Origin of the sequence: Bradyrhizobium sp. ORS 111 (assembly GCF_045571485.1) — a bacterium.
GTDB lineage: Bacteria > Pseudomonadota > Alphaproteobacteria > Rhizobiales > Xanthobacteraceae > Bradyrhizobium.
Genome location: NZ_CP120701.1, coordinates 6,665,802 through 6,892,362 on the forward strand (window position 1 = coordinate 6,665,802; position 226,561 = coordinate 6,892,362).

Sequence of the window (226,561 nt, forward strand, 5' to 3'; positions counted from 1 at the left end):
GACCGTTCCCGGCGCCGGCGCGGGCGTATTGAGACCGAGGGATGCGTGAAAGCCGGCGACGGCGGCGAGATCGGCGCCGGCGCGCGCCATGTTCAGCACCACAGCGCCGCCAAAGCAGTAGCCGACGGCGCCGATCTGCTGCGGATTGACCGAGGCCTGCTTGGCGAGTTGCTCCCGTGCGGCGTTGAAGCGCTGCTCCATCACCTTCGGGTTCTTCATCACCGACCCCGACAGCGCGCCGGCGTCCTTGGGGTTATCGGCGGTCTTGGCGTCGCCGTACATGTCGGCGATGAAGGCCGTGTAGCCCTGCTCCGCGAATTTCCGCGCCTCGTTGTGGATATGCTTGGTGATGCCCCACCATTCATGCACCATCACGATGCCGGGCCGTTTGGCCTGGGTGGCGTCGTCGTAGACGACGAAGCCCTTCATCGTGGTCTCGCCGTCCGTATAGGTGACCGGCTCTTCCCTCACCGCTGCGTTTGCGCTCGCAACCATTGCGACAGCGCAAAGTGCTCCCACGATATTCGTTCGCATGCTGACCTCCTGCGGGTTTGGCACATCACCACATTGGCATGCCAGCGGGTCGCGCGCTAGGCCGACCGGCCGGCGCACCGGCCGAATTCCTCTCGAGGAGCGGGATTGGTCCAACGCCGATGCGAGGTCGTGCGCACGCTCCCTGCTTCGCAGGTGCTCAATGTCCCTAATCAGGGGGACAGACTCTTGATTCGGAATCAATATGATGAGGGGCTGCCGGTGGTCCTGCTATGTCGGCCGCACATCATAAAAAAGAATTTTCCGGGAGGATTTGCAATGAAGCTGGCTGTTGCCGCGCTTTGGATTGTCGCGGGCGCGGTTCTGATGGCTCCGGATGCCAATGCGGACATCAAGGTCGGGGTCGTGGTCTCCGCGTCCGGGCCGGGCTCGGCACTCGGCCAGCCGCAGATGCGGACGATCGCGGCGCTGCCGAAGGAGATCGGCGGCGAGAAGGTCGTCTACATCGCGCTCGACGACGAATCCGATCCCACCAAGGGGACGCAGAACGCCCGGCGCCTCGTCATCCAGGACGGCGTCGACATCCTGATCGGCTCCTCGCTGACGCCGGTGACCATGCCGATGCTCGACGTCGCGCAGGAATCGAAGACGCCGATCATCTCGCTCGCCGCGGCAACCGCGATCGTGCAGCCGATCGACGACCGCCGCAGATGGGCGTTCAAGGTGGTGCCGAACGACGACCTGATGGCGGGTGCGATCCTCAAGCACATCGCGAAATCCGGGATCAAGACGCTCGGCTATATCGGCGTGTCGGATGGCTACGGCGAAGGCTATTACAAGGAGATCAGCCGGCTCGCACCGACCTTGGGGCTCTCAGTCACGACTCATGAGGTCTATGCGCGCGCCGACACCAGCGCCACCGGCCAGGCGCTGAAGGTGATCGCCACCAACCCGGAGGCGGTGTTCATCGCCTCTGCCGGCACGCCCGCCGTGCTGCCGCAGGAAGCACTGCGCGAGCGCGGCTATGCCGGCAAGATCTTCCAGACCCACGGCGTCGCCTCGGAGGAATTCATCAAGCTCGGCGGCGCCAATGTCGAGGGCGCGGTGTTCACCGGCGAGGCGTTCACCATTGCCGACGATCTACCGGCGAATGATCCGTTCCGGCAGGTGCGCGACGAGTTCGTCTCATCCTACGAGAAGGTGAACGGACAGAAGCCCAACATCTTCGGCGCGCATCTGTGGGACGCCATCGCCTTGTTCAAGCGTGCGGTACCACACGCGCTCAAGGTCGCAAAGCCGGGCACGCCGGAATTCCGCGCAGCGCTGCGCGACGAGCTGGAGCGCGGCAAGGATGTCTATCTCAACAACGGCCTCTCGACCATGAGCGCGACCGACCACAACGGCTATGACGAGCGGTCGGCATTCCTGATCAAGGTGGAGAGCGGCAAATTCCGGCTGATGAAGTAGGCGTGACGAGCCGGTGTCGCGATTGGCGCGCATCCCATTTCGGTTGCCGGCGCGGCGCCGTCATGTGACGGAGCCGACGTCGCCAGCCCGCCTAAAACGCGATGAGATTGAATTGTATCGACTCGCCGCGGCTCCGGTCCACCTCTCCCCGCCGGGGAGAGGTCGGATTGCGAAGCAATCCGGGTGAGGGCTTTGCGCTCTCGATAGACCTTAACCCCTCACCCGATTTGCTGCGCAAATCGACCTCTCCCAAGGGAGAGGTGACCTCCGACGCTGTTTCAGCTCAACCCGATCTCATCACTCTTCAATCACCGCCCCATCGCCATCGCGGCGGTTCGCCCTTCCACCAGCACACGCCGACCAGCAGGCCGCTCAACACCAGAACATAGGCAATGAAGCCCAGCGGCGAGTGCCGGGGTATCAGCATGGCGCCGACAGCAATGAGAATGAGAAAGACGGCGAAGATCACCCAGCCTTGCCAGGTGATCGGGAACCCCCAACCCCAACCGTAGCGCTTGGCGGGAAACCAATATCTGGCATCACGCGGCATGGGATCCTCCAATCGCTGCGGATCGAAAACAGCCGGCAGGCAAAAGACAACCCATCCTGTTGAACTTTTCAACGGGTCCGCTGCTGCCCCCTCCGCCGCCGCGGACGCCCTGATGCGGCCGCCTTGGCCGACTATCCGATGCGGCCAAATGCGCATCGAGACCACTTGCGCAAACCGCGGAATGGGAATGTAATTCGGTAAAACATCGCCGCGCCGGCCACGCCCCGGCCGAGCGACCATTAACAAGGGACCAGTGAGGAGCCGCCCATGCACGGGACCATCGATCTCGGCAAAGACGTGAACCTGGATGCCGCGCGCGAGCGCGCTCATGCGCTTTCCCTGTCGGACTACGATCCCGGTGATCCCGAACTGTTCAAGACCGATTCCTTCTGGCCGTATTTCGACCGGCTGCGCAAGGAAGACCCGGTGCATTACTGCAAAGGCTCGATGTTCGGGCCGTATTGGTCGATCACCAAGTACAACGACATCATGGACATCGAGACCAACCATTCGGTGTTCTCCTCGGCCGCTGCCCTCGGCGGCATTACCATCCGCGACGTTCCGCCTGATCTGCGCCGCGAGAGCTTCATCGCGATGGACCAGCCGCGCCACTCCGCGCAGCGCAAGACCGTAGCGCCGATGTTCACGCCGACGCATCTGGACGAACTCGCCATCAATATCCGCAAGCGCTCGACCGAGTGCCTCGACAATCTGCCGCGCGGCGAGGTGTTCGACTGGGTCGACAAGGTCTCGATCGAATTGACCACGCAAATGCTCGCGGTGCTGTTCGATTTCCCCTGGGAGGACCGCCGCAAGCTGACGCGCTGGTCGGACGTTGCGACCACTTTGCCCGGCGCCGGCGGCCTCGTCGCCACCGAAGACGAGCGGCAGGCCGAATTGATGGAATGCGCGAGCTATTTCGCAAGGCTATGGAAGGAGCGCAGCAGCCAACCGCCGAAGAGCGACCTGCTCTCGATGATGGCGCATAGCGACGCCACGCGAAACATGGACCCGAAGAACTTCCTCGGCAACCTGATCCTGTTGATCGTCGGCGGCAACGACACGACGCGCAACACGCTGTCCGGCAGCATCTATGCGCTGAACAAGCATCCCGATCAGTATCGCAAGCTGAAGGAGAATCCGGCGCTGATCGACAGCTTTGTCCCGGAGGTGATCCGCTGGCAGACGCCGCTCGCCCACATGCGGCGCACCGCGCTCGCCGATTACGAATTCCGCGGCCGGCAGATCAAGAAGGGCGACAAGGTCGTGATGTGGTACGTCTCGGGCAACCGCGACGAGGAGGCGATCGAGCGGCCCTACGAATTCGACATCGAGCGTGCGCGGCCGCGCACCCACATCTCGTTCGGCTTCGGCATCCATCGCTGCGTCGGCCTGCGGCTTGCCGAGCTGCAGCTCAAGATCATCTGGGAGGAGATCCTCAAGCGCTTCGACACGATCGAGGTGGTGGAGGAGCCGCAGCGGGTGTATTCCAGCTTCATCAAGGGCTACGAGACCCTGCCGGTGCGCATTGCGACCTGACGTGTGAGGAAAAGCAGCGAGTTGAATTTGAACTGTGACCACGACGGAGCTGCCCCCCTCTCCCGCTTGCGGGGGAGGGCTGGGGTGGGGGTGCCACCACGGAGGGACCCTTCGCGTGGAGAAAGCCCCCACCCGCCGCGCTCTTCGAGCGCAGCGACCTCCCCCGCAAGCGGGAGAGGTAAGAGCCGTCCCCGGAGCCAGTTGTGATGAACGTTCAGACCCCCATCCACGCCGACAAGGCCGAGCTGCTGCGGCAGGCGCGCGAGGAAGCCTATGCGACGCCGCTGAAGGATTTTCATCCCGGCGCCCCGCGGCTGTTCCAGAACGACACGCTGTGGCCGTGGTTCGAGCGGCTGCGCAAGGAAGAGCCGGTGCATTACTGCACCAACGCGCCGATCGAGCCGTACTGGTCGGTGGTGAAATACAACGACATCATGCATGTCGACACCAGCCACGGCATCTTCTCCTCGGACTCCACGCTCGGCGGCATCTCGATCCGCGACGTACCGCCCGGCTACGACTGGCCGAGCTTCATCGCAATGGACCAGCCGAAGCATGCGCATCAGCGCAAGACCGTGTCGCCGATGTTCACGCCGACGCATCTCGACGAGCTGGCGAAGCTGATCCGCCGGCGCTCGGCGACCGTGCTCGACAATCTTCCGCGCAACGAGACCTTCAACTTCGTCGACCGCGTCTCGATCGAATTGACCACGCAGATGCTGGCAACGCTGTTCGACTTCCCCTGGGAGGAGCGGCGCAAGCTGACGCGCTGGTCCGATGTGTCGACCGCCCTGCCGAAGAGCGGCATCGTGGAATCGCCGGAGCAGCGGCGGCGCGAGATGGACGAGTGCTACGCCTATTTTTCCAGGCTGTGGAACGAGCGCGTCAATGCACCGCCGAAGAACGACCTGTTGTCGATGATGGCGCATAGCGACGCCACCCGACACATGGATCCGGACAATCTGATGGGCAACATCATCCTGCTCATCGTCGGCGGCAACGACACCACCCGCAACACCATGAGCGGTTCCGTGCTGGCGCTGCACGAGCATCCGGACCAATTCCGCAAGCTGAGGGAGAACCCGGCGCTGATCGACACGATGGTGCCGGAAGTGATCCGCTGGCAGACGCCGCTGGCCCATATGCGGCGCACCGCGCTTGTCGATACCGAGATCGGCGGCAAGCGGATCAGGAAGGGCGATCGCGTCGTAATGTGGTACGTCTCGGGCAATCGCGATGACGAGGTGATCGACCGGCCCGACGAGTTCATCATCGATCGCGCCCGGCCGCGCATCCACCTGTCGTTCGGCTTCGGCATCCACCGCTGCGTGGGCATGCGGCTTGCCGAGCTGCAGCTCCGGATCGTCTGGGAGGAGATGCTGAAGCGCTTCGACCGCATCGAGGTGGTCGGCGAGCCGAAGCGGGTCTATTCCAGCTTCGTGCGCGGCATCGAGAACCTGCCGGTGCGGATTCCGGGCTAATTACCGCAAGCGGTCATTGTGAGCCAACGGGTCGCGCGGACGCGCACCTGGAGAGAGGGTCAGCGAACCCATGACGGGGTTATAAAATTCCGGCATAGCTGCGCGAGCCAGATGCGAAGAGAATAGAGCCTCCGCCTGCCCTAAGCCTCGGTGTGACGACGCGCCACTGCGCGCACCCTTAGCCGAGGCCATGATGGACCAGATTGCCGTTCACCAGGACAATGCGACGGGCCGGGACTGGCCGGTCGCGATCCACCGCACGCTGAAGGATTTTGGCGTCGCGCAGGTGTCTTATGTCCCCGACGCCGGGCATTCCAGGCTGATCAAGCTGTCGCACGCGGATGCCGACATCAAGACCACGGTGCTGACGACCGAGGAGGAGGGTGTGGCGCTGGCCGCCGGTGCCTGGCTCGGCGGCGAGCGTGCGGTGCTCTTGATGCAATCGAGCGGCGTCGGCAACTGCATCAACATGCTGTCGCTGATGGCGAGCTGCCGCTTTCCCTTGCTGACGCTGGTGACGATGCGCGGCGAATGGGCCGAGTTCAATCCCTGGCAGATCCCGATGGGCAAGGCGACGCAGCCGACGCTCGAGGCCATGGGGGTCACCGTGCTGCGGCTGGATAACCCCGATGACGCCGAGGAGGTGATCTCGGCCGCCGCCTCGCTCGCGTTTGACGGCGACCAGCAGGTCGCGGTGCTGATCTCACAGCGCATGATCGGCCGCAAGAAGTGGACGAAGGAGACGCATTGATGTCAGCGCCAACAGGCACCCTGGAGCGCCGCGCCGCCGTGAAGGCTCTGCTCGCCGACCGCGGCGACCTGCTCGTGATCTCCGGGCTGGGCTCCTCGACCTATGACGTGTTCGACGCCGGCGAGCATCCCGGCAACTTCTATCTGTGGGGCGCGATGGGCGGCGCCGCGATGATCGGCCTCGGCCTCGCTCTGGCGCAGCCGAAGCGGCCGGTGCTGGTCGTTACCGGTGACGGCGAGCAACTCATGGGGATCGGCAGCCTGCTCACGATTGCGACCAAGCAGCCCGGCAACCTCTCGGTCGCCGTGCTCGACAACGGCCAGTACGGCGAGACCGGGATGCAGCTCAGCCATTCCGGCCTTGGTGCGAAGCTCGACGTGATCGCGCGCGGCGCGGGGATCGCCGATGTCACCGACATCGCTGACATGGCCGGCATCGATAGCTTCCGCGCAAAGCTGCACGACCTCTCGGGCCGCCCGCGGCTGGCGCGGATCAGAATCGCGGCCGGCGAACTCGAACGCGCGCTGCCGCCGCGCGACGGCAGCTATCTCAAGAACCGCTTCCGCGGCCATCTCGGCTTCGCGGTGAATTGAGAGCAGGTGATGTGCGCAGCCTCGTCATTGCGAGGAGCTCGCGACAAAATTGCAAGGCAATTTTGCGCTGAAGCGACGAAGCAATCCATGCCTCCGCGCTCGGCGCGCGATGGATTGCTTCGCTTCGCTTGCAATGACAAGAATAGCGCTACGCAGCGCGCCCGCGAGTCCATGGGGTCATGTGTCTTAAGCGACAGACGCGCTCAGGTGAGCTGGATATCCCAGAGCCCTTCGGCACGGCACGCGGCAACCTCGTCGCGCAACAGCTTTGCGATCAGCGTGATCGCGTTCGAGCCGGGATGCTCGACCGGCGAGGCCAGCGTCAGTTCGCGCCGCGGCGCGGGCCGCGCGATCGGCGCGGTCTCGAGCCGTCCGTCGGCGACCTCGCCGCGCACCGAGGACGGTGGCAGCAGCGTGTATCCGAGCCCCTCCTCGACCAGGCTGGTCAGCACGCGAAACGAATCCGCCTCGAGCCTGACGTCGAGATCGACCTTCTTCTTCGCCGCCGCATGCTCGATCAGCGCGCGGAGCCCGTGTGAATGACTTGGCAACACCAGGCGTTGGCGCATCAGCCAGCCGAGCTCGACCTGCTTCTTCTGCTTCAGCCCGCTGCCGGGCGGGCCAACCGCGACGATGCTATCGCGGCCGAGGCTTTGCACCGCCAGGTGCAGATCGACCGACGGGCCGTAGATCACCGCAAGGTCCATCTCGCCACGGTGCAGCCACTCGATCAGATGGCCGCTGTAGCTCTCGACGATGCAGAGCGAGATGCCGGGATAGCGTTCCACCGTGCGCCGCGCCAGCCGCGCCGAGATCACGCAGCTCACCGTCGGCACCAGCCCGAGGACGACGCGCCCGGACGGCGCGCGACCGGCGGATTGGATGTCGTCGCGGATCTGATCGATCTGCCTTACGATACCGCCGGTGCGCGCCAGCAGCAGCTTGCCGGCATCGGTCAGCACCATGCCGCGGCCGTTGCGCGTGAACAATTCGGTGCGCAGCTCGTGCTCGAGCAACTTGATCTGGCGGCTCAGCGCCGGCTGCGCAACGCGCAAGGTATCGGATGCTTTGCTCAGGCTTCCGAGTTCCGCGACGCACGCAAAGGTCCTAAGCTGGCGGAAATCCATACTTGCCAATCCTGGAAGGCAGGTTCATACGCTATAACAAAACAGCATAGGGAGTTTACCGGGGCCCCACAACAGCGGGCGTTTTCTTCACGCGAACCGGCACCCAGTTCGCTCGAACACGCTCTGACGCAACCTCTCGGCAAGACAACATCATGACCGCACACGACCAACAGCTCGACGACCATTCCGACATCCGCGACGCGGTGGCAAAGCTCTGCGCGCAGTTCCCCGGCGAATACTGGCGCAAGCTCGATCGCCAGATGGCCTATCCGAAGGAGTTCGTCGACGCGCTGACGCAGGCTGGCTACCTCTCGGTGCTGATCCCCGAGGAGTATGGCGGCGCGGGCCTGAAATTGTCGGCGGCCGCGGCGATCCTGGAAGAGATCCAGCGCGCGGGCTGCAACGGCGGCGGCTGTCATGCCCAGATGTACACGATGGGCACCGTGCTGCGGCACGGCAATGAGGCGCAGAAGGCAAAGTACCTGCCGAAGGTCGCGACCGGCGAATTGCGATTGCAGGCGTTCGGCGTCACCGAGCCGACCAGCGGCACCGACACCTCGTCGCTGAAGACCTTTGCGCGCCGCGAGGCCGACCACTACGTCGTCAACGGCCAGAAGATCTGGACCAGCCGCGCCGAATATTCCGACCTGATGATCCTGCTCGCGCGCACGACGCCAAAGGAGCAATCCAGGAAACGCACCGACGGGCTTTCGGTGTTCATCGTCGACATGCGCGAGGTGAAGGGCAAAGGGCTGGAGATTCGCCCGATCCGCACCATGATGAACCACGCCACGACAGAGGTGTTCTTCACCGACATGAAGGTGCCGGCGGAGAACGTGATCGGCGAGGAAGGCAAGGGCTTCCGCTACATCCTCTCCGGCATGAATGCCGAGCGCATCCTGATCGCGGCCGAATGCATCGGTGACGCCAAGTGGTTCATCAAGAAGGCCACCGACTACGCCAAGGAGCGCAGCGTGTTCGGCCGGCCGATCGGCCAGAATCAAGGCATCCAGTTCCCGATCGCCAAGGCCTACGCATCGATGCGCGCAGCCGAATTGATGGTGAAGGAAGCCACCCGCAAATATGAAGCCGGGCTTGATTGCGGCGCCGAGGCCAACATGGCCAAAATGCTGGCGGCGGACGCCTCCTGGGAAGCGGCCAATGCTTGCGTGCAAACCCATGGCGGCTTCGGCTTCGCGGAGGAATACGACGTCGAGCGCAAGTTCCGCGAGACGCGGCTCTACCAAGTGGCGCCGATCTCGACCAACCTGATCCTGTCCTATGTCGCCGAGCACGTGCTTGGCATGCCCCGCTCCTATTGAGTTCGCATCATGTTGCCGTTGGAAGGATTGACCGTCATCGCCGTCGAGCAGGCGGTTGCTGCGCCGTTCTGCTCGTCGCGCCTCGCCGATGCCGGCGCCCACGTCATCAAAGTGGAGCGGCCCGAGGGCGATTTCGCCCGCGGTTACGATGCCGCGGCGAAGGGCCAGAGCAGCTATTTCGTCTGGCTCAACCGCGGCAAGGATTCGGTGGTGATCGATCTCGCCACCAAGGAAGGCCGCGCCACGCTGGAAGAACTGATATCGAGCGCCGACGTGTTGCTGCAAAACCTCAAGCCGGGCTCGATGGACAAGCTCGGCTTCTCGCGCGAGCGGCTGCGCAAGGACTATCCGAAGCTGATCATGTGCACGATCACAGGCTATGGCGACACCGGCCCCTATGCCGACCGCAAGGCCTATGATCTCCTGATCCAGGCCGAGAGCGGCCTGGCCTCGATCACCGGCGGACCGGAAGGCGCCTCGCGCGTTGGCATGTCGATCGTCGACGTCGCGACCGGCGCTACCGCGCATGCCTCGATCCTGGAAGCACTGATCGGGCGCAGCCGCACCGGACAGGGAGCCGACATCCGGATCTCGATGTTCGACGTGATGGCGGACTGGCTCACCGTGCCGCTGCTCAATGCCGAGGACGGCAAGCCGCCGAAGCGGATCGGCCTCGCGCATCCCTCGATCGCCCCCTATGGCGTGTTCCGCTCGAAGGACGGCAAAGAGATTTTGATCTCGATCCAGAGCGAGCGCGAGTGGAAGAAGCTGTGTGCCGAGGTGCTCGACCAACCTGGCCTGCCCGATGATCCGCGCTTTGCCAACATGGTCGAGCGCGTGCGCAACCGCGCGGCTACCGACCAGATCGTCGCCGACGCCTTCGGCAGGCTGACGCGCGAGGAGCTGCTGGCGAAGCTCGCGGCGGCCGACATCGCCTTCGCCGAAGTCAACAGCATGAGCGACCTTGCGAAGCATCCGCATCTCCGCCGCATCGAGGTCGACACGCCGAACGGCCGCGTCAGCTATCCGGCGCCGGCCGCGATCGTTGTCGGCGAGGACAGGCACTACGGCAAGGTGCCTGCGATCGGAGAACACACCAAACGTTAGGATGTGATGAGATCAGGTCCAATTGCAGCCGCGAACGAACCGCGCTCCCTCTCCCGCTTACGGGGAGGGCTGGGGTGGGGGTATCGCCACGAGTCGGACCGATTGAGTGGAGAGAACCCCCACCCGCATCGCATCTATCGATGCGATGCGACCTCCCCCGCAAGCGGGAGAGGTGCAGCGAGTCTGCCGACAGACCGCGCCAACCTAACTTCACCTCACCCTCAAAACCACCTGCCCGGGCAAGACAATCATGAACGACACACTCGACCTCGATCATCTCCGCCAGTGGATCGGCCGCAGCACGGAAGCAACCGACGTCGTCACCGCCCATCTGGTGATGGGCCTGCGCGCGACCCTGTTCCAGGAGATCGGCGAGCCGAAGCCAGGCGACGCCGCACCGTGGACCACGCATTGGTGCTTGGGCCAGCCAGTGTTCCCGATGTCGCAGCTCGGACCAGATGGTCACCCGACCCGCGGCGGCTTCCTGCCGCCGGTGCCGCTGCCGCGCCGGATGTGGGCCGGCGGCGAACTGGAATTCTTCGACAGCTTACGCGTTGGCGACGAGCCGAAGCGGACCTCGCGCATCGCCGATGTCACGGTGAAATCGGGCTCGACCGGCACGCTGTGCTTCGTCTCGGTCAATCATGAGGTGACCACGTCGCGTGGGCTGGCGATCCGCGAGCGGCAGGACATCGTCTATCGCGAGATGACAAGCGCGCCGTCGGCTGCGCCCGCCAAGGCGCCGCCGCCTCCCCCGGTCGCTCAGCATCGCGAGAGCCACGTCTCCGATCCGGTGCTGCTGTTCCGCTACTCGGCGCTGACCTTCAACGGCCACCGCATCCATTACGATCGCGACTACGTCACCAAGGTCGAGGGCTATCCCGGCCTGATCTTCCACGGCCCGCTGCAAGCCTCCTTCATCGTCGAGTTCGCCGCCAAGCTGCACGGTGGCAAGGCGCCGAGGAAGCTCGTCTATCGCGGTGTGCAGCCGTTGTTCGAGGGCAGCGAGTTCTCGATCAATGCCAGCGAGAAGGACGGCAGCCTGGAGCTGTGGGTCGCGAATGCGGAAGGACAGCCGACCATGAAGGGCACGGCGACCTGGTAGGGCGACGGCCGGACACTTATCAGGACAGCGACGCGTAAGAGGCGCCTTTCACCGGCGCCTCGCATCCCTTATTGTGATCGGATTCAGCCCATGGATCGCAGGATCATGAGTCGTTTCTGGAGTTCGGTCGTCAAGGATCTGTCGCCCTACGTGCCGGGCGAGCAGCCGAAGATCGATGGCCTCGTCAAGCTCAACACCAACGAGAATCCCTACGCGCCCTCACCGCACACGCTGGCTGCGATCTCCGCGACGATGGATCGGCTGCGGCTCTACCCCGATCCGAGCGCGACCGCCCTGCGCGAAACGATCGCCGCCCGCTACGGCGTCGCGCCCGACGAGGTGTTCGTCGGCAACGGCTCGGATGAGATTCTGGCCCACACCTTCCAGGCGCTGCTGAAGCATGATGCACCGCTGCTGTTCCCCGACATCACCTATAGTTTCTACCCGGTCTATTGCCGCCTCTACGGCATCCAGTACGAAACGGTGCCGCTCGATGCCGCGATGCGGGTGCAGCTTGCCGACTACCAGCGGCCGGGCAGCGCCATCCTGCTGTGCAACCCGAACGCCCCGACCGGCATCGCGCTGCCGCGCACTTCAATCGAGACACTCGTCACCGAACACCCGGACCGGCTCGTGGTCGTCGACGAGGCCTATGTCGACTTCGGCGCCGAGAGCGCCGTGCCGCTGGTCGCCCGCCACGACAACCTTCTTGTGATCCAGACGCTCTCCAAGTCGCGCGCGCTGGCGGGCTTGCGTGTCGGCTTCGCCATTGGCCAACGCCCGCTGATCGAGGCGCTGGAGCGGGTGAAGGACAGCTTCAACTCCTATCCGCTGGATTGCCTTGCGCTCGCCGGTGCGGCTGCCGCCATCAAAGACGACGCCTGGTTTCAGGAGACGCGCACGCGCATCATCGCGAGCCGCGAGACACTGGTCCGCGGCCTTTCCGAACTGCGCTTCGAGGTGCTGCCATCGCAGGCGAATTTCGTCTTCGCGCGCCATCCCGGCCACCGCGGAGCGGCCCTCGCGGCCCGGCTGCGGGAGCGGGCTGTTCTGGTGCGGCACTTCCAGAAGCCGCGGATCGAGGACTTCCTGCGCATCACGATCGGAACCGATGATCAATGCTGCCACCTGCTGGCGCTGCTGCGTGATATCATCTGATTTTCGCATTGGCCATCCGCAGCGACGTCGCTTGCGATCGATGGCTGCTCCACGCATAGTGCCGCCACCGAATAACAACTAAGAGCTGATAGGGAGGCAATCATGAGGACGCTCGCAGCCGCGCTGTGCGCGCTGGCGCTGCTCACATCAGGTGCACAGGCTCAGACATTGAAGGACTTCATGGCTACAGTCATGAAGAAGTGGACCGCGCCGTTCGAGCCGTTCCCGCTGATCGGCAACATCTATTATGTCGGCACTGACGGGATCGCGGTCTACATCATCAAGACCTCCCAGGGATTGATCCTGATGGACACGGCGATGCAGCAGTCGACCGGTATGATCAAGGACAACATCACCAAGCTCGGCTTCAAGGTCGGCGACATCAAATACATCCTCAACTCGCACGCTCATCTCGACCACACCGGCGGCTTTGCCGAGATCAAGAAGGAGACCGGCGCGCAATTGATCGCCGGTGAGCGCGACAAGCCGTTGCTCGAGGGCGGCTACTACCCCGGCGACGAGAACAACGCCGATCTTGCCTTCACGCCGGTGAAAGTCGATCGCGTCGTCAAGGAAGGCGACAAGGTAACGCTCGGCGACACCACGCTGACCGCGCATGCGACGCCCGGCCATTCGCCCGGCTGCACGAGCTGGGAGATGACGGTCAAGGACGGCAACCAGGAGCGCAGCGTGCTGTTCTTCTGCAGCGGAACGGTGGCGCTGAACCGGCTGGTCGGCCACCCGACCTATCCCGGCATCGTCGACGACTACCGCTCGACCTTCGCCAGGGTCAAGGCGATGAAAGTCGACGTGCTGCTTGGCCCGCATCCCGAGGTCTACGACATGCAGGCCAAGCGCGCGCAGATGAAGGACGGCGCGCCGAACCCGTTCGTCAAGCCCGGTGAGAATGCGACCTATGTGGCGGGGCTCGAACAAGACTTCGACAAGCAGCTCGCCAAGCAGACAGCCGCGTTGCAGAAGGCCAATTAGTCCCCATCTTCGGCCGTTGCCTTGGCAACTATGGGTCGCAGCGGCTTGACATCGCGAGGCAATCCATCGACAGGTCGATTGCCTTTCCGCTTTTGCCGCTCGCATTGACGGAACGTAACGAACTGGAATTGGGAGCCGCCCGATGTCATCCCGCAAGCCCGCCGCCGCGAAAGGCAAGGCCGTCACCGTCAAGGACGCCACCTTTGGTCTCCTGCGCGCATGGGGTATCAAAAAGGTATTCGGCAATCCCGGCTCGACCGAGCTGCCGTTCCTGAGCGATTGGCCCGACGACATCGACTACGTGCTCGGCCTTCAGGAGGCCTCCGTGGTCGGCATGGCCGACGGCTATGCGCTGGCAACGCGCAATGCCGGCTTCGTCAATCTGCATTCGGCGGCCGGCGTCGGCAATGCGCTCGGCAACATCTACAACGCCTACCGCAACCAGACGCCGCTCGTGATCACGGCGGGACAGCAGGCGCGCTCGATCATGCCGCTGCAGGCCTTCCTCTATGCCGAGCGGGCCAGCGAATTTCCACGACCTTACGTGAAGTTCGCGGTCGAGCCCGCGCGCGCCGAGGACGTGCCGGCCGCGATCGCGCGCGCCTACTACGTCGCGATGCAGCCGCCCTGCGGGCCGACCTTCGTCTCGGTGCCGATCGACGACTGGAGTCAAGCGACGCAGCCGCTCGAGGCGCGCGACGTCAGCCGCGACATCGGACCCGATCTCGCGGCGATGAAGGCCCTCGTGGCCGCGTTCGGCGACGCCAAGCGACCGGCCCTCGTCGTCGGCCCTGCCGTCGACCGCGCCGAGGCCGTCGGTCTGATGGTGAAGGTTGCGGAGAAGGCCAGGGCCGCGGTCTGGGTCAGCCCGTTCTCGGCGCGCTGCTCGTTCCCCGAGCATCATCCGCAATTCGCCGGTTTCCTGCATGCCTCACCCGGACAGCTCTCCGATGCACTGCGCGACCACGATCTCGTGGTGGTGATCGGCGCCCCGGTGTTCACCTTCCATGTCGAGGGCCATGCTGCGATCTTCGACGGATCGACCCCGATCTTCCAGATCACCGATGATCCCGACGCCGCCGCGATGACACCGGCGGGCCATAGCATCATCGCCACCATGAAGCCGGCGCTGTCGGTGCTGCTCGACATGCTGCCGGAGACCGGACGCGCCACACCCGCTGGCCGCATTCTGCCGCCGGCGCCCGCCGCGAGTGACCCAATCCCCGCCGAATATGCGCTGCATGCCCTCGCGGCCGCGATGGGCCCGCAGGATGCACTGGTCGAGGAGGTGCCGTCGCATCGTCCGCTGATGCAGAAAGTGATGCCGATGCGCGGCCAGGATTCGTTCTACACCATGGCGAGCGGCGGCCTCGGCTACAGCCTGCCCGCCGCGGTCGGCATGGCGCTCGGCCGCCGCGAGGGACGCACCGTCTGCCTGATCGGCGACGGCTCGGCGATGTATTCGATTCAGGCGCTGTGGACCGCGGCCCAGCGCAAGCTGCCGCTCACGGTCGTGGTCATGAACAATTCCGGCTACGGCGCGATGCGCTCGTTCAGCCAGGTGATGCAGGTGCGCAACGTGCCTGGCCTGGAATTGCCCGGCATCGATTTCGTCAAGCTCGCCGAGGGCATGGGCTGCGACGCGGTGCGGGTGACGAAATCAGCCGATCTCGCCAGCGCCTACAAGCGCGCGCTCTCGCATCAAGGCGTGAGCCTGATCGAGGTGATGGTGGATTCCGCGGTGCCGCTGCTCTACGCGAAGAGTTAATCCGCCGTCTCGGCAGGTCATTGCGAGCGAAGCGAAGCAATCCACTCTCTACCCACTCGTAAGGAAGACGTTGGCGGCTGGGTTTCCCTCCCCGCTTGCGGCAGGGCTATCGCATATGCCGCCTTGGATGGCTGCGCACGTACTCGGCCTCGTGGTTCGAGACGCGCCGCAAGCGGCGCTCCTCACCATGAGGGTCTACTATTGTGCCGCAAGACAAGACGTCATCCTGAGGAGCCCGCCAAAAGGCGGGCGTCTCGAAGGATGGGCCACAGGGCGTTTTTTTCCCAAATGCGATTGCCCTACCGCTTGCGGGGGAGCGTTAGGCAGAGGGGTACCACACGGCATGCTCCCTCGATATGCGTCTCAACGATTCGCGATCGAACTTGCGAGACCGAGGCTTGCGGCGATCATCTCGCTCGGGGCTTACCCCTCTCCCCAGCCCTCCCCCGCAAGGAGGGAGGGAGCCGACCTGTGTGCTCATCTTACATGAAGACCTAACGACAACGGAGGCGCAACGCACGTGCTCGCCACCCTCGCCTTCGATCACTTCCCGTGCGCCTCCCGCATCTTGGCCTGGATCTTGGCCATGCCGCCGATCCAGCGGTCGTAGTTCTCGGCCTTCTTGCGCATGTAGCCGAGCACCTGCGGGTGCGGCAGGATCAGGAACGTCTCCTGCTCGATGCCCCTCAGCGCATCCTGCGCGACCTGCTCCGGCGTCAAATCGCCGTCGCCGGATTGCGGGCCCTTCGGGATCGAGCGCAGCATGTTGGTGTCGACGCCCTGCGGGCAGAGGATCGAGACCTTGATGTTGTCGGCGCGGTGCGAGATCGCGAGGTTTTCGGCAAAGCCGACCGCCGCATGCTTGGTGGTCGAATAGGCCGGGCTGCCGACTTGCGACAAAAGGCCCGCGGCGGAGATCGTGTTGAGGAAATAGCCGCCGCCCCGCGCCTTCATGCGCGGCACCAGATGGCGCGCGGCATAGACATGCGCCATCACATGGATCGCCCAGCTCCGCGACCACGGCTCGTCCGAGGTGCCGCCGGCATTCACCGACAAGGGATCGAAGCCGCCGCCAATGCCGGCATTGGAGCAGAACAGCGCGATCGGGCCGAACATCCGCTCGGTCTCCTCGATCACATGCAGGACGTTCTTCTCCTGCCCGACATCGCATTTGAACGCCGCGCCGCCGACCGAGGCCGCGACCTTCTCGGCGGCGGCGTGATCGAGATCGACCACCACGACCTTGGACGCTCCGGCGCCATGGAACGCCTCGCACAGCGCCTTGCCGATGCCATTGCCACCGCCGGTGACCACCACGATTTTACCAGCCACCTGCATGGCCATCCTCCCGATATCTCGATCTCATAGCACGTTCCGGAAACCGGAAGCGGGCTCCGAAGAGATCATGCCCAAACTAAGAGGGATCATGATAACCCAACTTTCGCCGGCGCAGGTCGTTTTCGGAAGACGGCCGCCCACCATCATGCGGCGCCGCTTGTGGGGATTGGTGTCCGCTCAGCTCGCCAGCACGACGTCGAACACGGCCGTGTAGTGGCAGGCGGCGCCAAGCAGCACAAAGCAGTGCCAGATCGCGTTCTGGAAGCGCAGCCGCCGCCAGGTGTGGAAGATCACACCGAGGCTGTACAGAATGCCGCCGGCAAGCACGAAGCCGAGCGCCATCGACGGCAGCGCCTTCACCACGGCGTCACGGAGCATGATGCCGCTCCAGCCCATCGCGAGATAAAGCCCGACCGAAAGCCGATCGAAGCGGCCGGGATAAGCGAGCTTCAGCCAGATGCCGACGATCGCCACGCACCACACGCCGACGAGCAGCGCGATCGCGAAAGCACTGTCCTTCAGTTCCACGATGAACGGCGTGTAAGTAGCTGCGATCAGCAGATAGATCGCCGAGTGATCGAAGCGCCGCAACACCCATTTCGCGCGCGACACCGGCCAGAGATTATAGGTCGCCGACAGCACCAGCATCGCCAGCAGGCCGGCGACATAGACCGACACCACGGCAACGTCGAAGCCGCTGGCATAGACCGAGGTCAGCACAATCAGCGCGGTCGCGGCGACCAGCCCGAAGCAGACGCCGACAAGATGCACGACGCCATCGGCGATCAGCTCGGCGCGATCGTAGTTCCACAGCGCGGCGCCGGCCGCGTGGATCGAGGACGATGCGAGTTGCTTCAGGCGGAAGATCGTCATTTGCGGGACGCTTTCCTCAGTGCCATTAAACATGGGTGTCGCGGGGACGGCCGCTCGTTCAATCCCCTCGCCTGCAAAGGCGCCGGAAATGTGAAGCTTGATTTTGGCCCGATAATCGCCACCTTGCGGGTGACGACCCGCCTCATTTGGTCACTCTCGCCAGGTTTCTCCAGACCTCCATGGCCCCCAGTTTTTCTGACATCGTCGAGGAAGCGCGTCTCTCGGCGCGGGCGCTCCTCGACTATGGCGAGGGCTTTTTCAATCCGACGGTGCGGCTCGGCGTCACCGGCCTGTCGCGCGCCGGCAAGACGGTATTCATCACAGCCTTGGTGCACGGGCTGACCCGCGGCGGTCGATTTCCCGTCTTCGAAGCCTATGCCTCGGGGCGGATCGCCCGCGCACGCCTTGCGCCGCAGCCTGACGACGCGGTGCCGCGCTTCGCCTATGAGAACCATGTCCGCACTCTGATCGAAGAGCGGCGCTGGCCGAATTCGACCACCGACATCTCCGAGCTGCGGCTGGTGATCGACTATCAGCGGCAAAATGGCGCGGACCGCACGCTGACCCTCGACATCGTCGATTATCCCGGCGAGTGGCTGCTCGACCTGCCGCTGCTCAACAAGAGCTACGAGCAATGGTCGGCGGAGAGCCTGGCGCTGTCGCGCGCGCCGCTGCGCGCCGCCCTCGCCGCGCCGTGGCACGCGCATCTCGCGACGCTGAAGCCCGAGGGTAAGGAGGACGAGCAGGCCGCGCTTGCCGAAGCCAAGCTGTTCACCGACTATCTGCGTGCCTGCCGCGACGAGCGCTTTGCGATGAGCCTGCTGCCGCCCGGTCGCTTCCTGATGCCCGGCAATCTCGCCGACACCCCGGCGCTGACCTTCGCGCCGCTCGATGTGCCCGCCGACGGCAGCGCGCCCGATGGCTCGCTATGGGCGATGATGCGGCGGCGCTATGAGGCCTACAAGGACGTCGTGGTGCGCCCATTTTTCCGCGATCATTTCGCGCGGCTGGACCGCCAGATCGTGCTGGCCGACGCGCTCGCCGCATTCAATGCAGGGCCGGAGGCGCTGCACGACCTCGAAGCCGCGCTCGCCGGCATCCTCGACTGCTTCCGGATCGGCCGCAGCACGATCGTGAGCGCGCTGTTCCGGCCACGCATCGACCGCATCCTGTTCGCGGCGACCAAGGCCGATCATCTGCACCACCAGAGCCACGACCGGCTCGAGGCGGTGCTGCGGCGGATCGTAGCCAAGGCCGCCGAGCGCGCCGAATATGCCGGCGCCGCCATCGACGTGGTGGCGCTCGCCGCCGTGCGCGCCACCCGCGAGGCACAGGTGCAACGCGGCCGCGACACACTGCCCTCAATCCTCGGCACACCGGCGCCGGGCGAAGTCGCCAATGGCGAGACGCTCGACGGCGAGACCGAGGTCGCGACCTTTCCGGGCGATTTGCCCGACAATCCCGAGGCCCTGTTCCGGGGCGAATTTCGCGGCCTCTCCAGCGCGGGTGCCGAGGCGGCCGATTACCGCTTCCTGCGCTTTCGGCCACCGAAGCTGGAACGAAACGGCGACGGTGAGCCCACGCTGCCTCACATCCGCCTTGACCGCGCCCTCCAGTTCCTGATCGGAGACAAACTGCAATGAACGACAAGACGCCTAACCGGCGGCCGGCGACGTTCAAGCTCGACGATCCCGGCGTGGTCGTGATGGATCCTGAGGATGCCGGCCACTTCGCCCGCGGCACGATCCAGATCGTGCCCGAGGCCGAGGCACCGCAACTGCCTGTTGCGATCGATGCGCCGCTGCTGCCGGTGCGCCGCGGCTTCCGCTGGGGCGCGCTGTTCTGGGGCGCCGTTGCAGGCCTCGTGCTGCTTGGCAGCGGGCTCGGCGTCGTCAATTTGATCGAGGACCTGTTCGCACGCAATCAGGGTCTCGGCGTCCTCGGACTGGCCTTTGCGATCATTGCGTCCGTCGCACTGGTGGTCGTGATCGCGCGCGAAGCGATCGGGCTGGCGCGGCTTGCGACCATCGAGAAGCTGCATCTGCGCGCAGCCGATGTGCTCGCCAGCGACGATCGCGCGGCGAGCCGAACGATCGTTGCCGATCTGCTCAGGCTCGCGCACCAGACCCCGCAGCTCGCGCGCGCACGCAACACGCTGCGGAGCCACACCGATGATATCATTGACGGTACCGACATGATCCGCCTCGCCGAGCGCGAATTGATGGCGCCGCTCGACGAGGAAGCGCGGCGGCTAGTCTCGGCGGCGGCGCAGCGCGTGTCGGTCGTCACCGCCGTCAGCCCGCGCGCTGCGATCGACGTGCTGTTCGTGTTCGTGTCGGCGTTACGGATGATCCGGCAACTGGCGCGGCTCTATGGCGGGCGGCCCGGTACGCTCGGCATGATCAGCCTGATGCGGCGCGTGATCGCGCATCTGGCGATCACCGGCGGCATGGCCGCGAGCGACAGCCTAATCCAGCAGATGCTTGGTCACGGCATCGCCGCCAAACTCTCGCAGCGGCTCGGCGAAGGCGTGCTCAACGGCCTCCTGACCGCGCGGCTCGGGCTTGCGGCGATCGACGTCACCCGCCCGCTTCCGTTCAACGCACTGCCGCGCCCGGCGCTCGCCGACCTCGCCAAGGACCTCCTGCGCAAGCGCGAGGGAGTGGAATGAGACCTTGCCTCGCCCCGCTTGCGGGGAGAGGCCGGAATTTACGCGAAGCGCAAATTCCGGGTGAGGGGGAGCCTCCGCAGACCTGACTGTCACCGTCTTTGCGGAGACTCCCCCTCACCCCGCCCTCTCCCCGCAAGCGGGGCGAGGGAGACACGACGCTACGGCACCCGGCTCCATCAGCATCACCAGCACGCGCCAGCGGAAGAAGGTGGTGTCGGGGGGCGGTGACAGATCAGGGGTCCAGCCGCTGATCTTCTCCAGCGAATAGGTGTCCATCACTGTGCCGCGCCAGCTCCGCACCACGCGCTCGAGCGGCTGCCGCACGGCTGATGTCTCGTTCCACAGCGGCAGATTGTTCTCGGGCTCGCGTCCGACATAAAGGCCGACATGATCGCGGATCATGTTCATCCCGGGATCGGCAAAGCCCTGGTAGCGGCCGCGCTCGTTGATCTCGACCACCGGCGCCTGCCCGCGCAGAAACCAGCGCAGCATCGCATAGGTGCGATAATCCGTGGTCGCGACCCAGGTCGCACCGGTTGCCTGTAATTGCGCCTTGGTGCGCGCGGCGACGACGTCGTAGCCGGCCTCGGTGCCGATCGGATCGGTGTGGCCGGTCAGATTCCACGGCACCACCATGTAATATAGGAACACGCAGACCACGAAGGCGATGCCTGCCGTGACCGCGGTGCGCGCCCAGAACACGGTCGATTTGACCAAGCGGACCGACCAGCCCTCGAACGGCATCCGCGTGACGTTGATGGCAACGGCCGCAAAACCGGCGGGCCACAGGAACATCGGCCAGGTGTCACCGACCCGCAGGGTCAACGACTTCCAGAAGAAATACGCGAACGGCACCAGCACCGCCGTCGACAGCAGGATCGCGACCGGCTCGCGAGCACGATAGCCGCGCCATGCCGTCAACGCCGCGCCGAACAGCGTGACCGGCAACAACACGAAGCCGACCAGGCCGAACTGCATGCCAATAAATTCGCCGACGGTACGCAACAGGAAGGAGCCTTCCGTCGTGGCGCGCACCGCCTGGAAGCGGAACGAGGCCCAGTCGTGCCCGGCATTCCAGATCAGGACCGGCGAGAACACCGCGATCGAGATCACCGCGGCGAGGTAGGGATACGGGCTGCGCAACCAGCGCCAGCGCCAGTCCGGTACCAGCGCAAAGGCCAGCACCGCCGGCGCCAGCATGATGGCGGTGAATTTCGACAGCAGCGCCAACCCGGCGAACAGCCCGGTGGCGAGCCACCAGCGCCCGTCATTGCTCTGCGCAAGCCGCACCAGCGACCACAGCATCGCCACCGCGAACGGAATCATTGCGGTGTCGGGCGCGACCTTGGCCATCAACAGCCCGTAATAGAGCGCCGCCTCCGGCAGCAGCAGCGCCAGAATGACGGCCCGGATGTTGTTGCCGGTGACGCGGCGGACGATGTCGGCGAGCAAGAGCTGCATCACCAGCATCGCCACGATGCCGCTGAAGCGGACGCCGAGATTGGTGTCGCCGAAGATCGTGGTGCCGAAACGGATGAACCACGCGATCATCGGCGGATGATCGAGGAACGACAGCACGTGCTCCTTCGACCAGGTCCAGTAATAGGCCTCGTCGGTGCGCAGATCGAGCACGGAAGCATAGACCAGCCGCATCGCGGTCATGGCGACCATCACGGCGACGACGCCACGCCACCGCGGCGCGCGCGAACGGGCCGGCTTAACGCTGATGTTATCGGCAGGGGCTATCGTCACGGCGCGCTTTTTGTTCGACTCTTGCAGGGGTGTCAACGTATTGCAGCGGCGGATATCACCCCTCACGCCGGGCCGTAACGGTGTTCATCGCGGGAATTAAACACTAGACTTGCCAATCATGACTCACATGGCCTCCGCCTCGCGTGAACATTTGCAGGAGATGGTCCGCGGCGTCGGCCTGCGGCAGGTCCGCCTGGTCAGCGGCTCGATCATGTTCGCCTATCTGGTCAGCCATTTCCTCAACCACGCGCTCGGCAATATCTCGATGGAGGCGCTGGCGATCGGCGTCCATTACCACACCGAATTCTGGCAGTTCCTCCCGGTCGCGATCGTGTTCTACAGCGCCTGCCTGGTGCATACCGCGCTCGGCATCTGGGCGCTGTACCGGCGCCGCGAATTCCGCTGGAGAGCGATCGAACCGTTGCAGCTCGTGCTCGGCCTCAGCATCCCGATGCTGATTATCGTCCATATCGTCGGCGTGCGGCTCGGACAGACCCTGTTCAGGCAAGAGAAGCTCTATCCGCAGGAACTGTACACGTTCTTCGTCGCGTCACCGAACCGGCTATGGACCATGCTGGCAGTGCTGGTGATCGCCTGGGTGCATGGCTGCATCGGCCTGTATTTCTGGTTCCGCTTGCGCCCGTTCTTCAAGCGCGCCGCGCCATTCCTGCTCGCCGCCGCCGTGTTGATCCCGACGCTGGCAATGCTCGGCATCTACCAGGGCGGCCGCGCCACGATCGCCGACGCCAACGATCCGGCCTGGCGGCAACAGGAGCTATCGGCCCGGAATCTCGGAACGGCGGCCGAAAGCGAGCTGCTCGACACGATCGCGAACGGCTTGACGACCGGCTATCTCGGCCTGCTCGGCCTCGTCGTCCTTGCACGCGGCGCGCGCACTTTGCTGGAACGCCGCGGCGGCATGATTGCGCTGTCCTACGGCAACGGCCGCACCGTCCGGGTGCCGAAGGGCTGGAGCGTGCTGGAGGCGAGCCTGCGCAACAATGTGCCGCATGCCAGCGTCTGCGGCGGCCGCGCCCGCTGCTCGACCTGCCGCATCCGCATCGTCGGCGACTACGCAAAGCTCCCGGCGCCCTCGCCGCGTGAGGCCTTCGTGCTGCACCGGGTCGGCAGTGACGATCCGTCGATCCGGCTGGCCTGTCAGTTGCGGCCAACCGCCGACCTGACGTTCTTCCAGCTATTCCTGCCGCACACGATGTCGGCGAATGCGCACGTGACCAATCCGGCGCGGATCGGCCAGGAGCGCTATCTCGTCAGCATGTTCGTCGACATGCGCGGCTCGACGCAACTTGCCGAGAAGCGGCTGCCATTCGACACCGTGTTCATCGTCAACCGCTTCCTCGGCGCAGTGTCGCAGGCAGTGCTGAAGGCCGGCGGACGTCCGAACCAGTTCATCGGCGACGGCATGCTGGCGCTGTTCGGGCTCGCCACCGGCCGCCAGGAGGCCTGTCGCCAGGCGCTGCGTGCGGCAGCCCTAATCGCAACTCATGTCGACGACCTGAATCAGTTCCTCAGCCACGATCTGCGCGAGCCGATCCGGTTCGGCATCGGCATCCATGGCGGCGAGGTGATCGTCGGCGACATCGGCTATCGTGACCACATGGTGTTCACGGCGCTCGGCGACGCCGTCAACGTCGCGGCGAGGCTTCAGGACATGACCAAGGTCCTCGCCTGCGAGGCCGTCATCTCGGACGAGGTGCGCGCCACGGCGGGGCTTGCCGAGGATGCCCTGCCGGCGCAGGAAGTCGCGATCCGCGGCCGCAACCAGCCTATGGTCGTGCGCACGGTTGAATCGACGAGCACCTTGTCGGGGCTTGTCGCCGATCAGCGCGCGGTTGCAGCCTGAAAGGTTCATTGCCGGCACACGGAATGTGATCAGCAGCAGCGTCTGGCGCTGACGCCCTAGGCTATCGCTACCGCTCCGTGAATGTCTGCTGCTGATCGAGCCCTTGGGCCGGATCGAAATACCCCGATCGGCAGCGATCGGGCATTTCGTTGCAACGCAATGCAGATGGACGCTGCGAAAGCATCAATTGACTTGCAGTTCCCCGATGCGACATTTGTCACCTGCGCGTATTCCGCGAGGCGGATGCGCTCAGGCAATTGAGTCTGGTGATGACCGGCTCACGACAGATAAGGCTTCGGAGGAAGCGGAATGCTCGATCGACGAGACTTGATGAAGCGCGCCGGCATGGCCGCTTTGATAACGGGGCTGGGATCACGAGGTGCGCTCGCGCTCGACACCGCAACACTGCCCTTCAGCAACGGCGAACGGCCGCTGGTGCGCTACCCGCAAAAGCGCCCGATGATCGGCCAGACCAGCCGCCCGCCGCAACTGGAGACGCCGTTTGCGATCTTCAACGACGGACCGATCACGCCGAACAACGCATTCTTCGTCCGCTACCACCTCGCCGGCATCCCCTACAATCTTGATCCCGACACCTTCACGCTCGAGATCAAGGGCAAGGTCGACAAGCCGCTGAAATTGTCGCTGAAGGACATCAGGAAATTGAAGGCGACCGAGATCGTCGCCGTCAACCAGTGCTCCGGCAACAGCCGCGGGTTCTTCAACCCGCGGGTCGCCGGCGGCCAGCTTGGCAACGGCGCGATGGGCTGCGCGCGCTGGCGCGGCGTGCCGCTGAAGACCGTGCTCGACATGGCCGGCGTGCAGGCCGGCGCGAAGCAGGTCACCTTCAATGGGATGGATGCTCCGGTGATGGAGACAACGCCCGACTTCGTGAAGGCGCTCGACATCGAGCACGCGCGCGACGGCGAGGTGATGCTGGCCTACGGCATGAACGGCGAGGACCTGCCGTTCCTCAACGGCTTCCCGCTCCGTCTCGTGGTGCCTGGCTATTACGGCACCTATTGGGTCAAGCACCTCAACGAGATCACCGTCATCGACAGTGTGTTCGACGGCTTCTGGATGAAATCCGCCTACCGGATCCCCGATACGCCGAACAATGCGGTCGAGCCCGGCACCGCGCCGAAGGCCACGATCCCGATCAACCGCTTCACCTTGCGCTCGTTCATCACCAGCGTCGCCGACGGCACCAAGCTGAAGGCCGGCCGCACGCTGCTGCGGGGCATCGCCTTCGACGGCGGCAAGGGCATCAAGGACGTCGCGGTGTCGACCGACGGTGGCAAGACCTGGACGCCGGCCAAGCTCGGCAAGGACCTTGGCAAATATGCGTTCCGGGAGTGGAAGCTGCCGGTGCGGCTCGCGGCCGGATCCTATGATCTGAAGGTGCGCGCCACTAACAATGCCGGCGACACCCAGCCGATGGATCCGCTGTGGAATCCGGCGGGCTACCTGCGCAACGTCGTCGAAACCGTGCACGTCACCGCGGCGTGAGGAGAAGCATCATGAAGCGCAAGCTGCTCCCTGCCCTCGCCGCGATCGCGACGCTGTCGGTCGCCGCGGCCACCGCCGCACCGGTCAACTACAAGGTCCCCGAGGAGACCGCGGCCTTCAAGCCGGGCCCCAACCTCGATGTCGTGCAGAACAATTGCAGCGGCTGCCATTCGGCCGACTACGTCAAGACGCAGCCGCCGCAAGGCGAGAAGAAGAAGGACTTCTGGAAGGCCGAGGTCACCAAGATGATCAAGGTCTACGGTGCGCCGATCGACGACGCCGATGTCGGCAAGATCGTCGATTATCTCGCCGCGACCTATTGAGATGATCCGCATTTGCCGTCTGTCGTGCGGGCCAAGTCCGCGCGGCAGACGCGCGCCTTGCGGCTCGCCATGCCGGAACCGGGTGATTTTGCACTGCATCAATTGACCATGAAACAGGCAATTCGGCGCCAAAGCTCCCAAAATCGGGTTGTTTCCGGGCAAAAACACACCTTGGTTTGATCTATCCAGCTTTTCGCAAACTGCTATCCTGTATGGCACGGACGAGCCGGTTGTGCGGGGACCGGCGGTTCGTTTTCGATCGATTCCGCGGAGACGACTGGAAATGCCCAAAGGTACAGTGAAGTGGTTCAATCCGACCAAGGGTTATGGATTCATCCAGCCCGCAACGGGCGGCAAGGACATTTTCGTGCATATTTCTGCAGTTCAGAAGGCTGGTCTTCAGACGCTCAATGAAGGTCAGACGGTGGAGTACGAAGAGATCGCAAATCGCGGCAAGACTTCGGCTGAAAACCTGAAGGTCTAGCGCAACAGCGCCAGATGAACGGCGCACTCTCGGACCTCATCCGGGAGTGGGGGCCGACCCAACAAAGCCAGACAACGTGACGTTCGGCGGGGCGGGCACGATGCCCGCGCGCCATGGCGATCTAGTCGCGTCTCCAGCCGTTCAATCCTCCGTCACCCATTGGCTGACGGTCATGACATCGGGCGGCTGCAGATAGCCGCGCGGCCAGAGATCGACGGCCCATTCCACCTTGGTCGCGCGCTCGACCAGCACGGCGGTGTTGTGCGGCGTCTGCATCAACTGAAACCCGCGATAATGGGGATCACCGACGTCGTGAAACTTGAACAGATTCCACGCCTGTAGCACCAGCATCAGGCTTGTGGTGTTGCGGGTCGTGTCCCAGCAATCGTAATTGTGCTTGTCGTCGTTGGCGCGGAAATCAGCTTTGGCCACGCGCTTGTCGGTACCGAGGATCGGCCCCATGCGGCGGTCGAACCAGATCACCGCCTTCTGCACTGCCGCGCGCTCGGCGGCCGCATTGGCGTGACCGGCAGCCATGATCCTGGTCAGCGCGGCCCGGTCGGCCGCCGTGAAATCGAGCATCTCACGGCGCCGGCAGACGAAGCCGTAGCAGACCGTCATCGATGACGCCGACGGTGGATAGATCGAGACCGAGGTATAAAGTTGCGCGATGCCCGCGCTGAGCTCGGATGCTCGCGCCGGCGCCGCCGAGAGTAGCGACAGCATGATCCCCGTCAGCGCACCGGCAAACCCGGTGCGCCTCGCGGATATCGGCTGATCGACGTGTTTCATGATTGCTGCCCCAATTGGCGGCAAGATACCCGCGGGCGGGTCGCGATGCCAATACGCCGGGAGCATGGCTGTGGATCGCATGAAGTGGATATCAGCCGACCGGCAATGGCGCGTCGCGCTTGACTTCTTCCATCACGGCGTAGGTCCGGGTTTCGCGCACACCCGGCAACGCCAGCAGGCTTTCGCCGAGGAAGCGGCGATAGGCCGACATGTTGGCGACACGGGCCTTGACCAGATAATCGAAGCCACCGGCCACCATGTGACACTCCAGCACTTCCGGCGCGGTCTGCACCGCCCTGGCAAACCGCTCGAAGACATCAGGCGTGGTCTTGTCGAGCAGCACCTCGACAAACACCAGCAATCCAAGCCCGAGCCGATGCGGGTTGAGCCTTGCGCCATAACCCTCGACGAAGCCGTCGCGCTGCAGCCGCTTCAGCCGCTCGCCGACCGAGGTAGGCGACAGACCGATCCTCTCGGCCAGCTCCACATTGGCAATCCGCCCATCCCCTTGCAGGATCGAGAGGATTTTGCGGTCGATTTTATCTATTTCTGGCATATATCTGGTCAATCTAATAATCTTCCTTATTTTCTAAGGCAAATCCGGTAATTTGTCTATCGAACTACGGTCTGCGACCGCGTAGGTGTTCCCGTGAGATCCAAAGGAACCCGCCATGCCCGACTCCGACCCGCTTCCCCCGTTCAGCGCCCCTTATGCGCCTGACGACGCCACCATTGCCGCTCGCCTCTTGGGCGACAGCCGGCTTGGCGCAGACCGAGAGGCGCAGATCGATCGCACTGCGACCCGCCTGATCGAGGCCATCCGCGCCAATGACGATCCGCTCGGCGGGGTGGAAGACATGCTGCGCGAGTTCGCGCTCTCGACCAAGGAGGGGCTCGCGCTGATGGTGCTGGCGGAGGCGCTGCTGCGCGTGCCCGACGCGCGCACCGCCGACCAGTTCATCGAGGACAAACTCGGCCAGGGCGACTTCATCAACCACGAGACCAAATCCTCGGCGTTCCTGGTCAACGCCTCGGCCTGGGCGCTCGGCATGTCGGCGCGCGTGATCCAGCCCGGCGAGACGCCACAGGGGACGATCGGACGCTTGACGAAACGGCTCGGCGCGCCGGCGGTGCGCGCTGCCACCCGGCAGGCGATGCGGCTGATGGGCAGTCATTTCGTGCTCGGCGAGACCATCGAGGCGGCGCTGTCGCGCGCGCAATCGCATTCGGCGCGCGGCTCGCGCTATTCCTTCGACATGCTCGGCGAGGGCGCGCGCACCGCCGACGACGCGCATCGCTATTTCGAATCCTACGCCCGTGCGATCGAGGCGATCGGCAAGACCGCCGGCGCGCGTCCCCTGCCCGACCGGCCCGGCATCTCGGTCAAGCTCTCCGCGCTGCATCCACGCTTCGAGGCGGTGAGCCGCGCCCGCGTGATGACCGAATTGGTGCCGCGTCTGGTCGAACTGGCGCGCCGCGCCAAAGCTTTCGATCTGAACTTTACCGTCGATGCAGAGGAGGCCGACCGGCTGGAGCTGTCGCTGGACGTGATCGCCGCCGCCCTTGCGGATGCGTCGCTCGCGGGCTGGAGCGGCTTTGGGCTGGCCATCCAGGCCTATCAGAAGCGCGCCGCCGACGTGATCGATTACGTCGATGCGCTGGCACGCAGGCTCGACCGCAAGATGATGGTGCGTCTGGTCAAGGGTGCCTATTGGGACACCGAGATCAAGCGCGCGCAGGAGCGTGGGCTCGACGGCTATCCGGTCTTCACGCGCAAGGCGATGACCGACCTGAACTATGTCGCCTGCGCGCGCAAGCTGCTGGCGTTGCGGCCGCGGCTGTTTCCGCAGTTCGCCACCCACAATGCGCTCACCGTCGCGACCATCCTCGAGCTCGCCGACGATCCCGAGAGCTTCGAATTCCAGCGGCTGCACGGCATGGGCGAAGCGTTGTATGCGCAGCTCGGCGAGGACAGGCCGGAGATCGCTCATCGCACCTACGCGCCGGTCGGCAGCCACCGCGACCTGCTCGCCTATCTGGTGCGGCGGCTACTCGAGAACGGCGCCAACTCCTCCTTCGTCGCGCTGGCCGCCGACAATCGCGTGTCCATCGCAGACCTGTTGCGCCGTCCGGCCCAGATCGTCGGAGCCGACCACAAGGCTGCTCATCCGGACATTCGACTGCCGGCCGATCTCTACAGGCCGCAGCGCGAGAATTCGCGCGGCCTCGAATTCGGCGAACGGAAGGCGCTTGAAGCGCTGACATCGGCGATTGCCGCTGAGCGCAAGGCCTCGCCTGGCACCGTCAAAACATCGACTACCGAACAGGCAACCGCCGCCGTCTCCGCAGCACGCCGCGGCTTCATACGATGGAACGCCACGCCGGCGCAAAGGCGTGCCGAGATCCTGGACAAAGCCGCCAGCCTGTTGGAGCAGCGCCGCGCGCATTTCATCGCACTGTTACAGAGCGAGGGCGGCAAGACGCTGGACGACGCACTCTCCGAGGTGCGCGAGGCGACGGATTTCTGTCGCTACTACGCAGCGCTCGGGCGAAAGCTGTTCGGTGACGGCGAGGCGATGCCGGGGCCGACCGGCGAAAGCAACGTGCTGGCCTTGCGCGGCCGCGGCGCCTTCGTCGCGATCTCGCCGTGGAATTTTCCGCTGGCGATCTTTCTCGGCCAGGTGACGGCGGCGCTGATGGCGGGCAACGCGGTGATCGCAAAGCCCGCCGAGCAGACGCCGCTGATCGCAGCCGAGGCCGTCCGGCTGCTGCATGAGGCAGGCGTGCCGGCATTCGCTCTTCATCTGATCCAGGGCGATGGCGCTGTGGGCGCCGCGCTGGTTGCCGATCCGCAGATCGCGGGCGTCGTCTTCACCGGATCGACCGAAGTTGCGCGATCGATCAACCGGACATTGGCAGCCAAGGACGGCCCGATCGTGCCGCTGATCGCAGAGACCGGCGGCATCAATGCGATGATCGTCGACGCCACCGCGCTGCCCGAACAGGTCGCCGACGACGTCGTGACCTCGGCGTTCCGCTCCGCCGGCCAGCGCTGCTCGGCGCTGCGGCTGCTGTTCGTGCAGGACGACGTCGCCCACCGCACGATCGAGATGATCGCGGGCGCGGCGCGCGAGTTGAAGATCGGCGACCCGTCCGATCCGTCAACGCATGTCGGGCCGGTGATCGATGCGGAGGCCAAGCAGCGACTGGACGCACATATCGCGCGCATGAAACAGCAGGCGCGCACCCATCTGGCCGGCGAGGCGCCGGCCGGCAACTTCGTCGCGCCGCATATCTTTGAACTGTCCGATGCCGGCGAGCTCACCGAGGAAGTGTTCGGGCCGATCCTGCATGTCGTGCGCTACCGGGCCGAGCGGCTCGGCGCGGTGCTGGCCGCGATCGAGGCGACCGGCTTCGGGCTGACGCTCGGCATCCACTCCCGCATCGAGGATACCGTCGAGCACGTGATCGATCGCCTTCAGGTCGGTAACATCTATGTCAATCGCAACATGATCGGCGCCGTGGTCGGCGTACAGCCATTCGGCGGCAGCGGGCTCTCCGGCACCGGCCCGAAGGCCGGCGGACCACATTACCTCGCGCGCTTCGCCACTGAGCAGACCGTGACCATCAACACCGCTGCCGCGGGCGGCAATGCCGCGCTGATGGCGGGGATGGAGTAACGGCTCCCGTCATTGCGAGCCAACGGGTCGCGCGAACGCGCGCCCGATGACAGGCTCTTCGAAGCAATCCGGATTGCTTCGTCGCTTCAGCGCAAAATTGCTCTGCAATTTTGTCGCGAGCTCCTCGCAATGACGGCCCAACAATCCGTTGCATCAGCCCCCCGACATAGGTCAAATGGCGGCCCGATCGGGATCATCGCATTCGATATTCCAGCCACCGGAAAAACATCAACAAAGCGCCACGGGAGCGACGGCACGATGGAAAAAGGCATTTTTGACGGGCTCAAGGTTCTTGATTGCGCGAGCTTCATCGCTGCGCCCGCGGCCGCCACCGTGCTGTCCGACTTCGGCGCCGACGTCATCAAGATCGAGCCGCCCGGCGCTGGCGATCCCTACCGGAACCTGCCGAACCTGCCCGGCTATCCCGCGAGCGAACACAATTTCGCGTGGATGCTGGAGGCCCGCAACAAGAAGAGCCTGGCGCTCGACCTCACCAAGCCCGACGCGCAGCAGGTGCTCTACAAGCTCGTTGCGGAGGCCGACGTGTTCATCACCAACATGCCGCCGCAGGTGCGCCAGAAGCTCGGCATTACCTACGATCACCTCGCCCATCTCAACGACCGGCTGATCTATGCGTCCTTCACCGGCTATGGCGAAAAGGGCGAAGAAGCCAACAAGCCCGGCTTCGACTCCAACGCCTATTGGGCGCGATCCGGCCTGATGGATCTGGTGCGCGCCGACGAGGACACCACCCCGGCCCGCTCGGTCGCCGGCATGGGCGATCACCCTTGCGCGATGGCCTTCTATGGCGCGATCGTGACCGCGCTGTTCAAGCGCGAGAAGACCGGCAAGGGCTCGCACGTCTCGACCAATTTGATGGCTAATGGTGTCTGGGCCAATGGCGTGCTGGCGCAGGCCAAGCTTTCGGGCGCCAAGTTCAAGAAGCGCAAGCCGCGCGAGGAGGCGCTGAACGCCGTCACCAACCATTACAAGTGCAAGGACGGCCGCTGGGTCATCCTGTCGCTGCTCAACGAAGACCGGCAATGGCCGACGCTGGCGCGTTGCCTCGGCCGCGAGGATCTCGTCGCGGATCCGCGCTTCGCCACCAAGGCGGACCGCCACGCCCGCTCGGTCGAGCTGATCAAGGTCTTCGACGAGGTGTTTGCCACCAAGGACCTCGCCGAATGGCGCAAGATCCTCGACGGCAACGGCCTGGTGTTCGGCGTCGTCGGCATTCTCGACGACATTCCGAACGACAAGCAGATGATCGAGAACGAGGTGCTGGTGCGCTTCGAGAACGACACCATGCTGACCGTCAACAGCCCGATCTTCATCGACGGCTCAAAGAAAGTGCAGCCACGCAAGCCGCCCGAGGTCGGTGAGCATTCCGACGAGATCCTGCGGCAGGCTGGTTACGACGAAGCGACGATCAAAAGGCTGCGCGCCTCTGGCGCGGTGGCGTAGCCAGGTCGACTCGCAGCGTCATTGCGAGCGTCAGCGAAGCAATCCATCGCACTACGTCGACAGGCATGGATTACTTCGTCGCTTCAGCCCGAGTTCTTTTGCAATTCCGTCGCGAGCTCCTCGCAATGACGCATGTAGCCCGGATGGAGCGAAGCGAAATCCGGGACGAGTCTCGGTAACCGGATCACGCAATCCCGGATTGCGCTTCGCCCCATCCGGGCTACGTCGTCCGCGAGTTGTCCATCATCGGAAAGCCTCCAACATGCCCCGCTATCGCCTGCACTACTTCCCGGAATCCGGCAACAGCTACAAGCTCGCGCTGATGCTCACGTTGTGCGGGGAGAGCTTCGAGCCGGTATGGACCGATTTCAGCGGCGGCGTCACGCGAACGGCGGAGTGGCGCGCGACTGTCAACGAGATGGGCGAAATCCCGGTGCTGGAGGTTGACGGCGAACGTCGGACCCAGACCGCGCCGATCCTGCTGCAGCTTGCAGATCAGTACGGCAAGTTCGGCGGCGAAACGCCTGCGGAGCGATTCGAGCTGCTGCGCTGGTTGTTCTGGGACAATCAGAAGCTCTCGGGCTACATGGCGACCTACCGCTTCCTGCGCACCTTCACGCCGTCAGCCGATCCGGCTGTATTGAAGCATTTCCGCGCGCGGCTCAACGACTTCCTCGGCATTCTCGATCAACATGTCGGACGCAATGCCTTCATGATCGGTGCGCGACCGACGGTGTCGGATTTCTCGATGATGGCCTATCTCCACTATCCGAGCGACGAGACCGGCTATGACTTCGCGACGAGCCATCCGAATATCAGGGCCTGGCTCGACCGCATCGCAGCGCTGCCAGGCTGGAAGTCGGCCTATGATCTGCTGCCCGGCCCGCGCTTGCAGCACTATGCGTAGGATCCTCGTCTCCGCGTTTCAGCATCAAATGACGTCGTCCGGTTCGCACCGGAATCACCGCCGAGTTGGACGACCCGGCCGAGCAGCAGCGCCGCCAGCGCGGCGCAAAGTGCGGCCGAGGCGGCGATCGCAAACAACGCAGCCGTGCTCCATTTCGCGCTCATCAGCGCGCCGCCGATCAGGGGGCCGATGATCGAGCCGACGCGACCGATGCCGAGGGCCCAGCCCACGCCGGTGGCGCGCATGGATGTCGGATAGAAGTTGGCAGCCAGCGCATTGGCGGCGATCTGACCGCCGACGATGCAGAACCCGGCTGCGAAGATCACGATCGCCACCAGCACCGCCGAGTGACCAAGCTGGCCGATCGCGCCGACGGCAAACACGGCGACGAAATACACCAACGCGAGCGCGCGGAACGAGAAGCGGTCGACCACGCTGCCGAGCGCAACCGTGCCGACCACTCCGCCGACCTGCAGCGTCGAGCCGATCAGCACGGCCGACGACACCGATGCACCGAGATCGTTCAGCACCACCGGCAGCCAATTCGCCAGGAAATACAGGTCCAGCAGGCTCATGAAGAACACGACCCACAGCAGCAGCGTGGGCAACGTCCTTCCATCGCGGAAGAGATGCAGAACCGGCAGGCCCTCGAGCGGTGGTTCGTGAACGACGAAGCGGGTCCCTGTCGTCACCGCAGCGGCGTTCGGATTGATCCGTCCCAGCAGTTCGGCGACGCGCGCATCGGCTCGACCACTCAACGCGAGGAAGCGCACGGATTCGGGCAGCCGCCATGCGAGGACCGGCGCCAGCAGCAACGGCGCGGCGCCGCCGACGATGAACACCGAACGCCAGCCATACTGCGGAATCAGCGCCGCCGCGAGCAAGCCACCCAGCGCCGCACCGATCGAGAAGCCGCAGAACATGATCATCACCATGGTGGCGCGGCGGCGATGCGGGCTGAATTCGGAGGTCATCGCAACGGCGTTCGGCATCGCCCCGCCGAGCCCGAGACCGGTGAGCAGACGGATGATCAATAGCGTCGTAACGTCGTTGACGAAGGCAGTTGCGATGGTGCCGACGCCGAACGCCAACATCGACAAAATAATGATCCTCTTGCGGCCGACGCGATCGGCGAGCGGGCCGAACACCAGCGCGCCGATCATCAGGCCGAACAGGCCGGCGCTGAAGACGGGTCCGAGCGCAGCGCGCGACAGGCTCCATTCCCGGGCCAGCGCGGGTGCGACGTAGCCGATCGCCTGGGTGTCGAAGCCGTCCAGGACCAGCACCGCGGCGCAAGCCAACAGCAGCTTGATCTGGAAGCTGCCGACCGGTTGCCGGTCGATATGTTCAGCGACGTCGATTTCTTGCATCTCGGCCATGCCCCGCCTCTTCCTCGACGACACTGTGCTGGCGACTTGCTACCGGTTGCCGTCCTTGAAACCTGGCGCGCAGGACGCCCACGCGGCTCTTGCGACTAACTGCGCAGCGCAGCCTGCGAATACCCCGCAATCCGCTTGTAGCCGTCGGACAATTCGACCAGTTCTTCGCGGCTGATGACATCTTCGACGGCGCGGAACGGCTTGTCGTTGGTTCGCAGGAATACCTCGCGCAGGATCGCGTCCGGCGGATTGGTGCGGTTGGTCAGCACGATGCGCGCGGTCGTCTCCAGCCGCTGTTGCTCGTAGGCCGAAAGCGCCGCCACCGGATCGTCATGGGCAAGCAGCGCGGTCGTCAATGCACGGGCGTCGAGGATCGCCTGCCCCGCGCCATTCGAGCCGCGCGGCACCATCGGATGCGCCGCGTCGCCGAGCAGGGTGACGCGGCCAAAGCTCCAGCGCGGCAGCGGGTCCTGGTCGACCATCGGGAATTCAAGCACGCTGTCGGCGGCGCGGAGAAAGGCAGGCACGTCGAGCCAGTCGAAGTGCCAGTCGGCGAACGCCCAAATGAAGTCGTCGAGCGAGCCGGCCCGATTCCAGTCGCGCTTGCGATAGTTCGGGGTCTCGATCTCGGCAACCCAGTTGACGAGCTGCAGTCCACAGGTGTCGGAACGGCGGATCGGATAGATCACGACCTTGCCGTGTGAGAGCCAGCCGGCACGCACCATGCTGGCGCCCGACAATATCGGCTTCCAACGCGTCACGCCCCGCCACATGTTGACGCCGGAGTAGCGGGGCTCGCCCTCGCCGGGGAAGAATTGCTTGCGCACCACCGAATTGATGCCATCACAGGCGATCGCGACTCGCCCGCGTATGGTGACGCGGTCGGCGCTGCCGGAGCCTCCGGCAAATGTCACCGCCACGCCGCCATCGTCCTGCGCCACGGCAACACAATGCCGGTCGGTGACGACGCAGTCGGCCCCGGCGCGGGCGCGGAAGGCGTCCAGCAACACCCTCTGCAGGTCGCCGCGATGGATCGAGAATTGCGGATGCTCATAGCCGGCGGCACGGCCGAGCGGCTCCTGATAGATCAACTGACCGAAGCGGTTGAAGAAGGTCGCATCGGTCGTCGTGATCGCGACGCTCGCAAGCGCCTCCTCGAGTCCGAGAGCCGCGAGTTCCCTTGTCGCGTGCGGCAACAGGTTGATGCCGACGCCCACTTGCCTGATCTCAGCGGTGGATTCGAAGATGCGGCACGATATGCCGGCTTGATGCAACGCGAGGCCGAGCGTCAGTCCGCCGATGCCGGCGCCGACGATGATGACCTCGTTCCTGTTTCCATCCCCGGACATTGTTGATGCGATGAAACACGAATGATCAGTCCACTGTCAATCTCGCCTCAATGCTCCCGCAGGTGCGAAGCGCGGAATGAGAGGAAAAGACCGCGACGCGACAGCTACCGCGCCCTCACGAAGCACATGCCCATGCGCGAGGTTTGGCCAGCGGGCTGACAGGCGAGCCCCTCGGCGCAGGTCCAGCCGCGAAAACTGCGGTCAGCCTCGACGGGCTTCGCGGGCGGCAGGTAGCAATGCGCGCCCCAGCCGTCGCTATATTCGGTGCCGGCGAGCTCGGCGTTGCCGCGCAATTGCGGGCGATTGGCGAAGCCGCGCGAAAAGTCCGGCGCCCTGCCCTCGCGGAAGCTGGCAAGGATATCGCGGCGGCGGGCCTGATCGCCAAAGAAATGCGGCGAGGCCGGCACCACAGTGGAATTCGACGGCTTCGCCGCCATCCAGTCGACGCCGGGGAAGTGGAAGCCGCCGATGCCGCGGGTCTGGTGGCAGCCCGCGCAAGTGACGTCGTTGAGGCGCCGCTCGAAGCCGGCGAGCGACTGGATGTTCTGCAACCTGGTTCCGTCAGCCGCGGCCTGCTTCAAGGCGCCGACCACATCGCTATCAGAGAACACCGCCTTGCCGGCCGCGCCCTCGCCCACCGTCAGGCCGAATTCGGGCTGCAGATCGCTGACATCGAAACCGACCGGGGTTGGGGCAACGGCGCGCCTTGCGAGAAAGCGTTCGGGGATCACGAGTGTGCCGCGATCAAGCTCGGCGAAATGGCCGGGATCGAGCAGCCATGCCTTGAAGTCCCGCCTCAGCGTCTCGTCGGTCACGATGCGGTCGCGATCGATCTGGTTCTCCAGCGGCGCTTCCACGAAACGCCTTGCCTCCCCGTCATAGTCGAACACCTTCAACAGATAGTCGGTGCGGAAATCGCGCACCGCTGATTTCGGCGCGTGCGCGATCTGCAGGTTGGTCTCGATGCGCTCGATATTCCGGTCAGCGATCAGGTCGAGCGGGCCATCCTTGCCGAACGGGCCGTCCATCGTCGGCGGCGCGCTAGCCGTCGCAAGCCAACGCCGCGCGATGTCGCGACAGGTGAGCGACGCATCATTGCCGTCGCCCTTCGCCTTCAGCACCAGGTTCAGGGTCATCGGTAAGCGTTGCGAAACCGCGTTCTCGCCGATCAGCGGCACGTCAGTGCGGGTCAGGCGGTAGATCAGCCGGATCTCGCCGCAACTCGCCGGCACCACATAGGCACGGTCCATGCGGTTGACGATGCCCGACAGCACGAAGCGGACATTAGGGGAGTCAAACAGGTTGCGATCGAACAGTTGGAAGGCGAACCCTTGGCCGACGCCGATGCTCTCGTTCGGCAGGCTCGCTTCGTGGTCCGTCACGTAACGATCGAACTCACGCCCCAGCGCCTCGCGCACCGGAACCATCGCCGGCAGGCTGAACAGCTCATGGTTGGACAGCGGCGCGCCGGCCGATCGCTCCGGCGCCAGCATGCGGCCGAGACCGAAGCGGCCATGATCGAGCTCACGGAGGATGACGGGATCAATGGTCGCCAGACCGCGCTCGAGTGGACGATCCTCGCCCGCGCACGCCCTGCCGACGCCGCAGAGCAGAACGGACACGACCAGGAGACATCGCAGCACGCGGCTCATGTCTCCACTAACACCGCGCGGCGAAGCCTATTCAAGAAAAAAGGCGCTTCACATCGCGGTGAAGCGCCCCTGTTTTCCTCTGAGATCCGCAATCAGCGCGCGACGATCAGGCCCTTGCTGGTAACGACCACCCAGCGCCCATCCTGCCTTCGGATGGCATCAACGCGTCCGAGACCCGGAACGGGGTCGCCGGCATAGACCTCGTAGATACCGCCGCGGCCCTCGATCAGTGCGCCGCCATTGCCGACGTCGCGCAACGCCCAGCCTTCGACCACCGGCAGGCGGCCGACCTCGACCTTGGGCGCCGCGGCGGCGGTCGCCGGCGGGGTCACCGTGCCCGTGACTTCCCGGGCCGCCGCAGTCGTTGCCGCGGTGGTGACCGGCGGCGTGGTGCGGAGCTTCTCGACAGTCTCGCTGAGTTTGGCGAGCTTGGCCATCGGCTCGGCCTGCGCCTTCTCGACCTTGTCGAGACGGTCGTTGGTCTTGTTGAGCTGAGCCGAACCGTTCCTGGCGGTCTGGTCGATGCTGGACTTCAGGGCGGCGATTTCGCCATCGATCCGGGCGATCGACGTGTCGAGCGCTTCCTTCGTCGGTGTCTCCTTCGCGGCTGCGACCTCCTTGCGGGCGAAATGGCCGAGCGCCGTGGTTGCGAAGGCGCCACCGATAGCACCGGCCACGGCCGCAAGTGCGATCACCGCGGCCATCGCCGCCACCCGGCGCGTGCCGCCCGGCTTGGCGGCCTGCTCCGAGGCGGGCTTCGAGGCCGATGCCTGGTGATCCCAGGTCCGGTCTTCCCAGGTCCGGTCTTCCCAAGTGCGGTCCCCCGGCGCCATGATCATCAGCTTGCCCGGGAAATGCGGTCCTTCGCGCTTTCCAGCCTCGACCCCCGGCGGATCGATCTTCGGCGGCTCGATCCGGGCCGGCTCGATCTTCGGGTGTTCGCTCTTCGGCACCTCGATCTTGGGAGCGTCGGCCTTCGGCGACGTCTCCTCCTGCTCGGGCGAGAGCCGGACGGCCCCGGCATCGGTCGCGGCCAGCACCGGCTCGGTCTTGGCCGCCATCTCGGCGTCGGCTTCACCGCCGAGCGGCTCGCTCTGCTGCTCACTCACGTTCAAATCTCCAGGGTAGGTTGACAATTTGGTAACTTTTATTGCTTGCGAAATCGTTACCCGGCTCGCCATTACCTAAATTTTAGGAACTCTTCCGGGCCGGATTTGGGCGATGCTGCCCCGCGGCAATCTGCGCCAGCTCCGTTTGCGCGGGGCCTTTTCCCGATTAACATACCGCCATCTTCCAGCCAGAAGGCAGGGGAGCGCCATGACGATCGAGAAATGCATCAATGAATTTGATGTCGATGACGTCATTTTTGAGGAAGGCTCGACCGGCCGCGAGTTGTTCGTCGTGCTCGACGGCAAGGTCGACATCACCAAGAGCAACGGCGGACACAGGACAACCATCGTCAGCCTCGGCAAGGGTGAGTTCTTCGGCGAAATGGCCGTGATCGACGGCTCGTCCCGCTCGGCAACCGCAATCGCGGCCGCTGCCGGCACAAAGGTGATGCGGATCAACCACGCCCGCTTCGTCTATCTCGTCAGCCAGCAGCCGGCGTTTGCGCTCATGGTGATGGACGCACTCTCGAAGCGGCTGCGAGCGTCCAACGCCGTCACCTACCAAGCGGCAGCAAAGCCATGAGCGAGCGTCGGCCGAGCCCGTTCAAGATCCTGTTCGAGGCTGATGTGGCGACGCTGATTCAGGCCGCCGACGACGTCTACCAGATCCGCTTCAAGAACCGTGCGGCGAACGCCTATTTGGTGCGCGGCAGCAAGCGGACCATCCTGATCGACGTCGGGCTGTCGACCAACTACCCGTCCCTCGTCGCCTGCCTCGACCACCTCGGGGTGACGCCCGAGATGATCGACATGGTGGTGCTGAGCCACGAGCATCTCGACCACATCGGCGCGGCCTATCATTTCCACGGCCGCGCCTATATCGCCGCACACCGGCTCGCCGCCAACAAGATCATGCTGCGCGACGACTTCTCGATGCTGCGCAAGATGTTCAACGAGCCGAACGTGCCGATCGACATCGACCTCTGGCTCGAGGAAGGCAATCTCATCGACCTCGGCAATTTCCGCCTCAACGTGATGTACACGCCCGGCCACACGTCGGCCTGCATCACGCTGTTCGACCCGGACAAGGGCCTGCTGTTCGCAGCCGACACGCTGATGCCGGGCGGCGTGATGGGCGGTGTGTTCGGCTCCGGCTCGATCGCCGATTACATCCAGTCGCTGGAGCGCCTGAGGGGTCTCAACTCGAAGATCCTGCTATCCGGTCATGGCCGGCTGTCCGACACGCCGCAGGACGACGTGCGGATCGCGCTGCAGCGCTCGCACGGCCTGCTCGAGGACACCGCGCAACTGTTCGACGCCCTCGACGCGCGCGCCAATTTCGAGCCGATCATGCAGTCGGTGCGCGACCTCAACAAGCTGGATGATTGAGATTCGCTCTCTTCCCGTCATTGCGAGGAGCGACAGCGACGAAGCAATCCATCCATCCGCGCATGCGGACCGATGGATTGCTTCGCGGAGCCTGTCATCGCGCGCATTCGCGCGGCCGTTGGCTCGCAATGACGGGGAGAGGGCTGCGCGCTTCGCATTTGACAAATCCGCGCGCGGCCTGTTCAACGATGGCAACAACAACCCTTAGAAACAGGGAGCGAGGACCATGAAGCTTTACGACTCGATCGGACCGAACCCGCGCATTGTGCGCATGTTCATGGCCGAGAAGGGCATCGAGATGCCCAAGCAGACCGTCGACCTGCGCGGCGGCGAGAACCGCGAGGCGGCCCATCTGAAGCGCAATCCGCACGGCCAGATGCCGACACTGGAGCTCGACGACGGCAGCTATCTCTCCGAGATCACGGCGATCTGCGAATATCTCGAGGAGAAGCACCCCTCGCCGGCGATGATCGGCGCGACGCCGGAAGATCGCGCCGTGTGCCGGATGTGGACGCGCCGGCTCGATCTCAACATCGCCGAGCCGCTCGCCAACGGCTACCGCTTCGGCGAGGCATTGAAGTTTTTCGAGAAGCGCATCCCGGTCGCGCCCGAGGCCTCGCCGGGGCTGAAGATGATCGCCGCCAACCGAATCAAATGGCTGAACGACCAGATGGCCGACGGCCGGGAATACATCTGCGGCAAGCGCTTCACGCTCGCCGACATGCTGCTCTACTGCTGGCTCGATTTCGGCAACCAGGTCGGCCAGCCGCTGGACCAGTCCAACGCCAACATCATCGCCTGGTTCAACCGCGTCGGCGAACGGCCTTCGGTGAAGGCCTGAGCGCCGCCGCCGTCATTGCGAGGCGCGACAGCGACGAAGCAATCCATGCCTCCGCAAGTTGTGGGATGGATTGCTTCGCCGAAGCCTGTCACGGGCGCGTATTCGTGCGACCCGCTAACTCGCAATGACAGGGAGAGAGCAGCGCTTCAAATCACTACCGGCCTATCCGGCAGCTCGTTGGGACCGCCGGCGACGTGAGGGAAGTGTTTTGCGAGCTCCCGCGACACGGCCTCAATCCCCTTGATCACACCTTGCTCGAACCGGCCCGCCCTGAAATCGGCCTCCATCGCGCGACAGATCGCTTCCCAGCCAGCGTGGCCGACCTTTGAATCGATGCCGCGGTCGGCAACGATCTCGACGTCGCGATCGGCAAGCAGCAGATAGATCAGGACGCCGTTATTGTGATGGGTGTCCCAGATCCGCAAATGCGAGAACACGTCGAGCGCCCGTTCCCGCGCCGGCTGGTCGCGGAACAGCGGGACCCCGTCAAGCGCACCCTCGACCACGAAACGGATCTGGCCGGAATGCGTGCCTTCGCCGGCCTTGATGGCCCGCTCGATGGCGTCGAGCACGCGCGGCGGAAAGTCACGCCGCACCCGCCAGCGGTGCTCGAGCAGATGCTTGCCGATGCGCTTGATGCCCATGAGGTAATGCCTCTTGCCTACCAGCTTCCCGATGCGCCACCGCCGCCGAAGCTGCCGCCTCCGCCGCTGAAGCCGCCGCTGTCGCTGGAGCCCGAACCACCGCTCCAGCCTCCGCCGCCGGACCAGCCGCCCGGATAGCCGCCGCTTCGGCGATACGGGCCTGAGCCGACCACCGGACCGCCGAAATTCAATCCGCCGAAGATCAGCGCCGCGACGAAGGTGAACAGGCCGACCCCGATGGCCGTCACGAGCGAGCCGGCCACCATCCAGACAAAGACGCCGACGATGCCGCCCGTCGCGGCCGAGCCGAGCAGGCGCCCCAAGATCCCGCGCAAGATTCCCGCCACGATGATGACGACAAAGATCCCAGCCGGATTGGCCAGATCGACGAAATTCGGCGCTTGCCAATGCTCGGGCTCCGGCTCGGGCAGTTGCTCGCCATTGACCAGGCCGATCATCCTGTCGACGCCGGCCGAGATGCCGCCGACGAAATCACCAGCCTTGAATTTCGGCGTGATGTCCTCGTCGATGATGCGGTGGGTGACGACATCGCTGAGCACGCCCTCGAGGCCGTAACCGACCTCGATGCGAAGATGCCGGTCGTTCTTGGCGACGACGAGCAGCGCGCCATCATCGATCTTCTTGCGCCCGATCTTCCAGGCTTCGGCAACGCGGATCGAGAACTGCTCGATGGTCTCCTCGCCCGTGGTGGGCACAATCAGAACGGCGACCTGGGCGCCCTTGCGCGTCTCCAGGTCTTTCAGTTTGTCGTTGAGCGAAGCAATGTCGCCCGACGACAGCGTTCCGGTCTGGTCGACGACGCGGCCGGTGAGGTGCGGCACCGCGACCTCGGCCCATGCCGGGCAGATGAAGCCCAGCAGGAAAGCAAGCAGGATGACGCGTGCAGCGGTCATCGCGGTCGGATCGCGCTGTCAGCTACTTCGACGGCGCCGGAGCCGGCGATGGGCCGAAATCGACCTTCGGCGCGGTCGAAATCTCCTTCTCGTTGTCGACCGAGAAGTTGGGCTTGTCCTTGTAGCCGAACACCATCGCGGTGAGATTGTTCGGGAAGGTGCGGATGCCGACGTTGTAGTCCTGCACCGACTTGATGTAGCGGTTGCGCGCCACGGTGATGCGGTTCTCAGTGCCTTCGAGCTGCGCCATCAGGTCACGGAACAGCGCGTCCGATTTGAGCTGCGGATAGTTCTCGGTCACGACCAGCAGCCGCGACAGCGCGCTGGTGAGCTCGCCCTGCGCCTGCGTGAACTTCTGGAATGCAGCGGGATCGTTGAGCACTTCAGGCGTCGCCTGGACGCTGCCGACCTTGGCGCGTGCATTGGTGACGCCGAGCAGCACGTCCTTCTCCTGCTGCGCAAAGCCCTTCACCGAGTTGACCAGGTTGGGCACGAGGTCGGCCCGCCGCTGGTACTGATTCACCACTTCCGACCAGGCCGACTTGACCTGTTCATCGTTGGTCTGGATCGCGTTGTAGCCGCAGTTGGTCAGGCTCAACGTCGCCAGCGCTGCCAGCACGGTCCAAAGCTTGCGCATGAAAGTTCTCCCGGTGGAATTCTCGATCACCGTAACAGATCGTTTTCGCCTGGTAATCCCGCGCGACGGCTTTCGCCCGCATTTTTGCGGCTGATGGCCCTTGCCTATCCCTCCCCGCGCCGTTCATCATGCTGAAAAATCGATCCCGGGAGGATCCATGACAACGTCAGAACAATACGAGACAATTGTTGTCGAACGGCCGGAGCCTGCGATCGTGCGGGTGGTGATGAACCGGCCCGAGGCGCGCAACGCCCAGAACCTGCAGATGACCTACGACCTCAACACCGCCTTCGACCGGGCGGTGCAGGACGACGCGGTCAAGGTCATCATCCTCGCCGGCAACGGGCCGCATTTCTCGGCTGGCCACGACCTGCGGCCGACGGGAAAGAACCAGGCCGGCGTGGATTTCCCGCCGGTCGGAAATTGGGGCGGTTTCGCCGAGCCGAATGCCCATGGCCGCTTCGCGCGCGAGCAGGAAATCTACCTGCAGATCACCCGGCGCTGGCGCAACCTTGCCAAGCCCACCATTGCGGAAGTGCACGGCAAGTGCATCGCCGGCGGGCTAATGCTTGCCTGGGCCTGCGACATGATCGTCGCAAGCCACGACGCCGAGTTTTGCGATCCAGTCGTCACGATGGGTGTTTGCGGCGTCGAGTGGTTCGTGCATCCCTGGGAGCTCGGCGCGCGCAAGGCCAAGGAAATGCTGTTCACCGCCGACGTCTGGAGCGCCGACGAGGCGCATCGGCTCGGCATGGTCAATCACGTGGTGCCGCGCGGCGATCTCTCGTCTTTCACGATGGAGCTGGCGCGCAGGATCGCGGCCAAGCCCGCATTTGCGCTGAAGCTGTCCAAGGAAGCGGTCAACCGCTCCCTCGACATCATGGGACAACCTGCCGCAATCGACCAGGCCTTCGCGCTGCATCAGCTCTGCCACGCGCACAACCTCCAGGAGTTCGGAATGGTGGTGGATCCTGCCGGGCTTCACCCCTCCGTCAGAAAAACCGCCAACGTGAAGTAGATCCGATGGACCTGACCTTGAGCGACGAGCAGCGCCTGCTGCGCGAGAGTGCCGACCGCTTCGTGGCGGAAACCTTTACATCAGAGCATCGCAAGAAGAGCGCCAACGACCCGCTCGGCTTCTCGCCTGATATCTGGAAGCAGTTCGCCGAGCTCGGCTGGCTCGCGTTGCCGATCAGCGAAGCCGATGGCGGGCTCGGCGGCGGCGCGATCGAGATCGGGATCCTGATGGAAGCGTTCGGGCGCGGACTGGTGTCCGAGCCTTTTCTCTCCACGGTCGTGATCGGCGCTGCGCTGGTCGCCGAGTGCGGCACCGAGGCGCAGAAGCAGGCGATCCTGCCTGATGTTGCGGAAGGCGCGCTCACGCTCGCCTTCGCGCATTCGGAGCGCGCGGCGCGGTTCGATCTCGCCCATGTCGAGACGACGGCCGCGAAGACCGCCGACGGATGGCGGTTGAACGGCCGCAAGGTCGCCGTGCTGGATGGTGCCGCCGCCAACCAGATCATCGTTTCCGCCCGCATGGCCAACACGAATGGCGCATCCGGCAAGCTTGGTCTGTTCCTGGTGCGGGCAGGTGCGCCCGGCCTCACCTTGCAGGATTACGCGCGGCTCGGCGGCGGCCGTGGCTGCAGCCTCGAGCTGCAAGACATCGTGCTTCCACTCGACGCTCTGCTCGGCGACGGCCGCGATGCACTGCCTGCGATCGAAGCCGTGATCGACCGCGCGATGGCCGCGCTCGGCGCGGAAGCTGTCGGCATCATGCAGACGCTGCTCGACACCACGCTCGAATACACCAAGATCCGCAAGCAGTTCGGGCGGCCGCTGTCGGCCAACCAGGTGATCCGCCATCGCCTCGCCGACATGGCGATGCAGGTTGACGAGGCCCGCTCGATGGCGCTGCGCGCGGCGCTGATGGCCGATGCCGGGCCCGTCGAACGCAGCCGCGCGGCCTCCGGAGCCAAGGCCAAGATCGGCAAATGCGCCCGCTTCGTCGCCGAGCAATCGGTGCAACTCCACGGCGCCATGGGAGTCACCGAGGAGCTCGACATCGGTTCCTACTTCAAGCGCCTGCTTGCCTTCGACACGCTGTTCGGCGGCAGCGCCCATCATTATCGCCGTCACGCCGCCCTGAGCGGCCGGACGCAGAGCTAACGGGGCGTCAGATGGATCTCACCTTCAACGCCGAGGAACGCGACTTCGAGCAGGAAGTGCGCGACTTCATCGCCGCCAACCTGACGCCGGAGATGAAACGCGCCACTGCGCTGACGCCGTCGGTGTTCTCCGATCCTGACATCGGCATGGCCTGGCAGCGCGCGCTGCACCGCAACGGCTGGGGCGCACCGGGCTGGCCGGTGGAATATGGCGGGCCGGACTGGACGCCGGCGCAGCGCTGGATCTTCGAAGCCGAATGCGCCCGCGCCGGCGTGCCCAATGTCAACGTGATGGGCGTGAAGATGGTCGGCCCTGTCATCATCGGCTTCGGCTCGGCCGAGCAGAAGAATTTCTATCTGCCGCGAATTCTCTCGGGCGAGGACTATTGGTGCCAGGGTTATTCCGAGCCGGGCTCAGGCTCCGATCTGTCGTCGTTGAAGACCCGTGCGGTGCGCGACGGCGACGACTACATCATCAACGGCACCAAGATCTGGACCACGCATGCCCATCACGCCAACCGCATGTTCGCGCTGGTGCGCACCAATGAAAGCGAGCGGCAGCAGGACGGCATCAGTTTCATCCTGATCGACATGAAGACGCCGGGCATCACCACACGCCCGATCCTGACCATCGGCGGCGACCACGAGGTCAATCAGGTGTTCTTCGACGACGTTCGGGTGCCCGTCGCCAATCGCGTCGGTGAGGAAGGCAAGGGCTGGACCTACGGCAAATACCTGCTCGAATTCGAGCGCGGCTCCGGCATCGCGTCGGCGAAGCTGCGCGAGGCGTTGAAGACGATCTCCGATCTCGCATCGTCCGACGTCACCGGCCGCGCCATCGACGACCCCGACATCGCGCTGCGAATGTCGGAGGTCGAGGTCGATATCGATGCGCTTGAGATGACTGAGCTGCGGGTGCTGTCTGCGCTGCAGACCGGGCAGAATCCCGGCGCGGTGTCGTCGCTCATCAAGCTGCGGGTCAGCGAGATCCGCCAGGCGGTGACGCGGCTCGGCGTCGACGTGATCGGCAATGACGGGCTCGCGGTCGAGCCGGCCCGGCCGTTCTATCGGCTGAACCATGAACCGGCGATCCCGGAAGAACTGCTGCCGGTGGTGCCGGAATATCTCAACGGCCGCGCCTACACGATCTTCGGCGGATCGTCGGAGATCCAGCGTGACATCATCGCGAAGATGGTGTTGGGTCTGTAAAGGCTTCAACGGTCATTCCGGGGCGATGCGCAAGCATCGAACCCGGAATAATGACGAGTGGGGAGAGCGCGGCTTATGCCGCGCGCGCCCTAGCGTCGCGGATTGCCTGCCAGATCTTCGCCGGCGTCAGCGGCGTGGTGAGTTGGGTGATGCCAAGCTCGTTCAGCGCATCCATCACGCCGTTGGCGATGCAGGGCGGGCCGCCGATCGCGCCCGACTCGCCGCAGCCCTTCGAGCCCAGGGGATTGGTCTTGCAGGGCGCGGAGTCGTCGAGCGTCACCATGATCGGCGGGATGTCGTCGGCGCGCGGCACGCAATAGTCCTGGTAGCTCGCGGTGAGAAGCTGGCCTTCGTCGCTGTAGGCCACGCCTTCATAGAGCGCCTGGCCGATGCCCTGCGCGACGCCACCATGGATCTGGCCCGCCACCAGCATCGGATTCACGGCGACGCCGACGTCGTCGACCGTGGTGTAGCGCACCACCCGCGTGATGCCGGTCTCGGGATCGATCTCGACCTCGCAGATATGGGTGCCGTTCGGCCAGCTCGGTCCGTCGACCTCGCCTTCACTGTCGACCGAGAGCCTTGCGCCGCTCTCCTTCCTGGCGACCTCGAACAGGCTGATCCGCCGATCGGTGCCGACCACGGTGAGAAATCCGTCGCGGTACTCGATGTCCTCGACGCCCGCCTCCAGGAGGTTGGCGGCCTTCTCGCGCGCCTTGTTGATCATGTCGTTGGTCGAGACCGCGACCGCGGTGCCGCCGACGAACAGCGAGCGTGAACCAACGCTGCCGAAGCCGGTAGCCAGATCAGTATCGCCCTGCACCACGTCGATCTGGTCCAGGGGAATACCGAGCGAGTCGGATACCATCTGGGTGTAGGTGGTCTGCAAGCCCTGCCCCATCGCCATGGTGCCGGAGTGGAGAATGACGCGGCCCTCTGCGGTGGCGTGCAGCGAGACCTTCTCGGTGTGGGCGCGGCCACCGGTCCATTCGATGTAGCTGGTCAGCCCGCGACCATAGAGTAGGCCCTTCTTCTTTGCCGCCTTCTTGCGCGCGGCAAACCCGTTCCAGTCGGCGAGGTCGGAAGCCCGCTCCAGCATATGCGCAAAGGCGCCGGAGTCGTACACTTGGCCGACTGCGTTGGTGTAAGGCAGTTGCGCCGGCTTGATGTAGTTCACCTTGCGGATGGTGCGCGGGTCCATGCCGATCTGGCGCGCGGCGGCGTCGAACAGCCGCTCGACGATGAACACCGCCTCGGGCCGTCCGGCACCGCGATAGGCGCCGACCGGAGCGGTGTGGGTCATCACCGACTTCACCTCGAAATGCACCAGCGGCAGATCATAGACGCCGGTCTGCACGAACGGCCCGAGCACCAGCGGGATGATGTTCGCGGTGCCTGACGAGTACGCTCCGGTGCCGCCGATCGAGCGCACCCGATAGGCCAGCACCCGGCCCTTGGCATCGAGTGCGAACTCGCCGGTTGAGGTGAGATCACGGCCATGGGTGCCGCCGACGAACTCGTCGGTGCGGTCGCCGCGCCAGCGGATTTTCTTGTTCAGCTTGGTCGCGGCGTAGGCGACGACGCCGTCTTCCGGATAGAGGCTGGTCTTCTGGCCGAAGCCGCCGCCGATGTCGCCGACCAGCACGCGCACGCTGTCCTTCGGCCGCTTCAGGATGGATTCCGCGAGCAGGTCGCGGGTCGAGCCCGGCGTCTGCGACTGCACGTGCAGCAGCAGCCGGCCGGTCTTCTTCTCGATCTCTGCGATGGTCGAGCGCGGCTCCATCGCCGACGGCACCAGGCGCTGGCTGACCAGGTCGAGCGATACCTTGTGCGCGGCGTTGGCAAAGGCCTCCTCGACCTTGGCGGCATCGCCATAGCTCATCGCGGCCACGATGTTGTCGGGCGCCTCGGGCCAGACCACGGGCGCGCCGGGCTTGATCGCCTCGACCGGATCGACCACCGAGGGCAGCACCTCGTAATCGACCTCGATCGCCTCCGCCGCAGTCTGTGCCAGCACGCGCGAGGTCGCGACCACGGCAGCCACGCCCTCACCGGCATAGCGCACCACCTCATGGGCCAATAGCCGCCGCGGCGGCACCGTCATCGGCGAGCCGTCCGGCCGCTTGAAGATCGCGAGCGTCGGCAGCGTGCCGATATCGTCGCGGACCAGATCGGCGCCGGTATAGACCGCCTCGACGCCGGGCATGTCCAGTGCCGCCTTGGTGTCGATTGACTTGATATTGGCGTGGGCATGCGGTGAGCGCAGCACGTGCAGCCAGAGCGCGCCGTCCTCGGGCTTGTCGTCGATGAAATGCCCCTTCCCGGTGAGCAGCCGCTGGTCTTCCAGACGCTTGACGGGCTGTCCTGCACCAAAACGCATATTGCCGGGAAGAATGTTCATCAGCTTATCCTTCGAGCTTCCAAGAATTCGGCGGGGGTTTTAGCGGATTTTGGCGCGCTGACAACTGAGCGCGCATCAAGGCAGATGCCCGTCCCGCGCCGCGCGAGCGGATGGGATTTGGCGCCAGTCAAGGAAGAATATTATTGCATGCGACCGATATCGACGACGGCGACCTCGACATCGCGCGTTGCCCCATCGCGTTTCACGCTGAGGCGGACGTTCTTTCCGACCCCGACCTGCTCGATCGCATCGCTCAGGTCGGACAGCCGGTGAACCGGCTTGCCGTCGATCGCAGTGATCACGTCACCAAGCTCGCCGGTGGAGAGATTGACCCCGCGGAGACCGGCGCGCTCGGCCGGCGATCCCGGGGTCGTGCGTACGACGATCAGTCCCTCGGCGCCCAAGCGCGTCGCCACCGCCTCGTTCGCGGTCACGATGCCGATCCCCGGGGTCGGCACGCGGCCGCTACGAATCAGCTCGGGGACCACGCGGTTCACGATATCGACAGGGATCGCAAAGCCGATGCCGGCATTCGAGCCCGACGGCGACAGGATCGCCGTTGTCACGCCGATCAGCCGGCCGGCGGAGTCAAGCAATGGTCCGCCTGAATTGCCCGGATTGATCGCAGTGTCGGTCTGGATCACGTTGGAGATCTCGCGTCCGCTGGAGGTCGGCAGTCTGCGCTTCAGCGCGCTGATGATGCCGCTGGACATCGATTGGTCGAGCCCGAAGGGGTTGCCGATTGCAAATGCAAACTGCCCGACCTTGAGATCGGCCGAGCTGCCGATTGCGACCGGCGACGGCAGCGTACGCGCGCTTCGGATCCGCAGCACCGCCAGATCGTAGTTCGGCGCGGTGCCGACAATCTCCGCGCGCACCGCCTCGCCGGAGGCAAATCGGATCGCGACCTGACTTGCGTTCTGCACCACGTGGTTGTTGGTGACGATGTGGCCCTCAGTGTCCCAGACAATGCCAGTGCCGGACGCCTCCCCGCCTTCCTGCTCCTCGCTGAGCGGATTGGGGGTGGACTGCGCCACAACCTGCACGACCGACGGCGAGACTTTCTCGAAGATGTCGACATTGGCCTTTTCGGCCTCCGATAGCGCGCCGCGCTCCGTGACTGCGCGCGCGGGGGCGCCGGTCCACGGAGCCTGACGAATGTTGCCGGCTGCGAACACCAGTATAACGGCTGCGACGACGGCAAGAACTACAATGTGGCGTCGATACATGGACCCTGGCCCTCTCGCGTCGATCAACGCGCCGGACGGGCGGAAGTTGCCCGGCGCAGTCGGGACAAATGCCGCAGTTTCCGGCCTTCACGCGTCGGTGTGATTGGTCGCCCAAGCCTCCATTGAAACCGGGACGCCGGTCTTTCGTTGTTCCCTGGGTGCGTTGCGGCTCTCTGCGGCCTGTTGCGGGATAGCCCCAATCCGACGTCGAAGACGTCCCGCATATTGATCGGAGCTTTTGGCATGACCGAACGGACGCGGTTCAATATTGGCTATGCCATCGCTGCGGTTATCGCGCTTTTCCTGATCCAGTACATGGTCTCGACCGCGAACAAGATTGCGGTGATCCCCTACAGCCAGTACCAGCAATTGCTCCGCGATGGGAAGGTCGATTCCGTCGGCATTTCCGACCGCACGGTGCAAGGCACGCTGAAACAGCCGCTGCCGGGCGGCCAGAAGCAGTTCGTGACCACGCGGGTCGACCAGGACGTCGCCCAGGAGCTCGACAAATATCACGTGCGCTTCACCGGTCAGATCGAGAGCACCTTCTTGCGCGACCTGCTGTCATGGGTGATGCCCGTACTGCTGTTCTTCGGCATCTGGTGGTACATCGGCCGGCGCGCCGCCGCCGGCGGAGGCCTGGGCGGCGGGTTGATGGCGATCGGCAAGAGCAAAGCCAAGATCTACGTCGAATCCGATACCGGCGTGACCTTCGGCGACGTCGCCGGCGTCGACGAGGCCAAGGACGAGTTGCGCGAGGTGGTCGATTTCCTGAAGAGCCCGAAGGACTATGGCCGGCTCGGCGGGCGCATGCCGAAGGGCGTGCTGCTGGTCGGCCCGCCAGGCACCGGCAAGACCCTGCTCGCAAAGGCCGTTGCCGGCGAAGCCCGCGTGCCGTTCTTCTCGATCTCCGGATCGGAATTCGTCGAGATGTTCGTCGGCGTGGGCGCGGCGCGGGTGCGCGACCTGTTCCAGCAGGCGCACGAGAAGGCGCCGGCGATCATCTTCATCGATGAGCTCGACGCGCTCGGCCGCGCCCGCGGCATCGGCCCGTTTGCCGGAGGTCATGACGAGAAGGAGCAGACGCTGAACCAGCTCCTGGTCGAGCTCGACGGCTTCGATTCGCGCACGGGCCTTGTCATCCTGGCCGCGACCAACCGGCCGGAAATCCTCGACCCTGCGCTGCTGCGCGCCGGCCGTTTCGATCGCCAGGTGCTGGTCGATCGTCCCGACAAGAAGGGACGAGTCGCAATTCTCGAGGTGCACATGAAGAAGGCCAGGATCGCTCCCGACGTCGATCCCGAGGCGGTGGCGGCGCTGACGCCGGGATTTACCGGCGCCGACCTTGCCAATCTCGTCAACGAGGCGGCGCTGCTGGCGACCCGCCGTGGCGCCGAGGCCGTCGCCATGACCGACTTCAATCACGCCGTCGAGCGCATGGTGGCGGGCCTCGAGAAGCGCAACCGCCTGCTCAATCCCAAGGAACGCGAGATCGTCGCCTATCACGAGATGGGCCATGCGCTGGTCGCGCTGTCGCTGCCTGGCGTCGACCCCGTTCACAAGGTCTCGATCATCCCGCGCGGCGTCGGCGCGCTCGGCTACACCATCCAGCGTCCGATCGAAGACCGTTTCCTGATGACCAAGGAGGAGCTCGAAAACAAGATGGCGGTACTGCTCGGCGGCCGCGCCGCTGAGTTGGTCGTGTTCGATCATCTCTCCACTGGCGCCGCGGACGACTTGAGCCGTGTGACCGACATCGCTCGCAGCATGGTAACGCGCTACGGCATGTCCGAAAAGCTCGGCGGCGTCGCCTATGACCGCGAGCCCGGCAACCTCTTCGCCGGCGCCGATCGACCCTATCCCGGGCGCGAGCGTGACTATGCGGAGGACACGGCTGCTGCGATTGACGATGAGGTGCGCGCGATCGTTGACCGCGCATTCCAGCGCGCCGAGAGTATCTTGACCGCGCGTCGTCCCATTCTCGACAACGCCGCAAAGAAGCTGCTGGAAAAGGAGACGCTCGAACGGAGCGATCTCGAGAGCTTGATCCGCGACGCGCCGCAGGAAAGTCTGAGAGCGGTATAAAGCGACGCCGGCCTGGCGCTCACCGCCGTTTCCGCCCTTAGCCCAAATCGCGCAACGCCGCCTCGACCACCTTGCGCTGCTCGTCGGACAGCTCCGCCTGCGGCGGCACGGGGCCGCCAACGTCATAGCCCTGGATCGTGAGCCCGGCCTTGATGCAGGCGGCAAGATTGAAACGGGCAAACGCCTCGTTGATGCGCCACAGCTTTCTCTGCAACGCCATCGCTTCGTCCCAGCGAGTGCGCCGGCAAAGATTGTAGAGCTCGACGCTCGGCCGCGGGATGATGCACGCGGGCCCTGCCATCCAGCCATGGCCGCCGATCAACATCACTGCTGCCGGAATATGGGCGGAGGCCGAGAACACTTTGATGCTGTCGCCACAGCGGTTCATGATCGACAGCAGCCGCCCGGTGTTGGTCGAGGCGTCCTTGATGTAGCCGATGCGCGGATGAGCCGCGAGGCGCGCGATGACGTCGAGCGTGAGGTCGGAGCGCTGGAAATTCGGGTTGGTGTAGATCACGACGGGAATATCGACGGCGTCGGCAATGGCACGGAAATAGGCTTCGACCTGGGCGTCGCTGAGCGGGAAATACGCTTCCAGGATCGCCAGAATGCCGTTGGCGCCGCGCTTCTGATAGGCCTTGGCCTGCGCCACGGCATCCGCCGTCGAGGTCGAGGCGACGCCTGCGACCACGGGCACGCGGCCCTGCGCGGCCTCGATCGTGGTCTGCACCACCTGCATGCGCTGGGCATTGTTGAGATAGGCGAACTCGCCGGTCGAGCCGAGCGGCGTCAGCCCATGCACGCCGGCCTTGATCAGGTCGTCGCACAACCGGCCAAGCACCTCGGTACGGACATGGCCTGCTGGATCGACCGGAGACACCAGATAGGGAAAGACGCCGTGGAAATCAGCCATTTGCGAGCCTCGTTGATGGCGAGACATAGTCGGGATCGTGTGCGAAGGGAAGCGGCGCGCCCTCGCGCAGGGCGCCCAGCACCGCCGCAAAGTCGGTCACGGCGCGGAAGCCGAGCAGGCGTTCAGCCTTGCCGGCATCGTAGATCCGGCCGATCGATGTCGGCAGGTGCCAGCCGCGCTTGGCAAACAGCCTCGGCGCATCCGGGAAATAGCGCGCGATCACGCTTGCCGCATCCGACCTCAGCGCCGCGACATCGTCGCGCGAAAACGGCGTCGGTGCGCTGATCACAAAGACCTCGAATCCGCTGATCTTGTCCAGCGCCACCACATGGGCGTCGGCGGCATCCTCTACCGTCAGGCGGCGGTACAGCAGCTCGGTCGCCTTCAGGTTCTCGCCATGGATGTCGCGGATCGTGTCGTCCTCTTCGGGGAAGAAGCGGCTGGTGCGCAGCACGGCGCAATTCAGCCCGTGCTCGCGGCTGAACAGCCGGCACAGCCCCTCGGCAGCGAGCTTCGTGATGCCGTAGATATTGCGCGGCTCGAGCGGACCTGCGTTCTCGTCGAGCCATACCGCGGCGTTGCCCTCGCCATCGCGGATCGCCTGAGAGATCATCAGCGATGTCGTGGAGGTGAAGACGAAGCGATCATGGCCTGCGGCGACTGCGGCCTGCAACAGATTGAGCGTGCCGGTCACGTTGACATCTACGAAGGCCTGCCGCGAGAACCGCTCGATGTCCGGCTTGTGCAGGGCGCCGCCGTGGATCACCGCCTCGATGCCGTGATCGGCGAACGCCCGGTCGACCACGGATCGCTCGGCAATCGAGCCGACGATATCGGTTGCCTCGCCCGAGACCACGTCAACGCCGACCACGCTATGGCCGGCCTGCCGGAGCTTCGGCGCGAGAAAGCGCCCGAGCCAGCCGGAAGAGCCCGTCAACAGCACCCGCATGACATCAGCCCCGGCTCGGTCTCAAAACGCCTTGGCGATCGCGGCCTGCGCGTCGCTCTGGATCTGCTTGAGGTGATCGGTCCCCCTGAAGCTTTCGGCATAGATCTTGTAGACATCCTCGGTGCCGGACGGGCGTGCGGCAAACCACCCTGACTCGCTTTCGACCTTGATGCCGCCGAACGGCTGATCGTTGCCGGGGGCCTTGGTCCGGACCGCACGCACGGCATCCCCGGCGAGTTGCGTCATGTTGAGCTGCTCGGGCCCAAGTGCCTTCAGCGCGTTCTTCTGCTTCGGCGTCGCCGCGACGTCGATGCGTTCGTAGTAGGGAATGCCGAGCTCGGCGGTGAGCTCGTTGAACAATTCGCCCGGATCGCGGCCGGTCTTGGCGATGATTTCCGCGGCCAGCAAACCGAGAATGATGCCGTCCTTGTCCGTGGTCCAGACCGAGCCGTCGCGCTTGAGGAACGAGGCGCCGGCACTCTCCTCACCGGCAAAGCCGAACGCGCCGCTGCCGAGCCCTTCGACGAACCATTTGAAGCCGACCGGCGTCTCGACCAGCTTGCGATTCAGCTTCTTGGCGACGCGATCGATGATCGAGCTCGACACGATGGTCTTGCCGATCGCGGCGTCCTTGCTCCACTGCGGCCGGTGCGCGAACAGATAGGCGATCGCGGTGGCCAGGAAATGGTTCGGGTTCATCAGCCCGTTCGAGCGGGTCACGATGCCGTGCCGATCGGCATCGGTGTCGTTGGCAAAGGCGACGTCGAACTTGTCGCGCATCCCGATCAGGCTCGCCATCGCGTAGGGCGACGAGCAGTCCATCCGGATCTTGCCGTCCCAATCCGCGGTCATGAAGCGGAAGGTCGGATCGACTGCATTGTTGACGACCGTCGCGTTGATCCCGTAACGCGCGATGATCGGCTGCCAGTAATGCACCGCGGCGCCGCCGAGCGGATCGATGCCGATCTTCACGCCGGCCGACTTGATCAGCGCGAGATCGACGGTGTTGCCGAGATCGGTGACGTAAGGCGTAACGTAGTCGTGGAGATGGGTGGTCGCCGCCTTGCGCGCGCGATCATACGGCATCCGCGCGACACCCTTGAGCCCGGCCTCGATGTAGCGGTTGGCGCTCCTCTCGACCACACCGGTGACGTCGGTGTCGGCCGGGCCGCCATGCGGCGGATTGTATTTGTAGCCGCCGTCCTCCGGCGGGTTGTGCGATGGTGTGATGACGACGCCGTCCGCAAGGGCCGTGCTGCGCCCCTTGTTGTAGCTCAGGATCGCGTGCGAGATCACGGGTGTCGGCGTGTAGCCGCCCTGCGCATCGATCATAATCTCGACGCCGTTCGCGGCGAACACCTCGACCGCGCTCACAAGCGCCGGCTCGGCGAGCGCGTGGGTGTCGACGCCGATGAACAGCGGTCCGGTCATCCCCTTCTCGCGCCGATAGTCGCAGATCGCCTGCGTGGTGGCGAGAATGTGGTCCTCGTTGAAGGAATTCTTCAGCGACGAGCCGCGGTGGCCCGAGGTGCCGAAGGCCACCCGTTGGGTCGGATCATTGGCATCTGGCTTGCCGGCGAAATAGGCCGTGACCAGCCGCGGTACGTTGACGAGCGAGGCAGGATCGACGGGTTTGCCGGCAGCAGGATGTGGTGCAGTCACTTGACCTCTCAGAACAGCTATCGCCAGCCCATCAGCGCAAATGAGTGATGCCTCGGGGTGCTATCATGATGGCTTACTCCCAATCAAGCCGCGGGCATTTCGTTCCTCGCGGGCCGCGGCGAGGCATTACGACACATCGATCTGCTGCACCTTCTCACGAAGCTCGTCGACCAGCACCCGCTCGTTCTCGGAATAGTCGACGGGAACCACGACGAGGTGCACGCCGCCGCCGGCGAAAGCCCGCTCCAGTGTCGGGATGATCGCCTCGGTGCTTTCGATCCGCGACCCCTTCGCGCCGTAGCTCTCGGCATATCTGACGAAATCCGGATTGCCGAAGGTAAGGCCGAAATCGGGAAAACGATCGACCGCCTGCTTCCAGCGGATCATGCCGTAGGCGGAATCTTCCAGGATCAGGACCACGAGATTGAGCTTGAGGCGCACGGCGGTCTCGAGCTCCTGCGAGTTCATCATGAAGCCGCCATCGCCGCAGACCGCGAGCACCCGGGTCTTCGGATAGAGCATCGCCGCCATCATCGCCGACGGCAGGCCGGCGCCCATGGTGGCGAGCGCATTGTCGAGCAGCAGCGAGTTCGCCAGCAGCGTGCGGTAATTGCGCGCGAACCAGATTTTGTACATGCCGTTGTCGAGCGCGACGATGCCGTCCTCCGGAATGACCTGGCGAACATCGTGCACGATACGCTGCGGCGTCGGCGGCCAGCGGCCCTCGGTCGCGCGGTCCGTGATCTTCGCCAGAATGCCCGCGCGCAGGCTATGCAGCGCGCTGGCGTGCGGCAGCCGTCCGTCGACCCGGTCGGCCAGCAACTCGAGGCTCGGGCCGACATCGCCGATCACTTCACATTGCGGAAAATAGACCTGCTCGACATTCGCCGGCGTGTAGCTGACATGGATCACCTGCGGTCCCTTGGGCCCCATGATGAAAGGCGGCTTCTCGATCGTGTCATGCCCGATCGCGATGATCAGATCGGCGCGGTCGATCGCCTCATGCACATAGTCGCGCTCGCTCAGCGCGGCGGTGCCCATGTAGAGATTGGTCCCGCCCGACACCGTGCCCTTGCCCATTTGGGTTGTGAAGAACGGAATCTTGGTGCGGCGAACGAAGTCGCCGATGCTGGCCGTGCTGCGCGGGCGCGAGGCCGCGGCACCCAACATGATCAGCGGACGCTGCGCCTTCAGGATCATGTCGGCGGCGCGGTCGAGCGCCGCGGCATGGGCAATGGGAATTTCGATCGGATGCGGCGGCACCATGGCCGCCGGCTCCGCTTCCTCGCCCGCGATATCCTCCGGCAATTCGAGCAGCACCGGGCCCGGCCGCTCCTGCATCGCGATCCGGAAGGCGTCACGGACCAGCGTCGGGATGGTTGCCGTGCTGACGATCTGCAGCGACAGTTTGGTCAGCGGACGGAAGGTGTTGACGATATCGACGATCTGGAACTTGGCCTGGCGGCTGCTCATGATGCCCTTCTGGCCCGTGAGCATCACCATCGGCATCGCGCCGAGCAGCGCATAGGCAGCGCCGGTGGTGAGATTGAGCGCCCCCGGCCCGAGCGTCGTCATGCAGACGCCGGGCTTTCCGGTGAGCCGGCCATAGGTCGCCGCCATGAAGGCCGCGGCCTGCTCGTGGCGCGTGACGATCAGCTTGATCGAGGACGTACGCAGGCTCTCGACAACATCAAGGTTCTCCTCGCCGGGAACACCGAACACACGTTCCACGCCCTCGTTCTCAAGAGCGGCGACCAGCAAATCGGAGCCTTTCACCATCTTAGCCTCGCGCGTTTGATTGCATGCGGCCGGCTGAGCATAGCGGCATCGCACGGCGTCGGGGAGTCCCTCGCGGCCTCACTGCTTGTGCGCCTTGATCCAGGCACCGATCACCGGCAACATCCGCGCCTGCAGATCAGCGGAGATCGCAATCGATTCGAGCGATCGCGCCACCATCAGCCGGCCGCCACCGGTCGATTGTGACGGTGCGAAGGCGGCGAGCTCGGCGGCGTGGGTTGCGTCGGTAAAGTTGGTCATCAAGTTGGGCACGAACTGGTCGCGGAAATTCGGTCCCTGCCTGGTCAGCAGCGCGTCGAAATTCTTCTTGACGAAATCCCAGGCGAGCTGCGGCCGTTCGCCCGCGGATGCCACCGCGCCGATCACGCCCGGGACGATCGTGTCGGGCAGCTCGCTGGTTAACGTCAGCGCCAGAGTCGCCTCCGCCAGCTCGGCGTTACGGGCGCTGGCGGCAGCGAAGTAATAGCGCAGCCGCTCATTGGTGAGGGTGCTCTTGCGCGCCAGAGCGAGCAGCGTATCGTAAGTCGAGCGTTCCGCCGTGATGCCGACGAGATGGCTCACGGGATCGCGCAGCGCGTTGGGGAGCGCGTCGGAATCCACCAGGAAGGCCGCGAACCGCCGCTCCGCCTCGGCGAGGATCTCTTTGTCACCGAAATCGCCGAGCGTGCGGATCAGGCTGGCGCGCAACAGCGCGGTGTCGTCGTCGGCCGGGCCGCCTTCCCATCCGAGCCGGTCGAACACCGGACGCAGCTTGGCGCGCGCATAGGCCTGGATGACCGGCCGCTCGTCGCGATCTCGCGCCAGGCGATCGAGCATCGCAAACGACGAGATCACCTGGTCCCACACGGCGCGATGATCGCCGATGTCGAGCGCATCGAGCAGCGCGAGATAGGATGACGGATCGGCGCGTCCGGCCTGCACCAGCGCCCAGCTATCGGTGACGATGTTGAGCCGGTCCTCGACCGGCATCTGCGCGAACGCGTTCAGCAGCGCCGCGCGGTTCTTCGGGCCGTATTCGACCCTGTAGTAGCCGATATCGCCGAGATTGACCTTGATCGGATCGCCGCAATTGCCCGCCGGAATATCGGCACGGCCCTGCAGCAGGACGTCCGCAAGAGGCTTGCCGTGCACGGGACCGACGGCGACCGGAATCTGCCAATTGTGCTGCGGCAGGGGCGCCACGTCGGCCGGCGCAGTCACGAACCGCTCCTGCCGCAGCGTCAGGCGCTGCGACGTGCCATCGCAGACCGTCTCGGCCACCACCAGCGGCACGCCGTCTTGTTCGGTGAATGACGCCGCCACACCCGTAATCTTTTTGCCGGCGGCGCTCTCCAGCGCCTGCCAGAGATCAGCGGTCGTGCTGTTGCCATAGGCATGCGCAACCATGTATTTGCGAATGCCGTCGCGGAAGGCTTGCGCGCCGAGATAGTTCTCCAGCATCCGGATCAATGCTTGGCCCTTGTTATAGGTGATCGCGTCGAAAGCCGTGACCGCCTCGCTGTGATCGGCGATCGGCTGCTGGATCGGATGGGAGGTGCGGCGCGCATCGAGCGTCATCGCGAACTGCTTGGCGCCGTAGCCGTTGAGCCAGTTCTGCCATTGCGGGTAGAATTGCTCCGAGGCCTTGGTCGCCATCCAGCTCGCGAACCCTTCATTGAGCCAGAGGTTGTCCCACCAGGCCATGGTGACGAGATCGCCGAACCACATATGCGCCATTTCATGCGCGATGATGGCGAAGATGCCACGCCGCGCAGGCTCCGCATTGGTCGCGGGATCGAACAGCAGCCGGCTCTCGAAGAAAGCAATACCGCCCCAATTCTCCATAGCGCCGCCGAACCCACCGGGCACAGCGATCAAATCGAGCTTGGGCAGCGGATACTTCACCCCGAAATAGTCATTATAGTAGGCGAGCAGCTTGACCGCGCTGGCGAGCGCGAACCGCCCCTGCTCGGTCTTGCCTTGTGTCGTCACCACGCCAACCGTGACGCCGCCGGCGTCCGCCGTGACGCGCTCCAGATCGCCCACGGTGAGCACAAAGAGATAGCTCGACATCCTCGGGGTCGGCGCGAAGGTCACGCGCTTGAGATTGTCGGAGACCTGCGCTTCGCCGGCCACCGGCATGTTGCCGACCGCCAGCAGATTGCGCGGAATCACGACGCTCAGCGCAAAGGTTGCCTTGAACGCCGGCTCATCCCAGCACGGAAAGATTCGCCGTGCATCGGCCGGCTCGAGCTTGCTCGAGATCAGCCGCTTCATGCCGGTCCGGGTCGGGTAATCGACCGAGAACAGGCCGCTGCCGAACTTGTTGATCTGCGCGGTGAAAGCGATACGCAGCGTGTGTCGGCCCGCCGCCAGCGGCTGGGCGAAAGTCAGCGTCGCCGTCTGCGCCGCGGCGTCGGTCGTGACCGTGGCGCGCTGCGTGCCGTCATCAGCGGCGACATCGCTGAATGTCGTGCTGATGGTATTCAGCGTTATCCGGGCGGTCGGCTCGCGCACCTCGATATCGACGGTCTCCACGCCCGGTAACGCCAGACTTTCAAAATCCGGTGTCAGCTCGATCGCATAGTTCACCGGAACGACCGTCTTCGGCAACTTGCCCGGCGTGTTGTCAAAGGAAAATGTCTGCTCGGCCTGCGCGGCTGCGGCCGCCGACAGCAGAACAACCGCCGCAGCGAGGCAGCGCAGAGACGCCCATCGACGATGACATGCAAAATTGTTCATTGCGCGGCGGCTCGACAAGATCTCGGGAAGCTGTTCAGGCGTCGTTTTCGGAGGGGCGTAACGGGGAATTTAGAGGAGAAGATGTCACCACGAAATTGACAACTCCGCGACCTCGGCTTTGCCGCACGATTGCAATCGCGCGCGGCCGGCTGCGCGCTTGTTGCCCGACAGCAGGATGAGAGGTTAACTTGCCCAAGCACCTCCTGCTGCAACCGGCGATGCGACCGAGGCTTTTCCTCGACATCGGTCCGGCACCATCATCAGACCGACACAAACCCGACGGGAGCCAATGATGTTCGGTAAATTCTCGCGCCGGCAGTTCGCGGGCCTCGCAGGCCTCTCGGCACTCGGCGTGTCGGCCCCGGCCCGGGCCGCGAAGACGCCACCGCGGCCGGACGGCGCGAGCTTTCCCGCCGGCTTCGTCTGGGGCACCGCGACGTCGTCCTACCAGGTCGAGGGCGCGGTCAACGAGGACGGCCGTGGCCGCTCGATATGGGACACCTTCACCCACACGCCGGGCAAGATCGAGGACGGCACCAACGGCGATCGCGCCAATGATCACTATCACCGCTACAAGGAGGACGTTCGTCTCATCAAGGATCTCGGCGCCAGGGCCTATCGTTTCTCGATCGCCTGGCCGCGGGTGTTTCCGGACGGCATCGGCGCGCCGAACCCGAAGGGCCTCGACTTCTACCACCGCTTGGTCGACGAACTGCTGGCGAACGGCATCGAGCCTTACGCCACGCTCTATCACTGGGACCTGCCGCAGGCTTTGCAGGACCGGGTCGGCGGCTGGCGCTCGCGCGAGACATCGAAGGCGTTCGGCGATTATGCCGGCTATGTTGCAGAGCGGCTAACGGATCGCGTCAAGAACATCTTCACCCTCAACGAGGTCGGGCGCTTCCTGCCCTTCGGCTACGGCCTCGGCATCGATGCGCCCGGCTTGAAGCTGTCGCACGCGGAAGTGAACCAGGCCCGCCACCACGTCGCACTGGCGCATGGGCTTGCGGTGCAGGCGATCCGCGCCAAGGGCCGTGCCGGCACACGGGTCGGCCCGGCCGAGAACATCACCGCCTGCGTCCCCGCGATCAACACGCCGGAGAACATCCGCGCCACCGAGATCGCGACGCGTGAACTCAATGCGGGCTTTCTCGGGGTCGTTCTCGACGGCAAGTACACGGAAGCCTTCCTGCAATGGGCCGGCGCGGACGCGCCGAAATTCAGCGCGGACGAGCTGAAGATCATTTCGCAGCCCAACGATTTCGTCGGCCTGAACGTCTACGCCCCACAGGTCTACATCGTCGCCACCGACCGGGCGCCGGGCTGGCGACCGCTGCCGATGCCGGCGTCGTTCCCGCACATGAACTCGGAATGGCTGCGGATCGCGCCGGAGGTGATCTACTGGGCGCCGCGCATTGCCGCCAAGCTCTGGAACATCAAGAGCATCTATATCAGCGAGAACGGAACGTCCGGCGAGGACAAGCTGCATCCGGACGGGCAAATCTACGACGTCGATCGCATCATGTTCCTGCGCAACTATCTCGCTCAACTGCAGCGCGCCACCGCCGATGGCGTCCCGGTCCACGGCTACTTCCTGTGGAGCCTGATGGACAATTTCGAATGGATCTTCGGCTACGAGAAGCGCTTCGGCCTGTACCGGGTCGATTTCGAGACCCAGGCGCGCGTGCCGAAGCTGAGCGCGGCATTTTATCGCGACGTGATCGCGCGCAATGCGATCGGGGTGTGACGGCTTCCTTAGCCGGCTCGCGGCTTCGCACCGGCCCACGCCCGCCTGAGCAGATCGCGAATTCCGCTCTCCTCGATCGGGCGCGGATTCCAATAGGGATTCTTGATCGCGAGCGCGGCGGCCCGCGCGATGCCGTCTTCGGGCATGCCGATCTCTGCGAGCGAGCGCGGCGCGCCAAGCCGGGTCGACAGATCGAACAAGCCAGTGGCCGCGTCGGCCGCACCAAGCGCCTTCGCGGCACGGCCGATCGCCTCCGGTGCGGCCGGCGTGTTGTAGGCGATGGTGTGCGGCAGCAGCACCGCATGGGTCTCGGCGTGCGGCAGGTCGAACAATGCACCGACCGTGTGGCAGAGCTTGTGATGCAGCGCCATGCCGACGGTGCCGAGGCAGACGGCGCATAGCCAGGCGCCATAGAGCGCATCCGAGCGCGCCTCGAGATCGCGCGGTCGCGCAATCACCTCCGGCAGCGACGCGGCGAGCTTCGCAATCGCCTCTTCCGCCATCAACGAGGTGATCGGATTGCCGTCGCGCGCATACAGCGCCTCGGCGGCGTGCGCGATCGCGTTGAGGCCGGAGATCGCGGAGAATCTTCCCGGCATCGACACGGTGAGATTGACGTCATAGATCACGGCCTCGGGCAAAATCTTCGGCGACGCTTGCGTGGTCTTGACGCCGTCGACGGTCTCGCCCAGCACCGGCGTCATTTCAGACCCGGCGTAGCTGGTCGGCACGATCAATTGCGGCAGATCTGTGCGCAGCGCGATCGCCTTGCTCAAGCCGGTCGCGGCGCCCGCACCAATCGCAACGACGCCGTCGGGCTTCAGAGCGCGCACCACCTGCATCGCCCGCTCCGTCACCGCGACCGGCGTATGCACCACCGCGCCGTCGAATAGTCCGGCCATGTGGTCGCCGGCCAATGCCGCGAGATCGCCGAGCTCGGACTGCTGTCGCCGGCTCGCCAGCACCAGCGCGCGCTTGATGCCGAGACGCTCGAGTTCGTCCTTAAGACTAGCGATGGTGCCGATGCCGAACACCACCCGCATCGGGCTGACCTGATAGGTGAAGGACTGCGACATAATGCTTCCCCGCTGAGGCCAAGCGTGTCATCGCCGGACGGCAACGGGTTTCACCCACATCCCTGATCCAGTCAACCGTGACGTTTCTCACGCCACCGCCGTGTAGTCGGGCGCAGTCGCGAGGAAGCGCGCATAAGCGTCCGCATCGGGCGGCGTGAACCTCTCGACGAGTGGATTGCGGCGCCAGGTCTTGGCGCCGATATCGGCCAACAGCTCGTCGAAATGCTTGAAGTGATAGGGCGCGACGCACAGCCCGCCATAGACGCCCGCCGCCGGTCGCTCGACCCGCCTGAAGTTCAGCATCATCGCGATGTTGTCATGCATCTCGGCCGCGCTCGGCTGGCGCACAAGTTGACCGTCGGCGTAACGCACCAGCCAGTTCGCGGCGAGGTCGGCGCACAACACCGTGCAGAAACTCGAGTTGAAGCCAACGAAGCCCATGTCCGGCAGATCGGGATTGGCGATCAGGCGATAGAGCCGGTACTGGCCGTCGGGCTCGACCAGCTTCGCCCGATAGGCCTCCGGGAGGAACGGCACCCCGAGCTTGTAGCCGATTGCGAGCACCGCGACGTCGGCCGCGATGCGCCGGCCGCCGCTGGTCACGACGGTATTGCCGTCGTAATGATCGAAGGTGCCGCGCACCGCCTTGATGCGGCCATCGGCGACCATCGGATAGAAGCCGGGAGTTGCGATCGGCACCGAGCAGTTGACGCCGTCCTCGATCCGCTCCTTCGGCACCATGTTGCACTGCTTGAGCTTGAGCTGCATTTTCAGCATGCTCTCGAGCCCACGCCAGTTCGCCCACACGAACGGCTTTGCAACCGCATGGACAAGACGGCCCATCGGGCCAATGCCCCAGCTCGCGAACATCTGTTCCTGGGCGCGGATGTAGAGAATCCGCTTGAAGTTCACGAGCCCGCCGACGAAGTACGGGATCCGCCACACCGGCTCGCGAAACACGATCGTCACCTCGCTGGCGCCGGAATTGACCGCATTCACCGCGATGTCGGTGGCCGATTTCGAGCCGCCGAGCACGACGACCTTGCGCCCCTCGGCCAGCGCCGGGTCGCCATATTGCGACGAATGCAGGATCTGACCGCCCTGGGCCTTGAAGCCGTCCTCGCCGGGCAATGGCAGCGTCTGCGGCTCATTGAACTGTCCGGTGCAAACGGCGACGAAATCGAAATCCTCATGGCCGGTGGCGCCATCGGTCGAGCGCAGCGCGAGCGTCCAGCCCGGACTGCCATCGGCCCGCCGGCTCATGGCCTCCACCTTGGTATCGTAGCGGATTGCGCGGTCGATCCCGTGGCTGCGGGCATAGTCGCGCAGATAGGCATGGACCTGCGGTCCCTTCGGCCATTCCGGATAGGCCTCCGGCATCGCCTTGTCGGTGTAGCGATAGAGCTCCTTCGGGCTCTGCGTTTGCACATCAGGATAGGAGCGTGCCGGCTCCCAGACCCCGCCGAGATCGCCGCTGCGCTCGATGATGGTCACCTTATGGCCCCGCGTGGCGAACGCCTTGCCTGCGGCAAGCCCCGACACGCCGGCACCGATGACGCACACGTGCTTCTGCTTGATCATGAAACCGCTCCGAGATGAGTGAACAGGTCCATTTCCGTAAGCGCACGCGTTCTCGTCATCGCCGGAGCCTGCTCCGGCGATCGTTGCGTCGCATGCGCTGTCTGCTTTGGCTGTGTGCCTAGTCGTTCGCTTCCGGCGGCAGGAAATCCACCTCATGCTCGGCGGAGATGCGCACCACTTCGACCGGGTCCTGCAGATTGTGTAGCTTCTCGAACAGCGCCTCGAGCTTCTGCATCGGCGACACCCAGAACAGCGCCCGCGCCGGCTTGTCCGACTTGTTGAAGTAGCCGTGGGGGACGCCGCGCGGCATGCGCACGAGATCGCCGGCCTTGGCCTGCACCCAGACCCCGTCGAGCTTGAGGTCGAGCACGCCTTCCTGCACCAGGATGAACTCGTCCTGCGTCGGGTGGATGTGCACCGGCACGAACTGGCCGGGATCACTGTTGGTTTCGAACGCGAAGGTCGAGTCGGTGATGGCTTTCGGGTAGTAGACCTGACCCAGGATATTCCAGGTCTTGCCGCCGTAGCCGGTGCCGTTTCGAGTGATGCCTTTTTCGAGCGTGCCCATGTCGTCCTCTCCAGTTGGTGCGCATTGCCGGCACCGAGCCTGTCGCCGGCGGGCGAGGCTGTCTAGCCGATAAACGAATCCGCATCCGACGCGATCATGCTGCAATGCGAGAGCGGCGAGCTGGCCGGCTTCTGCCCAATGCCTCCGCATCCGCCTGCCCGCCGATCGGGCGCACTGCGTGACGAAACGGCGTTCCCCTTTGCCGCGGGATGCACTAGGCTACATGATGTTTTAGACCTCAAACAACTTCGGACGGCCGGCGTGACTGCGGCGAGCAACGAGGTTTCGGCAAAGGCGAGGCTCACGGATTTCGCGCGGGTCGCGACGGCGCGCGTCGACGACGCGGCCGAGGCGATCGGACGCATCTTCTGTCCGCACGACCTGACGCCGGTCGACCGCTCCGAAGGAGACTTCTTCGCATCCCACAATTGCGCGGGCTTTGACGGCTTCTCAGTCAACTACGTCGCCTATGGCGGATCGGTTGCGATCAATCCCGGCTGTCTTGACCGCTTCTTTCTGCTGCAGGTCCCGCTCCATGGTTCGGCCGCGATCCGCACCGCGGCACGCGAGGTGATGACCGGACCAGCCGTCTGCGCGTCGCTGCTGTCGCCGACGATTCCGACCGACATGACGTGGCGCGGCGATTGCGCCCAGCTCATCCTGTTGCTCGATCGCAAGCTGGTGGAGCATCGCGCCGCCGCGCTTGGCGGCGCAGCCGTGCGCGCGGTCGAATTCGATCCGGCGATCGAACTCACCGGGTCGCTCGGCCAGGCGATTGCCGCGAGGATCGACCATCTGGTTGCGCTCGCGGAGCGGCTCGGCCCACACAAGGCGTTGCCCAGATTGGCCGCGGCCGAGTGGCGCGAGTCGTTGCTCAACGCCCTACTGACCGAGCAACGGCACAGCCTGCGCTCCGCCATCGCTGTCTTCAACGGCCGCGCCGAGACGCAGCCGGCCGCGCTGAAACGGGCGCGGGCCTATCTGGAGACACGTACGACCGAGCCGCTGGATCTTGCTGAGCTTGCGGGGGTCGCGGGTACCGGCATCCGCGCACTGCAGCTCGGCTTCCGCCGTCATTTCGGCACCACCGTCAGCGAGATGCTGCTCGACATCCGCCTCGCCCAGCTCAACGCGCGCCTGAAGACGGCGCGTCCGGGCGAGCGCATCGTCGATATTGCATTCGAGCTCGGCTTCACCCATCTGAGCCGTATGGCGAGCGCCTATCGCGCCAAGTTCGGCGAGAGCCCGAAGGCCACTCTGCACGGCCTGAGCTGAGCGTCCGCCCGAGCACCCGTGTCGGCGCACCGCTTGGCCCTGCCCATCCGGCCAGTTCCGCCGTCCGCCGCAACATCCCAGATTGAGGGAAGCCAACGGAGTTTCCCATGACCGACCCGACCACCCTCTCCTCGCTGTCATCTGCCCTCTCGGAAACCATCGCGCGCACCGCGCCCGCCGTCGTCTCCGTGCATTCGCACCGTCTGCGCGCGTCCGGCTTCGTCTGGAAGCCCGGCCTCGTCATCACCGCCGACGAGGCGCTGGCCGACGACGGCGAGATCGAGATCCAGCTTTCCGACGGCAGCCGGCGGCCGGCGACCATCGCCGGGCGCGACCACACCACCGACATCGCGCTGCTGCGGTTCGACGCCGACGTCGCACCGCTCAAGCTGTCGGCCACCGTTCCCGCCCTCGGATCGCTGGCGATCGTCGTCGCGGCGGACCGCGGCGCGCCGACCGCGCGGCTCGGCATGGTCTCGCTGTCGGGCCCGGCCTGGCGCAGCCTGCGCGGCGGCGACATCGACGCGCGGATCGAATTGGACGTCCGGTTGCGGCACAGCCAGCAGGGCGGACTGGCGCTGAACGCATCGGGAGAGCCGTTCGGCATGGCCGTGCTGGGCCCTCGCCGCGTGCTGACGATTCCGACCGCCACCATCGAGCGCGTCGCGCCGCAGCTCGAGAGCTCTGGCCGCATCGCCCGCGGATATCTTGGCCTCGGCCTGCAGCCGGTCCGCGTCGACGACGGCATCGGAGTGATGGTGATGAACGTCGACAAGAACGGCCCCTCGGCGGCCGCCGGCATCCGGCAGGGCGACGTGATCGTTGCAGTCAACGATGAGCGCCTGTCCGGCGTGCGGGCGATGCTGCGAACCTTGGGACCGCAGAGCGTCGGCAGGGTCGTCGACCTCACCGTCCGTCGCGGCGGCGAGCCGCTGCATGTCAGGGTGACGATCGGCGAGAGGCCGGAGACGTGAGCAATGAGAGTGCACCTGAGATCGTGATCTCGCTCGAGATCGATGATCCCGTCCTTGCAGACCGGCTGGCGACGCTGCTCGGCAGCATCGCCGGCTTGCGGCTCGCAGCGCCCGGCGAGCCTGCCGCGGCCGCAATCGTCTCCCGCGACCACGACAGGGCGGCCTCGCCTGGCGCATTCGAGCTGACGCCGCGCGAGCTCGACGTGCTCGCGCTGCTCGCCGAGGGCGCCTCGAACAAGATGATCGCCAAGCGCCTCGGCATCTCCGTCCACACCGCCAAATTTCACGTCGGCTCCCTGCTCGACAAGCTCGACGCCACCGGCCGCACCGATGCGGTCGCGCATGCCGCAAGGCGCGGGGTGATTAATTTGTGAGGCTGATGGCATACGCAGACGCGATGGAGACGGCATAGACATCTCCATGTGTCGTCCCGGCGAAGGGCGGACCGATACTCTGCCGTCTCTGCTGGAGACTCCTCGTTCGTCGTCCTGGCGAAAGCCAGGACCCATAACCAGCGCATTTTGATGATGAACGCGATCATGCCCCCAGCGTCGCGCGACAATGAGCATTTGGGGTACTGGGTCCTGGCTTTCGCCAGGACGACAATGAGTGTGTGGCGCGATTTGCGAGTCATACACTCGCACTCTCGCCCCTCAAGGAGGGAGGAGCCTGAAGAGAGTGCTCATCTCACGCGTTCGCACCGACCTGCGCGACCTGCCGTCCGTTGCAGAAACAGAGCGTAACCAACAGGCCCGGCGAATTGTCGCGCAGTTCGATGGTTGCGCCGTGCAGGCTGGCGACGGCCGCAACCAGGCTGAGGCCGAGGCCGTTTCCCGGCGTGTAGCGGCTCTGCTCGAGGCGATAGAAGCGCTTGAAGACGTGATCGTGCTGGCTGGCGGGAATGCCGGCCCCGTCGTCGGCGACCGACATCACCGCACTGCCCCCGCTGTTGCGGCACGTCACGATAACGCGCCCCCCGGCGCGGCCGTGCTTGATGGCATTGTCCACGAGATTGGCGATCGCATCGAACAACAGGTCGCGGTCGCCGGTCAACGGCACCTCGGCATCGCCGGTCAGTTCGAGGCGGGTCGTGTCCCGCTCGGCGGCGGCATCGTAGAGCTCGACCACCTCGCCTGCGATCTCGGCAAGATTGACGGTCCGAAACGCGTCCTTGCGGGCCCGTGTCTCGATCTCGGAAATCCGGGTGATCGATGCGAACATCGCAAGCACGGTATCGAGATCAGCAATGGTGTCGCCGATCAGCGCCGCATCGTTCTCGCCGTTGCGCGGACGATGATAGGCCTTCTCGAGCCGTCCGCGCATGCGGGTCAGCGGCGTGCGCAAATCGTGCGCGATGTTGTCGCTGGCCTGCTTCACCTCCCCCATCAACGTCTCGATGCGGTCGAGCATCTGATTGAGATTCTCGGCGACGCGATCCCATTCGTCGTGACTGCCGCGGAGCGGGATGCGCTGATCAAGACCGGAGAACATGATGGCGCGGCTGGTCGCATTGATCGACTCGATCCGGCCGACCGTGCGCCGCGTGACCCCGATGCTGGCGGAGGCCGCGAGCACAGCAATCAGCACGACGACCGCAATACCGGCCGCCCGAATCTGTGCCGTAAAGTCATCAATATCGCCGATGTCGCGCCCCACCAGCAGTCGATCGCCGTTCGGCAGCGTCCCGGTCATGATCCGTACCAGCGGGTCTCCCGAGGCGGGCGGCCGCGCCGGCGCGCGAAACTCCGACCAGCCTCGGTCCGCGGCGTTCGCCGGCCAACCGGAAAGATTTCCGGCGAGCACCGCCGATGTGGGGTCGACGAGAAGGTAGACGTGATCGGCAAAGCTCTTGTCCGCGATACGCCGTCCGATCAGCGCGATCACGGCGTCGCGTCCGGACCGCGCATAAGCGTCCCGGAGGTTCGCCTGCTCGGTCATGATCGCGCGATCGGACCGGCTGCGCACATAGGAGACCGTCGACCAGTAGACATAGGCGAAGATCACCGAGACGATCAGGCCGAAGGTGCCGATCGCGATCAACGCCAGACGGAACGTCGATGACCGGAGAGTCTTAGCCAGGAGCACGGAGGCAGTACCCGATGCCGCGGATCGTATGGATCAGCGGATAGGCTTGCTGGTCGTCGACCTTGCGTCGCACCCGGCCGACATAGACGTCGATGATGTTGGTCGAGGGATCGAAATGCAGATCCCATACATGCTGCAGCAACATGGCGCGCGACACCACGCGGCCCTCGTTGCGCACGAGATATTCAAGCAACTGGAACTCCTTCGGCAGCAGCGGAATCCTCCGGTTGCCGCGGCTCGCGGTCCGCGAGATCAGATCGACGGCGAGATCGCCGACCCGCATGATGGTCTCCTTGGCAACGGTCTCGCTGCGCCGGCCCAACGCCTCCAGCCGCGCCAGCAACTCGACGAAGGAGAACGGCTTGACCAGATAGTCGTCGCCACCGGCACGCAAGCCCCGCACGCGGTCGTCCACCTCGCCGAGCGCGCTGATGATCAGAAACGGCACCGCGATGCCGTCGTCGCGCATCTGACGCATGACCGCAATGCCGTCGATATCCGGAAGCATGCGATCGATCGTGATCACGGCGTAGTCGCGTGCCGCACCCTGATTGAGCGCCTCGCGACCGTTCGCAGCCAGATCGACATCATAGCCGCTGGTGGTGAGTTGCTCGACGAGCTGACCCGCGGTCTCCGGATCATCCTCGACGACGAGAATACGGCGGTGAGCTCCGGGCATCGTGCCAAACTCTCCGATTGCCCCGCGCGACGGCCGCCACCAGACTATCCCATTCCGGGGCTGGATGGAACGCCTGGCGACGACCGCGCGTCAACCGTGCGGTTCGTGGCGCTAGTACCAATAGTCCCCGCACACGTTGACCCACTGCCATCCGTAAGGCGTCCGTGCCCTGCGCCAGCAGCCGTCGTAGTAATCGGCATACAGGTAAGGCGCGCCGACGCCGAAGAAGGCAAAGTGACGGAAGCGGTGGTGGAAGAACGCGCGATGATGGAAGAAGTGCGCGCCGCGGAATCCGGCACCGGCAAACCGCGGTCCAGGTGCAAATGCCGCGCGTGTCATCGGTGCACCCACAAAGCGCGGACCGCCAAAGCCCGCGCCGCCGAAACGAGCGCCGCCGAAATGCGGGCCGCCGGCAAACGCCATTCCGCCCCCGCGCATACCACCGGCGAAACCTCCCCCATGCATTCCGCCGGCGAAACCGCCGCCGTGCATTCCGCCGCCACCGAACCCACCACCGAAGCCGCCGCCACCATGGCCGCCGCCGAAGCCGCCACCCCCGCCAAAGCCACCACCGCCGCCATGACCGCCGCCACCACCACCGATGCCACCGCCGCCGCCGCGGGCAAGGACAGGCGGCGCGAGCGCGACCGCCACGGCGAACGTCGCCGCGACGAGACCAGTAAAGAGCCTGTGCTTCATCGAAAGATCCTCCTTCGTTGAGCTGCGGCGAAAGGCCTTCACCGCAGAAAGAGGAGGATCAGGAGACGCAAACCGGCGGCCTTGTTCAACTTACAAATGCGCCAGATTCTGACGGCAAAGTTAGCTTCGGCGAGCCGCCGAGATCACGGTTCGCCGTTCCAAAAAGGCGTAGATCCCGGTAAGCGACAACGACCTTGTTCCGCAGAACAGTGCGTCAGGGGACAATGGGCTCCAATCCCTTGCTCCGGAGCGCAGCGGCGGCTGCCGGCGAACGCAGGAACGCGATCAATTGCTCGGCGGCCTTGGGCTCTCTGGCGTTGGCGCTGAGGCCGACACTGAAGGTGGTATAGTTCTGCAACTCGTCCGGAAGCAGCCCTGCGAGCACAACGCCCTCGACCTCGACGATGTTTGGAACAGTAATCACGGTCAGCTCGGCTTCGCCGCGCGCGACTGCCTCGACCGGACTCCGCCCCGTCACGACCAGGAGCTTCGGTTTCACTTCGGCCGCGATTCCGAGGCGATCGAACAAGTGAAGAAAATAGCTGCCGCTCACGCTGTCGCGCGAATAGGAGATTGATCTCGCTGCGAGCAGCGTTCGCTTCAAGTCCTGGCTGGTGCCGACCTGAGGTTTCGGCGCGCCGGCGCGGATCGCCACGCCGGCGGCCGTGCGAGCGACATCCGAACGCGAGCCTGCGACAATCCTGCCCGACTTGGTAAGGTCATCCATCGCCGCCGGCAGCAAGAAGACCGCATCGAACGCCTCGCCCGCTTCGATCTGCCGCTTGAGCACAGGCACGCCTTCAAAGATGAGCCCAAGCGTATGTCCCGTCGCGCGCGTAAACGCGGGCGCCAGGTCATTGAGCACGCCCTTCATGGTCGGAGTGCTGAGAACGGTGATCTCGGCGGCACTGGCGGTAACGGCGCTCATCGCCACGACCAGAGCTGCAGCTACGATGCGAATGCCACCCATCACCACCTCCTGCTTCGAGCGGGTCGGGCCGAAAGTTCGAACCCGGAGCTGGAGTCAGCGCCGGAACAGGAGTATCCACAAGGTCGATTATTCGACAGGCTGGTAGCCATTTAGGTACGTCAACGCATGCGCTGGGCGGACAGGGTCGGACGATTTCTCAAGCCTCGCGACCTCCACATCTTCATGACGGTGGTCGAGGAGAGCAGCATGGCGAAAGCCGCCGAGCGTCTCGCCATCTCGCGGCCGGTGATCTCGCGCACCATCGCCAATCTCGAGCAGATACTCGGAGTGACGCTGCTGGACCGCACGGCACGCGGCATCGAGCCGACGTTGTTCGGAAGGGCGTTGCTCAAGCGCGGCACCGCGGTGTTCGATGAGCTTCGGCAAAGCGTCGAGGAGATCGCGTTTCTTACCGATCCCCAGGCCGGCGAGCTGCGCATCGCCTGCACTGAGGTGTGGGCGGCCGGCCTCGTGCCGGCGGCGATCGAGCGTCTGTCACGACGACTGCCGCGTCTGCGTGTCAGGCTGGAGCAAGGCACAGCGCTGCATCAGTTCAACCTGCTCCGGGAGCGTCAATGCGAAATCGTGATCTCGCGCCTGCTGACGGAGGCACCCGACTCCGACATCGACATGCAGCCTCTGTTCTACGAGCCGCTGGTGGTCGTCGCTGGACCGCAAAGCTCCTGGTCGCGTCGCCGCAAACTGACGCTGTCGGAACTTGTCGACGCGCCGTGGATCCTGTCGACGCTGGAAGCGGAATCCGGCTCGCCTTTCGTCGAAGCATTCCGTGCCGCGAGGCTGCCGATCCCCGCAGCAACGATCTTCAGCAACTCGTTACACCTGCGCTTCAGCCTGCTCGCCACCGGTCGCTATCTCACACTCGTGCCGGGCTCCGCGCTGCGCTTCGGTCCGGGAGTTGATCTACTAAAGGCGCTACCCGTCACCTTGCCGCGATGGCATCTGCCGACGGCAATCTTCACCCTGAAGGGTCGAATGCTGAGCCCGGTCGCGCAGGTGTTCGCCGATTGCCTTCGCGACGTCGCGAGACCCCTCGGCCAAGGCAAGGAGGAACCATAGGGGCCCGCCTCCAGGGCGGCAGGCCTGCTGCTGCATGTCCGCTTTGGCCCACCGCGCAGCGGACACCTTGTGTCTCGTGAGTAAACGCCTCAGGTCGGCTTGCCGCGCCCGCTCTTCTCGGCGGCACGGCGCAGGGCGTCGGCGAGTGCGCCGCCGGACTGGGCCTCGGGCCGGCGCGGCGCCGATGACGACATCTTGCCACGCGAAAAATCGCGCGAGGATCCGGCATTGTCCTTCTTCGGTCCGACCTCGTCGTCGAGACGCAACGTCAGCGCGATGCGCTTGCGCGCGACCTCGACGTCCAGCACCTTCACCTTGACGATATCGCCCGGCTTCACCACCTCGCGCGGGTCTTTGATGAAGGTCCTGGACATCGCCGAGATGTGCACGAGGCCGTCCTGGTGCACGCCGATATCGACGAAGGCGCCGAACGCGGCGACGTTGGTCACCGTGCCCTCGAGGATCATGCCCTTCTTGAGGTCCTTGACCTCCTCGACGCCTTCCTTGAACACCGCGGCCTTGAACGCCGGACGCGGATCGCGGCCGGGCTTTTCCAGCTCGCGCAGGATGTCGGTGACGGTCGGCAGACCAAACGTGTCGTCGACAAAGGCCTGCGGCTTGAGCTGGCGCACCACCTCGGCATTGCCGATCAGCGCCTTGATGTCGCTTTTGGTCGCCTCCAGGATGCGCCGCACCACAGGATAGGATTCCGGATGCACGCCGGAGGTGTCGAGCGGGTCCTCACCGTTGTTGATGCGAAGGAAACCCGCGCATTGCTCGAACGCCTTCGGCCCGAGCCGCGGCACGTCCTTCAGCGCCTTGCGCGACTTGAACGGGCCGTTGGCGTCGCGGTGCTGCACGATGCTCTGTGCCAGCCCCTGGCCGATGCCGGACACGCGCGCCAGCAGCGGCACGGAGGCAGTGTTGGCATCGACGCCGACCGCGTTCACGCAGTCTTCCACCACGGCATCGAGCGAGCGCGCCAGCTTGGCTTCGCCGAGATCGTGCTGGTATTGGCCGACGCCGATCGCCTTCGGATCAATCTTGACCAGCTCCGCAAGAGGATCCTGCAGGCGGCGCGCGATCGAGACCGCGCCGCGCATGGTGACGTCCAGCTCCGGCAGCTCCTGCGAGGCAAAGGCCGAGGCCGAATAGACCGAGGCGCCGGCTTCGGAGACGACGATCTTGGTCATCTTGCGCTCGGGCAGCCGCTTCACCAATTCGGTCGCGAGCTTGTCGGTCTCGCGCGATGCGGTGCCGTTGCCGATCGCAATCAGCTCGACGCCATGCTCGATCGCGAGCTTGCCGAGGATCGCGAGTGCTTCATCCCAGCGCCGCTGCGGCTCGTGTGGGAAGATCGCGGTCGTCGCCAGCACCTTGCCGGTGGCATCGACCACCGCGACCTTGACGCCGGTGCGATAGCCGGGATCGAGCCCCATGGTGGCGCGCGCGCCGGCCGGCGCTGCGAGCAAGAGGTCGCGCAGGTTGGACGCGAACACGCGCACCGCCTCGGTCTCGGCCGCGGTCCACAGCCGCATCCGCAGATCGATGTTGAGATGGATCTGGATCTTGGTGCGCCAGGCCCAGCGCACGGTCTCCGCCAGCCACTTGTCGCCCTTGCGTCCCTGGTTGGAGACGCCGAAGCGGTGCATGATCTTCAGCTCGTAGGCGCTGGGCACGCCGGCCGCCGGCGGCTGCGCCTCCGGCTTGATCTGAAGGTCGAGGATCTCTTCCTTCTCGCCGCGGAACAGCGCCAGGATGCGGTGCGACGGCAGCTTCGGTAGCGGCTCGCTGAAATCGAAATAGTCCTTGAACTTCTCGCCCTCGGTCTTCTTGCCGGTGCGGACGGTCGACGCCATGATGCCGTTCGACCACATCTCCTCGCGGAGCGCGCCGATCAAATCGGCGTCCTCGGCGAAGCGCTCGACCAGGATCGCGCGTGCCCCCTCGAGCGCGGCAGCAACGTCGGCGACCTGCTTCTCGGCATCGACGAACGGTGCGGCAGCCTCGTTCGGGTCGCTCTCGGGCTGCGCCAGCAGCAGGTCGGCCAGCGGCTCGAGGCCGGCCTCCTTGGCGATCTCCGCCTTGGTTCGGCGCTTCGGCTTGTACGGCAGATAGATGTCCTCGAGCCGGCCCTTGCTGTCGGCCGCCATGATCTGGGCTTCCAGCGCGGCATCGAGCTTGCCCTGCTCGCGAATCGAATTGAGCACTGCGGTGCGGCGCTCCTCAAGCTCGCGCAAGTAGGTCAAGCGTTCTTCTAGCGTGCGGAGCTGTGCATCGTCGAGCGCGCCGGTCAGCTCCTTGCGGTATCGCGCGATGAACGGCACCGTGGCGCCACCGTCGAGCAGCGTCACCGCCGCCTCGACCTGCTCGTCGCGAACCCCCAGCTCCTGCGCAATCTGATGATGAATCTTGGCCACGCTCGTCTCTCTGAACCCGTGGCGCCGGCGGACGTCCGACGGCGCGGAGGCCGCTTATGGACCATCCCGGATTGATTCATCAAGGCGCGCTGTGGATCAAATTTGGCGCCGCCACGCGCGTTATGTCCGGGAAGTGTGTCTTCCGCGACTTGACAAATAGATGCGCGCCGCATTGCCGCCGTAGATCGCGGCCTTCTGATCCGCCGACAGATCGGCCAACAGGATTTCGCTGGCCGCGAACCAGCTCGCATAACCGCCGGCCAGATTGACCACCGGCCAGTCGCTGCCCCACAGCATCCGCTGCGGCCCGAAGCAGCCGAGGACGTGCTCGACAGCCTCGCGCAGATCGTCGACTTTCCAGTTCGGCGCCGCCTCCGTGACCAAGCCAGAGAGCTTGCAGACGACGTTGGCGCGCGTGGCGAGCCGCGTGACGTCGTCCTTCCAGGCCGTTATGTCGCCGCTGGCGAGGTTCGGCTTGCCGAAATGGTCAAGCACGAATTGCAGGTCAGGATGGCGATCGACCACCTGCACCAGCCTCGGCAAATGCCGCGGCAGCACCAGCGCGTCGAACACGAGGTCATGGCGCGCCATGGCTTCACACTGCGCGGTCAGGGCCGGCCGCAGCAGCCAGTCGTCGTCGGCGATGTCCTGCACCATCGGGCGCAGGCCGACGAGCAACTCGCGCGCCGCGATCGCATCGATCCGCGCCACCGCATCGTCTGCATCGAAGTCAATCCAGCCGACCACGCCGCGCACCAGCTCGCTCCCCTTGGCGATATCCAGCATGAAGGCCGTCTCCGCCTCGGTCGGCGCGGCCTGCACCAGGATCGTGCCCTCGATCCCGGCGGCTGCGAGATGCGGCGCCAGGTCGGCGAGGCCGAAATCGCGATAGATCGGCGCGAGCTCGGGCGTCAGCCAACCGTAATCGGCGCGCGCCAGCGTCCAGACATGGTGATGCGCGTCGATCCGCATCATGCCGGCACCGGCGCGTTGTCGTCGAGCAGACGCTCGGCCTTCAGGTCGCGCCACAGCGCTGATGGTACCGGTGCCGACAGCGCGGCGACGTTGCGTTCGACCTCCTGCGGCGTCTGCGCGCCGAGCACGAGGCTGGCGACGGCAGCATGCCCCAATGCGAAATGCAGCGCGGCGGTCGACAACGCCACGTGATGGGCGCGGCAGACGCGCTCGATCGCGGCGACCTTTTGCATCACGTCCGGCGGCGCATCCTTGTAATTGTATTTGGCGCCAGGAACGGCGCCGGTGGCGAGAATACCGGAATTGAACACGCCGCCGAGCATCACACCGATACCTTGTGTCTGCGCAAGCGGCAGGAATTCGGCGAGCGCCGGCTGCTCCAGGAGCGAGTAGCGGCCGGCGAGCAGCATGGTGTCGAACGTGCCGGCCCTGGCAAAGCGCACGCACATCTCGGCCTCGTTGACGCCGATGCCGATGCCCTTGACGACGCGCTCGGAGCGCAGCTTGTCGAGCGCGACATAGGCGCCGTCCATCGCCTCGCGAAAGCGTTGCTCGATCGCATCAGCGCCGTGGGTCCAGACGTCGACATCGTGGATCAGCAGCAAGTCGATCCGGTCGAGGCCGAGCCGCAGCAGCGACTGTTCCACCGAACGCATCGTGCCGTCATAGGAATAGTCCACCACCGCGTGGTGCGGCTGGCCGCCGACGAAATTGGAGCCGCTGCCGCGCCCGTGGAACGGATCCATCCAGCGCCCGACCTTGGTGCAGACCACGACATCGTCACGCGCCACGCGGCGCAGCGCAGTTCCGCTGCGATGCTCGGCGAGGCCATGACCATAAAGCGGCGAGGAATCCAGCAGGTTGACGCCAAGCGCGAACGCGCGCTCCGCCGCCGCTATCGCCGTGGCGTCGTCCAACAGCGCAAACAGATCGCCGAGCGGCGCAGTTCCGAAGCCGAGGATCGAGACATCGAGTCCGGTCCGGCCAAGCCTGCGGCGTGGCAATGGCTGGGACGTTCGATGGGGGGATTGGTTCATTGGCGCGCCTCGCTCGCAATTGTTCTTGCTTGCGCGCAGACTAACTGCGCGAGCACGGGTCGCGCAAGTCGGCATGCGAGGCAGGCTGATCGCCCATTCCACAACGCAGCCGCAGAGCTCAGCGGCCGATCTGCCTGAACTTGTCGGACAGGCCGTCGAGATAGCCGACCCAGGTCGCGTTGATCGCCTGGTCGTGCACCAGCGTGTGAAAGCGGATCATGATGCAGATCAGGAACAGCGGCTGGATGAAGGCGGAGCGCAATGTCAGTGCCAGCAGGGCTGCGACCGAAACGGTGACCAGCGCGCCATTATCCCGGATCGCGTCCGGCAACGCCATCGTGGCGAGGCCGGCGGGGATGAGCAATGCCAGGCACAGCAGGATGCTCAAGCTGCGCTCGACAATGACCATCCAGACCGACGTCGTCAGGATCGGCTTGGCGTTCTGGCAATAATAGACCAGCCCATCCTGAACATTGCGCCGCGGATCGTCTCCGCCGCGCGCAAGATCGTAGGACAGCACCACCTTATCGAGATAGCGCGTGGCCGCCGCCAGAATGGTGTTGATCAGGCCGACGATCGTGCTCACGCCCGGGGTCGGCAGCCATTCGCCGAGCGTATCCAGCGCGTTGTGAAAGGCACGCAGGACGCCGCGAACCAAGACGCCAAGCCCGAACAGCGCCGCGACCTCGCCGAATCGTGCCGTGACGATCCGCCGGCCATAGGCGAACTGCCCCTCGCGGCCGTCGCCGATGCGGCCTTGCGTGATCAGCTCCGTCAGCACCGCGACATGGCCGCAGGCGATCACATGAAGCACGTATCGCAGCACGGCACCCCAGACCCATCCGCCGGCGAGGGCGAGGCCGAGAAACCAGCAGGCGCCGAACGCCGTCGCGACATGTGTTCCAAGCCACACCGCGCCGCCGACCGCGATCCCGATCCAAGCGATGCACGCCGCGGCGACAGCCAGCAGGACACCCCATCGCGCCAGCGCGTAAGGCAGGGTTTCGAGCAACAACCCCAGCGCCGTCGCCAGGCCGTGATCACGAACCAGCAACGGATATGAGTGCGGCGCTTGCTGCGATGGCCCGGTGCGATGGTCCGCCGTGCCATCATCGCCGCGGCCGCCTTCATTGGCCAAGCTCATCTGAGACACTTGTTTTCTCTTTCGTTGATTGACCAAGCGCGACGCAAGCATCCGCCGCTATTGCGGGATCAGCTCGACGCGGCGGTTCTTGGCGCGGCCGTCATCGGTGGCGTTGCTGGCGATCGGCGCGAGCAGACCGGCGCCATAGCCTTTCAGACGGGCTGGGTTGATCCCGTAGGTCGAGACGAGATCGGCCACCACGGCATCGGCGCGCGCCTGCGAGAGCTGCATATTGAAATCGAACCCGCCGACATTGTCGGTGTGGCCGACCAGATAGACCTTGCGTACGGGATCCTTCTTCAGGAAGGCCGCGATCTCGTCGAGCGCGGGTCGCGAGTCCGGCTTCAGTTGCGACTTGTTGAAGTCGAACAGGATGCCGGACAGGACCACCTGACCTGAGGTATCCAGCCGCTTGGCGATCTCCGAGGCCGACACTGGGACCATGCCATTCTTTAGCTCGCCGGTCTGAACCGCATCCAGCCGGACCACCACCTGGCCCTTCTCGACCTTGACCTCGGGGTTGTAGCCGTCGTCGTATTCCACGATGTAGAGCGCGATATAGGTCTTGGCCGCGCCGTCGTCTTTCACCGCGGCGAGATAGCGTGACTGATCGGTGCTGTAGCCGATGATCTGACCGCCCGGCCCCCTGCTCTCGAAGAAGCCGCCTTGCGCGGCACCGAAATCCGGTCCCTTCGCTTCATAGAGCACGCGGTAACCGGCTGACGCGAGATAATCGCGGTAGTTGCGGAACACCTCCGCGGAGGACGCGCCCTTCGGCACCGTATAGAGCAACTGGGTGAGCCGCCCCTCGAGCTCCTGCCTCGCCTCGATCTCGGCCTCGTTGGTGTGGAAGTTGAAGCCGGTGATCCTGCCGGTCGGCAGCGTGTACTCGGCAAAGTTTCTTAAATCGCACAGCGCGATCGAGGAATTCTGAAAGCGCATCATGCCTTCGAAATCGCGGCAGCCGGCCTTGTCTGCGGCAGACGCCTGCTGCACGGCAAAGACCAGCAGGGCCGCGGCGGCAAGGCACGCAGGGATCGCGCCCAGTTTCGGTCGATGGGAGATCATCGGGTGTTCCGGTGGTTGGATGCTATCGTTCAATGAATGTTTCGCGGCAGGCATCACAGCGCCAACGCCCCGGGGCTGGCGGAGGCTTGATGAGTTGGCGCTGTGAGCCGGCGCAGCCAGGCGTGGCCAGCCGCAACGTCGGTCAGGGGAAGCCGACGTGGCGGCGTGCGATCACTGGCCCGGCGGGAGTTCGGCGTAGTTGCCGTCCTTGTCGCGGCGGTACACGACGTAGTCGATCAGGGTGATGTCACCCTTCGGCGTGTAGCTGATCTTGCCGAGCACGGTGTCCCAGCTTCCACCCTTGATGGCCGCCGCGACCTTCCTGGCATCGGTGGTCCTGGCACGGTCGACGGCCTCGCTCCAGACTTGAAGCGCCGCGTAGCTGTAGAGGGTGTAGCCGTCGGGATCGATGCCCTTGTCCTTGAACTTCTTCATGATCGCGGCGGCCGCCGCCTTCTTCCGCGGATCAGGTGCGAAGGTGAACAGCGAGCCCTCGGCGAGCGGTCCCGCGATCGCCGCGAACTGCTTGTCGACCAGGGCGTCGCCGCCCATCAGCACGGCATTGACTCCCTGGTCACGCATCTGGCGCAGGATCAGTCCGGCCTCGGCATAGTAGCCCCCGACATAGACCAGATCGATCGCCTCCTTCTTGAAGCGGGACACCAGCGCGGCAAAGTCCTTGTCGCCCTTGTTGTAGGCCTCGTAGAGCTTCTCGTGCACGCCGGCTGCGTTGATGGCGTTCCTGGTCTCGTCGGCAAGGCCTTTGCCGTAGGTCGTCTTGTCGTGGATGATCGCGACGTTCTTGCCCTTGTAGTTCTTGATGATGTAGGCGGCGGCGACCATGCCCTGCTGGTCGTCCCGGCCGCAGACCCGGAACGTGTTCCACAATCCGCGTTCGGTGAATTGCGGGTTGGTCGAGCCGGGGGTGATCTCTAGCACGCCGCCGTCGGCATAGGTGTCGGACGCAGGGATCGAGGTCGACGAGCAGAAGTGGCCGACGACGAAGGGGATCTTCATGCCGACCATCTTCTGCGCGACCGATACCGCCTGCTTCGGATCGCAGGCGTCGTCGCCGACCTCCAGCTTCAGTTTCTTGCCGAGCAGCCCGCCCGCTGCGTTGATCTCGGCAACGGCAAGTTCAGCGCCGTTCCTGAACTGCTGGCCGAAGCTCGCCTCTGAACCCGTCATCGGCCCGACCACGGCAACACTGATGTCCTGGGCCGTCGCGGCGCCGGACAGCGCCAGGCCGGCGCCAAACGCGAGAAAATATCGTCGGAGCGAAAACTTCATCACATTCTCCTCGACGGCCCTCGCCGTCTCCATGCATCGCTATCGATGAGTCTCCCCAGCGGGGCGATCACCCGGGGGCCGCCTTTTAGGCGCGTCGTGAGGATGAGGCTCGGACGGACGCGACGACGAATTGGACTTATGCGACATCAGCCAACAATTTGAACTGGCGTGACCGCGCCCTGGGGCCCCGACGCGATACGCGTCAGCTATTCCATGCTGCGATCATCCGTGAACAGCAGAGGGGTCGCGCGCATGTCCAAGCCCAAGAACGCCTGGCCGGCCATCTGGTAATTGGCGGGTGCCAGGGTGATGTGCTGGGTGGCCGCATGGACATCGCGCAGGCAGCGTTCGAGCCCGCTGCTCACATAGGGGGATGCCGAGCCGCCCGCACTGAACGCAAGCTCGGTCGCCTCCTTGGCGGTGGTTGCGGCATGGGTCGATGCCAGCCATAGCGTAGCGCGCTGAGCAAGGCTGAGCGTGCTGCCGTTGCTGACGACCCGCCACGCGTCATCGAGCGCATCGTAGAGGAAAGCTCGCCCCGAGCGCAGCAAGGCCTCCGCGCGTCCCAAGCTGGCTTGCGTGGTTGCATCCTCGCGGAGCAATTGTCGTGAGCGCGCCGCGACCTTGCGTCCCACAAGCTCGTATAGGATGTCGATCGCGTGGCGGGCGATTCCCAACGGCACGGCGGCGAGCAGAGCACCGAAGATCGCGATGGTCGGAAGCGCATAAAGCGGTCCCTGTTCCACCGGAGGGTCGCGAAGCGAAAGCGATCGCGCAGACGGGACGAAAACGTCGGTGACCCCATAGTCATGGCTACCCGTGCCACGGAGCCCGATGCTGTGCCAGGTATCGAGGATTTCGCACTCAGCGGCAGGAAACAGCAGGATGCGCGTGACCGGCGTGCCGTCGGCTCTCAGCCTGAGCTGATCGTCGTCGAAGATCCGGCAGCCGCCCACGATCCAGGCGGAGTGCTGGCAGCCGCTTCCGAGTGGCCATCGGCCCGTGACGCGGTAGCCGCCATCGACGGCCAAAGCGTTCCCTGACGGTCGCAAGCCTCCGGCAAGTCTCACGAGAGGATCGCTCCCGTAGATTTCGAGCGCAGCCTCCCTCTGAAGATATCCGGCGAATGCGCCATATCCGCCGCCGATCGCCGTGCACCAACCTGCGGCGCCGTCGGCGCGCGAGACTTCCTCGACGACCCGCGTGAGGGTCATGGGGTCGGCTTCTTCACCGCCCATGCTGCGCGGAATCCAGAGGCGAAAGAGACCCGACTGCGCCATCGCCTCGACCAGCGGCGCAGGCAGCCGCCGCGACCGCTCGCCCTCTTCCACGGATGCCTGAACGAGCGGCGCAAGAGCCGCTGCGATCTCGATGAACGATGGTCGCGTGGTGTCAGAAATGGATTCGTCCCACCGCATTCCGAAGACCTCTCCTCGTTAGGCTGAAGCGCCGTGATGGATGGATCTCCTCGAAGCGACGATCCACCGCGGGCAGCCTTTTAGGCGCGTCGAGGACATGAGGCTCGGACGGACGCGACGGGGAATGGGACACACACGACATCGAGCGACGGCTTGAACCGACATTGCCGCGCGGTCGTGCAGGCCGCGATGCCGGCTCCGGCCGTGACGACATGCCATTGCAGAGCGGGAATAAGTTCGGTCAGAGACGTCGCAGCGCGGAGCGGATTTCCGACGGCGTCGCACCGTAGTGCCGGCGGAACGTGCGGTTGAAGTAGGACAAATCGCCGAACCCGGATTCGAATGCGATGGTGCCGATCGTGCTGTCGGTCCAACGCGGATCGGTCAGCAGCCGATGCGCGCGCGCCAGGCGCTGACCGAGCACGAATTCCGAGAACGTCGACCCCGCGCCTTCGAACAGCCGCTGGATATGACGCGGCGTGAGCTTGAGGCGCGCCGCCACGGCGGACAACGTCAGGTCGTAGCCGAGATTCTCGCTGATATCGGCCTTGACCGCGGCGAGCCGTGCGGCCGCCAGCCCGCGTTCCTCGGCGACCACCGTTCCGTCCCGATTGGCGCCGATGATCAGCGCACCAAGGTCGGTCAAATGGCTGACGACCGCGTCGACCAGTTCAGGTGTCGCGAGCTGGTAGCCGTCGTCCAGCTCCCTGACGTAGAATGCGAGCAGCCGCAGCGCTTCCGTGTTGGCCGACAGGGCGCGCATCGTCATGTCTTGAGGACTGGAGCCGAGCGCGGCGAGCGCTTTGCGGGGCAGCCGGAGGCCGAAGAAGCGGCTTGGCGACGGGCTACCGGCCATCTCGCCGGCCTCCGCAGCCGACATCAGCACCGCTTGCCCCGGGGCGAGGTCGATCTCGCGACCACGCTGCGAGGCGCGAACCTGGCCGCTCGTGATGATGGTCAGGACAAAGTCGTCCTTGCCGTCGTGCAGCAGTGCGCGCGGCCTTGCGATCCGCAAGTTGCTGCACGTCCAGGATCCGATGCCGAGCCCAGGCAGTTCACGTATGTTCGCTTCGGCATGGAACGCGCCATCGGTCAGCGGCTCCGGATCGAGCCCCACCATCATCCGGCCGATCTGCTCCCGGAAGATCGGCAAGCGGTCGCGTTCGCTCCAATCCGCGGTTGAGAACCGAAGATCGACGATATCCCGCACTCCCAAAGTCATCAGTTCATCCTTATGGCCGCGGGACACATCGCGCAGATGCGGCTGATTTTTGCCAGTCCGGCACGGCCGAGCTGGAATGCGGGACACACCATTATGTCGGGCCGCGCGCCGTGTGGTTCATAGCCCGATCAGGCCGCCGGTGTGTGACATGCTGTGACGCAGTCACGAATTCCATCCCGGTGGAGGACGAGCTGACGGCGCGCCGCACTTTTTCCGCTGCCGAGCCGGTGCAGGACCGCTCGCTTCGCAGGTTCGCTGCGCAATACTCGATCAGGCATGCTCCTCGGAGATGTCACACTTGGTGTAGTCCGGCAGCATCGCGGTCGCAATGATGCTGACGACGGCGCAGAACAGGATATAGGCCGCGATCGCGTAGCCCGTTCCGTAGGTTGCGAACAGTGCGGTTGCGATCAATGGAGCGGGACCGCCTGAGATCACCGAGGAAAGCTGGTAACCGATCGACGCACCGCTGTAGCGCAGCCGCGGCGTGAAACATTCGGCGATCAGGGCTGCCTGCGGCCCATACAGGATGTCGTGGGGAACGAACGACAACACGATGGCGATGAACACCAGGATCGGCACTGTCGTGTCCAGCAGCGCGAAGTAGATGAAGCCGTAGATTCCGGTCAGGACCGCGCCGATCAGGTACATGCGCTTGCGTCCGATGACGTCGGAAAAATGCCCGGCGAGCGGGATCGTCGCCATCGAAACGATGCCGGCTGAGATCAACGAGGTAAGCAGGAAATCTCGCGGCGTGTGCAGCACATTGACGCCGTATGCGAACACGAAGGCGAGGTAGATGTAGGCCGGCGCCTGCTCGGCCATCCGCGCCAGCGCGGTGAGGATGATCGCGCCCGGCTGGCGCTTGATCACTTCGAGCACCGGGACCCGCTCGACGCGATTCTCGGCGACGATGCGGCGGAAGGCCGGGGTCTCGAGAATTCCGAGCCGGATATAGAGCCCGATCGCCACCATCACGATGCTGAGCAGGAACGGGATACGCCAGCCCCAGACCAGGAACTGGTCGCCGGAGATGCGGCTGAACACCAGGACTGCGATGTTCGCGAGCAGCAGGCCGCCCGGACCGCCAAGCTGCGGCCACGAGGTAATGAAACCGCGATGGTTGTTGGTGCGTGCCCATTCCATCGCCAGCAGCACCGAGCCTCCCCACTCGCCGCCAACGCCGACGCCCTGGATGAAGCGAATGACGGTGAGGATGACGGCGCCCCAGATGCCGACGGTCTCGTAGGTCGGGACGAGGCCGACCGCAAAGGTCGCAAGCCCGGTCAGGAGCAGGGTCGCAATCAGCGTTGCCTTGCGGCCGATGCGATCACCGTAATGACCGAAGATCATTGCTCCGATCGGTCGCGCGATGAAGCCGACGGTGTAGATGGCGAACGCCTCCAGCACGCCGACCAGCGGATCGGATTTCGGAAAGAACAGCTTGCCGAAAACAAGGCCGGTGACCGTGCTGTAGAGCAGGAAATCGTACCACTCGATCGTCGTCCCCACCGTGCTCGCAATAACGGCGCGACGCAACTGGGTGCGGTGATCAGTCTCGGACAGGGCATCGGATGTCACGTGGATCGTCGTCATAGGGCTCCTCCTCACACGCCCTTGCCTGACGATTGCTTCACGGATCTTGCGTCGCTATCTCCTGATTCCCGTTTCTCATTACGCGGCGTATGACCACCAATCGCAAGAAAGGGCTCGATCCCTGGACGTTTCGCTGATGCGAATGTCTCGGGGAGATTTGACGGAACGAGCTTGGTCCCGCGGACCCACGCGAGCAATGCGCACTTAGTAGCAGGACGGCGGCGGCGGCTGCTTGCGTCGCTGTCCGATAGGCGCGCATCATCCGAGGGTGTTGCGACGCAGCGCCCGATCACGGCTGCAGGCATTCCGCCGCCGCATGGCGCACGACTTCGCACCGCGACAAGAACGCGATGGCGATGCTTGCGTCCGTCCCCGGTTACACCGGATCGAAGGCGCGGATCGGCGGCAGATTGCCGGTGAAGCGCTCGACCTCGACCGTGGTGAGCTGGCCGGTGCAGCCTTGCGCGAAGGACGACGTGCCGATGTCGCGCGTCAGCACGTTCGGATTGCCATGGACGCAGAGCGGCGCCTCCTCCTCCGGGTCCATCGGGTCGTACCACGCACCGGTCGGAAGCTGGACGATCCCGGGAGCGATTGCATCAGTGACCCGCACGGCCGCAAGGCATGCGCCGCGCGCATTGAACAGCCGGATGATGTCGCCGTCACGGATGCCACGAGGGTCCGCGTCGCGCGGGTTCATCCGCGCCACCTCGCGGCCGCGATGCTTGGCGCCGGTCGAATGCCCGCCGAAGTCGAGCTGACTGTGCAGGCGCGTGGACGGCTGGTTGGCGACGAGGAAGAGCGGCGCGCTTTGCCGGGGGACATCCGTCTTCTCGAGCCAGACTGGATGACCCGGACAATCGGCATCGCCGTGCCCTGCGATCTTCGCCGAGTAGATCTCGATGCGCCCGCTCGGCGTCGGCAGCGGCCGCTCGACCGGATCCTCGCGGAAACGACGCAGTGAACCGCCGTCGTCCTGATGTTGCGGCACGACCAGGCTGCCGCTCTGCCAGAATTCCTCGAAGCTCGGCGCGGCAAGCCCGCGCGCGGCGAGCGAGGCGCGGGTCGGCTCGTAAAGATGCTCCAGCCATTGCCGCGACGTGCGCCCCTCGGTAAAGGCGTCGCGGGCCCCGAGGCGCTCGGCGAGATCGGAGAAAATCTCGTAGTCATCGCGCGCAAGCCCGTAGGGCTCGGCGATCCGATGCATCGCGACCATCAGCGGATCGTTGGAGGAATAGCCGATGTCCTCGCGCTCGAGCGTCATGGTGCAGGGCAGGACAATGTCGGCGTGCCGGGCCGTCGCGGTCCAGGCGAGCTCGTGCACCACCAGGGTGTCGAGCCGCGCAAAGGCCTTGCGCAGGCGATTGAGGTCCTGGTGATGGTGGAACGGGTTGCCGCCGGCCCAGTAGACGAGACGAATGTCGGGATAGGTGCGCGTCTCGCCGTTGTAGCGATAGGTCGCGCCGGGATTGAGCAGCATGTCGGCGATGCGAGCCACCGGAATGAAGTCGGCGACGCCGTTGCGGCCCTGCCCGAGCGTCGGCCCCGGCACCGCGTTGACGCGACGGCCGTAATAACCGATCGCCCCCAGCGAATAGGCGTAGCCGCCGCCCGGCAGGCCGATCTGGCCGAGCGCGGCCGCCAGCACCATGCCCATCCACACCGGCTGCTCGCCATGCTCGGCGCGCTGCAAGGAGTGGGACACGGTGATGAGCGCGCGCCGTCCGGCAAGGCGACGCGCCAGCTTTCGGATGATGTCGGCGTCGATGCCGCAAATCGCGGCCCAGGCGGCATCCTTCGGCTTTCCGTCCGCCTCGCCGTTCAGATAGCGCAGGAAGACCGGCCAGCCTTCGGTGTAGCGGTCAAGGAAGGCCTGATCGTGCAGACCTTCGCTGACCAGCGTGTGGACGATCCCGATCATCAGCGCGGCATCGGTGCCCGGCGCGGCGGTCATCCATTCCGCGCCGGCCTCGGCGGGCAGATCGTCGCGCAGCGGGCTGACCAGGATGAACTCGCAGCCGCGCCGGCGCGCCGCTTCCATCGCGCCGCGCTCGACGTGCTTGCTGATCGAGCCGCCGGCGACCATCGAATTCTTCAACGCCATGCCGCCGAACGCCAGCACGATCTCGCTCTCGGCGGCGATCTGCTCCCACGTGACGTTGCGCTTGGTGACGTCTTCGTAGCCCGACAGGATCTGCGGCAGCAGCACCGAGGACGCACCCGAGGAATAAGTGTTCACCGAGCGCACATAGCCGCCCATGGCGATGTTGAGGAACCGGTGAACCTGGCTCTGCGCGTGATGAAACCGCCCCGCGCTGGACCAACCGTAGGAACCGCCGAAGACCGCGCCCGGGCCGCGGGTGTCGCGGACGCGCTTGAGCTCTCCACCGAGCAGGTCCAGCGCCTTCTCCCAGCTAACCGAGACGAAGTCGTCGCGACCGCGACGATCGTCGGGCCCGGGACCGCGCTCGAGCCAGCCGCGGCGGATCGCCGGCTGGGCGATGCGCGCGCCATGCCGCAGGGCGGCGGGGAAATTGTCGATGATGCCGTTCGGGTCGGGATCGCCCCCATACGGCCTGACCTCGAGAAGATTATTCTCGCGAAGACGCGCGGAGAAGACGCCCCAATGCGACGTATGCGGCTTGAATCCCTCGGAGAGATCGAGGCCGGGATCGGGGAAGCCAATTATCTCGTTCATCGCGTCGTCCTTCATCGCAGATCGGGCGTCTTCTGCATGCCACCTTCACAGCTAAATGGCCAGTTTGCTGATCCTCTTCCTGACATCATCAAGTTCAACTTCGCCGAAAACGCAAGGGCGCGCCGCGCGAATGCCGGGAGGAACGCGGCATGCACGAAGTCTGGCTGAGATCGGCGTTCTTGGGGAACTGCGTCGCGCGAGCGAGCAGCGCACGATGCCCACCTGCATCTGGACGGCGCGACCGCACGTCTCGCGGAGGCTGCGCTCGGATTTCTTGGCGGGAGTGAGCGCGGCCTCAGCGGTCCAGCAGCTTCCGCATCCACTCCGGCAGATCCTGCGGAACTGCTGACGTTCCGCTGCTCTGGGTCACGATGGCCGTGTTTCCGCCGCTCTGGCGATAGATGGTCGTCCGCCCCGGCGCCCGGTCGACATGCAGCTCGACCTTGGCTGGGTCGCCGCTTTGAGTGATCACCGTCGTGCCGTTGGCGTCATGGACGACCGTCGTGTGGCCGTCGCCCTCGTCGCCCGTTCCGCCGGCACGCGCTCCGCCGCACATCACGATGCTCACTCCGATTGCGAACAGGATGGATCTCATTGTCGATACGTCCCTTCGTTGCGGTTATCGGCTGACCTGAAAAATGCCGGACCAGTTGGTTCTGCCGTGCTGGCTCACATATCCGGCGTTCATGCTGCCAAACTGCGCGATGAGCGAGTTGGTGGAAGTGCCGAACTGGGTCACATAAGCGGTGTTGCTGACGCCCGACTGCTCGATCAACGCATTGGTCGTGCCGCCCACCTGGATAACATCGACGAAGTTCCTCGTTCCGGTCTGGATGACGGTAGCATCGACCGTCCCGCTTCCGCCAAACTCGACGACCGTTGCGTAGTTGATCTGGCTGGTCTGGTCGATCACCACCGACGTATTGCCGCTGGCCGTGATCGTCTCGACACTGACATATGATGTCTGGCCCGATCCAAATCCTCGTCCGAACCGCGGCAGATGCGATTCCGCCGACGCCGCCGAGCTGACGCTCACGGCCGCGAGGAACACCGCTATCCAGGTTAGCATATACCGTTTCATGAACCCTGCCCTCGTTCCCAGGCTTGCGATGAGCCGCTCGAACTCAGTGGCCCGTTTGAACCACCGTCGACGTGTTGCTGCCGCCGAGCTGCATGATCGCTCCCAGGTTCGTGCTGCCGAACTGCGACAGGACGCTCATGGTGGACTGCCCGGACTGACCGACGAACGTAAAGTTGTTGGCGCCGACTTGCCCGACCGATGCGGTGCTGATCCCGCCGAATTGCAGGATGCCCGTGAAGTTGTTGGTGCCGTTCTGAACGACGCTGGCGCCGGTGGTGCCGCCGATCTCGAACACGCCTGCCATATTGGTGCTGCCATTCTGCAGCAGGGAGACCGGCGGGCCGCCGATCGAGACAATGGTCTGAACATTGGCGCCCTGCGCCAGGGCCGGCGCGCCCGCTCCGCAACAGGCCGAGAGCGCAACACCGGCAATCGCAAGAAGATGTTTCATGGCTGTTCTCACTTGCTTGGGACGGTCTCTGTCACGACCGGGCAACGCACGGTACGCCCGGCATCACGGAGCGGATTGCAGGATCGTCGAGCCGTTGAGCAATCCAAGCTGCGACACGCCCGCCGCATTGCTGAGGCCGATCTGACCGATCAGGCCGGAGTTCGAGCCGCCGACCTGCCCGCTGGAAGCGATGTTGGTCGTGCCGCCCTGCCCGATCACCGACGTGTTGATCGTCAGTGGCGATATCGCACCTGCCTGCATTGTGCTCGCCTGGTTGGATGTGCCGAATTGCAGCGCGACGGAATTGTTTGTGGTGGTGCCGGTCTGGCTCACGAACGAGACGTTCGTTGTGCCAAACTGCAGCACGCTGACCGAGTTACCCGCGTGGGCCTCGACGGCACCCGACGCGGAGATGATGACGGCGACAACGGCGAGACGATATATGCTCATGTGAAATCCTCGACCAACTTCAGCCGGCCGATTTCGCTTGAAGGCCAATCGCCGGGCTTGGGGTTACGGTGCCGAATGCTTCCTCGGGCGAGCCGATGCGAGAGCACGCCCGAGGAGAGCAGCGACATGGCTGCCTAGTGCTGGGTCTGCGAGATGCTGCTGAGATTCAGGATGCCGCCCTGGCCAACGGTGGCGCTGTTGGACTGGGACAGCGAGCCGAGCGGGAACGAGTTCTGCGTAATGCCGCTGTTGTTGGAGACGCCGAGCTGAAGCGTGGTGGCGCTGTTCTGCACGCCGATCTGGCCAACGCTGCTCACGTTGTTCAGTCCGGGCATGGTCAAGCCCTGCGACGTATTGGCGACGTTGAACACGCCGAGCTGATTTGTGGTCGACGAATTGTTGGTGAAGCCGTTCTGGGTCACCGACGAGCCGTTGGCGACGCCGACCTGGGTCGTGGTGGCGGTGTTGCCCGCATGAGCGGCGCCGGAAAGAGCGAACACGGCAACGGAAGCGAGGAGCAATTTGCGCATGGAGAATTCCTTTCGTGAGACGTTTTTCCGATGTCGGCTGGTAAGCGTTCATCGCTATCAACTGACAACGTGAGGAATTCTGAACCGATCGCACCTCGCACAACAGACTGCAGTTCAAGCTAGTCCGGCCGGACTAGACGCCGAGCGTCAAGCACAAGCGGATGCAATGGAATGTTGCGCGACGCCGCGCGGAATGATGCAAGCGCCGCCGGCGCTGACGCTGTCGACCAACCGTGCCACCTCGATCGGCGAGCGCAGTTTCAGCTTTCGCATCACGCGTATGCGATGTGCCTTCACTGTGACTTCGCTCACGCGCAGCCTGGCCGCGATCTGCTTGGCCAGAAGTCCTTCCGCCATCAGCAGCATGATCTCATGCTCGCGCGCAGTGAGCGCTTCGATCAGCACCTTCACCTCGCGGAGTGCATGTTCGCGGCTGCGCCGCGACCGGTCTCGCTCCAGCCCAAAGCGAATGGCATCGAGCAGCTCCTGCTCGCGGAACGGCTTGGGGAGAAACTCGACTGCACCGCGTTTCATGGCTTCAACCGACGTGCGTACGTCGGCATGGGCGCTGATGAAGACGATCGGGATCGGATTTCCGGAGCTTGCGAGGATATTCTGCAATTCGAGCCCGGTCGCCGAGGTGCCGGGGAAGCGGATATCAAGGACGAGGCACGACGGCCCGTTTCGCAAATATTTTTCGAGAAACTCCTCCGGCGACGCGAAGAGCTTCACATTGAGCCCAACCTCTTCGCAGAGGCATCCAATGGACTCTCTCACATCCGCCTTGTCATCGACAACGTAAACTGTCGCTTGGCTCTCGCTCATTGAAGTGGCTCCATCTCGAAAAATTTCTGCGAGGTACGTTTTTCCTTTCAATCGAATGTGCTGCAGCTTGTTGAAGCGACGCTGCGGCAGATCAAGATGCTCGCAGCTTCCTGCCGATTGATCGGACGGAAGCCGCCGCGCGCTCCGCCACATCCTTCACCTTTAGAATCTGACGCAATCTACGTAAGGTTGGCCCGGTTCCCGTGTTAGCAGCTTCACATTTGTCGCCGCCGCGGGACGCTCGCGCCGCGGTTTCCTTGCGGCCGTCCCGATACGGATTCCCGTCATGAGTGACCATGATGATGGCCAGGAAAGCGATCACGATCTGATCGTGACCAGGCGAACTATAGATTGAAAGGGATAAGTCGCAACAGATTCCACGATGCGAATCGCATCTGCGTCGACCAGAACGATGACTGCCACGGCTTCGATCTTTACGTTTGGATCATGGACGTCCGGACAACAGCGTGCAGGATCATACCCGAAGTGAGCCACGTATTCAGTCACGCGTTCGATCGCCAAAAAATCATTTAAGATTTGCATTTGATGAAAACCCGTAGGGGTCTCGTTTTGACGCAATGAAAGAATGCTCATGCACATCCTGCGAAATATATTTGTGTTCGCCGGAACGGGCGGGGTTGCTGCAATCCTGACCTACAGCCTCGACATCGCCGACAGCCAGAGCGCCCTCGCGCGGATCGGCCTCGCCGCACCCGTTCCGCACATCGATCACGAAACGCCGTCGGCCGGATCGACGTCACCACAATTCCGGTTCGCCTCGATCGAACGCGGCAGCATCGAACAAACCATCACCGTCACGGGAGCGCTGCACCCGGTGAAGACGATCGAGGTCGGCTCCCAGCTCTCCGGTCAGCTCTCCAGGGTCTATGTCGATTTCAATGACATCGTGCGCAAGGATCAGGCACTCGCTCAGATCGATCCGCGGACTTTCATTGCCAAGGTCGACGAGGCGAGATCGGCTCGCGACATGGCGCTCGCCAATGTGGAGCTGGAGAAGGCCAAGCTCGATCGCGCCAGGATCGACCTCGACAACGCCCGTGCGAACAAGGCCGTGCTCACCAACAAGCTTGAGAACGCCGAGGCGCTGAAGACATCAGCGCAGAGAATACTCTCCCGCAAGCTGACGCTGCAGGCGCAGAATGTCGTCGCAACGACCGCGGTCGAGGATGCACAAACCGACTTCACCTCCAAGCAGGCGCAGGAAAACGAGGCGCGGATTCTCGTGAAGCTGAACGCCTTCTCGGTCGAAGGCGCGGAGGCGGATGTGCGCCGGATCGAAGCCGAGCTGCAGCAGGCCAAAAGCGCCGTCCCGGAGAAGGAGGCCGTGCTCAGCGCGGCCCAGGCGGACCTCGATCGCACGGTCATCCGCTCGCCGATCGACGGCGTCGTCGTCGGCAGGTTTGTCAACGAGGGTCAGACACTCGCCGTCGGCCTCGAGTCTCGCACCACCTTCACGGTCGCGCACCGGCTGGAAGACATGGAGATCCACGCGCAAGTCGACGAGGCGGATATCGGCCGGATCGCCGCCGGGCAGCCCGCCCATTTCATGGTGGACGCCTATCCCGGCCGGCGCTTCGAAGCGGTGGTCCGGCAGGTGCGCAAGGCGCCGGAGATCCAGCAGCACGTCGTCACCTACATCGTGGTGCTGTCGACGTCCAATTTCGACGGGGCGTTGCTGCCCGGAATGACCGCGCTGGTGAAGATCGTCGTCGCCCATCAGGACAACGTGCTGAAGGTCCCACTCGCCGCGCTGCGCTTCCAGCCCGCCGGTGCGCGGCCGGCGCAGCCTCCGGGCGGAGACAGCGTGTGGGTACGCATGACAGACGGATCGATCAAGCCGGTGCCGGTGACCGTCGGCGCCGCCCGCAGCGCGGAGCAGGTCGCGCTGCGGACCGGTGAGCTGGCCGAAGGCAATCAAGTCGTCGTCGGACAGGCGATCCGGCCGACCGGGCTCGAAGTGCTCGGCATCAAGTTCGGATCGTGATCGCCATGCCGCCGCTCGTCAGCCTCCGCTCCGTCTCACGCACATACCGCACCGGAGCTGTCGCTGTCGCGGCTGTCCGCGATGTCAGCTTCGACATCGAGCACGGCGAGATCGTTGCGATCATGGGTCCGTCCGGCTCGGGGAAGTCGACCTTGATGAACATGATCGGATTGCTCGATAGTCCGAGCGAGGGAGCGATCTACCTCGACGGAATGGATGTCGCTCACCTGCCGGAAGATCAGAGATCGGGTCTGCGCGCACAGAAGATCGGCTTCGTCTTTCAGTCCTATAACCTGCTCGCCCGGCACAACGCGATCGAGAACGTGGCGCTGCCGCTCGTCTATTGCGGCCTTGGCTGGAAGGAACGCATGTCCCGCGCCGCGCGCAGCCTCGAGGCGGTCGGCATGCTGCACCGGGCGCAGCACTTCCCGAAACAGCTCTCCGGCGGCGAGCAACAGCGGGTTGCGATCGCGCGGGCGCTGGTCGCCTCTCCCTCGATCGTGCTCGCCGACGAGCCGACCGGCGCCCTCGACAGCCGCACCGGTGCCGACGTGCTGGCGCTGTTCTGCGCATTGAATCGCGGCGGCCAGACCGTGCTGATGATCACCCACGACCCTCGCGTCGCCGCGCACTGCAGCCGCACGGTTCGTCTGCAGGACGGTCAGGTCGTCGCCGATCAGGTGCATCCTCCGGCCGCTCCAAAACGGGTGATGGCGCTATGACTGCACTCCAGGGACTGCAGATCGCACTGCAAGTGCTGCGCCTCAACCCGCTGCGCAGCTTCCTGACGATTCTCGGGATTGTGATCGGCGTGGCATCGGTCGTCACCGTGCTCGCCATCGGCAAGGGCGCGCAGCTCCAGCTCGAGCAGCAGATCCGTTCGATCGGGGCCAATGTGCTCATGATCACGCCTGGCGCCATTCACCAGGGTGGCGTCAGGCTCAAGGCCGGCACCAAGCTGACGCTGACCGAGGGCGACGTGCAGGCCATCATCGAGCAGATTCCGGAGATCCAGGTGGCGGCAGGCTCGATCGCCGGAACGGCGCAAGTGATCCACGAGAGCAAGAACTGGAACACGACGATCAACGGCACGACGACCGGGCACTTCCTGGTGCGCGACTGGCAACTGTCGTCCGGACGCTACTTCTCCGCGGATGATGAGGCCGGAGCCGGAAAGGTGGCCATTCTCGGCAGCATCACCGCGCGGGAATTGTTCCAGCCCGGCGAGAATCCGATCGGAGGTCAGATCCGGATCATGAATGTCCCGCTCGAGGTGATCGGAGTGCTGGATCGCAAGGGCCCGGCGCAGGACGATGTCGCATTCGTTCCACTGACTACCGCCAAGCTGCGCTTCCTTGGCAGCGCGAGCGGCATCAACCGGGACAGCGTCGCCTATGTGATCACCAAGGTGGCCTCCGACGGCCAGATGGCAGGAGCGCAGACCGAGATCGAGAGCCTGCTGCGACAACGCCACCGCATCCCCACCGACCAGGAGGATGACTTCAAGGTGCAGGACCCGGCCGCGGCGATGGAAGCGCAGCAGGGTGCGGTCCGCACGGTAGCGCTGCTGTTGATGGCAATCGCTTCGGTCTCGCTGCTGGTCGGCGGCATCAGCATCATGAACGTCATGATCGTTGCCGTCACGGAGCGCACCCGCGAGATCGGAATTCGCCGTGCGCTTGGCGGACGCATGCGCGACATCCGCTTGCAGTTTCTTTGCGAAGCGCTCGTGCTCTGCCTGATCGGCGGCGCGATCGGCATTGGCGGCGGCATCACGCTTTCGCTGACGATCGCTCGGATGGCGGGTTGGATCACCGCCATTGATGCGCAGGCGATCGGCTTGTCCGTGGCCTTTTCGGCCGCAACCGGACTGATTTTTGGATTTTATCCCGCCCACCAGGCCTCGAAACTCAATCCGATCGAGGCGTTGAAGGCGGAGTAGACGTATTTCGGGTGGATTAAGTACAGACGATGGAGCAGTCGTCATGATTTCGAGCACGAAGACATTGATCACACCCACCCGCCGTGAGCGCGAGCTCATGCTGCTCATTGCACGCGGAATGCAGAACAAGAACATTGCGCACGAGCTCAGCATCTCCGAGAACACCGTACGCGCGCATATCGGAAACATCATGCGGAAGTATCGGCTGCACAACAGGACCCAGATCGCGATGATCTTCGCCCTCGATGCCTCTCCGGCATCCGTGCGCCGCGACCTGGCGCAGGCCAGCAACCGTTCCAACCCGGCGCTGAGGCCGGTGCCCGCCGCAACGATCGCGCTGCCATCCGTCACAGGCGCGTTGGCCGAAACCGCGCCCGAGTGAGGCCGGCCCGTCGGCGCGGGTGCCGTCGATCACGTGCATTTGTATTTCGTCCATGTCTCACCTGCGGATTGCGCGCGAAGGCCACGGATCTTCTCATGCTTGCTGCGTTGTCATGCACGAGGATTTGCCGCATTTGCGGCCGAAACTCGCACCGCATGAATGCAGGATGCACAATGCGACACGAAGACGAAATCCTGAGCAAAGTGCCAGAGGTGACGTTCGGCTTCTGGCTGATCAAGATCCTTGCCACGACACTTGGGGAAACAGGCGGCGACGCCGTGACCATGAGCTGGCTGCACGCCGACAAATATCCCGGCAACGGCGGATATCTGATCGGCACCGGAATCTTTCTCGCCGTGTTCGTTGCGGCCGTGATCGCCCAGATCTCGACGAAGCGATTCAGCGCCTGGATCTACTGGCTGGCCATCATAGCCTCCACGACAGTGGGTACGGCCATGGCGGACTTTTTCGATCGCTCATTGGGCATCGGCTATATCGGAGGCTCGTCGATCCTGTTGGCGTGCGTCTTGGGCTCGCTCGCGATCTGGTACCTCACTCTCGGCTCGGTCAACGTTCAGACAGTGGCAACGCCGAAGGTGGAGATCTTCTACTGGATCACGATCACGTTTTCGCAGACGTTGGGGACCGCACTCGGGGATTGGATCGCTGACGACACCGGACTGGGATATGATGGAGGCGCGCTCGTGTTCTGTGCGGGGCTCGTGCTGCTGGCAGTTCTGTATTACTGGACGGCAATCTCGCGCGTATTTCTGTTCTGGGCGGCCTTCATCTTGACGCGACCACTCGGCGCGACGATCGGAGATTTTCTCGACAAACCAACGAGCGATGGCGGCCTGGCGCTGAGCCGATTTTTGGCAACCGCGGTGATCTTCGCGGCAATCGTCGGGCTCATTCTGGTCTTGCCGCAGCGGCCGGGACGACATCCCGGATCGCGCATGGCAACCGAGATGCGGTGAACCGCCGGAAGGAGACCAGCGATCTGCGCTGCCGTCAGGCAGGAAAGCACGCCGTCGCGGTCAGCGTCAGCGGGGCCATATTCAGGACTTGCGGAAACTGGAACTGATAGCTCGCGCTCACCTGGTTGCCGCAGGCGGGTGCGGCGTAGCTGAACGTAGAAGCCGGCAGGTTGAGGCCGAACGCCTGCTGGCTTGCGTAGGTGGCGATCACGTCCGGCTTGCTCGTCGGGCAGAGCGTGGCGTTCACGGTCGCGCATCGCGCGGCAATCTCGACCCCGCGCTGCAATCCCGCCTGGGTCCACAGCAGCAGACCGATTTCGATGATGCCGAACAGGAAAGCGAAGAACAGCGGTGCGATCAGGCCAAATTCGAGCGCGGAGGCACCGCGATGATCGCGCCAAAACGGGCCGGCACTCGTCATTGCAATCTCGCCATCGCTTGCATGCTGATGGAATAGCTGACGGGAACGACCTGGTAGTTGACGATCGTCCAGTAGGTCGCTTGCGCTGACACGGTGGTATAAGTACCGGCCACTCCGCCTCCCGGGCAGACGCTGCCGCAACTCATGCTGTCGACACCGGACGTGGTCGCGCAGCCGCAGTATTTGGCGGGCGCGGGGTTCGCGGTAATCGCGGTGGAATTGGTCGCGTTGGCGACCGCGGCAGAAATCGCATTCACGTCGAACCCATGGGCAATGGCGTATTCAACGCCGGCCTGCGCCGCATTTTCGACCTGCACCTTGCGATAGACCGCAAGCCCGATGTCGACCACCGAGACCACCATCAGCGTAAGGAGTGGCACCAAAACGCCGAATTCGATCGCAGCAGTGCCGCGTGTGTTCTTGCGGAAACGCCCGAGCAGGCGACGCGGGCTGCGACGCCGATCGGATCGCCACGCACCAGATGGATTGCCCGTCTTCATCTCAAAAACTCCGCCTCAATATCGTTAGTCAGTATTCCGGGCTTACTCGACGAGTTGTGCCGTCGTCGTACCGATGGTGCTGCCGCCCAAGGCCGCGCAATTGACCTGAAGATTCGAACTGCCGGTAAGGGAAATTGTATCGGCGATGACCTGCGTGCACGAGGTGGTCGTGCCGTTGCCGCCGCTGAACTGCAGGTTCGCCTTCGGCAGGTAGATGGCGCCGCCGAAATTCTGGGAGCCGCCGCCCTGCAGCGAAAAGGTCGCGCCTGTCGTCATGTTGCGGTCGCCATAGATCACGATGCCCTTGGTCGGGCCGGAGGCCGGAGCCGTCAAATTGATGATGGCGTTGCTGCCGATGTTGGCGGTGGCCCAGCCGTTGCTGGCCGAGCCGGTGAAGACGAGCGTCACGCCCGAGGTGCCGCTGCAGGTGCTGCACGTAACTGTTGCGTTGCCTTGCACCGACAAGCCCCCGCCGGAGCCGTAGAAGTAGTAGATGCCGGGGGTGAGATCGAGCGTGTATCCGGATTGCACCGATACCAGGCCGCTGTAGCACGTGTTCGGGGAGATCGAATTGACCTTGCCGCTGCTGTTGATCTTTTGATTGGCAGGGTTGCACGTGGTCGGCGTCGTGGGCGGAGAAACGGTCGCATAGGGATCGGCGATCGGCCTGATGCCGCTGCGAATGCCGTTCGGGGCCGTAATGTTGCTCGCGCCGGAGATGCTGCCGACCGCCCCGACCAGGTTGGCTGACACCCTCGCGGTGCCGCCGACATTCAGCGAGGGAGACCCGCTGGAGTTGCTGTAAAGATTGCAGTTGATCAGATTGACATTGTTGCTGCCGCTCGCGCTCACCGCCGAATTGGCGGTCGGATCGAGCGCAAGCACGCAACCGATGCCGACATTGCCGAGCGCGACGGCGCGGGCCGTGACCGCGACCGTGCCGGAGCCGAACAACGCCGACAACAGCCGCGGTTGCGGCTGGCTGATGATGACTTCGACGGCCTGGGCGTTCGAGGTGAAGCTTCCGGTGGTCGGCGGCTGATTCACCGTGACGGTGACGTTGTTGGCCCCGTTCTTATAGCCGTAGAACGCCGTGATGGCGTCGGCCTCGGTGGCAAGATCGGTGCCGGCGGTGGCTGCGCTGACGGCCGCGGAGTCGGCGGCGCTGAGCATGTTCTTCTGCTTGTAGAACCACCAGGCGACCTCGGTGCCGAGGCCCGCGGTCCCGGCCAGCACGGGGAGCAGCAGGGCGACGAGGACGGCGTAGCTGCCGGACTGGTCGCGCGCGAAACGATCGAAAAGGTGATTGACGCGGGAGCGCCGCATTCCCGGCGCTGGCCTCATTTGCGAGGGTACTTCCGCCTTCCAACGCATGAAGGCCGTCATGCTGTCCTCGGTAGTCGGGTGGCCGATGCAAATCCTATACGGTGCGGCGGTTTAACGCGGCCTATCCTTCGTCGCAGAAACTTCGCGCGAGCGCGTAACGCTTCGTTATCCAATCGGATAGCTGCGGACGGGGATCACCGGAAGGCACCCACGACTGGGGGCAGCGCGGCCCGCCGGGCTGGCGGCGGGCCACTTCGCTTTCAGTCGACTTGTGAACCTGTGAGCTTACCTGTGAGCCTACTTGGACCTTGTCGAGGTGCCCATCCGGCTGCTCGAGCCGGTGGTCTGGCCGGGAGCGTAACCGGAGGCGCCCGGGCTGCCGCGCTTTGATCCTCTCGCCTGCATCTCATGTCCCGGAGCATAGCCGGAGGCGCCATGGGTGCCCTTCTTGGAGCCCTTCGCCTGCATCTCATGGCCGGGTGTCTTGCTTGAGACGGCCTGCGCGAAGGCGACGGGGGCGGACGCAAGAAGGCAAACTGCGGAAAGTGCGATGATTGCGTGCTTCATTTTTGTCTCCACGAACGAAGCCCCGCCAAGTAACGGCTCGCCATCCCCGCCGTTCCATGAACGGTCGTTCATCCGGGGACGCTGGCGCTCCCAGAGCTCCCGCACGATGGCGAATTGCAGCCTGCGAATGGAAGACCTATGCTGGGCCGGACCAGGCAGCCGCCTATCGTATGGCGAGAGTCTGCGGGGGAAGACCTCACGATGGCGGTAGCCTTTGCATCGGAGGTGATGTCATGGCCATTTCTCCCACGCTCCAAAAATACCTCGCTGCTGAAAACATCCAGTACGAGATGATTCCGCATGAACTCAGCATGACGTCCACGCGCACCGCTGAGGCGTGCCATATCTCGGGCGATTGCCTTGCCAAGAGCATCGTGCTGCGGCGCGACGGCCAATACATGCTGGCCATCCTGCCCGCATCGCATCATCTGCGGCTGTCGGACCTGCGGACCAAGCTCGGCGACAATGTCGACATGGCCGATGAATCCGAGATCAACCGGCTGTTCAGCGACTGTGCGCACGGTGCGATCCCCGCGGTCGGCAAATGCTATGGGCTCGACAGCATCGTCGACGACAGCATCGAGGCGCAGCCGGAGATCTATATGGAAGCCGGCGATCACCAGACGCTGCTCCATATGGGCCACGCACAGTTTGTGCGTCTGACCGCCGACGCACAGCACGGGCGCTTCAGCAGCCACGACTGAGGCGCGACGCGCCGCCCGGCGCCCTTGCGATCTCGGGCGGAAACCCGGGCCGCGACGTCGCGATTAAATTGTTCGGGGAGAGGCTTGCCGCGGCGACCTCGCACCCGATCGGTTGTACAATCAGCACATTGGGGGGCGTTGCTGCATTGCAATCAATGCGCCTGAAACCCAGGACAAACTCAGGGAACGGAGCCTCGCCATGAAAGTCAAGGATGTGATGCACAAGGGTGTCGACTGGGTCAATCCCAACACCCCCGTCACCGAGCTCGCCAAGCTGATGCGGGCGCGTGACATCGGCTGCATTCCGATCGGCGCCGACGACAAGCTGATCGGGATGGTGACCGACCGCGACATCGTCTGCAAGGGACTTGCGAGCAACGACTTCGATGCCGGCCGCGCCACGGCGCGCGATGTGATGACCGAGGGCATCCATTGCTGCCGCGACGACGACGACCTCGCCAAAGCGATGCACCATATGGAGAAGCTGCAGGTCCGCCGGCTGCCGGTGATCAACAAGAGCAAGCGGATGGTCGGCATCATCAGCCTCGGCGACGTGAGCCGCTCGGCGTCGGCGGATGTGCTGACCGAAACCGTGAAGCACGTGTCGGCGCACCACTGACTTAGGCCGGCGCCCGCCGCCCGATCGCCGCCTGATCAGACCTCGCGGCAAGGGTGAGCCATGCGCTCGCCATTGAACCATCGCGCGGCCAAAAGCTGCGGCCGACACGCGCCGCCTTGCGCCGGTGGTTCCGACCGCCCTGGCCGGCATCACTGCGGGTGACGTTGGCGAACGCCCCTCCGAAGGGGCGCGCCGCCAAAACATCGAAAACAACCCCATGCAAAGGAGCAGGCGGCCGCCGCCACTCGAACGGGATGAGTTCGGGTTGAACCAACTCACGGCGGCTTCGGTTGACCTCTCCCCGTCGGGGAGAGGTCGGATTGCATCGCCAGATGCAATCCGGGTGAGGGCCCTAGTGCTCTCGATAGACCGTAACCCCCTCACCCGATTTGCTGCGCAAATCGACCTCTCCCCGGCGGGGAGAGGTGACCTCCGCCGCTGTTTCAGATCAAGCTAATCCCATCATGCTCTCGACAAGGCGACTTGACGCGTCGGGCAACTCAGGGGCATACTTCCAATATTCCGAAATCGTGTAGACGCCGTCGCCCCGCAGGTAGCGGGCGCGCCGGCTTGCGATTGCGGCCGAACATCCTCACCCACCATTGAAACAGTGCACCGGCCCCCCGCGGCGAGCGATCGCCGGCGCGTGGCCGAACCGTGCCTGCCAGGGAGATCGACATGACCACCGCTCCGGACCCCGCGATGACGACGGCGATCGCAGCATCCGATCCAGCCCAAGCTGCCGCAGCCCCACGGGTCAAGTTCTCCTCGCACGGCTTCTGCATCGACCATCCTGATCCCTTGCTCGGCGAACAGCTCATGGCGAACGCGCTGGGCGCCGTCGACCGCGACGCGATGGAGGGCATCCTGCGGCAACTGGTGAAGGCCAGCGTGAGCGGCGGAAGTCCCGACCAGGTCAACCTCTCCTTCATGCTCTCGATGGTGAAGAGCCTTCGCCCACGGGACTCCGTCGAGGCGATGCTGGTGGCCCAGATGGTGTCGGTTCATGTGATGGCGATGCGCTGCGCCCATCACCTCGCGCATGCAAAGGACCTCGCCCAGCACGACAGCGCCGCGCGCGCTCTCGGCCGGCTCACCCGCACCTTCCCCGCCCAGATCGAGGCGCTGAACCGCTACCGCAGCCACGGCGAGCCCGCCATCACCGTGCAGAACGTGAAGGTGGAGGACGGCGGCAACGCCATCGTCGGCAACGTCACCCAGCATGCGAACGTGATCGTGTCCGACAAGACCCCGGCCTCCACGACGCGGAAAGCGCCGAAGACCGCGGGCTCCAGGCGTGGGCGCGCGTCCGCTCATGCCGAGCGAGACGCCCAGGCATGAGCGATCCCATCAGACTTACCGGGGCGATGCTGGCGAGCCCGCGCTGCGGCGCCAAGACTCGCTCTGGCGGCGCCTGCCGCGCGCCGGCGGTCTCAGGCCGAAAGCGCTGCCGCATGCACGGCGGCGCAAAGGGGGCAGGCGCGCCGAAGGCAAACCGTAACGCGCGCAAGCACGGCCTGTTCACCGGGGATGCGATCGCGGAGCGACGGGAGATACGGGCGTTGTTGGGGGAGGTGCGAAGGATGTTGGAGGGGATGAAGTGATGGGTTTGCCCGCTAAACTTTGTGCAGCTTGCGGCGCGATCAATTTAGACGTCTCTCACGTGCGTATGGGAAGGCTCAGCGATGCCTAGCCGGCCTTCCGCTTGACGATCTTCACCAACGCCTCGTCTATCTGGCTCTGCCACCCTTTGCCCTTCGCCTTGAAATGCTCGAGGACAACAGGGCTGAGCCGCAGCGTGACCTGCTTTTTGGTCGGCGCCTTGTTGGGACCGCGGCCCTTCCTGAGCTTGGGCAAGAGTTCGTCAAAAGGAACGGCCTTCGCGAGGTCAGCCTTTGTCCATTCCGGATTGTCGCTCACAGCGCGCATATCCGCCTTGGTGTAGGCCTTTTTAGCGGCGGCTTTCTTCTTCATAGAGGTCCCTTTCTGCCTTGCCGGCGGCGCGCATGCTGACGATGCTGACGGCTTCAGCGCCGTAGACGGCGAAGACCACGGAAATCACGCCCCGCATGTTGACGCCGATCGCTTGATATCGATTGCGCTTGGCATTCCGAACCAGAGCCGTATCGAAGAACCGCTCGTTAAGATCAGCGAAATCCATCCCGTGCTTGTCGAGATTGGCGAGGCGCTTCGGTTCGTCCCACAGGATCTTCACGAGTTATTTTGTAGCTACAAAATACTGCGGAGTCAACTGCATTGCGAGCTTGTTTATGCGAGGCGGGACGACCTCGGACTCGAAGCGGGAACAATAGCGATAAGCGATCACATCACATGTACCGGCCCGATACTGGCGAGCCCGCGGTGTGGCGCCAAGACGCGCACCGGCGGCGCGTGCCGCGCGCCGGCGGTATCGGGCAGAAAGCGCTACTGCATGCGCGGCGGCGCAAAGGGATCCGGCGCGTCAAAGGCAAACCAAACGCGCGCAAGCACTGCCTGCTCACCCGGGATGCGATCGAAGAGCGACGGGAGATACGCGCATTGTTGGGGGAAGTGCGGAAGTGCGCTGTCACCGCAACTCCCACGATGACGTGGTGCATTCTAGGCTGTCCAAGAGGGACTCGTTGTCGGCTGCACAGGCTGCCGATATCAAACGTTGTCCGAATCTCGGGGAACGTAAGGTTCCTCCTCTCCGATCGAACGGTCCTGCTGAAAGCAGCCGCCTGCACGGGTCTACGTCGCAACTTCCAAACCTGCCGTGCGCGCGTATCCAGCCGCAACGCGTGGATTGCCAATGCATGTGGCGCAGATCTTGGAATCTTCAGCGGGCATAAGAGCGCAGCGGACACTCAGCTTCCAAGGTAATAGGGGATCAGAGGCGCTGTTTCAGGATCGAGGGGCTTTGACGGGTCGTTCGGCTTCATATGCCTACTAAATACGTTCAACTTCAGTTCCCCCGGCGGTGGCGTAAATTCCTTATCGATGAGGATAAACTGCGTCGCATTGAGTTCGGCGGCCTTTAGTTGGTAAATCATGTTATAGAAGCCCTCAAACTGCTCGCGGTTCTCCCGTTCGCTGATGTTCTTCATTGGCGAATCGATAATCAGCATTTCGGGAAGCGGCGCACCGACCTTGACCGCCAGTCGATGCATCGCGACAGCGAAGCAACATTTGAAGAGGGTTTTCTTTCCTCCGCTGCTCAGCGTTGCAAAGCTTGCAACGGTATTATCAGCGACGCCCGGAGAATGAATTTCGGGCAAGTAGGTGTTCGTCGGAATTTCGACAACGTCGTCCGACGTGACGCCCGGCACCTCCGAGCGAACGAGACAGTCCAGGAAGAGCTGACGCAACGTGTTGATGTTTGTGGCGTCTTTTTCCGCTGCCTCGCGAGCTTCTTTCAATTGACCGCGAAGTTTTGATTCCTGTGCCTGGATGCCCGCAACTCTTTGACGCTGCGCCTCCAGCATTTGTGGAAAGCGCGTCATGGCCGCTAAGCTATCCGCTTGTTGGAGCAAAGCTGACCGCTCTCGCTCTTTGCTCAGCATCGTTGAGAGATAAGCAGAATCGAATCGCTGAGATGCTTCGTTTCTCTCCCGTTCGATGCGGCGCTTTTCAACGTCGAGCGCGTCTCGCTCTCTACGAAGCCGAATCAGAGCCTCATCATGTCTACGTAGGATGTCGCGAAGCTCCTCGGATCGCTGCTTTATATCTCTCTGGAGAAGGACGTCCTCGGCTGTATCAGGAGCGTCGTCGAGTTCTACTTGTCCACAAACAATACATTGTTCGTAGGATCGCTCAGGAAGGGTTTGCGCACAGCGCGGACACGAATGGAACTGAACGCCCGACAACACAGCGCGGGCCGATTGGGAGCGCCGGAACTTTATCGACAGGGTTTCAATTTCGTGGAGATGCCGCGTATCACCGTCCTTTGCGCGAAGCAGCTCTGAGATCGCCTGATCGGTCTCCGAAATTTGGATACTTAGAGCATGAGCCTGCGTTTTCAGCGTGTCGAGAGCATGTACGGTTGTGCGATCGGATACGGCCGCCGCGCGCTGCTGACTGATCTCTCTTGAAATCGCGTCTGCGGTCTCGCGGAGCGCTTCCACACGACCAGATATTTCGAGCTCCGATCCGACGCCAACGTCGCGAAGGACGCGCGCAAGACTATCAATGCTTGCGAGCATCGCCATTCGCTCACCTCTAAGGGAGTCGAGCTCAGCTTCAATGTCCAATATGTGCTCATCGTGATAGCCAGTGACGTATCGCACTACGTCAAGACTAGCTAAGCGCGAGAACGGATCTCGGCTGTCTAGATGGAAAAAGGAGCTGTCGATCTCGTCTTGGTCCAGGTAGCAGTACCACAACAGATTTCGCATAGAGAGACGCTTCGTCTCACTGTCCGCCCTAGTTTTGCTTTTTCTTACACGCGGTGGAACAAGTCCGGACATCCAGAAGAGCAAATCCGAGAGATTTTCGATCCCAGTGCCGGGAATAAGCTCGCCGTGCGCCTCTCGGGCAGGAACGGCGACCTGCACGGCATCATCCTTTTCTCCCCACTTGGCGACGATCGTGTTCGTATCACGACCGCGCTCAATTTCCAGCAGCCCTTTCTTGAGATTGAGGGTTAACGTTGCCGACACAAATTCATTTTGAAGCGCGGGCGAGAGCTCGATGTTGCCGCCGAGACAGTAGTCAATCAGTCGGGCAATGCTCGTCTTCCCAGCCCCCATTTGACCCCAAAAGTAACTTACCTGCGCGAGCTGGATCGTAACGGTCTCCCGCTTAAACGCTAGCACCAAAGATATCAGTTGAAACTCCAAGCAGACCTCCAGTTCAAAGAGCGATTTCGTCGCCCCACTTCATGGTCGTGATTTCGGGAACCGCTTCGTAGACAAAATCCTTTAAGCGTGTGGCGGACATGGAGCCGACGGCCTTAACAGTAATATCGCTGCGATGCGCTAACTCTGCAAAGAGCGGATCGGTCTTGATAGACTCCGCGAGAGCACGACCTGCATCTGTTAAGCCAATGACAATTGTGTTTCCCTCTACTGCCAGCCGGACGAGTCCGCGGGAGGAAAGGAGGCCGAGCCAGCGACGATAGCGAACGTCCCACGGACCATACCGGAAACGGATCATCTTGGATTCGATAGACGTGCGCTCGCGGTCGTGCACGCTGACATCTTCGTGAGATCTATTGAGAGCGACGAGAATCCGCTCAAGGCACGTAGGATAGCGAAGCAGAAAGTCCATCTTCGCTAGCTTGGTTATGCCTTCAACCGCTCGTGCTTTTGTAATGGCCGTCGTCTTGCGCGCGTCGGCACTCCCGAGCAGAAGCAGAAGCCGCGCGAGGTGTAGATTATCATCGTTTTCAGATTCGGCCGCTGCTTTGACAAGGCGTAGGCTCATGTCTAGTCACCCTCAATCGGGAAACTTGGGCTCCACCAAACGACACATTCCCGTGTCAACAGACCGGCCATTCCGATAAGGCATTCGTATGTGTGGTCGCCGATCAGCGCCGTCTCTTCGCGAGCGATCTTGCGCAAGCGATCCTGCACATCGATCAGCATGGCGGGCCCGTAAGGCGTCGAGCCCTGTCGCGCACGAAGGTGGGCCTCGCGGCATTCGCCTAGTACCACCTGTTCAATTTGCTTCATCAACTCGGGATAACGCTCCGGTCTGCGCTGAACGTCTTCCAAAAGATGTCGTTCGGCAGACCGCTCGCGTTCAGCCATATAGTCGATCTGATCGGCCAAGCCACCCGCGGTAAGCTTTTGTTCTAGGACTGTTGATCGTCCAGGCTTGCCAAGCTCAACGAGGCTCTCGCCGACGTACTGGAACACCTGGGGCCCTTGGGATTGAGCGGCATAGATTACTAAGCTCTCGACAGGAAGGCGCTTGTTGGCCAATCGCGGATCAATATCCGCGCCATTGATAAGCGGGCGAAGATGGCGGATTGGGTCGCCGACTTGTAGAGAGGATGCGCGGTAAACAACGCCTATCAAGTAATCACGAAATGTGTCTAATTGGTCTGCGTTGAGGTCTTTGCATTGGTCGAGCTGTGCGATGTGTTCGTGTGATATCGCTGCTTCGAATTCGCTGCGCGAAGGCCCGAGCACAATGTTCATTTTGTGCAGCGTCTGGAATAACACGGCTTCGCTGCAACCGCACTCAGCTTGCAGATTCTGGAAAGTAGGAGCGAAAACCGGGTTGATCTCGGATGGCGCGCTGCACGATTGGACGTGCTCTAGGAAGAGGCGTGGGCATAGCGACCGTCGACGATCGTTCGTTGCCTCCTTGCCAATGCTATCGCATTCGGTATTCGACACGAAGAAGAGTTCGTTGATGGCATTACCGAATTCCCGGACGAGTCCGGTAAAGCGGCCAATCGTCTTAATCAGCTCGAGGTCGTTGAGTTTCCAAGGGCCGTTTTCCGGGCGGGAGGTCTTTATTTGATAACCGTCGAACGTTCCGTCGCTTCGTTCGGCAAGCAAATCTTCGTGCTGCTCACACCAAATCGCAACGTAAGGTCGATTGCCCATTTTTCCGGCTACAAGGAGAATTACCCCAAAGGCGTGCTGGTACCGGAAATTGCGCTGGGTAGCATCGCCCGGATCGGAATCGTCGAAGACGTCGACAGGCGTTGGGCGCGTGCTAACGAGCGGCTTTTTCGTGCTGTGCTTTTTTGGTTTCGACCGCTTGTCGGTCGGTGGAGAATTCGACATGGTGATCCAGAAGTACCAGCCACCATTAGCGGAATCACAACCGTTGGGCGAGCGAAATTCGGCCAACCCCGGATCATCAAAAAGGCCAAGCCCTGATGCCATCTGATATGGACAGTCGGCGATTATCGCCGCTACCGGTCCGGGCAGCTCGACCGCTTTGCGGCGCGGTAAAGCTACCCTCCCCCTCACCCCTTCCCCACACTCGCATCAATCAACAGCTTCGCCACCGTCACCGCCGACTGCGCCGGCCCATCCTCCGATTGCTGGCCCGTGCTGTAGATGCCTTCGATGAGCAGCAGCAGGGCGTCGCCGAGCACCGCGGGGTGGCGCGCGCCCATGTTGGATGCGAGCTCGCGCAGGCGCTTGCGGAAGAGCTTCTTGTGCGCTTCGGCGACCTGGCGCGCGGGATTGTCGCGCGCCGGATATTCGACCGTGGCGTTGCTGAGGCCGCAGCCGCGATAGCCCTTGCGCACCGCGCGCGTGGAGAGGATGCGAATATAGGCGAGCACGTGCTCGCGCGCATCGCTGTATGATTTGCCGCCGGGACTCTCGAACTTCTCCCAGAAATCCAGCTCGTAGTCGCGCATATAGGCGGCGGCGAGATCGTCCTTGGAGGCGAAGCTGCGGTAGAGGCTCGGCTTGGTGACGCCGGCGCGCTCGACCACCTCATCGACGCCGACCGCGCGGATGCCCTCGCGATAGAACAGTTCGCTCGCGGAAGCGCGGATCCGGTCGGCGGCGCGGACGGGGCGCTGCGCAGTTGGTTCAGCGGTCTTGGTCATGACGGGTCTCCCGGCTCCTCCACAGCACTTGACAATGTTACTAACCGGTACGTATACAGGCTGCACCTCAAATACGTACCGGTAAGTAACATGACCAGCAGCTCCGTTCAACCCGCCTCGCTTCAACCCGCCCCCGTGTCGCGACGGCCGTTCGGCCAGAACTACGCGTTCGTCGTCGTCGCCGTGATCTTCCTTGCGCTGCTTGCCTCTGCGGGCCTGCGCGCGACGCCGGGCGTGCTGATGCTGCCGCTGCAACAGGCATTCGGCTGGGACGTCGGCGTGATCTCGTCGTCGGCTGCGATCGGCATCTTCCTCTACGGCCTCGCGGGCCCGTTCGCTGCCGCCGTGATGCAGCGCTTCGGCATCCGCCGCACGGTGCTGGGCGCGCTCGCGCTGATGGCGGCATCGACCGGCGCCAGCTACTTCATGACCGCGCCCTGGCAACTGTTCCTGACCTGGGGGCTGCTCTCCGGCATCGGCTCGGGCGCGGTCGCCAACGTGCTCGGCGCCACCATCGTCAATCGCTGGTTCACCACCAATCGGGGCCTCGTGATGGGGCTTTTGACGGCGAGCACCGCGACCGGCACGCTGATCTTCATGCCCGGCCTCGCGGCGCTGGTGGCATGGGGCGGATGGAAGCCGGTGGTGCTGACGGTGGCGGCGTGCTGCGCGGTGCTGATTCCGCTGGTGTATTTTCTGGTGCCGGAACGGCCGGCGTCGGTCGGCCTGCGCTCGTTCGGCAGCCAGCATGACGATCAGCCCGCGCCGAACGCGCAAGGCAATCCGTTCACCGCCGCATTCAGCAACCTCGCACGCGCCGCGACGACGCGGGCGTTCTGGTTCCTGTTCGCCACCTTCTTCATCTGCGGCTTCACCACCAACGGTCTCGTCGGCACCCACCTGATCGCGTTCTGCGGCGACCATGGCGTCGTCGAGGTGCAGGCGGCAAGCTTGCTGGCGCTGATGGGGTTCTTCGACCTGTTCGGCACCACGCTGTCCGGCTGGCTCACCGACCGGTTCGATCCGCGCAAGTTGCTGTTCTTCTATTACGGACTGCGAGGCCTGTCGCTGATCTACCTGCCCTACTCGGATTTCTCGCTGGTCAGCCTGTCGGTGTTCGCGGTGTTCTATGGTCTCGACTGGATCGCGACCGTGCCGCCCACGGTGCGCATCGCCAACGAAGCGTTCGGCGACAAGAACGCGCCGCTGGTGTTCGGCTGGGTGGTCGCCGGCCATCAGCTCGGCGCCGCCTGTGCTGCGTTCTTCGCCGGCTTCATGCGCTCGGCGCAGGGCAACTATCTCGAAGCCTTCATGATCGCGGGGCTAACCGGCATCGTCGCGGCCGTGCTGTCGCTGCTGATCGCGCGGCGGCCGGCGCAAGGCGTGCTCGCCGCGGCGTGAGGACGCGCACGCGGCGGTGCCTGACTACAGCATTGTTCGGGTGAGACGGCGCACCCCAGAGGAACCGACCCTCTTTCAGCGACGGTTGGCCAGCATTCTCGCTGGTCAACCTCACCGTATTTTATTTTCACTTGACTACCGTGCGGTGAACAACAACGATATTTAAAATACTATTAAAATTGAAAATGAGCTGGGAGATTTAAATGACCAGGTCTCCGTACACGAGCGGCAATCTCGGTGGCACCCAAGTCGGAACGGACGACGCTTATGTCGGACTCGACAACGCCTACAATATCCTGGCGGGCGATGCGGGCGGCAGCATTATCGATCACGCGATCGGTGGAAACGACAGCTTTGTCGGCGGAGCCAACGCGACAAACGTTTTCTATGGCGATGCGGTCAGGGATATCACCGATTATGGCATCGGAGGCGATGATATTTTCGCCGGCACGCAGGGAAGCTCGGTAAACATTTATTACGGCGACGCCGGAGGACAATTGTCCGGCCACGCCATCGGCGGCGATGACTCCTTTACCGCATCCGGAGGCGGGGTTGGATCCAATCTCTTTTATGGAGACGCCGGAGGCGACATGACGGGCTTTTCCGTCGGAGGCGCCGACTCGTTTCTTGGCATGACGCTTTGCCGAAGCGTCTTCGTGGGCGATGCTGGTGGCGATCTGCTCGGACATTCCATCGGAGGCGCCGACAATTTCATTCTCAAGATCGGCCCCGGAAGCAACTACACGGTTTACGGTGATGCGCTCGGTTCGATCTCGGACAACGCCGTCGGAGGCAACGATACGTTCCAATCATCGGGAGGCGATGGTAGCGCAACGATTTACGGCGACGCGGGCCAGAATCTTAGCGGGCACGCGAAAGGCGGCGATGACACGTTCAGTGGCACCGGCGTTTTCTACGGCGACGTAGGCGGAAACATCTCCGATCACGCGACGGGTGGCGACGATACGGCGAACATGCTGGCTGGCCAATTGCTTCCGCGTGACGCCTTTTACGGCGATGCTGGAGGAAGCATCACAGGTAGCGGACACGGAGGAAATGATACGCTGACGGCACAGGTTGGCGGCCAGGGGGTGCCGAGCCCGTTCTCTTTCACCTTCTATGGCGATGCCGGCGCCGACATTTCTCAGAATGCGGCGGGCGGCGACGATACCTTCCACGTTACCGGGACCAGCCTCTCGACCGTCTTCTTTTACGGCGATGCGGCCGGCGGTCTGTCGGGTCATGCGCACGGCGGCAACGACGTTCTGTTCTCTGCCAGCGTCTCGTCCACCTTCATAGGCGATGGGGCAAGCATGTCGGACAGCTCGGTCGGCGGCAACGACAGCTTCTTCTCCACTGGAACTCAGAACGTTGCCACCAATCTGTTCTTTGGAGATGCATCCGGACAGATGTCGGGCCGCGCAAAGGGAGGTGACGACACTTTCGTCGGCGGCAGCAATACCAACAATACCTTCTACGGCGACGCCGGAGGCGAGATGACCGGAAACTCGCTCGGAGGCAACGACCATTTCACCGGAGGAACAGGCTCGACCAACATCGCTTATGGCGACGCCGCGAAGATGTACGATCATTCGGTCGGCGGAAATGATGTCCTCACCGGCGGCAATGATGCGAGCGGTCTGGCCGCCGGCTCCTATAACGACATCCTGGTCGGCGACGCCCAGCTCATGGCCGGCAACGCAAAGGGAGGAAATGACACCATCGTCTCCGGGAGCGGCAACGACGACATGTGGGGCGATGCCCAATCAATGCTCGGCAATGCCCACGGCGGAAATGATGTTTTTATCTTTGCCGCCGGCAACGGCCATGACACTGTCGAGGATTTCGGCCAAAGCACAGGTTCTCAACTCGGCCGGGATTATATCGACGTCAGTGCCTTGGGTGTAACCAACATCAGTCAGCTCACGATCTCGGCGTATGACGCAACCGACCAGGAAAGCACGATCACGTTCAGCGCAGGCAACGACGTGGTCGTCCACAGCGCCCACGCGCTAACGGCGCAGGATTTCATCTTCGTGTAGGAGCGGCTGGCGGCGCGTGGACCGGCGGCCGGCGCCGCTGCCTATGCCGGCAGCACGATCACCTTCGTCTTGAGGGGCGTTCGCGAATAGAGGTCCATCATGTCCTGGGTGAGCAGGCCGGTGCAGCCGCTCGTGATGCCGTTCCCGATCGTTTCGGGGTCGCTGGTGCTATAGATCGTGTAAAGCGTGTACGCCCCGTTTTGATAGAGGTAGAGCACGCGAGCACCGAGTGGATTGTCGAGACCTCCCGGCATGCCGCGGGCATATTTGCCCGCCTCCGGCTGGCGCGCGATCATCTCCTTCGGTGGCGTCCAGGTCGGCCATTCGGCTTTGCGCCCGACATAGGCCTCCCCATTCCAGCGGAACCCATCGCGGCCGACATTGGCGCCATAGCGGGTCGCGTTGCCCTCGCCTTCGATGCGGTAAACATAGTATTTGCCGGGATCGATGATGATCGTACCGGGCGCCTCATTGCTGTCGTAGCGCACCGTCTTGCGAAAATATTTCGGATTGACCTTGCTGACATCGACCGCGGGGATCGGGAATTTCTCGTCGGGCACGGGCCCGTAGACTTTCTCCGCCTCGGCCAGGCTCATGTAGTCGGACGCACAACCGGCCAGGCTAAGCGCGGCGAGACCGGCAGCGGAGCCGAACAGAAACGCCCGGCGGTCGAGATGCCGCGAGCGAAGCCCAGCCGGAGCCCCCTCGCCCATCGCGGCGGCGTCGGCAATTCCACGATCCATGATCATGTCGGATTTCCCCTTGTCCCGTTATACGCCAGGCGAAGAGTTTGGCACACGGTGGGAGGGAGGAGAAAGGCTATTGAAAGGACTTCATGGCGCTCCCTAGGGGAATCGAACCCCTGTTTCAGCCTTGAGAGGGCAACGACATACTTATCCCCTTTGCTTACCCCATATTTCTTGAAATTGCCTATGAGCCAAAGTACCGTGTTTTCAGGCTTATTTAAGGGCTACAACAATTTCTTGTTGTTACCCCCGTTCCCCGCCTCCTGCTTACCCGATGCTTACCCGAGGGTTTTATGCCGAAGCTCACTAAAAGGGCCGTAGATGCCGCCAGGGTGGCCCAGGGTGAGTTATTCCTGTGGGATGACGAACTGCCGGGGTTCGGCCTGAGGGTCAAGGCAAGCGGTGCCAAGTCCTTCCTGGTGCAATATCGGAACGCCAACGGACGGAGCCGCCGGCTGACCGTAGGCCGATTCGGCGTCCTGACCGTCGAAGAGGCGCGGCGTCAGGCCAAGCTACTTCTGGCAGAGGTCGTGAAGGGTGCGGATCCGGCGGAAACCAAGAAACTCGCCCGCGGCGCCATGACGATCGAGGAGCTTTGCCAGGAATACTTGGCGAAGGCCGAAAAGGGCCTAATCATGACCAGGCGCGGAGGCACCAAACGGTCCTCGACCCTTTATACCGACAAGGGACGCATCAACCGGCATATCGTCCCCCTGATCGGGAAGCGGACCGTCAAGGACCTTACCTCTGCGGACGTTCGGAAGTTCATCCAGGACGTCATTGCCGGCAAGACGGCGGGCGAGTTCAAGACGGCGAAGCGCAAGCGTGCCATCGCTCGAGGCGGCCCGGGAGCCGCTGCCCGTACGAAGGGGTTGCTCGGCGGCATCCTTACGTATGCGGTGCACGAGGGTTACCGCACGGACAATCCAGCAACTGGCGTGGTGCGTCCCAAGGACAAGAAACGACAGTGGCGGCTCGATGATGCTGGCTATCGGGAACTCGGGAAATGCTTGAGGCGCGCAGATCACGAGGGCGGAAACTGGCAACCAATCTTGGCCGTGCGCGCTGCGGCGCTCACCGGCGCGCGGTTGCGGGAGATCGAGGGTCTGCTCAAAGCAGATGTCGATGCAGTGCGAATGGTTCTCCGACTGCAGGAGACCAAGACTGGAAAGAGCGTCCGGCCGGTCGGAGCGGCCGCCCTCGCCGTCATCCAGGACGCCTCGGCGCGCACCAAATCCAAGTACGTGTTCCCCTCGGTCACCAACGTGCAGAAGCACCATGCCGGCCTGACACGCTGGCTCAAGGATGTCGCGGGAAAGACTGTGCCGGGCATCACGTCGCACGGCCTTCGCCACTCATTCGCATCAACCGCTGAAGACCTTGGTTACTCGCTACCGACGATCAAGGCTCTCCTCGGCCATGCGGGCCTGAGCGTGACCGAAGGATATGTCCACAAAATTGACAGCGCCCTGGTCGCGGCCGCGACCCGCATAGCCCAGCACATCGATGAGACCATGACCGGAAGAAAATCAGAAAAGGTCGTCCCGCTAAGGACGGCCTGAACTCTCGGCGCGGCTAGGGTAGCTCCCGAAAAGCTGGTCCGCACCAGCCTGCCGCGTCGTCACCATGCGGAGCACCAATGCGGAGGGTGCAGATGTATGTTCCAGACTGGGAGCCGATCGGCGTGGCTCTCAAGAGACTCATTGCGATCGGACTACACGAAGATGAGGCCATGGCTGATCTTTGTAACGCCGTTGCCGATCAAAAGATTGAGCTGCGAGCAGTGGTGGGCGGTGACGATTACTATGCCGGCGTAACCGTGCAGCGCTCGGCTGTTGAACCGCCACCCCGTCTCACTCCCGCTGATATCGACTGGACGAACTCGCGCCCCTTGTCGCCGTGGTCGTGCGGGCGAAGCCTCGAAGAGAAAGAACGCCCTTTAGACCTCCTTGAGTTGAGCACACAGGACGTCGAGATCCTATTTCCCGGCGCGACAAAGGTGGTTGTTCGAAAGGGTACAACGGACGATTTCCGCGCCGGAAAGAACAAAGGCGGGAGACCTCCAGAGTACGATTGGGATGAGGTCAAAGCATTCTGTTTTCAAGTGGTAGAGGAACGTGGCAGGCCGGGCAAAGAAAACCGGCGTCTTCCTTCCATAGCCCAGCTTGTCGAAGCGATTCTCGACCACTGGAATGAAGCGAAGGGCATTGAACTGGCCGAGGTGACGGTTCGAAAGCGGGTCAATACCTGGCTGAGTGAGGTCTGATCAACCGGCCGCACCAGTCAGCTCGTTAACCTTTTGCACGATCAAGCCCTTATGGCCTGACTTATCTCTGATCAAAACTCCGCCCATTGGTTTTGACGGGTTTTGGATAGGTATCGAGCGGCGCCCGCTATCCGAGATATGCAATTCGTCTCGCATCGATGACGAGGATTTCCCTCGTTGGATGTGAGGCCCTCATGAGCGAAGTTACGAAAGCCGTGCCAGACCGCCTGCTGCGACGAGCGCAGGCAGCTAAGTACGTCGTCGAAACGTACAACGTACCATGTTCCCCAAAGACACTAGCGAAGCTTGCTTGCGTCAGCTCTGACGGGCCGCCTTTTCGGCTCGCCGGACGATTTCCGCTCTATCCGGTCTCCGGCCTTGACGCCTGGGCGAAGAAGAAGATCGGACCGCTGGTCAGATCGACGTCTGAAGTTCGCCGCGTCGCCTAACCCCGTCCTCAAACGAAAGCCCGGCTGCACGATCCACATCTTGGCGGATCAGATCGCGCGCACCGGGCTCTCTTGGAGTCTTCAACTTGAAAAGCTGTATCAAACGACACCCCAAATCTCAACCCGTTTCCGACCTTCCGCTGTTCGCCTGGCGGGTCGTTGTCCGGCGCCCGGCTACGCCAGCCGGAAGCTTCGTTGCGCGCCGATATCGGGTGCATCCGGCATTTGCGGACCTCGTGGCGAATTTGGCCGGGATCGGTGCTGGAGTCGAGCGATGAGCAAGCTGACCATCCGAAAGCCGAGCGGCGTTCAACAGACCTTCAACGGCCGGGAAGCTTGGGCTCTCCGCCAGCTCGTCAACGCCGGGGCGCATGGCTTGACCACGTTGGAGCATCCGGCACCGCGCTGGTCTCATTACATCTACAAACTTCGGCGAGCCGGCTTGAGCATCTCCACCGACTACGAGGGACACAAAGGCGAGTTTCCGGGGACTCACGGACGCTACCGCCTTGAGACGCCGCTGGAAGTCGTATCTGCGGAGGCCGCGCAGCAATGACGTTCCAGTCCCGATCCCCCCTCACACCGGCTGAACTCGCCAAGCGGGCTCAAGTTCTGAACGCAAGCCGGGAGCCGATCCTAGCGAAGGCCGACGCTCGCCAGTATGGCGAACGCGCGGCCGGCATCATCCGCGACTGCAAACGAGATGTCGCCTTGGCACCCGCCGATGGAAAGCTCGTGGCTTTCGAAGCTGCGGCAGCCACGCTGGCTGCGGCAGTGGCCGATCGATGGTTGCCGAAGGCCATCATCGCTGATCGTCTGCAAGAAGTCGCGGACGCCCACAGCTCGTTCGGCAAGTCTCCCGAGGAAATCCAGAGGATCATCTCAGATGCTGTGGCCAAGATCGAGGTTCCGCCGATCGAGCTATCGCCAAAGACCGCGCCGAAGCGACGGCTGATCGCGCATCGAGCCAGCGACTTGGAGCCGGAAAAGCTCGTATGGGTGTGGCCCGGCCGCATCCCTGAAGGCAAGCTTGTGCTGCTCGGTGGGCCGCCCGGTCTGGGCAAGAGCCAGTTGACGGCCTTCATGTCAGCTACGGTCTCGAATGGCGGCCACTGGCCGTGCGGCGAGGGCTCGACTCTCCCGGGCGATGTCATCTTCATGTCGGCGGAGGACGGCGTGCAGGACACCATCATCCCGCGCCTCATGGCGGCGGGAGCAGACCGTGAGCGCGTTCACATCGTCTCGGCCGCGACCAAGCCGGACGGGACCGGTCGGAAGACGTTCAGCTTGAAGACGGACGTGGACCTCCTGGAGGAGATGGCGAGGAAAATCGGCACGGTCAGGCTCATCATCGTTGACCCCATTTCGGCGTACATGGGCGGCAGTGACGGCAACGGGAACGTGGAGACCCGGGAAGTCCTGGAACCGTTGGCCGACATGGCGAACCGTCTCCGGATCGCTGTGGTCGCCGTGACGCACCTAAATAAGGGCGGAGGCGCCGGCAATCAGAGCGCGTTGAACCGGTTCGCTGGTTCAATCGCGTTCGTCGCCGCGGCTCGCGCAGCATTCGCAGTGATCGAGGATCCCGAGGACGACGAGCGTCGGTTCCTGCTTCAGGCCAAGAATAACCTCGGCAAGAAGTGCAAGGGGCTGGCCTTCCGGCTCGAGCAGCGCTTGGTCGGCGACGACGTGATGTCATCGAACGTCATGTTCGAGGGCGACCACGTCAGCGAGTCGATCGATGAGGCGCTGTCCGCCTCCGAGAGCCGCGGGACCAGGAAGGGGCAATCGGGAGGCGGAAAGGAAGATGTCATGCAGTTCCTGAGAGACATCCTCTCGGCCGGCCCCGTGGACGTTTTGGAGGTCGAGCGCCAAGCCCGATCGGCGGCATTGCTTGAGGACGATAAGCGGCTGAGCAAGAGCAAGGCCTTCCGCGATGCCCGAACCGAGCTGGGTATCAAGTCCACCAGGGATGGCTTCGGTCCCGGCTCCCGGTACGTGTTGGAGTTGCCAGACGCACCATGGGCGCCCAAAAACCCCATGGGCGCCCCCTCCCAAACAAGGGCGCCTATGGACGATTTGGGCGCCCATGGAGAGGTCGGAGGTTCGCAATGACGGGCCTCCGAACGCGCTTGAATGATCGGAGAGCTCACTGGCTCTTTCGGTTCGAATGCGACGGCCAGACCTACACCGGCGGTATCGGCCGGTTCGAGGATGGCCGAATCGCTGAGGTCTTCATCAATGGCACCAAGGTCGGTACGGCGGCCGAGACCAACGCTCAGGACGCGGCAATCGTCGCGTCCTTGGCACTGCAGCATGGCTGTCCGGTCGAGACGCTTCGCCACGCCTTGGCGCGTTCAGGGAGGTGCTGCCGGTCCGCTCGCCACTTTGCTGAATGAGGTTGAGAGGATCTGAGTATCAACGGATAACGGAAAGGCGAGTCAGAGAGGCGGCTTGTTAGTACGTCCAAATCACCCTATCCTTAGATTCGACATTGCGTCGGCGACCATCAATCGTTGGCGGCGCGCACAATATCGAGCGTCGTCAACACCGCTCGATATGGCCCCATCAAACAGGCCCGTTCGGCACGTCACAGCCGGTCATTCCAAAATCGTCAACTTGCTGCGCATCGGTTTGCGCGCGGCTGAATGAGGTAAACATGACCGACCTTTTGTCGGTTGTGCGGAATGAGGGAATTTCCACACAACCGTGTTCGTTCGAACAAGCCAACCAGCGGCTGGATCACTCCTTCAAAGCTAGGTTGCAGGTGCGCTGTCAGCTGGCTTTACCGTCAGCAGTCGAGAAAGCAGCCTCTTGCCAATTGATGACGGCGAGCGAGTACGTCCGCCGCAGTGTCATCATGCGTCTCAAGGCCGATGGGGTTGATCTGTCGGAACTTCTGGGGGCTGCGTAATGGCTCGCCAAGCGAACGGGTCCTACCAGCAACCAGCAAACACGGCTGCCGTATCGGGCCAAACGATCAGTTCGACCGCCTACAATACGCTGATCACGGATATCGGGACCGAGCTCACGAACAGTCTGGACCGCGGCGGTCGATCGGCGATGACGGCAAACCTGCCGATGGGAGGTAACCGGGCAACTGGCGCCGCTGATCCCGTCAATGCTCAAGATTTTGCAACGAAGAACTATACGGATACTGCGGTTGCATCATTCTTCTCGACCGGCGACGGCAAGATCACACTAAAGAACGTTGCTGATCCTGGCTGGGTGATGAGCAACGACGGTACGATTGGAAGTCTTGCCTCGGGCGCGTCCACTAGAGCCAACGCCGACACACAGGCGCTATTCACGCTGCTATTCAACAACATCAGCGATACTTATGCGCCGATCTTTACGAGCGGCGGAGGCGCAACCACTCGGGCGGCTCAGACTAATGCATCGTCCGCGTGGGCGGCAAACTGCCGAATGTCCTTAACTAAGGTACTCGGGCGTGCCCTCGCTTCAGCCGGTTCGAGTGGTGGACCAGCCGGCACTTGGAGCCTTGGTCAGAACTACGGTGAAGAAGTCCATACCCTATCGACAACTGAAATGCCGGCTCATCGACATAGTGTCTTTATCTCTGATCCTGGTCACACCCATACCAGTAACGCGCCGGCCACCGCCTTTAATTTTTTTCAGAGTGGGGGTGTTCCAGCGGTGAACGGCGGTGCTTCAGCGGTCATCAATGGTGCGACGACCGGCATCTCGATCACCAGCGGTGATGGCTTTTCGAATGTTACCCTATCTGCAGGTGGCGGCGCCGCTCACAACATCATGCAACCCACGTCGTTCTGGAACGTGATGGTGAAACTATGATCCTCTCGATTTCCGAGGTTGGAGAAATTGAGTTCGTTCGGCCTCTCCATGGCGAAGCCTACCTGATCATTCCTGTGGACCTTGAAGATGGAGATCACATCGACGTCAAATTGAGCATTGATGTCTGCAAGAGAGTTCAAAGCTACCTTACCGCCATGGGGAGGCATATCGCGGTGATAGGCTCCTCCAAGCCGCTAGGGGAGCCGCTCCAGTGACTGGAGGCGACGCTGAAAATTCAACGGGAAAGCAGCGAGGAAGGCCGTTCCAGCGTGGTCGGTCGGGCAACCCGGCTGGTAAGCCCAAAGGAACTCGGAATGCCACTACCGTCGCTCTTGAGGCATTGCTGGACGGTGAGGCCGAAGAGCTGACGCGCAAGGCCATTGAGCTCGCGAAGGGAGGCGATATGGCTGCGCTTCGCCTATGCATGGAACGGATTGTTCCGCCACGACGCGACCGACCCGTGACCTTCGAGATGCCAGCAATCACGCAGCCAGCGGAAGCGGCGGCAGCGATGGCATCCATTCTTGTCGGAGTATCGGCCGGACAGATCACGCCGGGCGAAGCTAGTGAGGTAGCCAAGCTGGTAGAGGCATTCGTCAAAGCCGTTGAGATTGCGGATTTGGCAGCACGCATCGATCGTCTCGAGAGGATGACGAGTCAATGAGCCTGAAGCGCCGAGTGACGGCCCTTGAAACTCGGCATGCGTCCCCGATGCAAATCCTGTTTCGCAACCTGTATGAGGAACGGTCCGGAAAGGTCGCTTCCATAACCGAGTTCATCTGGTCGCCAATCGAGAAGGCGGGTAGGACATGAAGCTCGCGGCGAGATTGGCAAGGCTGGAAGATGCGACGCGCAGAGGCAAGCGCGGTTTGTTCGTGGTTTCGGGACATTCCAATGCCGAGCACCAACAGAAGATTGATGCTTTGGTTGCCTCGGGTCGGGCAGATCCCGATGGCCTCTTTGTCTGCCTCATGAAGTTTGGGTACGAAAATGAAGCTGCTTAGCCGGCTGGAACGGCTGGAGGGCGAGTTGCGGCCTCGCCAAGAGCCAATCATGATATTCGCATTGACGAAAGACTTGCTGGCAGAAGAAATCCGACGCATGGAGACCGCGCAGCCAGGTCGGCCATTAATTGGAATTTGTTGGCTATCGGCGAGCGACTGAGGATACGTAAGGAAAGGCCTCTGCTGCCTCGGCTGGCCGGCCAGCACGGCATTGATCCAGCACCGCGCGGGCTTTCTGGTTTTCAACGCTCTGCGTGTGCGACGGCATGCAAAGCCGAGCTAAGTGCTGTCTCGAATAGCGGTTCGTATTGCTGCGCGTTGATGTTCGAGATGTGCGCCGTGTCCCGGAAGTTCGCCTGACCGGAGCGCACGAGGTAGCAGGTACTGTCGTCACAGACTTCGTGATGCGGATCGAGTGCTATCAGCCGGGGATTGCCTTGGTTGGGGCCCAGCACGGTCCGCCCTATCTCTTGCCGAAGGTCACGCATCGTCAAAGCCGGGTCGGCCGGGACCTTCCATTCCTCGATCGCGTGTCCGGCCCGGATCTGGTTGTCGATCCACGTCTGCGGCACGTCGAATCCGATGTTGAGCAGTGGCATGACCAGCACCACGGTTTTGCCGCTGGACAGCAGCGTATCGACCAGCGGGCCGATTTCGGCTGCACTACTCCAGTTGCCGGCGAGAATGACGATGCTGGGTTCGGGGTGCTCGATTAGATAGCGCAGGGTATCGACGTTGAATTGCCGGCAGGGCTGGCTATCGGCGGAGTTGCGGTCGGGGTCGTCAGCGAAGGGCCGGCAGGCGCTCTGCGTCGCAATCAGGCCGGTCAGGTGGAGCGCGGCCGCGGCCGTTGAGGCCGGCTCGAGGTACTGGTTGGCGAAAGAATCGCCCCACAGCATCACGGATGCATGCTCGGCGTCCGTGCCCGCGCCGAATGTGCAATAGTTGCCACTCGCCGACTTCACCGAGTTCGCGTTGCGGAAGCATTCATCCCGCGGCGTGTCGGTCTTGCGGGCCATTTCGGCGGGTAGGAGATAGGTTGGTAGCCGGCCGGGATAGCCTGTCGTGATGAGCGATCCGGCGGTGAATGCGACAAAGGCCGCGGTCGCAGCACCTGCGCTGATCAGAAGCCGCCGCGGCGTCCAGACGTCGCGCCTTAGCCTGAACGGCTGTTCCACGAGATAGTAGGATGCCGCGCCGGTCGCGATCGAGGCTACGACCATCACCCCTTTCGCGGTGGAGCCGACGTCATAGCCGCGCGCGATGAGCCAGCCGCCGGCCAGCACCCAGATCGGCCAGTGCCAAAGGTAGATCGAATAGGACCAATCGCCGATGCGCTGCACGACGGCCGACTGAAGAAGCCTCGAGGTCTGTGCGTTGCCTGCGACAACGAGGGCCGCGCCAGAGATCGGCAGGATGGTCCAGGCGCCCGGCCAACGTGTTTCCGGTAGGGGATAGGCGACGCAGAATGCGGTCAGAATCCAGCCAGCGGCGGCTGCCAAACCTGATCCGGAGGCGGCGCGGCCGTTCTCACGCCGCCACATCTCGGTGGCTGCGATGATCGCGCCGGCGAGCGGCTCCCAGGCGCGGGCGCGAAGCGAGAAGAAGGCGGCCCCCATCGCATCGTGCTGATTTTGCCAAAGACACCATGCCAGCGATACAACCGCGACCGCGCCTAGAACGGCAAGCGTCGCGGCAACGGCGTTCGATCTTGCCGACTTCGACCACACGAACCGGACCGCAAGCGGCATCCAGATGTAAAACTGCCACTCGACCGCGAGCGACCAGGTGTGCAGCAGCGGCTTGGTCTGCGCGGCCATCGCGAAATAGCCGTTGTCGTTGTCGAAGGCGAAATTCGACAGGAAAAAGAGCGTGTAGCAGGCCTGGCGGATGTGCCGGAAGTATTCGCTGGGCAGGGTCAGGAACCAGCCGGCCGCGGTGGCTGCCACGACAACCACAAGAAGAGCGGGGTAAATCCGCCGCAGGCGCATCATGACGAAGTCGCCGAAAGAGAAGCGGTCCGCCATCAGACCGGTGATCACCTTCTGGGTCATCAGGTAGCCGGTGATGACGAAGAACGCGTCCACGCCGACGAAGCCGCCGGCAAAGCCCGGTATCTTCAGGTGGTAGCCGAGAACGGCGATGACCGAGAGGGCGCGCAGGGCATTGATATCCCCGCGAAACCCGGAGCGCGTTCCGCCCTGCATTCTAATTTCCAGCCCAGAAACAATCAAAAACGGTCGGAAACTGACGCAACCCGGGGCTGAAATCAACCGCAAGATGTCTCTGCGTCAGGTTGACCACAGCGGACTGAATCCGACGTTCCCAAACTCGCCAAGCCGAGTCTCGCGGCCATGCTGCCTATTTTGCTATACTCCCGGCATGGAGCCGGGATTTAGTCCGAAATGGACCAAGGACGATTCGCATCTGTTTTTGCAGATGGCTGTCGGGTTTACCGGCTTCGGGGCGGTAATAGGCTTCCTGAGCGATGAAGGCTTGGTGTGGGGCGCCATCGGCGGGTTTGCTTTAGCGGCGCTGATTGCAGTCATGACTTGGGTCTATATCGCTTGGCATTGGCTGCGCTCATGAACGAGTTCGTCCTGAATGGGCTCGTAAAGCGTCGCGCGCAGTTGGCTGGCGATTACTGAGAGAGTTTCGCGTCAAACTGATGCAAAGCGCACGTCCGGTTGACGGATAAGGATTAGCGGTGCGTGCCATACCGGTCACCTGTCGTCGAGTTACGATAGGTGCCGCCGCGATGCGATGAGCCGAAGCCGCCTGAATAATATCCGCCGTGGCTACTGGTGTGATGTCCGCCACCATAGTTCCTCTTCTAAAGGTGCAACACCCTTCCTTTGAGACAGGGATTAGACTTTGTCCTGTTACGGATTTGCGCCTAGTCATCATCGCCCTGAATAGACAGCCCGTTGCCAAAAGGGTTGGTTGGGCTGTTCGGTGAATACGGATTGCCGGCGCCATATGCATTGTTGATGCTGTCCGGAGAGTACGGGCTGCCGTATCGGCCATAAGGGTTCGACACGGAATCCGGGTCGTAGGGATTGCTGCTTAGGCGCCCTCGATAATTTCCGTCGGAATCATATAGCTTCGGAGCATTCGTTGCGTAGGGGTTGTTCGCCGATTCATTGCTGTATGGACTGCCATATCGCCCATACGGGTTGTTGATGCTGTTTGGATCGTACGGGCTGCCAGCACCGTAAGAGTTAGAAGTCGAGTTCGGTGCGTATCGATTGGCTGAAAGATTCCCTTGAGCCAGCGCAGTGCTGGCCCATGCAAGGCAAACCCCCAGAAGGATTGCGCGCTTCATCAATCAGTTCCCCTACTAAAAGATTCAAATTGTCTGCTCGACATGGGCGATCAGCTCGGAAATCCAAACGCTACTCTCACGCCCCGGCCGGCCCTTGTGAAATGTCGATCACATGTCGTTCGGTGCCCACCGTGATTACGATGGTGTAGGTCTTTGGTCCGCCGCCTTGGTCAGTTGGGGGCGCCAAGTGCAGTTGGCCACCGTACCACTCGCCAGGCATCAGCGTGTTGTCCTTGATGACTGCCTGCTCGAGAACGGCCATGTTGCGCTGGCCGGTCTCAACAGTTGCCGCGATCATTGCCTCGTTTTGGATGGAAGCATTGTTCTGCGCGATGGCTGCTGCAGTAGGGCTGTAGAAGGTCCCGGTCCGGCCACTGGGAGTCGTATAATGGCCGTAGCCGGCCTGGGATGCACCGTAAGCGTTTGCGCCAGCGGCAAGTCCGGTGAGGAGCGCCGCCGCAACTTGCCGATTCTTCTCCTCCTGAACCAGCATCTCGTAGGTGACGACTTTCATCTCGAAGTCCGACCCGGCAACGTGCTGAATCGCCTCGACCTGGGCAACGCGGAAGTCCACGGGTTGCCGACCAAGATTGTTGATGCCCACCACGAAGACGGGTCTACCGTTCGCCTGCAATTGCCGAGCCGCCGGACGCACCAGCACCAACGAACCTTTCTGTCGTGAGACAAGAGCGGGTTGTCCGTCTCGCATCATCGCCTGTTGTTGAGGGCCCGACGCTTTGAAGGAGACAGTCTCGCCAGTTGAGACGCAGCCACTCACCGCGGCGCACAACGCCGCAACGCTCAAAATACGCATAAAGTATACTCCCCGTACCCAAGAGCATCCAACCGCAACCGGCGCGAGAGATCAAGGATAAAGCCGCCGTTACGGGTGTGCATTGGCATCGTCGGAGCAATCGGCGGGGCGGCCACCAGCCCGGATGCAGATCCGGTACAACCACGGCTCAATGTAGCTGCCGGCCCATAACCCGCGCCCGGCGCGCTCTGCCTCGCGCTGAACCGCGCTGTACCTACGTTTCGAATACTGTGGCCAATCGAGTGCGAGGCCGCCGCGGACCAGCCATTCGCTGAGATCGATACCGCCCACGGTGCAGGTCGCGACCATCCGCCCGTAGCGATCCAGGCTGATCGGCGAGCAATCCACCGGCCTGCGCGCGATAAACCCATCAAGATCATTGGCCGCTTTGGCGCCGCAGCGGTATTGCAGGCTGTCATCGCCCCGGCAGAGTTGGGTGCTTTCCGGCGCGTCGATGCCCCACAGCCGAATCCGAGTGCCGTGAATCTCGAGCGTATCGCCGTCGACAACACTGGCTTGACCCACAAGGTTGTCCGCAAATGCTCGATTGAAGGCCCATCCAATGCAGACGGTCGCAACAAGGGTTGCGATGTAGAAAATCCGATTGATCTGATTTTTCAAACCGACTTTTTGTCCTTTGGAATCGGGCATAACTACAATTCTTGGCGGTAAATAAATGCCCTTTTTAAAGGGGTGGCAAAGTTGGTGGGAATTACCGCCAGAGACGGGTGCTGAAAACCCTCTTTTGCGGCTCGCAAGTCGGACGGTTGGGGCCCCAAATTGGGTGGGGGTACTTCCGAATAAAAATCAGCGCTTCCGCTTCTTCATCCTCACGCCGGCACCACCGCCGTTCTCTGGGATGAACTCAACGCCGGCCCTTTCGAGGGCTCTCACGATAGCGTCGATCGTTTCGTTGGCGACCTTGATGGGGCCGCCAGCTTCGGCACGTTTCAACGTGGGTACAGACACGCCCGCCGCTTCCGCGACCTCGGATTGGGACAGGCCTGTCAAAGCTCGCGCAGCTCTCAATTGAAAAAAATCCACCAAACCTCTTGATCCTTTTAGATCATCGTGTATGATCCTTTTGTATCAATAGCGGACCTCAAAGGCAACCCAGATGACGAACGACACCTTACCGGTGAGTGGCGGAGCTATGCCTTCTTGCATCCTCACCATCAATCACTTGATCGTTGAAGAAACCGGTGACGTGAATATTGCCGTTCTCAAAGGTCTCGCCCATCGCCGAGCCATGGCTGATTACGGCGCAATTACTCCTCGGTCGCTGCGTTCCGCCATCCGCGAATATGCCGGCATGATCCCCCAGCTCCAGACCGCCTGGCGCGAACGCCACGGCCTGCCGGTCGATTACGTGATGGTCACCGCATTCGGTCCTGCGCGTGACGGCGTGCGGCGCTCGGCGTTCTGAGGCACAGGGAAATCCGCGGCTCAGAAAGCCGGTCGGGCCAACGAGCTGCGAATATCCCTCAATTGGAGAGTACAATGCTCACACCATCCACATCCCCGCTGATCAAGGTTGCCGCCCGCCATTTGCTCCGGGGTGATGTCACCGGCTCCGGTGAAACAGTCCTCTCAGTAAGCGTCGGCGCCCGCACACCTCGCGGCAAGGTCGAGGTTGCCTTGCAGAAGGGTGACCGTAAACGGGCAGCTCTTTGGGGCGCCAGCACGACGATCGGCGTACGGCGCGCTCCGGTGCAGTCGCTCGTATCGCCAGATGATCGCCTGCCAACTTTCGCGGAAGTAACCAGTTTCGATCCAGTCAGCGCATGGGCTCGTCTCTCTCCAGCCCAGCAAACGCTCATTGGCGAACTGGCTGTTCGGCTCGCCGTCGTCGCCAATCGGCTCAACTACCAGCACGACGACTTCGCGACCAACGAACGCCTTGAGATCGAACGCCTGGAGAGCGACGTGCTGACCTCATTCTACGACAGCACCGAGCCGCTCTGGGCTGATCTGTACGGCTGGAGGTCAAATTAGCCGTGTCGGCCACTCTCGCCCATCTGCTGGCCGTCTCCGATCTACTCACCGCGGCTGAGAGCGCGGTGAGCACCAGCACCCTGCCCTTGCGCCAGTATCAAGCCTTGGTGCTCGCAATCGAAAGCGTCAAACGGACCTTCAACAACGGCAGCGCGGACGCTGCTGCTCGGTTGGTCAGATCGAAAGGAGGTGACTTAAACTCTAGCCCAATCGCCTGAGAGTACCCCGGACGAGTGCGGAACATTTCCGTCCGGCCTGACCCCAAACCCTTCCAGCATAGAGACGCGACACATGAGCAACGCGAGCAACATCGCGCGGCAACGGACAACTTCGTGCCGTTCACCCGCCAGCATGCCCACGAAAGCTGAATACATGCATGGCACGCCACGGGCGGAGGTCGGCAATGGCTGACACAGACATCGTAGACCGGTCAGAGAATCCTACTGGTTTAGCCGTCCAACAGCGGGAGCGGAAAACGGCGCTCGAGCGCCTTGCCAAGCTTCGGAACGAGGCACGGGCCGAGATCGATCGGCTTATCGCCTTTCTCGATGCCAGCGACGAGTACGTGATGACCGAGCGCGAGCTGGACGACTACGAGCGCGAGGACTGCTTCGAGGACGACGAGCCCGATCTGGGCAGCCTTGACCGGGCTTCTCAGACCCATTGGGCTGCCGGCGGAACCGATGACCTCGAGGAGGATAACGACAGCGGGATCGGCGACATGGACGGCCTGCTAGAGCAGGTCGGCACTCAGGACTGGCAGCAGGGAGCCATGGCATGAGACAGATCAGCATCACAAGCACGATCCCGCCGCTCCCTGGCTGCAGCCTCTGGCATGGCACCGCCAGGACAAAACGACGTTGCTACGAGTGGTTCTACGAACCGGGCAAGCGGCCCCGAGTAAGAGCTGAGCAGCCTGACATGCGCGGATGTTGGGTGAACCTGCGCTCAGTGCCGACGACGTTCAGAGTTGCAATTCAATCGGCGATAGCTGACACGCAGCAGGGAGCAATGGCATGAGCAACCTTCCTCCGCGCTCCGTCGCCTTGTTCCGGATTGCATCGACCGCCCCGCTGAGTAGTCGGCTGCAGTGGATTGCGGGCAATGCGGGGGTTGTCATCCCGTCTTAATGGCATCGATCCGGATTCAGGAATCGGCTTTCCCGCGCGCAATTCAGCGCATGATGGAGCGATCTAATGCCAAAGTCGCACTGCAACTACGGTCACGCGATGACGTCGGAGAACACAGTCATCGTACAACCCAACCAGAGTAAGTATCCATGGCGTCAATGCCGCTCATGCATGGAACTCACAACCGCCGAGGTTGCGGAGATTGAGCATAAGATACGCGATGGAGCGGCCCTGCGCAGCCTCGGGCTAAGCTTCGCAAAGAGCTTAGGGCTCGATATCTATCGCGAACAAAATCCGAAATGGTCCGCGATGATAGAGGCGCTTTCTGCCATCAACGCAAAGGCAGCTAAAATCGCGTCGATCAGGCAGCGGACTTCGGCTAGAACGCACTGCGGGCGCGGCCATGAACTTACACCGACCAATCTCGACGTAGAGATGTTCAATGCCACATCGTGGTGGAATCCTCGGGCCTGTCTGACATGCCGCACGATCCTTGATCGAGATCCCCGCTACCGTGCGGAGGAAGTTAAGCCAGTCTACCAGCGTCGCGAGGTCAAGCACGTCGAGATTGGCCACATACATCGGACGCATTGCAAACAGGGGCACCCACTTACACCCGACAATATCGTGATTTCAGTAGGATCGACGGGCCACAAACACCATCAATGCAAGATCTGCTGTGATCTGACTGAGGAGGACGCAGCCAGCCTTATGAGACAGGCTCGCGAGGGTGTCGCCCTTAAACGGATGGTGACGGCGCCTGGCAAAGACCGCAATTCACTTAAGCGGTACCGGGAAAACAACCCGGAATGGGACGCGACTTTTACTCCGCTGATCCAGGCCAACTCGTTGGCGATCCGCATCGCGGGGACGAAGCGATTGAAGCAGGCAATAACGCATTGCCTGCGCGGCCATCCACTATCAGGAGAGAACATCTACTATATGAAAAACGGTGCGAGGCAGTGCAGAGCCTGCATGGCATATCGCTCGCAAAAGCCGGCGTCAAAAACCCAAGTTGAGCGTGCGAAGCGCGCGCTGCTCACCGGCCTCGGCGTGATGGACATCATCAAGCGCGGCAATGGCAAGGAGCGCATTATGTCACCGGAACAGTGGAAACTTCTGCGCACCACTGACGCGGCGTTCAACAGGTTCGTACTTGAAAAAACCCAGAATCCACGCAGCGTCGTCGTGATGCAGAACCGGCTTGGAATTGCGCCGATCGCTGGCATCATTCGGGCAGTACCGAAAGAGAACGTCAATACCGATAAGACGATACCGCTCTATGAGCCGCGGCCGGGCGACTACGAATGGCTTTACAGTCTCACACCGCGCAACATGCTGAAGTCAGATCGAGATGAAGTAGTGAGCAACATCTATATGGAGCTGGCAGAGCGACGCCTACGCCGCGAAGACGTCCCCTCCCGAGTGCGGGCAATGACCCAACAGCACCACAAGCTATTCCCACAGAGGGAGGCAGGAAGCTTCAATGCGCCGCTGTCGCTCGACGCACCGGTCTATCTCGATGGCACGACCTTGCGCGGTGAGACGGTTTCGGAGAGCTTGTGGGAACGCATATAGGGGGTTCACAAGCCCATCGTACCAAGCGGCTTGCGCCGCTTGGTACTCATAAGTCAGGATCACGATGGACCGGTTTGATTGGGCATATTTGATTGGGAGTATCGTGCTCGTCACAGTTGGCGTCGGAATGGGCGTGCGACGGACAATGAAGCGCAACGACGAAATAAGAGAAGCGTTCGAAAAACGGACCTCACGCATTGCGCCGCCTCGCCAAGCTTACGATGCAAATCGCGATCTGGAATTGGCGATCGATGAGGTCGGCCGCGAAAGGGTGTTTGCCCGAGCCCGCGAACAGGGCTGGACCGACAATGCAGCTCCCGCATCGGTTAAGTGGGATATCGTGAACGAGTTGCGAACCGAAGCCTTGCCGCGATCGTAAGCCAGAGGTGCAAATGGCTAAGCCGAAAGAAGCTAGAGACCGAGACCGCAAATTCCAAGTAGCGCTACTGGCTGTCCAGGAATTGGTAACGATTTCCATGGAGCTTGGGCCCAAGGATCTGGAAGAGGCCGCCCACACCGCTCATGATGCTCTACTCGAATATGAAATGAAGCGTCGAGAGATCACCTGACCAGCTGCAGGTCGTGCAGGTGCCTGCTGCAATTAATTGCAAAACCTAAGCAGGGACCGGCGTCATTCCGCCGTTCCCATTGTGCTCGGATCGATCTTTTCTGATAGCACCTGCAAAAACGGCCCCCTCCTTGCGAGGAGTCGCATAGACCTTCGCGATGGTCGCTTCCATGATTTCGCTGGCGTCCGGATACCGAAGGAAGCTCGCCGCTAATCCAGAGCTCACGGCGACGGCGAATGTTTCGGCCAACTCAGGATTCATCACGCGGAGCTGTGCGAGATCCTTTTGGTAGCCTTTTGCCTCGGGGTCATTCGATCGCTTTACGTCGACCTGGCTCAGAACGTCCAAGAACTTATCTTCATCCGAGATAACCCGGCTGTAGATCAGCAGCCTCTCCTTTGTCTTAGTTGGAGCCTCTGGATCCTCGACAAATTTTCTGAGCGCAGCGGAATGTTGCTTCAACAAATCATTCGCAACGTTGAGCTGTATTCGTCGATGCCGAAGCTGAGTGCACTTGACGCTTACATGCACAGAGAGAGCGCAAAGCAACGCGGCCAACGCAACTAACGGTCCAACATCCATATCAAAAAAATGGCTCATGTAACGTCGCCTTTCTTGCTCTGAGCCGAACCTAGATGTTTGATCTTGGCGCGCTCAATCTTGAAAAGCTCACTGTCCCTGTACTTCTGCAATTCAAGCTCGGTTCTAGAAATTTCGACCTCGGCCATTCGTTCCGCATGTCGCTCAGCTCCCCACCGGCGTAGAATATATAGCGCGAAGACCACAACTCCAAAAGTGGTAGCCAGGTAGGGGTCAATTCCAAAAGAGGTAGCGGTTAAGGCCCCTATGAAGATCACAAACGCAAGCAGCCCATCCGGCCCATGAGGCCCGAGATATTTGACAATGGTGTCGTACAACTGAGATGGGAATATTTGCACAGAACTGCTTACCGCCTAAAAACGCAGCAATAGCAGTTCCATCTGAGTCTACAAGGTAGAATTGTAAGAAAGTATTAACTCGCCTTAGACCAATTGCACCTCTTCCTCCGCCCCACCGTCATGGCCGGCGACAAGCTCGAGAACCCGGTTGACCAATGGTTGGCTGATCCTGGACCAGACGGGCAAAGTCCTAGCGGCTTCCAGTCCGGCACCTTTGCCGCGATCATGCGACATGAGTTCGAAATCTCGGGAGTACATGTTCGGCGCCACTGTCCGGCATCTGGCTGAACGGGCGAAGGAAGCCCGGCTGACGGCCGACACTGCGGCCTGCCAAGCCTGGAACGCCCGCATGCTCGCCTTCCAGGGTCCGGCCCAGCCATCCCCGCCCCTCGGCGATGCGGGCAACGCCGGCTTTCGCTATCTCGAGGTGAAGTGCCTTTGGCTGCGAGGCCGACCAGGCGGTCGACCACGGCTGGCTCTGAAAGCATGAGGGTGCACGTATTACAAATTCACCGATGCCGGCAGAGGTATGCTTGCCTGTCCTGCGACATTTTCGCTTGAGTAATGAACCTTCCCACGGTTGCGCAGACGTAAGTTCGCCAGGATTTTGCATTCCCTCCTGGGGCTAGCGCCGCGCCGCCCGCACGTATTTTAAGTGGGCGGCGTTGTGCTGATTGCCGTGCCGCCACATGGCAATCCACGCCAAATGGTTCTATTGCTTCGTATCATCGGCCAAGGCACTTGTCCCGTGGGCGTCGAGGGCTGAGAGACTGAGCGCACTTCCGTCGCGGCGAACTACATTCCGTTAGGAGAGTCCGATGCCTGTTAGCTATGGCTTCTCCGCAACGTCCGCCAAAGACTGACAGCTGCGTGGTTCTCCTGCGCGTGAACGGCTTCGTTCGCAAGCTATTCGAGCCATCGACTGAGAGCCTCCGGGCCTGCCTGTCAGAAGAAACTGAAGCGAGCCGGCGATTACCAGAATTGAGTTTCCGTGTTCAGTGCCTCATGGGCTCGAAATATTGCCCCTTCAGCGAGGGCAGATCGGGGTCGTTTGTGTGGTGAAGCGTGATTTTATCCGGTAACAGGAAGAAACGGCTGTAAACTTGGTTTTTGTCGTTGATGATTTCCAGACGTGCACCCGAGATCCTCCATCGGTACTCGTTGCCATTTCGCCCTTCGCTAATCTCTCCGTTCACACCAAATCTAACGACTTTAGATTTGTTGGTCAGTGGATTGTAAACAAACCGATATCGGTTAGACCGAATGGCCGCCGCGATTGCAGCCTCAGTGTCTCGCATGATGCGGTCGTTTGTCGCCCTGAATCGTTCGTCCGGTGGAAACGTGGCTTTTGTTGCCATGCGATCTGCCGCCGACATCACTGGCGCGGTTGCCGCTGGTTCGGGAGCTGCAGCGATAGTGGTGGTGCTTGCAATGTTGGCTCTCGAGGCTGCAGCAATGGCCTCGTCCTTCATTTTGATCAGATCATCACGGTGTTGGACGCGCTCGGTAAGAGCATCGATGCGTCCTTGATATCGTAGTCTACTCAGGAAATATCCTAGCAGCGTGAACACAAGGGCCGTCGCAACAGAGGCAAAGGGATTCGCAATCCAATCGCGAACACTTTCCTTCACAAGGTCGACGAGCCACCCTGAACCCATCTTTCGTGCTTACCCGGCGCTTACCCGGCTTTGGACCGAAAATCGATAAAACTCATAAGTATTTGATTTTATTGGCGCTCCCTAGGGGAATCGAACCCCTGTTTCAGCCTTGAGAGGGCCGCGTCCTAACCGCTAGACGAAGGGAGCGTTGAGACGGAAGGCAATAGCCTTGAAATCCGGCCGCCGCAAGATGGCTTGTGCGCTGCGGCGGGGATTTTGTCACCCATGCTTACCATGCGGGCCGGGTTTCGGCGCAAAAGGGGGCCAAACGGCTCGCCGCCGTCACTATCATTCCGGGGCGCGCCAACGGGTCCGCGCGATGCGCGGCCCGATGGCAGGCTCAGCGCGAACCGCAACTGCGCATCACCGAATGACGGTGCCAGATCGCCCACCCTGCGCTCGCCTGCCCGCAGCGTCGCGACCCGGACCGCGGCGCAGTTGCATTGATTGATAGCTGCACGCCGTCACGCACGGCCCTGCTTTTGACAAACGGCAAATGCAAAACACTTGGCTGTGAAGTCACGCGGCGCCGAGCTCTGCTAACATCGCAGCCCTTCACCATGCTGCGCCGGCCGGCGCCGATCAGCGAGAGGAGTGCTTGGGACACAGCGCAGACCTTGGCGCACGACAATTTGGCTCACCAACATCTTGGCACAATAAACATCAGCGCGGCCGCGGGCGATGGAAGGCGTTCCGCCCCTCACGCCGCTTCGGTCAATAGCTTAAGCAAGAGCGAGGACAGACCATGATCAAACTAAAAATCAATGGCCAGGAACAGAACTGGGACGGCGACCCCGATCTTTCGCTGCTCTGGTATCTCCGCGACGAGGCCGGCCTGACCGGCACCAAATTCGGCTGCGGCCAGGCGCTGTGCGGCGCCTGCACCGTGATCGTCGACAAGCAGGCGGTGCGCGCCTGCATCACCTCGGTGTCCGACGTCGGCGGCCGCGAGGTCACCACCATCGAGGGCCTGCATCCCACCGGCGATCATCCGGTGCAGAAGGCCTGGCGCCAGGTCAACGTGCCGCAGTGCGGCTATTGCCAGGCCGGCCAGATCATGCAGGCCGCGGCGCTGCTGACTGACAACCCGAAACCCTCGCACGACCAGATCCGCGAAGCCATGGCCGGCAATATCTGCCGCTGCGGCTGCTACCAGCGCATCGAGAATGCCGTGCACCTCGCATCGACGGGGGTGTGACATGAATATCCGCACCAATCCAAGCAAGCTTCGTGGCTTCGAGAAGCACGTCAGGGTCGAGAACGTCTCGCGTCGCAGCATCCTGAAGGGCCTCGGCATCGCCGGCTCGTTCGTGCTCGCCGCACCCGTGATGTCGCGCCAGGCCTTCGCCTATGAGACCGGCGCCGGCAAGATGCCGCACGGCGTCGTGGTCGATCCCCGCGTGTTCGTCGCGATCGCGCCCGACGGCGTCGTCACCATCGTGGCGCACCGCTCCGAGATGGGCACCGGCGTGCGCACCAGCCTGCCCTTGATCGTCGCCGAGGAGATGGAGGCCGACTGGTCGCGCGTCCATGTCCAGCAGGCGCATGGCGACGAGGTCAAGTTCGGCAACCAGGACACCGACGGCTCGCGCAGCACCCGGCACTATCTGATCCCGATGCGCCAGATCGGCGCCTCGGCCCGCGCGATGCTGGAAGCCGCCGCCGCCAAGAAATGGGGCGTGCCGGCGAGCGAGGTGAAGGCGCAGAACCACGAGGTCGTCCATAGCGCGAGCGGGCGCAAGGCAAGCTTCGGCGATCTCGCGGCCGACGCCGCCAAGGAGCCGGTGCCTGCCATCGACAGCCTCAAGCTGAAGGACCCGAAGGACTTCCGCTACCTGGGCAAGGGCGAGGTCTCGATCGTCGACCTTCACGACATCACCACCGGCAAGGCGCATTACGGTGCCGACATCCGCCTGCCCGGGATGAAATACGCCGTGATCGCCCGTCCGCCGGTCACCGGCGGCAAGGTCAAGTCGTTCGACGACAGTGCCGCGACCAAGGTTCCCGGCGTCGAGAAGGTGATGGAGGTCAAGGGCTGGCCGTGGCCGTCCAAGTTCCAGCCGCTCGGCGGCGTCGCCGTGATCGCGCGCAACACGGGTGCCGCGATCAAGGGACGCGACGCGCTGAAGGTGGTCTGGGACGACGGCGCCAACGCCACCTACGACTCGGTCGCCTACCGCGCCACGCTCGAGGACGCCGCGCGCAAGCCCGGCCTCGTCGTCCGCAAGGAAGGCGACGTCGATGCGGCGCTGAAGGGCGCCGACAAGGTCATCGTCGGCGAGTACTATTTGCCGCATCTCGCCCATGTCAGCATGGAGCCGCCGGTCGCGGTCGCCGACGTCAAGGGCGACAAGGCCGAAATCTGGGCGCCGGTGCAGAGCCCGGGCGGCACCCGCGAGGATGTCGCCAAGTCGCTCGGCATCCCCGAGGACAATGTCACCGTCAACGTGACGCTGCTCGGCGGCGGCTTCGGACGCAAATCGAAATGCGATTTCGCGATCGAGGCGGCACTGCTCTCGAAGGAACTCGGCGCGCCGGTCAAGGTGCAATGGACCCGTGAGGACGACGTCCATCACGACTTCCTGCACACCGTCTCGGTCGAGCGCATCGAGGCGGGCCTCGACAAGAACGGCAAGGTGATCGCGTGGCGGCACCGCAGCGTGGCGCCGACCATCGCCTCGACCTTTGCGGCCGGCGCCAACCACGAAGCGCCGTTCGAGCTCGGCATGGGCCTGATCGACAATCCGTTCGAGATCGCCAACCTGCAGTGCGAGAATCCGGAAGCGGCCGCCCACACCCGGATCGGCTGGTTCCGCTCGGTGTCCAACATCCCGCGGGCGTTCGCGGTGCAGTCAATGGCCGCCGAGATCGCGCATGCGACGGGCCGCGACCAGAAGGACATGCTGCTGGAGCTGATCGGAAGCCCACGGATCGTCAACCTGTCCTCGGTGAAGGATCCCTGGAACTACGGCGAGCCCTATGACAGCTACCCGATCGACACCGCGCGGCTGCGCAAGGTGGTCGAAGTGGTCGCCGACAAGGGCGAATGGGGGCGTAAGGTGCCGAAGGGCCATGGCCTCGGCATCGCCGTGCACCGCTCTTTCGTCAGCTACATCGCGACCATCGTCGAGGTGGCCGTGGACGACAAGGGCAAGCTCACCGTGCCACGGGTCGACACCGCGATCGATTGCGGCACCTATGTCAACCCGGAACGGATCCAGTCGCAGATCGAAGGCGCCGCGATCATGGGGCTGAGCCTCGCCAAATATGGCGAGATCAGCTTCAAGGACGGCAAGGTGCAGCAGAGCAACTTCGACGACTTCCCGGTGATCCGGATCGACGAGTCGCCTGTGATCACCAACGTCCACATCGTGCCGCCGGCACCGGGCACGCCGCCGAGCGGCGTCGGCGAACCCGGCGTGCCGCCGTTCGCACCGGCGCTGATCAACGCGATCTTCGCCGCCACCGGAAAGCGCATCCGCAACTTGCCGCTCGGCAAGCAGCTCGAGACGTGAGGGTGGTAGCGCTGATGATGAGATGGGGTCAGTAGCGGCATCGGAGCTGCGTTCCCTCTCCCGCTTGCGGGGGAGGGCTAGGGTGGGCTTTCTCCACGAGTCGCATCGTGGAGAGAACTCCCACCCGGATCGCATCTCGCGATGCGATCCGACCTCCCCCGCAAGCGGGAGAGGTGCATGGCTTGATCGATTGACCGAACATCATCGTGCAAGCAGACGCCCGCGACAGCTTCGTCGCGGGCGTCTTTCTTTGACACCAGCACGCAAGCCAAATCCATCATGCTGTTGCGCACAAGCAGAACGGGAAGCGGCGGTCTCCCCAGCCGCCGCTTCCCGCTCGCATCGCCCCCTATCTGCAACGCCCGCGTTACTTCTTGTCGAGGGCAAAGACCCAGACAACGCCGCCTTGCGGCACGTTGTTCTCGAAGCCCGCGACCTTGCCGGCCAGCGCGTCCTGGATGCGCTGCGCGTCGACGCCCCAACCCGATTGCACCGCGATGTATTGCGTGCCGTCGACCTCATAGGTCATCGGCATCGCCATGATCCCGGAGTTGGTCTTCTGCTCCCACAACAATTCGCCGGTCTTGGCGTTGAAGATGCGGAAGAAGCGGTCGTTGGTGCCGCCGGCGAGAACGAGGTCGCCTGCGGTCGCGGTCACCGCGCCGAACAGTTGCGAGGTCTTGTAGTCGTGCTGCCAGACCTTCTTGCCGGTGGCCGGGTCCCACGCCTGCAACTCGCCGAAATGATCGGCGTTGGGCGCCGGCGTCAGCCCGATGTCCTCCGGCTTGGTGCCGAGCCAAAGCTGGCCGGGAACCAGAGGCGTCTTCTCGCCGGTGAAGCCGCCGCAGAAATTCTCGTTGGCGGGAACGTAGACGAGCTTGGTGTTCTGGCTGTAGGCCGCCGACGGCCAGTCCTTGCCGCCCCACAGTGACGGACAGAACTCGACCCGCTTGCCGAGCACCGGCTTATGGTCGGGATCGACGATCGGACGGCCGGTCTCGGCCTCGATCCCCTTCCACACATTGGTCTTCACGAACGGCCAGCCGGCGACGTAGTTGATCTTGTCCGGCTTGCGCTCGAGCACCCAGAAGATTGCGTCGCGCCCCGGGTGGACCAAGCTCTTGAACGAGCGCCCGTCGCGCTGCATGTCGATCAGCATCGGCGCATCGACCTCGTCCCAGTCCCAGGAATCATTCTGGTGATACTGGAAGTGGGTCTTGATCTTGCCGTTCTCGGGATCGAGCGCGAGCACCGAGCTGGTGTAGAGATTGTCGCCCGGATGCATGCTGCCCGGCCAGGGCGCTGCGTTGCCGACGCCCCAATAGACCGTCTTGGAGTCCTTGTCGTAGGTGCCGGTCATCCAGGCGGAGCCGCCGCCCGACTTCCAGTCATCGCCGCTCCAGGTGTCGTGGCCCGGCTCGCCCTCGCCGGGGATGGTGAAGGTGCGCCAGAGCTCCTTGCCGCTGTTGGCGTCGTAAGCGGCGACATAGCCGCGCACCCCGAACTCGCCGCCGGAGCCGCCGACGATCACCTTGCCGTCGACTATCAGCGGCATCAGGGTCATGTACTGACCCTTCCTGTAGTCCTGCACCTTGGTGTCCCAGACCGCCTTGCCGGTCTTGGCGTCGAGCGCGACGACATGATCGTCCGTCGTGGCGAGATAGATCTTGTCCTGCCACAGGCCGACGCCGCGGCTGGTCGGATGCAGTTGGAACAGATCTTCGGGAAGCTGGCGCTTGTAGCGCCAATATTCCTCGCCGGTTTTGGCGTTGAGCGCGATCACCTGCCCCATCGGGGTCGCGACGAACATCACGCCGTTGTTGACGATCGGCGGCGCTTCGTGGCCCTCGAGAACGCCGGTGGAGAAGGTCCAGACCGGCTTGAGGCTCTTGACGTTGGAGGTGTTGATCTGATCGAGCGGACTGTAACCCTGTCCGTCATAGGTCCGGCGATATAGCATCCAGTTGCCGGGTTCGGGATTTTCGAGACGCGCTGACGTCACCGGACTGTAGTTTTCGATCGGCCCTGCGACGGCGTAGGTCGAGATGAGGCACGTGAACGCGACACAGCCCGACAGTAACCACTGCTTCCTTGTCATGAGATGCTACCTCCCTGCTCTGTTATATTTTTCAGTTTAGGTCGTGCAGAAATCCCGATGCGGCCTCACCCTCCTTGCTGAACACCTACCTTTCCAATGAACGGTGCTGCGACCGTAATGGCGCCATCGGCGACCGTCAGCGGCAAAGCCGCCAGACGCCGCGGCGCAGGGCCGAACACCACCTGCGCATTCTGGCGTGGATCATATTCGGAGTTGTGACAGAGACATTTGAGGACGTCCTTGTCGCCCTGCTCCTGCTTCACCCAGGCGGTGATCGGACATCCGGCATGCGAGCAGATGATCGAGTAGCAGACGATGCCGTCAGGGGCGCGGGCGCGCGTGGTGTCGTCGAGCTCATTCGGGTCGAGCCTGATCAGCACCACCTCGTTCAGCCGCGAGCCGTTGCGGACGACGGAGCTTTTCGGATCCTTTGGCCAGGCGCGGATCGGCGGCCCGCCGAGCTTCAAGTCATCCGCCTTGATGACTTCACCCGCCTTGTCGCCTTCGGCGCGCACCAGCACGTCGGCCTTTTGCGGCCGTTCGCTGGCGCCGGGCTGCTCATCGTCGGCCGACGCGGGCTCGACCGCGGCAAGACAGGCGCAACTCGCCAGCGCCGTCAGGAGCAGGGAGCGACGCGTGGGGTCCAAGCAACACGCCGTCGGTTCGTAATCACCGATCTGCTCGACGGAAGCGTTGCGATTGGACTCGGGCATGACGCAAGCTGAACGTGCAACTCGGCCGAAAAGATGGCGGCACACGTTCTAGATGCGACAACGCAGATGCAAAAATGCTTTGCAGCGTTTGGTCGGTCGACTTCCGATGCGCGCGAGCGCCTCGCTCAGGGCTCGGTGACGAAGGTCAGCCTGCCGACAGGTTTCAGAGTCTTTGCATCAAATGTGCGGATCTCGGTCGTGCCGCCTATATCAAGCGTCACGACCAACCGTTCGCCGGCGACGCCGGTGGAGACGATGCGGGCGCTCTTCGGCAGCGCAGCGGTGACATCGGAGACGGAAACGGGGCTTCCCTCGCCGCGATAAAGGCGGTAGCCGATGGCAATCAGCACGACGGCCACGGCCAGTGCCGAGGTCAGGCCCGCGATCAGCATCATCCGCCGCACCCGCGCAATCAGCGCGGCCTGCTCGGGGGTCGGTTCAGTCACGGCGGTGTCGGTCATCACAAGGCTCTTCTTTGCAACAGGTCTCTTCGAACAACGGTCGGAAGGTGGAGGTCATCGTCGCGGGTGACGAGGGCTCGGCGCGGCTCGACCGCGTGCTGGCGCGGCGCACCCCCGAGCTGTCGCGGTCCCGGCTCAAGGCGCTGATCCTCGCCGGTTCCGTGACCGTCAAGGACGCCTCCGTCCGCGACCCCGCTTATCATGTCGCCAAGGGCGATACGATCATAATCGACGTGCCGGAGGCGGTCCCGGCCGAGCCGAAGGCCGAGGACATCGCGCTCGACATCGTGTTCGAGGACGACGACATCATCGTCATCGACAAGCCGAAGGGCCTCGTCGTGCACCCCGCGGCCGGCCACGCCACCGGCACGCTGGTCAACGCGCTGATCGCCCATTGCGGCACGAGCCTGTCCGGCATCGGCGGCGTCAAGCGGCCGGGCATCGTGCATCGTCTGGACAAGGACACCACGGGGCTGATGGTCGTCGCCAAGAACGACCAGGCGCATCAATCGCTGACTGCGCAGTTCGCCGACCACGGCCGCACCGGATCGATGCGGCGCGGCTACATGGCGTTCGCCTGGGGCGTGCCGAACCGGCCGCACGGCACCATCGACGCGCCGATCGACCGCCACCCGCACGCCCGCGAGAAAATGGCGGTGCGCCAGGGCGGCCGCGAAGCGATCACTCACTTCGAGGTGCAGCAGAGTTTTGCCGGCCGCGACGGCAAGCCGGTCGCTTCCCTCCTGGCCTGCCAGCTCGAGACCGGGCGCACCCATCAGATCCGGGTGCACCTCGCCCATATCGGGCATCCCCTGCTGGGGGACGCGGTCTACGGCCCTCATTTCAAGACCAAGGCCGGGCATCTCGGACCGGAGGCCCAGGCTGCGCTAACCGGCCTGCAGCGGCAGGCGCTGCACGCCTATCTGCTGGTCCTGGAGCATCCGCGGACCGGGGAACTTTTGCACTGGGAGGCGCCTCTGCCGGAGGACATGCTTCTCCTGCAACGGGCGCTGGAAGCGGCGGTATGACGCAGCCTCTGCCAAAATCTTGAGTTATGACAGTAGGTTATAGCTGGCACACGGGGACGTGACGTCAGCAATCCTTCCCTATCACGGGCAGTTTGGTGTATGTTGCACCTGCGTTGAATATCCAACGCGGAACATCGCAGCATGGCCGGCTTTAACCCAGCGGCCACCTGCCGGGCTCGCCGCTATCGGGGGCCTGAACCACTGGAGGGCGCAAGTAATGGCCCGTACAGCTACGTTGCCGGTTCTCAATGGAGAATCCGGCCTGTCTCGATACCTCGCCGAGATCCGCAAGTTCCCCATGCTGGAACCCCAGCAGGAGTACATGCTCGCCAAGCGTTGGCGCGAGCATGACGATCGCGACGCGGCGCATAAACTCGTCACCAGCCACCTCAGGCTCGTGGCCAAGATTGCCATGGGCTATCGCGGCTACGGTCTGCCGATCTCCGAGGTCGTCTCGGAAGGCAATGTCGGCCTGATGCAGGCGGTGAAGCGATTCGAGCCCGAAAAGGGGTTCCGTCTCGCCACATACGCCATGTGGTGGATCAAGGCGTCGATACAAGAGTACATCCTGCGATCGTGGTCGCTCGTGAAGATGGGCACCACCGCGAACCAGAAGAAGCTGTTCTTCAACCTGCGCAAGGCGAAGAGCAAGATCTCCGCTCTGGAAGAGGGTGACCTCCACCCCGACCAGGTGAAGCTGATTGCCAAGCGCCTCGGCGTGACCGATCAGGACGTGATCGAGATGAACCGCCGCCTTGGCGGCGACGCCTCGCTCAACGCCCCGATCCGCGACGACGGCGAAGCCGGCGAATGGCAAGACTGGCTGGTCGACAACTCGCCCAACGCCGAGGCCCTGATGGCCGAGAGCGAGGAGTTCGATCATCGCCGGCAGGCCCTGAACGGTGCGATCGGCGTGCTCAACCCGCGCGAACGCCGCATCTTCGAGGCGCGGCGCCTGGCGGACGAGCCGATGACGCTGGAAGACCTTGCCGCCGAGTTCGGCGTGTCGCGCGAGCGCGTACGGCAGATCGAGGTCCGTGCGTTTGAAAAGGTCCAGTCGGCCGTCAAGGGCACGATCGCCAAACAGGAAGCAGCTCTGGAGGCCGCGCACTAAGCGCGCCGAACATAGCCAACAGTTACGAAAGCCGGCGGCAACGCCGGCTTTTTTGTTTTTGGTAGCCTTCCCACCAACCCCACTGTCGTCCTCTGCGAAAGCGGGGGACCCAGTACGCCGCGGCGGTCGAGAGAGGGCGCGCAATAACTGCTGCCTCTGGAATTGTAAGCCGGCGACTTGGAAGTCTGCTTGTTCTCAGTTGGAGCTGAGGAATCGAGCTACTGGGCCTCTGCCATCTTTGGTGCAGATGATGGCATCTGCGCGTTGGCTGCCAAGGGCCGGCTCGACGGCGACCGGAGGGCGGCGTCGGACGGCGCTCCCTCAGTCGGCCGATGCGCAGAGGTTGCCGGAAGCACGATCACCTTCGCTCCGACTTTCACCCGCTCATAAAGATCCACAACGTCTTCATTGGTGAGCCGGATACAGCCCGACGAAACCCGCTTGCCGATCGTATCAGGCTTGTTGGTGCCGTGAATTCGATATTCGGTTTCGCCCAGATACATCGCCCGGGCGCCAAGCGGATTGCCAGGACCGCCGGCCATGAAGCGCGGCAGATAAGGTTGCCGCGAAAGCATCTCTGCCGGCGGACGCCAATCCGGCCATTCCGTCTTGCGGGCCACGGTCTGCTCACCGGACCATGTGAAGCCTTCACGGCCGACACCGATGCCGTAGCGCATCGCCTGCCTGTCGTTCAGAACAAGATAAAGGAATGTGTTTCCGGTATCGATGACGACAGTTCCTGGCGTCTGACGGCTGGCGTAGTCCACCACCTGCCGAACGAATTTTCCGGGACCATCCGCGGCTTTGGGTGGCTCGACCAGGGGCGCTGGGGCTGGGGCCGGGACTGGAGCCGGAGCTGGCGCTGCTACACGGACTGGCGTTGATACGTGGGCTGGCGTCGACGGTGCCTGGGCTTGCTGCGTGGGCGGCTTGCGTATCGGTTGAACACTCGCCGGACGCGCCAGCAAACCATATCCCAATGCAGCAGCGGCGATCACGCCAACTGCAACTCTTCCGGCCATCGGCAGTGCGAGCGCCTCCGTCTTTGTCTTTCCGCGTTTGGCCCGCTGCCCCATGTCTTTCCCCGATTGCTATGCCCGGAGGAGGTACCCGGCAGATTTTAACAAACTTCGAAGCGATCTCGCACAGGCTGGAAATCGCCCAGCGTCGTTAACGCCATTTTTGGGGTAAGTTTCTCGCCAGCTCCCTGTCGTCCTCCGCGAAAGCGGGGGACCCAGTACGCCGCGGCGGTCGAGAGAGAGCGCGTGCAATAACTGCTGCCTCTGGAATACTGGACAGTCAGGCGATGACGGCTGTTGCTGGGCTGGGCGTCCTCGTCCGAGCATGGCGAGTGCCCGTCCCTACTCGCCCCACTGCCGGGCCATGGTCGCGAGCGCGCAGCCCTCGCAGTAGCGGGCATCCTTGAAGTCGATCCAGTTATGCGCATAGACGTGATCGAGCGGAATGCCGTAACGCGCGCGCAGCACCTTCACCAGCACCCGCCAGGCCGCGATCTGGGCATCGGTCGGCCCGCGGGTGACGTCGGGATAATTGCCGGCGAACTCGACACCGATCGACGTATCCTTGTTCACCTGATGATAGGTCTTGCTGTTGTCGATGTATTTGTTGTCGTTGCGATCGGCGCCGTCTGTGTGGGTCGGAACCAGGTTGTCCGCGACGGCCCAGTAGACCGTGCCGTCGGTTTCGACCCAGACCATGACGCCGCGCCTTGTCGGGTTCTTGTGCTGCTGTTGTGCGCCGGATCGCGCCGAACCGGCCGGGCCCTCGGTCTGGTGCACGATGATGTTGCGCCAGGGATGGGATTTCGCGACGTCGCCCCAAGGCGACAGCCAGACCATCGTCAGACCGGGGATCTCGGGCCTGCCTGCGGATCGCGCAATCGTGGCGAGGTCGGGCGGTTCGGCAAGGACAGCGGAAGGAAGCGCGAGCAACACAGCAAGCAGACGAAGCATGATGCGGAGCGGTTCGATGTCACGGCGCGACAGCATGCTCAAGCCGACTGACGGAGGGCCGCCTCGATCTGCTCCGATGCCATGGCCGGTTTGGGCTCATAGGTCGCGTAGCCGTTCCGGCCGGCCTTCTTGGCATCGTAGAGCGCATGGTCGGCGGCAGCGATCAGCCGGTCGGAATGCAGGCCGATGTCGCGGGTCCATTGCGCAACCCCGATCGAGACCGCAATCGGGACGTCCTTGCCGGTGCACTGTTCGGCATCGACGCGGCACACCTCGAGCACGCGGCGCGCGATCATTGCGCCTTCGCGTAAGGTCGAGGACGGCAGCACGATGCAGAACTCGTCGCCGCCGGTGCGGGCCAGCATGTCGCCCGGCCGAAGCCGGGTCTGCGCCATCAGGGTGAAGTGCTGCAGACAGGCGTCGCCGGCCGCGTGGCCGAACGTATCGTTGATCGCCTTGAAGCCGTCCAGGTCGATCACCAATAGCGTGAATGGTTCGCCGCTGCGGTCAGAGCGCGCGCACTCCTCCGTCAACCGTTGCACCAGGTGACGGCGATTGCCGACGCCGGTGAGATCGTCGAGCAGCGCGAGATCGGCGACCTCGCTGCGCAAGCGGTCCATCGCCATCAGCAAGAAGCCGAAATTGAGCGCCATCGACAGAAACACCAGAACGAGGACCAGAAACGACTGAGGCCCATTGAAGCTGACAAAGGCGAATGCGCCGGGCGCCAGCAATCCGCCGACGAGGCGCAGCGCATAGATGCCGATGATCACGGCGGCGACGATACCTGCAAGCCGGGCGCCGGGGCTGACGCGCCCGTTCTCAGGCGACAGCAGCAGTCTCAGCGTCAGCGTGAAGGGCACGGCCTGCGCGATCGTATAGACGACGATGCGCATCGGCATGCTGTCGTAGCCGAAGATGAACACGCTGAGGCCCGCGAAGGCAAGCGAAGTGGTCAACGCGGTGCGGCGCCAGGCCACGGGCTTGCCGTAGAACCGCTCCACGCCCATCGCGGCGAGACATGCGGCGAAGACCATCAGCGTGCCAGCCGCAAGCAGCGGCAGCAGCGAATCCGTCATCACCACGCGAAGCATTGCGCAGCTCGCGCCGACCGCCGCGGCGAACGCGGAAGCGGTCCAGAGCCGCGCCGCACCGAATGCCGGATAGCTGTGCGTCACATAGGCCCAGATCAGCCCGAGCGCGAGAAAGTTGATGACGAACACCGTCCAAAGCGTTGGAACGCTCAGCATCGCCTTGTCCGAGACCGCGCAAGGCCCCGCCTCCCCTCTGATCGAACCACCCGCCCCTAGGGCGCTTCCCCCGACGACAATCCCCGTTGTCCTGGGCGACAGGATGCGGCGGCACGACTTAACGGACTCTCACCCGCCAAGCCGCCAATGCATGCCGTGGTTTTGAATTGATGAAGACGCAGCCAGTCGGCGTTTGCGCGACATTAAGCATGATGCGGACGGCAACGGCGTTGCCGACGTCGCAAACAACCCAGCGAAAAGCTGCCGAAAACGCATAACACCTGTGGATAACGCGATGACGGCACCGTGACAGCACGCGGCAGTCGCCTGCGAATCTGTTGAGTTTGCTGCCGAGGATGTTGCGAGGTTGGCCCTCCGCCAAGCATGCCTCGGAGTCGCGTTCAATCCATGAAACCCTGAGAGGATACTATGGCTAAGAAAGCGAAGAAGGCGAAGAAGGCGAAAAAGGCCACCAAGAAAAAGGCCAAGGCCAAGAAGTAAACCGTTTCTCGCCCGGGTAGCGGCTCCTGCCCTGCCCGGGCTCCCGAAGCGGACAGCGATTGCAAAAGCAGCGGGCGCAACGCCCGCTTTTTGTTTGATGGAGCCGCGCCCAGATGGGGCGCGATCAGCGATCCGCAAATGCAAGCTTGGCGCCGAGCAGGGCAAAGCCCGCGGCAAAGCTCCGCCTGAGCCAGGCCATCACCTTCGGACGGGTGACGACGCGATCGCGCACCGAGGCCGCAAACAGCCCATAGAGCGCGAACACCGCAAAGGTCATCGCCATGAACACGCCGGAAAGCTCGACCATCTGCGCCAGCGGATGCGGCTCGTCGACCGCGATGAACTGCGGCAGGAAGGCCAGGAAGAAGATCGACAGCTTCGGATTGAGGATGTTGATCAGAATGGCTGTGACGATCACCCGCCTGCGCGAGCGCGGCTTGACCTCGGTGTCGACGGACAGCGCACCGTGCTCGCGCAGCGCCTGCCAGGCCATGTAGAGCAGGTAGACGACGCCGCACCATTTCAGCGCCGCGAACGCCATCGCGCTGGTGTGCAGGATCGCGGCAAGCCCGAGCATCGCCGCGAGCATCTGCGGCACGATGCCGAGCGTGCAGCCGAACGCGGCGGCGACGCTCGCGCGCGAGCCCCGCGTCAACGCCACGGCCAGGGTATAGAGCACGCCGGTGCCGGGCGAGGCCACCACGATCAGCGAGGTCAACAGGAAGGACAGCGTCATTGGGGCGGCCACGAGCAGGACATATGCCCGCAATTAGCATGCCGTCCGCACCGGCGGAAGCCGCGCGCGGCTCCCGCCGTTCGCCCGCGCTGATAACGTCGTTACGAGGACCTGCGCGGCCCGCTCTCGCCGGCGAGCTCTGATGCCTTCATTTCGGCGACGCGGATCACGTCCAGCGGCGCCCAGGGCTTGCTCCAGAACGTCGCGCCGTCGGGCAGGGATTGCCGCAGCGGCTTGCCCGAGGTCACGATGACGTCGAGATCGGGATTGTATTTCTTCGCGGCGTGCGCGAGCTCGACTCCCGTCATGTGCCCGGCCAGTTCGACATCGGTCATCATCAGCACGACATCATCGCCGCTTCCCTGCAGCACGAGCTCGGCGGCTTCCGCGCTCTCGCAGGCGATTACATCGAAATCACTTTCTTCCAATAACAAACCAATCATCGCGCGCTGCATCGGATCATCCTCGACCACCAATGCACGATAGGGTTTCGATTGTCCCACGGGTGTGCCTCCCTTCAGCTTGAGTGATCGCCGGGTGAGATCCCACACAGAATAAATCCCTCCCTCCCTTTATGGTTCAGTTCCAATCTGAGAAAAGCGGTGGGAACCTCGCGCGCCCTCAACTGGAGTCGAATCGACATGACTGCGATCCGTGGATCCGCCGCCGCTGTGACCGGAGCCGCCAGCGGCATCGGCCGCGCGCTCGCCCATGAGCTCGCACGGCGCGGCTGCGACCTCGCGCTCGCCGACCGCGACGAGGCCGGGCTGCAGGCGGTCTCCGCCGAGATCGCGAAGACCAGCCAGCGCAAGGTCACCGTGCATCGCCTCGACGTCAGCGAACCGAGCGAGATCGCGGCATTCGCGCAAGCCGCCAGCTTAGAGCATCCCGCGCTCAACATCGTCGTCAACAATGCCGGCGTCGCTCTGCTCGGCCAGTTCGGCGAGATCGAGCAGGCGCAGATGGAATGGCTGTTCAACATCAATTTCTGGGGCGTGGTGCACGGAACCCGTGCCTTCCTGCCGCAGCTCGCGCGGCAGCGCGAGGCGCATATCGTCAACATCTCCTCGATCTTCGGCATCGTCGCCCCGCCCGGCCAGAGCGCCTATTGCGCGGCGAAGTTCGCGGTGCGCGGCTTCTCCGAGAGCCTGCGGCACGAGCTTGCGATGGCGAACAGCCCGGTCAGGCTCTCGGTCGTGCATCCCGGCGGCGTCGCCACCAACATCGCGCGCAACTCACGCACCGGTTCCGGCGTCACCGACAATGCCCGCCGCGCCCAATCGATCGAGCGCTTCGACGCGCTCGCCAGGACCACGCCGACCGCAGCGGCGCTGCGGATCATCGCCGGCATCGAGAGGAACGAGCCGCGCATCCTGATCGGCAACGACGCCCGCTTCATGGACCTGCTGCAACGCTTCCGCCCCGGCACCTACTGGAAGGTGATGCAGCGGCAGATCGAGAAGGCCACGGCGAAGGTGGCGGCGATGGCAGGGAAGTAGCTCAGTTCGGTGTCGTCCCTGCGAAAACAGGGACCCATAACCACAGGCTTGTGTTTTGCGAGGGCTGTGGCTCCAGCGTCGTAAAGCAATTTGCATTCGTGGTTATGGGTCCCGGCTCAAGGCCGGGACGACAGCGAGTAGGTGGCGCTGATGGGTAGAGCGTAGCGAAACCCATCCTGCGAACGGCGGCGAGCCGCGGAATAATGTCCGCGTCACCCACCCAACTGCCTCTTCACGCCGAGCGCCAGCCGGTACAGCGGATCGCTGCGCTCGGAGGGATAGAGCGCGCTTCGCGCCACTTGCGGGAAATTGTCGCTCCTCCAGAACGCCGCCGGATTGAACGAGAACTTCGCGACCAGCCGGCGGCCGAAATCCATCTCATACGGGAAATAGTTCTCCTTCTGCTCGTACCCCGTCATGTCCGGATATTCGCCGAGCAGGTAGCCTTCCTGGATATGCGGCCGCACCGCCGAGGGCGGGCAGACGCTGGAGAGCCGGACGATCTGGATGCCGGCCTCGGCGCTCGCGGTGATCGCACCGCTCACATTGGGCACGCCGAGCACATAGACGAAAGCGGTCTCGGTTCCGGCCAGCGAGGCAAAGGACGCGGCGATGCGGATCGAATGCGTGACGTCGAGCAGCGGCGTGGCGCAGACCTCGTAATGCTGCAGGATCGACCAGCGCAGCAGATGATGGCGCTTCAGCCGTTCGAGGCCGAGCAGCTTTGCATCCGTATAGTCGCCGACCAGAATCTGCCCGGCGCGCCGCAGCGCCTCGAACCGCGTGACCAGCGTTGTGCGGTCCGGATTGCCGCGGCCGCCGCGAAACAGCGTCGGCTTCAGCGAGCTGTTGCCCTTGACGTTCCTGTGGTCGGTGCCCTGGCCGCGAAACATCAGCACGTGATCGCGGTTGAGGAATTGCAGTTCGGCGATCTTGGTCGCGAGCTCGAGATAGGAGCCGACGCGATGCCCGGGCCCCTCCCGGACCGCCGAGTTCTTCGCGATCTGGCAGCCCTTGCGATCGAAGAACGACCAGATTTTTTGGCTGCCGATGGTTTCCATGGGGGGCGTCTCGAACTCTCAGCCGTCACCGCCCCATCAACCGATCCGCAAAATACCCGATCGTCTTGCGATAGATCACCGCCCTGTTCCACTCGCGCATCGCCTCGAAATTGGCGCTGCCCTCCTCATAGGACGCGCCCATCTTGAAGCCGCTGCTGTGCAGGAGGTTGGCGGTCGAGGCCAGCACGTCTGCCGTGGAGTGACGGAGATCGACCCGGCCGTCGCCGTCGAAATCGACGCCATACTTGATGTAGGACGACGGCAGGAACTGGGTCTGGCCGATCTCGCCGGCATAGGCGCCGATCAGATCATTCAGGCGAAGGTCACCGCGCTGCACGATCTTGAGCGCCGCCAGCAATTCGCCCTGGAACAGGTCGGAGCGGCGGCAATCATGCGCCAGGGTCGCGAGCGTGCGGATCACCGGCAGCTTGCCCATGTCGCCCTTGCCGAAATCGCTCTCCAGCCCCCAGATTGCGACCAGGATCTGGCGCGGCACGCTATACTGCTGCTCGATCCGCGCCAGCAGCGCCGCGTGACGCTGCAACAGCGCGCGGCCGCCATTGATCCGTCCGGGGCCGACGCGGGTCGCGACATACTGCTCGAACGTCTTGTTGAAGGTGTAACGCTGCCGCCTATCGAAGGCGAGCACGCCGCCATCCTGCTGCACGCCGCCGAGCGCTGCAGAGATCACGTCCTGCGAGATGCCGGCGCCGGCTGCGTCCTGCGAGAACGACTGGATGAACGAGTTGAAATTGCCGCCACAGCGGGCGGCGTAGCAGGGAACGGCCAATAAGAGCGCGCCAAAGAAAACGACCAAACGAAGTCCGAGCATGTTGATGTCCTGGAAAAGCCCCCTGCCGCGGATGATGCCACGCGTTCGACGTCGCGGTCAAAAGCGGGCCTCAGCCCCTGAGCTGCCGCTCCAGCCCCGCGAAATCGATCTCCGCCCAGCGCTCGGAAATCCTGCCGTCCTGAATCCGCCAGAACGTCATGCCGCGGAATTCGACGTGGTGGCCGGTCGGGGCGATGCCGCGCCAGGGACCGCGGTGACGGCCGCGCCAGACGAAGCGGCCGGCGACCAGGTCGCGCTCGGCGACCAGGGATTCGGCGACCGCCGTCAGGTTGGCGAAGGTCTCGTGCATCGCGGCCGAGTGCGCGATCACCTCCTCGGCGCTCATCCGCTTGCCCGCCGCGTGGTCGAAGAAATCGGGCGCGATCTGCGCGCGGATCGCATCGGGATCGTGGCCGTTGGTCACGGCATCGTAATGCGCGAGCACGAGCGCCTTGTTGGCGTCGAGGGAGGTGTTGGACATCGGCGGATCGCTTCCGGAAGGGCATGGTTGCATGGAATGAGGAATGCGCCTCATACGCGAGTCCGCCTGGATGGCGCAAGTGACGAAGGTCAGAAACGTCAGCGGCTTGCGCTGCGACAAAGTGAGCGCGCGAATTTTTCGCGGGCGGGTTCGTTTGCGGTCCGATGCGAAAGCCGGCTCCGCTCGGAATCTTCGCGGCACGCGCAGGGCAGCCCAGCGTGAGCGGGGGCGGGATTTGCTTTGACAGCACTGCGGCGATCGAGGACAAGCCGCCCATGCCGAAAAAACCCGGGACCAATCCCAAAGGCGAATTCGCCTTCTTCAACGTCGTCTATGAGGACGGCTCACAGCGCTCCAACCGCCGCGTGCCCTCGGAGCTGCTTGGCGGCCTCGACGGCGACGAGCCGGCCCGCGCCTTCCTCCGCGACCAGGATCGCGAGATCGCCGAAAAGAGCGGCCGCCCGCCGCTCGAGATCAAGAGCATCGAGCGGGTCGGGGTGAAGAAGAAGTAGCAGCGGGACAGAGCGTCGACCATCGCGCTCGGCAGCGAGCGCGCTGCTCGCGCCTACGATTGACAGACGAGCAAGCGGCACCCCTCTCCCCAACCCTCCCCCGCAAGGGGGGAGGGAGCCCCTCCGCCAGTGCGCCCATCACGTTCGCGACTACGGCAGCATGCACCAACTGCGGCGCGTGTGGTGATACGCGAGGTACAAAGCCATAGAGCAACGTCAGGTGAGCACACTCATCAGGCTCCCTCTCCCCTTGCGGGAGAGGGTTGGGGAGAGGGGTGGCCGCGGGCGCTGCTGTGAGTAACTTTGCGCGGCTCAACAACGAAAACGGCGGGCATTGCCCGCCGTTCTTGTTTCGATGGATTGCCGGGTCGAGCCCGGCAATGACGGTCAATACTGACTCATAAAATCAGTTGTCGAGGAAGCTCCGCAGCTTCCGCGACCGCGAGGGATGCTTCAGCTTACGCAGCGCCTTGGCTTCGATCTGGCGGATGCGCTCTCTCGTCACCGAGAACTGCTGGCCGACCTCTTCCAGGGTGTGGTCGGTGTTCATGCCGATGCCGAAGCGCATGCGCAGCACGCGCTCTTCGCGCGGGGTGAGCGAGGCCAAGACGCGCGTGGTGGTCTCGCGCAGGTTGGACTGGATCGCCGCGTCGATCGGCAGGATCGCATTCTTGTCCTCGATGAAATCGCCGAGATGCGAATCCTCTTCGTCACCGACCGGCGTCTCCAGCGACAGCGGCTCCTTGGCGATCTTGAGGACCTTGCGGACCTTCTCCAGGGGCATGCCGAGCTTCTCGGCGAGTTCTTCCGGGGTAGGCTCGCGGCCGATCTCGTTCAGCATCTGGCGCGAGGTGCGGACGATCTTGTTGATCGTCTCGATCATGTGCACCGGGATGCGGATGGTGCGGGCCTGGTCGGCGATCGAACGGGTGATCGCCTGCCGGATCCACCAGGTGGCGTAGGTCGAGAACTTGTAGCCGCGGCGGTACTCGAACTTATCGACCGCCTTCATCAGGCCGATATTGCCTTCCTGAATCAGGTCGAGGAACTGCAGGCCGCGGTTGGTGTACTTCTTGGCGATCGAGATTACGAGACGGAGGTTGGCTTCCACCATCTCCTTCTTGGCCTGACGGGCCTCGCGCTCGCCCTTCTGCACGCCGTGCACGATCTTGCGGAATTCGCCGATCTCGAGCCCGGTCAGCGCGGCCAGCGACTGGATCTCGTGGCGCAGGTCCTTGATGCGGTCCTTCTCGTGATGGACGAAGTTCTTCCAGCCCTTGGCCGACAGCTTCGAGACGCGGTTGAGCCAGCGCGGATCGAGCTCCGAGCCCTGGTAGTTGCGCAGGAAGTCGTCCCGCGCGACGCCGTGGCTGTCGGCAAGCCGCATCATGCGGCCCTCGAACGAGACCAGCTTCTTGTTGATGTCGTAGAGCTGCTCGACGAGCGAATCGATGCGAGCCTGGTTGAGGCGCAGCGACTTCACCTCGACGATGATCTCGTCCTTCAGCTTCTTGTACTTGCGCTCCTGCGAGGGCGACAGCGACTCGCTCTGCAGTTGGTTGGCGATGTCCTGCTCCTGCAGGCGGCGCAGCTTCTTGTACTCGGACGCGATCTTGTCGAAGGTTTCCACCACCTTCGGCTTCAGCTCGGCCTCGATGGCGGCAAGCGACATCTGGTTCTCGAACTCGTCGTCGTCCATGTCGGCTTCGGCGGCGGCCTCGCCCGGATCCTTCTCCTCACCATCGCCGTTGCCGGCGGGAGCGGCGCGGAACGGGGTCGGCGACGGCGGCGCAGCCGGCGGCGCGACATGCGCAGGCGCGGCCGCGTCCGCAGCACCGCCGTTGCCTTCGGCGGCACCCTCGGCGCTGTTGTTGGCGATCAGGTTCGGGTTGATGCCGCCCTTGGATTCCGGGCCGGCATAGGTGGCTTCGAGATCGATGATGTCGCGAAGGAAGATCTTTCCTTCGTTCAGCTCGTCGCGCCAGATGATGATGGCCTGGAAGGTCAGCGGGCTTTCGCAGAGTCCCGCGATCATCGCCTCGCGGCCGGCCTCGATGCGCTTGGCGATCGCGATTTCGCCCTCACGCGACAGCAGCTCGACGGTGCCCATCTCGCGCAGATACATGCGCACGGGATCGTCGGTGCGCTCGCCGGGCTCCGACTTCTTGACCTCGGTGACGGCCTTCTGGGTGACCTCGACAAGCTCGTTGTCGGTGTCGTCGTCGCTGTCGTCCTTCTCCTCCTCGCCTTCGCTGTCCTCGGCCTCGGTAACGTTGATGCCCATGTCCGACAGCATCGACATGATGTCTTCGATCTGTTCGGGCGAGGTCGTATCGGAGGGAAGCACTTCATTGAGCTGATCAAAGGTCACGAAGCCGCGCTTCTTGGCCTGCTTGATCATCTTCTTCACCGCGGCATCCGACAGGTCGAGCAACGGCGACGGCGCGTCGGCGGAATCCTTCTCGGGAGCATCCGCAGCCTTGTCGTCTTTTTCCTTGTCCTTAACCTGCAGCGTCTTTGCCTTGGTGGCCATTCACTAAGCTCCCGAAAACGCGGTCATGCAAAATGGCGCCACGCACGCACATCCGCACGATATCTAGAACTACTCTCGACGCGCAAAGGGCGGCGCACATGATCGCCACCCCCCGTCTCGACGGTTTCCATCTGCAACAGCCCGGCGCGTCTTCCGTAAAAGTGGATTCCGGTTTTACGATCAGAAGACGCGCCAAACGTTAATCTGGCGCATTTTCTTTGATTGAGAACCGGGCACCACCTCGCCTGAAAATGCTACGGTGCTATTAAGTTTCGCTTAACCCTGTTTTTGCAGCCAAACCATGGATTTGGCGAGTCTTTTTGCGGGTTCGGCCGACGCCGTCCGCATCATTTTGTTATCAAACGTTTCGCTGGAACCGACCCGACAATTCGCCGAACCCCTCGATCAGGGCTTCGGTCCCGTCGGCTTCTGCCATCCGGGCCTGGATATCTCGCAGCCATGCCAGATTGGTTTCGCTGCCGTCCTCAGCCAAAGCCGCCTCAGCATCCTTCTTTTCCCTAAGTAAGGCGTGGGTTTTCTGATGCAAGGCAACAAGTTGGCGCCAGGTCGATAAAACGTCCTCCCGCGCCGCGCCGATCCTGGCGCCCCACACCGCCTGGGTCGTCACCGCCAGCTCAACCCTTTGAAGTACCTGCGAAAATCCTCCCGCCTCGAGATCGGCCCGCATTTTCTCGGCTTGCTCCTCCTCGTCCGGGGAATGGTGGTGGTCGTTGGCGAAGGCTGCGATGATGGCGGCGCGGAGCTTATGGGCCTCGGGATGGGCGAGTTCGAGCGCTGCGACCTCCTCCAGATGGTCGTGCAGCAGCCAGGGGTGATTGATCAGGCATTGCAGGATCAGGGCCTCACGCCGCGAGATCGCGCTGCGCTGGCCGCGCATGATCGAGCTGTTGGCGAGCTGCGGACTCGCCGCCTGGTAGGGGCCGCGGCCAAGGCCGGGAACCGGGCCCTTGGCAGCGAATCGGCCGCCCGGGGCCGGGCCGCGGGGCACAAACTGGCGGGGTGATTCGCCGCCGCGGCCCCGGAAATTGCCGCGGCCATAGCCGCCGCGCCCGCCCTCGGGCGCAAAGCTGCGCTGCAGGCGCTCCTGCAGATCCTGCCGATAGTAACGGCGCACCACCTCGTCGCGGATGCCATTGGTCAGTTCGCCGATCCGCGCCTCCAGCGCGGCGCGCCGTTCCGGCGTGCCGAAGCTGCCGCCCTCGATCTCGCGCGACCAGATCATGTCGGCGAGCGGGCGTGCGGCGCCGATCACATCCTCGATCGCGCCGCGGCCGCCGGAGCGGGCGAGATCGTCGGGGTCCTGACCTTCCGGCAACAGCGCGATGCGCAGGCTCTTGCCGGGCTTCAGATTCGGCAGCGCGATATCCGCGGCGCGATAGGCCGCCTTCTGTCCGGCGCGGTCGCCGTCGAAGCAGAGGATCGGCTCGTCGGCCATCTTCCAGAGCAGCGCGAGCTGGTTCTCGGTGAGCGCGGTGCCGAGCGGCGCCACGGCACCGGGAAAGCCCGCCGTCACCATCGCGATGACGTCGACGTAGCCTTCGACCACGATGAGCGGGCTGCCGTCATGCGCGGCCTGGCGCGCGGTGAACAGGTTGTAGAGATTGTCGCCCTTGTGAAACAGCGTGGTTTCCGGCGAGTTCAGGTATTTCGCCGGAACGTCCTTCTCCAGCGCACGGCCGCCGAAGGCGATCACGCGGCCGCGCGCATCTGATATCGGAAACATCACGCGGTCGCGGAAGCGATCGAATGGCACCGGCTTGTCCTCGCCGGCCACCAGGAGCCCCGCCTCCACCATGTCCTCGGTGGAGATGCCCTGGGCGCCGAGATGCTCCTTCAGCGCGAAGCGGTCCGGCGGCGCATAGCCCATGCGGAATTGGAGCTGGGTCGCCGGCGAGATGCCGCGGTCGGCAAGATAGCCGCGCGCCTTCGCGCCGCTCCGCGAGGCCAGCGTGTCGGCGAAGAACTTCGTGGCGAGTTCCATCACGTCGTGCAGCGTGCGGCGGCGCTGCTCGTGGCGGGCAGCGTCCGGCGTCGCCGCCGGAATCGCCATGCCTGCCATCGCCGCCAGCCGTTCAACCGCTTCCGGGAAGCTGACGCCCTCGGTCTCCATCACGAAGTCGAAGATGTTGCCGTGCCGTCCCGAGGAGAAGTCGTGGTAGAAGCCCTTCTGGTCGTTGACGGTGAAGGACGGCGTCTTCTCCTGCTGAAATGGCGACAGTCCTTTCCATTCGCGCCCCGCTTTCTTGAGCTTGACGCGCTTGCCCACGACTTCCGAGACCGGAAGCCGGGCGCGCAGCTCGTCGAGGAATTGGGGCGTGAAGCGCATCGATCAGGTCGGGGTGGCGAGAATCCAGGGATAACCGGTTAGCCATATAGGGACGGCCGGCGAATTACTAAGATTGCGGCGGCTTTTCCGGACTATTCACAGGCCGTGATCCTGCCATTGGTGCTGCCGGACTACCCCGGAATCTGCGGTGGAGAGCGGTTACGGCCAGCTTGAACCTCGCCCGCTTCCGCGCTTGGATAGGGCATGTTCACGACATTCCGAGGCGGACAGAGCGGTGGCTGGAAGGTGACTTCCATCGCACGGGTGAAAGGCGAAACGCTGCCGAAGGTCGCGGCGCTGTCGGTGATTTCGAGCGAGGCGATTGCGCTGCCGCTGTTGCCGTCGTCGACCGCGTGGCGGCTCGCCGGTGTCGCGAGCAACCTGCGCTATACCGAACGGGAGGAGAAAGACCAGCTCGCCGCCGTCGAGCCCAAGCTCGGCCGGAGCGAGGCGACGCATGCGGCGCTGATCCCGATCAGGAAGACCGCCGCATGGTGGGCGCTGACGCAGGAAGAGCGGCGCAAGATCTTCGAGGATAAGTCGCACCATATCTCCGGCACGCTGAAATACCTGCCCGCGATCGCCCGCCAGCTATTCCATTCGCGCGATCTCGGCGTCCCCTTCGATTTCCTGACCTGGTTCGAATTCGCGCCCGAGCATGCGGAGCTGTTCGACGAGCTGGTCGGCATGCTGCGGGCCACGGAAGAGTGGGCCTATGTCGAGCGCGAGGTCGACGTCCGCGTGGTGCGCGAGATCTAGAGTTGGGGCTGCGCTGGAGCGGCGGCGGCGCCGCGGCCCCTCACCCGATTTGCTGACGCAAATCGACCTCTCCCCGTCGGGGAGAGGTGACCCGAAGGCGTGGCCAAAATCGATTCGAACTAAATTCATCGCGCTTTAGTGCCCGAGAAATCGGCCCGAGGCGATGCGCGGCAGGTTCGTCACCGGCCAGTTGTAGAGATAGGTCCAGGCCTCGTTTGCACTCCCATCGGCACGCCTGACCTTCAGCATCTCACGGACATATTCGGTCGGCGGCGGAAAGCCGTCGCCGCAGGCTTCATACATGTCGAACTCGCGCAGCATCGCCTCGCGCGCACGCAGGCGGAACAATTCGCCGTGCACGATGTCTACGGGGTCGTCCGACGCCACTAGCCCGGGATAATGCTTCACGAGATAGAGCCGGCCGCGGCAGTGCGCCTCGCCGAGGAAGTCGGCATTGGCCGACAGCAGCTTCGCCATCGGATGATCGAAGCCGCGCATCAGCGTGCCGTAGACGAAGAGCAGGTCGGAGGTCATGGCCTTCTATGTCATTGCGAACGAAGCGAAGCAATCCATGCCGCAAAGATGGATTGCTTCCGCCTTTGCCGGACAGCTCGTCGCTATCGCTCCTCGCCTCCGGGCATTTATGGCGATCAACGGTGTTGTGATGGATAGTCACGAGCGGCGCGTCGACAATCATCGTGATTTCGGGCGGCTTGATCTATAGAGGATTACCGCTCGCTTCCAGATCGGCTCGCCGCCTGAACCGGCAAAATTGAGGAAAAACACGTTGAATAGCGTCGGTGCTCCGTCATTTCTGCTCACAGACACCGATGTTTCGCCAATCCTGGAACGCAACCCGGACAGCCGCTCACCATTCCTGTTCACCTGCGATCACTACGGCCGGCTGATCCCCAAGCCGCTCGGCGATCTCGGCCTGCCGGACAGCGAGCTTGTGCGCCACATCGCCTGGGACATCGGCATCGCCGGCGTCGCCGAACAGCTCGCCGACAAGCTCGACGTGCACCTGATCGCGCAACGCTATTCGCGGCTGGTGATCGACTGCAATCGCCCGCCGCGGGTCGCAAGCTCGATCCCGCTGATCAGCGAAGCAACCACCATTCCCGGCAATGAAGGCCTGTCGCGCGACGATGCCGAGATGCGCCGCAAGCAGATCTTCGATCCCTATCACCGGCGCATCGACGAGATCATCGACGAACGGATGCAGCGCGGCATGCCGACGGTGCTGGTGTCGCTGCACAGCTTCACGCCCGTCTACGCCGGCATCACCCGGCCCTGGCACATCGGGACGCTGTATCACCGCGACACGGTGCTGCCGCCGCTGCTGCTGAGACATCTGCGCGGCGAAGGCGACCTCGTGGTCGGCGACAACGAACCTTATGCGGTCAGCGACGAGACCGACTACACGATCCCCGTGCATGGCGAGATGCGCGGGCTGATGAATTCCGGCATCGAGATCCGCCAGGACCTGATCGCCGACCAGGCCGGCGAGACGGCATGGGCGGACCGCCTGGCGCGCATCCTCGGCGAGATCGAGGCAACGCTGCGGGCTGAGGCGTTGATCGCGTGAGATCACGCCGCGCGGCTGCCGGCGCTGCGCACGCCGCGCGGCGAATCGCCGAAGCGGGCCCGGAACAGCCGGTTGAAGTGCGAGATGTCCGAAAAGCCGACCTCCAGCGCGATATCGGAAATGCGCTGCGCGCCGCCGTGTGGCGCGGTCAGCAGCGCGAACGCCTTTTGCAGCCGCAATTCATTGACGCGCTCGGTAAAGGATGCTCCCGACGACGCCATCAAGCGTTGCAGGTAGCGCGGAGAGATGCCCTGGCGACGGGCCACGATCTCCAGGCTGAGCTCCGGATCCTGAAAATGCGCCGCGATGTGGTCGAGGGCGGCGCTGTGGCGCGCCGCGATCACCGCGCTTGCGCTGCTCTCGCCCAACGGGGCGCATTCATCGATTGCGAGCGCCACGAGGTCATGGACATGGGTCACGATGGTATCGCGCAGCTTGGGCGCAGCCAGCGCGCGTTGCGCCAATGCCGACTTCAGATAGGTCATGAGAAGCCGGAGCGCCTCGGTTCGACGGGGAATCCTCCGCATGACGAGGCTGTCGACATCGGTCACGCGCGGCACCAGCGCGTCGCGCGGCACCGCCAGACCGACTTGAAGTCCATCGACATAGTGGACAGTTGCCGGCTCCGAATGCAGAAGCGCGATCGCATCCCCACCGCGGAATTCGATCTCGCGGCCGCGCTGCGATAGCTGGCTCGCGCTCGGAGAGCTGACGACGAGGCCGATCGAGTCATCGCCATCGACGATATTCGCTCGCGAGCGCTTGAAGCGCATGGCCGATCCCTTCCATGCGAGCATGCGCAGTCCGCAAACCATCTGAAGCGTCGCTTCGGCGTGGAAGGGAGCATCGGACACAGCCGCAATATCGGCGTGAACGATGCGCCGTCCGAACTCCTCGCGCCACATCGGGATGCGCATCCGCTCGGGAAGCTCGCGGGTGGAAAATCGAATCGAGTTGAAATCGGCTGCACCAGCGGACATGCGGAATCTCCAAGCCTCACGCAACAACCGGAGTTATTCCGACAATCGACTACGACATCTGAAATTGATATCTGAAATTCGCTATCTGCAATTTGCGCTTCGCGCACCCGAGCTGCCAATGCGAGGTGCGCGGAAGTCCAAGACATAACGGTGTCTTGCTGGTAGTGTCACTCATCGCAATCGACACTGCAAGTGAGCTGGTTCACGTCGAGGCGAGGAACTCTGGACTAAAGTAATTGCGAAAGTCGTGGTGAAAATATCTCTCTAAAGAGGAGAGAACCATGATCAGGCTATTTCAGGTTGCCGCTATCACGTCCGTTTTGGACATCGTCGGAGCAGCGGCCGAAATCATTGCTCGAACTTGCAACATTGCTCGTATTCAATTGCATTCAGTGATCTGGGCTGCGATCCGATTGCTCCATCCCGGATGTCCGATTCTCTGATGATCGCGTCCTGTCCCGCGCTCGGCGCGGGATGGCAATCTTCGTCAGAGAATGCGCCGGCGCTGTTTGTCGTCGGCCCGACGAAATAACCGAAAATAATTGCATGGGGCGCCAACAGTGCCGATTACGTGAGGAATTGACCATGTCCATACTCGACCTGCTCTATCGGGAATATTGCCGCGCCCGCCTCGCTGAAATGCGCAAGCAGCTCCTGGTTATCACTGTCAGCGACAACGGTCTCGACATCGATTGGGATGCCACCAATTCTGCCAAACCCGGACATCGCGGTAATGATCTGGATGACACCGCGACGGGCGACGCCCCCTCCATCCGGTAGCTGGTAACGGAATCGGCTCGGCCGGCCCAGGACTGGAACGCCGCCAGCGGCGCGAGGTGCGACGTCGCTCCCTTCCTGAATGTCTGATCGATCCGACCGGCCGAAAATGTGGTGGATGCCGCTCGGGGCAACCAAATGCACAGTCGCATGCACATCTCGAAGCCGTTGGCCGGCGAGCCGGCGCCGGATCTCACCGGATCACGTCGCGATCTGCGTATCGATGCCTGCCGCGGCATTGCGCTGTGGTGCATCTTTCTCGATCACGTGCCCAACAACATCGGAAGCTGGCTGACGCTCAAGAACTACGGCTTCAGCGATGCCGCGGAAGTCTTCATGTTCATGTCGGGCGTGACCTGCGCGCTGGCCTACGGCAGGGCGTGCCGCCACGAAGGCTGGAACGGCGTGATCAGCCGCTCGCTGCGGCGCGGATGGGATATCTATGCGGCATTCCTGCTGCTCACGCTCGCTTACGCCATCATGATCTATCTCGCGGGCGGCGACGACCTTGCCGACGAGAGCAACACGCGCGTTCTGCTGGAAGATCCGGGCGCGACGCTCGCGCATGCGGTGATCCTGCAATACCGCCCGGTCAACGCCGACGTATTGCCGATCTTCGTGCTGCTCCATCTGTTGTTTGCGCCGCTGTTATGGCTGTTGCTGCGCTGGCCGAACGCCACGCTGGGCACCTCCTTTGCACTTTATCTGCTGGTGCAGGTGTTCGGCTGGATGGTGCCGGCATGGCCGAGCAGCCATTGGGCCTTCAATCCGATGGCCTGGCAGCTCCTGGTCGTGCTCGGCGCGTGGTGGATGATCGCGGGCAAGCCCGCCCAATCATGGGTCACGTCACGCGCGGTGCTGGTCGTTGCCGTGCTGTATCTGCTCGTCAGCCTCGTCATTGCCTTGAGCTGGCACATCAAGCCGTTGGAAGCCGTGGTCCCGGCGGCGTTGGCGAAACTGCTTCACTCGGTGGACAAATCGAACCTCGATCCGCTACGGCTGCTGCATTTTCTGGCGATCGCGATCGTGGCGGTGCGGCTGGTCCCGCCTGATTGGCCGGCGCTGCGGACACCGGCGCTGCGCAGCATGATCCGCTGTGGCCAGAACTCGCTGCCGATCTATTGCCTCGGCGTGCTATTGGCCTGCGGCAGCCACCTGGCGTTGCTCGAGATCTCGGACGGAGTTGCCATGCAGATCGCGCTCAGCGTCGGCGGCATTCTGCTGATGATCGCGGCTGCGACGCTGCTGAACTCGATCACGATCAAGCCCGCCCGACAGCCGCGCTTGATGCAGCCGGCCGAGCCCGCCGCCGCGATCTCGGCCAGCTTGCCGGCTCCGCGTCAATAAGTCCGGGTTCGCCCGCAGCGAGTCTCGGAGACGCCTGCCCTCAACCGAGATCATGCAGATCCTTGCCAAGCGGCGGTGTCAGACGAAACGCCGAGAAGGCGACCTTCAGGCCGGCCCGCTCGGGCGTGCAAGCCATCGGGCCGACAAGGTAGGAGTTCGCTTTTGGGAACGGCGCCAGCCGCATCAGCGGCCAGCGCTTGCCGTCGGCGGACGCCTGCAAGCGCAGGACGCCGTTTTCGACGGTCGCACGCACCCTGAAGTCGCTCGCGTCGTGCCCGTAGTGCGCCGTGGCCCAATCCGATCGGCCGTCGGTCAGGACGCTGCCAAGCATGGCGCTGCCGTCCGAGAACTCGATTCCGGCCTTGACCCAATGCTGCGCGTCGATCCGCACCATGATGCCGGCCTGATCGTAGAGCGCCTGAAAATCTCCCCGGACACGCAACTCGGCGGTGAATGCCTCGCCGGTCCGGAAACCCAGGAAGTGTCCGCTGTCCCGGTTGAAGCCGTAATGCGTCTCGCGCCAGAAGTCGGTGGCCTGGTCAGTGACGATCTCGAGGCTGTCACCCTCCGTGGACCATCGTTGCGGCTCGTTCAGCCACACACCGTCGCTTCTGCGGAAGATCGGACCGTTCATTTCGACCTCGGTTGTCGTGCCACGCTGCCACCCAAGCATCCGCTCTCAAAACGGCGATCTCGCGGCCGGCAACGGCCTCTCTTTTGAGTTAATTCCGCTCGTCAGATCGCGGCAACACTCTTGCGTCCCTCGGCGCATCCGACGTCCCGAAGGGTTCGCTGTCTTGCTGGCCATTTCCGTCTTGTCGCAGCGCTTGGGAGCTGACACTCTCCGTGTGCAAGGATATTGGACAACTCAAAGATGAGCCCGGGACTCAATATCGCGACCGGTATCATCGCGGCGATACTGCTCATCGCAGCGCTGGGCCAGGCGAGAAGCGTGTTCGCGCCGCTGGCCGCTGCCCTTTTCATCATGTCGATCGTCTGGCCGATCCAGAAATGGCTGCAATCCTGGTTACCAAGGCTTATCGGGCTCGCGATCACCGTTCTCCTGACGGTTGCGGTCTGCCTCGCCTTTGCCTCACTGGCCGCGTGGGGATTTGGCCGCGTCGGACACTATGTGATCGCGGATGCGACGCGGTACCAAGCTCTTTACGCAACCGCCGTGGCATGGCTGGACGATCATGGCGTCTCCGTCGCGGGCCTTTGGGCCGAACATTTCAACGTCGGCTGGCTGTTCCGCGCCACGCAATACGTCACTGGTCGTCTTAACACGACGCTGAGTTTCTGGCTGGTCGTGCTCGTCTACGTCGTGCTCGGGCTTCTCGAGATCGAAGATGTCACAGCTCGAGTCGAACGCGTGCAGAACCGCACCGCCGCGCGCGTGCTGATCGAGGGCAGCAGGGCGACCGCGGCCAAGCTCCGCAGATACCTGCTGGTCCGCACGCAGATGAGCGCCGCCACGGGCCTGCTCGTGGGCAGCTTTGCCGCGGTGACGGGACTGCCGTTCGCATTTGAATGGGGCGTGATCGCTTTCGTGCTCAACTATATCCCCTTCATCGGCCCCTTTATCGCGACGCTGTTCCCCACCCTGCTGGCGATGACGCAGTTCGAGCACTGGCAAGCCGTGCTCGGGATCTTCGTCTGTCTCAACATCATCCAGTTCGCGATCGGCAGCTATGTCGAGCCACGCGTCGCCGGCTCCATGCTGTCGATCTCGCCATTCCTGGTGCTGTTTGCGATTTTCTTCTGGACCTTCCTGTGGGGCTTGTTCGGGACCTTCATCGGTGTGCCGATCACGCTTGCGATGCTCACCTTCTGCGCCCAGCATCCCTCCACCTTCTGGATCTCCGATCTGTTCGGCGGATCGGCAAAGAGTGCGGCGGAAAAGCCGTGAGGCCGCCAAAAAGCATGATGGTATTAAGTTGATCTGAAACAGCGCCGGAGGTCACCTCTCCCTTGGGAGAGGTCGATTTGCGCAGCAAATCGGGTGAGGGGTTACGGTCTATCGAGAGCGCAAGGCCCCTCACCCGGATTGCACCGGACGATGCTTCGCATCGCCGCGCGCAATCCGACCTCTCCCCGTCGGGGAGAGGTGGACAGAAGCCGCTGCGTGTCATTTCGACCCAAGCTCATCCTGCTTTAGCTTCCTGCTATCTCCACCCGCTCGGGCTCGGCCATACAAAGCCTTCCGTCCGGACCTTTCGCCATTTGGTGGATGTAGAAATGCGTCGTGACATCGTCACCGGCGCTCATCACAGGCGACGGGGCCGAGATGATCCTCAGCACGCCGCACTCGCCGATCCAGTCGACGTGGCGGTGACCGTGCATCACGATCGAGCGGCCGGCAAACGCCTGCAATCGGCGGACAAACCAGCTACCATTGATCAATGCCGTTCCGACACGCTCTGAGAACGCCTTCACCGCCATAGGGTATTCGATGAGGTGATGATGAAGCGCGATGATCCAGCACGCCTGCGGATACTGGCGGATTGCGGTGTCCAGACGCCGCATTTGCGCGTCGGAGACCAGGCCGAGCGCATTGGTGAAAGAGAAATGGGTTTCGGCGTTGGAGTTGAGGATGGCGATCCCCAGCCCGTCATCGCGGTCGGGCGGCAGGATCATCGGAAACTGATCGTCGAATACCTGCCGGAGCGCGGCCGCAGGGAACAATCCGCCTGATTCCGCAACCCCGGTGATCCGCTCGCGGTATGGCGTCAGTGCCTGAAGCAGCGTGGTGGACAGCTTGCCCGAACTCTCGACAATGCGCACGCGGTCACCTTGTACCGCCGTGATGGCCGAGAGCGTGCGAAGCTGCCGCAGCCGCTTCCCCAGGCTGAACGGCAGGTCGAGACGGGCCGGATTGGCACGATCGACAATATTCAGGTCATGGTTCCCCGGAAGCATGATCGTCCGTGCGGCAAGTTCGGGATGACGGGACAACGCATCGAGAAGCTCGGCCCATTCGCTGGGCCGGCCGGCATCGGTCATGTCGCCGGTGATCAGCACGTGATCGAGCGGATCGGCGGCGTGGATCGCGGCAAGGCGCGCCAGTACGCTCGCGAGGCGTTGATTGCCCCGCGGTCCGCCCCGACCACTCTCGATCCGGAAGCCATATCGCTCACCGACCGTGTGGAGATCGGACAGATGGGCAACGCGCCAAACGCTGGCTCCCGATGGCATCGCGTCGAAAGCGGCGAGATCGACCGGCTGGTCCATGCTCGCATCAGCCATGCTCCAGGCCAGCGAAGCGACCGCAAGATAGCAGGACACCAGCACGACCGCGTTGGCGAGCATCGGCACCACCAGATGGTGCAGCAGCGCCAACTCGTGCAGGTTGGCGGTCCATCGCGACGCGGGCCATGCCAGAGCCGCGATCAGCGCCGCGACCGCCGACAGCGTGACGCCGGCGCCGAGCGAGCAGGCGCGGCGGAGCTGCGTGCGGAAGGCAGGTGTAACCTTGCGCCACGCGCGTTCCACAAGATGGCGCAGAGCCTCGCGCGCGAACGCATAGCTCGGCTGAATCGCGAGCGCGTTGAGTGACCAGAAGTTGGTCTCGGCGATACGAAGCAGCGGTCGCCAGCCGATCCAGCCCAAGCCCGCGATCGCGACCAGCGCCAGGGCAGCACCTAGTTCGGTCACGGCGCGAGCATGTGCGGAAAGGCTCGCGAACCAGGCCGAGGCGACCAGCGGTGCAAGGCCGAGCAAGAGGCTCGGCAGCAGGAGCAGGAACGCCCAGGCAACCACTAGCTTCGGAAGGCTGATCTCGACCAGCAGGCTGCCGGCGATCTTGAGCAGCGAGCGCTGTCCGGGACTGGCGGCATCGTCCTCGATATCACCGCGGCGCGGATCGAGCAGCACGCTGTCCTCCTCGCTTCCTCGAACGGTGACCTCGCCCCCGTCGCGACCCGAGCGCCGCAGCTTGAGGCGTTCTTACGCCCTCTGTCAAACGTCCCGGTGAGGACTGGACAATCCTGCTCTCAAGCGCGCCCGTGCCATCGGCTCCAGCGCGCGCATGGCTTCAAAGTCTGGCTCGATCGCCCGAACCAGACTCTGACGCCTCATGATCGCACCAAGGTGACCTGCAAGGTCAAAGCAATCCGTTCTTCTTCAGGATGTCGGATGCGTTGTCCTTGGTGATCAACATCGTGGGCAAGGTGATGACCGGCTGCAGCTTCTCGCCCTTCAGGAGCTTGACCGCCTGTCGCAGCCCCTCGGCTCCGGGCGTTGCATAGAGGAATGTCGCCGATAGCTGGCCCTTGCTGACCCAGGTGACGCCTTCGTCCGGCAGGCCGTCAATGCCGATGATGAACTTGATGTCCTTGTCGCGGCCGGCATCCTTGGCGGCGAGATAGGCGCCATAGGCCATCGGATCGTTGTGGCCGTAGACCAGATCGATCTTCTCGTGGTTGCGCAGCGCCGTCGTCATGATGTTGTAGGCCTTGTCCTGCTTCCAGTCGCCCGACTGGTTGTTGAGCAGGTTCTTGATACCCGGCTCCTTGTCCGTCAAGGCGTGGAAGCCGTCGTGCCGGTCATGCGCCGGCTGGGTGCCCATGCCGCCCCAGATCTCGACAACATTGCCGGCCGCCTTGCCGGGACCACCGAGCAGCTTCACGGCGTATTCGCCGGCGGCACGGCCGATCGCGACATTGTCGCCGCCGATGAATTGGGTGATCCGCTTGGTATCGACGTTGCGATCCAGCACGATCACGGGAATTTTGGCGTCGATCGCCTTCTCGACCACGCCGGTCAACCCGGCCGACTCCTTCGGAGAAATCAACAGGACGTTGACCTGCTGCACGATCAGGTTCTCGCAATCGGCGACCTGCTTCTCGGTCTTGTCCTGGCCGTCGGTGATCACGAGGTCGACGTCCGGCTGCTTCTTCGCCTCGGCCTGGATGTCCTTGTTGAACTGGACGCGCCACGGCTCGAGCGTGGTGCATTGGCTGAAGCCGACCTTCCACTTGCCGGCCGCCTTGGCGGGGGTCCAGTTCGCCGGCATGTAGACGGTCATCGCAGCGCCTGCGATGGTGGTCGACAATTTCAAGAATTCACGACGCTTCATCGAGATCCTCCCTTGCAAATTGCGCCTTTACGGCGCTTGACGGCCGATCGGGCTCGGCTGTTTTTGGCTCGGCCTTTACCTCCGCCGATCGGCTGAATCGCCACCGCGCGAAGAGCTGGCCGAGATTCTGCTCCTGCACCAGGACCGTGCAGACGATGATCAGCCCCTTCATCAGCAACTGGACATTGGAATCGATGTTCTGGAGCTGCAGGATGTCTGAAAGCAGGCCGAAGATCAGGACGCCGACGAACGTCCCGGCGAGCCCGCCCCGACCGCCCATCAGGCTCGTGCCGCCGATGACGACCGCGGCGATTGCGTCGAGTTCGAGCCCGGTGCCGGCGTCGGGCTTGCCCTGGCGGTACTGAGCGACGAACAGAACCCCGGCGATGCCGGCCAGCAGACCGGAGAGCAGGTAAGCGGTAAGCTGGACCTGGGCGACCTTGATGCCCGAAAGCTTGGCAGCCTCGACATTGCCGCCGATCGCGTAGGTGTAGCGGCCAAAGGTGGTGAACCGCAGGATCGCGCCGAACAGCACGATCGCCGCCAGAAAGAACACGCTCGGCACCGGCAACACACCCCACAGCATCGAGCGCAGAAGCTCGAATGCCTCGGTCGCGTTGGTGCCGGTATAGACCGGCACCACGGCATTGTCCTGTCCGGCGGTAAGCCGGGCGATGCCAAGCGCACTCACCATCATCGCCAGCGTGACGATGAACGGCTGCAGGCGCCCGGAGACGATGAGAAGCCCGTTGATGCCGCCGAGCAACAGCGCAAGGCTCGGCGCGACCAGCAGAACGCCAAGGACGCCGAATTTGGTTGTCACCTGGTTCGCCGTCCACCATGCCACCGCGATCGCGACGATGAGACCGAGCAGCCCGGGAATGCCCATGCTCCGCCACGGTGACAGCGCGACGTCGCGGCGCCGTCCGGCGCCGACATCGTGGCTGCGCGCCAGGCCGACGAGGATGAAGCGCGCGGCAAGCGCCACGGCCGCACCCCCGACAATCGTCGCAGCCGGCACCCCCAGCGCCGATGCCGCGGTCCAGCCCGGCTTGGTCAACAACATCGCGCAGATGACCGTCGAAAAGCCCATCACCGAGCCGACCGACAAATCGATGCCGCCCAGCAGGATGACCATCGTCATGCCGGCCGCGACCAGCCCCGTGATCGAGACCTGGCGCAGGACGTCGGTGAGATTGGCGTAGGACAGGAAGATGTTGTGGCCCGAGGACGTATGCGGCGAGGTGAGCGCGCCGATCACGCAGATGATCAGCAAGCCCCAATAGAGCTTGGTCCGCGACAAGAGCCGAAGCGCGGTCATGACGGCACTCCCTGCGGCTGCGCAGCCATGCCGGGCGCCGCAAGTCGCATCACCGCTTCTTGCGTCGCATCTTCGCGCCGCAGCACCCCGGTCTGCCGTCCTTCGCACATGACCAGTATCCGATCGGACAGCAGCAGCAGCTCCGGCAACTCCGAGGTCACCACGATGATACCGAGGCCTTGCCGGCCGAGGTCGAAGATCAACTGATAGATCTCCTGCTTGGCGCCGACGTCGATGCCGCGGGTCGGCTCGTCGAGCAGCAGGATGCGCGGCTCGGTCGCCAGCCATTTTCCGATCACCACCTTCTGCTGATTGCCGCCGGAGAGCGTGGCGGCGCTCTGGCTGATGCCCGTGCAGCGGATCGAAAGCCGGCGCACCATATCGGCGGCCAGCGTGCGTTCCCCGGCGAATGTGCGCAGGCTGAACCGCGACATGGCGCCGATCGAGGGCAGCGCGATGTTGTCGCAGATCGAGGCGGAGAGATGCAGGCCGCGCTCCTTGCGATCCTCGCTGACAAGCGCGAGACCGAGGCGATAGGCGTCCGCAGGCGATCCGATATCGACGGCCCCGCCATCGATCGCGATCTCGCCGCCACGCCAGCCGCGGGCAACCCCGAAGATCGACTCCAGGATCTCGGTCCGGCCGGAGCCAAGCAGGCCACCGATACCGAGGATCTCGCCGCGCCTGAGCTCGAAGTTGACGCCGTGCAGCATCCGCCGCCAGCCGCGCGGGCCGAGCGTATCGAGGGTCAAATCCCGCACCGAGAGCACGACCGCGCCGTCCGATGCAGATGCGCCTCGATCGTTTGCGGCGATCTCGCGGCCCACCATCGCCGAGATGATCGCGCCGTGCGACAACTCGTTGATGGGCGCCGTCACCACGCGTTTTCCGTCGCGCAAGACAGTCACGCGATCGGCGAGACCGAGCACCTCCTCGATCCGGTGCGAGGTGTAGATGATCGCGACGCCCTCGCTCGTGAGCTGGCGCACGATCTTGAACAGCGTCTTGCATTCCGACGACGACAGCGCCGATGTCGGCTCGTCCATGATGAGGATGCGGGCGTTCAGCGACAGCGCCTTGGCGATCTCCACCAATTGCTGCTCACCGACGCGCAGTCCGGCGACCCGGCTCTCGGGAGCGATCTTGACGTCGAGGCGCCGCAGGATCCGCTCGGCCGCCGCGATCATTCGCCGGCGATCGACGAACATTCCGGCAATGCGCGGCTCGCGACCGAGGAAGATATTGTCGGCCACGCTCAATTCGGAAACGAGATTGAGTTCCTGATGGATAATCGCGACGCCGGCCTCCTCGGCGTCGCGCACGCCGCTGAACGATACCGCGCGGCCCTCGACCTCGATGAGGCCGTCGTCGCTCGCCTGCACCCCGGCGAGAATCTTCATGAACGTGCTCTTGCCGGCACCGTTCTCGCCCATCAATGCATGCACTTCGCCGCGGCGCAGATCGAAGTCGACATTGTTGAGCGCCCGGACGCCCGCAAAGGACTTCGAGACGCCCTGCGCAGCAAGAATGGTTTGCCCGGCGGGCGCGGCAACCCGGCTGCCAGATGCAACCACGCGAGACGCGCGGCGTGCACTCCACTCGTCGTCCGCTCCGAGGGCGCCGAGGCGTCTTTCCATCAGGCTCTTCCTCCCCAGCGTGCGCGATCTTGGGGATCGCGCCGCAGGTGATCGTTGCTTGTTGCTGATATGCTAGTTATATCAGTTGCTGATCGTCAAGTCTGTTGTCCACCGGACGTGTGAGAATCAGGACCACGGCATGGATTCGCGTTCAGTCGGCAGGTTCAGCGGAGCAACGTCCGCCGCGCGAGGGCGGCGGGCCGGCGGGTCAAAGGTCGACCAGGCGTATTCGGCGCTCAAGCAGGCCATCGTCTCAGGCGCGCTCGCACCGGACACCCCGATCGACAAGAACGAGTGGTGCGCCACGTTCGATGTGTCCAGGCTCTCGATCACGACCGCGATCAACCGGCTCGCTTTTGAGGGGCTTGTGGTGGTCGAGCCGCAGCGCGGCTCTTATGTCGCGAGGATCCATCTCGAGGATGTCCGGCAGTGGATGTTGATGCGCCGGGCCCTGGAGATCGAGGTCGTCGGCGTCTGCGCCGTCAACATGTCGGACCAAGCGATCGCCGCGCTCGGTCAGAATCTCGCCTACCAGAAGGCCGCCATCTCAAGCGGAGACCTTGAAGGGTTTCACGAGCTCGACACCAGGTTTCACCACCAGATGACCGAGACCCTGAATCTTGCGCGCATCGGCGAGGTGCTCGATCCGATCCGCACGCATCTCGAGCGGGTCCGTCGAACGCTGTTGCCGGAGCCGGGACGACCGCAGGGCACCTTTCAGGAGCACGAAGCGATCTTTCGTGCGATCGCCGCGCACAAGGCGGATCAGGCAAAGAGCGAGATGGCGAACCATCTCGACCGTGTCGCGCGTGAGCTGCATTCCTTCGTCGCGAGACACCCCGGCTTCTTTGACGAGTGACGCAGCGCCACGCGCGCTCGTCGATTCAAAGCAGCCGCCCGACCGCGCGCAGCAACAGGACGAAACCGATGGTTGGGTCCAAAGCACGGTGGGATTAGGTTGACCTGAAAACAGCGTCGGAGGTCACCTCTCCGTTGGAGAGGTCGATTTGCGCAGCAAATCGGGTGAGGGGTTACGATTTATCGAGAGCGCAAGACCCCTCACCCGGATTGCATCTGACGATACAATCCGACCTCCTCCCGTCAGGGAGAGGTGGCAGAAGGCGCTGCGTGCCGATTCGACCCAATCACATCTCGTTCTAGCGTGCCCGGGTCAGTGCCAGCCAGATGCCGCCGCCGATCATGAAGCCGCCGGAGATGCGCGACATCAGCCGCGTCCGCTCCTTGGAGAAGAATTTGCGGGCACGGCCGGCGAGCAACGCGTAGGCGCCGTCGGTCACAACCGCTGTCACCATGAAGGTGACGCCGAGCAAGGCCACCTGCGGGATGTGGGGTTTGCTCATGTCCATGAACTGCGGAATGAAGGCGCCGAAGAACACCAGCACCTTCGGGTTCGACAGCAGCACCAGGAAGCCCTGCAGGAAGAAGCCGCCGCGCGGTGGCGGTGGCGTCTCGTCGGTGCTGATGCCTTCGACCGGCGCGCGGATCAGCTTGATGCCGAGCCAGACCAGATAAGCGGCGCCGGCGAAGCGCACCCAGTCGAACCAGTAGCCCATCGTCGCCATCAGCGAGGTCAGGCCGACCGCGACGGTGCCGATCACGATCGCGAGCCCGACCTGCGCGCCCAGCACGTTGGTGAGCGCAGCACGGGTGCCGTAGCGCAGGCCATTGGCGATCACCATCGTGACGATCGGGCCAGGCAACAGCGCCAGCGCAATGCAGGCGGCGACGAAGGCGAGATAGGCTTGCAGGGACATGTGGGGGCTCACTGGAAGTGACACGCAATTTATGCACGTACCGCGAGGAAGAGGAAGCGGTTCCCGCTCATGTCTGTCATACCCCGCGAAGGCGAAGGGGTGTCCAGTACGTCGCGGCTTCTCGGTAAGGCATCGATGCCTCTGGAATACTGGGTCACCCGCTTTCGCGGGTGACGACACCATCTTCGCGCGCGAGAGACGGCCTCAACGGCCTTCCATCGTTGCGGCCATCCAGGTCTTGATGTTTGGCGCGGCCAGGAACGTCAGCACCGCGCGCCGCACCAGCGCCGCATCGCCTTCGCCCTGCGCGGCCGCAACCAGCAAATCGCAGCGGTGCGACACGGCGATGCCGACCGCGGCACGCTTGCCGCCGGGCCTATCGATCTCATATGCCCTGATCCGTCCTCGCAGCTCGGCGACGCGGACCTCGTCGCCCGCCTTCAGCGGCGTGAAGCGCGGGCTGATCATGTCGATATCGGCGACACGGTCGACCTCGTCGTCATCGGCAACGCCGCTGTCACAGTTGCAGAAGCCGAGCTTGGGCCGGACATAGACCTCGATAACGCTGCCGCAATCGACCGCGTTACAACGGAAGGCGCGGCCGGCGGGCCAGCCGTCGCGCGGGAACGGCCAGGCCATCTCCTGCCATTCGCCCGCTCGCGGCGGCGCCAGCTCGTAGCCCGTGACGGCCGAGGCGCCGCCGAGCGCCAGGAACATCGCCGCGATCACGGCCCACGGACGCGTCACGATGCGCTCATGGCAGGCCGGCAACGGCGCGCGCCGGGCCGGTCAGTTCGAGAATGTGCAGCCCGGTGTTGGCGCGGTCGACCGCATAAATGTAGCCGCGATCGTCGGTCTCGACGTTGTTGGTCTGGATCGCGACCTTGCAGCGCGGCTTGCCGTCGATGGTGACGCAGCGCTTGTCGGTCGCGGGCGTGATCGAGGGAATGAAGTAACCGACCTCCTTCGGGTGATAGGGATCGCGGATGTCGAGCGCGCGGACGCCGGCGTTGAAGAAGGCGATGAACGCCAACTTCTTGTAGTAGACCGGCGCCATGCTCTCGTTCGACGAATGCGAGCCGAACCGGCCGCCGCGCTCGCAGAACGATCCGCTTTGCTCCGGCACCGTGTAGCTCGAGATCACCATCGGCCGCGCCTCGGTGGTGACGTCGGCGAACCACACCATCTGCCGCGCCTCGCCGCATTCGTTCTGGATCGCCTCGTCGACGATCATCACGATGTCACGGGTCTGGCCATCCTTGTCGTGCGCGAATTCCGCGATCGGCATATCAGGCATCGGGAACGTCGTATGCGCGCCGTTCAGTGCCGACAGCGGCATCCGCGCGATCTCCGGGAATGTCAGGTTCTCCGGCGTCGGCGCCTTCGGCCCGTTCAACAGCTTGTCGCGATCGACGATCTGCAGGAAGCCGCCCTTGTTAGTGCCATAGCCGAAATAGACCCGGTTGCCCTTTGGACCGGTCGAGATCGGCCCGTGCAGCTCGGTCGGTACCGCGCCGGTCGCCCCCGGCTGCTGCCCAGGCAGGCCGAAATCCCTGATCTTCACGGGATGCGCGGGATCGGAGAGATCGTAGACCTGCGTCATGCGCCGCGTGCGCCAGTCCGGCGCGCCCGAGACCAGGTAAGCGATGCCGGTGCCGCATTCCCACCAGCTCTTGTGCGTGTCCTTCAGCCCTTCGCCGATCCGTGTGATCAAGACGGGATTGGCGGGATCGGCGACGTTCCAGATCTCATGCGCCTCGCTGCCGAAGGTGCGCAGCATGTAGACCGCGTTGTGATCGCCCTTGGGCAGATCCTTGCCGTCGCAGACGCGCACCATCTGCGCGCCGCCGGATTCATATTTGCCTTCCTGCCCTGGAATGTGCCGCAGATATTTCGGGTGCGCGGGATCAGTGACGTCGACGATCGAGGTGCCGTTCGGCTCGGCCTTGCCGGTCATCGGATTGACGGGATTGGGGACGTCGTCGGTGCCGCCGTGATGGCCGATATAGGCAATCCAGCGGTCACCCTGATGATGGATGGTCGGCTGATAGGCACTGCGCGCCTGCAGGTCGTTATATCCGACCAGCTTCATGTTGGACGCTTCAGGCGGCGCGCCGATCTTCTGCTCCTGGGCGCCGGCATCGCACGCGAGCAAAACCCACAAGACCGTGCAGCAAACCGCAGCAACGCGACCACCCATGCGCACCACCCCTTGTTCGAAACCAATCTGCGTTGGCTGACGCCACGATAACACGCGCGACCAACGGTCCAAACACACGCTCTTGACATGCAACCATTTGGTTGCCTATTATCCGTCCCATGGATGAAGTCTTCAAAGCGCTGGCGGATGCCTCACGGCGAACGCTGCTGGACCGGCTTCATGCTCGAAACGGACAAACCCTCAACGAACTCTGCGACGGCCTCGACATGACACGTCAGGCCGTAACGAAGCACCTTGTGATTCTCGAAGAGGCGAGCCTGGTCAGCACGATCAAGCACGGCCGCGAGAAGCTGCACTATCTCAACCCGGTTCCGATCCATCAGATCGGCGAACGGTGGATCAGCAAGTTCGAGCGCGGAAAGCTCACAGCGCTCAGCGAATTGAAACGGCAATTGGAGAAGCGTGATGAGTAAGCCGGAATTCGTCTACGTCACCTACATCGAGACCACGGCGGAAAAACTGTGGCATGCGCTGACCGACAGCGACTTCACCGAACGCTACTGGTTCGGCTATCGCGTCACTTCCGACTGGAAGGCCGGCTCGCCCTATCATTTCACCAAGGACGGTAAGCCCAGCGTGCGGGGCGAGGTGTTGATCTCAGACCCGCCGAACAAGCTCGCTTATAGTTGGGACGTCGTGAAGGAAGGCGTCGAGCGCGAGCAGATCTCGCGCGTGGCTTTCGACATCGAACCACGCGGCGCGGTCGTCAAGCTGACCGTGACGCACGACAATCTCGGTCCGAAGACGCTGCGCGAGATCTCCGGCGGCTGGCCAATGGTCATCGCCAGCCTGAAGAGCTTCCTGGAGACCGGACGCGAGTTGCCGGCCGAGCTGCTGGCGAGCGGAACGAAGGAGGCACGCAATGCCCAAGCCTGAATTCGTCTACGTCACCTATATCGAGACCACGCCGGAGAAGCTGTGGGACGCGTTGACCAAGAGCGAGTTCACACAGCAATACTGGTTCGGCACCGAGCTGAAGTCCGATTGGAAGGTCGGCTCGCCGCTGGCGCTGGTGATGGACGGCAAGACCACCGATACTGGCGAGATCCTGGTGGCCGACCGGCCGCGGCGCCTCGCCTACACATTCAAGCACGAGCTCGACGAGGAGATGCGGAAGGAGCCGGCGACCAAGGTCGTCTTCACGCTCGAACCGTTCGACAAGGTCGTCAAGCTGACGGTGACGCATGAGGGCTTCGGCGCCGGCAGCAAGCTCTTTGACGGCATCTCCAAGGGCTGGCCCGCGATCCTGTCCGGGCTCAAGAGCCTGCTCGAAAGGGGCAAGCTGTCGCCGATTCCGCCGCGGGCGCTCGGGATCGAAGGCTTCGAGTGACAATGAAGATCTATCGCAGGGTGCGCACCGACATGAACATCGACAAGTTCAAGCCAGCGATCGTCTACACGATCTACATCGCGTCCACGCCGGAAAAGCTGTGGCAGGCGCTGACCCAGGCCGAGTTCAGCCGGAAATACTTTTCCGGCCATGCGGTCGAAGTCGACCTGAGAGTCGGCGGCGCCTACGTCGTCCGCACGCCCGACGGCGCGCTGCACATCTCCGGCGAGGTGGTCGAATGCGATCCGTTGCGGCGGCTGACCGTGACCTTCAATGTTAACTGGCCGCAACTCACCGAAAAGCTCGGGCCGACCCTCGTCACCTACGAGATCGAGCCCGCCGGCGATGGCGTGAAACTGACGCTGCTGCAGTCGCACGACCGTCCGATCAGCGACGACATCCTCTCGGGCGGCCGGGCCGGCTGGCCGGCGATCCTCTCCAGCCTGAAGAGCCTGTTGGAGACCGGTCAGGCCATGGTGATCCCGATGCAGCCACCGCAGCGCATGCTGGCGGCGCTGAAGGAGCTGGGCATCCCGATGCCGACGTGAGGTTTTGCGACGCAGTTGTCCTGTACTCTGCCGTCGCTGCGAAAGCAGGGACCCATAACCACAGCTTTGCGTGTGGAGTTTCGCTGCGGCCCCCAGCGTCGCCCTGCAACCGCAGCCTGTGGTTATAGGTCCCGAGTCGCACGGAGCCCATCATCGGGCGGGCGCGTAGTCGCGCGAGCCGTTGGCTGCTCCGGGCTACGGCATCAGCCCGCGAGCGCGGCCTTCACGAGACCGCTGGCCTTGGCGAAATCCATCTGGCCGGCGTATTTCGCTTTCAGGGCGCCAATCACCTTGCCCATGTCCTTGACCCCGGCGGCACCGGTCTCGGCGATGATGGCAGAGATCGCGGCCTTCACCTCGTCCTCGGACATCTGCTTCGGCAGATAGGCGGAGATCACGGCGATCTCCGCGCGCTCCTGGGCGGCGAGCTCGGCACGGCCACCCTTGTCATAGAGCTCGACCGATTCCTGGCGCTGCTTGATCATCTTCTGCAGCAGGCTCAGCAGCTCAGTATCGGAAAGTGGCGGCTTGCCCTGCCCACGCGCGTCGATATCGGCGTTCTTGATGGTCGAATTGACCATGCGCAGCGTGGAGAGCTTGCGCTCGTCCTTCGCCTTCATCGCCTCCTTGACCGCATTGTTGATGTCGTCACGCAGCATCTTGGTGTCCTTGAAGTGGCAATTCCTTCATGTAGGAAGTTTGCAACGACAGAACAACTCTCATTTGACGCGTTTTCCTCTCGCGAACCGGGGTCTCCTTCGCGTGCAGACGCGTTAGTTCCTCAGCCATTCGACCAGCGCGTTCGCGCATGCTTGCGGCTGCTCAGGCTGCGGCAGGTGTCCGCAATTTTCCAGGATCACGAGCTTCGCGCCGGGAATGCCGGCTGCCATTTCCGACGACAGCGCATTCGGGATGGTGTTGTCCTCGTCACCCGAAAGCACCAGCGTCGGGCACTTGATCCAGGCAAGCGTCGGTCGCGAGTCGGGCCGGCTGATCACCGCCGTCTGCTGGCGAAGGAATGCGGCGACGCCGACGTCCTCGCCCATGTCGCGGACGAGCTGGCGCAGGCTTGCATCGTCGCGCCGCGACGGATGGACGAAGCCGGGAAACAGCTCGTCCAGCACCGCTGGATAGTGCCCGCTCCTGGCGCGCTCCATCATGCCGCGACGGCGCGCGCTCGCCTCCGGCGTGTCGGGCCTCGCCTGGGTGTTGATCAGCGCCAGCCTTGCGACACGCTCCGGTGCCTGGCGCATGATCTCGAAGGCGATGTAGCCGCCCATCGAGTGCCCGGCGAGCGCAAAGCGCGGCGGCGCCTCGGCGAGGATCCGGCGGGCGATCGCACCCATATTGTCGTCGCGAATGTGGTTGGCGACCGTGACTGGCCCGAACCGCCAGAGCGCCGGGATCACGGGGGCGAAGATCCGGGGCGACGAGACGAGCCCGGGGACGAGCAGGATCGGCATCGTGTTGTCCATGGGAGCTCCGGACCGGGTCATTTTCGGCAAGCAAACCGCCTGCGGGGAGGAACTTTAGATTAAAAGGCCGTTCTGGCCTGTCAAATCGGCTGGCAAGGCGGTGTGAATCCGCGCCCTTTCGCTTTGACGGAGCAAGGTGCGACGTCTATTTAAAGGGCTCATGACAACATCCCAAAACGCTCCCGCCTGGCCGGACCACAAACCGACCGCGCTCCTAGTGCTTGCCGATGGCACCGTGCTGGAAGGCTTTGGCCTCGGCGCGGAAGGCCACGCCGTCGGCGAGGTCTGCTTCAACACCGCGATGACCGGCTATGAGGAGATCCTGACCGATCCGTCCTATGCCGGGCAGATCATCACCTTCACCTTCCCGCATATCGGCAATGTCGGCACCAACGAGGACGACATCGAGACGGTGAACATGGCGGCGACGCCGGGCGCGCGCGGCGTTATCCTGCGGACGGCGATCACCGATCCCTCAAACTACCGCGCCACCCGTCACCTCGACCAATGGTTGAAGGCGCGCGGCATCATCGGCCTGTCCGGCATCGATACCCGCGCACTGACGGCGCTGATCCGCTCCAAGGGGATGCCGAATGCCGTGATCGCGCATTCGAAGACCGGCGAGTTCGACCTGCACGCCCTGAAGGAAGAGGCGCGCGAATGGCCCGGCCTCGAAGGCATGGACCTGGTGCCGATGGTCACCTCCGGCCAGCGCTTCACCTGGGATGAGACGCCCTGGGTGTGGGGCAAGGGATTTGGCCGGCAGACCACGCCCGAATTCAACGTGGTCGCGATCGACTACGGCATCAAGCGCAACATCCTGCGGTTGCTCGCGGGCGTCGGCTGCAAGGTCACCGTGGTGCCGGCGACGACTCCGGCCGAGGATATTCTGGCGATGCAGCCGGACGGCGTGTTCCTGTCGAACGGCCCCGGCGATCCGGCCGCGACCGGCAAATACGCCGTGCCCGTGATCCGGAAGGTGATCGAGTCGGGCACGCCGACGTTCGGGATCTGCCTCGGCCATCAGATGCTTGGCCTGGCCGTCGGCGCCAAGACCATGAAGATGCATCAGGGCCATCATGGCGCCAACCATCCGGTCAAGGACGAGACCACCGGCAAGGTCGAGATCACCTCGATGAACCATGGTTTTGCGGTGGACCAGGCGACGCTGCCTGCTGGCGCGACGCAAACCCATGTCTCGCTGTTCGACGGCTCCAACTGCGGCATCGCGCTGGAGGGCAAGCCGGTGTTCTCGGTGCAGTACCACCCCGAGGCCTCGCCCGGCCCGCGCGACTCGCACTACCTGTTCCTGCGCTTCGCCGACCTGATGCGGCAGAACAAGCGCGCCGCCTAGGCGGACGCCCGTCCCCCGTTTTATCGGGGATGACCTGACGGTCCATCCAAAAGCGTATCGTGCCCGGACCTTGTCCGGGCGCGACTCTTTATCTTGCGGCCTTCATGCGCCGGCGGCGCGCTAGCCAGGGCATGACGCGGTGACACCAGATTCTGATGTCAGCCTGCAGGACGGCGCAAACAAAGTCGATTGCACAACACAACTTTTGCGTGCATTTTTGGCTAACGCCGCAAAACGCCAGACCGGAACCCAGCGCGTCACATCGCCGCTCTGTCCTGCTGAGGAACTGGGGCTCCAACAAGGAGTTTTGTTCATTGGCGCATGGACGTGCGGCTCAACCGTCATCAATGGCTGTCAACGACTGAGGCAATCATGGTGCCACAGGTTGGGCCAGACGCGGGATCAGGCAAAACAAACGAGCACTAAAGCAAAAGGAGGTGTCCGGCATGTCAGCGCCGGTCGAGCGCGCATCAACCGAAAGCATCGTCCGCGACCGCGCCGATACGGCGTGATGAACAACTCAAGCTCGCGAATGGTTCATGCCCGACAGAAAGCACTACATCAGGTTGCCGCATCGCGCAGTCGTCTTTGTCGGAGACGGCCGCAAGGCACTTTTCCTCCTCAATGAAGGGACCGGCTCGGAGCCTCGCCTGAAAGTCCAGCGGGTTCTTGAAGACGAGAACCCGCCCACCCGTGAGCAAGGCGCGGACAGGCCGGGGCGCGCGCTCTCCCCGATCGAGCCGAACCGAAGCGCGATGGAGCAGACCGACTGGCACGACATCGAGAAGCGCCGGTTCGCCCGGACGATCGCCGGCGCCCTCGATCGCCTTGTGCAGGAATCGCATGCGGAGCGCGTTGTCATCGTGGCACCGCCGCGGACGCTCGCCGACCTGCGCCGATCATTTTCCCCCGCAGTCGAGAAACGCATCGTCGCGGAAATCGCTAAGGACCTGACCGGCCTGACCGTCAGCGACATCTCGCAATATCTGACCGCTTGATCGTGCCGGCTTCAGCACCTGCGCAGTGCTTGAATTGCCCAGGACGGCCTGAGGTAAGAGGAACACAGGCACTGACAACCGGTTGATCCGCGCGTAGTCTCTTGCTCACGCGCGGGAGGAGCCATGTCCGCAGTCAAAGCCGGGATCGAGCCGCAGACCATCGTCTTCGAAGATGACGGCCTCGTACCAAACAATCCGATGCCATTCCTCGTCTACAAGGGAGTGGTCGACGTCCGCAAGAATCCCGAAGCCACGATCGAGCGCCTGTTCGGCGAAAATGGCTGGGGCGCGATGTGGCGGAACGGCGTCTACGACTACACGCATTACCACGCCACCGTACACGAGGTGCTGGGCGTTGCCCGCGGCAGCGCCCGTGTGCAGTTCGGCGGCGAGCGCGGACATGCGCTGGAGATCGCAGCCGGCGACGTTGCGATCCTGCCCGCCGGGACCGGGCATCAGTGCTTGTCGGCCAGCGACGACTTCTGCGTGGTCGGCGCTTACCCGCCGGGGCCGCCGATGCAGATCACAAGGCCGACGCCGGAAAACCACGCGAAGGCGCTAAAGACGATTCCGTTGGTCGCGGTGCCCGCGACCGATCCGGTGATGGGCCGGGATGGACCGCTGGTGCGGCTATGGAAGCGCTGACCGCTGTCATTGTGAGCGGAGCAACGGCTAGGCCGCGTTGCTGCCTTCCTGACGGCTTGCCTCGAACAGGAACCAGGTGCGGCGCTCGGTCTCGTCGATGAAGGTCTCGAGCAGGCCCGCGGTGCCGGAATCCTCATGGTCGTCGGCGAGCTTGTGCGCCTTGCGCATCGCGGCCGCGATATGCTTGTTGTCTTCCATCAGTTCGCGCAGCATTTCGCGCGGCGGGACATAGGGCTCATCATTGTCCTTGATGGTCTGATGCCTGGCGACATCGCCGATCGACTTCAGCGTCACGCCGCCGAGCTTGCGCACCCGTTCGGCAAGCTGGTCTGTGGTGGCGAAGATCGCGTCCGACTGCTCGTCCAGCAGCAGATGGTAATCATGGAAATGCCGGCCGCTGACATGCCAGTGAAAATTCTTGGTCTTCAGGTAGAGCGCAAAGGCGTCCGCCAGAAGCGTGTTGAGCGAGGCCGAAATCTTGTCGACCGCAACCTGCGGAAGATCGGTCGGCGTGTCGAGATCGGGGGAGATTCTGTCGGGCTTGTTGTCGTTCCTGGCTTTGCTCACGTTAGACCTTCCTGTTAGCAACCCGTATTTCGGCGCATTGATCATTCGCCGCCGGCCCGCTAACGCATCATCTGCCCCACCCGTTCCTGAACGCCGGGAACCCGTTTCCACCGGATACCAAACGCGATGGATGAATGGATCGATTATTACGATTCAACGCATACGATCTATGCAAGCAGGCTGCACCGGGATTTGCACTTTGAGGGCATCGCGCGCGACATCATCGGCTACATCAGATCGCCAGATGCGGTCGTGCTCGACTACGCCTGCGGCGAAGCGCTATCGGCGGCCAAGGTCGCGGATGCCTGCGCCAGGCTCTATCTGGCCGAACCCGCCCCTGGCGTCCGCGGCAGGCTGGCGTCGCGCTTTGCGCCCAACGCCAAGATTTCCGTGCGCTCGCTCGACGACCTCCAGCAGATGGAGGGGAACTCGCTCGACCTCGTCGTGATGAACTCGGTGGCGCAATACATGACGCCGCAAGAACTGGATTCCGCGTTCGAGGTGATCCATCGCCTGCTGAAACCGTCGGGCCGCTTCGTGCTCGGCGACATCCTGCGGCCCGAGGTCGGCATGATCAGGGACGTGCTGGCGTTGCTGCACTTCGGCGCGACCCACGGCTTCCTGCGCGATGCGCTGGTCGGGCTGGTCAGCACCGCACTCTCCGACTACCGGCAATTGCGCAACAAGGTCGGACTGCAGCGTTATGGCGAGGCCGAGATGATTACCAAGCTCGATAAGGCCGGCTTCAGCGCCACCCGCGCGCCGCGCAACATTGGGCACAATCCGTGGCGAATGACGTTCGTGGCGCAACACCGATCATAGGTTGCACCGGACGTTAGGGTTAACCGCAAACACTCCTAGCCCGCTCGGAAATATTCAGCAATGGTCCGCTCGGCCCGGTGGCGGAAGCGTCGACGCGGCAGTGGTGCATCACTGTTTATCCTGGTTCAACTCCAGGCCGGGCCTCCAGCCTTCGCTTGCGGCGCAAGCTTCGGCTCGGCAGGCCTTGTTGTAGCGAAGGCTGCCGCGGCGCAGCCCGCAGGCCGAAGCCGGGCCCCTGGCAAGCCACCCCAGCTCCGCGAGTGCCCCTCACCGGCATCCGTCGAACGCGGAATTTCCCCCAGAATCGCGGTTGATTCAGCGTTTTTGGGGGTTTCGCGGGTGCGGAAACTGGTCTAAAGACCACCCGCGCGCGAGGGTTCGCGCTTCCCGTGCTACAATCTGTAGCGCAGGGCTCGAGGGACGCGCGGAACGCGCGCCCTTTTTTTGTGCCCAGATTCCAGTCCGCGAGAGCTGATGCCCAAAAGAACCGACATCTCCACCATCCTGATCATCGGCGCCGGTCCCATCGTGATCGGCCAGGCCTGCGAATTCGACTATTCCGGCACGCAGGCCTGCAAGACGCTGCGGGAAGAGGGCTATCGGATCGTCCTGGTCAATTCCAATCCGGCGACGATCATGACCGACCCGGAGCTGGCGGACGCGACCTATATCGAGCCGATCACCCCCGAAATCGTCGCCAAGATCATCGAAAAGGAGCGCCATGTCGTTCCCGGCGGCTTCGCGCTGCTGCCGACCATGGGTGGCCAGACCGCGCTGAACTGCGCGCTGTCGCTGCGCAAGCAGGGCACGCTGGAGAAGTTCGACGTCGAGATGATCGGCGCTACTGCTGATGCGATCGACAAAGCCGAGGACCGGCAGCTATTTCGCAATGCCATGGAGAAGATCGGGCTGCAGACGCCGAAGTCGCGGCTCGCCAACGCCTCGGCACTCAAGAAATCCGACCGCGACCAATACCTCGCCGACCGCGCCAAGCTGTCCGGCGCCGAGCTCGAGGAGTTCGAGCGGCAATGGGATGCCGGCGAGAATGAGCGCCGCAAGCGCTACCAGCAGCAGGCGCTTGCCGAAGCGCTGATGGCGCTGTCCGACATCGGCCTGCCTGCGATCATCCGCCCCTCCTTCACGCTCGGCGGCACCGGCGGCGGCATCGCCTACAACAAGGAAGAGTATCTCGACATCATCGAGCGCGGCCTCGACGCCTCGCCGACCAACGAGGTGCTGATCGAGGAATCCGTGCTCGGCTGGAAAGAGTACGAGATGGAGGTGGTGCGCGACAAGAAGGACAACTGCATCATCATCTGCTCGATCGAGAACGTCGATCCGATGGGCGTGCACACCGGCGACTCCATCACGGTGGCGCCGGCGCTGACGCTCACCGACAAGGAATACCAGATCATGCGCGACGCATCGATCGCGGTGCTGCGCGAGATCGGCGTCGAGACCGGCGGCTCCAACGTGCAGTTCGGCATCAATCCGGACGACGGCCGCATGGTCGTGATCGAGATGAATCCGCGCGTGTCGCGCTCCTCGGCGCTGGCCTCCAAGGCCACCGGCTTCCCGATCGCCAAGGTCGCGGCGAAGCTCGCGATCGGCTACACGCTGGACGAGATCGCCAACGACATCACCGGCGGCGCCACGCCCGCCTCGTTCGAGCCGACCATCGACTACGTCGTCACCAAGATCCCGCGCTTCGCGTTCGAGAAATTCCCCGGCGCCTCCTCCACCCTGACGACCTCGATGAAGTCCGTCGGCGAGGTGATGGCGATCGGCCGCACGTTCCAGGAAAGCCTGCAGAAGGCGCTGCGCGGGCTCGAGACCGGGCTGACCGGCCTCGACGAGATCGAGATCGAGGGCCTCGGCCGCAGCGATGACAAGAACGCGATCCGCGCCGCGCTCGGCACGCCGACGCCGAACCGCCTGCTGCAGGTCGCGCAGGCGATGCGGCTCGGCTGGTCGAACGAGGAGATCTTCAATTCCTGCAAGATCGATCCCTGGTTCCTCGCCGAGATGCGCGGCATCGTCGAGATCGAGGACAAGGTCCGCAAGAACGGCCTGCCGCCGAACGGCTACGGCATGCGCATGCTGAAGGCGATGGGCTTTTCCGATGCGCGGCTTGCGGTTTTGACCGAAACCACCGAGGCCGAGGTGACCGCGAGGCGCCATGCACTCGGGATCCGTCCCGTCTACAAGCGGATCGACACCTGCGCCGCCGAGTTCGCTTCGCCCACCGCCTACATGTACTCGACCTATGAAGCGCCATTCGCGGGGGCGGCGGCCGACGAAAGCGCTCCGTCCGACCGGAAGAAGGTGATCATCCTCGGCGGCGGGCCGAACCGCATCGGCCAGGGCATCGAGTTCGACTATTGCTGCTGCCATGCCTGCTTCGCGCTCGCCGACGCCGGCTACGAAACCATCATGGTCAACTGCAATCCGGAGACGGTGTCGACGGACTACGACACCGCCGATCGGCTGTACTTCGAGCCGCTGACCGCCGAAGACGTGCTGGAGATCATCGCGACCGAACGCAAGAACGGTACGCTGCATGGCGTGATCGTGCAGTTCGGCGGCCAGACCCCGCTGAAGCTTGCGCGCGCGCTGGAAGCCGCCGAAGTGCCGATCCTCGGCACCTCGCCCGACGCGATCGATCTCGCGGAGGACCGCGATCGCTTCAAGCGCATCCTCGACAAGCTCCGCCTCAAGCAGCCGAAGAACGGCATCGCCTATTCGGTCGAGCAGGCGCGCCTCGTTGCGACCGATCTCGGCCTGCCGCTGGTGGTGCGCCCGTCCTACGTGCTGGGCGGCCGCGCGATGCAGATCATCCGCGAGGAGAACCAGCTCAGCGACTATCTGCTCGGCACGCTGCCCGAGCTCGTGCCGGCCGACGTCAAGGCGCGCTACCCGAACGACAAGACCGGCCAGATCAACACCGTGCTCGGCAAGAACCCGCTGCTGTTCGATCGCTACTTGTCCGATGCGACCGAGGTCGACGTCGATTGCCTCTGCGACGGCAAGAACGTCTTCATCGTCGGCATCATGGAGCACATCGAGGAAGCCGGCATCCACTCCGGCGACTCCGCCTGCTCGCTGCCGCCGCACTCGCTCGACGCCGCGACGATCGACGAGCTGGAGCGGCAGACCCGCGAGCTCGCGCTCGGCCTCGACGTGGTCGGCCTGATGAACGTGCAATACGCCATCAAGGACGGCGAGATCTACGTGCTCGAGGTCAACCCGCGCGCATCGCGCACGGTGCCGTTCGTCGCCAAGGTGATCGGCACGCCGGTTGCCAAGATCGCCGCGCGGATCATGGCCGGCGAGAAGCTCGCCGACTTCAAGCTGAAGAAGAAGAAGCTCGACCATGTCGGCGTGAAGGAATCGGTGTTCCCGTTCGCACGCTTCCCGGGCGTCGATACCGTGCTCGGGCCGGAGATGCGTTCGACCGGCGAGGTGATGGGCATCGACCGCTCGTTCGAGGTCGCGTTCGCGAAGAGCCAGCTCGGCGGCGGCACGCGCGTGCCGCGACGAGGCACGGTGTTCGTCTCGGTGCGCGGCGACGACAAGATGCGCATTGCGGATGCGGTGCGGCTGTTGCACTCGCTCGGCTTCAAGGTGATGGCGACGTCGGGGACGCAGCGCTATCTCAGCGACAACGGCGTGCCGACGGAAAAGGTGAACAAGGTGCTCGAGGGACGCCCCCATATCGTCGACGCCATCACCAATGGCGACGTCCAGTTGGTCTTCAATACCACCGAAGGTCCGCAGGCGCTGGCTGACAGCCGCTCGCTGCGGCGCGCTGCCCTCTTGCATAAAGTACCGTATTACACCACTCTTTCGGGCGCGGTGGCAGCCGCACGGGGGATCCGGGCCTATCGGGACGGAGACCTTGAGGTCCGCACGCTTCAGAGTTACTTTTCCGAGAGCTGACCCTGCCCGGGCCGAAGGCCCGAAACGGTCAGCAATTAGCCGAATGGCTGGAACTCACCGCGCGATTGGATGTTGTCACGGCCCTTAGCGGGGCCGAAAATCACTGGGCTTCCGGGCACTCCCTACGCCCTGATTCCTGCGTTAGCTGAACTCGATATCTCGTGCGCCTCGGATGCGCGCACGGGAAAAGGACGAAGATGATGGAAAAGGTTCCGATGACAGCGGGTGGATACGCCGCACTGACGGACGAATTGAAGCATCGCCAATCGGTAGATCGTCCGCGCATCATCGAACACATCGCGGAGGCGCGCTCGCACGGCGATCTCTCAGAGAACGCGGAGTACCACGCAGCCAAGGAAGAGCAGTCGCACAACGAAGGCCGCATCGCCGAGCTCGAAGACAAGCTCGCGCGCGCCGACGTCATCGATATCTCCAAGCTCTCCGGCGACACCATCAAGTTCGGCGCCACCGTGACGCTGGTCGACGAGGACACCGAGAAGAAAGCGGTGTGGCAGATCGTCGGCGAGGTCGAGGCCGACGCCAAGAAAGGCCGCATCTCCATCACCTCGCCGCTCGCACGCGCGCTGATCGGCAAGAAGAAGGGCGCGACCGTGGAAGTGATGGCGCCCGGCGGCGCCAAGGCCTACGAGATCACCAAGGTCGAATGGCGATAGTTACCTGCAAGTGACTGGTGCAAGGAAGCCGCGTTCACAGCGCGGCTTTTTTCTTGGCCCGTCCCGCGTGCCGGTCTGACGCCTTTGTGAATAGAGGCGCGGCGCCATCCATACTACGCAACGGCACGACATGATTATGCTGTATAATCATTTCGGACGATGTGGGATCGGTGCTGGCGATCGCATCACGCCACACGCGTGGTGTCGCGGCGGATGATCGGATCGCTGCTGCATGCCATGCACGCGGCGCGTCAGTCGGCCACGCCGAGGAATAATTCCCAGGCGCAGGGTGTTGACATCGCGTTGTGGCGGCAGACACCGTATTCCGCTTCGTGCAATGTTCCAGTGTATCGAAGAGGGGGTAAGTGACAATGGACCAGATGTTCTCCAAGTGGCAGCCGACGGTGCTCAGCCTGTTCCGGTTCATCACCGGACTGCTGCTGTTTCAGTATGGCATGGCCAAGATCTTCAAGATTCCCGTGCTCGCCTATTTCGCCAATCCGCCGCCGTTGATCATGACGGCCGGCGCGATCGAGTTGATCCTGGGTGGCCTGTTGATGATCGGCCTGTTCTCGCGGATCGCCGCCTTCGTCCTCTCCGGTGAGATGGCGTTCGCCTACTTCCTCGGGCACATGCTCAAGAATCCCGCCGAGCCGGTGCTTCATCCGCTGAACAACGGCGGCACCGCGGCCATTCTGTTCTGCTTCGCTTGCCTCTATCTCGCGACCGCAGGCGCGGGCCCGATCAGCGTCGACGGCGCGATGGGTCGAAAGTAGGCCCCGCTCACCTCTGCTAGAGCATGATCCGGAAAAGTGTGAAGCGGCTTTCCGAAAAGATCATGCTCAAGCAAGGAGCTAAAGCGCGATAACGATTCGACCCAATCTCATCGCGCTTTAGGCGTCGCGACCGAAGCGAAGCAATCCATGTTTCCACGAGCGAAGGCTGGATTGCTTTCGCGCTCGCAGATGCTCCTGCGGATACCTGGTCGCGTCGCGTCAATGACGATGTTTGATTGCGTCAGCCCGCGGCCTTGAGATCGAGCGGCACAGCAGCTTCGTATTTTGAACTGTGCAGCACCAGCGACGTCCTGACATTGCGCACGTGCGGCGCGGCCGTCAGATGCGTGACGAAGTCTTGGAACGTCGCCATGTCGGGGGCGACGCATTTGAGGATGAAATCGACCTCGCCCGACAACATCCAGCATTCCCGGACCAGCGGCTCGGACCGCACGAAGTCCTCAAAGGCACGTAGATCGGCGTCGGCCTGGCTCGACAGATGCACCGATGCGAACACCGTAACGTCGAACCCGAGGCGGCGGGGATCAAGCAGTCCGCGGTATCCCTGGATGTAACCTTCCTCCTCCAGCGCCCGCACCCTGCGCAGGCAGGGCGGCGGCGAGATGCCGACACGTTTGGCCAGTTCCACATTGGTAATTCGGCCATCAGCCTGGATCTCGGCGAGGATTTTAAGGTCGATCTCGTCAAGGTTCTTCGACACGCGACTACAGTTCCCTTGGGTTCCCTGAGGGTTTGGAAGACTCGGCAAACCTGCCGGCAACTCTCATAGCGCAGGCAGCGCGCGGTGCGCAATTTTATTGCGCGGGCAGCGCACGATTTCGCGATTTTGATTTCAGTTCCGGGGAAAATTCGCCGCCTTGGATTGCAATTCTTGCATAGCTCACCAGATATCATAGACTTGGATTTGACACTTTTGCGCCGCCGCGGCGTGTTTCCGGGGCGCTTTCCACACAAGTCCTGACCAAAGTCCCCACAAGAGAGGGATCCGCTAATGCCCGCGCCTATCCATGCCAAGATCGTCATCATCGGGTCCGGTCCCGCCGGATATACCGCAGCGATCTACGCAGCGCGCGCAATGCTTGAGCCCGTGCTGATCCAAGGCATCCAGCCGGGCGGGCAGCTCACCATTACCACCGACGTGGAGAACTATCCGGGCTTTGCCGACGTCATCCAGGGCCCCTGGCTGATGGAACAGATGGAGAAGCAGGCGGCCCATGTCGGCACCAAGATCGTCACCGATCTCGTCACCAAGCTCGAGCTCGGCCAGCGGCCGTTCCGCCTGACCTGCGACTCCGGCGACGTCTATCTCGCCGAAACCGTGGTGCTTGCCACCGGCGCCCAGGCCCGCTGGCTCGGCCTTCCGTCGGAAGAGAAATTCAAGGGGTTCGGCGTATCGGCCTGCGCGACCTGCGACGGCTTCTTTTATCGCAACAAGGAGGTCGTGGTGGTCGGCGGCGGCAACACCGCGGTCGAGGAGGCTCTGTTCCTGACCAACCACGCCTCCCAGGTCACCATCGTGCATCGCCGCGATCATTTCCGCGCCGAGCGCATCCTGCAGGAACGGCTATTCAAGCATCCCAAGATCAACGTGGTGTGGGACTCCGTCATCGACGAGATCTGCGGGTCCGAGGACCCGGGCAAGGTCACGCATGTGCGACTGAAGAACGTCAAGACCGGCGCGCTGTCGGAGCTTCGCACCGACGGCGTCTTCGTCGCGATTGGCCACGCACCGGCGACCGAGCTGGTCAAGGGCCAGATCAAGTTGAAACCGTCGGGCTATGTCGAGGTGGCGCCGAACTCCACGGCAACCTCGGTACCCGGCCTGTTCGCCGCGGGCGACGTGGCGGATGAAACCTATCGGCAGGCGGTCACCGCCGCCGGCCTCGGCTGCATGGCGGCACTCGAGGCAGAACGCTTCCTGGCACTTCGCGCGAGCGATCGCGCAGCGGCGGAATAATCATGGCACGATCTCGCGACGGATTTACGGATATGGACTGGGACAAGCTGAAGGTCTTTCATGCTGCGGCGGAAGCGGGCAGCTTCACGCATGCGGGGGAACAGCTTGGGCTTTCGCAATCGGCGGTTTCCCGCCAGGTCAGCGCGCTCGAGCAGGAGTTGGCGGTCTCACTGTTTCACCGCCACGCCCGCGGTTTGATCCTCACCGAGCAGGGCGACTTGCTCTTCCGCACCGCGCATGACGTCTTCATGCAGTTGCAGGCGGCGCGCGCGAAGCTGACCGACAGCCGCGAGCGGCCGAGCGGCGACCTCAAGATCACGACGCCACAGGGACTCGGCATCAACTGGCTGATCCCGCGGCTCGACGAATTCACCGCGCTCTATCCGGACATCCGGGTCTCGCTGATCGTCACCGACGAGGATCTCGATCTGTCGATGCGCGAAGCCGACGTCGCGATCCGCACCCGCAAGCCGACTCAGCCGGACCTGATCCAGCGCAAGCTGTTCTCGATCGGCTTCCACGCCTATTGCTCGCCGGAATATATCAAGCGCTTCGGCACGCCGCGGACGCTCGACGATCTCGACCAGCACCGCATCATCATGCTCGGCGATGCCCAGGTGCTGCCGCACCTGCAGAACCGCAGTTGGCTGATCGATGCAGGGCGCAACGGCTCCGGGCCGCGCGAGCCCTTCTTCAAGGTCAACAACATCCTGGGGTTGGTGCGTGCCTGCCAACAGGGGCTCGGCATTGCCGCGCTGCCGGACTATCTCGTCGAAGAAGACAGCCGTCTCGTGCAGTTGTTCGGCGAGTCCGACTCGATCGCGCTCGATACCTACTTCGTCTATCCGGAAGAGTTGAAGACGGTGGCGCGCGTGCAGGTGTTCCGGGACTTCGTCGTCAGCAAGGCGCAGCGCTGGCCATCCTGATTAAGCAGGCCTTATATGCTTTGATTATAGGGCTCCGCGCTGTCCTGACAGGCCCCCCAAGTCTCCGCATGTCTGACATGCGACCTCGACGGTTGCTGCATGGTGCCGATGAGGATCATAGTGTTTGCACGCTGAGCGTTCGCGTCGCGCATATGTCCCCCTCCTCCAGTGGCGCGGAAGTTCAGTAATCCCTCTTGGAAGGTGATTGTGTCGGCCTCACGTGGCCAATACCTCAAGCCGGGCTCTATCGAGCCCGGCTTTTTTTCTTTGCATCGGCGCGTCATGTCGGTGCTGTGCGTCGCGCCCGGTGCACTCTACCTCCGGTAAATGTGCCGTCCGTCACGTTCAACGCGGATTGACAACAATCACGCGGCGCAGCATCATTGTTGCATGATCACGACTTCGTGCGCCGTCCTGTCGTCGAAAAAAGCTCCCCTTCCGGGGACACGAGATCGCGCGCGATAAGATCAACTCGCATTTGAACGATCCCGAAACCCCGCCGCCTGGACGGGGTTTTTTGTTGGTCCCGTCTCCGGCTTCCCCCCAAGGAGATGGACCATGACCGATCTACAACAACAACTGCAGGGACTCTGGCTGCCCCTGATCACGCCATTTCGCAACGGTGAGCTCGACGTTGTGTCGTTGCGCCGCCTGGTGCGGCACTACGCCAGCGGCCCGGTCGACGGCCTGATCCTCGGTGCAACCTCCGGTGAAGGCATGTCGCTCAGCCTGGAGGAGCTCGAAGGGCTGGTCAGCGTGGTGCTCGCCGAGCTCAGCGCCAGCTCCCGCCATTTGCCGGTCTGCCTCGGGCTGTCCGGCGCCAGCACCGCGCGGATGAAGGATGCACTCGACGACACCGCCGACTGGCCGATCAGCGGCTACCTGATCGCCAGTCCGTACTACACGCGCCCATCGCAACGCGGGCTGTTGCAGCACTTCACCGCGCTCGCCGACCACACGGCGTCGCCCATCGTGCTCTACAACATCCCCTACCGCACGGCGGTGAACCTGACCAACGAGACGCTGCTGACGCTCGCAGGGCATCCCAACATCGTCGGCATGAAGGATTGCTGCGCCGATCGCGCGCAGACGATCGATTTCCTCAGTCGCCGGCCGGCGGGCTTCCGCGTGCTGACCGGCGAGGACGCACAGACATTCGACGCGCTCTCCGATGGCGCCGACGGCGCGATCTTGCTATCGGCGCATCTGGAAACGAACACCTTCGCTTCGATCCGAACGCTGCTGAAGCAGGGCAACCGCGATGCGGCGCTAGCCGCTTGGCAGAGCGTCGCCGGCCTGACCCGGCTGCTGTTCGCCGAGCCGAGCCCGGCGCCAGCCAAGCACTGGCTGTGGCGGGCGGGATTGATCGACAGCCCCGAGGTGCGGCTACCGATGGTCGAGGTGAGCGAGGATCTCGCGACCTGGCTCGACGCCGAGATCGAACGCCGGGCGACGTCTGTGCTGCAACCGGCGTAACGCTTCTTCTCCCTCTCCCCGCACCTGCGGGGAGAGGGTCGGGGTGAGGGGCTGCTCCCGCGAATACGGTGACAGATATGCTCGTGGAGAGTCCCCCTCACCCGGCGCTTCGCGCCGACCTCTCCCCGCACGCGGGGCGAGGTAAGAAGCCGCTTAGTCCAGCTTCGTCCTCGCCAACCGCAGCGCGTTGCCGATGACGCTGACCGACGACAGCGCCATCGCGGCGGCGCCGACCATCGGCGACAGCAGGATGCCGAACAGCGGGTAGAGCACGCCGGCCGCGATCGGCACGCCTGCGGCGTTGTAGACGAAGGCGAATGTCAGGTTCTGGCGGATGTTGCGCATGGTCGCAACCGACAGCCGCCGCGCGCGGACCAGGCCCATCAGGTCGCCGGTCAACAGCGTGATGCCGGCGCTCTCGATCGCGACATCGGTGCCGCCACCCATGGCGATGCCGACGTCTGCCGCCGCCAGCGCCGGTGCGTCGTTGACGCCGTCGCCCGCCATCGCGACCGTACGGCCCTCGCCGCGCAGCCGTTGCACGACCTCGCTCTTGCGCTCCGGCAGAATGCCGGCCTCGACCTCGTCGATGCCGAGCGTGCGCGCCACCGCGCGCGCCGTGGTCTCATTGTCGCCGGTCAGCATCACGATGCGCAGGCCGTCGGCGCGCAGCGCCTGCAGCGCATCCGCCGCCGACGCCTTGACCGGATCGGCGATCGCGATCACGCCGGCGACGCGGCCATCGACCGCGACATAAATCGCGGTCGCGCCGTCGCGCCGCGCGGTCTCGGCGGCCTGGTCCAGAGCTGACGTTGCGACCTTGAGTTCGTTCATCAGCACCACATTGCCGAGTGCAACCTGCCTGCCACCGACAGTGGCGGTCGCGCCCTTGCCGGAGGGCGAGGCAAAATCGCTGATCGCGACGAGCCCCACGTTGCGCTGCGCCGCCGCGGCGATGATCGCCTGTGCCAGCGGATGCTCGCTGCCCTGTTCGACGCTCGCCGCAAGGCGCAGCAGGCCGCTCTCGTCGAAGCCGTCCGCGGCAATGATCCGCGCGACCTTCGGCTTGCCCTCGGTGAGCGTACCGGTCTTGTCGATGACGAGCGTATCGATCGCCTCCATCCGCTCCAGCGCCTGCGCATCGCGGATCAGGATGCCGGAATGCGCGCCGCGGCCGACGCCGACCATGATCGACATCGGGGTTGCGAGCCCAAGTGCGCAGGGACAGGCGATGATCAGCACCGTAACGGCGGCGACCAGAGCGAAGGCCAGGCGCGGCTCCGGCCCGAAGCTCATCCAGGCGATGAAGGCGAGCACGGCCGCGGCGATCACCGCCGGCACGAACCAGCCCGCAACGCGGTCCGCGAGCCGCTGGATCGGCGCGCGCGAACGCTGCGCCTTCGCCACCATGTCGACAATGCGCGACAGCATGGTGTCGCGGCCGATCTTCTCGGCGCGCATCACGAGACCGCCGCTCTGGTTGACGGTGCCGCCGATCACCTTGTCGCCCTCGGCCTTCGTGACCGGCATCGACTCGCCGGTGACCATGGACTCATCGATCACCGCCCGTCCCTCGACGACGGCGCCGTCGACCGGAATCTTCTCGCCGGGCCGGACCCGCAGGCGGTCGCCGACCTTGATCGCGTCGATCGCGACGTCCTCATCGCCGTGATCGGTGATGCGCCGCGCGGTCTTCGGCGCAAGGCCGAGCAACGCGCGCAGCGCGCCGGAGGTTCGCGCGCGGGCGCGCAGCTCTAGCACCTGACCGAGCAGGACCAGCACGGTGATGACGGCGGCCGCCTCGAAGTAGACCGCGACCGCGCCATGCATGTCGCGGAAGGCAGGCGGGAACATTTGCGGCGCCAGGGTTGCGACGACGCTGTAGAGATAGGCGACGCCAGTGCCCATCGCGATCAGCGTGAACATGTTGAGATTGCGCGTGACCAGCGACTGCCAGCCGCGCACGAAGAACGGCGCGCCGGCCCACAGCACCACGGGCGTCGCCAACACGAACGAGATCCAGTTCGACCAGGACTGCGGCACCAGATGCATCAGCCCGAGATGACTGCCCATCTCGAGCACGAACACCGGCACGGTGAGCGCCAGCCCGATCCAGAACCGCCGGGTCATGTCGATCAATTCCGGATCGGGTCCGTCGTCGAGCGAGACCTGCTCGGGCTCGAGCGCCATGCCGCAGATCGGGCAGCTCCCGGGGCCGACCTGGCGCACCTCCGGATGCATTGGGCACGTGTAGATCGTGCCCGCGGGCGCCGGCGGCTCAGGCTCGCGCGGTTTCAGGAACTTCTCCGGCTCGGCCTCGAAGCGCTCGCGGCAGCGGCCGCTGCAGAAGAAGTAGTCCTTACCCTGGTAGCCGAAGCGGTGCTTGGCGGTCGCCGGATCGACCTTCATGCCGCAGACCGGATCGATCGCGAGCGCCGCCTCGTCCGGCTGATCACTGCGTGCGTGCTTGCCGTTGCAGCAGGAATGTTCGGCCGCGCCGTGATTGTGCTGATGATCCGCGTGCGAATGGTCGTGCTCTGCGTGTGCCACGAAACTCTTCCCGGCCGGTATCCCGGCCTCTTGATTTGTATACCCTAGGGGGGTATATGACTCTCATGAGAGAAGAGATCAAGACGTCCTGTTTAAAAAGACTCAAACGGATCGAAGGCCAGATCCGCGGCCTTGCCGGCATGGTCGAGGAAGATCGCTACTGCATCGACGTGGTGACGCAGATCGCCGCCGCGCGCGCGGCATTGCGCCGCGTCGAGGAGGAGATCCTGCGCGACCATGTCGCCCATTGCGTGGAGCATGCGATCTCGTCCGGCGACAAGGCCGACCAGCGGCGCAAGATCGCCGAGCTGATGGATGTGATCGGTCGCGCGGACCGGTGAGGCAGGTGCGGGCCCGCCTCTTCCGCTCGCGGTGGAGTCGGAGGCGCGCTACCGCATCTTCAGTGTCGTCCCTGCGAAAGCAGGGACCCATAACCACAATAGTCCGTTGTGGCGCGATGCTGGGACCACAGCTTGCTTCAATAACACGACCCTGTGGTTATGGGTCCCGGGTCGCGCTTCGCTTGCCCGGGACGACACCGGAGGCAGGTCGCCGGATATTGACGATCAGGTGTTGAAGCGGAAGTGCATCACGTCGCCGTCGGCGACGACATAATCCTTGCCTTCGAGCCGCAGCTTGCCGGCGTCGCGCGCGCCGGCTTCGCCGTTGCCTGCGATGTAATCGTCGTAGGCAATGGTCTCGGCGCGGATGAAGCCCTTCTCGAAATCGGTATGGATCACGCCCGCCGCCGCCGGGGCCTTGGTGCCGCGGTCGATGGTCCAGGCGCGCGCCTCCTTCGGCCCGACGGTGAAATAGGTGATGAGATCGAGCAGCTTGTAGCCGGCGCGGATCAGGCGATCGAGCCCGGCCTCTTCGAGGCCCAGCGTCTCCAGGAAATCGGCACGCTCCTCGCGCGACAGCGTCGCGATCTCGGATTCGATCTTGGCGGAGATGACGACCGCGACCGCGCCCTCTTCCTTGGCGCGCTCGAACACCGCCTTGGAGAAATTGTTGCCGTCCTTGGCGGAGCCTTCCTCGACATTGCAGACGTAGAGCACGGGCTTCGACGTCAGGAGCCCGAGCATGCGGAAGGTGCGCTCCTCCTCCGGCTTGCGCTCCAGCGCACGGGCCGGCTTGCCGTCGCGCAGCAGCACCAGCGCGCGGTTGACCAGCTCGAGCTGTTCCTTGGCGTCCTTGTCGTTGCCCTTGGCCTTCTTCGAGAGATTGTCGACGCGCTTTTCCAGGCTGTCGAGATCGGCGAGCATCAGCTCGGTCTCGATGGTCTCGATGTCGGCGAGCGGCGCGATTTTGCCCTCGACATGGGTGATGTCGGAATCCTCGAAGCAGCGCACCACATGCGCGATCGCATCGACCTCACGGATGTTGGCGAGGAACTGGTTGCCGAGCCCTTCACCCTTGGAGGCGCCGCGAACCAGCCCGGCGATATCGACGAAGGTCAGCCGGGTCGGGATGATCTGCGCGGACTTGGCGACCGCCGCGAGCTTCTCCAGCCGCGGATCGGGCACCGCCACCTCGCCGACATTCGGCTCGATGGTACAGAACGGATAGTTCGCCGCCTGCGCGGCCGCCGTCTCGGTCAGCGCATTGAACAGCGTCGACTTGCCGACGTTAGGCAGCCCGACGATCCCGCATTTGAATCCCATTATTCGTCCCGATCTCTCGCGCTCGCGCTGCGCGGTTGAATTGAGTGGGGTCGTCATACGCGGGCTTGACCCGCGTATCCATCCCACTTGAAACATGGATCGCCGGATCATCCCCGATCAAATCGGGGAAGGCGCCCGGCGATGACGAGGGTCTACTTTGCACCCTCGTCGTTGGTGTCGAAAAATCCTTTGGCCTGCATCGTCAGGTGCACCTTGTTGGCGAACGACGCATCGTGCCCCGCCGCCAGCAGGCCGGCATTGTCGGCGATCGCCGCGCACAACGCCTCAACCCACGGCCGGTCGCTCTTGGCGAAGTCCGACAGCACGTGGTGGTGCACCAGCTCCTTGACGCCGGGATGACCGATCCCGAGCCGCACGCGGCGATACTCGTTGCCGATATGCGCGGTGATCGAGCGCAACCCGTTGTGCCCGGCGATGCCGCCGCCGATCTTGACGCGCAGCTTGGCCGGCGGCAGTTCGAGCTCGTCCTGAAACACGGTGATGTCGCCGGCTGCAAGCTTGAAGAAGCTCGCCGCCTCCTGCACCGCACGTCCGGACTCGTTCATGTAGGTGGTCGGCTTCAACAGCACGACCTTCTCACGATCCAGCACGCCTTCGGAGGCTTCGCCCTGAAAGCGACGGCGCCATGGTGCGAAACCATGACGCCGCGCAATCTCGTCGACGGCCAGGAACCCGATATTGTGCCGGTTGCTGGCGTATTTCGCGCCGGGATTACCGAGACCGACAAAGAGGCGCATGGCGCGGCATCCCGTGCCGGCGCGCCATCAGACGATCGCGCGCCGACCTGATCGATTACTTCTTCTTGTCGCCGCCACCTGCGGCCGGAGCCGCAGCACCCGCAGCCGGGGCCGCAGCGCCCGCGGCCGGAGCCGCCGCAGCACCCGCGGCCGGAGCAGCCGCGCCGCTGGCAGCCGCCGCAGCCGCGGCCTTCTGCTCTTCGGCGTAACCGGACGGCGGCACGATGGTGACCAGCGTCGCATCCTCGCGGGCCAGCGACTTCACGCCCGTGGGCAGCTTGATCTCGGAGAGATGCAGCGAGTGGCTGATCTCGAGGCTGCCGACATCGGCCTCGATGTATTGCGGAATGTTGTCGACCGAGCACTCGAGGTCGAGGGCGTGGGTGACGATGTTGACGGTGCCGCCGCGCTTGATGCCGGGGGCGGTTTCCGCGTTCACGACATGCAGCGGCACGCTGACGCGGATCGTGGCGCCTTCGCCGAGCCGCATGAAGTCGACATGGATCGGGAAGTCCTTCACCGGATCGAGATGGAAGTCGCGCGGAATCACGCGGTGCTTCTTGCCCTCGAGATCGATGTCCAGGATCGTGGTCAGGAACCGGCCCGCGAGAATGCGCTGGCGCAGTTCGCGATCCTCGACCGAGATGGTCACGGGGGGCTGGTTGTTGCCGTAGATCACTCCGGGAACTCTCCCGGCGCGACGCTCTGCCCGGGCGGCCCCCTTGCCGCTCTGCGGACGCGCGGTCGCCTTCAATTCCTTGACGGTCGCCATAGCGTTAAGTCCTTGTATTTAAAAAGTTAAAGGCCGCAGCGCGGCCCATGCTCAGGTCCACAGCAAGCCTCCAGGGGTGCGGGGGCCGCGGACGTGGGCGGCTTTTAGCCTCAAAGGGGCGAAATGACAAGGAAATGAAGGGATTTTTCTTGCTCGCCGAGCGCCGACCCGCGCCTCAGTCCCGTCATGCCCCGGCCCGACCCGGGCATCGATCAGAAGGGATCGTAACCGGCCCGGATGGAGCGAAGCGTAATCCGGGGCGGCTGTCCTCGCGGCAACGCCCCCCCGGATTGCGCTGCGCTGCATCCGGACTACGAGGCGCAGCGCTCGTCAGCCGGCCGTGCCCGGCGACACCCCGAGCTTGGCCTCCAGTGCGGCGATCCTCGCCTTCAGCGCCTCGTTCTCCTCGCGCGCCAGGCGGGCCATGTCCTTGACCGCGTCGAATTCCTCGCGCCTGACCAGGTCGAGGTCGCGCAGGATGCGTTCGGCCTGGTTACGCATGACGGAATCGACCTCGCGCTTGACGCCCTGGGCCGCACCCGCCGCATCGTTCATCAGACGGCCAATCTCATCGAAAAACCGGTTGGTGGTCTGGGTCATCTCGCAAGCTCTCCGCGTTAACGTCGCGCGGAAGACAATGGCGTTCCGCGCTGACAGGTTCAAGTCCGGAGCGAATGGCAGGCTCCCTGCCGCTTGCCTTGTCATGCTCCGGTTTCCTTGCAATCGTATTGAACCCACAACAGAAATCGCAAATCACAACGCGGACAGAAACGCCATGATCGAGCACACGGTCGACATCGAGACCAAGGACGGCAAGACCACGACCTTCATCACCCATCCTGAACGCGGTGGACCGTTTCCCGTCGTGATCTTCTACATGGATGCGCCGGCGATCCGCGAGGAGCTGCGCGACATGGCGCGCCGGCTCGGCACCTCGGGCTATTACGTGATGCTGCCCAACCTGTACTACCGGTCGGGCGTGATGGAGCTCGGCCCGATACCGCCGGACCCCGACGCACCCGAGCGCAAGCGCATGTTCGGATACATGAACTCGATCAACATTCCGCTGGTCATGGAAGACACCAAGGCGCTGCTCGCCTATGCCGAGACGCAAAAAGCCGCGAACACCGGAATCGTCGGCACCGTCGGCTACTGCATGAGCGGCCGCTATGCGGTGAATGCCGCAACGCATTTCCCCGACCGGGTCAAGGCCGCCGCCTCGATCTACGGCACGCATCTGGCGACCGACCAGCCCGACAGCCCGCACCTCGCCGCAGCGAAGACCAAGGCCGAACTCTATTTCGCCTGCGCCGAGACCGACATCTATGCGCCGGCGGAGATCATCGAGCAGGTGAAGGCGGGCATGACGGGATCGAACAATGAGGTCGAGATCTACCCCGGCACGCATCACGGCTTTGCCTTCCCCAAGCGCCCGGTCTATGACCGCGACGCCGCCGAACGCCATTGGGAGCGGCTGCTTGCTCTCTATCGCCGCAACCTCGTGAGCTGAGCCTCAAGACGCACGATGCCGTTCCTGCTGATCGACTTCCCGGTCTTCAATCCCGTCGCGGTCTCGCTCGGGCCTGTCGTGGTCCGCTGGTATGCGCTGGCCTACATCGTCGGCATCGTGCTGGGCTGGATCTATGCCCGCTCGCTGATCAAGAAGGAGCGGCTGTGGGGCGGGCCGGCGCCGATCACACTGCCGCAGCTCGACGACTTCATCCTCTGGGTCACCATCGGCATCATCGTCGGCGGCCGCACCGGCTACGTGCTGTTCTACAATCTGCCGTTCTTCCTCGCGCACCCGGCCGAAATCTTCGAACTGTGGAAGGGAGGCATGTCGTTCCACGGCGGCTTCCTCGGCTGCGTTGCAGCGGTGATCCTGTTTGCCCGCCGCAACAACGTCTCGATCCCGTCGCTTGGCGACATCACGACCGCGGTCGCCCCGATCGGGCTTTTCCTCGGACGGCTCGCCAATTTCATCAACAGTGAATTGTGGGGCCGCCCTGCCGATCCGAGCCTGCCCTGGGCCATGATCTTTCCCAATGGCGGGCCGCTGCCGCGCCATCCGAGCCAGCTCTACGAGGCCGGCCTTGAAGGCATCGTGCTATTCACCGTGCTCGCCATCATGATCCGGATGGGCGCGCTGAAACGGCCCGGCCTGATCCTTGGCAGCTTCATCACGCTCTACGGCTTTGCCCGAATCACCGGCGAGTTCTTCAGGGAGCCCGATCCGCAGCTCGGATTCCTGTGGGGTGGGCTGACCATGGGTATGCTGCTATCGGTGCCGATGATTATTGTCGGCGCCATCATCATCGTGGCTTCCGCCCGGCACAGACCGAAGGCGCCGGCGCCGGATTCGATCTAAAGGACCTCCGTGAGCGACGTTTCCCCGCTGCTGGGTGAGATCAAGAAGCTGATCAAACTGTCCGGGCCGATGCCGGTCTGGCGCTACATGGAATTGTGCCTGATGCATCCGCAGCACGGCTACTACCTGTCGCGCGATCCGCTCGGACGGGAGGGCGATTTCACCACCTCGCCGGAAGTCAGCCAGATGTTCGGCGAGCTGCTTGGCCTGTGGAGCGCGTCAATCTGGAAGGCGATGGGCTCGCCGCCGGCGCTGCGGCTGATCGAGCTTGGCCCCGGCCGCGGCACCATGATGGCGGACGCGTTGCGTGCGCTTCGCGTGCTGCCGCCGCTCTATCAGTCGCTGAGCGTCCACCTCGTCGAGGTCAACCCGATGCTGCGCGAAAGACAGTACGCGACGCTGTCGGGTGTGCATGACATCACCTGGCACGAGAGCATCGACGAGGTGCCGGAAGGTCCGGCCGTGATCCTCGCCAACGAGTACTTCGACGTGCTGCCGATCCATCAGATGGTCCGGCGCGAGACCGGCTGGCACGAGCGCACGGTCGGCATCGATGCCAATGACCGGCTATATTTCGCCGCCGCCGCGGAGCCGACACCGCATTTCGAGGTGCTGCTGCCGCCGCTGGTGCGCGCCGCGCCGCTCGGCGCAGTGTTCGAATGGCGGCCCGACACCGAGATCATGAAGCTCGCAACGCGCGTGCGCGACCAGGACGGTGCCGCGCTGATCATCGACTACGGCCATCTGCGCAGCGACGCCGGAGATACCTTCCAGGCCATTGCGCGTCACAGCTTTGTTGATCCGCTGAAGAACCCGGGAGAGGCCGACGTGACCGCGCATGTCGATTTCCAGGCACTGGCGCGGGCCGCCGAGGATGTCGGGGCGCGCGTGCACGGCCCGGTGACGCAGGGCGATTTCCTCAAACGCCTCGGCGTCGAGGCCCGCGCCGCCGGGCTGATGGCGAAGGCATCGCCGGAGGTCTCGGCCGACATCGCAGGCGCCCTGAGGCGGCTAACCGATTCCGGCCGCGGCGGGATGGGCTCGATGTTCAAGGTCATGGCCGTGTCCGATCCGCGCATCACCTCGATCGCCGGGCTGAGCGATCTGCCTGACGAGGCCGAACAGTCATGACATTGGGATCACCGCTGCTGTCGGCCATTCCGGGCTTGCGTCACGCCTTCTTCTCGCGCGAAGGTGGCGTGTCCGAAGGCATCTATGCCGGCCTCAATGGCGGCCTCGGCTCGCGCGATGACCCCGCGCATGTCGCCGAGAACCGGCGGCGGATGGCTGAGCAACTAGGCGTGCCGCTCACCCATTTCCTCAGCGTGCACCAGACTCACTCGCCCGACGTCGTGGTTGCGACCGGACCGTGGGATGGCGCCGTGCGGCCGAAAGCCGACGCGCTCGTCACGCGGACCGAGGGCCTGGCGATCGGCGTCACGGCGGCCGACTGCGGGCCGATCCTGTTCGTCGATCCCAATGCGCGGGTGATCGGTGCCGCCCATGCCGGCTGGAAGGGCGCGCTGACCGGCATTCTGGAATCCACCATCGAAGCGATGGAGAAGCTTGGCGCCGACCGCGCCGGCATCGTCGCGGCGATCGGTCCGCTGATCCGCCAGGAGTCCTACGAGGTCGGCGGTGAATTCGTCGAACGCTTCATCGAGGCCGACGCCGAGAACGGCATGTTCTTCATTCCGGGCGAACGCGACGGACACGCGATGTTCGATCTCGCCGGCTTCATCCGCATGCGATTGGAGAATGCCGGTGTGCTGATGATCGACGATCTCGGCCTCGACACCTATTCCGACGAACGCTTTTTCAGCTACCGCCGCTCCGTGCACCGCAAGGAGGCGGACTACGGCCGCCACGTCCACGCCATCGCGCTGACGCGCGAATAGAGCGTCCGTACAACAGCCGAGTTGGCAATGGATGTCCGCGAGTGACGCACTCGCTGCGCGGTCCGCATCCTCTGAACTGACCAAGGAATTCGATCCTGTCCCTCGCAAGGCTTCGCCCGCCGATCGGTTAAGCGCTGTGTTCTTCCTGCCCTAGACGTTAAGGCGTTTTAACGATATCGCAGGACGCAATGAGGGAAGCGTCAAACAGCCAGTTTCAAACTGGGACAATCGTGCGCGCGGCGATCGCGGCCACATGGCTTGCGCTCGCCTGCGCACTCGGCGGCTGCGCCAATGGCGGCGGCGCGGCCGACGCCTATGCCATGGCCAGCACAGGCAGCGGCGCGACCGTCGCGTTCGAATCGATCGACGGCCCGCCACCTCAGGTGTTCGATCGCATGGTGAGCGTGCTCGACAGCGAGTCCAAACTCCGCAGCCTGTCGATCGTGTCGCGTGAAGGCGCTGCCGCCTATCGCGTGCGCAGCTATTTGGCGGCGCAGGTGGTGCGGGGCCGCACCATGATCGCGTGGGTCTGGGACGTCTACGACAGCAACCAGCAACGCACGCTCCGGCTTTCCGGCGAGGAGCCTGCGGGCAAGGCCGGCCGCGATGCCTGGGCGGCGGCCGACGACCTGGTCCTGCGCAAGATTGCCCAGGCCGGCCTGAGCGGCCTCTCCGGCATGATCAATGGTGGCCCGGCGGACAGCCCGGCGCCCGCACCCGGCCCGGCGCCAGACCTGCGTGGGGCCGCGGTCGCCAGCGCTCCACTGCCGGCCGCATCCGAGACCGTGGCACTCGGATATTCCGCTAACTAAAGCCCGTGTTTTCCCGGAAAACAGCCATTTTTGGTCCGGGAAAATGGCGTGAATGGGTTGCCAGCCGAGGCGCCCGCCTGATATTCCCTCGCGCACCGAAAACCCGCCGGTTCTATAGGGACTTGAGATGCTGAACGTCGTATCCAGCAAGTCGCGGGGGGAAGCATCGATGTCGGCAAAAAACGGATCAATCAAGCTCGTCGCCGGCAACTCCAATCCTGCGCTGGCGCAAGACATCGCCAAGGGACTTGGCATCGAACTGACCAAGGCCGTGGTTCGGCGTTTCGCCGACATGGAGATCTTCGTCGAGATCCAGGAGAACGTCCGCGGCTCGGACATGTTCATCCTGCAATCGACGTCGTTCCCGGCCAACGACAATCTGATGGAACTGCTGATCATCACCGACGCGCTGCGCCGCTCCTCGGCGCGCCGCATCACCGCGGTGATTCCCTATTTCGGCTATGCCAGGCAGGACCGCCGCTCCGGCTCGCGCACGCCGATCTCGGCCAAGCTCGTCGCCAACCTGATCACCCATGCCGGCGTCGACCGCGTCATGACGCTCGACCTGCATGCCGGCCAGATCCAGGGCTTCTTCGATATCCCGACCGACAATCTCTTCGCTGCCCCCCTGATGGTGCGCGACATCCGCGAACAGTTCGACCTCAGCAAGGTGATGGTGGTGTCGCCCGACGTCGGCGGCGTGGCGCGCGCGCGCGGGCTCGCCAAGCGCATCAACACCCCGCTCGCGATCGTCGACAAGCGCCGCGAGCGCCCCGGTGAATCCGAGGTGATGAACGTGATCGGCGACGTCGCCGGCTACAACTGCATCCTGGTCGACGACATCGTCGACTCCGGCGGCACGCTGGTGAACGCGGCCGAGGCGCTGATCGCTCACGGCGCCAAGGAAGTCTCGGCCTACATCACCCACGGCGTGCTGTCCGGCGGCGCCGCCGCGCGCATCGCTTCGTCGCGGCTGAAGGAACTGGTCATCACCGACTCGATCCTGCCGACGGAAGCCGTCAACAAGGCGCCGAACATCCGCACCATCTCGATCGCCGGACTGATCGCCGAAGCGATCGGCCGCACCGCGGCGGAAGAGTCGGTCTCGAGCCTGTTCGATTAATCCAATATTCACCGTCGTCCCTGCGAAAGCAGGGACCCATAACCACAGGACTCCATTGCGGAGCGCGGCTGCGGATCCCAGCCTTCGCGACAACTGACATTCGTGGTTATGGGTCCCGGCTCAAGTAGCTTTGTAGGGTGGGCAAAGGCGCGCTTGCGCCGTGCCCACCATCACAGGCTCGCTCGTGAAGGTGGGCACGCTTCGCTTTGCCCACCCTACGCGATCTCATACCCACTGTCGTCCTGGCCTTGAGCCGGGACCCATAACCACTAATTCGTGTTTGTTGCGAAGGCTCGGGCCGCATCTGGCGCCCGCAATAAGATCCTGTGGTTATGGGTCCCTGCCTTCGCAGGGACGACAGGTATCGTGCTCCTTCCTCAAAATCCCGGCCGCGGAACGTGGCTCATCAGCGTCCGCACATAGCCGCCGTCAACGATGATCTCCTCGCCGTTCACATAGGACGACCGGTCGCTCGCCAGGAACAGGATCGCGTCCGCCATGTCCTGCGGCGCGCCGATCCGGCGCATCGGCACCACTGCGGTGCGACGCTCGGTAACCCCAGGCGTATCGTAAAAGGCCTGGCTCATCGGCGTGACCACGAGGCCGGGGCTGACGACGTTGCTGCGGATGCCGTGTGGCCCCCATTCGGCGGCAAGCTGCTGCGACAGCATCACGACTCCGGCCTTGCTGACGCTATAGGCGCCGCTCTGCTGCTGCGCGTTGCTGGCGGCGATCGAGGCGACATGGATGATGCTGCCGTGGCCGGCTTGTCGCATCTGGCGGCCGAACGCCTGTGCGCAAATGAAATAGCCGGTGAGGTTGACCGCAAGCACCGCGTTCCATTCCGCGAGGGCCAGCGTATCGAGCCCACCGGGGCGCAGTACGGCAGCGGTGTTGACGAGAATGGTGCACGGCCCGAGCACGCGCGCGACCGTCTCGGCGGCTGCAGCAACGCTTTCCGCACTGGTGGTGTCGCAGCTTGCGACAAGGTGACCGTCGCCGAGTTCGCGCAGCCTTGCCTTGGTCTCTTCAAGCCCGCGCTCGTCGCGATCGATGGCCGCAACCTTGACGCCCGCGCGCGCAAGACTGACCGCCGTGGCGCGGCCGATGCCGCCGCCTCCGCCGGTGACGACGGCAACGCGATCCGACAGGCCGAGCCAGTCGGACGGATGATGTTCGGTCATGGGCGCCTCCCGCGCATTTGATTTATGCCCGCGAGCATAACCGAACGCGCGGCAGACATGCGCGATCCCGGCATGCATGCCGGAATCGCGTTTGTGCCTGATCTGGCGCTGGCGCAGGCCCTACCTAGCTAGCGATCCCCGCGGCGACCTGGCCGCGTAGCCGCTCGAGGCTGAGCAGCGTCTTGGCGCAGGCCTCCGCGGCCTCGATGCCCTTGATGACGAAGTGCCGCCGGAAGAAATCCTGGTGCACTTCGGTCTCGTGGAATTGCTGCGGCGTCAGGACCGCAGAGAACACCGGCACTTCGGTGCGAAGTTGCACGTCCATCAACGCCTTGATCACGGTATCGGCGACGAATTCATGGCGATAGATGCCGCCGTCGACGACGAGCCCTGCGGCGACGATCGCGGTGTAGCGGCGCGTCTTTGCCAGGATCTGCGCGTGCAGCGGGATCTCGAATGAGCCCGGCACCTCGAACACATCGACATTGGTGATGTGACGCGCCTCGATCTCCTTCAGGAAGGAGATGCGGCATTCATCCACCACCTCGCGATGCCAGCAGGCCTGCACGAAGGCGACGCGCTGCGGCTTCGCGAACCGCGGATGGTCCGGCACCGGCGGAGCGGCCGGCGTTTCGGGAGCAATATCTGCTTGGGAGGTTTCGACTTCAGCGTCTTGCAACATCTGATTCATGGCTTTCCTCTTTCAGGACCAGAATCAGGGCACACGGACAACGACAAGAGCCCCACGCGAATCCGCGCGGGCTGCCGCAACCGTTCTCTTTCATCCGGACTGTAACCGTCGGCTTCGGAGTTGCACCGAATCTGCTGACCCTTCCCCCGCTTCGGGAGGAAGGCGCTCGCGGGCTTGGGCTCATCACCCTTACCGCCGGTGGGGATTTCCACCCCGCCCTGAGAACATCGGCGCGCCCGGGATGGACGCGCCTGGCGACAAATATGACCAATGCCCGACAGCCGGGCAAGATGCTTCGGCATGGGGAATTGGCATGTCCCCATGAGCGCGCCGCGAGTCTTGCGGCGGCGTTTTGAGCTCCGATGGCCCCGATTCACGGGCGCGAGGAAGCGGAGGCGATTGGTTAACAATCCGTTACCAGCCCGCTCCGATTCCGATTTGTTCTCAAATTAACTCAAGCTGCTGCGATCAGTTGTGGACGAGGCGCGCTTTGGCTGTGGACGGACTCGGCGTGCGGTTGCGCGGATTCCGCAAATCACATCACTTCATCCGCGTCAGGTCCAGGGGCATCCGGAAGCCCATTTCAGGAGCTGCACTCGGCCACGACGCAGTTTGTCGCGCTGCCGGCTTCCGTGTGCGTATCAACAGATCATAAGAACAAGGGTCGAGACGGTATGTCCCTCCTCGAAGGCATTATCGAGTCCCGGAGCAATCCGCTTGCGGTGGTCGAAGATATCGCCACCGACAACAACTGGGCGTTCGAGCGTTCCGGCGACGACGAGGTGACGATCGTCTCCAAGGGCGACTGGATCGACTATGAGCTCTCCTTCACCTGGATGGGTGAGATCGAGGCGCTGCATCTCGCCTGCGCCTTCGACATGAAGATTCCGCCGGCGCGACGCGCCGAGGTGCAGCGACTGGTCGCCGCAATCAACGAGCAACTGTGGGTCGGCCATTTCGATCTGTGGACCCACACCGGCATGATCATGCATCGTCAGGCGCTGGTGCTGCCCGCCGGCCTCACCGCGTCCGCGTCGCAATGCGAGAGCATGCTGGTCAACGCGATTCAGGCCTGTGAGCGCTACTACCCTGCGTTCCAGTTCGTGGTCTGGGCCGGCAAGTCGGCGGCGGAGGCGATGTCGGCCGCGATGTTCGATACCGAGGGCGAGGCGTAGGAACCGCTCGGTCTGTCCGCGCGCTTAGTGTCGTCCCTGCGAAAGCAGGGCCCCATACTCCGCGGCCCTCGTGGCTGAGCAAACTGCTTGTGGCTCGCTTCTCGCTTCACTAGAACCGCTTGTGGTTATGGGTCCCTGCTCCCGTGCGCAATTGCGCACTAGGCAGGGACGACACAGAGTTTGTGGAGCGACTCGTGAGCACAAGCAGCGCATTGAAGAACACCACCGGCATCATCGCGCTTGCGGGCGCGGGCAAGATGGGCGGCGCGATGCTGACCGGATGGCTCGCGCAAGGGCTTGCGCCCGAGCGGGTCATGGTGATCGATCCGCAGCTCTCGCCTGAGATTTCCGCGCTTGCCGCGCAGGGTGTCCGCCTCAATCCAAAAGCTCAGGACGTCGGGGCGGTCGATACGCTGGTCGTCGCGGTGAAGCCGCAATCGTTCCGCGAGGCGGGAGCCGCACTGAAGGCGTTCGTCGGCCCCTCGACATTGGTGGTCTCGATCATGGCCGGCACAACGATCGCGGCGCTGCAAGAGGTCTGCGGCGGCGCGGCGGTGCGCGCGATGCCCAACACGCCGGCAGCGATCGGCCGCGGCATCACGGTCGCGGTGCCGGCGAGCAATGTGACCGCCGCGCAGCGCGCCACGGCGAATGCGTTGCTGCAGGCGACCGGGCTCGTCGAATGGGTCGAGGACGAAAGCCTGATGGATGCGGTGACCGCGGTCTCCGGCTCCGGCCCGGCCTATGTGTTCCTGCTCGCCGAAGAGCTCGCGCGCGCCGGCGTCGCGGCCGGTTTGCCGGAGCAACTCGCAACCACGTTGGCGCGGGCGACCGTCGCAGGCTCCGGCGAACTGCTGCATCGCTCCGAGCTGCCGTCCGCGACCTTGCGTCAGAACGTCACCTCGCCCGGCGGCACCACGGCCGCCGCGCTCGAGGTGCTGATGGCCAAGGACGGGATGCAGCCGCTGATGACCCGCGCCATCGCCGCAGCGACCAGGCGCTCGAAGGAATTGGCGAAGTAGGCCAAACGGTGGCAGGGCGCAGTTGGTCGCCCTATGCCGCGAAAATGCGATGCACATTCTCTCGGCCGTCACCTCTCGGTTCAACCACCGGCCTCTCTGGAGTACTGGACACCGCGCCGTTTGCCCTGTCGGAGCGCGAGACCTATGTCGCGCCAAGCCTTCGGTTGAAATTCGCGACATTGATCAGGGCGCGCGCGTGTCGGCCTTCGCCGAGCTTGCGGGCGCCTTCGAAGGCCTCGACCTCGAAGCGGATCACGCGGCGCTCGACCGCGATCACCCTTGCCGTGGTCCGCACCGTGGCGCCCACGAGAGCCGCGGCGAGATGCCGGATATCGACCTCGGTGCCGACGGTGACCCAGCCGGGCTGCAGCGCCTCACGGATGGCATCGCCCGACGCCATCTCCATCTCCAGGATCATCATCGGCGTCGCATAGACCATCGGCATATCAGGTACGAAATGCCCGACCGTGCGGTCCGGTGGCACGACGAGCAAGCGCTCGGCGCTCATGCCGATCTTGATGAAGTCGCGTGCGTCCATGGCGCCTCATAACAACTGTCGTCCCGGCCAAGCGAAGCGCGAGCCGGGACCCATAACCACGAATGTCAATTTAGCGAAGGCTGGGGACCCAACACTCTGACAATTCAGAGCGGTGGTTATGGGTCCCTGCTTTCGCAGGGACGACGTGTGGAGAGATCGGGACTACTTCTTCGCGGCCGCCGCGCGCTCGACGAAGGATTTGCCGCCCTTCATCTTGTGATGCAGCGGCGCTTCGTTGATCTGGATCACGACGGCTTCCGCATCGACGCCGAGATTTTTCACCAGCGCTTGCGTGATGTCGCGCATCATGCCGAGCTTCTGCTCTTCGGTGCGGCCGGCGGCCATGCTGACGGTGATCTCAGGCATCCACTCTCTCCCTTGTGTTGCATGGCGTGGCCCGCACTGTCGCGACCACCCACGTTCTTCGCCATCAAACAAGACGCGGAGATCAGGCACAAGGCCGGACACGACATCACGAGCGAATAGCTAGCCCCACGTCACGTCATGCCGCGCCAGGACCTCGCGGACCCTGGCGACCAGATCGGCCTCGGCACAGGAGAACTGCGCGGGCCGCGTTTCGCGCCATTCCTGGTTGGAGGCGATGGCGGCCGCGGCCTTGGCGCCCTCGATCAGATCCTTGATCTGCACTTCGCCGCGCACCTTCTCGTCGGAGCCCTGGATGATCACGCAGGGCGAGTTGCGGCGGTCGGCATATTTGAGCTGGTTGCCCATGTTCTTCGGATTGCCGAGATAGAGCTCGGCGCGGATATTCGCGCTGCGTAGCTGCGCGACCATCTTCTGGTAGTCGGCGACGCGGTCGCGGTCGAACACGGTGACGACCACGGGGCCGAATTCGGCCCGCGTATCCAGCTTGCCGAGCATCGTCAGCGCAGCCTGCAGGCGCGACACGCCGATCGAGAAACCGGTCGCGGGCACCGGCTCACCGCGGAAGCGCGAGACCAGACCGTCATAGCGGCCGCCACCGCCGACCGAGCCGAACCGCACCGGGCGGCCCTTCTCGTCCTTGGTGTCGAGCAGCAGCTCAACCTCGTAGACCGGGCCGGTGTAGTATTCGAGGCCGCGGACGACGGAGGGATCGATGCGGATGCGGTCCGCGCCATAACCGGATGCGGCAACCAGCCTGGCGACCTCTTCGAGCTCGCTCACGCCTGTCTGACCAACTTCGCTCTTGGCCAGATAGATCTCGGCCGCAGCGATAGCGTCTTTCCAATCGTCACGCTTTTGCGTGACAGCCAGGACGACATCGGCATCGGCCGCGCTGAGGTCGGCGCCCTTCGTGAAGTCGCCCTTGCCCTCTTCGCCGCCGTCCCATCGCCCGGCACCGAGCAGCTTGCGAACCTCATCGGCGGGAAATTTGTCGAGCTTGTCGATCGCACGCAGCACCGTGAGGCGACGTCCCGCATTTTCATCGCCGCCGAGACCGATCGCCTCGAGGACGCCATCAAGCACCTTGCGGTTATTCACCTTCACGACATACGCGCCGCGGGGAATGCCCAGCGCCTCCATCGTGTCGGCCGCCATCATGCAGATTTCGGCATCGGCCGCCGGCGTCGCCGAGCCGACGGTGTCGGCGTCGAACTGCATGAACTGGCGGAAGCGGCCGGGGCCGGGCTTCTCGTTGCGGAACACGTAGCCGAAGCGATAGGAGCGATACGGCTTCGGCAGGTGATCGAAGTTTTCCGCAACATAGCGCGCGAGCGGCGCGGTGAGGTCGTAGCGCAACGAGATCCACTGCTCGTCGTCGTCCTGGAACGAGAACACGCCCTCGTTGGGCCGGTCCTGGTCGGGCAGGAACTTGCCGAGCGCGTCGGTGTATTCCATCGCCGGCGTTTCAACCGGCTCGAATCCGTAGAGCTCGTAGACGGCGCGGATCTTCTCCACCATCTGCCGCGTGGCGTTGATCGCGGCCGGGCCACGATCCTCCAGCCCGCGCGGCAGGCGTGCCTTCAGTTTCTGCGGTTTTTTCGGTTTCTCGGCCATGGGCGGCGTTTACCAGTCGCCGCGCGATGCGGCAACCGCTGCCGTTTGCTCGTCGTCATTCCGGGGCGCGTCGAAGAGGCGAACCCGGAATGACGTTACGTCCGTCAGCGGATGTCCCTGATCCAGTGATGCGGGTCGTTGGTGCGACCGTACTGGATGTCGACCAGCTTCTTGCGCAGCCCCATGGCGACCGGGCCTGCCGCGCCGCCGCTGATCTGGAAATCGCCGCTCGCGGAGCACACCTTGCCGATCGGCGAGATCACGGCCGCGGTGCCGCAGGCGAAGGCTTCCTTCAGCTTGCCGCTGGTGGCGTCCGCGCGCCACTGCTGGATCGTATAGGGCTCTTCGCGCACGCGCGTGCCGGAATCCCTGGCGAGCGCGATGATCGAGTCGCGGGTGATGCCGGGCAGGATCGTGCCGAGCGGCGGCGTTGCGAGCGAGCCGTCGTCGAACACGAAGAAGATGTTCATGCCGCCGAGTTCCTCGATGTAGCGGCGCTCGACCGCGTCGAGGAACACGACCTGATCGCAGCCGCGATCGATCGCCTCGGCCTGCGCGCGCAGGCTCGCGGCGTAATTGCCGCCGCATTTGACAGCGCCCGTGCCGCCGATCGCCGCGCGGGTGTAATTCTCGGACACCCAGATCGACACCGGCGCGGGCCCGCCCTTGAAATAGGAGCCGACCGGAGAGGCGATGACCGAGAAGATGTACTCGGCCGATGGCTTCACCCCGAGGAAGATCTCGCTCGCGATCATGAAGGGCCGCAGGTAAAGGCTGCCCTCGCCACCCGGAATCCAGGCCCGGTCGATCCGCACGAGCTGCTCGACCGCCTCGATGAACACCGGCTCCGGCAGCGGCGCCATCGCCATGCGCTCGGCCGAATCGTGGAAGCGCCGCGCATTGGCGTCGGGCCGGAACAGGTTCACGCCGCCGTCGTCGCGCTTGTAGGCCTTGAGACCTTCGAAAATTTCCTGTGCGTAGTGCAGCACGGCGCCGGCCGGATCGAGCGGAAAATTCGCGCGCGCTTCGACGCGCGCACCATGCCAGCCTTTCGCCTGATTGTAGCGGACGATGGCCATATGATCGGTGAACACCCGGCCGAAGCCCGGATCCACGAGCTTGGCCGCACGATCCTTGTCGGATGTCGGGTTCGCCGTAGGCTGGATTTCGAATTTCAAACTCATCTTGTTGCTTTCCGCTCTCGAAACCAGCGCGATGTCTGGCGCCGGCCTGTTTCCCCCGGGGCCTGCTGGCTTGGTTGGTCCGGACCTCACCCATCGCCAGCCCAAGAGCCGGTTTCCGGCGCCAACATGCCGTTTAGACATGCTTTTGCGGAATGCTGAAGTCCAGTATGTTTGCCGAAATGCCGCTCGACAATCGCACGGTAGTCCAATTTGCGGCCCAAACCGCCATCACTGGCTTTTTCAGGCCGCCTCAAACGCTGTCGAGGACAAAACGACCTAATGTTTCGTCCTGATAGGCAGTTTTGTAACATTGAACCCAAGATACGTCAATATGGCTGACATAAATTTCTCCGGCATGGCTGGCCAGCCCGATTCGCAGGGAAGCGACCACGCGCCTTCTGCGGAGGGCGGGCGCGATCTGCGCTGGGACATAATCGAGCTCCTGTTCTTCGCCTATCGCGACTTCGTCGGCGACGCCGACCAGGAGCTGGAAGCGTTCGGCTTCGGTCGCGCTCATCACCGGGTGATCCACTTCGTCACCCGCTACCCCGGACTGAAGGTCGCCGACCTGCTCGATGTGCTGCGCATCACCAAGCAGTCGCTCGGCCGCGTGCTCAAGCAACTGCTCGACGAAGGCTACATCGTGCAGAAGACCGGCAACAATGATCGCCGGCAGCGCCTGCTCTATGCAACGCCCAAGGGCGAGGCGCTGGTCGCAAAGCTCGCGGGGCTGCAGACCGACCGCATCAACCGCGCGGTCGCCGGCATCGATGCCGCCGGCATCGACACCGTTCGTCAGTTCCTGCGCGCGATGATCGACCGCGACGACCCCGACAAGGTGCTCGAAGCGATCTTCGGCGGCGGCAGAAAAGCAAGGGAGTGACCGTGGCGCAGACTGCAACGATGGTGCGGCCGCCGGCCGAGCCGGCCGACGATGCACCGCATCTCCTCCTGGTCGACGATGACCGGCGCATCCGCGACCTGCTGTCGCGCTTTCTTTCCGGCGAAGGCTACCGCGTCACGACCGCGCTGAGCGCCAGCGACGCACGCGCCAAGCTGCTGGGGCTGCACTTCGACCTCCTCATCCTCGACGTCATGATGCCCGGCGAGAACGGCTTCGATCTCGCCCGCTTCATCCGCTCCTCCTCGTCGGTGCCGATCATCATGTTGACGGCCCGCCACGAGGCCGAAGCCCGCATCGAGGGCCTGCAGATCGGCGCCGACGACTATGTCGCCAAGCCGTTCGAGCCGCGCGAGCTGGTGCTGCGCATCGGCAACATCCTCAAGCGCACCGCGCCGCCGCAGGTCACCGCCGTCGAGCAGATCGCCTTCGGTCCCTACGTCTTCCACATCGAGCGCAGCGAGCTGCGCCAGGGCGAGGAGATCATTCATCTCACCGACCGCGAGCGCGAGATGCTGCGCATCCTGGCCTCCAGCCCGGGCGAGACCGTGCCGCGCGCCGCGCTGACCAGCGGCGGCACCGTCAACGAGCGCGCGGTCGACGTGCAGATCAACCGCCTCCGCCGCAAGATCGAGCACGATCCTGCCAATCCGCTGTTCCTGCAGGCCGTGCGCGGCATCGGCTATCGCCTGGTGGCTGCCCCCTGAAGTCTCGCCCATGAGCACGATCGACTCCGGCCTCACCCTGATCCGCAACGCGTCGCAGCGCGTGTCGAAGGCCAATGGCTGGATGGGCAATGCGTTCAAGAGCTGGATGCCGACCGGCCTCTATGCCCGCGCATTGCTGATCATGATCGTGCCGATGGTGGTGCTACAGACCGTGGTCGCCTTCGTGTTCATGGAGCGACACTGGAACACGGTGACACGGCGCCTGTCGGCCGCGGTGGTATCGGACATCGCCGCGCTGATCGACGTCTACAAGAACTATCCGCAGGACAAGGACCGCACGCAGCTTCGCCACATTGCCCAGAAGCTGCAGCTCGTGGTCGATTTCCTCCCCGCGGGCGACATGCCGCCGCCGGGACCGAAGCCGTTCTTCTCGCTGCTCGACCAGACACTGTCGGTGCAGCTCGGGCGGCAGATCAACCGGCCGTTCTGGATCGACACCGTCGGCAAGTCCAACCTGGTCGAGATCCGGGTGCAGCTCGATGATTCCGTGATGCGAATCTTCGCCCAGCGCAGCGCCGCCTATGCCTCGAACTCGGAGATCTTCATCTTCTGGATGCTCGGCACCTCGACGATCCTCTTGATCGTCGCCGTGCTGTTCCTGCGCAACCAGATCAAGCCGATCCTCAGGCTCGCCGATGCCGCCGAAAGCTTCGGCAAGGGCCGCGAGGCGCCGAATTTCCGGCCGCGCGGCGCGCGCGAGGTGCGGCGCGCGGCGCAGGCGTTCATCGAGATGAAGGCGCGCGTCGAGCGCTCGATCGAGCAGCGCACCGCGATGCTGGCCGGCGTCTCGCACGACCTGCGCACCATCCTGACGCGCTTCAAGCTGGAGCTCGCCCTGCTAGGCGAAGGACCCGAGATCGAGGCGATGCGCAAGGACGTCGACGAGATGTCGATGATGCTGGAGGACTATCTCGCCTTCGCGCGCGGCGATTCCGGCGAGGTGGCGCAGCCGACCGACATGGCGATGGCGCTGGAGGAGCTGCGCAGCGACGCCGAGCGCCATGGTCATGTCGCGACGGTGGCGTTCCACGGCCTGCCGGTGGTGACAGTGAAGCCGGCCTCGTTCAAGCGCTGCCTCGGCAACCTCGTCTCCAACGCGGCGCGCCACGCCGACACGATCTCGATCACCGGCCATCGCGACCATCGCTATCTCACGGTGACCGTCGACGACGATGGTCCCGGCATTCCGTCGAACATGCGCGAAGAGGTGTTCAAGCCGTTCCTGCGGCTCGACGATGCCCGCAACCAGGACGAAGGCGGCACCGGGCTCGGACTTGCGATCGCCCGCGACATCGCCCGCTCGCATGGCGGCGATATCATGCTCGGCGAAAGCCCGATGGGCGGCTTGCGGGCGGCGGTGCGGGTGCCGGTGTAGCGAATATCTGGGCCGATCCGTCATCCTGAGGTGCGAGCGCTTGCAAGCCTCGAAGGATGCACGGCCACCGTCCCGGCCGTCGTGCTTCGAGACGCGCGCCTTGCGCGCTCCTCAGCATGACGGAGAGACGGAGATATGATCAGGCGCTCTGCAAGAACTGAATGCAGCGCGCTACTTCGACATCTTCGGCAGCAGGCCCTTCAGCTTTTCCATGTCTTTGACGTTCATCTTCATGCCGCCGGGCATGACGATGTCACCGGGCTTCTGGTCGCTCTTGCACGCGCCGAGCCATTTCGCCTCGATCGTCGTCACGCTGTCGCGGGCGCCGGACGGGCCGCCCTCCACGTGCGAGGTGCTCTTGACCGTGTAGGCCGAGTTGAAGTCGCCGACGATCTCGGCATGCGAGGTCACGGTCACCCCGGCGACGCCGCAGACGCTATCGCTGACATAGCCGGTGGCGGTCTTCTGGATGTCCTGCTTGGAGCAGACCTGCTTGGCCATCGGCGCGGCCGTCGTGCTCATCTCCTTGTCGGTGGATTCGTCGGTGCAGTGCTGCATGGTCATTTCCGGCATCGACGAGCCGGTCTTGACCATCTTCATCTCCCACAGGCCCGCCTTGCGGGTCGGCAGATCGACCGCGCTGGCAGCCCCGGCCGACACCACCAGGCAAACGGCCGAACCAAGCAAAGCAAGACGTCGCGTCATGGCGATTGCCTTCCGACTAACCGATCGCAGGGTTCGCGCGGCGCTCAGTAGCGCGTGCGCAACGGCCGCTCTGAAGAGCCGTAGGGCACCCAGCGGCAGGCAAACGAGATATAGCCACCCGGGTAGGATTGCACGGAGAGGAATTTCACCACCTTGCCGTACGAAGCGCAGTGCTCGACGGCGAGCTGCCGCGCATCCACCTGCATCGCCACTGAATAGGCAATGATACCGCCGGTGTCATTGCCCTTGAACGGCGGTACCGGCTGCAACCAATCGGCCCGCGCCGGCGCGACGGCCAGCATCCCGCAGACGGCAACCAGGCACGCGGCCAATTTCGTTCGCATCGCAGACTCCATTTCGCTTGAAGCCAACATAGAGCGCGCCGGCGGTCGTGAAAAGAATGAGAGGTTCGCCGAAAGTGGACTTCTCCGCAGGTGTTGCCGCGCTGCACTTGACCTTGCCGGGGCTTCACGGCACCGTCCGCCGCATCGGAATATCGGTGGATTCCCATGCGCGACCTGTTCATGTCAGCCAAGAAGCTCGGCGTTGGTGCCGCGCTCGTGTTCGGCCTGTTGGCTTCCGGGGGGACGGCCCAGGCCGCCAACCCCTTCGAGCTGAATTTCTGGCTGTCAGGGCCGCGCTATGACGGCAACGTTGCACCTTGCGAGAGGGCCCTGCCCGTCATCAGCGAGCAATTCCACGAGAAGGAAGCCACCTTCTGGAATTCACCGCTGGTGATCACCGGTTACGGCCGCATCCATGAGACCGCCTTCCGTCCCTGGCAGTCCGACAATATTCCCCGCCGTTACTGCTCCGGCGACGTGATGTTGAACGACGGCAGGCTGCGCAAAGTGCACTTTTCGATCATCGAGGATGGCGGCTTCGCCGGCTTCAGCCAGGGCGTCGAATGGTGCGTCACCGGGCTCGACCGCAACTGGGCCTACAACCCCTCCTGCCGCGCCGCGCGGCCCTGATTCTCCCGCCAGATTGACGACAGAGCGCCCGCGGGCTGCCCGCTTGCAGCCGGATGCGCGTTTTGTTCTTGAAATGTTCTAGGCGTGCCTGCTAGGTTCCAGCCGTCAGTGAGGGAGCGTTTGATGTATCGGCTGGTCACCATTTCCCGATTTCTGGTTTCCATTGCGACATTCATGCTGTGCACCACGATCGCCGTGTCGGCTCAGGACCGGCGGCAGAATGCGCCGGGTGAGTTCGATTTCTACGTGCTGTCGCTGTCGTGGTCGCCGTCTTACTGCGAGGCGGCGAGCGAACGCGGCAACAACGGCCGCGGCACGCAAGCCCAATGCGGCGGGCGGCCGTACTCGTTCGTGGTGCACGGCCTCTGGCCGCAATATGAGCGCGGTTTCCCGGAATACTGCCAACGGCCTTCGCCGCGGCTCGCCCGCGGCATCATGAGCTCGATGCTCGACCTGATGCCCGCTCCAGGGCTGATCTACAATGAGTGGGACAAACACGGCACCTGCTCGGGGCTTGGCGAGCGCACCTATTTCGAGACCATCCGCAAGGCGCGCGCCGCGGTGAAGATCCCCGAGGAATTTCTGCAATTGTCGGAGCCGAAGACGATCTCGCCCGACGATCTGGAAGCTGCATTCATCAAGGTCAATCCGGGGCTCAGCAGCTCGGCGATCGCGGTCACCTGCGACAGCAGGCGGCTCAGCGAGGTGCGGATCTGCCTCAGCAAGGATCTCCAGTTCCGTTCCTGCGAAGAGATCGATCGCCGCGCCTGCCGCCGCGACCAGGTGCTGATGCCGCCGATGCGCGGCGGCTAGCGCTTACCCGTCCAGTCCGCTGGCGGACGACTGCCACTTCAGCGTCCGTCCGCGTCGGCGAGCGAACACGGACAGGTCGCCGCGCCCGCCATGACGTGGTAACGGCTATCGCATGAACTATCGCCATGCTTTTCATGCCGGCAACTTCGCTGATGTCATCAAGCACATCGTGCTGGTGCGCATGCTCACCTATCTGCAGGAGAAGCAGGCCGCGTTCCGCGTCATCGACACCCATGCCGGCGCCGGGCTCTACGATCTGACGTCGAGTGAAGCGCAACGTGGCGGCGAATGGCTCACCGGCATCGCGCGGCTGATGCAGGCGCGCTTCTCCGACAAGGCGCAGCCGCTGGTCGCGACGTATCTCGACATCGTTAGGGCCTTCAATCCGAAGGCAGAGTTGAAGGCCTATCCCGGCTCGCCCTTGATCGCACGGGCGCTGCTGCGACCGCAGGATCGCCTCACCGCTTGCGAGATCGAGCCAACGGCGCGCAAGCAACTGATCGACGCATTGCGGCGCGACACGCAGGCCCGCGTCGTCGATCTCGACGGCTGGACGGCGCTTCCTGCCTTCGTGCCACCGAACGAGCGGCGCGGCCTCGTGGTGATCGATCCGCCATTCGAGGCGAAGGACGAGTTCGAGCGGCTGGCCAAGGGGTTTTCGGACGCGTTCGCAAAGTGGCCGACCGGCGCGTATCTTTTGTGGTACCCCGTAAAATCCCGGAGGGTCACCGACGACTTCGCACGCAGCGTGGCCGCGGCAGCCGCAACCAGCAAACCGGCCGGCAAGTGCTTGCGTTTGGAATTCAGCGTGGCTCCGCAGGAGACCGGCAGTGGCCTCGTTTCCAGCGGGCTTTTGATGGTGAATCCACCATGGACGCTGGCGAGCGAGCTGAAGATCATCCTGCCCGAACTCGAGAAGCCGCTAGGCCAAGGCGGCGCAGCCCGCTTCAGACTCGAAACGCCTAAACCTTAATGGCCCACCGAAAAGTGTGATTTGAGCGTAGTCAATCTGCGCGGAACCGTATTATGCTCATCCTGTTACGACTGGCTTTACGTTCCGCTTCCGCGAATGGTTGCGGCGGAGTGACAAGGCCGAAATAAAATCCAGGCAGACCGGCGGCGTGACGCCGGCCTGTTCAGGTGGCCAAGCTTCCGACAAGCGAATGTCGGTCAACCGCTGCGCGGCGTGCGCGTAACGGTGGAGCAATACGGGGGAGGAGTTTCCCGATGGCCATGACTGGGACGGTCAAGTTCTTCAACGGCGAGCGGGGCTACGGCTTCATCAAGCCTGACGATGGCGGCCGCGATGTGTTCGTTCACATCACAGCCGTCGAGCGGGCGGGATTGAAGGACCTGACTGAAGGACAGCGCATTACATTCGAGGTCGAACCGGACAAGAAGGGCAAAGGCCCCAAGGCGGTCAACCTGGTGGTTTCATCGTGAGTGCGGGCGTGATCCGGACAATCGGAAGGCTTGCTTCCGAACTGGGTCATGCGCGAGTGAAAGACCTGAGATCGTGCCGCGATTGTATCCGATCGCATCGTGATCCCGGGCTCACGACGGAAGCGGAATGACGCGTTGCGTGTGAGCTAACTGTCGGGCACACGGCCGTGCTCGCTGCGTAATCACCATGATGCGGCCGCCTGAGGGCGGGCTCCGCAGAGTTGGAAACGTGCGGCCGATCAAATACTGGCTCCACCGCGTTGATGCGGCCCTCTTTCGCGACATCTCGCCGACATAAAAAAGAAACCCGGCCGCGCGAAGCGCAGCCGGGAGTTGATGGTCGACGTCTTCTTGTTCTCAGAAGTGATAGTTGATGCCGGCGCGGACCAGGCTGAAGCCGTAGCCGTTCGCCGCGCCGCCGGTGAGAGCGAAGTTGCTGGTGGCGAGATCGACGAAGAGATATTCGACCTTGGCGCTCCAGTGCGGGGCAAAGCCCATTTCGACGCCGGCACCGATGGTCCAGCCCGCATTGGTGTGGGTCTCCGAGAAGCCGAACGTCTCGCCGCGAAGCTCGCCGAAGGCGAGACCCCCGGTTCCGTAGAACATCACGTTGTTGAAGGTGTAGCCGACGCGGCCACGCACGGTGCCGAACCAGGGATTGGAGAACTTCCAGGGCGCGAAGGTATCGTCCGCGGCCGAGGCCTGGATGTCGCCTTCGATGCCGAACACCCACGGCGTGCCGTTCTGGAAGTTGAAGCCGGCCTGGACGCCGCCGGCGAAGCCGGACGGCCGGGTCGGGTTGTTGTCGATCGAGCCCCAGTTGTAGCCGATATTGCCGCCGAGATAGGGGCCGGCCCAGCTATAGGCGTCCAGCGGCTGATACACAGTGTACCGCGATCCGTAGTTGACGTCGGCCGCTGCCGCCGAAGTCGTCCAGCCTGCGACGATCAGCGCCAGCACGCGCAAAACCAACCGGGTCATCGATACTCTCCACCACGCAACTGCCGCCACCCGCCGGCCTTGAGCGGCCGGCATGGTTACGGAATTCCACTTTCTTCTCAAAAGTTTATCGAGAGTTTTAAGTTAAAGGGTTGTTAAGACCGGTTTACCGGGCACTGATCAGTCTTAACAAGTCGTTGCACATCCGCCTTCACGGCTGTGCGTGACGGATAACCCTCTGCAATCGGCCCTCTTTTCCGGCGCTGGCGACCGCCCGTTCCAGCGCTTAGTTTACGCCCATGGTTCACGATTCTCCCGAGCGTCCGACACCGCCCCCCCGCCAGGCGCGGCGCGGTTCAAAATCCGACCTGCCGCAAGACGACCTGACCCTCCGGACGGACGACGTCGACCCCGAAACCTCGGCAACCGACGAGGATGACGAGGCGCGCCTGCCCGACGCGGAAGAACCCGCCGAAGGGGTCGTGGAGGGCACGCTGGCGACCGGACACGCCGCGATCGAGAACGCGGTTCGCCTCGCCCCCACCTCGCCCGGCGTCTACCGCATGCTCAATGCCGTCAATGACGTGCTCTATGTCGGCAAGGCGAAGAACGTCAAAAAGCGGCTGTCGTCCTATGCGCGGGCCAACGCGCCGTTGGCCGCCCGCATCCTGCGCATGATCGCGGCGACCACTCATGTCGAGATCGTCTCGACCACGACCGAGACCGAGGCGCTGCTGCTCGAGGCCAACCTGATCAAGCAGCTTCGCCCGCGCTTCAACGTGCAACTGCGTGACGACAAGTCGTTTCCCTACATCCTGATCACCGGCGACCATTGGGCGCCGCAGATCCTCAAACATCGGGGCGCGCAGTCCAGGCCCGGACGCTACTTCGGCCCGTTCGCCTCCGCCGGCGCCGTCAACCGCACCATCACGGCGCTGCAGCGCGCGTTCCTGATCCGCTCCTGTACCGACGGCTTCTTCGAAAGCCGGACGCGGCCGTGCCTGCTCTACCAGATCAAGCGCTGCTCCGGCCCGTGCACGCGCGAGATCGATTTCCCCGGCTACAGCGAACTGGTGCGCGAGGCGACCGAATTCCTGTCCGGCCGCAGCCACGCCGTGAAGGAATTGCTCGCTGCCGAGATGGAGAAGGCCTCCGGCGAGCTCGAGTTCGAGACCGCGGCACTTTACCGCGACCGCCTCGCAGCCTTGTCGGCGATCCAGTCGCAGCAAGGCATCAACCCGCGCACGGTCGAAGAGGCCGATGTGTTCGCGATCCACCAGGAGGGCGGCTTCTCCTGCGTCGAGGTGTTCTTCTTCCGCACCGGCCAGAACTGGGGCAACCGCGCCTATTTCCCGAAGGCCGAGAAGACGTTCACGCCGGAAGAGGTGCTGTCCTCGTTCCTCGCGCAATTCTACGACGACAAGCCGCCCCCGAAGCTGATCCTGCTCTCGCACGAGATCGAGGAGACCGCGCTGCTCGCCGACGCGCTCTCGGTCAAGGCCGGGTACAAGGTCGAGGTCTCCGTGCCAAAGCGCGGCGAGAAACGAGAGTTGGTGGGTCACGCACTCACCAATGCGCGCGAGGCGCTCGGCCGCAAGCTCGCGGATACCGCAACTCAAGGCCGGCTGCTGGAGGCCATGGTCACCACGCTCGGTCTGCCGCACACGCCGAAGCGGATCGAGGTCTACGACAACAGCCACATCCAGGGTACCAATGCGGTCGGCGCGATGATCGTGGCCGGCCCCGACGGGTTCATGAAGAACCAGTATCGCAAGTTCAACATCAAGTCGGAAGGGCTGACGCCCGGTGACGACTACGGGATGATGCGCGAGGTGCTGGAGCGGCGCTTCAAACGTCTGCTGAAGCCGCCGGAAGGCGACGCCGCCAACGTGAAAGCGGACGACGATTCGTTCCCGCAATGGCCGGACCTCGTGATCATCGACGGTGGCCGCGGCCAACTCAACGCGGTCAGGGAGATTTTCCAGAACCTCGGGCTAACCCAGGTCTCGCTGATGGCGGTTGCCAAGGGACCGGAGCGCGACGCCGGCCGCGAGACGCTGTTCATGCCGGACCGCGAGGCGATCAAGCTGGAGCCGCGGGACCCGGTGCTGTATTTCATCCAGCGGCTGCGCGACGAGGCCCACCGCTTCGTCATCGGCTCGCACCGCAAGCTGCGCAAGAAGGACATCCGCGAGGCCGGCCTGCAGGAGATTCCCGGCATTGGACCGTCGCGCAAACGTGCCCTGCTGCATCATTTCGGAACGCTCAAGGAGATCGAGCGGGCCTCGATCGCCGATCTCGGCAAGGTTCCAGGCGTCAGCGCCGAGAGCGCCCGGAAGATTTTCGAGTTTTTCCACGCCCAGCCGGGTTAAAGGAAACGGAGTCATCAGGGCGTCGCCTGCGATCGGCCACCTTGGGGACGCACTGTTGACCTTCTCGCTTGAGCGGTATTGGTAGGACGGATGAACATCGCCACGACCCGGGGACAGCCCAAGACCATGTCCCTCCCGAATATCCTGACCTATGCCCGGATCGCCGCGATCCCGGTGGTGATCGGCTGTGTCTACTGGCAGTCGATCCTGGACGGCCCGTTGTGGCTGCGCTGGGTGGCGCTGGCCGTGTTCATCGCGGCAGGGGTCACCGACTATCTCGACGGTTATTATGCCCGGATCTGGGATCAGCAGTCCGCGTTCGGCCGGATGCTCGATCCGATCGCCGACAAGCTTTTGGTCGCCTCCAGCCTGCTGATGCTGGCCGCCGACAACTCGATCCACGGCTGGACGCTGTGGGCTGCGATCGTGATCCTGTGCCGCGAGATCCTGGTCTCGGGCCTGCGCGAATATCTCGCAGGCTTGCGGGTCAGCGTTCCCGTCACCAAGCTTGCGAAATGGAAAACGACGATCCAACTGGTGGCGATCGGGTTCCTGATCGCGGGCGAAGCCGGTGAGCAGATTTTCCCGCCGACCACGCTGATCGGCATCGTGCTGCTGTGGATGTCCGCGATCTTCACGATCTACACCGGCTGGGACTATTTCCGCGCCGGCATCCACCACCTCATCAAGGAGGATGAGGGATGAAGGTGAAGTATTTCGCCTGGGTTCGTGAACGCATCGGCAAGGCGGAGGAGACCATTGAGCCGCCGGCCGAGGTGCGCACCATCGCCGACCTGATCGGCTGGCTGTCGGCGCGCGACGATGCGTATGCCTATGCCTTCGAGAAACCGAAGGTGATCCGCGCCGCGATCGATCACGCGCATGTCAGACCGGATGCGGCAATTTCCGGCGCGCGCGAGATCGCGTTTTTCCCGCCGATGACCGGCGGCTAAGATAGCGGTTTCAAGCGAAATGGGTCCCGGTTCGCGTGAAGAAAACGCGTCAAACAAAAGCAACCCAATGACTGTTTCAGCGACCATTCGCATCCAGGAGGCCGACTTCGACGTTGCGCGCGAGATCGCCAAGCTCAGCGAGGGCCGCACCGATGTCGGCGCGGTCGTCAGCTTTAGCGGCATCTGCCGTGGCAGCGAGCAGGGTGAACCGATCGCCGCGCTCATGCTCGAACACTATCCAGGCATGGCGGAAGCCGAGATCAGCCGCCACGCCGACCAAGCGCTGGCGCGCTGGCCGCTGCAAGGCCTCACCATCATCCACCGCTTCGGCCGCATCGTGCCGGGCGAGAACATCGTGCTGGTGGTGACGGCCTCAGCACACCGGCAGGCCGCGTTCGAGGCAGCCGAGTTCCTGATGGACTATCTCAAGACCAACGCACCGTTCTGGAAGCGCGAGGAAAGCGCGCGCGGCGCGAGCTGGATCGAGGCGCGCGACCATGACGATGCGGCCGCCGCCCGCTGGACCAAATCCTGATGGCCAAGCGTAGCAAAGTGCCGGCGAAGCGCAGCCCCGCAGCGCCGAAGCCGCCCAGAATGGGCGCGGGCGAGCTTCAGACCCTGTTCGATTTCGTGCGCTACGCGGTCAGCCGCTTCAACGCCGCCAAGCTCGTCTTCGCGCATGGCACCACCGATCCGGTGGCGGAAGCGGCCTTCCTGATCTCGGAGACGCTGCATCTGCATCCCGACCAGTTCGAGAGCTTTGCCGGCGCGCGCGTCACTGCTGCCGAGGGCAAGCAGATCCTCGACCTGATCGAGCGTCGCGTCAGCACGCGCAAGCCCACCGCCTATCTCGTCAACAAGGTCTATATGCGCGGCCTGCCCTTTTACGTCGACGAGCGCACCATCGTGCCGCGCTCCTTCATCGGCGAATTGCTCGATTCGCATTTCGGCGGCGATGAGGACGGCACCTCGCTGATCGGCGACCCCACCGAGGTCGAAAGCGTGCTCGACCTCTGCACCGGCTCCGGGTGCCTTGCGATCCTTGCCAGCCGAAATTTCCCGAACGCCACGGTCGATGCTGTCGACGTTTCAAAGGACGCGCTCGCGGTCGCCGCGCGCAATGTCGCCGACCACGGCCTCGAGGACCGGCTGACGCTCTACCGCGGCGACCTGTTCAAGCCGCTCGGCGACAAGCGTTACGACCTCATCATCTCCAACCCGCCCTATGTCGATGCCGAGGGCATGGCGTCGCTGCCGCGCGAGTGCCGCGCCGAGCCGAAGCTTGCCTTCGACGGCGGACCTGATGGCCTCGACATCGTCCGTCGCATCCTCGAGGAGGCCAAGCAGCACCTGACCCCGCAAGGCGGCCTGCTCTGCGAGATCGGCCGCGGGCGCGACAATCTCGAGGCCGCCTATCCGAACCTGCCGCTGCTCTGGCTCGATACCGAGGAGTCCGAGGGCGAAGTGTTCTGGATCGCCGCTGCGGATCTTTGATCCGACGGGCAGGAGCCTTCCGGCGAGGCGAAAATCGTGTGCAGCTCCAGCCGGTTCCCAACATCGCAGGCCCTCGAATCAACAATGATGCTAAGCTTGTGGCACTGGGGAAGCTCGAACAGAGGGCGCGGGCGCGCGACATGATCCGCATTTCGACGATCTTCATCGCTATCTGCATGGTGCTGGTCGCAGCCTCGCTCGGCTTCGTCCTGTACTCGGTGGCGGGTATCAGCGGGTTTGAATCGGCGATCGTGGCGCTCACCGCCCTCACCCTCCTGATCCTCTACAACGCGGTCTCGATGCGGATGAGCGACCGCGGCAACGTCGGCACCCAGATCGCCGATCTGTCACGCGGCACCGCCGACCTCGCTCGCCAGGTCGCCGAGTTCGGCCGGCGGCTGGCCGCAATCGAAGGCCGCGTCGCGTCGGCCAACTCGACCGGCGCCGACCGGATGCAGGCCATGGCCGGCGAGATCAACGAGCTTGGCGGGCTGGTGAAGCAGCTCGCGGCGTCGCTCGCCCATCATGAGGATTTGCTGGCGGCCGGCCCGGTGACGCAGGCACCGGCCGCGCCGCGGACCGAGCCCTCGCCGCCGCAGGCCCCGGCCATCGCCAAGCCGATCCAGCCGCCGGTGGCGGCGACCGCAATCCCACAGCAGCTTCTTGGCGCGGTGAAGAACGCGATCGAGGAGAACCGCCTCGACGTCTACCTGCAACCGATGGTGACGCTGCCGCAGCGCAAGGTGCGCTATTATGAGGCGGTGATCCGGCTGCGCGACGAGCAGGACCAGATCCTGGCCGCCGACGATTTCATCGGTGTTGCCGAGGCTGCCGGCTTGATCGGCCGCATCGACCACACGGTGATGCTCCGCTGCGTCCAGGTGCTGCGCCGCCTGATGGTGCGCAACAAGGATGTCGGCGTGTTCTGCAACGTCTCGTCGGCGACGCTGGCCAATCCGGCCAGTTTCGCCCAGTGCCTCGATTTCCTCGAGGCCAACCGCGCGCTGGTGCCCTCCCTGGTGCTCGAATTCAAGCAGTCGACGTTCCGCAGTCTCGGCCCGAACGAGAGCGAAAACCTCGCGGCGCTGGCGCAACGCGGATACCGTTTCTCGATCGACCATGTCAGCGACCTCCGCATCGAGCCGCGCGAGCTCGCCGATCGCGGTGTCCGCTTCATCAAGGTGCCGGCCGCGCTGCTGCTCGACGCAGGGCAGGCCGCGAATTCCGACATCCATCCATCCGACCTCTGCGACTTGCTCGGCCGCTACGGCATCGACTTGATCGCGGAACGGATCGAGGGTGAGCGCGCCGTGGTCGACCTGCTCGATTACGACGTCCGGTTCGGTCAGGGCTTTTTGTTCGCGCCACCGCGGCCGTTGCGGCCGGAGGGGGCATCTGCTACCGCCGAGGCACCTCAGACCACACCTCAGGACCTCAATGGCGCCAGCAACTCAGCAACCGTCTCAAGCCCCGCAACGGCGCCGCGCGCGACCGGCAATGCCGCGCTGGCGCGCCGCGCGGTCGGCCCAAGCTGACCGGCGATCCGCATCATGACCTCGTTGCGTTTCGTGGAGCGGCTGCGCGACCTCGTCGACGGCGTCGACGTCGTGCTGTCGGACATCTGGGGCGTCGTGCATAACGGGCTCGAATCGTTTCCCGAGGCCTGCGAGGCCTTGCACACGTTCCGGCAGCACGGCGGCACCGTCATCCTGATCACCAACGCGCCGCGGCCGGCCGATTCCGTGCAGCGGCAACTGCGCAAGCTCGGCGTCGCCGACGAGACCTACGACGCCATCGTCTCCTCCGGCGACCTGACGCGGCATTTCGTGGCCGACCATCCCGGCCAGAAGATCTTCTGGATCGGCCCGGAGCGTGACAGCTCGATCCATCGCGGCCTCGACGCCACTTTGGTGCCGCTGGAGCAGGCGGACTACATCATCTGCACCGGCCTGTTCGACGACGAGACCGAATCCGCCGAAGACTACCGCGACACGCTGATGAAGGCGCTCGAGCGCAAGCTGACGCTGGTCTGCGCCAATCCGGATATCGTGGTCGAGCGCGGTGACCGCCTGATCTATTGCGCCGGTGCGATCGCCGAGCTCTATCGCGAGCTCGGCGGCGAGGTGATCTTCTACGGCAAGCCGCACCGGCCGATCTATGAGCGCGCCATGGCGCTGGCCGCCGAGCGCCGCGGCCAGCCGATCGAGCGCGCGCGAGTGCTGGCGATCGGCGATTCCGTACGCACAGACCTTACCGGCGCGCATGGCTTCGGCATCGACCTCCTGTTCATCACCCGGGGCATCCACTCCGAGGAGTTCGAGGGCATCGAGCAGCTCGACCCAGCTTCAGTGAAGGAGCTGTTCGGCCATCCGCCGCGCGCGCTGATGCGCGAGCTCAAGTGGTAGCGGCGCATCGCTGGAGCGCGCTGCCAAAATATCGAAAACAACCCCATGCAAAGGGGCCATGGCGCTCGGTGTTCGACCAGGCGCCTTGACACGTCGGGCAACTCAGGGCTATTTTTCTACTATTCCGAAATCGCGCACGCGCAGACGTAAAATGCCCGGGACATCCAGCGCGAAGACGCTCTTCGCGCTTCTACCGGGCATGACGTGAATTTCAGTCGATGCGATAGACGGGCGCTTACGCGGTGGCCATATCCGGGAACACCGCCTCGATCTTGGTCTTCAGCGTGGCGGCGTTGAACGGCTTGACGATGTAATTGTTCACGCCGGCCTTCTTGGCCGCGATCACGTTCTCGGTCTTGGATTCCGCCGTGATCATGATGAAGGGCGTGGTGGCAAGATTGGGATCGGCGCGGACTTCCTTGAGCAGGTCGTAGCCGGTCATCGGCTCCATGTTCCAGTCGGAGATCACGAGCCCGTATTTCTTGGTGCGCATCTTGTTCAGCGCGGCCGAGCCGTCCGAGGCATCGTCGATGTTCTCGAAGCCGAGCTGCTTGAGGAGATTCCGGATGATCCGGATCATGGTGTTGTAGTCATCAACGACCAGAACCGGCATAGACAAATCAACCGCCATCTCTTCCCCCAAACGACGCAAATTACGCTTCTGCGCGACCCGCAGCTCTCCGGCAACGACTAACAGCAGGCCTTAAACAGCGCGTTAACCCGCCGGAACCGGATTGTTACGGATTTGATGCAATCTTCGCCCGCTTGACTTCCAAGCCGTGGAGACGTCACGGTCCGGCCCGCAACGACCATGCTTAAGAATGCTTGAAGAATCCCTGAAATGAGCACCGGTTTTACCGTTATCCGCGACAACACCCCTATGAGCGCAATCCCGAGGGGCGCCGTGGTCGCGATGGGCAATTTCGATGGCGTCCATCTCGGCCATCGTGCCGTGATCGGCGCGGCGCTGGCGATGGGCAAAACCCACGGCAAGCCGGCGCTGGCGGTGACCTTCGAGCCGCATCCGCGCAGCTTCTTCAGCCCGAACAGCCCGCAATTCCGTCTCACGGACGAGACCAACAAGCTGCGATTGCTCGCAGGGACTGGACTTGCCGGTGCCGTGGTCATGACGTTCGACAAGGCGCGTGCGGGTACGTCGGCGCAGGACTTCATTCACCACGACCTGATCGAGCGGCTCGGCATCAGCGGAATCGCGGTCGGCTACGACTTCCATTTCGGCAAAGGCCGGGTCGGCTCACCCAGCCTGCTCGTCAGCGAGGCACCGCGGCTTGGCATCGAGGTCGACGTGCAGGCTCACGTCGATATCGAGGAGCGCCCGGTGTCCTCGAGCGCGATCCGCATGGCGCTCGCCGAAGGCCAGATCGCCGACGCCACCACCATGCTGGGCGCACCGTGGTTCGTCACCGGCGAGGTGGTCCACGGCGAAAAACGCGGCCGCGATCTCGGCTACCCGACCGCCAATATCCGGCTCGACAAGCATTGCGGGCTGAAGCACGGCATCTATGCGGTGCGGGTCGGCCGCGGATCGGAACGGCTCGACGGCGTCGCCAGCTTCGGCCGCCGTCCGACCTTCGACAACGGCGCGCCCCTGCTCGAAGTGTTCCTGTTCGACTTCAAGGGCGATCTCTACGGCAAGGTCCTTGATGTCGCATTCATCAGTTTCATTCGCGACGAGCTGAAATTCGACACCATCGAGGCGTTGATACGCCAGATGGATGATGACAGCGCCAAGGCACGCGCGGCATTGGCCGCGGCGCCGGACGCGTTCCCGAAGCTCGGAGTGATTGGTTGAACACCACCGAAAAGCAGAAAATGCTCGCGGGCGAGCTGTATCGCCCGGATGCGGAGCTCGCGGCCGACCACACCGCCGCCGAGCAATGGATGGCGCGCTACAATGCTTCGGGCGCCGCGCCGGCTGCCGAACTCCATGCGCTGCTCGCCGAGCGCCTCCGCCGCGTCGGCAAGGATGCCGTGATCCGGCCGCCGTTCTTCTGCGACTATGGAACCAATATCAGCCTCGGCGACGGCGTGTTCCTCAACTTCAATTGCGTGATCCTCGACGTCGTCGAGGTGACGATCGGCGATCGCACCCAGATCGGCCCCGCGGTCCAGATCTACACCGCCGACCATCCGCGCGACGCCGCGACCCGGCGCGCCGGACTGGAATTCGGCCGTCCGATCCGGATCGGCAGCGACGTCTGGATCGGCGGCGGTGCCATCATCCTGCCCGGCGTGACCATCGGCGACGGCGCCCTGATCGGCGCCGGCAGCGTGGTGACGCGGGATGT

Annotated in this window: 218 protein-coding genes, 2 tRNA genes and 1 riboswitch (2 of these 221 only partly in view); of the genes, 112 read left to right on the plus strand and 108 right to left on the minus strand. The window is 63.9% G+C overall.

The genetic code is table 11. The features are described 5' to 3' along the window. On the minus strand, positions 1-534 hold the 5' portion of the coding sequence (locus tag P6U30_RS30640) for a dienelactone hydrolase family protein (protein ID WP_407166497.1). 261 nt of this gene lie to the left of the window's left edge; 534 of the gene's 795 nt are visible here — the first part of the coding sequence; its start codon is at positions 532-534; the stop codon falls past the left edge of the window. A gap of 276 nt (positions 535-810) precedes the next feature. Here P6U30_RS30640 and P6U30_RS30645 point away from each other — a divergent pair, with 276 nt between their 5' ends. Beyond that, positions 811-1,959, plus strand: coding sequence for an ABC transporter substrate-binding protein (locus P6U30_RS30645; RefSeq protein WP_407166498.1), 1,149 nt, complete (start codon positions 811-813; stop codon positions 1,957-1,959). Positions 1,960-2,263: 304 nt separating this feature from the next. On the opposite strand, the gene P6U30_RS30650 is transcribed toward P6U30_RS30645, so the two are convergent. Next, positions 2,264-2,509: a hypothetical protein gene (locus P6U30_RS30650; RefSeq protein ID WP_407166499.1), complete on the minus strand. Its 246-nt coding sequence runs from the start codon at positions 2,507-2,509 to the stop codon at positions 2,264-2,266. 267 nt (positions 2,510-2,776) lie between these two features. Between P6U30_RS30650 and P6U30_RS30655 the strand changes: the two genes are divergently transcribed. The 4 genes from P6U30_RS30655 (at position 2,777) to P6U30_RS30670 (ending at position 6,873) form a co-directional block, all read left to right on the plus strand. Continuing rightward, positions 2,777-4,048, plus strand: a complete 1,272-nt coding sequence (locus P6U30_RS30655; RefSeq protein ID WP_407166500.1) for a cytochrome P450 — start codon at positions 2,777-2,779, stop codon at positions 4,046-4,048. A gap of 206 nt (positions 4,049-4,254) precedes the next feature. Further along, the gene (locus P6U30_RS30660) at positions 4,255-5,529 is read left to right on the plus strand and encodes a cytochrome P450 (protein WP_407166501.1); all 1,275 of its coding nucleotides are present in this window, start codon (positions 4,255-4,257) and stop codon (positions 5,527-5,529) included. Between the two features lie 190 nt (positions 5,530-5,719). Next, entirely contained in the window at positions 5,720-6,280 is a 561-nt protein-coding gene (locus P6U30_RS30665) for a thiamine pyrophosphate-binding protein (RefSeq protein WP_407166502.1), read from the plus strand. Then, on the plus strand, positions 6,280-6,873 hold the full coding sequence (locus P6U30_RS30670; RefSeq protein WP_407166503.1) for a thiamine pyrophosphate-dependent enzyme: 594 nt from the start codon (positions 6,280-6,282) through the stop codon (positions 6,871-6,873). The genes P6U30_RS30665 and P6U30_RS30670 overlap by 1 nt, the downstream gene beginning before the upstream one ends. A 203-nt stretch (positions 6,874-7,076) precedes the next feature. Here P6U30_RS30670 and P6U30_RS30675 read toward each other — a convergent pair whose 3' ends face one another. Beyond that, positions 7,077-8,000: a LysR substrate-binding domain-containing protein gene (locus P6U30_RS30675; protein ID WP_407166504.1), complete on the minus strand. Its 924-nt coding sequence runs from the start codon at positions 7,998-8,000 to the stop codon at positions 7,077-7,079. Positions 8,001-8,152: 152 nt separating this feature from the next. On the opposite strand from P6U30_RS30675, the gene P6U30_RS30680 reads away from it, so the two are divergent. The 6 genes from P6U30_RS30680 to mdlC all read left to right on the plus strand — a co-directional run bounded on the left by P6U30_RS30680 (position 8,153) and on the right by mdlC (position 15,450). Further along, positions 8,153-9,322 (plus strand): acyl-CoA dehydrogenase family protein, encoded by a 1,170-nt coding sequence (locus P6U30_RS30680; protein ID WP_407166505.1) that lies wholly within the window; start codon positions 8,153-8,155, stop codon positions 9,320-9,322. Between the two features lie 9 nt (positions 9,323-9,331). Next, a complete protein-coding gene (locus P6U30_RS30685; protein WP_407166506.1) occupies positions 9,332-10,429 on the plus strand; it encodes a CaiB/BaiF CoA transferase family protein in 1,098 nt (365 codons plus the stop codon). A gap of 250 nt (positions 10,430-10,679) precedes the next feature. Beyond that, positions 10,680-11,534: a MaoC family dehydratase N-terminal domain-containing protein gene (locus tag P6U30_RS30690; protein WP_407166507.1), complete on the plus strand. Its 855-nt coding sequence runs from the start codon at positions 10,680-10,682 to the stop codon at positions 11,532-11,534. A 105-nt stretch (positions 11,535-11,639) separates the two neighbouring features. Then, positions 11,640-12,692, plus strand: a complete 1,053-nt coding sequence (gene hisC / locus P6U30_RS30695; protein WP_407166508.1) for a histidinol-phosphate transaminase — start codon at positions 11,640-11,642, stop codon at positions 12,690-12,692. A 102-nt stretch (positions 12,693-12,794) separates the two neighbouring features. Further along, positions 12,795-13,682 carry a BJP family subclass B3 metallo-beta-lactamase gene (blaBJP, locus tag P6U30_RS30700; RefSeq protein ID WP_407166509.1) on the plus strand — a complete coding sequence of 296 codons (888 nt, stop codon included), beginning with the start codon at positions 12,795-12,797 and terminating at the stop codon, positions 13,680-13,682. Between the two features lie 142 nt (positions 13,683-13,824). Next, positions 13,825-15,450 carry a benzoylformate decarboxylase gene (gene mdlC, locus P6U30_RS30705; protein ID WP_407166510.1) on the plus strand — a complete coding sequence of 542 codons (1,626 nt, stop codon included), beginning with the start codon at positions 13,825-13,827 and terminating at the stop codon, positions 15,448-15,450. A gap of 543 nt (positions 15,451-15,993) precedes the next feature. Here mdlC and P6U30_RS30710 read toward each other — a convergent pair. Together P6U30_RS30710 and P6U30_RS30715 are read right to left on the minus strand one after the other, a co-directional pair. Next, positions 15,994-16,788 (minus strand): SDR family oxidoreductase, encoded by a 795-nt coding sequence (locus P6U30_RS30710; protein WP_407166511.1) that lies wholly within the window; start codon positions 16,786-16,788, stop codon positions 15,994-15,996. A 177-nt stretch (positions 16,789-16,965) separates the two neighbouring features. Then, complete coding sequence (locus P6U30_RS30715) at positions 16,966-17,661, minus strand: hemolysin III family protein (protein WP_407166512.1); 696 nt, start codon at positions 17,659-17,661, stop codon at positions 16,966-16,968. A gap of 179 nt (positions 17,662-17,840) precedes the next feature. Between P6U30_RS30715 and P6U30_RS30720 the strand changes: the two genes are divergently transcribed. Continuing rightward, entirely contained in the window at positions 17,841-19,304 is a 1,464-nt protein-coding gene (locus P6U30_RS30720; protein ID WP_407166513.1) for a YcjX family protein, read from the plus strand. Then, positions 19,301-20,332: a YcjF family protein gene (locus P6U30_RS30725; protein WP_407166514.1), complete on the plus strand. Its 1,032-nt coding sequence runs from the start codon at positions 19,301-19,303 to the stop codon at positions 20,330-20,332. Before P6U30_RS30720 ends, P6U30_RS30725 begins: the two co-directional genes overlap by 4 nt. Positions 20,333-20,446: 114 nt before the next feature. On the opposite strand, the gene P6U30_RS30730 is transcribed toward P6U30_RS30725, so the two are convergent. After that, positions 20,447-22,003, minus strand: a complete 1,557-nt coding sequence (locus P6U30_RS30730) for a glycosyltransferase family 39 protein (RefSeq protein WP_407170579.1) — start codon at positions 22,001-22,003, stop codon at positions 20,447-20,449. A gap of 208 nt (positions 22,004-22,211) precedes the next feature. On the opposite strand from P6U30_RS30730, the gene P6U30_RS30735 reads away from it, so the two are divergent. The 4 genes from P6U30_RS30735 (at position 22,212) to P6U30_RS30750 (ending at position 26,264) form a co-directional block, all read left to right on the plus strand. Continuing rightward, complete coding sequence (locus tag P6U30_RS30735) at positions 22,212-23,948, plus strand: adenylate/guanylate cyclase domain-containing protein (RefSeq protein ID WP_407170580.1); 1,737 nt, start codon at positions 22,212-22,214, stop codon at positions 23,946-23,948. A gap of 309 nt (positions 23,949-24,257) precedes the next feature. Next, positions 24,258-25,457, plus strand: a complete 1,200-nt coding sequence (locus P6U30_RS30740; protein WP_407166515.1) for a molybdopterin-dependent oxidoreductase — start codon at positions 24,258-24,260, stop codon at positions 25,455-25,457. Positions 25,458-25,468: 11 nt separating this feature from the next. Further along, positions 25,469-25,780: a cytochrome c gene (locus P6U30_RS30745; protein WP_407166516.1), complete on the plus strand. Its 312-nt coding sequence runs from the start codon at positions 25,469-25,471 to the stop codon at positions 25,778-25,780. Positions 25,781-26,063: 283 nt separating this feature from the next. Further along, positions 26,064-26,264 carry a cold-shock protein gene (locus P6U30_RS30750; RefSeq protein ID WP_212499768.1) on the plus strand — a complete coding sequence of 67 codons (201 nt, stop codon included), beginning with the start codon at positions 26,064-26,066 and terminating at the stop codon, positions 26,262-26,264. A 141-nt stretch (positions 26,265-26,405) separates the two neighbouring features. Here P6U30_RS30750 and P6U30_RS30755 read toward each other — a convergent pair whose 3' ends face one another. Together P6U30_RS30755 and P6U30_RS30760 are read right to left on the minus strand one after the other, a co-directional pair. Beyond that, positions 26,406-27,056, minus strand: a complete 651-nt coding sequence (locus P6U30_RS30755) for a hypothetical protein (protein ID WP_407166517.1) — start codon at positions 27,054-27,056, stop codon at positions 26,406-26,408. A 91-nt stretch (positions 27,057-27,147) separates the two neighbouring features. Continuing rightward, positions 27,148-27,612, minus strand: a complete 465-nt coding sequence (locus P6U30_RS30760) for an Lrp/AsnC ligand binding domain-containing protein (protein ID WP_407166518.1) — start codon at positions 27,610-27,612, stop codon at positions 27,148-27,150. A 115-nt stretch (positions 27,613-27,727) separates the two neighbouring features. Between P6U30_RS30760 and putA the strand changes: the two genes are divergently transcribed. The 3 genes from putA (at position 27,728) to P6U30_RS30775 (ending at position 33,107) form a co-directional block, all read left to right on the plus strand. After that, entirely contained in the window at positions 27,728-30,736 is a 3,009-nt protein-coding gene (gene putA / locus P6U30_RS30765) for a bifunctional proline dehydrogenase/L-glutamate gamma-semialdehyde dehydrogenase PutA (RefSeq protein WP_407166519.1), read from the plus strand. A 258-nt stretch (positions 30,737-30,994) separates the two neighbouring features. Then, complete coding sequence (locus P6U30_RS30770; RefSeq protein WP_407166520.1) at positions 30,995-32,200, plus strand: CaiB/BaiF CoA transferase family protein; 1,206 nt, start codon at positions 30,995-30,997, stop codon at positions 32,198-32,200. Positions 32,201-32,462: 262 nt separating this feature from the next. Continuing rightward, positions 32,463-33,107, plus strand: a complete 645-nt coding sequence (locus P6U30_RS30775; RefSeq protein ID WP_407166521.1) for a glutathione S-transferase family protein — start codon at positions 32,463-32,465, stop codon at positions 33,105-33,107. On the opposite strand, the gene P6U30_RS30780 is transcribed toward P6U30_RS30775, so the two are convergent. From P6U30_RS30780 to P6U30_RS30795, 4 genes are all read right to left on the minus strand, one after another. Beyond that, positions 33,098-34,486 carry an MFS transporter gene (locus tag P6U30_RS30780; protein WP_407166522.1) on the minus strand — a complete coding sequence of 463 codons (1,389 nt, stop codon included), beginning with the start codon at positions 34,484-34,486 and terminating at the stop codon, positions 33,098-33,100. The genes P6U30_RS30775 and P6U30_RS30780 overlap by 10 nt on opposite strands. Before the next feature lie 95 nt (positions 34,487-34,581). Beyond that, the gene (locus P6U30_RS30785) at positions 34,582-35,835 is read right to left on the minus strand and encodes a flavin-dependent oxidoreductase (protein ID WP_407166523.1); all 1,254 of its coding nucleotides are present in this window, start codon (positions 35,833-35,835) and stop codon (positions 34,582-34,584) included. A gap of 104 nt (positions 35,836-35,939) precedes the next feature. Further along, complete coding sequence (locus tag P6U30_RS30790) at positions 35,940-37,487, minus strand: hypothetical protein (RefSeq protein ID WP_407166524.1); 1,548 nt, start codon at positions 37,485-37,487, stop codon at positions 35,940-35,942. Between the two features lie 92 nt (positions 37,488-37,579). Next, positions 37,580-38,602 (minus strand): hypothetical protein, encoded by a 1,023-nt coding sequence (locus P6U30_RS30795; RefSeq protein ID WP_407170581.1) that lies wholly within the window; start codon positions 38,600-38,602, stop codon positions 37,580-37,582. A gap of 202 nt (positions 38,603-38,804) precedes the next feature. Here P6U30_RS30795 and P6U30_RS30800 point away from each other — a divergent pair, with 202 nt between their 5' ends. The 3 genes from P6U30_RS30800 (at position 38,805) to P6U30_RS30810 (ending at position 40,826) form a co-directional block, all read left to right on the plus strand. Continuing rightward, positions 38,805-39,179: a Crp/Fnr family transcriptional regulator gene (locus tag P6U30_RS30800; RefSeq protein WP_407166525.1), complete on the plus strand. Its 375-nt coding sequence runs from the start codon at positions 38,805-38,807 to the stop codon at positions 39,177-39,179. After that, positions 39,176-39,985 carry an MBL fold metallo-hydrolase gene (locus P6U30_RS30805; protein WP_407166526.1) on the plus strand — a complete coding sequence of 270 codons (810 nt, stop codon included), beginning with the start codon at positions 39,176-39,178 and terminating at the stop codon, positions 39,983-39,985. Before P6U30_RS30800 ends, P6U30_RS30805 begins: the two co-directional genes overlap by 4 nt. A 226-nt stretch (positions 39,986-40,211) precedes the next feature. Then, positions 40,212-40,826, plus strand: coding sequence for a glutathione S-transferase family protein (locus P6U30_RS30810; RefSeq protein WP_407166527.1), 615 nt, complete (start codon positions 40,212-40,214; stop codon positions 40,824-40,826). Positions 40,827-40,972: 146 nt separating this feature from the next. Here the strand turns inward: P6U30_RS30810 and P6U30_RS30815 are convergent, their stop codons facing one another. The 3 genes from P6U30_RS30815 to P6U30_RS30825 are packed head-to-tail and all read right to left on the minus strand — an operon-like array spanning position 40,973 to position 43,021. After that, a complete protein-coding gene (locus tag P6U30_RS30815) occupies positions 40,973-41,470 on the minus strand; it encodes a TPM domain-containing protein (protein WP_407148290.1) in 498 nt (165 codons plus the stop codon). A 17-nt stretch (positions 41,471-41,487) separates the two neighbouring features. Continuing rightward, a complete protein-coding gene (locus P6U30_RS30820; RefSeq protein WP_407166528.1) occupies positions 41,488-42,384 on the minus strand; it encodes a TPM domain-containing protein in 897 nt (298 codons plus the stop codon). 22 nt (positions 42,385-42,406) lie between these two features. Beyond that, entirely contained in the window at positions 42,407-43,021 is a 615-nt protein-coding gene (locus tag P6U30_RS30825) for a LemA family protein (protein ID WP_407148292.1), read from the minus strand. Between the two features lie 157 nt (positions 43,022-43,178). Between P6U30_RS30825 and P6U30_RS30830 the strand changes: the two genes are divergently transcribed. The 3 genes from P6U30_RS30830 to P6U30_RS30840 are packed head-to-tail and all read left to right on the plus strand — an operon-like array spanning position 43,179 to position 46,398. Further along, positions 43,179-44,039 carry an enoyl-CoA hydratase gene (locus tag P6U30_RS30830; RefSeq protein ID WP_407166529.1) on the plus strand — a complete coding sequence of 287 codons (861 nt, stop codon included), beginning with the start codon at positions 43,179-43,181 and terminating at the stop codon, positions 44,037-44,039. A 5-nt stretch (positions 44,040-44,044) separates the two neighbouring features. Next, entirely contained in the window at positions 44,045-45,190 is a 1,146-nt protein-coding gene (locus P6U30_RS30835) for an acyl-CoA dehydrogenase family protein (protein WP_407166530.1), read from the plus strand. Between the two features lie 11 nt (positions 45,191-45,201). Continuing rightward, entirely contained in the window at positions 45,202-46,398 is a 1,197-nt protein-coding gene (locus P6U30_RS30840) for an acyl-CoA dehydrogenase family protein (protein WP_407148295.1), read from the plus strand. Positions 46,399-46,471: 73 nt separating this feature from the next. On the opposite strand, the gene P6U30_RS30845 is transcribed toward P6U30_RS30840, so the two are convergent. Both P6U30_RS30845 and P6U30_RS30850 read right to left on the minus strand, forming a co-directional pair. Further along, complete coding sequence (locus tag P6U30_RS30845; protein ID WP_407166531.1) at positions 46,472-48,799, minus strand: xanthine dehydrogenase family protein molybdopterin-binding subunit; 2,328 nt, start codon at positions 48,797-48,799, stop codon at positions 46,472-46,474. Positions 48,800-48,939: 140 nt separating this feature from the next. Next, positions 48,940-50,028, minus strand: a complete 1,089-nt coding sequence (locus P6U30_RS30850; RefSeq protein ID WP_407166532.1) for a S1C family serine protease — start codon at positions 50,026-50,028, stop codon at positions 48,940-48,942. A 243-nt stretch (positions 50,029-50,271) separates the two neighbouring features. Here P6U30_RS30850 and ftsH point away from each other — a divergent pair, with 243 nt between their 5' ends. Then, on the plus strand, positions 50,272-52,113 hold the full coding sequence (ftsH, locus tag P6U30_RS30855; RefSeq protein WP_407166533.1) for an ATP-dependent zinc metalloprotease FtsH: 1,842 nt from the start codon (positions 50,272-50,274) through the stop codon (positions 52,111-52,113). A gap of 37 nt (positions 52,114-52,150) precedes the next feature. Here ftsH and P6U30_RS30860 read toward each other — a convergent pair whose 3' ends face one another. The 5 genes from P6U30_RS30860 to P6U30_RS30880 form a co-directional block, all read right to left on the minus strand. Continuing rightward, complete coding sequence (locus P6U30_RS30860; protein ID WP_407166534.1) at positions 52,151-53,026, minus strand: dihydrodipicolinate synthase family protein; 876 nt, start codon at positions 53,024-53,026, stop codon at positions 52,151-52,153. Next, on the minus strand, positions 53,019-53,975 hold the full coding sequence (locus tag P6U30_RS30865) for an NAD-dependent epimerase/dehydratase family protein (protein ID WP_407166535.1): 957 nt from the start codon (positions 53,973-53,975) through the stop codon (positions 53,019-53,021). Before P6U30_RS30865 ends, P6U30_RS30860 begins: the two co-directional genes overlap by 8 nt. Positions 53,976-53,996: 21 nt before the next feature. Further along, positions 53,997-55,637, minus strand: a complete 1,641-nt coding sequence (gene pgm, locus P6U30_RS30870; protein ID WP_407166536.1) for a phosphoglucomutase (alpha-D-glucose-1,6-bisphosphate-dependent) — start codon at positions 55,635-55,637, stop codon at positions 53,997-53,999. Positions 55,638-55,763: 126 nt separating this feature from the next. Further along, entirely contained in the window at positions 55,764-57,416 is a 1,653-nt protein-coding gene (locus P6U30_RS30875) for an acetolactate synthase large subunit (RefSeq protein WP_407166537.1), read from the minus strand. 78 nt (positions 57,417-57,494) lie between these two features. Next, positions 57,495-60,155 carry a M1 family aminopeptidase gene (locus P6U30_RS30880; protein ID WP_407166538.1) on the minus strand — a complete coding sequence of 887 codons (2,661 nt, stop codon included), beginning with the start codon at positions 60,153-60,155 and terminating at the stop codon, positions 57,495-57,497. Positions 60,156-60,447: 292 nt separating this feature from the next. On the opposite strand from P6U30_RS30880, the gene P6U30_RS30885 reads away from it, so the two are divergent. Continuing rightward, positions 60,448-61,902 (plus strand): GH1 family beta-glucosidase, encoded by a 1,455-nt coding sequence (locus P6U30_RS30885; RefSeq protein WP_407166539.1) that lies wholly within the window; start codon positions 60,448-60,450, stop codon positions 61,900-61,902. An 8-nt stretch (positions 61,903-61,910) separates the two neighbouring features. Here P6U30_RS30885 and P6U30_RS30890 read toward each other — a convergent pair whose 3' ends face one another. The 3 genes from P6U30_RS30890 to P6U30_RS30900 all read right to left on the minus strand — a co-directional run bounded on the left by P6U30_RS30890 (position 61,911) and on the right by P6U30_RS30900 (position 65,127). Further along, on the minus strand, positions 61,911-62,978 hold the full coding sequence (locus P6U30_RS30890) for a maleylacetate reductase (protein WP_407166540.1): 1,068 nt from the start codon (positions 62,976-62,978) through the stop codon (positions 61,911-61,913). A gap of 87 nt (positions 62,979-63,065) precedes the next feature. Then, on the minus strand, positions 63,066-64,559 hold the full coding sequence (locus P6U30_RS30895; RefSeq protein WP_407166541.1) for a flavin-containing monooxygenase: 1,494 nt from the start codon (positions 64,557-64,559) through the stop codon (positions 63,066-63,068). 118 nt (positions 64,560-64,677) lie between these two features. Further along, positions 64,678-65,127, minus strand: a complete 450-nt coding sequence (locus P6U30_RS30900; RefSeq protein ID WP_407166542.1) for a cupin domain-containing protein — start codon at positions 65,125-65,127, stop codon at positions 64,678-64,680. A gap of 261 nt (positions 65,128-65,388) precedes the next feature. On the opposite strand from P6U30_RS30900, the gene P6U30_RS30905 reads away from it, so the two are divergent. From P6U30_RS30905 to P6U30_RS30915, 3 genes are all read left to right on the plus strand, one after another. Next, entirely contained in the window at positions 65,389-66,402 is a 1,014-nt protein-coding gene (locus tag P6U30_RS30905; RefSeq protein WP_407166543.1) for an AraC family transcriptional regulator, read from the plus strand. Between the two features lie 107 nt (positions 66,403-66,509). Beyond that, a complete protein-coding gene (locus P6U30_RS30910; protein ID WP_407166544.1) occupies positions 66,510-67,376 on the plus strand; it encodes a S1C family serine protease in 867 nt (288 codons plus the stop codon). Beyond that, the gene (locus P6U30_RS30915) at positions 67,373-67,750 is read left to right on the plus strand and encodes a response regulator transcription factor (RefSeq protein ID WP_407166545.1); all 378 of its coding nucleotides are present in this window, start codon (positions 67,373-67,375) and stop codon (positions 67,748-67,750) included. Before P6U30_RS30910 ends, P6U30_RS30915 begins: the two co-directional genes overlap by 4 nt. 313 nt (positions 67,751-68,063) lie before the next feature. Here P6U30_RS30915 and P6U30_RS30920 read toward each other — a convergent pair whose 3' ends face one another. The 4 genes from P6U30_RS30920 to P6U30_RS30935 all read right to left on the minus strand — a co-directional run bounded on the left by P6U30_RS30920 (position 68,064) and on the right by P6U30_RS30935 (position 71,809). Continuing rightward, on the minus strand, positions 68,064-69,461 hold the full coding sequence (locus tag P6U30_RS30920; protein ID WP_407166546.1) for a sensor histidine kinase: 1,398 nt from the start codon (positions 69,459-69,461) through the stop codon (positions 68,064-68,066). Then, positions 69,448-70,140: a response regulator transcription factor gene (locus P6U30_RS30925; RefSeq protein WP_407166547.1), complete on the minus strand. Its 693-nt coding sequence runs from the start codon at positions 70,138-70,140 to the stop codon at positions 69,448-69,450. The genes P6U30_RS30920 and P6U30_RS30925 overlap by 14 nt, the downstream gene beginning before the upstream one ends. A gap of 111 nt (positions 70,141-70,251) precedes the next feature. Next, the gene (locus tag P6U30_RS30930; RefSeq protein WP_407166548.1) at positions 70,252-70,839 is read right to left on the minus strand and encodes a hypothetical protein; all 588 of its coding nucleotides are present in this window, start codon (positions 70,837-70,839) and stop codon (positions 70,252-70,254) included. A 214-nt stretch (positions 70,840-71,053) separates the two neighbouring features. Further along, positions 71,054-71,809 carry a molybdate ABC transporter substrate-binding protein gene (locus P6U30_RS30935; protein WP_407166549.1) on the minus strand — a complete coding sequence of 252 codons (756 nt, stop codon included), beginning with the start codon at positions 71,807-71,809 and terminating at the stop codon, positions 71,054-71,056. 207 nt (positions 71,810-72,016) lie between these two features. On the opposite strand from P6U30_RS30935, the gene P6U30_RS30940 reads away from it, so the two are divergent. Next, on the plus strand, positions 72,017-72,886 hold the full coding sequence (locus P6U30_RS30940) for a LysR family transcriptional regulator (RefSeq protein WP_407166550.1): 870 nt from the start codon (positions 72,017-72,019) through the stop codon (positions 72,884-72,886). 89 nt (positions 72,887-72,975) lie between these two features. On the opposite strand, the gene P6U30_RS30945 is transcribed toward P6U30_RS30940, so the two are convergent. The 17 genes from P6U30_RS30945 to P6U30_RS31025 all read right to left on the minus strand — a co-directional run bounded on the left by P6U30_RS30945 (position 72,976) and on the right by P6U30_RS31025 (position 91,685). Then, positions 72,976-75,306: a Tex family protein gene (locus tag P6U30_RS30945; protein ID WP_407166551.1), complete on the minus strand. Its 2,331-nt coding sequence runs from the start codon at positions 75,304-75,306 to the stop codon at positions 72,976-72,978. 120 nt (positions 75,307-75,426) lie between these two features. Further along, on the minus strand, positions 75,427-76,281 hold the full coding sequence (locus P6U30_RS30950; protein ID WP_407166552.1) for an amidohydrolase family protein: 855 nt from the start codon (positions 76,279-76,281) through the stop codon (positions 75,427-75,429). Then, entirely contained in the window at positions 76,278-77,318 is a 1,041-nt protein-coding gene (locus P6U30_RS30955; protein ID WP_407166553.1) for an aldo/keto reductase, read from the minus strand. The genes P6U30_RS30950 and P6U30_RS30955 overlap by 4 nt, the downstream gene beginning before the upstream one ends. A gap of 118 nt (positions 77,319-77,436) precedes the next feature. Next, positions 77,437-78,462, minus strand: coding sequence for a hypothetical protein (locus tag P6U30_RS30960; protein WP_407166554.1), 1,026 nt, complete (start codon positions 78,460-78,462; stop codon positions 77,437-77,439). Positions 78,463-78,519: 57 nt separating this feature from the next. Then, positions 78,520-79,530, minus strand: coding sequence for an OmpA family protein (locus P6U30_RS30965; RefSeq protein ID WP_407166555.1), 1,011 nt, complete (start codon positions 79,528-79,530; stop codon positions 78,520-78,522). 171 nt (positions 79,531-79,701) lie between these two features. Continuing rightward, positions 79,702-80,820, minus strand: coding sequence for a branched-chain amino acid ABC transporter substrate-binding protein (locus P6U30_RS30970; protein ID WP_407166556.1), 1,119 nt, complete (start codon positions 80,818-80,820; stop codon positions 79,702-79,704). A 206-nt stretch (positions 80,821-81,026) separates the two neighbouring features. Further along, positions 81,027-82,238, minus strand: a complete 1,212-nt coding sequence (locus tag P6U30_RS30975) for an acyl-CoA dehydrogenase family protein (protein ID WP_407166557.1) — start codon at positions 82,236-82,238, stop codon at positions 81,027-81,029. Between the two features lie 241 nt (positions 82,239-82,479). Next, positions 82,480-83,460, minus strand: coding sequence for an AraC family transcriptional regulator (locus P6U30_RS30980; protein WP_407166558.1), 981 nt, complete (start codon positions 83,458-83,460; stop codon positions 82,480-82,482). 270 nt (positions 83,461-83,730) lie between these two features. Next, on the minus strand, positions 83,731-85,056 hold the full coding sequence (locus P6U30_RS30985; protein ID WP_407166559.1) for an MFS transporter: 1,326 nt from the start codon (positions 85,054-85,056) through the stop codon (positions 83,731-83,733). Positions 85,057-85,432: 376 nt separating this feature from the next. Next, positions 85,433-87,754 carry a molybdopterin guanine dinucleotide-containing S/N-oxide reductase gene (locus P6U30_RS30990; protein ID WP_407166560.1) on the minus strand — a complete coding sequence of 774 codons (2,322 nt, stop codon included), beginning with the start codon at positions 87,752-87,754 and terminating at the stop codon, positions 85,433-85,435. A 295-nt stretch (positions 87,755-88,049) separates the two neighbouring features. After that, positions 88,050-88,349 carry a hypothetical protein gene (locus P6U30_RS30995; RefSeq protein WP_407166561.1) on the minus strand — a complete coding sequence of 100 codons (300 nt, stop codon included), beginning with the start codon at positions 88,347-88,349 and terminating at the stop codon, positions 88,050-88,052. A 24-nt stretch (positions 88,350-88,373) separates the two neighbouring features. Beyond that, entirely contained in the window at positions 88,374-88,835 is a 462-nt protein-coding gene (locus P6U30_RS31000) for a curlin (protein ID WP_407166562.1), read from the minus strand. A 43-nt stretch (positions 88,836-88,878) separates the two neighbouring features. Further along, complete coding sequence (locus tag P6U30_RS31005) at positions 88,879-89,286, minus strand: curlin (protein WP_407166563.1); 408 nt, start codon at positions 89,284-89,286, stop codon at positions 88,879-88,881. 63 nt (positions 89,287-89,349) lie between these two features. Next, the gene (locus P6U30_RS31010; protein WP_407166564.1) at positions 89,350-89,736 is read right to left on the minus strand and encodes a curlin; all 387 of its coding nucleotides are present in this window, start codon (positions 89,734-89,736) and stop codon (positions 89,350-89,352) included. A 134-nt stretch (positions 89,737-89,870) separates the two neighbouring features. After that, positions 89,871-90,266, minus strand: a complete 396-nt coding sequence (locus P6U30_RS31015) for a curlin subunit CsgB (protein ID WP_407166565.1) — start codon at positions 90,264-90,266, stop codon at positions 89,871-89,873. Between the two features lie 147 nt (positions 90,267-90,413). Beyond that, positions 90,414-91,091: a response regulator transcription factor gene (locus tag P6U30_RS31020; protein ID WP_407170582.1), complete on the minus strand. Its 678-nt coding sequence runs from the start codon at positions 91,089-91,091 to the stop codon at positions 90,414-90,416. Between the two features lie 318 nt (positions 91,092-91,409). Beyond that, entirely contained in the window at positions 91,410-91,685 is a 276-nt protein-coding gene (locus P6U30_RS31025; protein WP_407166566.1) for a hypothetical protein, read from the minus strand. 22 nt (positions 91,686-91,707) lie between these two features. Here P6U30_RS31025 and P6U30_RS31030 point away from each other — a divergent pair, with 22 nt between their 5' ends. From P6U30_RS31030 to P6U30_RS31050, 5 genes are all read left to right on the plus strand, one after another. Further along, complete coding sequence (locus P6U30_RS31030; protein ID WP_407166567.1) at positions 91,708-93,096, plus strand: efflux RND transporter periplasmic adaptor subunit; 1,389 nt, start codon at positions 91,708-91,710, stop codon at positions 93,094-93,096. After that, the gene (locus tag P6U30_RS31035; RefSeq protein WP_407166568.1) at positions 93,093-93,818 is read left to right on the plus strand and encodes an ABC transporter ATP-binding protein; all 726 of its coding nucleotides are present in this window, start codon (positions 93,093-93,095) and stop codon (positions 93,816-93,818) included. The genes P6U30_RS31030 and P6U30_RS31035 overlap by 4 nt, the downstream gene beginning before the upstream one ends. Next, a complete protein-coding gene (locus P6U30_RS31040) occupies positions 93,815-95,038 on the plus strand; it encodes an ABC transporter permease (RefSeq protein WP_407166569.1) in 1,224 nt (407 codons plus the stop codon). The genes P6U30_RS31035 and P6U30_RS31040 overlap by 4 nt, the downstream gene beginning before the upstream one ends. Positions 95,039-95,081: 43 nt before the next feature. After that, entirely contained in the window at positions 95,082-95,420 is a 339-nt protein-coding gene (locus P6U30_RS31045; RefSeq protein ID WP_407166570.1) for a response regulator transcription factor, read from the plus strand. Between the two features lie 173 nt (positions 95,421-95,593). Continuing rightward, positions 95,594-96,397: a hypothetical protein gene (locus P6U30_RS31050; RefSeq protein ID WP_407166571.1), complete on the plus strand. Its 804-nt coding sequence runs from the start codon at positions 95,594-95,596 to the stop codon at positions 96,395-96,397. A 34-nt stretch (positions 96,398-96,431) separates the two neighbouring features. Here P6U30_RS31050 and P6U30_RS31055 read toward each other — a convergent pair whose 3' ends face one another. The 4 genes from P6U30_RS31055 to P6U30_RS31070 form a co-directional block, all read right to left on the minus strand. Then, the gene (locus P6U30_RS31055) at positions 96,432-96,818 is read right to left on the minus strand and encodes a TadE/TadG family type IV pilus assembly protein (RefSeq protein WP_407166572.1); all 387 of its coding nucleotides are present in this window, start codon (positions 96,816-96,818) and stop codon (positions 96,432-96,434) included. Beyond that, positions 96,815-97,318 carry a TadE/TadG family type IV pilus assembly protein gene (locus P6U30_RS31060; RefSeq protein WP_407166573.1) on the minus strand — a complete coding sequence of 168 codons (504 nt, stop codon included), beginning with the start codon at positions 97,316-97,318 and terminating at the stop codon, positions 96,815-96,817. The genes P6U30_RS31055 and P6U30_RS31060 overlap by 4 nt, the downstream gene beginning before the upstream one ends. A gap of 42 nt (positions 97,319-97,360) precedes the next feature. After that, a complete protein-coding gene (locus tag P6U30_RS31065) occupies positions 97,361-98,644 on the minus strand; it encodes a pilus assembly protein TadG-related protein (RefSeq protein WP_407166574.1) in 1,284 nt (427 codons plus the stop codon). A gap of 297 nt (positions 98,645-98,941) precedes the next feature. Beyond that, positions 98,942-99,211, minus strand: coding sequence for a hypothetical protein (locus P6U30_RS31070; protein WP_407166575.1), 270 nt, complete (start codon positions 99,209-99,211; stop codon positions 98,942-98,944). Positions 99,212-99,444: 233 nt separating this feature from the next. Between P6U30_RS31070 and P6U30_RS31075 the strand changes: the two genes are divergently transcribed. From P6U30_RS31075 to P6U30_RS31090, 4 genes are all read left to right on the plus strand, one after another. After that, positions 99,445-99,915 (plus strand): aminoacyl-tRNA deacylase, encoded by a 471-nt coding sequence (locus P6U30_RS31075; RefSeq protein ID WP_407166576.1) that lies wholly within the window; start codon positions 99,445-99,447, stop codon positions 99,913-99,915. 199 nt (positions 99,916-100,114) lie between these two features. Beyond that, on the plus strand, positions 100,115-100,534 hold the full coding sequence (locus P6U30_RS31080) for a CBS domain-containing protein (protein ID WP_407166577.1): 420 nt from the start codon (positions 100,115-100,117) through the stop codon (positions 100,532-100,534). A 678-nt stretch (positions 100,535-101,212) separates the two neighbouring features. Continuing rightward, positions 101,213-101,875: a hypothetical protein gene (locus tag P6U30_RS31085; RefSeq protein WP_407166578.1), complete on the plus strand. Its 663-nt coding sequence runs from the start codon at positions 101,213-101,215 to the stop codon at positions 101,873-101,875. Next, complete coding sequence (locus P6U30_RS31090; RefSeq protein ID WP_407166579.1) at positions 101,872-102,138, plus strand: HGGxSTG domain-containing protein; 267 nt, start codon at positions 101,872-101,874, stop codon at positions 102,136-102,138. Before P6U30_RS31085 ends, P6U30_RS31090 begins: the two co-directional genes overlap by 4 nt. Before the next feature lie 85 nt (positions 102,139-102,223). On the opposite strand, the gene P6U30_RS31095 is transcribed toward P6U30_RS31090, so the two are convergent. The 6 genes from P6U30_RS31095 to P6U30_RS31120 form a co-directional block, all read right to left on the minus strand. Further along, a complete protein-coding gene (locus P6U30_RS31095) occupies positions 102,224-102,508 on the minus strand; it encodes a BrnA antitoxin family protein (protein ID WP_407166580.1) in 285 nt (94 codons plus the stop codon). Next, positions 102,486-102,749, minus strand: coding sequence for a BrnT family toxin (locus P6U30_RS31100; protein ID WP_407166581.1), 264 nt, complete (start codon positions 102,747-102,749; stop codon positions 102,486-102,488). The genes P6U30_RS31095 and P6U30_RS31100 overlap by 23 nt, the downstream gene beginning before the upstream one ends. 631 nt (positions 102,750-103,380) lie before the next feature. Next, positions 103,381-105,351: a hypothetical protein gene (locus P6U30_RS31105; RefSeq protein ID WP_407166582.1), complete on the minus strand. Its 1,971-nt coding sequence runs from the start codon at positions 105,349-105,351 to the stop codon at positions 103,381-103,383. 13 nt (positions 105,352-105,364) lie between these two features. Next, on the minus strand, positions 105,365-105,937 hold the full coding sequence (locus tag P6U30_RS31110; RefSeq protein WP_407166583.1) for a hypothetical protein: 573 nt from the start codon (positions 105,935-105,937) through the stop codon (positions 105,365-105,367). Between the two features lie 2 nt (positions 105,938-105,939). Continuing rightward, the gene (locus P6U30_RS31115; protein ID WP_407166584.1) at positions 105,940-107,319 is read right to left on the minus strand and encodes a dsDNA nuclease domain-containing protein; all 1,380 of its coding nucleotides are present in this window, start codon (positions 107,317-107,319) and stop codon (positions 105,940-105,942) included. Between the two features lie 119 nt (positions 107,320-107,438). After that, positions 107,439-108,035, minus strand: coding sequence for a TetR/AcrR family transcriptional regulator (locus tag P6U30_RS31120; protein ID WP_407166585.1), 597 nt, complete (start codon positions 108,033-108,035; stop codon positions 107,439-107,441). Positions 108,036-108,125: 90 nt separating this feature from the next. Between P6U30_RS31120 and P6U30_RS31125 the strand changes: the two genes are divergently transcribed. Together P6U30_RS31125 and P6U30_RS31130 are read left to right on the plus strand one after the other, a co-directional pair. After that, entirely contained in the window at positions 108,126-109,436 is a 1,311-nt protein-coding gene (locus P6U30_RS31125; RefSeq protein ID WP_407166586.1) for an MFS transporter, read from the plus strand. A 203-nt stretch (positions 109,437-109,639) separates the two neighbouring features. Next, the gene (locus P6U30_RS31130) at positions 109,640-111,478 is read left to right on the plus strand and encodes a beta strand repeat-containing protein (RefSeq protein ID WP_407166587.1); all 1,839 of its coding nucleotides are present in this window, start codon (positions 109,640-109,642) and stop codon (positions 111,476-111,478) included. 41 nt (positions 111,479-111,519) lie between these two features. Here P6U30_RS31130 and P6U30_RS31135 read toward each other — a convergent pair whose 3' ends face one another. Continuing rightward, entirely contained in the window at positions 111,520-112,227 is a 708-nt protein-coding gene (locus tag P6U30_RS31135) for a L,D-transpeptidase (protein ID WP_407166588.1), read from the minus strand. A gap of 87 nt (positions 112,228-112,314) precedes the next feature. Then, positions 112,315-112,377: transfer RNA gene (locus tag P6U30_RS31140), tRNA-Glu, on the minus strand. Positions 112,378-112,517: 140 nt separating this feature from the next. Between P6U30_RS31140 and P6U30_RS31145 the strand changes: the two genes are divergently transcribed. The 9 genes from P6U30_RS31145 to P6U30_RS31185 all read left to right on the plus strand — a co-directional run bounded on the left by P6U30_RS31145 (position 112,518) and on the right by P6U30_RS31185 (position 119,759). Beyond that, complete coding sequence (locus tag P6U30_RS31145) at positions 112,518-113,786, plus strand: tyrosine-type recombinase/integrase (protein WP_407166589.1); 1,269 nt, start codon at positions 112,518-112,520, stop codon at positions 113,784-113,786. A gap of 92 nt (positions 113,787-113,878) precedes the next feature. Beyond that, a complete protein-coding gene (locus P6U30_RS31150; RefSeq protein ID WP_407166590.1) occupies positions 113,879-114,490 on the plus strand; it encodes a hypothetical protein in 612 nt (203 codons plus the stop codon). 723 nt (positions 114,491-115,213) lie between these two features. After that, on the plus strand, positions 115,214-115,495 hold the full coding sequence (locus P6U30_RS31155) for a hypothetical protein (RefSeq protein ID WP_407166591.1): 282 nt from the start codon (positions 115,214-115,216) through the stop codon (positions 115,493-115,495). Then, complete coding sequence (locus tag P6U30_RS31160; protein WP_407166592.1) at positions 115,492-117,054, plus strand: AAA family ATPase; 1,563 nt, start codon at positions 115,492-115,494, stop codon at positions 117,052-117,054. The genes P6U30_RS31155 and P6U30_RS31160 overlap by 4 nt, the downstream gene beginning before the upstream one ends. Positions 117,055-117,598: 544 nt before the next feature. Then, positions 117,599-117,853: a hypothetical protein gene (locus tag P6U30_RS31165; protein ID WP_407166593.1), complete on the plus strand. Its 255-nt coding sequence runs from the start codon at positions 117,599-117,601 to the stop codon at positions 117,851-117,853. Next, entirely contained in the window at positions 117,853-118,755 is a 903-nt protein-coding gene (locus P6U30_RS31170) for a hypothetical protein (protein ID WP_407166594.1), read from the plus strand. The genes P6U30_RS31165 and P6U30_RS31170 overlap by 1 nt, the downstream gene beginning before the upstream one ends. Next, positions 118,752-118,970 carry a hypothetical protein gene (locus P6U30_RS31175; protein WP_407166595.1) on the plus strand — a complete coding sequence of 73 codons (219 nt, stop codon included), beginning with the start codon at positions 118,752-118,754 and terminating at the stop codon, positions 118,968-118,970. Before P6U30_RS31170 ends, P6U30_RS31175 begins: the two co-directional genes overlap by 4 nt. After that, the gene (locus P6U30_RS31180; RefSeq protein WP_407166596.1) at positions 118,967-119,419 is read left to right on the plus strand and encodes a DUF5681 domain-containing protein; all 453 of its coding nucleotides are present in this window, start codon (positions 118,967-118,969) and stop codon (positions 119,417-119,419) included. Before P6U30_RS31175 ends, P6U30_RS31180 begins: the two co-directional genes overlap by 4 nt. A gap of 145 nt (positions 119,420-119,564) precedes the next feature. Then, positions 119,565-119,759, plus strand: coding sequence for a hypothetical protein (locus P6U30_RS31185; RefSeq protein WP_407166597.1), 195 nt, complete (start codon positions 119,565-119,567; stop codon positions 119,757-119,759). 242 nt (positions 119,760-120,001) lie between these two features. Here the strand turns inward: P6U30_RS31185 and P6U30_RS31190 are convergent, their stop codons facing one another. After that, positions 120,002-122,038: an acyltransferase family protein gene (locus tag P6U30_RS31190; RefSeq protein WP_407166598.1), complete on the minus strand. Its 2,037-nt coding sequence runs from the start codon at positions 122,036-122,038 to the stop codon at positions 120,002-120,004. A 103-nt stretch (positions 122,039-122,141) separates the two neighbouring features. Here P6U30_RS31190 and P6U30_RS31195 point away from each other — a divergent pair, with 103 nt between their 5' ends. Further along, positions 122,142-122,348 (plus strand): hypothetical protein, encoded by a 207-nt coding sequence (locus tag P6U30_RS31195; RefSeq protein ID WP_407166599.1) that lies wholly within the window; start codon positions 122,142-122,144, stop codon positions 122,346-122,348. A gap of 307 nt (positions 122,349-122,655) precedes the next feature. On the opposite strand, the gene P6U30_RS31200 is transcribed toward P6U30_RS31195, so the two are convergent. From P6U30_RS31200 to P6U30_RS31215, 4 genes are all read right to left on the minus strand, one after another. After that, a complete protein-coding gene (locus P6U30_RS31200) occupies positions 122,656-123,084 on the minus strand; it encodes a hypothetical protein (protein ID WP_407166600.1) in 429 nt (142 codons plus the stop codon). 76 nt (positions 123,085-123,160) lie between these two features. Beyond that, the gene (locus P6U30_RS31205; protein WP_407166601.1) at positions 123,161-123,898 is read right to left on the minus strand and encodes a hypothetical protein; all 738 of its coding nucleotides are present in this window, start codon (positions 123,896-123,898) and stop codon (positions 123,161-123,163) included. A gap of 69 nt (positions 123,899-123,967) precedes the next feature. Continuing rightward, a complete protein-coding gene (locus P6U30_RS31210) occupies positions 123,968-124,549 on the minus strand; it encodes a thermonuclease family protein (RefSeq protein WP_407166602.1) in 582 nt (193 codons plus the stop codon). Positions 124,550-124,705: 156 nt separating this feature from the next. Beyond that, on the minus strand, positions 124,706-124,945 hold the full coding sequence (locus tag P6U30_RS31215; protein ID WP_407166603.1) for a helix-turn-helix domain-containing protein: 240 nt from the start codon (positions 124,943-124,945) through the stop codon (positions 124,706-124,708). A gap of 70 nt (positions 124,946-125,015) precedes the next feature. Between P6U30_RS31215 and P6U30_RS31220 the strand changes: the two genes are divergently transcribed. From P6U30_RS31220 to P6U30_RS31245, 6 genes are all read left to right on the plus strand, one after another. Then, the gene (locus tag P6U30_RS31220) at positions 125,016-125,324 is read left to right on the plus strand and encodes a hypothetical protein (protein ID WP_407166604.1); all 309 of its coding nucleotides are present in this window, start codon (positions 125,016-125,018) and stop codon (positions 125,322-125,324) included. A gap of 74 nt (positions 125,325-125,398) precedes the next feature. Beyond that, positions 125,399-125,893: a hypothetical protein gene (locus P6U30_RS31225; protein ID WP_407166605.1), complete on the plus strand. Its 495-nt coding sequence runs from the start codon at positions 125,399-125,401 to the stop codon at positions 125,891-125,893. A 403-nt stretch (positions 125,894-126,296) separates the two neighbouring features. Then, positions 126,297-126,674: a hypothetical protein gene (locus P6U30_RS31230; protein ID WP_407166606.1), complete on the plus strand. Its 378-nt coding sequence runs from the start codon at positions 126,297-126,299 to the stop codon at positions 126,672-126,674. Between the two features lie 415 nt (positions 126,675-127,089). Then, positions 127,090-128,601, plus strand: coding sequence for a hypothetical protein (locus P6U30_RS31235; protein WP_407166607.1), 1,512 nt, complete (start codon positions 127,090-127,092; stop codon positions 128,599-128,601). 64 nt (positions 128,602-128,665) lie between these two features. Next, complete coding sequence (locus P6U30_RS31240) at positions 128,666-128,980, plus strand: hypothetical protein (protein ID WP_407166608.1); 315 nt, start codon at positions 128,666-128,668, stop codon at positions 128,978-128,980. A 13-nt stretch (positions 128,981-128,993) separates the two neighbouring features. Further along, the gene (locus P6U30_RS31245) at positions 128,994-129,170 is read left to right on the plus strand and encodes a hypothetical protein (protein WP_407166609.1); all 177 of its coding nucleotides are present in this window, start codon (positions 128,994-128,996) and stop codon (positions 129,168-129,170) included. Positions 129,171-129,215: 45 nt separating this feature from the next. Here P6U30_RS31245 and P6U30_RS31250 read toward each other — a convergent pair whose 3' ends face one another. Continuing rightward, entirely contained in the window at positions 129,216-129,770 is a 555-nt protein-coding gene (locus P6U30_RS31250) for a hypothetical protein (RefSeq protein ID WP_407166610.1), read from the minus strand. 570 nt (positions 129,771-130,340) lie between these two features. On the opposite strand from P6U30_RS31250, the gene P6U30_RS31255 reads away from it, so the two are divergent. Beyond that, positions 130,341-130,598 (plus strand): hypothetical protein, encoded by a 258-nt coding sequence (locus tag P6U30_RS31255; protein ID WP_407166611.1) that lies wholly within the window; start codon positions 130,341-130,343, stop codon positions 130,596-130,598. A 505-nt stretch (positions 130,599-131,103) separates the two neighbouring features. Here the strand turns inward: P6U30_RS31255 and P6U30_RS31260 are convergent. Together P6U30_RS31260 and P6U30_RS31265 are read right to left on the minus strand one after the other, a co-directional pair. Then, a complete protein-coding gene (locus P6U30_RS31260; protein ID WP_407166612.1) occupies positions 131,104-131,766 on the minus strand; it encodes a hypothetical protein in 663 nt (220 codons plus the stop codon). A 72-nt stretch (positions 131,767-131,838) separates the two neighbouring features. Continuing rightward, positions 131,839-131,913, minus strand: a tRNA-Glu gene (locus tag P6U30_RS31265). A gap of 598 nt (positions 131,914-132,511) precedes the next feature. Between P6U30_RS31265 and P6U30_RS31270 the strand changes: the two genes are divergently transcribed. Both P6U30_RS31270 and P6U30_RS31275 read left to right on the plus strand, forming a co-directional pair. After that, positions 132,512-132,964, plus strand: a complete 453-nt coding sequence (locus P6U30_RS31270) for a (2Fe-2S)-binding protein (protein WP_407166613.1) — start codon at positions 132,512-132,514, stop codon at positions 132,962-132,964. 1 nt (position 132,965) lies between these two features. Continuing rightward, positions 132,966-135,281 carry a molybdopterin cofactor-binding domain-containing protein gene (locus tag P6U30_RS31275; protein WP_407166614.1) on the plus strand — a complete coding sequence of 772 codons (2,316 nt, stop codon included), beginning with the start codon at positions 132,966-132,968 and terminating at the stop codon, positions 135,279-135,281. Positions 135,282-135,648: 367 nt separating this feature from the next. On the opposite strand, the gene P6U30_RS31280 is transcribed toward P6U30_RS31275, so the two are convergent. The 3 genes from P6U30_RS31280 to P6U30_RS31290 all read right to left on the minus strand — a co-directional run bounded on the left by P6U30_RS31280 (position 135,649) and on the right by P6U30_RS31290 (position 138,553). Continuing rightward, positions 135,649-137,379 (minus strand): methanol/ethanol family PQQ-dependent dehydrogenase, encoded by a 1,731-nt coding sequence (locus tag P6U30_RS31280; protein WP_407166615.1) that lies wholly within the window; start codon positions 137,377-137,379, stop codon positions 135,649-135,651. Between the two features lie 65 nt (positions 137,380-137,444). Then, positions 137,445-138,092: a ubiquinol-cytochrome c reductase iron-sulfur subunit gene (locus tag P6U30_RS31285; RefSeq protein ID WP_407166616.1), complete on the minus strand. Its 648-nt coding sequence runs from the start codon at positions 138,090-138,092 to the stop codon at positions 137,445-137,447. Between the two features lie 125 nt (positions 138,093-138,217). Further along, a complete protein-coding gene (locus P6U30_RS31290; RefSeq protein WP_407166617.1) occupies positions 138,218-138,553 on the minus strand; it encodes a hypothetical protein in 336 nt (111 codons plus the stop codon). A gap of 47 nt (positions 138,554-138,600) precedes the next feature. Between P6U30_RS31290 and P6U30_RS31295 the strand changes: the two genes are divergently transcribed. Both P6U30_RS31295 and rpoH read left to right on the plus strand, forming a co-directional pair. Then, a complete protein-coding gene (locus P6U30_RS31295) occupies positions 138,601-139,581 on the plus strand; it encodes an RluA family pseudouridine synthase (protein WP_407166618.1) in 981 nt (326 codons plus the stop codon). A 217-nt stretch (positions 139,582-139,798) separates the two neighbouring features. Further along, positions 139,799-140,695, plus strand: coding sequence for an RNA polymerase sigma factor RpoH (gene rpoH / locus P6U30_RS31300; protein ID WP_407148348.1), 897 nt, complete (start codon positions 139,799-139,801; stop codon positions 140,693-140,695). Positions 140,696-140,913: 218 nt separating this feature from the next. Here the strand turns inward: rpoH and P6U30_RS31305 are convergent, their stop codons facing one another. The 5 genes from P6U30_RS31305 to P6U30_RS31325 form a co-directional block, all read right to left on the minus strand. Continuing rightward, positions 140,914-141,771, minus strand: a complete 858-nt coding sequence (locus P6U30_RS31305; RefSeq protein ID WP_407166619.1) for a L,D-transpeptidase — start codon at positions 141,769-141,771, stop codon at positions 140,914-140,916. Between the two features lie 285 nt (positions 141,772-142,056). Next, positions 142,057-142,704 (minus strand): N-acetylmuramoyl-L-alanine amidase, encoded by a 648-nt coding sequence (locus P6U30_RS31310; protein ID WP_407166620.1) that lies wholly within the window; start codon positions 142,702-142,704, stop codon positions 142,057-142,059. Positions 142,705-142,706: 2 nt separating this feature from the next. Then, the gene (locus tag P6U30_RS31315; protein ID WP_407166621.1) at positions 142,707-143,918 is read right to left on the minus strand and encodes a GGDEF domain-containing protein; all 1,212 of its coding nucleotides are present in this window, start codon (positions 143,916-143,918) and stop codon (positions 142,707-142,709) included. Between the two features lie 625 nt (positions 143,919-144,543). Then, the gene (locus P6U30_RS31320) at positions 144,544-145,155 is read right to left on the minus strand and encodes a LysE family translocator (protein WP_407166622.1); all 612 of its coding nucleotides are present in this window, start codon (positions 145,153-145,155) and stop codon (positions 144,544-144,546) included. Positions 145,156-145,256: 101 nt separating this feature from the next. Next, positions 145,257-145,658 carry a response regulator gene (locus P6U30_RS31325; RefSeq protein ID WP_407166623.1) on the minus strand — a complete coding sequence of 134 codons (402 nt, stop codon included), beginning with the start codon at positions 145,656-145,658 and terminating at the stop codon, positions 145,257-145,259. A 138-nt stretch (positions 145,659-145,796) separates the two neighbouring features. Between P6U30_RS31325 and P6U30_RS31330 the strand changes: the two genes are divergently transcribed. Next, positions 145,797-146,654 (plus strand): SDR family NAD(P)-dependent oxidoreductase, encoded by an 858-nt coding sequence (locus P6U30_RS31330; protein WP_407166624.1) that lies wholly within the window; start codon positions 145,797-145,799, stop codon positions 146,652-146,654. 212 nt (positions 146,655-146,866) lie between these two features. On the opposite strand, the gene P6U30_RS31335 is transcribed toward P6U30_RS31330, so the two are convergent. The 3 genes from P6U30_RS31335 to P6U30_RS31345 form a co-directional block, all read right to left on the minus strand. Beyond that, positions 146,867-147,715: an FRG domain-containing protein gene (locus P6U30_RS31335; RefSeq protein ID WP_407166625.1), complete on the minus strand. Its 849-nt coding sequence runs from the start codon at positions 147,713-147,715 to the stop codon at positions 146,867-146,869. 25 nt (positions 147,716-147,740) lie between these two features. Beyond that, positions 147,741-148,547 (minus strand): lytic murein transglycosylase, encoded by an 807-nt coding sequence (locus P6U30_RS31340; RefSeq protein ID WP_407166626.1) that lies wholly within the window; start codon positions 148,545-148,547, stop codon positions 147,741-147,743. Positions 148,548-148,617: 70 nt separating this feature from the next. Further along, complete coding sequence (locus P6U30_RS31345; protein ID WP_407166627.1) at positions 148,618-149,028, minus strand: ester cyclase; 411 nt, start codon at positions 149,026-149,028, stop codon at positions 148,618-148,620. Between the two features lie 275 nt (positions 149,029-149,303). Between P6U30_RS31345 and P6U30_RS31350 the strand changes: the two genes are divergently transcribed. Next, positions 149,304-149,540 carry a hypothetical protein gene (locus P6U30_RS31350; RefSeq protein WP_407148358.1) on the plus strand — a complete coding sequence of 79 codons (237 nt, stop codon included), beginning with the start codon at positions 149,304-149,306 and terminating at the stop codon, positions 149,538-149,540. Positions 149,541-149,946: 406 nt separating this feature from the next. On the opposite strand, the gene rpoD is transcribed toward P6U30_RS31350, so the two are convergent. Then, the gene (gene rpoD, locus P6U30_RS31355; protein ID WP_407166628.1) at positions 149,947-152,073 is read right to left on the minus strand and encodes an RNA polymerase sigma factor RpoD; all 2,127 of its coding nucleotides are present in this window, start codon (positions 152,071-152,073) and stop codon (positions 149,947-149,949) included. Positions 152,074-152,431: 358 nt separating this feature from the next. Further along, positions 152,432-154,420: a DNA primase gene (gene dnaG / locus P6U30_RS31360; RefSeq protein ID WP_407166629.1), complete on the minus strand. Its 1,989-nt coding sequence runs from the start codon at positions 154,418-154,420 to the stop codon at positions 152,432-152,434. 204 nt (positions 154,421-154,624) lie between these two features. Between dnaG and P6U30_RS31365 the strand changes: the two genes are divergently transcribed. Beyond that, a complete protein-coding gene (locus P6U30_RS31365; RefSeq protein ID WP_407166630.1) occupies positions 154,625-155,179 on the plus strand; it encodes a chlorite dismutase family protein in 555 nt (184 codons plus the stop codon). A 135-nt stretch (positions 155,180-155,314) separates the two neighbouring features. On the opposite strand, the gene P6U30_RS31370 is transcribed toward P6U30_RS31365, so the two are convergent. Continuing rightward, on the minus strand, positions 155,315-155,713 hold the full coding sequence (locus P6U30_RS31370) for a gamma-glutamylcyclotransferase (protein ID WP_407166631.1): 399 nt from the start codon (positions 155,711-155,713) through the stop codon (positions 155,315-155,317). On the opposite strand from P6U30_RS31370, the gene P6U30_RS31375 reads away from it, so the two are divergent. After that, on the plus strand, positions 155,712-155,903 hold the full coding sequence (locus tag P6U30_RS31375) for a hypothetical protein (protein WP_407166632.1): 192 nt from the start codon (positions 155,712-155,714) through the stop codon (positions 155,901-155,903). The two genes, P6U30_RS31370 and P6U30_RS31375, sit on opposite strands and share 2 nt — an antisense overlap. Positions 155,904-155,966: 63 nt before the next feature. Next, on the plus strand, positions 155,967-156,767 hold the full coding sequence (locus tag P6U30_RS31380; RefSeq protein WP_407166633.1) for an N-formylglutamate amidohydrolase: 801 nt from the start codon (positions 155,967-155,969) through the stop codon (positions 156,765-156,767). 2 nt (positions 156,768-156,769) lie between these two features. On the opposite strand, the gene P6U30_RS31385 is transcribed toward P6U30_RS31380, so the two are convergent. Continuing rightward, positions 156,770-157,747 (minus strand): AraC family transcriptional regulator, encoded by a 978-nt coding sequence (locus tag P6U30_RS31385; RefSeq protein WP_407166635.1) that lies wholly within the window; start codon positions 157,745-157,747, stop codon positions 156,770-156,772. A gap of 585 nt (positions 157,748-158,332) precedes the next feature. On the opposite strand from P6U30_RS31385, the gene P6U30_RS31390 reads away from it, so the two are divergent. Continuing rightward, the gene (locus P6U30_RS31390; protein WP_407166636.1) at positions 158,333-158,527 is read left to right on the plus strand and encodes a hypothetical protein; all 195 of its coding nucleotides are present in this window, start codon (positions 158,333-158,335) and stop codon (positions 158,525-158,527) included. 135 nt (positions 158,528-158,662) lie between these two features. Then, positions 158,663-159,871: an OpgC domain-containing protein gene (locus tag P6U30_RS31395; RefSeq protein ID WP_407166637.1), complete on the plus strand. Its 1,209-nt coding sequence runs from the start codon at positions 158,663-158,665 to the stop codon at positions 159,869-159,871. Between the two features lie 40 nt (positions 159,872-159,911). On the opposite strand, the gene P6U30_RS31400 is transcribed toward P6U30_RS31395, so the two are convergent. After that, a complete protein-coding gene (locus tag P6U30_RS31400; RefSeq protein WP_407166638.1) occupies positions 159,912-160,505 on the minus strand; it encodes a DUF1349 domain-containing protein in 594 nt (197 codons plus the stop codon). Positions 160,506-160,745: 240 nt separating this feature from the next. Here P6U30_RS31400 and P6U30_RS31405 point away from each other — a divergent pair, with 240 nt between their 5' ends. After that, positions 160,746-161,780, plus strand: coding sequence for an AI-2E family transporter (locus tag P6U30_RS31405; RefSeq protein WP_407166639.1), 1,035 nt, complete (start codon positions 160,746-160,748; stop codon positions 161,778-161,780). A 245-nt stretch (positions 161,781-162,025) separates the two neighbouring features. Here the strand turns inward: P6U30_RS31405 and P6U30_RS31410 are convergent, their stop codons facing one another. The 4 genes from P6U30_RS31410 to P6U30_RS31425 all read right to left on the minus strand — a co-directional run bounded on the left by P6U30_RS31410 (position 162,026) and on the right by P6U30_RS31425 (position 167,906). Next, positions 162,026-163,744, minus strand: a complete 1,719-nt coding sequence (locus P6U30_RS31410; protein ID WP_407166640.1) for a metallophosphoesterase family protein — start codon at positions 163,742-163,744, stop codon at positions 162,026-162,028. 229 nt (positions 163,745-163,973) lie between these two features. Next, positions 163,974-164,948: a substrate-binding domain-containing protein gene (locus P6U30_RS31415; RefSeq protein WP_407166641.1), complete on the minus strand. Its 975-nt coding sequence runs from the start codon at positions 164,946-164,948 to the stop codon at positions 163,974-163,976. Next, positions 164,935-166,269 carry an ABC transporter permease gene (locus P6U30_RS31420; RefSeq protein WP_407166642.1) on the minus strand — a complete coding sequence of 445 codons (1,335 nt, stop codon included), beginning with the start codon at positions 166,267-166,269 and terminating at the stop codon, positions 164,935-164,937. Before P6U30_RS31420 ends, P6U30_RS31415 begins: the two co-directional genes overlap by 14 nt. Next, positions 166,266-167,906 carry a sugar ABC transporter ATP-binding protein gene (locus P6U30_RS31425; RefSeq protein ID WP_407166643.1) on the minus strand — a complete coding sequence of 547 codons (1,641 nt, stop codon included), beginning with the start codon at positions 167,904-167,906 and terminating at the stop codon, positions 166,266-166,268. The genes P6U30_RS31420 and P6U30_RS31425 overlap by 4 nt, the downstream gene beginning before the upstream one ends. Before the next feature lie 139 nt (positions 167,907-168,045). Here P6U30_RS31425 and P6U30_RS31430 point away from each other — a divergent pair, with 139 nt between their 5' ends. Then, complete coding sequence (locus tag P6U30_RS31430) at positions 168,046-168,765, plus strand: GntR family transcriptional regulator (RefSeq protein ID WP_407166644.1); 720 nt, start codon at positions 168,046-168,048, stop codon at positions 168,763-168,765. Positions 168,766-169,063: 298 nt separating this feature from the next. Here P6U30_RS31430 and P6U30_RS31435 read toward each other — a convergent pair whose 3' ends face one another. The 3 genes from P6U30_RS31435 to P6U30_RS31445 all read right to left on the minus strand — a co-directional run bounded on the left by P6U30_RS31435 (position 169,064) and on the right by P6U30_RS31445 (position 171,881). Beyond that, complete coding sequence (locus tag P6U30_RS31435; RefSeq protein WP_407148375.1) at positions 169,064-169,681, minus strand: LysE family translocator; 618 nt, start codon at positions 169,679-169,681, stop codon at positions 169,064-169,066. A 204-nt stretch (positions 169,682-169,885) separates the two neighbouring features. Further along, positions 169,886-170,428 carry a hypothetical protein gene (locus P6U30_RS31440; protein ID WP_407166645.1) on the minus strand — a complete coding sequence of 181 codons (543 nt, stop codon included), beginning with the start codon at positions 170,426-170,428 and terminating at the stop codon, positions 169,886-169,888. A gap of 7 nt (positions 170,429-170,435) precedes the next feature. After that, positions 170,436-171,881: an LVIVD repeat-containing protein gene (locus P6U30_RS31445; protein ID WP_407166646.1), complete on the minus strand. Its 1,446-nt coding sequence runs from the start codon at positions 171,879-171,881 to the stop codon at positions 170,436-170,438. Positions 171,882-172,000: 119 nt separating this feature from the next. On the opposite strand from P6U30_RS31445, the gene P6U30_RS31450 reads away from it, so the two are divergent. Genes P6U30_RS31450 through P6U30_RS31465 form a run of 4 tightly spaced genes read left to right on the plus strand, consistent with a single transcriptional unit; the run spans position 172,001 to position 173,780 of the window. Then, complete coding sequence (locus P6U30_RS31450; protein WP_407166647.1) at positions 172,001-172,315, plus strand: ArsR/SmtB family transcription factor; 315 nt, start codon at positions 172,001-172,003, stop codon at positions 172,313-172,315. Then, positions 172,308-172,778 (plus strand): SRPBCC family protein, encoded by a 471-nt coding sequence (locus P6U30_RS31455; RefSeq protein ID WP_407166648.1) that lies wholly within the window; start codon positions 172,308-172,310, stop codon positions 172,776-172,778. Before P6U30_RS31450 ends, P6U30_RS31455 begins: the two co-directional genes overlap by 8 nt. Then, a complete protein-coding gene (locus tag P6U30_RS31460) occupies positions 172,765-173,232 on the plus strand; it encodes an SRPBCC family protein (RefSeq protein WP_407166649.1) in 468 nt (155 codons plus the stop codon). The genes P6U30_RS31455 and P6U30_RS31460 overlap by 14 nt, the downstream gene beginning before the upstream one ends. 32 nt (positions 173,233-173,264) lie before the next feature. After that, positions 173,265-173,780 (plus strand): SRPBCC family protein, encoded by a 516-nt coding sequence (locus P6U30_RS31465; RefSeq protein ID WP_407170583.1) that lies wholly within the window; start codon positions 173,265-173,267, stop codon positions 173,778-173,780. A gap of 203 nt (positions 173,781-173,983) precedes the next feature. Here the strand turns inward: P6U30_RS31465 and P6U30_RS31470 are convergent, their stop codons facing one another. Both P6U30_RS31470 and P6U30_RS31475 read right to left on the minus strand, forming a co-directional pair. Continuing rightward, positions 173,984-174,439, minus strand: coding sequence for a GatB/YqeY domain-containing protein (locus P6U30_RS31470; RefSeq protein ID WP_407166650.1), 456 nt, complete (start codon positions 174,437-174,439; stop codon positions 173,984-173,986). A 114-nt stretch (positions 174,440-174,553) separates the two neighbouring features. Further along, the gene (locus P6U30_RS31475) at positions 174,554-175,255 is read right to left on the minus strand and encodes an alpha/beta fold hydrolase (protein ID WP_407166651.1); all 702 of its coding nucleotides are present in this window, start codon (positions 175,253-175,255) and stop codon (positions 174,554-174,556) included. A 160-nt stretch (positions 175,256-175,415) separates the two neighbouring features. Between P6U30_RS31475 and carA the strand changes: the two genes are divergently transcribed. From carA to P6U30_RS31490, 3 genes are all read left to right on the plus strand, one after another. Further along, on the plus strand, positions 175,416-176,609 hold the full coding sequence (carA, locus tag P6U30_RS31480; RefSeq protein ID WP_407166652.1) for a glutamine-hydrolyzing carbamoyl-phosphate synthase small subunit: 1,194 nt from the start codon (positions 175,416-175,418) through the stop codon (positions 176,607-176,609). A gap of 566 nt (positions 176,610-177,175) precedes the next feature. After that, complete coding sequence (locus tag P6U30_RS31485) at positions 177,176-177,607, plus strand: host attachment protein (RefSeq protein ID WP_407166653.1); 432 nt, start codon at positions 177,176-177,178, stop codon at positions 177,605-177,607. 123 nt (positions 177,608-177,730) lie between these two features. After that, positions 177,731-178,252 carry a hypothetical protein gene (locus P6U30_RS31490; protein ID WP_407166654.1) on the plus strand — a complete coding sequence of 174 codons (522 nt, stop codon included), beginning with the start codon at positions 177,731-177,733 and terminating at the stop codon, positions 178,250-178,252. A 27-nt stretch (positions 178,253-178,279) separates the two neighbouring features. On the opposite strand, the gene P6U30_RS31495 is transcribed toward P6U30_RS31490, so the two are convergent. Continuing rightward, positions 178,280-178,819, minus strand: a complete 540-nt coding sequence (locus P6U30_RS31495) for a Dps family protein (protein WP_407166655.1) — start codon at positions 178,817-178,819, stop codon at positions 178,280-178,282. A 126-nt stretch (positions 178,820-178,945) separates the two neighbouring features. Here P6U30_RS31495 and P6U30_RS31500 point away from each other — a divergent pair, with 126 nt between their 5' ends. The 4 genes from P6U30_RS31500 to P6U30_RS31515 all read left to right on the plus strand — a co-directional run bounded on the left by P6U30_RS31500 (position 178,946) and on the right by P6U30_RS31515 (position 185,030). Next, on the plus strand, positions 178,946-179,641 hold the full coding sequence (locus tag P6U30_RS31500; RefSeq protein WP_407166656.1) for a class I SAM-dependent methyltransferase: 696 nt from the start codon (positions 178,946-178,948) through the stop codon (positions 179,639-179,641). A 474-nt stretch (positions 179,642-180,115) separates the two neighbouring features. Next, positions 180,116-183,580 (plus strand): carbamoyl-phosphate synthase large subunit, encoded by a 3,465-nt coding sequence (gene carB / locus P6U30_RS31505; RefSeq protein ID WP_407166657.1) that lies wholly within the window; start codon positions 180,116-180,118, stop codon positions 183,578-183,580. 200 nt (positions 183,581-183,780) lie between these two features. Further along, on the plus strand, positions 183,781-184,254 hold the full coding sequence (gene greA, locus P6U30_RS31510) for a transcription elongation factor GreA (protein WP_407148389.1): 474 nt from the start codon (positions 183,781-183,783) through the stop codon (positions 184,252-184,254). 371 nt (positions 184,255-184,625) lie between these two features. Then, positions 184,626-185,030, plus strand: coding sequence for a DoxX family protein (locus tag P6U30_RS31515; RefSeq protein ID WP_407170584.1), 405 nt, complete (start codon positions 184,626-184,628; stop codon positions 185,028-185,030). A 241-nt stretch (positions 185,031-185,271) separates the two neighbouring features. Here the strand turns inward: P6U30_RS31515 and P6U30_RS31520 are convergent, their stop codons facing one another. Beyond that, entirely contained in the window at positions 185,272-185,751 is a 480-nt protein-coding gene (locus tag P6U30_RS31520) for an Lrp/AsnC family transcriptional regulator (RefSeq protein ID WP_407166658.1), read from the minus strand. Between the two features lie 291 nt (positions 185,752-186,042). Between P6U30_RS31520 and trxB the strand changes: the two genes are divergently transcribed. The 3 genes from trxB (at position 186,043) to P6U30_RS31535 (ending at position 189,410) form a co-directional block, all read left to right on the plus strand. Further along, positions 186,043-187,008 carry a thioredoxin-disulfide reductase gene (gene trxB, locus P6U30_RS31525; RefSeq protein ID WP_407166659.1) on the plus strand — a complete coding sequence of 322 codons (966 nt, stop codon included), beginning with the start codon at positions 186,043-186,045 and terminating at the stop codon, positions 187,006-187,008. 2 nt (positions 187,009-187,010) lie between these two features. Continuing rightward, positions 187,011-187,934, plus strand: a complete 924-nt coding sequence (locus tag P6U30_RS31530) for a LysR family transcriptional regulator (protein WP_280975898.1) — start codon at positions 187,011-187,013, stop codon at positions 187,932-187,934. Between the two features lie 558 nt (positions 187,935-188,492). Then, complete coding sequence (locus P6U30_RS31535) at positions 188,493-189,410, plus strand: 4-hydroxy-tetrahydrodipicolinate synthase family protein (RefSeq protein WP_407166660.1); 918 nt, start codon at positions 188,493-188,495, stop codon at positions 189,408-189,410. A 153-nt stretch (positions 189,411-189,563) separates the two neighbouring features. Here P6U30_RS31535 and P6U30_RS31540 read toward each other — a convergent pair whose 3' ends face one another. Next, positions 189,564-191,960, minus strand: coding sequence for a heavy metal translocating P-type ATPase (locus P6U30_RS31540; RefSeq protein ID WP_407166661.1), 2,397 nt, complete (start codon positions 191,958-191,960; stop codon positions 189,564-189,566). 65 nt (positions 191,961-192,025) lie between these two features. Here P6U30_RS31540 and P6U30_RS31545 point away from each other — a divergent pair, with 65 nt between their 5' ends. Next, a complete protein-coding gene (locus P6U30_RS31545) occupies positions 192,026-192,301 on the plus strand; it encodes a metal-sensitive transcriptional regulator (RefSeq protein ID WP_407152656.1) in 276 nt (91 codons plus the stop codon). 225 nt (positions 192,302-192,526) lie between these two features. Here the strand turns inward: P6U30_RS31545 and ychF are convergent, their stop codons facing one another. The 4 genes from ychF to P6U30_RS31565 form a co-directional block, all read right to left on the minus strand. Continuing rightward, entirely contained in the window at positions 192,527-193,624 is a 1,098-nt protein-coding gene (gene ychF, locus P6U30_RS31550) for a redox-regulated ATPase YchF (RefSeq protein ID WP_407166662.1), read from the minus strand. 152 nt (positions 193,625-193,776) lie between these two features. Next, the gene (pth, locus tag P6U30_RS31555) at positions 193,777-194,382 is read right to left on the minus strand and encodes an aminoacyl-tRNA hydrolase (protein WP_407166663.1); all 606 of its coding nucleotides are present in this window, start codon (positions 194,380-194,382) and stop codon (positions 193,777-193,779) included. Between the two features lie 55 nt (positions 194,383-194,437). Beyond that, positions 194,438-195,154 (minus strand): 50S ribosomal protein L25/general stress protein Ctc, encoded by a 717-nt coding sequence (locus P6U30_RS31560; RefSeq protein WP_407148396.1) that lies wholly within the window; start codon positions 195,152-195,154, stop codon positions 194,438-194,440. Positions 195,155-195,484: 330 nt separating this feature from the next. Beyond that, positions 195,485-195,754: an accessory factor UbiK family protein gene (locus P6U30_RS31565; RefSeq protein ID WP_407166664.1), complete on the minus strand. Its 270-nt coding sequence runs from the start codon at positions 195,752-195,754 to the stop codon at positions 195,485-195,487. Positions 195,755-195,929: 175 nt separating this feature from the next. Here P6U30_RS31565 and P6U30_RS31570 point away from each other — a divergent pair, with 175 nt between their 5' ends. The 6 genes from P6U30_RS31570 to P6U30_RS31595 all read left to right on the plus strand — a co-directional run bounded on the left by P6U30_RS31570 (position 195,930) and on the right by P6U30_RS31595 (position 201,355). After that, positions 195,930-196,664 carry a dienelactone hydrolase family protein gene (locus P6U30_RS31570; protein WP_407166665.1) on the plus strand — a complete coding sequence of 245 codons (735 nt, stop codon included), beginning with the start codon at positions 195,930-195,932 and terminating at the stop codon, positions 196,662-196,664. A 15-nt stretch (positions 196,665-196,679) separates the two neighbouring features. Then, complete coding sequence (lgt, locus tag P6U30_RS31575) at positions 196,680-197,522, plus strand: prolipoprotein diacylglyceryl transferase (RefSeq protein WP_407166666.1); 843 nt, start codon at positions 196,680-196,682, stop codon at positions 197,520-197,522. Positions 197,523-197,591: 69 nt separating this feature from the next. Further along, positions 197,592-198,653, plus strand: a complete 1,062-nt coding sequence (locus tag P6U30_RS31580) for a class I SAM-dependent methyltransferase (protein ID WP_407170585.1) — start codon at positions 197,592-197,594, stop codon at positions 198,651-198,653. Further along, positions 198,650-199,420 (plus strand): peptidoglycan editing factor PgeF, encoded by a 771-nt coding sequence (pgeF, locus tag P6U30_RS31585; RefSeq protein ID WP_407166667.1) that lies wholly within the window; start codon positions 198,650-198,652, stop codon positions 199,418-199,420. Before P6U30_RS31580 ends, pgeF begins: the two co-directional genes overlap by 4 nt. A 188-nt stretch (positions 199,421-199,608) precedes the next feature. Beyond that, positions 199,609-200,232 carry a hypothetical protein gene (locus P6U30_RS31590; RefSeq protein WP_407166668.1) on the plus strand — a complete coding sequence of 208 codons (624 nt, stop codon included), beginning with the start codon at positions 199,609-199,611 and terminating at the stop codon, positions 200,230-200,232. Positions 200,233-200,401: 169 nt separating this feature from the next. Beyond that, positions 200,402-201,355: a ribose-phosphate pyrophosphokinase gene (locus P6U30_RS31595; protein ID WP_407166669.1), complete on the plus strand. Its 954-nt coding sequence runs from the start codon at positions 200,402-200,404 to the stop codon at positions 201,353-201,355. 377 nt (positions 201,356-201,732) lie between these two features. Here the strand turns inward: P6U30_RS31595 and P6U30_RS31600 are convergent, their stop codons facing one another. Together P6U30_RS31600 and P6U30_RS31605 are read right to left on the minus strand one after the other, a co-directional pair. After that, positions 201,733-202,539 (minus strand): SDR family NAD(P)-dependent oxidoreductase, encoded by an 807-nt coding sequence (locus P6U30_RS31600; protein ID WP_407166670.1) that lies wholly within the window; start codon positions 202,537-202,539, stop codon positions 201,733-201,735. 124 nt (positions 202,540-202,663) lie between these two features. Beyond that, positions 202,664-203,230: a 6,7-dimethyl-8-ribityllumazine synthase gene (locus tag P6U30_RS31605; protein WP_407166671.1), complete on the minus strand. Its 567-nt coding sequence runs from the start codon at positions 203,228-203,230 to the stop codon at positions 202,664-202,666. A 78-nt stretch (positions 203,231-203,308) separates the two neighbouring features. Then, a riboswitch (FMN riboswitch) is annotated at positions 203,309-203,460 on the minus strand. A gap of 444 nt (positions 203,461-203,904) precedes the next feature. Here P6U30_RS31605 and P6U30_RS31610 point away from each other — a divergent pair. Continuing rightward, the gene (locus P6U30_RS31610; protein ID WP_407166672.1) at positions 203,905-204,405 is read left to right on the plus strand and encodes a YbjN domain-containing protein; all 501 of its coding nucleotides are present in this window, start codon (positions 203,905-203,907) and stop codon (positions 204,403-204,405) included. Positions 204,406-204,662: 257 nt separating this feature from the next. Continuing rightward, on the plus strand, positions 204,663-205,427 hold the full coding sequence (gene proC, locus P6U30_RS31615; protein WP_407170586.1) for a pyrroline-5-carboxylate reductase: 765 nt from the start codon (positions 204,663-204,665) through the stop codon (positions 205,425-205,427). 142 nt (positions 205,428-205,569) lie between these two features. On the opposite strand, the gene P6U30_RS31620 is transcribed toward proC, so the two are convergent. The 4 genes from P6U30_RS31620 to P6U30_RS31635 form a co-directional block, all read right to left on the minus strand. Then, a complete protein-coding gene (locus P6U30_RS31620) occupies positions 205,570-205,965 on the minus strand; it encodes a thioesterase family protein (RefSeq protein ID WP_407166673.1) in 396 nt (131 codons plus the stop codon). A gap of 162 nt (positions 205,966-206,127) precedes the next feature. Further along, positions 206,128-206,331, minus strand: a complete 204-nt coding sequence (locus P6U30_RS31625) for a tautomerase family protein (protein WP_211987987.1) — start codon at positions 206,329-206,331, stop codon at positions 206,128-206,130. Positions 206,332-206,451: 120 nt separating this feature from the next. After that, entirely contained in the window at positions 206,452-207,966 is a 1,515-nt protein-coding gene (gene hisS / locus P6U30_RS31630; protein WP_407166674.1) for a histidine--tRNA ligase, read from the minus strand. Between the two features lie 104 nt (positions 207,967-208,070). Next, positions 208,071-209,150, minus strand: coding sequence for a branched-chain amino acid aminotransferase (locus P6U30_RS31635; RefSeq protein ID WP_407166675.1), 1,080 nt, complete (start codon positions 209,148-209,150; stop codon positions 208,071-208,073). Between the two features lie 331 nt (positions 209,151-209,481). Between P6U30_RS31635 and P6U30_RS31640 the strand changes: the two genes are divergently transcribed. Genes P6U30_RS31640 through P6U30_RS31650 form a run of 3 tightly spaced genes read left to right on the plus strand, consistent with a single transcriptional unit; the run spans position 209,482 to position 212,154 of the window. Further along, entirely contained in the window at positions 209,482-210,033 is a 552-nt protein-coding gene (locus tag P6U30_RS31640) for a MarR family winged helix-turn-helix transcriptional regulator (RefSeq protein ID WP_407166676.1), read from the plus strand. Between the two features lie 20 nt (positions 210,034-210,053). Further along, the gene (locus tag P6U30_RS31645; protein WP_407152659.1) at positions 210,054-210,758 is read left to right on the plus strand and encodes a response regulator; all 705 of its coding nucleotides are present in this window, start codon (positions 210,054-210,056) and stop codon (positions 210,756-210,758) included. 10 nt (positions 210,759-210,768) lie between these two features. After that, positions 210,769-212,154, plus strand: a complete 1,386-nt coding sequence (locus P6U30_RS31650; RefSeq protein ID WP_407148410.1) for an ATP-binding protein — start codon at positions 210,769-210,771, stop codon at positions 212,152-212,154. 171 nt (positions 212,155-212,325) lie between these two features. On the opposite strand, the gene P6U30_RS31655 is transcribed toward P6U30_RS31650, so the two are convergent. Both P6U30_RS31655 and P6U30_RS31660 read right to left on the minus strand, forming a co-directional pair. Beyond that, on the minus strand, positions 212,326-212,859 hold the full coding sequence (locus P6U30_RS31655; protein WP_407166677.1) for a DUF3617 domain-containing protein: 534 nt from the start codon (positions 212,857-212,859) through the stop codon (positions 212,326-212,328). 44 nt (positions 212,860-212,903) lie between these two features. Continuing rightward, positions 212,904-213,203 carry a hypothetical protein gene (locus P6U30_RS31660; protein ID WP_407166678.1) on the minus strand — a complete coding sequence of 100 codons (300 nt, stop codon included), beginning with the start codon at positions 213,201-213,203 and terminating at the stop codon, positions 212,904-212,906. Between the two features lie 165 nt (positions 213,204-213,368). On the opposite strand from P6U30_RS31660, the gene P6U30_RS31665 reads away from it, so the two are divergent. The 4 genes from P6U30_RS31665 (at position 213,369) to P6U30_RS31680 (ending at position 216,089) form a co-directional block, all read left to right on the plus strand. Next, a complete protein-coding gene (locus P6U30_RS31665) occupies positions 213,369-213,833 on the plus strand; it encodes a hypothetical protein (RefSeq protein WP_407166679.1) in 465 nt (154 codons plus the stop codon). A 174-nt stretch (positions 213,834-214,007) separates the two neighbouring features. After that, the gene (locus tag P6U30_RS31670) at positions 214,008-214,646 is read left to right on the plus strand and encodes a ribonuclease T2 family protein (RefSeq protein WP_407170587.1); all 639 of its coding nucleotides are present in this window, start codon (positions 214,008-214,010) and stop codon (positions 214,644-214,646) included. Positions 214,647-214,758: 112 nt separating this feature from the next. Then, positions 214,759-215,619, plus strand: coding sequence for a 23S rRNA (adenine(2030)-N(6))-methyltransferase RlmJ (locus tag P6U30_RS31675; protein ID WP_407166680.1), 861 nt, complete (start codon positions 214,759-214,761; stop codon positions 215,617-215,619). A 254-nt stretch (positions 215,620-215,873) separates the two neighbouring features. Continuing rightward, positions 215,874-216,089 (plus strand): cold-shock protein, encoded by a 216-nt coding sequence (locus P6U30_RS31680; RefSeq protein WP_066502379.1) that lies wholly within the window; start codon positions 215,874-215,876, stop codon positions 216,087-216,089. 357 nt (positions 216,090-216,446) lie between these two features. Here the strand turns inward: P6U30_RS31680 and P6U30_RS31685 are convergent, their stop codons facing one another. Beyond that, complete coding sequence (locus P6U30_RS31685; RefSeq protein ID WP_407166681.1) at positions 216,447-217,070, minus strand: outer membrane protein; 624 nt, start codon at positions 217,068-217,070, stop codon at positions 216,447-216,449. Between the two features lie 257 nt (positions 217,071-217,327). Here P6U30_RS31685 and uvrC point away from each other — a divergent pair, with 257 nt between their 5' ends. The 7 genes from uvrC to P6U30_RS31720 all read left to right on the plus strand — a co-directional run bounded on the left by uvrC (position 217,328) and on the right by P6U30_RS31720 (position 224,252). Further along, positions 217,328-219,400 (plus strand): excinuclease ABC subunit UvrC, encoded by a 2,073-nt coding sequence (uvrC, locus tag P6U30_RS31690; RefSeq protein ID WP_407166682.1) that lies wholly within the window; start codon positions 217,328-217,330, stop codon positions 219,398-219,400. A gap of 90 nt (positions 219,401-219,490) precedes the next feature. Beyond that, positions 219,491-220,105 (plus strand): CDP-diacylglycerol--glycerol-3-phosphate 3-phosphatidyltransferase, encoded by a 615-nt coding sequence (pgsA, locus tag P6U30_RS31695; protein WP_407148418.1) that lies wholly within the window; start codon positions 219,491-219,493, stop codon positions 220,103-220,105. After that, positions 220,102-220,353, plus strand: a complete 252-nt coding sequence (gene moaD / locus P6U30_RS31700) for a molybdopterin converting factor subunit 1 (protein WP_407166683.1) — start codon at positions 220,102-220,104, stop codon at positions 220,351-220,353. The genes pgsA and moaD overlap by 4 nt, the downstream gene beginning before the upstream one ends. Before the next feature lie 67 nt (positions 220,354-220,420). After that, positions 220,421-220,888 carry a molybdenum cofactor biosynthesis protein MoaE gene (locus tag P6U30_RS31705; RefSeq protein ID WP_407166684.1) on the plus strand — a complete coding sequence of 156 codons (468 nt, stop codon included), beginning with the start codon at positions 220,421-220,423 and terminating at the stop codon, positions 220,886-220,888. Continuing rightward, a complete protein-coding gene (gene prmB, locus P6U30_RS31710) occupies positions 220,888-221,847 on the plus strand; it encodes a 50S ribosomal protein L3 N(5)-glutamine methyltransferase (protein ID WP_407166685.1) in 960 nt (319 codons plus the stop codon). The genes P6U30_RS31705 and prmB overlap by 1 nt, the downstream gene beginning before the upstream one ends. Positions 221,848-221,987: 140 nt before the next feature. After that, positions 221,988-223,382 (plus strand): EAL domain-containing protein, encoded by a 1,395-nt coding sequence (locus P6U30_RS31715; RefSeq protein ID WP_407166686.1) that lies wholly within the window; start codon positions 221,988-221,990, stop codon positions 223,380-223,382. A gap of 15 nt (positions 223,383-223,397) precedes the next feature. Further along, positions 223,398-224,252: a TIGR01459 family HAD-type hydrolase gene (locus P6U30_RS31720; RefSeq protein WP_407166687.1), complete on the plus strand. Its 855-nt coding sequence runs from the start codon at positions 223,398-223,400 to the stop codon at positions 224,250-224,252. Positions 224,253-224,487: 235 nt separating this feature from the next. Here P6U30_RS31720 and P6U30_RS31725 read toward each other — a convergent pair whose 3' ends face one another. Beyond that, the gene (locus P6U30_RS31725) at positions 224,488-224,883 is read right to left on the minus strand and encodes a response regulator (RefSeq protein WP_407148424.1); all 396 of its coding nucleotides are present in this window, start codon (positions 224,881-224,883) and stop codon (positions 224,488-224,490) included. Positions 224,884-225,093: 210 nt separating this feature from the next. On the opposite strand from P6U30_RS31725, the gene P6U30_RS31730 reads away from it, so the two are divergent. Both P6U30_RS31730 and P6U30_RS31735 read left to right on the plus strand, forming a co-directional pair. Beyond that, positions 225,094-226,065, plus strand: a complete 972-nt coding sequence (locus tag P6U30_RS31730) for a bifunctional riboflavin kinase/FAD synthetase (protein ID WP_407166688.1) — start codon at positions 225,094-225,096, stop codon at positions 226,063-226,065. Beyond that, on the plus strand, positions 226,062-226,561 hold the 5' portion of the coding sequence (locus P6U30_RS31735) for a sugar O-acetyltransferase (RefSeq protein WP_407166689.1). 52 nt of this gene lie beyond the right edge of the window; only the first 500 of its 552 coding nucleotides appear in the window; it begins with the start codon at positions 226,062-226,064; its stop codon lies beyond the right edge, outside the window. Before P6U30_RS31730 ends, P6U30_RS31735 begins: the two co-directional genes overlap by 4 nt.

Bases quoted from the DNA above. Each gene is read 5' to 3' on its own strand.
- P6U30_RS30645 (WP_407166498.1), top strand. From the start codon at position 811: ATGAAGCTGGCTGTTGCCGCGCTTTGGATTGTCGCGGGCGCGGTTCTG.
- P6U30_RS30650 (WP_407166499.1), bottom strand. From the start codon at position 2,509: ATGCCGCGTGATGCCAGATATTGGTTTCCCGCCAAGCGCTACGGTTGG.
- P6U30_RS30655 (WP_407166500.1), top strand. From the start codon at position 2,777: ATGCACGGGACCATCGATCTCGGCAAAGACGTGAACCTGGATGCCGCG.
- P6U30_RS30660 (WP_407166501.1), top strand. From the start codon at position 4,255: ATGAACGTTCAGACCCCCATCCACGCCGACAAGGCCGAGCTGCTGCGG.
- P6U30_RS30665 (WP_407166502.1), top strand. From the start codon at position 5,720: ATGATGGACCAGATTGCCGTTCACCAGGACAATGCGACGGGCCGGGAC.
- P6U30_RS30670 (WP_407166503.1), top strand. From the start codon at position 6,280: ATGTCAGCGCCAACAGGCACCCTGGAGCGCCGCGCCGCCGTGAAGGCT.
- P6U30_RS30675 (WP_407166504.1), bottom strand. From the start codon at position 8,000: ATGGATTTCCGCCAGCTTAGGACCTTTGCGTGCGTCGCGGAACTCGGA.
- P6U30_RS30680 (WP_407166505.1), top strand. From the start codon at position 8,153: ATGACCGCACACGACCAACAGCTCGACGACCATTCCGACATCCGCGAC.
- P6U30_RS30685 (WP_407166506.1), top strand. From the start codon at position 9,332: ATGTTGCCGTTGGAAGGATTGACCGTCATCGCCGTCGAGCAGGCGGTT.
- P6U30_RS30690 (WP_407166507.1), top strand. From the start codon at position 10,680: ATGAACGACACACTCGACCTCGATCATCTCCGCCAGTGGATCGGCCGC.
- hisC (WP_407166508.1), top strand. From the start codon at position 11,640: ATGAGTCGTTTCTGGAGTTCGGTCGTCAAGGATCTGTCGCCCTACGTG.
- blaBJP (WP_407166509.1), top strand. From the start codon at position 12,795: ATGAGGACGCTCGCAGCCGCGCTGTGCGCGCTGGCGCTGCTCACATCA.
- mdlC (WP_407166510.1), top strand. From the start codon at position 13,825: ATGTCATCCCGCAAGCCCGCCGCCGCGAAAGGCAAGGCCGTCACCGTC.
- P6U30_RS30710 (WP_407166511.1), bottom strand. From the start codon at position 16,788: ATGCAGGTGGCTGGTAAAATCGTGGTGGTCACCGGCGGTGGCAATGGC.
- P6U30_RS30715 (WP_407166512.1), bottom strand. From the start codon at position 17,661: ATGACGATCTTCCGCCTGAAGCAACTCGCATCGTCCTCGATCCACGCG.
- P6U30_RS30720 (WP_407166513.1), top strand. From the start codon at position 17,841: ATGGCCCCCAGTTTTTCTGACATCGTCGAGGAAGCGCGTCTCTCGGCG.
- P6U30_RS30725 (WP_407166514.1), top strand. From the start codon at position 19,301: ATGAACGACAAGACGCCTAACCGGCGGCCGGCGACGTTCAAGCTCGAC.
- P6U30_RS30730 (WP_407170579.1), bottom strand. From the start codon at position 22,003: ATGGTCGCCATGACCGCGATGCGGCTGGTCTATGCTTCCGTGCTCGAT.
- P6U30_RS30735 (WP_407170580.1), top strand. From the start codon at position 22,212: ATGGCCTCCGCCTCGCGTGAACATTTGCAGGAGATGGTCCGCGGCGTC.
- P6U30_RS30740 (WP_407166515.1), top strand. From the start codon at position 24,258: ATGCTCGATCGACGAGACTTGATGAAGCGCGCCGGCATGGCCGCTTTG.
- P6U30_RS30745 (WP_407166516.1), top strand. From the start codon at position 25,469: ATGAAGCGCAAGCTGCTCCCTGCCCTCGCCGCGATCGCGACGCTGTCG.
- P6U30_RS30750 (WP_212499768.1), top strand. From the start codon at position 26,064: ATGCCCAAAGGTACAGTGAAGTGGTTCAATCCGACCAAGGGTTATGGA.
- P6U30_RS30755 (WP_407166517.1), bottom strand. From the start codon at position 27,056: ATGAAACACGTCGATCAGCCGATATCCGCGAGGCGCACCGGGTTTGCC.
- P6U30_RS30760 (WP_407166518.1), bottom strand. From the start codon at position 27,612: ATGCCAGAAATAGATAAAATCGACCGCAAAATCCTCTCGATCCTGCAA.
- putA (WP_407166519.1), top strand. From the start codon at position 27,728: ATGCCCGACTCCGACCCGCTTCCCCCGTTCAGCGCCCCTTATGCGCCT.
- P6U30_RS30770 (WP_407166520.1), top strand. From the start codon at position 30,995: ATGGAAAAAGGCATTTTTGACGGGCTCAAGGTTCTTGATTGCGCGAGC.
- P6U30_RS30775 (WP_407166521.1), top strand. From the start codon at position 32,463: ATGCCCCGCTATCGCCTGCACTACTTCCCGGAATCCGGCAACAGCTAC.
- P6U30_RS30780 (WP_407166522.1), bottom strand. From the start codon at position 34,486: ATGGCCGAGATGCAAGAAATCGACGTCGCTGAACATATCGACCGGCAA.
- P6U30_RS30785 (WP_407166523.1), bottom strand. From the start codon at position 35,835: ATGTCCGGGGATGGAAACAGGAACGAGGTCATCATCGTCGGCGCCGGC.
- P6U30_RS30790 (WP_407166524.1), bottom strand. From the start codon at position 37,487: ATGAGCCGCGTGCTGCGATGTCTCCTGGTCGTGTCCGTTCTGCTCTGC.
- P6U30_RS30800 (WP_407166525.1), top strand. From the start codon at position 38,805: ATGACGATCGAGAAATGCATCAATGAATTTGATGTCGATGACGTCATT.
- P6U30_RS30805 (WP_407166526.1), top strand. From the start codon at position 39,176: ATGAGCGAGCGTCGGCCGAGCCCGTTCAAGATCCTGTTCGAGGCTGAT.
- P6U30_RS30810 (WP_407166527.1), top strand. From the start codon at position 40,212: ATGAAGCTTTACGACTCGATCGGACCGAACCCGCGCATTGTGCGCATG.
- P6U30_RS30815 (WP_407148290.1), bottom strand. From the start codon at position 41,470: ATGGGCATCAAGCGCATCGGCAAGCATCTGCTCGAGCACCGCTGGCGG.
- P6U30_RS30820 (WP_407166528.1), bottom strand. From the start codon at position 42,384: ATGACCGCTGCACGCGTCATCCTGCTTGCTTTCCTGCTGGGCTTCATC.
- P6U30_RS30825 (WP_407148292.1), bottom strand. From the start codon at position 43,021: ATGCGCAAGCTTTGGACCGTGCTGGCAGCGCTGGCGACGTTGAGCCTG.
- P6U30_RS30830 (WP_407166529.1), top strand. From the start codon at position 43,179: ATGACAACGTCAGAACAATACGAGACAATTGTTGTCGAACGGCCGGAG.
- P6U30_RS30835 (WP_407166530.1), top strand. From the start codon at position 44,045: ATGGACCTGACCTTGAGCGACGAGCAGCGCCTGCTGCGCGAGAGTGCC.
- P6U30_RS30840 (WP_407148295.1), top strand. From the start codon at position 45,202: ATGGATCTCACCTTCAACGCCGAGGAACGCGACTTCGAGCAGGAAGTG.
- P6U30_RS30845 (WP_407166531.1), bottom strand. From the start codon at position 48,799: ATGAACATTCTTCCCGGCAATATGCGTTTTGGTGCAGGACAGCCCGTC.
- P6U30_RS30850 (WP_407166532.1), bottom strand. From the start codon at position 50,028: ATGTATCGACGCCACATTGTAGTTCTTGCCGTCGTCGCAGCCGTTATA.
- ftsH (WP_407166533.1), top strand. From the start codon at position 50,272: ATGACCGAACGGACGCGGTTCAATATTGGCTATGCCATCGCTGCGGTT.
- P6U30_RS30860 (WP_407166534.1), bottom strand. From the start codon at position 53,026: ATGGCTGATTTCCACGGCGTCTTTCCCTATCTGGTGTCTCCGGTCGAT.
- P6U30_RS30865 (WP_407166535.1), bottom strand. From the start codon at position 53,975: ATGCGGGTGCTGTTGACGGGCTCTTCCGGCTGGCTCGGGCGCTTTCTC.
- P6U30_RS30875 (WP_407166537.1), bottom strand. From the start codon at position 57,416: ATGGTGAAAGGCTCCGATTTGCTGGTCGCCGCTCTTGAGAACGAGGGC.
- P6U30_RS30880 (WP_407166538.1), bottom strand. From the start codon at position 60,155: ATGAACAATTTTGCATGTCATCGTCGATGGGCGTCTCTGCGCTGCCTC.
- P6U30_RS30885 (WP_407166539.1), top strand. From the start codon at position 60,448: ATGTTCGGTAAATTCTCGCGCCGGCAGTTCGCGGGCCTCGCAGGCCTC.
- P6U30_RS30890 (WP_407166540.1), bottom strand. From the start codon at position 62,978: ATGTCGCAGTCCTTCACCTATCAGGTCAGCCCGATGCGGGTGGTGTTC.
- P6U30_RS30895 (WP_407166541.1), bottom strand. From the start codon at position 64,559: ATGATCAAGCAGAAGCACGTGTGCGTCATCGGTGCCGGCGTGTCGGGG.
- P6U30_RS30900 (WP_407166542.1), bottom strand. From the start codon at position 65,127: ATGGGCACGCTCGAAAAAGGCATCACTCGAAACGGCACCGGCTACGGC.
- P6U30_RS30910 (WP_407166544.1), top strand. From the start codon at position 66,510: ATGACCGACCCGACCACCCTCTCCTCGCTGTCATCTGCCCTCTCGGAA.
- P6U30_RS30925 (WP_407166547.1), bottom strand. From the start codon at position 70,140: ATGCCCGGAGCTCACCGCCGTATTCTCGTCGTCGAGGATGATCCGGAG.
- P6U30_RS30930 (WP_407166548.1), bottom strand. From the start codon at position 70,839: ATGAAGCACAGGCTCTTTACTGGTCTCGTCGCGGCGACGTTCGCCGTG.
- P6U30_RS30935 (WP_407166549.1), bottom strand. From the start codon at position 71,809: ATGGGTGGCATTCGCATCGTAGCTGCAGCTCTGGTCGTGGCGATGAGC.
- P6U30_RS30940 (WP_407166550.1), top strand. From the start codon at position 72,017: ATGGCGAAAGCCGCCGAGCGTCTCGCCATCTCGCGGCCGGTGATCTCG.
- P6U30_RS30950 (WP_407166552.1), bottom strand. From the start codon at position 76,281: ATGATGCGGATCGACGCGCATCACCATGTCTGGACGCTGGCGCGCGCC.
- P6U30_RS30955 (WP_407166553.1), bottom strand. From the start codon at position 77,318: ATGAACCAATCCCCCCATCGAACGTCCCAGCCATTGCCACGCCGCAGG.
- P6U30_RS30960 (WP_407166554.1), bottom strand. From the start codon at position 78,462: ATGAGCTTGGCCAATGAAGGCGGCCGCGGCGATGATGGCACGGCGGAC.
- P6U30_RS30965 (WP_407166555.1), bottom strand. From the start codon at position 79,530: ATGATCTCCCATCGACCGAAACTGGGCGCGATCCCTGCGTGCCTTGCC.
- P6U30_RS30970 (WP_407166556.1), bottom strand. From the start codon at position 80,820: ATGAAGTTTTCGCTCCGACGATATTTTCTCGCGTTTGGCGCCGGCCTG.
- P6U30_RS30975 (WP_407166557.1), bottom strand. From the start codon at position 82,238: ATGCGGTGGGACGAATCCATTTCTGACACCACGCGACCATCGTTCATC.
- P6U30_RS30980 (WP_407166558.1), bottom strand. From the start codon at position 83,460: ATGACTTTGGGAGTGCGGGATATCGTCGATCTTCGGTTCTCAACCGCG.
- P6U30_RS30985 (WP_407166559.1), bottom strand. From the start codon at position 85,056: ATGACGACGATCCACGTGACATCCGATGCCCTGTCCGAGACTGATCAC.
- P6U30_RS30990 (WP_407166560.1), bottom strand. From the start codon at position 87,754: ATGAACGAGATAATTGGCTTCCCCGATCCCGGCCTCGATCTCTCCGAG.
- P6U30_RS30995 (WP_407166561.1), bottom strand. From the start codon at position 88,349: ATGAGATCCATCCTGTTCGCAATCGGAGTGAGCATCGTGATGTGCGGC.
- P6U30_RS31000 (WP_407166562.1), bottom strand. From the start codon at position 88,835: ATGAAACGGTATATGCTAACCTGGATAGCGGTGTTCCTCGCGGCCGTG.
- P6U30_RS31005 (WP_407166563.1), bottom strand. From the start codon at position 89,286: ATGAAACATCTTCTTGCGATTGCCGGTGTTGCGCTCTCGGCCTGTTGC.
- P6U30_RS31010 (WP_407166564.1), bottom strand. From the start codon at position 89,736: ATGAGCATATATCGTCTCGCCGTTGTCGCCGTCATCATCTCCGCGTCG.
- P6U30_RS31015 (WP_407166565.1), bottom strand. From the start codon at position 90,266: ATGCGCAAATTGCTCCTCGCTTCCGTTGCCGTGTTCGCTCTTTCCGGC.
- P6U30_RS31020 (WP_407170582.1), bottom strand. From the start codon at position 91,091: ATGAGCGAGAGCCAAGCGACAGTTTACGTTGTCGATGACAAGGCGGAT.
- P6U30_RS31025 (WP_407166566.1), bottom strand. From the start codon at position 91,685: ATGAGCATTCTTTCATTGCGTCAAAACGAGACCCCTACGGGTTTTCAT.
- P6U30_RS31040 (WP_407166569.1), top strand. From the start codon at position 93,815: ATGACTGCACTCCAGGGACTGCAGATCGCACTGCAAGTGCTGCGCCTC.
- P6U30_RS31045 (WP_407166570.1), top strand. From the start codon at position 95,082: ATGATTTCGAGCACGAAGACATTGATCACACCCACCCGCCGTGAGCGC.
- P6U30_RS31050 (WP_407166571.1), top strand. From the start codon at position 95,594: ATGCGACACGAAGACGAAATCCTGAGCAAAGTGCCAGAGGTGACGTTC.
- P6U30_RS31055 (WP_407166572.1), bottom strand. From the start codon at position 96,818: ATGACGAGTGCCGGCCCGTTTTGGCGCGATCATCGCGGTGCCTCCGCG.
- P6U30_RS31060 (WP_407166573.1), bottom strand. From the start codon at position 97,318: ATGAAGACGGGCAATCCATCTGGTGCGTGGCGATCCGATCGGCGTCGC.
- P6U30_RS31065 (WP_407166574.1), bottom strand. From the start codon at position 98,644: ATGCGGCGCTCCCGCGTCAATCACCTTTTCGATCGTTTCGCGCGCGAC.
- P6U30_RS31070 (WP_407166575.1), bottom strand. From the start codon at position 99,211: ATGAAGCACGCAATCATCGCACTTTCCGCAGTTTGCCTTCTTGCGTCC.
- P6U30_RS31075 (WP_407166576.1), top strand. From the start codon at position 99,445: ATGGCCATTTCTCCCACGCTCCAAAAATACCTCGCTGCTGAAAACATC.
- P6U30_RS31080 (WP_407166577.1), top strand. From the start codon at position 100,115: ATGAAAGTCAAGGATGTGATGCACAAGGGTGTCGACTGGGTCAATCCC.
- P6U30_RS31085 (WP_407166578.1), top strand. From the start codon at position 101,213: ATGACCACCGCTCCGGACCCCGCGATGACGACGGCGATCGCAGCATCC.
- P6U30_RS31090 (WP_407166579.1), top strand. From the start codon at position 101,872: ATGAGCGATCCCATCAGACTTACCGGGGCGATGCTGGCGAGCCCGCGC.
- P6U30_RS31095 (WP_407166580.1), bottom strand. From the start codon at position 102,508: ATGAAGAAGAAAGCCGCCGCTAAAAAGGCCTACACCAAGGCGGATATG.
- P6U30_RS31110 (WP_407166583.1), bottom strand. From the start codon at position 105,937: ATGAGCCTACGCCTTGTCAAAGCAGCGGCCGAATCTGAAAACGATGAT.
- P6U30_RS31120 (WP_407166585.1), bottom strand. From the start codon at position 108,035: ATGACCAAGACCGCTGAACCAACTGCGCAGCGCCCCGTCCGCGCCGCC.
- P6U30_RS31125 (WP_407166586.1), top strand. From the start codon at position 108,126: ATGACCAGCAGCTCCGTTCAACCCGCCTCGCTTCAACCCGCCCCCGTG.
- P6U30_RS31130 (WP_407166587.1), top strand. From the start codon at position 109,640: ATGACCAGGTCTCCGTACACGAGCGGCAATCTCGGTGGCACCCAAGTC.
- P6U30_RS31135 (WP_407166588.1), bottom strand. From the start codon at position 112,227: ATGATCATGGATCGTGGAATTGCCGACGCCGCCGCGATGGGCGAGGGG.
- P6U30_RS31145 (WP_407166589.1), top strand. From the start codon at position 112,518: ATGCCGAAGCTCACTAAAAGGGCCGTAGATGCCGCCAGGGTGGCCCAG.
- P6U30_RS31150 (WP_407166590.1), top strand. From the start codon at position 113,879: ATGTATGTTCCAGACTGGGAGCCGATCGGCGTGGCTCTCAAGAGACTC.
- P6U30_RS31155 (WP_407166591.1), top strand. From the start codon at position 115,214: ATGAGCAAGCTGACCATCCGAAAGCCGAGCGGCGTTCAACAGACCTTC.
- P6U30_RS31160 (WP_407166592.1), top strand. From the start codon at position 115,492: ATGACGTTCCAGTCCCGATCCCCCCTCACACCGGCTGAACTCGCCAAG.
- P6U30_RS31165 (WP_407166593.1), top strand. From the start codon at position 117,599: ATGACCGACCTTTTGTCGGTTGTGCGGAATGAGGGAATTTCCACACAA.
- P6U30_RS31170 (WP_407166594.1), top strand. From the start codon at position 117,853: ATGGCTCGCCAAGCGAACGGGTCCTACCAGCAACCAGCAAACACGGCT.
- P6U30_RS31175 (WP_407166595.1), top strand. From the start codon at position 118,752: ATGATCCTCTCGATTTCCGAGGTTGGAGAAATTGAGTTCGTTCGGCCT.
- P6U30_RS31185 (WP_407166597.1), top strand. From the start codon at position 119,565: ATGAAGCTCGCGGCGAGATTGGCAAGGCTGGAAGATGCGACGCGCAGA.
- P6U30_RS31195 (WP_407166599.1), top strand. From the start codon at position 122,142: ATGGAGCCGGGATTTAGTCCGAAATGGACCAAGGACGATTCGCATCTG.
- P6U30_RS31200 (WP_407166600.1), bottom strand. From the start codon at position 123,084: ATGAAGCGCGCAATCCTTCTGGGGGTTTGCCTTGCATGGGCCAGCACT.
- P6U30_RS31205 (WP_407166601.1), bottom strand. From the start codon at position 123,898: ATGCGTATTTTGAGCGTTGCGGCGTTGTGCGCCGCGGTGAGTGGCTGC.
- P6U30_RS31210 (WP_407166602.1), bottom strand. From the start codon at position 124,549: ATGCCCGATTCCAAAGGACAAAAAGTCGGTTTGAAAAATCAGATCAAT.
- P6U30_RS31220 (WP_407166604.1), top strand. From the start codon at position 125,016: ATGACGAACGACACCTTACCGGTGAGTGGCGGAGCTATGCCTTCTTGC.
- P6U30_RS31225 (WP_407166605.1), top strand. From the start codon at position 125,399: ATGCTCACACCATCCACATCCCCGCTGATCAAGGTTGCCGCCCGCCAT.
- P6U30_RS31230 (WP_407166606.1), top strand. From the start codon at position 126,297: ATGGCTGACACAGACATCGTAGACCGGTCAGAGAATCCTACTGGTTTA.
- P6U30_RS31235 (WP_407166607.1), top strand. From the start codon at position 127,090: ATGCCAAAGTCGCACTGCAACTACGGTCACGCGATGACGTCGGAGAAC.
- P6U30_RS31240 (WP_407166608.1), top strand. From the start codon at position 128,666: ATGGACCGGTTTGATTGGGCATATTTGATTGGGAGTATCGTGCTCGTC.
- P6U30_RS31245 (WP_407166609.1), top strand. From the start codon at position 128,994: ATGGCTAAGCCGAAAGAAGCTAGAGACCGAGACCGCAAATTCCAAGTA.
- P6U30_RS31250 (WP_407166610.1), bottom strand. From the start codon at position 129,770: ATGAGCCATTTTTTTGATATGGATGTTGGACCGTTAGTTGCGTTGGCC.
- P6U30_RS31255 (WP_407166611.1), top strand. From the start codon at position 130,341: ATGAGTTCGAAATCTCGGGAGTACATGTTCGGCGCCACTGTCCGGCAT.
- P6U30_RS31260 (WP_407166612.1), bottom strand. From the start codon at position 131,766: ATGGGTTCAGGGTGGCTCGTCGACCTTGTGAAGGAAAGTGTTCGCGAT.
- P6U30_RS31270 (WP_407166613.1), top strand. From the start codon at position 132,512: ATGATCAAACTAAAAATCAATGGCCAGGAACAGAACTGGGACGGCGAC.
- P6U30_RS31275 (WP_407166614.1), top strand. From the start codon at position 132,966: ATGAATATCCGCACCAATCCAAGCAAGCTTCGTGGCTTCGAGAAGCAC.
- P6U30_RS31280 (WP_407166615.1), bottom strand. From the start codon at position 137,379: ATGACAAGGAAGCAGTGGTTACTGTCGGGCTGTGTCGCGTTCACGTGC.
- P6U30_RS31285 (WP_407166616.1), bottom strand. From the start codon at position 138,092: ATGCCCGAGTCCAATCGCAACGCTTCCGTCGAGCAGATCGGTGATTAC.
- P6U30_RS31290 (WP_407166617.1), bottom strand. From the start codon at position 138,553: ATGACCGACACCGCCGTGACTGAACCGACCCCCGAGCAGGCCGCGCTG.
- rpoH (WP_407148348.1), top strand. From the start codon at position 139,799: ATGGCCCGTACAGCTACGTTGCCGGTTCTCAATGGAGAATCCGGCCTG.
- P6U30_RS31305 (WP_407166619.1), bottom strand. From the start codon at position 141,771: ATGGGGCAGCGGGCCAAACGCGGAAAGACAAAGACGGAGGCGCTCGCA.
- P6U30_RS31310 (WP_407166620.1), bottom strand. From the start codon at position 142,704: ATGCTGTCGCGCCGTGACATCGAACCGCTCCGCATCATGCTTCGTCTG.
- P6U30_RS31315 (WP_407166621.1), bottom strand. From the start codon at position 143,918: ATGCTGAGCGTTCCAACGCTTTGGACGGTGTTCGTCATCAACTTTCTC.
- P6U30_RS31320 (WP_407166622.1), bottom strand. From the start codon at position 145,155: ATGACGCTGTCCTTCCTGTTGACCTCGCTGATCGTGGTGGCCTCGCCC.
- P6U30_RS31330 (WP_407166624.1), top strand. From the start codon at position 145,797: ATGACTGCGATCCGTGGATCCGCCGCCGCTGTGACCGGAGCCGCCAGC.
- P6U30_RS31335 (WP_407166625.1), bottom strand. From the start codon at position 147,715: ATGGAAACCATCGGCAGCCAAAAAATCTGGTCGTTCTTCGATCGCAAG.
- P6U30_RS31340 (WP_407166626.1), bottom strand. From the start codon at position 148,547: ATGCTCGGACTTCGTTTGGTCGTTTTCTTTGGCGCGCTCTTATTGGCC.
- P6U30_RS31345 (WP_407166627.1), bottom strand. From the start codon at position 149,028: ATGTCCAACACCTCCCTCGACGCCAACAAGGCGCTCGTGCTCGCGCAT.
- P6U30_RS31350 (WP_407148358.1), top strand. From the start codon at position 149,304: ATGCCGAAAAAACCCGGGACCAATCCCAAAGGCGAATTCGCCTTCTTC.
- rpoD (WP_407166628.1), bottom strand. From the start codon at position 152,073: ATGGCCACCAAGGCAAAGACGCTGCAGGTTAAGGACAAGGAAAAAGAC.
- dnaG (WP_407166629.1), bottom strand. From the start codon at position 154,420: ATGCGCTTCACGCCCCAATTCCTCGACGAGCTGCGCGCCCGGCTTCCG.
- P6U30_RS31365 (WP_407166630.1), top strand. From the start codon at position 154,625: ATGTTCACGACATTCCGAGGCGGACAGAGCGGTGGCTGGAAGGTGACT.
- P6U30_RS31375 (WP_407166632.1), top strand. From the start codon at position 155,712: ATGGCCTTCTATGTCATTGCGAACGAAGCGAAGCAATCCATGCCGCAA.
- P6U30_RS31370 (WP_407166631.1), bottom strand. From the start codon at position 155,713: ATGACCTCCGACCTGCTCTTCGTCTACGGCACGCTGATGCGCGGCTTC.
- P6U30_RS31385 (WP_407166635.1), bottom strand. From the start codon at position 157,747: ATGTCCGCTGGTGCAGCCGATTTCAACTCGATTCGATTTTCCACCCGC.
- P6U30_RS31390 (WP_407166636.1), top strand. From the start codon at position 158,333: ATGTCCATACTCGACCTGCTCTATCGGGAATATTGCCGCGCCCGCCTC.
- P6U30_RS31395 (WP_407166637.1), top strand. From the start codon at position 158,663: ATGCACAGTCGCATGCACATCTCGAAGCCGTTGGCCGGCGAGCCGGCG.
- P6U30_RS31400 (WP_407166638.1), bottom strand. From the start codon at position 160,505: ATGAACGGTCCGATCTTCCGCAGAAGCGACGGTGTGTGGCTGAACGAG.
- P6U30_RS31405 (WP_407166639.1), top strand. From the start codon at position 160,746: ATGAGCCCGGGACTCAATATCGCGACCGGTATCATCGCGGCGATACTG.
- P6U30_RS31415 (WP_407166641.1), bottom strand. From the start codon at position 164,948: ATGAAGCGTCGTGAATTCTTGAAATTGTCGACCACCATCGCAGGCGCT.
- P6U30_RS31420 (WP_407166642.1), bottom strand. From the start codon at position 166,269: ATGACCGCGCTTCGGCTCTTGTCGCGGACCAAGCTCTATTGGGGCTTG.
- P6U30_RS31425 (WP_407166643.1), bottom strand. From the start codon at position 167,906: ATGGAAAGACGCCTCGGCGCCCTCGGAGCGGACGACGAGTGGAGTGCA.
- P6U30_RS31430 (WP_407166644.1), top strand. From the start codon at position 168,046: ATGGATTCGCGTTCAGTCGGCAGGTTCAGCGGAGCAACGTCCGCCGCG.
- P6U30_RS31435 (WP_407148375.1), bottom strand. From the start codon at position 169,681: ATGTCCCTGCAAGCCTATCTCGCCTTCGTCGCCGCCTGCATTGCGCTG.
- P6U30_RS31445 (WP_407166646.1), bottom strand. From the start codon at position 171,881: ATGGGTGGTCGCGTTGCTGCGGTTTGCTGCACGGTCTTGTGGGTTTTG.
- P6U30_RS31450 (WP_407166647.1), top strand. From the start codon at position 172,001: ATGGATGAAGTCTTCAAAGCGCTGGCGGATGCCTCACGGCGAACGCTG.
- P6U30_RS31455 (WP_407166648.1), top strand. From the start codon at position 172,308: ATGAGTAAGCCGGAATTCGTCTACGTCACCTACATCGAGACCACGGCG.
- P6U30_RS31460 (WP_407166649.1), top strand. From the start codon at position 172,765: ATGCCCAAGCCTGAATTCGTCTACGTCACCTATATCGAGACCACGCCG.
- P6U30_RS31465 (WP_407170583.1), top strand. From the start codon at position 173,265: ATGAACATCGACAAGTTCAAGCCAGCGATCGTCTACACGATCTACATC.
- P6U30_RS31470 (WP_407166650.1), bottom strand. From the start codon at position 174,439: ATGCTGCGTGACGACATCAACAATGCGGTCAAGGAGGCGATGAAGGCG.
- P6U30_RS31475 (WP_407166651.1), bottom strand. From the start codon at position 175,255: ATGGACAACACGATGCCGATCCTGCTCGTCCCCGGGCTCGTCTCGTCG.
- carA (WP_407166652.1), top strand. From the start codon at position 175,416: ATGACAACATCCCAAAACGCTCCCGCCTGGCCGGACCACAAACCGACC.
- P6U30_RS31490 (WP_407166654.1), top strand. From the start codon at position 177,731: ATGTCCGCAGTCAAAGCCGGGATCGAGCCGCAGACCATCGTCTTCGAA.
- P6U30_RS31500 (WP_407166656.1), top strand. From the start codon at position 178,946: ATGGATGAATGGATCGATTATTACGATTCAACGCATACGATCTATGCA.
- carB (WP_407166657.1), top strand. From the start codon at position 180,116: ATGCCCAAAAGAACCGACATCTCCACCATCCTGATCATCGGCGCCGGT.
- greA (WP_407148389.1), top strand. From the start codon at position 183,781: ATGGAAAAGGTTCCGATGACAGCGGGTGGATACGCCGCACTGACGGAC.
- P6U30_RS31515 (WP_407170584.1), top strand. From the start codon at position 184,626: ATGGACCAGATGTTCTCCAAGTGGCAGCCGACGGTGCTCAGCCTGTTC.
- trxB (WP_407166659.1), top strand. From the start codon at position 186,043: ATGCCCGCGCCTATCCATGCCAAGATCGTCATCATCGGGTCCGGTCCC.
- P6U30_RS31530 (WP_280975898.1), top strand. From the start codon at position 187,011: ATGGCACGATCTCGCGACGGATTTACGGATATGGACTGGGACAAGCTG.
- P6U30_RS31535 (WP_407166660.1), top strand. From the start codon at position 188,493: ATGACCGATCTACAACAACAACTGCAGGGACTCTGGCTGCCCCTGATC.
- P6U30_RS31545 (WP_407152656.1), top strand. From the start codon at position 192,026: ATGAGAGAAGAGATCAAGACGTCCTGTTTAAAAAGACTCAAACGGATC.
- ychF (WP_407166662.1), bottom strand. From the start codon at position 193,624: ATGGGATTCAAATGCGGGATCGTCGGGCTGCCTAACGTCGGCAAGTCG.
- pth (WP_407166663.1), bottom strand. From the start codon at position 194,382: ATGCGCCTCTTTGTCGGTCTCGGTAATCCCGGCGCGAAATACGCCAGC.
- P6U30_RS31560 (WP_407148396.1), bottom strand. From the start codon at position 195,154: ATGGCGACCGTCAAGGAATTGAAGGCGACCGCGCGTCCGCAGAGCGGC.
- P6U30_RS31565 (WP_407166664.1), bottom strand. From the start codon at position 195,754: ATGACCCAGACCACCAACCGGTTTTTCGATGAGATTGGCCGTCTGATG.
- P6U30_RS31570 (WP_407166665.1), top strand. From the start codon at position 195,930: ATGATCGAGCACACGGTCGACATCGAGACCAAGGACGGCAAGACCACG.
- lgt (WP_407166666.1), top strand. From the start codon at position 196,680: ATGCCGTTCCTGCTGATCGACTTCCCGGTCTTCAATCCCGTCGCGGTC.
- P6U30_RS31580 (WP_407170585.1), top strand. From the start codon at position 197,592: ATGCCGGTCTGGCGCTACATGGAATTGTGCCTGATGCATCCGCAGCAC.
- pgeF (WP_407166667.1), top strand. From the start codon at position 198,650: ATGACATTGGGATCACCGCTGCTGTCGGCCATTCCGGGCTTGCGTCAC.
- P6U30_RS31590 (WP_407166668.1), top strand. From the start codon at position 199,609: ATGAGGGAAGCGTCAAACAGCCAGTTTCAAACTGGGACAATCGTGCGC.
- P6U30_RS31595 (WP_407166669.1), top strand. From the start codon at position 200,402: ATGTCGGCAAAAAACGGATCAATCAAGCTCGTCGCCGGCAACTCCAAT.
- P6U30_RS31600 (WP_407166670.1), bottom strand. From the start codon at position 202,539: ATGACCGAACATCATCCGTCCGACTGGCTCGGCCTGTCGGATCGCGTT.
- P6U30_RS31605 (WP_407166671.1), bottom strand. From the start codon at position 203,230: ATGAATCAGATGTTGCAAGACGCTGAAGTCGAAACCTCCCAAGCAGAT.
- P6U30_RS31610 (WP_407166672.1), top strand. From the start codon at position 203,905: ATGTCCCTCCTCGAAGGCATTATCGAGTCCCGGAGCAATCCGCTTGCG.
- proC (WP_407170586.1), top strand. From the start codon at position 204,663: ATGGGCGGCGCGATGCTGACCGGATGGCTCGCGCAAGGGCTTGCGCCC.
- P6U30_RS31620 (WP_407166673.1), bottom strand. From the start codon at position 205,965: ATGGACGCACGCGACTTCATCAAGATCGGCATGAGCGCCGAGCGCTTG.
- P6U30_RS31625 (WP_211987987.1), bottom strand. From the start codon at position 206,331: ATGCCTGAGATCACCGTCAGCATGGCCGCCGGCCGCACCGAAGAGCAG.
- hisS (WP_407166674.1), bottom strand. From the start codon at position 207,966: ATGGCCGAGAAACCGAAAAAACCGCAGAAACTGAAGGCACGCCTGCCG.
- P6U30_RS31635 (WP_407166675.1), bottom strand. From the start codon at position 209,150: ATGAGTTTGAAATTCGAAATCCAGCCTACGGCGAACCCGACATCCGAC.
- P6U30_RS31640 (WP_407166676.1), top strand. From the start codon at position 209,482: ATGGCTGACATAAATTTCTCCGGCATGGCTGGCCAGCCCGATTCGCAG.
- P6U30_RS31645 (WP_407152659.1), top strand. From the start codon at position 210,054: ATGGTGCGGCCGCCGGCCGAGCCGGCCGACGATGCACCGCATCTCCTC.
- P6U30_RS31650 (WP_407148410.1), top strand. From the start codon at position 210,769: ATGAGCACGATCGACTCCGGCCTCACCCTGATCCGCAACGCGTCGCAG.
- P6U30_RS31655 (WP_407166677.1), bottom strand. From the start codon at position 212,859: ATGACGCGACGTCTTGCTTTGCTTGGTTCGGCCGTTTGCCTGGTGGTG.
- P6U30_RS31660 (WP_407166678.1), bottom strand. From the start codon at position 213,203: ATGCGAACGAAATTGGCCGCGTGCCTGGTTGCCGTCTGCGGGATGCTG.
- P6U30_RS31665 (WP_407166679.1), top strand. From the start codon at position 213,369: ATGCGCGACCTGTTCATGTCAGCCAAGAAGCTCGGCGTTGGTGCCGCG.
- P6U30_RS31670 (WP_407170587.1), top strand. From the start codon at position 214,008: ATGCTGTGCACCACGATCGCCGTGTCGGCTCAGGACCGGCGGCAGAAT.
- P6U30_RS31675 (WP_407166680.1), top strand. From the start codon at position 214,759: ATGAACTATCGCCATGCTTTTCATGCCGGCAACTTCGCTGATGTCATC.
- P6U30_RS31680 (WP_066502379.1), top strand. From the start codon at position 215,874: ATGGCCATGACTGGGACGGTCAAGTTCTTCAACGGCGAGCGGGGCTAC.
- P6U30_RS31685 (WP_407166681.1), bottom strand. From the start codon at position 217,070: ATGACCCGGTTGGTTTTGCGCGTGCTGGCGCTGATCGTCGCAGGCTGG.
- uvrC (WP_407166682.1), top strand. From the start codon at position 217,328: ATGGTTCACGATTCTCCCGAGCGTCCGACACCGCCCCCCCGCCAGGCG.
- pgsA (WP_407148418.1), top strand. From the start codon at position 219,491: ATGAACATCGCCACGACCCGGGGACAGCCCAAGACCATGTCCCTCCCG.
- moaD (WP_407166683.1), top strand. From the start codon at position 220,102: ATGAAGGTGAAGTATTTCGCCTGGGTTCGTGAACGCATCGGCAAGGCG.
- P6U30_RS31705 (WP_407166684.1), top strand. From the start codon at position 220,421: ATGACTGTTTCAGCGACCATTCGCATCCAGGAGGCCGACTTCGACGTT.
- prmB (WP_407166685.1), top strand. From the start codon at position 220,888: ATGGCCAAGCGTAGCAAAGTGCCGGCGAAGCGCAGCCCCGCAGCGCCG.
- P6U30_RS31715 (WP_407166686.1), top strand. From the start codon at position 221,988: ATGATCCGCATTTCGACGATCTTCATCGCTATCTGCATGGTGCTGGTC.
- P6U30_RS31720 (WP_407166687.1), top strand. From the start codon at position 223,398: ATGACCTCGTTGCGTTTCGTGGAGCGGCTGCGCGACCTCGTCGACGGC.
- P6U30_RS31725 (WP_407148424.1), bottom strand. From the start codon at position 224,883: ATGGCGGTTGATTTGTCTATGCCGGTTCTGGTCGTTGATGACTACAAC.
- P6U30_RS31730 (WP_407166688.1), top strand. From the start codon at position 225,094: ATGAGCACCGGTTTTACCGTTATCCGCGACAACACCCCTATGAGCGCA.